191 protein-coding genes, 5 tRNA genes, 3 pseudogenes and 1 riboswitch (1 of these 200 running past the window's edge) are annotated in these 230,686 nt (G+C 70.9%); of the genes and pseudogenes, 92 read left to right on the top strand and 107 right to left on the bottom strand.

Features of this window, described 5'->3' with window-relative positions; genetic code table 11:
- Window positions 1-591 carry the 3' portion of a hypothetical protein gene (locus tag AB0912_RS01905; protein WP_366695649.1) on the top strand. It extends 381 nt beyond the left edge of the window, so the window shows 591 of its 972 coding nt (coding positions 382-972); its start codon lies beyond the left edge, outside the window; it ends in the stop codon at window positions 589-591.
- A 100-nt stretch (window positions 592-691) separates the two neighbouring features.
- On the opposite strand, the gene aspS is transcribed toward AB0912_RS01905, so the two are convergent.
- Window positions 692-2,455, bottom strand: a complete 1,764-nt coding sequence (gene aspS / locus AB0912_RS01900) for an aspartate--tRNA ligase (protein WP_366695647.1) — start codon at window positions 2,453-2,455, stop codon at window positions 692-694.
- A 297-nt stretch (window positions 2,456-2,752) separates the two neighbouring features.
- Between aspS and AB0912_RS01895 the strand changes: the two genes are divergently transcribed.
- Window positions 2,753-5,170 carry a SpoIIE family protein phosphatase gene (locus AB0912_RS01895; RefSeq protein ID WP_366695645.1) on the top strand — a complete coding sequence of 806 codons (2,418 nt, stop codon included), beginning with the start codon at window positions 2,753-2,755 and terminating at the stop codon, window positions 5,168-5,170.
- 109 nt (window positions 5,171-5,279) lie between these two features.
- On the opposite strand, the gene AB0912_RS01890 is transcribed toward AB0912_RS01895, so the two are convergent.
- The 3 genes from AB0912_RS01890 to AB0912_RS01880 all read right to left on the bottom strand — a co-directional run bounded on the left by AB0912_RS01890 (window position 5,280) and on the right by AB0912_RS01880 (window position 8,123).
- Window positions 5,280-6,362 (bottom strand): AI-2E family transporter, encoded by a 1,083-nt coding sequence (locus AB0912_RS01890; protein ID WP_366695643.1) that lies wholly within the window; start codon window positions 6,360-6,362, stop codon window positions 5,280-5,282.
- 155 nt (window positions 6,363-6,517) lie between these two features.
- On the bottom strand, window positions 6,518-7,489 hold the full coding sequence (locus tag AB0912_RS01885; RefSeq protein WP_366695641.1) for a pirin family protein: 972 nt from the start codon (window positions 7,487-7,489) through the stop codon (window positions 6,518-6,520).
- Window positions 7,490-7,631: 142 nt separating this feature from the next.
- Window positions 7,632-8,123: an SseB family protein gene (locus tag AB0912_RS01880; RefSeq protein WP_366695639.1), complete on the bottom strand. Its 492-nt coding sequence runs from the start codon at window positions 8,121-8,123 to the stop codon at window positions 7,632-7,634.
- 145 nt (window positions 8,124-8,268) lie between these two features.
- Here AB0912_RS01880 and AB0912_RS01875 point away from each other — a divergent pair, with 145 nt between their 5' ends.
- The 3 genes from AB0912_RS01875 (at window position 8,269) to AB0912_RS01865 (ending at window position 11,991) form a co-directional block, all read left to right on the top strand.
- Complete coding sequence (locus AB0912_RS01875) at window positions 8,269-10,095, top strand: acyl-CoA dehydrogenase (RefSeq protein ID WP_366695637.1); 1,827 nt, start codon at window positions 8,269-8,271, stop codon at window positions 10,093-10,095.
- 205 nt (window positions 10,096-10,300) lie between these two features.
- Complete coding sequence (locus AB0912_RS01870; RefSeq protein ID WP_366695635.1) at window positions 10,301-11,596, top strand: M18 family aminopeptidase; 1,296 nt, start codon at window positions 10,301-10,303, stop codon at window positions 11,594-11,596.
- A gap of 149 nt (window positions 11,597-11,745) precedes the next feature.
- The gene (locus tag AB0912_RS01865) at window positions 11,746-11,991 is read left to right on the top strand and encodes a DUF6458 family protein (RefSeq protein ID WP_266847692.1); all 246 of its coding nucleotides are present in this window, start codon (window positions 11,746-11,748) and stop codon (window positions 11,989-11,991) included.
- A gap of 166 nt (window positions 11,992-12,157) precedes the next feature.
- Here the strand turns inward: AB0912_RS01865 and AB0912_RS01860 are convergent, their stop codons facing one another.
- Window positions 12,158-14,023 (bottom strand): NHL domain-containing thioredoxin family protein, encoded by a 1,866-nt coding sequence (locus AB0912_RS01860; RefSeq protein ID WP_366695633.1) that lies wholly within the window; start codon window positions 14,021-14,023, stop codon window positions 12,158-12,160.
- 205 nt (window positions 14,024-14,228) lie between these two features.
- On the opposite strand from AB0912_RS01860, the gene AB0912_RS01855 reads away from it, so the two are divergent.
- Window positions 14,229-14,723: an LURP-one-related family protein gene (locus AB0912_RS01855; RefSeq protein WP_366695631.1), complete on the top strand. Its 495-nt coding sequence runs from the start codon at window positions 14,229-14,231 to the stop codon at window positions 14,721-14,723.
- A gap of 216 nt (window positions 14,724-14,939) precedes the next feature.
- Here the strand turns inward: AB0912_RS01855 and AB0912_RS01850 are convergent, their stop codons facing one another.
- Entirely contained in the window at window positions 14,940-15,755 is an 816-nt protein-coding gene (locus tag AB0912_RS01850; RefSeq protein ID WP_366695629.1) for a carbon-nitrogen family hydrolase, read from the bottom strand.
- Between the two features lie 154 nt (window positions 15,756-15,909).
- Here AB0912_RS01850 and AB0912_RS01845 point away from each other — a divergent pair, with 154 nt between their 5' ends.
- Entirely contained in the window at window positions 15,910-16,734 is an 825-nt protein-coding gene (locus AB0912_RS01845) for a maleylpyruvate isomerase family mycothiol-dependent enzyme (RefSeq protein ID WP_366695627.1), read from the top strand.
- A gap of 157 nt (window positions 16,735-16,891) precedes the next feature.
- Here AB0912_RS01845 and AB0912_RS01840 read toward each other — a convergent pair whose 3' ends face one another.
- Together AB0912_RS01840 and AB0912_RS01835 are read right to left on the bottom strand one after the other, a co-directional pair.
- A complete protein-coding gene (locus AB0912_RS01840) occupies window positions 16,892-18,190 on the bottom strand; it encodes an MFS transporter (protein ID WP_366695625.1) in 1,299 nt (432 codons plus the stop codon).
- On the bottom strand, window positions 18,187-18,861 hold the full coding sequence (locus tag AB0912_RS01835; protein WP_366695623.1) for a GntR family transcriptional regulator: 675 nt from the start codon (window positions 18,859-18,861) through the stop codon (window positions 18,187-18,189). The genes AB0912_RS01840 and AB0912_RS01835 overlap by 4 nt, the downstream gene beginning before the upstream one ends.
- A 202-nt stretch (window positions 18,862-19,063) precedes the next feature.
- Here AB0912_RS01835 and AB0912_RS01830 point away from each other — a divergent pair, with 202 nt between their 5' ends.
- Window positions 19,064-19,960, top strand: coding sequence for a D-alanyl-D-alanine carboxypeptidase (locus AB0912_RS01830; protein ID WP_366695621.1), 897 nt, complete (start codon window positions 19,064-19,066; stop codon window positions 19,958-19,960).
- Between the two features lie 146 nt (window positions 19,961-20,106).
- Here the strand turns inward: AB0912_RS01830 and AB0912_RS01825 are convergent, their stop codons facing one another.
- Genes AB0912_RS01825 through pdhA (AB0912_RS01815) form a run of 3 tightly spaced genes read right to left on the bottom strand, consistent with a single transcriptional unit; the run spans window position 20,107 to window position 23,831 of the window.
- On the bottom strand, window positions 20,107-21,588 hold the full coding sequence (locus AB0912_RS01825; protein WP_366695619.1) for a dihydrolipoamide acetyltransferase family protein: 1,482 nt from the start codon (window positions 21,586-21,588) through the stop codon (window positions 20,107-20,109).
- Window positions 21,589-21,598: 10 nt separating this feature from the next.
- Window positions 21,599-22,603: an alpha-ketoacid dehydrogenase subunit beta gene (locus AB0912_RS01820; protein WP_366695617.1), complete on the bottom strand. Its 1,005-nt coding sequence runs from the start codon at window positions 22,601-22,603 to the stop codon at window positions 21,599-21,601.
- A gap of 1 nt (window position 22,604) precedes the next feature.
- Window positions 22,605-23,831, bottom strand: a complete 1,227-nt coding sequence (gene pdhA / locus AB0912_RS01815; protein WP_366695615.1) for a pyruvate dehydrogenase (acetyl-transferring) E1 component subunit alpha — start codon at window positions 23,829-23,831, stop codon at window positions 22,605-22,607.
- A 415-nt stretch (window positions 23,832-24,246) separates the two neighbouring features.
- On the opposite strand from pdhA (AB0912_RS01815), the gene AB0912_RS01810 reads away from it, so the two are divergent.
- Both AB0912_RS01810 and AB0912_RS01805 read left to right on the top strand, forming a co-directional pair.
- On the top strand, window positions 24,247-24,912 hold the full coding sequence (locus AB0912_RS01810; protein ID WP_366695613.1) for a response regulator transcription factor: 666 nt from the start codon (window positions 24,247-24,249) through the stop codon (window positions 24,910-24,912).
- Window positions 24,913-25,049: 137 nt separating this feature from the next.
- A complete protein-coding gene (locus AB0912_RS01805; protein WP_366695611.1) occupies window positions 25,050-25,535 on the top strand; it encodes a pyridoxamine 5'-phosphate oxidase family protein in 486 nt (161 codons plus the stop codon).
- A gap of 195 nt (window positions 25,536-25,730) precedes the next feature.
- Here AB0912_RS01805 and AB0912_RS01800 read toward each other — a convergent pair whose 3' ends face one another.
- Window positions 25,731-27,311: a protein kinase gene (locus AB0912_RS01800; protein ID WP_366695609.1), complete on the bottom strand. Its 1,581-nt coding sequence runs from the start codon at window positions 27,309-27,311 to the stop codon at window positions 25,731-25,733.
- 302 nt (window positions 27,312-27,613) lie between these two features.
- Between AB0912_RS01800 and AB0912_RS01795 the strand changes: the two genes are divergently transcribed.
- Window positions 27,614-29,236 (top strand): protein kinase, encoded by a 1,623-nt coding sequence (locus AB0912_RS01795; protein ID WP_366695607.1) that lies wholly within the window; start codon window positions 27,614-27,616, stop codon window positions 29,234-29,236.
- An 89-nt stretch (window positions 29,237-29,325) separates the two neighbouring features.
- Here AB0912_RS01795 and AB0912_RS01790 read toward each other — a convergent pair whose 3' ends face one another.
- On the bottom strand, window positions 29,326-29,868 hold the full coding sequence (locus AB0912_RS01790; protein ID WP_366695605.1) for a bacterial proteasome activator family protein: 543 nt from the start codon (window positions 29,866-29,868) through the stop codon (window positions 29,326-29,328).
- A 301-nt stretch (window positions 29,869-30,169) separates the two neighbouring features.
- Between AB0912_RS01790 and AB0912_RS01785 the strand changes: the two genes are divergently transcribed.
- The gene (locus AB0912_RS01785; RefSeq protein WP_366695603.1) at window positions 30,170-30,670 is read left to right on the top strand and encodes a hypothetical protein; all 501 of its coding nucleotides are present in this window, start codon (window positions 30,170-30,172) and stop codon (window positions 30,668-30,670) included.
- Window positions 30,671-30,936: 266 nt separating this feature from the next.
- On the opposite strand, the gene AB0912_RS01780 is transcribed toward AB0912_RS01785, so the two are convergent.
- The 7 genes from AB0912_RS01780 to pdhA (AB0912_RS01750) form a co-directional block, all read right to left on the bottom strand.
- On the bottom strand, window positions 30,937-31,923 hold the full coding sequence (locus tag AB0912_RS01780) for an NAD(P)H-quinone oxidoreductase (protein ID WP_366695601.1): 987 nt from the start codon (window positions 31,921-31,923) through the stop codon (window positions 30,937-30,939).
- Between the two features lie 130 nt (window positions 31,924-32,053).
- A complete protein-coding gene (locus AB0912_RS01775; protein WP_366695599.1) occupies window positions 32,054-33,160 on the bottom strand; it encodes a potassium channel family protein in 1,107 nt (368 codons plus the stop codon).
- 109 nt (window positions 33,161-33,269) lie between these two features.
- Window positions 33,270-34,718 (bottom strand): molybdopterin-binding protein, encoded by a 1,449-nt coding sequence (locus AB0912_RS01770; protein ID WP_366695597.1) that lies wholly within the window; start codon window positions 34,716-34,718, stop codon window positions 33,270-33,272.
- Window positions 34,715-35,944: an NTP transferase domain-containing protein gene (locus tag AB0912_RS01765; protein ID WP_366695720.1), complete on the bottom strand. Its 1,230-nt coding sequence runs from the start codon at window positions 35,942-35,944 to the stop codon at window positions 34,715-34,717. The genes AB0912_RS01770 and AB0912_RS01765 overlap by 4 nt, the downstream gene beginning before the upstream one ends.
- 327 nt (window positions 35,945-36,271) lie before the next feature.
- Complete coding sequence (locus AB0912_RS01760) at window positions 36,272-38,074, bottom strand: dihydrolipoamide acetyltransferase family protein (protein WP_366695595.1); 1,803 nt, start codon at window positions 38,072-38,074, stop codon at window positions 36,272-36,274.
- Window positions 38,074-39,078, bottom strand: a complete 1,005-nt coding sequence (locus AB0912_RS01755) for an alpha-ketoacid dehydrogenase subunit beta (protein WP_366695593.1) — start codon at window positions 39,076-39,078, stop codon at window positions 38,074-38,076. Before AB0912_RS01755 ends, AB0912_RS01760 begins: the two co-directional genes overlap by 1 nt.
- Window positions 39,075-40,244 (bottom strand): pyruvate dehydrogenase (acetyl-transferring) E1 component subunit alpha, encoded by a 1,170-nt coding sequence (gene pdhA / locus AB0912_RS01750; protein WP_366695591.1) that lies wholly within the window; start codon window positions 40,242-40,244, stop codon window positions 39,075-39,077. Before pdhA (AB0912_RS01750) ends, AB0912_RS01755 begins: the two co-directional genes overlap by 4 nt.
- A gap of 174 nt (window positions 40,245-40,418) precedes the next feature.
- On the opposite strand from pdhA (AB0912_RS01750), the gene AB0912_RS01745 reads away from it, so the two are divergent.
- Window positions 40,419-40,949, top strand: a complete 531-nt coding sequence (locus AB0912_RS01745; protein WP_366695589.1) for an Lrp/AsnC family transcriptional regulator — start codon at window positions 40,419-40,421, stop codon at window positions 40,947-40,949.
- A gap of 212 nt (window positions 40,950-41,161) precedes the next feature.
- Here AB0912_RS01745 and AB0912_RS01740 read toward each other — a convergent pair whose 3' ends face one another.
- Complete coding sequence (locus tag AB0912_RS01740) at window positions 41,162-41,752, bottom strand: TetR/AcrR family transcriptional regulator (protein WP_366695587.1); 591 nt, start codon at window positions 41,750-41,752, stop codon at window positions 41,162-41,164.
- Window positions 41,749-43,263, bottom strand: coding sequence for a 3-hydroxyacyl-CoA dehydrogenase (locus tag AB0912_RS01735; RefSeq protein ID WP_366695585.1), 1,515 nt, complete (start codon window positions 43,261-43,263; stop codon window positions 41,749-41,751). The genes AB0912_RS01740 and AB0912_RS01735 overlap by 4 nt, the downstream gene beginning before the upstream one ends.
- 148 nt (window positions 43,264-43,411) lie before the next feature.
- Between AB0912_RS01735 and paaN the strand changes: the two genes are divergently transcribed.
- Entirely contained in the window at window positions 43,412-45,124 is a 1,713-nt protein-coding gene (gene paaN / locus AB0912_RS01730; protein ID WP_366695583.1) for a phenylacetic acid degradation protein PaaN, read from the top strand.
- 46 nt (window positions 45,125-45,170) lie between these two features.
- Here the strand turns inward: paaN and AB0912_RS01725 are convergent, their stop codons facing one another.
- The 3 genes from AB0912_RS01725 to AB0912_RS01715 are packed head-to-tail and all read right to left on the bottom strand — an operon-like array spanning window position 45,171 to window position 48,186.
- Complete coding sequence (locus AB0912_RS01725) at window positions 45,171-45,920, bottom strand: TrmH family RNA methyltransferase (protein WP_366695581.1); 750 nt, start codon at window positions 45,918-45,920, stop codon at window positions 45,171-45,173.
- Window positions 45,917-47,149: an HTTM domain-containing protein gene (locus tag AB0912_RS01720; protein ID WP_366695579.1), complete on the bottom strand. Its 1,233-nt coding sequence runs from the start codon at window positions 47,147-47,149 to the stop codon at window positions 45,917-45,919. The genes AB0912_RS01725 and AB0912_RS01720 overlap by 4 nt, the downstream gene beginning before the upstream one ends.
- A complete protein-coding gene (locus tag AB0912_RS01715; protein WP_366695577.1) occupies window positions 47,146-48,186 on the bottom strand; it encodes a DUF5819 family protein in 1,041 nt (346 codons plus the stop codon). Before AB0912_RS01715 ends, AB0912_RS01720 begins: the two co-directional genes overlap by 4 nt.
- Window positions 48,187-48,456: 270 nt before the next feature.
- Between AB0912_RS01715 and paaA the strand changes: the two genes are divergently transcribed.
- From paaA to AB0912_RS01685, 6 genes are all read left to right on the top strand, one after another.
- Window positions 48,457-49,509, top strand: a complete 1,053-nt coding sequence (paaA, locus tag AB0912_RS01710) for a 1,2-phenylacetyl-CoA epoxidase subunit PaaA (RefSeq protein WP_366695575.1) — start codon at window positions 48,457-48,459, stop codon at window positions 49,507-49,509.
- Window positions 49,506-49,793, top strand: coding sequence for a 1,2-phenylacetyl-CoA epoxidase subunit PaaB (paaB, locus tag AB0912_RS01705; protein WP_339130486.1), 288 nt, complete (start codon window positions 49,506-49,508; stop codon window positions 49,791-49,793). The genes paaA and paaB overlap by 4 nt, the downstream gene beginning before the upstream one ends.
- Window positions 49,790-50,509 (top strand): 1,2-phenylacetyl-CoA epoxidase subunit PaaC, encoded by a 720-nt coding sequence (gene paaC, locus AB0912_RS01700; protein ID WP_366695573.1) that lies wholly within the window; start codon window positions 49,790-49,792, stop codon window positions 50,507-50,509. The genes paaB and paaC overlap by 4 nt, the downstream gene beginning before the upstream one ends.
- A complete protein-coding gene (gene paaD / locus AB0912_RS01695) occupies window positions 50,503-51,132 on the top strand; it encodes a 1,2-phenylacetyl-CoA epoxidase subunit PaaD (RefSeq protein ID WP_366695571.1) in 630 nt (209 codons plus the stop codon). The genes paaC and paaD overlap by 7 nt, the downstream gene beginning before the upstream one ends.
- Window positions 51,132-52,196, top strand: a complete 1,065-nt coding sequence (locus AB0912_RS01690; protein WP_366695569.1) for a 2Fe-2S iron-sulfur cluster-binding protein — start codon at window positions 51,132-51,134, stop codon at window positions 52,194-52,196. Before paaD ends, AB0912_RS01690 begins: the two co-directional genes overlap by 1 nt.
- A 109-nt stretch (window positions 52,197-52,305) precedes the next feature.
- The gene (locus tag AB0912_RS01685) at window positions 52,306-53,439 is read left to right on the top strand and encodes an acyl-CoA dehydrogenase family protein (RefSeq protein WP_366695567.1); all 1,134 of its coding nucleotides are present in this window, start codon (window positions 52,306-52,308) and stop codon (window positions 53,437-53,439) included.
- A gap of 32 nt (window positions 53,440-53,471) precedes the next feature.
- Here AB0912_RS01685 and AB0912_RS01680 read toward each other — a convergent pair whose 3' ends face one another.
- The 4 genes from AB0912_RS01680 to AB0912_RS01665 all read right to left on the bottom strand — a co-directional run bounded on the left by AB0912_RS01680 (window position 53,472) and on the right by AB0912_RS01665 (window position 58,026).
- On the bottom strand, window positions 53,472-53,819 hold the full coding sequence (locus tag AB0912_RS01680; protein ID WP_366695565.1) for a rhodanese-like domain-containing protein: 348 nt from the start codon (window positions 53,817-53,819) through the stop codon (window positions 53,472-53,474).
- A gap of 242 nt (window positions 53,820-54,061) precedes the next feature.
- Entirely contained in the window at window positions 54,062-55,270 is a 1,209-nt protein-coding gene (locus AB0912_RS01675; RefSeq protein ID WP_366695563.1) for a hypothetical protein, read from the bottom strand.
- Window positions 55,271-55,605: 335 nt separating this feature from the next.
- Window positions 55,606-57,000, bottom strand: coding sequence for a DUF2252 domain-containing protein (locus AB0912_RS01670; RefSeq protein WP_366695561.1), 1,395 nt, complete (start codon window positions 56,998-57,000; stop codon window positions 55,606-55,608).
- Between the two features lie 654 nt (window positions 57,001-57,654).
- The gene (locus AB0912_RS01665; protein WP_366695559.1) at window positions 57,655-58,026 is read right to left on the bottom strand and encodes a helix-turn-helix domain-containing protein; all 372 of its coding nucleotides are present in this window, start codon (window positions 58,024-58,026) and stop codon (window positions 57,655-57,657) included.
- 311 nt (window positions 58,027-58,337) lie between these two features.
- On the opposite strand from AB0912_RS01665, the gene AB0912_RS01660 reads away from it, so the two are divergent.
- Window positions 58,338-58,991, top strand: coding sequence for an NAD(P)H-dependent oxidoreductase (locus AB0912_RS01660; RefSeq protein WP_366695557.1), 654 nt, complete (start codon window positions 58,338-58,340; stop codon window positions 58,989-58,991).
- 153 nt (window positions 58,992-59,144) lie between these two features.
- Here AB0912_RS01660 and AB0912_RS01655 read toward each other — a convergent pair whose 3' ends face one another.
- Window positions 59,145-60,107 (bottom strand): hypothetical protein, encoded by a 963-nt coding sequence (locus AB0912_RS01655; RefSeq protein ID WP_366695555.1) that lies wholly within the window; start codon window positions 60,105-60,107, stop codon window positions 59,145-59,147.
- Window positions 60,108-60,541: 434 nt separating this feature from the next.
- Window positions 60,542-60,625, bottom strand: a tRNA-Leu gene (locus AB0912_RS01650).
- A 578-nt stretch (window positions 60,626-61,203) separates the two neighbouring features.
- Between AB0912_RS01650 and AB0912_RS01645 the strand changes: the two genes are divergently transcribed.
- The 6 genes from AB0912_RS01645 to pknB all read left to right on the top strand — a co-directional run bounded on the left by AB0912_RS01645 (window position 61,204) and on the right by pknB (window position 69,374).
- Window positions 61,204-62,052: a DUF3662 and FHA domain-containing protein gene (locus tag AB0912_RS01645; protein WP_366695553.1), complete on the top strand. Its 849-nt coding sequence runs from the start codon at window positions 61,204-61,206 to the stop codon at window positions 62,050-62,052.
- Between the two features lie 10 nt (window positions 62,053-62,062).
- On the top strand, window positions 62,063-62,590 hold the full coding sequence (locus AB0912_RS01640; protein WP_366695551.1) for an FHA domain-containing protein: 528 nt from the start codon (window positions 62,063-62,065) through the stop codon (window positions 62,588-62,590).
- A 125-nt stretch (window positions 62,591-62,715) separates the two neighbouring features.
- Window positions 62,716-64,257, top strand: coding sequence for a Stp1/IreP family PP2C-type Ser/Thr phosphatase (locus AB0912_RS01635; RefSeq protein WP_366695549.1), 1,542 nt, complete (start codon window positions 62,716-62,718; stop codon window positions 64,255-64,257).
- 25 nt (window positions 64,258-64,282) lie between these two features.
- Window positions 64,283-65,731: an FtsW/RodA/SpoVE family cell cycle protein gene (locus AB0912_RS01630; RefSeq protein WP_366695547.1), complete on the top strand. Its 1,449-nt coding sequence runs from the start codon at window positions 64,283-64,285 to the stop codon at window positions 65,729-65,731.
- Window positions 65,728-67,200, top strand: coding sequence for a penicillin-binding transpeptidase domain-containing protein (locus tag AB0912_RS01625; RefSeq protein ID WP_366695545.1), 1,473 nt, complete (start codon window positions 65,728-65,730; stop codon window positions 67,198-67,200). The genes AB0912_RS01630 and AB0912_RS01625 overlap by 4 nt, the downstream gene beginning before the upstream one ends.
- Window positions 67,201-67,370: 170 nt before the next feature.
- Window positions 67,371-69,374, top strand: a complete 2,004-nt coding sequence (gene pknB, locus AB0912_RS01620) for a Stk1 family PASTA domain-containing Ser/Thr kinase (protein ID WP_366695543.1) — start codon at window positions 67,371-67,373, stop codon at window positions 69,372-69,374.
- A gap of 160 nt (window positions 69,375-69,534) precedes the next feature.
- On the opposite strand, the gene AB0912_RS01615 is transcribed toward pknB, so the two are convergent.
- The 6 genes from AB0912_RS01615 to AB0912_RS01590 all read right to left on the bottom strand — a co-directional run bounded on the left by AB0912_RS01615 (window position 69,535) and on the right by AB0912_RS01590 (window position 74,320).
- Window positions 69,535-70,200 (bottom strand): class E sortase, encoded by a 666-nt coding sequence (locus AB0912_RS01615; RefSeq protein WP_366695718.1) that lies wholly within the window; start codon window positions 70,198-70,200, stop codon window positions 69,535-69,537.
- Window positions 70,201-70,449: 249 nt separating this feature from the next.
- Window positions 70,450-71,886 carry a class E sortase gene (locus tag AB0912_RS01610; protein WP_366695541.1) on the bottom strand — a complete coding sequence of 479 codons (1,437 nt, stop codon included), beginning with the start codon at window positions 71,884-71,886 and terminating at the stop codon, window positions 70,450-70,452.
- Complete coding sequence (locus AB0912_RS01605) at window positions 71,883-72,521, bottom strand: aminodeoxychorismate/anthranilate synthase component II (RefSeq protein ID WP_366695539.1); 639 nt, start codon at window positions 72,519-72,521, stop codon at window positions 71,883-71,885. The genes AB0912_RS01610 and AB0912_RS01605 overlap by 4 nt, the downstream gene beginning before the upstream one ends.
- Complete coding sequence (locus AB0912_RS01600) at window positions 72,518-72,679, bottom strand: hypothetical protein (protein WP_366695537.1); 162 nt, start codon at window positions 72,677-72,679, stop codon at window positions 72,518-72,520. Before AB0912_RS01600 ends, AB0912_RS01605 begins: the two co-directional genes overlap by 4 nt.
- 31 nt (window positions 72,680-72,710) lie before the next feature.
- A complete protein-coding gene (locus tag AB0912_RS01595; RefSeq protein ID WP_366695535.1) occupies window positions 72,711-73,472 on the bottom strand; it encodes a class E sortase in 762 nt (253 codons plus the stop codon).
- A 68-nt stretch (window positions 73,473-73,540) separates the two neighbouring features.
- A complete protein-coding gene (locus AB0912_RS01590; RefSeq protein ID WP_366695533.1) occupies window positions 73,541-74,320 on the bottom strand; it encodes a DUF881 domain-containing protein in 780 nt (259 codons plus the stop codon).
- Between the two features lie 142 nt (window positions 74,321-74,462).
- On the opposite strand from AB0912_RS01590, the gene crgA reads away from it, so the two are divergent.
- Window positions 74,463-74,717 (top strand): cell division protein CrgA, encoded by a 255-nt coding sequence (gene crgA / locus AB0912_RS01585; protein WP_266760634.1) that lies wholly within the window; start codon window positions 74,463-74,465, stop codon window positions 74,715-74,717.
- A gap of 289 nt (window positions 74,718-75,006) precedes the next feature.
- On the opposite strand, the gene AB0912_RS01580 is transcribed toward crgA, so the two are convergent.
- Together AB0912_RS01580 and AB0912_RS01575 are read right to left on the bottom strand one after the other, a co-directional pair.
- Complete coding sequence (locus AB0912_RS01580; protein WP_366695531.1) at window positions 75,007-75,912, bottom strand: rhomboid family intramembrane serine protease; 906 nt, start codon at window positions 75,910-75,912, stop codon at window positions 75,007-75,009.
- Between the two features lie 137 nt (window positions 75,913-76,049).
- Window positions 76,050-76,583: a peptidylprolyl isomerase gene (locus AB0912_RS01575; protein WP_366695529.1), complete on the bottom strand. Its 534-nt coding sequence runs from the start codon at window positions 76,581-76,583 to the stop codon at window positions 76,050-76,052.
- Between the two features lie 389 nt (window positions 76,584-76,972).
- On the opposite strand from AB0912_RS01575, the gene AB0912_RS01570 reads away from it, so the two are divergent.
- From AB0912_RS01570 to AB0912_RS01560, 3 genes are all read left to right on the top strand, one after another.
- Window positions 76,973-77,674 carry a DUF5324 family protein gene (locus AB0912_RS01570; RefSeq protein WP_366695716.1) on the top strand — a complete coding sequence of 234 codons (702 nt, stop codon included), beginning with the start codon at window positions 76,973-76,975 and terminating at the stop codon, window positions 77,672-77,674.
- Window positions 77,675-78,093: 419 nt separating this feature from the next.
- Window positions 78,094-78,996, top strand: coding sequence for a helix-turn-helix transcriptional regulator (locus tag AB0912_RS01565; RefSeq protein ID WP_366695527.1), 903 nt, complete (start codon window positions 78,094-78,096; stop codon window positions 78,994-78,996).
- Window positions 78,993-79,832: a helix-turn-helix transcriptional regulator gene (locus AB0912_RS01560; RefSeq protein ID WP_366695525.1), complete on the top strand. Its 840-nt coding sequence runs from the start codon at window positions 78,993-78,995 to the stop codon at window positions 79,830-79,832. Before AB0912_RS01565 ends, AB0912_RS01560 begins: the two co-directional genes overlap by 4 nt.
- Before the next feature lie 36 nt (window positions 79,833-79,868).
- Here the strand turns inward: AB0912_RS01560 and AB0912_RS01555 are convergent, their stop codons facing one another.
- On the bottom strand, window positions 79,869-80,792 hold the full coding sequence (locus AB0912_RS01555; protein WP_366695523.1) for an SDR family NAD(P)-dependent oxidoreductase: 924 nt from the start codon (window positions 80,790-80,792) through the stop codon (window positions 79,869-79,871).
- A 219-nt stretch (window positions 80,793-81,011) separates the two neighbouring features.
- A tRNA-Ala gene (locus AB0912_RS01550) sits at window positions 81,012-81,084 on the bottom strand.
- A 182-nt stretch (window positions 81,085-81,266) separates the two neighbouring features.
- Here AB0912_RS01550 and AB0912_RS01545 point away from each other — a divergent pair.
- A complete protein-coding gene (locus AB0912_RS01545) occupies window positions 81,267-81,815 on the top strand; it encodes a DNA-binding protein (protein ID WP_366695521.1) in 549 nt (182 codons plus the stop codon).
- Window positions 81,816-81,944: 129 nt separating this feature from the next.
- Window positions 81,945-83,666 (top strand): protein kinase, encoded by a 1,722-nt coding sequence (locus AB0912_RS01540; RefSeq protein ID WP_366695519.1) that lies wholly within the window; start codon window positions 81,945-81,947, stop codon window positions 83,664-83,666.
- A gap of 74 nt (window positions 83,667-83,740) precedes the next feature.
- Here the strand turns inward: AB0912_RS01540 and AB0912_RS01535 are convergent, their stop codons facing one another.
- Entirely contained in the window at window positions 83,741-85,174 is a 1,434-nt protein-coding gene (locus AB0912_RS01535; RefSeq protein WP_366695517.1) for a hypothetical protein, read from the bottom strand.
- Window positions 85,175-85,477: 303 nt separating this feature from the next.
- Window positions 85,478-85,606, bottom strand: coding sequence for a DLW-39 family protein (locus AB0912_RS01530; protein WP_366695515.1), 129 nt, complete (start codon window positions 85,604-85,606; stop codon window positions 85,478-85,480).
- Window positions 85,607-85,934: 328 nt separating this feature from the next.
- Here AB0912_RS01530 and AB0912_RS01525 point away from each other — a divergent pair, with 328 nt between their 5' ends.
- Window positions 85,935-86,345 (top strand): DUF6344 domain-containing protein, encoded by a 411-nt coding sequence (locus AB0912_RS01525; protein WP_366695513.1) that lies wholly within the window; start codon window positions 85,935-85,937, stop codon window positions 86,343-86,345.
- Between the two features lie 862 nt (window positions 86,346-87,207).
- Here AB0912_RS01525 and AB0912_RS01520 read toward each other — a convergent pair.
- From AB0912_RS01520 to dnaA, 9 genes are all read right to left on the bottom strand, one after another.
- Window positions 87,208-87,281, bottom strand: a tRNA-Ile gene (locus AB0912_RS01520).
- 101 nt (window positions 87,282-87,382) lie between these two features.
- Window positions 87,383-88,102: a DUF3566 domain-containing protein gene (locus AB0912_RS01515; RefSeq protein ID WP_366695511.1), complete on the bottom strand. Its 720-nt coding sequence runs from the start codon at window positions 88,100-88,102 to the stop codon at window positions 87,383-87,385.
- 19 nt (window positions 88,103-88,121) lie between these two features.
- Window positions 88,122-90,728: a DNA gyrase subunit A gene (gene gyrA / locus AB0912_RS01510; protein WP_366695509.1), complete on the bottom strand. Its 2,607-nt coding sequence runs from the start codon at window positions 90,726-90,728 to the stop codon at window positions 88,122-88,124.
- A gap of 43 nt (window positions 90,729-90,771) precedes the next feature.
- On the bottom strand, window positions 90,772-92,835 hold the full coding sequence (gene gyrB, locus AB0912_RS01505) for a DNA topoisomerase (ATP-hydrolyzing) subunit B (protein WP_366695507.1): 2,064 nt from the start codon (window positions 92,833-92,835) through the stop codon (window positions 90,772-90,774).
- A gap of 520 nt (window positions 92,836-93,355) precedes the next feature.
- Window positions 93,356-93,931: a DciA family protein gene (locus AB0912_RS01500; RefSeq protein WP_366695505.1), complete on the bottom strand. Its 576-nt coding sequence runs from the start codon at window positions 93,929-93,931 to the stop codon at window positions 93,356-93,358.
- A complete protein-coding gene (gene recF / locus AB0912_RS01495; protein WP_366695503.1) occupies window positions 93,928-95,052 on the bottom strand; it encodes a DNA replication/repair protein RecF in 1,125 nt (374 codons plus the stop codon). The genes AB0912_RS01500 and recF overlap by 4 nt, the downstream gene beginning before the upstream one ends.
- Before the next feature lie 131 nt (window positions 95,053-95,183).
- Window positions 95,184-96,059 carry a phosphogluconate dehydrogenase (NAD(+)-dependent, decarboxylating) gene (gene gnd, locus AB0912_RS01490; protein WP_366695501.1) on the bottom strand — a complete coding sequence of 292 codons (876 nt, stop codon included), beginning with the start codon at window positions 96,057-96,059 and terminating at the stop codon, window positions 95,184-95,186.
- Between the two features lie 218 nt (window positions 96,060-96,277).
- Window positions 96,278-97,408 (bottom strand): DNA polymerase III subunit beta, encoded by a 1,131-nt coding sequence (gene dnaN / locus AB0912_RS01485; RefSeq protein ID WP_366695499.1) that lies wholly within the window; start codon window positions 97,406-97,408, stop codon window positions 96,278-96,280.
- A gap of 1,016 nt (window positions 97,409-98,424) precedes the next feature.
- The gene (gene dnaA / locus AB0912_RS01480; RefSeq protein ID WP_366695497.1) at window positions 98,425-100,512 is read right to left on the bottom strand and encodes a chromosomal replication initiator protein DnaA; all 2,088 of its coding nucleotides are present in this window, start codon (window positions 100,510-100,512) and stop codon (window positions 98,425-98,427) included.
- Between the two features lie 398 nt (window positions 100,513-100,910).
- Between dnaA and rpmH the strand changes: the two genes are divergently transcribed.
- The 9 genes from rpmH (at window position 100,911) to AB0912_RS01435 (ending at window position 108,079) form a co-directional block, all read left to right on the top strand.
- A complete protein-coding gene (gene rpmH / locus AB0912_RS01475; protein WP_006381191.1) occupies window positions 100,911-101,048 on the top strand; it encodes a 50S ribosomal protein L34 in 138 nt (45 codons plus the stop codon).
- 21 nt (window positions 101,049-101,069) lie between these two features.
- The gene (gene rnpA, locus AB0912_RS01470) at window positions 101,070-101,441 is read left to right on the top strand and encodes a ribonuclease P protein component (protein WP_366695495.1); all 372 of its coding nucleotides are present in this window, start codon (window positions 101,070-101,072) and stop codon (window positions 101,439-101,441) included.
- Entirely contained in the window at window positions 101,438-101,791 is a 354-nt protein-coding gene (gene yidD, locus AB0912_RS01465; RefSeq protein WP_366695493.1) for a membrane protein insertion efficiency factor YidD, read from the top strand. Before rnpA ends, yidD begins: the two co-directional genes overlap by 4 nt.
- Window positions 101,792-101,794: 3 nt before the next feature.
- Window positions 101,795-103,075 carry a membrane protein insertase YidC gene (yidC, locus tag AB0912_RS01460; protein ID WP_366695491.1) on the top strand — a complete coding sequence of 427 codons (1,281 nt, stop codon included), beginning with the start codon at window positions 101,795-101,797 and terminating at the stop codon, window positions 103,073-103,075.
- A 15-nt stretch (window positions 103,076-103,090) separates the two neighbouring features.
- A complete protein-coding gene (locus AB0912_RS01455; protein ID WP_366695489.1) occupies window positions 103,091-103,600 on the top strand; it encodes a R3H domain-containing nucleic acid-binding protein in 510 nt (169 codons plus the stop codon).
- Between the two features lie 205 nt (window positions 103,601-103,805).
- Complete coding sequence (gene rsmG / locus AB0912_RS01450; RefSeq protein WP_366695487.1) at window positions 103,806-104,522, top strand: 16S rRNA (guanine(527)-N(7))-methyltransferase RsmG; 717 nt, start codon at window positions 103,806-103,808, stop codon at window positions 104,520-104,522.
- Window positions 104,523-104,958: 436 nt separating this feature from the next.
- Complete coding sequence (locus AB0912_RS01445; RefSeq protein WP_366695485.1) at window positions 104,959-106,032, top strand: ParA family protein; 1,074 nt, start codon at window positions 104,959-104,961, stop codon at window positions 106,030-106,032.
- Window positions 106,029-107,132, top strand: coding sequence for a ParB/RepB/Spo0J family partition protein (locus tag AB0912_RS01440; protein WP_366695483.1), 1,104 nt, complete (start codon window positions 106,029-106,031; stop codon window positions 107,130-107,132). The genes AB0912_RS01445 and AB0912_RS01440 overlap by 4 nt, the downstream gene beginning before the upstream one ends.
- 329 nt (window positions 107,133-107,461) lie before the next feature.
- Window positions 107,462-108,079, top strand: coding sequence for a GNAT family N-acetyltransferase (locus AB0912_RS01435; RefSeq protein WP_366695481.1), 618 nt, complete (start codon window positions 107,462-107,464; stop codon window positions 108,077-108,079).
- Between the two features lie 91 nt (window positions 108,080-108,170).
- Here the strand turns inward: AB0912_RS01435 and trxA are convergent, their stop codons facing one another.
- The 7 genes from trxA to AB0912_RS01400 form a co-directional block, all read right to left on the bottom strand.
- A complete protein-coding gene (trxA, locus tag AB0912_RS01430; protein ID WP_007383275.1) occupies window positions 108,171-108,503 on the bottom strand; it encodes a thioredoxin in 333 nt (110 codons plus the stop codon).
- A 44-nt stretch (window positions 108,504-108,547) separates the two neighbouring features.
- On the bottom strand, window positions 108,548-109,513 hold the full coding sequence (gene trxB, locus AB0912_RS01425; RefSeq protein ID WP_366695479.1) for a thioredoxin-disulfide reductase: 966 nt from the start codon (window positions 109,511-109,513) through the stop codon (window positions 108,548-108,550).
- Between the two features lie 137 nt (window positions 109,514-109,650).
- Window positions 109,651-110,562, bottom strand: coding sequence for a hypothetical protein (locus AB0912_RS01420; RefSeq protein ID WP_366695477.1), 912 nt, complete (start codon window positions 110,560-110,562; stop codon window positions 109,651-109,653).
- On the bottom strand, window positions 110,559-111,290 hold the full coding sequence (sigM, locus tag AB0912_RS01415; RefSeq protein ID WP_366695475.1) for an RNA polymerase sigma factor SigM: 732 nt from the start codon (window positions 111,288-111,290) through the stop codon (window positions 110,559-110,561). Before sigM ends, AB0912_RS01420 begins: the two co-directional genes overlap by 4 nt.
- Window positions 111,291-111,318: 28 nt before the next feature.
- A complete protein-coding gene (locus tag AB0912_RS01410; protein WP_366695473.1) occupies window positions 111,319-113,034 on the bottom strand; it encodes a serine/threonine protein kinase in 1,716 nt (571 codons plus the stop codon).
- A 118-nt stretch (window positions 113,035-113,152) separates the two neighbouring features.
- Window positions 113,153-115,390, bottom strand: a complete 2,238-nt coding sequence (murJ, locus tag AB0912_RS01405; protein WP_366695471.1) for a murein biosynthesis integral membrane protein MurJ — start codon at window positions 115,388-115,390, stop codon at window positions 113,153-113,155.
- Window positions 115,391-115,436: 46 nt separating this feature from the next.
- Window positions 115,437-117,872: a DUF6049 family protein gene (locus AB0912_RS01400; RefSeq protein WP_366695469.1), complete on the bottom strand. Its 2,436-nt coding sequence runs from the start codon at window positions 117,870-117,872 to the stop codon at window positions 115,437-115,439.
- 221 nt (window positions 117,873-118,093) lie between these two features.
- On the opposite strand from AB0912_RS01400, the gene AB0912_RS01395 reads away from it, so the two are divergent.
- Complete coding sequence (locus AB0912_RS01395; RefSeq protein WP_366695467.1) at window positions 118,094-119,560, top strand: CCA tRNA nucleotidyltransferase; 1,467 nt, start codon at window positions 118,094-118,096, stop codon at window positions 119,558-119,560.
- A 114-nt stretch (window positions 119,561-119,674) separates the two neighbouring features.
- Here the strand turns inward: AB0912_RS01395 and AB0912_RS01390 are convergent, their stop codons facing one another.
- The 4 genes from AB0912_RS01390 to AB0912_RS01375 form a co-directional block, all read right to left on the bottom strand.
- Window positions 119,675-120,184: a hypothetical protein gene (locus AB0912_RS01390; RefSeq protein ID WP_366695465.1), complete on the bottom strand. Its 510-nt coding sequence runs from the start codon at window positions 120,182-120,184 to the stop codon at window positions 119,675-119,677.
- Between the two features lie 115 nt (window positions 120,185-120,299).
- Window positions 120,300-121,562: an MFS transporter gene (locus AB0912_RS01385; protein WP_366695463.1), complete on the bottom strand. Its 1,263-nt coding sequence runs from the start codon at window positions 121,560-121,562 to the stop codon at window positions 120,300-120,302.
- A gap of 82 nt (window positions 121,563-121,644) precedes the next feature.
- The gene (locus tag AB0912_RS01380; RefSeq protein WP_366695461.1) at window positions 121,645-122,727 is read right to left on the bottom strand and encodes an inositol-3-phosphate synthase; all 1,083 of its coding nucleotides are present in this window, start codon (window positions 122,725-122,727) and stop codon (window positions 121,645-121,647) included.
- A 43-nt stretch (window positions 122,728-122,770) separates the two neighbouring features.
- The gene (locus AB0912_RS01375) at window positions 122,771-123,454 is read right to left on the bottom strand and encodes a helix-turn-helix transcriptional regulator (RefSeq protein WP_366695459.1); all 684 of its coding nucleotides are present in this window, start codon (window positions 123,452-123,454) and stop codon (window positions 122,771-122,773) included.
- Window positions 123,455-123,827: 373 nt separating this feature from the next.
- Between AB0912_RS01375 and AB0912_RS01370 the strand changes: the two genes are divergently transcribed.
- Together AB0912_RS01370 and AB0912_RS01365 are read left to right on the top strand one after the other, a co-directional pair.
- Window positions 123,828-126,542, top strand: a complete 2,715-nt coding sequence (locus tag AB0912_RS01370) for a transglycosylase domain-containing protein (RefSeq protein WP_366695457.1) — start codon at window positions 123,828-123,830, stop codon at window positions 126,540-126,542.
- Window positions 126,543-126,660: 118 nt separating this feature from the next.
- The gene (locus tag AB0912_RS01365) at window positions 126,661-128,172 is read left to right on the top strand and encodes a glycosyltransferase 87 family protein (RefSeq protein WP_366695455.1); all 1,512 of its coding nucleotides are present in this window, start codon (window positions 126,661-126,663) and stop codon (window positions 128,170-128,172) included.
- A gap of 98 nt (window positions 128,173-128,270) precedes the next feature.
- Here the strand turns inward: AB0912_RS01365 and AB0912_RS01360 are convergent, their stop codons facing one another.
- From AB0912_RS01360 to AB0912_RS01350, 3 genes are all read right to left on the bottom strand, one after another.
- On the bottom strand, window positions 128,271-129,302 hold the full coding sequence (locus AB0912_RS01360) for an alanine racemase (RefSeq protein ID WP_366695453.1): 1,032 nt from the start codon (window positions 129,300-129,302) through the stop codon (window positions 128,271-128,273).
- Window positions 129,303-129,430: 128 nt separating this feature from the next.
- Window positions 129,431-130,552, bottom strand: a complete 1,122-nt coding sequence (gene femX / locus AB0912_RS01355; protein WP_366695451.1) for a peptidoglycan bridge formation glycyltransferase FemX — start codon at window positions 130,550-130,552, stop codon at window positions 129,431-129,433.
- 163 nt (window positions 130,553-130,715) lie between these two features.
- Complete coding sequence (locus AB0912_RS01350) at window positions 130,716-131,027, bottom strand: hypothetical protein (protein WP_366695449.1); 312 nt, start codon at window positions 131,025-131,027, stop codon at window positions 130,716-130,718.
- A gap of 288 nt (window positions 131,028-131,315) precedes the next feature.
- On the opposite strand from AB0912_RS01350, the gene rpsF reads away from it, so the two are divergent.
- From rpsF to rplI, 4 genes are all read left to right on the top strand, one after another.
- A complete protein-coding gene (gene rpsF / locus AB0912_RS01345) occupies window positions 131,316-131,606 on the top strand; it encodes a 30S ribosomal protein S6 (RefSeq protein WP_005482942.1) in 291 nt (96 codons plus the stop codon).
- A 77-nt stretch (window positions 131,607-131,683) separates the two neighbouring features.
- A complete protein-coding gene (locus AB0912_RS01340; RefSeq protein WP_366695447.1) occupies window positions 131,684-132,280 on the top strand; it encodes a single-stranded DNA-binding protein in 597 nt (198 codons plus the stop codon).
- A 57-nt stretch (window positions 132,281-132,337) separates the two neighbouring features.
- Window positions 132,338-132,574, top strand: coding sequence for a 30S ribosomal protein S18 (rpsR, locus tag AB0912_RS01335; protein ID WP_003949403.1), 237 nt, complete (start codon window positions 132,338-132,340; stop codon window positions 132,572-132,574).
- 18 nt (window positions 132,575-132,592) lie between these two features.
- Window positions 132,593-133,039: a 50S ribosomal protein L9 gene (rplI, locus tag AB0912_RS01330; RefSeq protein ID WP_107020428.1), complete on the top strand. Its 447-nt coding sequence runs from the start codon at window positions 132,593-132,595 to the stop codon at window positions 133,037-133,039.
- A 294-nt stretch (window positions 133,040-133,333) separates the two neighbouring features.
- Here the strand turns inward: rplI and AB0912_RS01325 are convergent, their stop codons facing one another.
- Window positions 133,334-134,671, bottom strand: a complete 1,338-nt coding sequence (locus AB0912_RS01325) for an MATE family efflux transporter (RefSeq protein WP_366695445.1) — start codon at window positions 134,669-134,671, stop codon at window positions 133,334-133,336.
- A gap of 459 nt (window positions 134,672-135,130) precedes the next feature.
- Here AB0912_RS01325 and dnaB point away from each other — a divergent pair, with 459 nt between their 5' ends.
- Both dnaB and AB0912_RS01315 read left to right on the top strand, forming a co-directional pair.
- A complete protein-coding gene (gene dnaB / locus AB0912_RS01320; protein WP_366695443.1) occupies window positions 135,131-136,603 on the top strand; it encodes a replicative DNA helicase in 1,473 nt (490 codons plus the stop codon).
- Between the two features lie 356 nt (window positions 136,604-136,959).
- Complete coding sequence (locus tag AB0912_RS01315; protein WP_366695714.1) at window positions 136,960-137,382, top strand: LysR family transcriptional regulator; 423 nt, start codon at window positions 136,960-136,962, stop codon at window positions 137,380-137,382.
- A gap of 22 nt (window positions 137,383-137,404) precedes the next feature.
- On the opposite strand, the gene AB0912_RS01310 is transcribed toward AB0912_RS01315, so the two are convergent.
- Window positions 137,405-137,881 (bottom strand): hypothetical protein, encoded by a 477-nt coding sequence (locus AB0912_RS01310; protein WP_366695441.1) that lies wholly within the window; start codon window positions 137,879-137,881, stop codon window positions 137,405-137,407.
- Window positions 137,882-138,418: 537 nt separating this feature from the next.
- Here AB0912_RS01310 and AB0912_RS01305 point away from each other — a divergent pair.
- From AB0912_RS01305 to AB0912_RS01295, 3 genes are all read left to right on the top strand, one after another.
- On the top strand, window positions 138,419-138,721 hold the full coding sequence (locus tag AB0912_RS01305; protein WP_366695712.1) for a hypothetical protein: 303 nt from the start codon (window positions 138,419-138,421) through the stop codon (window positions 138,719-138,721).
- 39 nt (window positions 138,722-138,760) lie between these two features.
- The gene (locus tag AB0912_RS01300) at window positions 138,761-139,171 is read left to right on the top strand and encodes a hypothetical protein (protein WP_167931462.1); all 411 of its coding nucleotides are present in this window, start codon (window positions 138,761-138,763) and stop codon (window positions 139,169-139,171) included.
- A gap of 376 nt (window positions 139,172-139,547) precedes the next feature.
- A complete protein-coding gene (locus tag AB0912_RS01295) occupies window positions 139,548-140,933 on the top strand; it encodes a serine hydrolase domain-containing protein (RefSeq protein ID WP_366695439.1) in 1,386 nt (461 codons plus the stop codon).
- A 117-nt stretch (window positions 140,934-141,050) separates the two neighbouring features.
- Here the strand turns inward: AB0912_RS01295 and AB0912_RS01290 are convergent, their stop codons facing one another.
- Together AB0912_RS01290 and AB0912_RS01285 are read right to left on the bottom strand one after the other, a co-directional pair.
- Window positions 141,051-141,503 carry a GNAT family N-acetyltransferase gene (locus AB0912_RS01290; RefSeq protein WP_366695437.1) on the bottom strand — a complete coding sequence of 151 codons (453 nt, stop codon included), beginning with the start codon at window positions 141,501-141,503 and terminating at the stop codon, window positions 141,051-141,053.
- Window positions 141,504-141,512: 9 nt separating this feature from the next.
- Window positions 141,513-142,001: a MarR family transcriptional regulator gene (locus AB0912_RS01285; protein ID WP_366695435.1), complete on the bottom strand. Its 489-nt coding sequence runs from the start codon at window positions 141,999-142,001 to the stop codon at window positions 141,513-141,515.
- A gap of 141 nt (window positions 142,002-142,142) precedes the next feature.
- Between AB0912_RS01285 and AB0912_RS01280 the strand changes: the two genes are divergently transcribed.
- Both AB0912_RS01280 and AB0912_RS01275 read left to right on the top strand, forming a co-directional pair.
- Window positions 142,143-143,351, top strand: a complete 1,209-nt coding sequence (locus AB0912_RS01280; protein ID WP_366695433.1) for an MFS transporter — start codon at window positions 142,143-142,145, stop codon at window positions 143,349-143,351.
- A 187-nt stretch (window positions 143,352-143,538) separates the two neighbouring features.
- Complete coding sequence (locus AB0912_RS01275; protein WP_366695431.1) at window positions 143,539-143,976, top strand: heme-binding protein; 438 nt, start codon at window positions 143,539-143,541, stop codon at window positions 143,974-143,976.
- 112 nt (window positions 143,977-144,088) lie between these two features.
- Here the strand turns inward: AB0912_RS01275 and AB0912_RS01270 are convergent, their stop codons facing one another.
- A complete protein-coding gene (locus AB0912_RS01270) occupies window positions 144,089-144,958 on the bottom strand; it encodes a GNAT family N-acetyltransferase (protein ID WP_366695429.1) in 870 nt (289 codons plus the stop codon).
- A gap of 708 nt (window positions 144,959-145,666) precedes the next feature.
- Here AB0912_RS01270 and AB0912_RS01265 point away from each other — a divergent pair.
- Complete coding sequence (locus AB0912_RS01265; RefSeq protein WP_366695427.1) at window positions 145,667-147,283, top strand: globin domain-containing protein; 1,617 nt, start codon at window positions 145,667-145,669, stop codon at window positions 147,281-147,283.
- A 106-nt stretch (window positions 147,284-147,389) separates the two neighbouring features.
- Here AB0912_RS01265 and AB0912_RS01260 read toward each other — a convergent pair whose 3' ends face one another.
- From AB0912_RS01260 to AB0912_RS01240, 5 genes are all read right to left on the bottom strand, one after another.
- Window positions 147,390-147,872: an NUDIX hydrolase gene (locus AB0912_RS01260; protein WP_366695425.1), complete on the bottom strand. Its 483-nt coding sequence runs from the start codon at window positions 147,870-147,872 to the stop codon at window positions 147,390-147,392.
- A 104-nt stretch (window positions 147,873-147,976) separates the two neighbouring features.
- Window positions 147,977-148,882, bottom strand: coding sequence for a LysR family transcriptional regulator (locus tag AB0912_RS01255; RefSeq protein ID WP_366695423.1), 906 nt, complete (start codon window positions 148,880-148,882; stop codon window positions 147,977-147,979).
- Window positions 148,883-149,098: 216 nt separating this feature from the next.
- The gene (locus AB0912_RS01250; RefSeq protein ID WP_366695421.1) at window positions 149,099-150,292 is read right to left on the bottom strand and encodes a cystathionine gamma-lyase; all 1,194 of its coding nucleotides are present in this window, start codon (window positions 150,290-150,292) and stop codon (window positions 149,099-149,101) included.
- Window positions 150,289-150,780 carry a low molecular weight protein-tyrosine-phosphatase gene (locus tag AB0912_RS01245; RefSeq protein WP_366695420.1) on the bottom strand — a complete coding sequence of 164 codons (492 nt, stop codon included), beginning with the start codon at window positions 150,778-150,780 and terminating at the stop codon, window positions 150,289-150,291. The genes AB0912_RS01250 and AB0912_RS01245 overlap by 4 nt, the downstream gene beginning before the upstream one ends.
- Before the next feature lie 14 nt (window positions 150,781-150,794).
- A complete protein-coding gene (locus AB0912_RS01240) occupies window positions 150,795-151,178 on the bottom strand; it encodes a phage holin family protein (protein WP_366695418.1) in 384 nt (127 codons plus the stop codon).
- Between the two features lie 80 nt (window positions 151,179-151,258).
- On the opposite strand from AB0912_RS01240, the gene AB0912_RS01235 reads away from it, so the two are divergent.
- The 4 genes from AB0912_RS01235 to AB0912_RS01220 all read left to right on the top strand — a co-directional run bounded on the left by AB0912_RS01235 (window position 151,259) and on the right by AB0912_RS01220 (window position 153,681).
- Entirely contained in the window at window positions 151,259-151,576 is a 318-nt protein-coding gene (locus AB0912_RS01235; protein WP_366695416.1) for a cupin domain-containing protein, read from the top strand.
- 164 nt (window positions 151,577-151,740) lie between these two features.
- Entirely contained in the window at window positions 151,741-151,953 is a 213-nt protein-coding gene (locus tag AB0912_RS01230) for a DUF5326 family protein (protein ID WP_366695415.1), read from the top strand.
- Window positions 151,954-152,406: 453 nt separating this feature from the next.
- A complete protein-coding gene (locus AB0912_RS01225) occupies window positions 152,407-153,144 on the top strand; it encodes a helix-turn-helix domain-containing protein (protein ID WP_366695710.1) in 738 nt (245 codons plus the stop codon).
- Between the two features lie 99 nt (window positions 153,145-153,243).
- Entirely contained in the window at window positions 153,244-153,681 is a 438-nt protein-coding gene (locus AB0912_RS01220; RefSeq protein WP_366695413.1) for an SsgA family sporulation/cell division regulator, read from the top strand.
- Window positions 153,682-153,846: 165 nt separating this feature from the next.
- Here the strand turns inward: AB0912_RS01220 and AB0912_RS01215 are convergent, their stop codons facing one another.
- Window positions 153,847-155,583, bottom strand: coding sequence for a YibE/F family protein (locus AB0912_RS01215; RefSeq protein ID WP_366695411.1), 1,737 nt, complete (start codon window positions 155,581-155,583; stop codon window positions 153,847-153,849).
- Window positions 155,584-155,654: 71 nt separating this feature from the next.
- Window positions 155,655-155,811: riboswitch (TPP riboswitch) on the top strand.
- Here AB0912_RS01215 and thiC point away from each other — a divergent pair.
- The 3 genes from thiC (at window position 155,804) to AB0912_RS01200 (ending at window position 159,415) form a co-directional block, all read left to right on the top strand.
- The gene (gene thiC, locus AB0912_RS01210; RefSeq protein ID WP_366695409.1) at window positions 155,804-157,624 is read left to right on the top strand and encodes a phosphomethylpyrimidine synthase ThiC; all 1,821 of its coding nucleotides are present in this window, start codon (window positions 155,804-155,806) and stop codon (window positions 157,622-157,624) included. It overlaps the preceding riboswitch by 8 nt.
- Before the next feature lie 157 nt (window positions 157,625-157,781).
- Window positions 157,782-157,937 (top strand): hypothetical protein, encoded by a 156-nt coding sequence (locus AB0912_RS01205; protein WP_366695407.1) that lies wholly within the window; start codon window positions 157,782-157,784, stop codon window positions 157,935-157,937.
- Window positions 157,934-159,415, top strand: coding sequence for a VWA domain-containing protein (locus AB0912_RS01200; RefSeq protein ID WP_366695405.1), 1,482 nt, complete (start codon window positions 157,934-157,936; stop codon window positions 159,413-159,415). Before AB0912_RS01205 ends, AB0912_RS01200 begins: the two co-directional genes overlap by 4 nt.
- Before the next feature lie 182 nt (window positions 159,416-159,597).
- Here AB0912_RS01200 and AB0912_RS01195 read toward each other — a convergent pair whose 3' ends face one another.
- From AB0912_RS01195 to AB0912_RS01185, 3 genes are all read right to left on the bottom strand, one after another.
- The gene (locus AB0912_RS01195; RefSeq protein ID WP_366695403.1) at window positions 159,598-160,464 is read right to left on the bottom strand and encodes a hypothetical protein; all 867 of its coding nucleotides are present in this window, start codon (window positions 160,462-160,464) and stop codon (window positions 159,598-159,600) included.
- 181 nt (window positions 160,465-160,645) lie between these two features.
- Complete coding sequence (locus tag AB0912_RS01190; RefSeq protein WP_366695401.1) at window positions 160,646-161,938, bottom strand: metallophosphoesterase; 1,293 nt, start codon at window positions 161,936-161,938, stop codon at window positions 160,646-160,648.
- 190 nt (window positions 161,939-162,128) lie between these two features.
- The gene (locus tag AB0912_RS01185; RefSeq protein WP_366695399.1) at window positions 162,129-163,241 is read right to left on the bottom strand and encodes a LacI family DNA-binding transcriptional regulator; all 1,113 of its coding nucleotides are present in this window, start codon (window positions 163,239-163,241) and stop codon (window positions 162,129-162,131) included.
- A 504-nt stretch (window positions 163,242-163,745) separates the two neighbouring features.
- Here AB0912_RS01185 and hisC point away from each other — a divergent pair.
- From hisC to AB0912_RS01155, 6 genes are all read left to right on the top strand, one after another.
- Window positions 163,746-164,822, top strand: a complete 1,077-nt coding sequence (gene hisC / locus AB0912_RS01180) for a histidinol-phosphate transaminase (RefSeq protein WP_366695397.1) — start codon at window positions 163,746-163,748, stop codon at window positions 164,820-164,822.
- 428 nt (window positions 164,823-165,250) lie between these two features.
- A complete protein-coding gene (locus tag AB0912_RS01175; RefSeq protein WP_366695395.1) occupies window positions 165,251-166,759 on the top strand; it encodes a cytochrome ubiquinol oxidase subunit I in 1,509 nt (502 codons plus the stop codon).
- A gap of 20 nt (window positions 166,760-166,779) precedes the next feature.
- On the top strand, window positions 166,780-167,787 hold the full coding sequence (gene cydB / locus AB0912_RS01170; RefSeq protein WP_366695393.1) for a cytochrome d ubiquinol oxidase subunit II: 1,008 nt from the start codon (window positions 166,780-166,782) through the stop codon (window positions 167,785-167,787).
- 98 nt (window positions 167,788-167,885) lie between these two features.
- The gene (gene cydD, locus AB0912_RS01165) at window positions 167,886-171,458 is read left to right on the top strand and encodes a thiol reductant ABC exporter subunit CydD (RefSeq protein WP_366695391.1); all 3,573 of its coding nucleotides are present in this window, start codon (window positions 167,886-167,888) and stop codon (window positions 171,456-171,458) included.
- A 388-nt stretch (window positions 171,459-171,846) separates the two neighbouring features.
- Window positions 171,847-173,442 (top strand): GAF domain-containing protein, encoded by a 1,596-nt coding sequence (locus AB0912_RS01160; protein ID WP_366695708.1) that lies wholly within the window; start codon window positions 171,847-171,849, stop codon window positions 173,440-173,442.
- Between the two features lie 169 nt (window positions 173,443-173,611).
- Window positions 173,612-174,655 carry a M23 family metallopeptidase gene (locus AB0912_RS01155; protein WP_366695389.1) on the top strand — a complete coding sequence of 348 codons (1,044 nt, stop codon included), beginning with the start codon at window positions 173,612-173,614 and terminating at the stop codon, window positions 174,653-174,655.
- 152 nt (window positions 174,656-174,807) lie between these two features.
- Here AB0912_RS01155 and AB0912_RS01150 read toward each other — a convergent pair whose 3' ends face one another.
- The 7 genes from AB0912_RS01150 to AB0912_RS01120 all read right to left on the bottom strand — a co-directional run bounded on the left by AB0912_RS01150 (window position 174,808) and on the right by AB0912_RS01120 (window position 182,354).
- On the bottom strand, window positions 174,808-175,695 hold the full coding sequence (locus AB0912_RS01150; protein ID WP_366695387.1) for a Cof-type HAD-IIB family hydrolase: 888 nt from the start codon (window positions 175,693-175,695) through the stop codon (window positions 174,808-174,810).
- A 237-nt stretch (window positions 175,696-175,932) separates the two neighbouring features.
- Window positions 175,933-176,835 (bottom strand): LLM class flavin-dependent oxidoreductase, encoded by a 903-nt coding sequence (locus AB0912_RS01145; RefSeq protein WP_366695385.1) that lies wholly within the window; start codon window positions 176,833-176,835, stop codon window positions 175,933-175,935.
- Between the two features lie 34 nt (window positions 176,836-176,869).
- Entirely contained in the window at window positions 176,870-177,418 is a 549-nt protein-coding gene (locus AB0912_RS01140) for an RNA 2'-phosphotransferase (RefSeq protein WP_366695383.1), read from the bottom strand.
- Between the two features lie 272 nt (window positions 177,419-177,690).
- Window positions 177,691-178,635: a MerR family transcriptional regulator gene (locus tag AB0912_RS01135; RefSeq protein ID WP_366695381.1), complete on the bottom strand. Its 945-nt coding sequence runs from the start codon at window positions 178,633-178,635 to the stop codon at window positions 177,691-177,693.
- Window positions 178,636-178,828: 193 nt separating this feature from the next.
- Entirely contained in the window at window positions 178,829-179,749 is a 921-nt protein-coding gene (locus AB0912_RS01130; RefSeq protein ID WP_366695379.1) for a metal-dependent hydrolase, read from the bottom strand.
- Window positions 179,746-181,515, bottom strand: a complete 1,770-nt coding sequence (locus AB0912_RS01125; protein WP_366695377.1) for an SDR family oxidoreductase — start codon at window positions 181,513-181,515, stop codon at window positions 179,746-179,748. The genes AB0912_RS01130 and AB0912_RS01125 overlap by 4 nt, the downstream gene beginning before the upstream one ends.
- Complete coding sequence (locus AB0912_RS01120; protein ID WP_366695375.1) at window positions 181,512-182,354, bottom strand: M24 family metallopeptidase; 843 nt, start codon at window positions 182,352-182,354, stop codon at window positions 181,512-181,514. Before AB0912_RS01120 ends, AB0912_RS01125 begins: the two co-directional genes overlap by 4 nt.
- Before the next feature lie 256 nt (window positions 182,355-182,610).
- Between AB0912_RS01120 and AB0912_RS01115 the strand changes: the two genes are divergently transcribed.
- The 6 genes from AB0912_RS01115 to AB0912_RS01090 all read left to right on the top strand — a co-directional run bounded on the left by AB0912_RS01115 (window position 182,611) and on the right by AB0912_RS01090 (window position 187,012).
- Window positions 182,611-183,627, top strand: coding sequence for an ABC transporter ATP-binding protein (locus AB0912_RS01115; RefSeq protein WP_366695706.1), 1,017 nt, complete (start codon window positions 182,611-182,613; stop codon window positions 183,625-183,627).
- Window positions 183,617-184,546 (top strand): ABC transporter permease subunit, encoded by a 930-nt coding sequence (locus tag AB0912_RS01110; protein WP_366695373.1) that lies wholly within the window; start codon window positions 183,617-183,619, stop codon window positions 184,544-184,546. Before AB0912_RS01115 ends, AB0912_RS01110 begins: the two co-directional genes overlap by 11 nt.
- The gene (locus AB0912_RS01105; RefSeq protein ID WP_366695371.1) at window positions 184,543-185,454 is read left to right on the top strand and encodes an ABC transporter ATP-binding protein; all 912 of its coding nucleotides are present in this window, start codon (window positions 184,543-184,545) and stop codon (window positions 185,452-185,454) included. Before AB0912_RS01110 ends, AB0912_RS01105 begins: the two co-directional genes overlap by 4 nt.
- 10 nt (window positions 185,455-185,464) lie before the next feature.
- Window positions 185,465-186,184 (top strand): ABC transporter permease, encoded by a 720-nt coding sequence (locus tag AB0912_RS01100; protein ID WP_366695369.1) that lies wholly within the window; start codon window positions 185,465-185,467, stop codon window positions 186,182-186,184.
- Window positions 186,185-186,289: 105 nt separating this feature from the next.
- On the top strand, window positions 186,290-186,553 hold the full coding sequence (locus AB0912_RS01095; protein ID WP_366695367.1) for a hypothetical protein: 264 nt from the start codon (window positions 186,290-186,292) through the stop codon (window positions 186,551-186,553).
- A gap of 374 nt (window positions 186,554-186,927) precedes the next feature.
- Window positions 186,928-187,012: transfer RNA gene (locus AB0912_RS01090), tRNA-Ser, on the top strand.
- A 138-nt stretch (window positions 187,013-187,150) separates the two neighbouring features.
- Here AB0912_RS01090 and AB0912_RS01085 read toward each other — a convergent pair.
- The 9 genes from AB0912_RS01085 to AB0912_RS01045 all read right to left on the bottom strand — a co-directional run bounded on the left by AB0912_RS01085 (window position 187,151) and on the right by AB0912_RS01045 (window position 198,042).
- A complete protein-coding gene (locus AB0912_RS01085; protein WP_366695365.1) occupies window positions 187,151-188,011 on the bottom strand; it encodes an HAD family hydrolase in 861 nt (286 codons plus the stop codon).
- Window positions 188,008-189,285, bottom strand: a complete 1,278-nt coding sequence (gene serS, locus AB0912_RS01080) for a serine--tRNA ligase (RefSeq protein ID WP_366695363.1) — start codon at window positions 189,283-189,285, stop codon at window positions 188,008-188,010. Before serS ends, AB0912_RS01085 begins: the two co-directional genes overlap by 4 nt.
- 718 nt (window positions 189,286-190,003) lie before the next feature.
- Window positions 190,004-190,939 carry a prephenate dehydratase gene (gene pheA / locus AB0912_RS01075; protein WP_366695361.1) on the bottom strand — a complete coding sequence of 312 codons (936 nt, stop codon included), beginning with the start codon at window positions 190,937-190,939 and terminating at the stop codon, window positions 190,004-190,006.
- Window positions 190,940-191,080: 141 nt separating this feature from the next.
- The gene (gene efeB, locus AB0912_RS01070) at window positions 191,081-192,514 is read right to left on the bottom strand and encodes an iron uptake transporter deferrochelatase/peroxidase subunit (protein ID WP_366695359.1); all 1,434 of its coding nucleotides are present in this window, start codon (window positions 192,512-192,514) and stop codon (window positions 191,081-191,083) included.
- Window positions 192,515-192,522: 8 nt separating this feature from the next.
- A complete protein-coding gene (locus tag AB0912_RS01065; RefSeq protein ID WP_366695357.1) occupies window positions 192,523-194,763 on the bottom strand; it encodes a copper resistance protein CopC in 2,241 nt (746 codons plus the stop codon).
- Between the two features lie 13 nt (window positions 194,764-194,776).
- The gene (locus AB0912_RS01060; protein ID WP_366695355.1) at window positions 194,777-195,334 is read right to left on the bottom strand and encodes a copper chaperone PCu(A)C; all 558 of its coding nucleotides are present in this window, start codon (window positions 195,332-195,334) and stop codon (window positions 194,777-194,779) included.
- A complete protein-coding gene (locus tag AB0912_RS01055) occupies window positions 195,331-195,984 on the bottom strand; it encodes an SCO family protein (RefSeq protein ID WP_366695353.1) in 654 nt (217 codons plus the stop codon). The genes AB0912_RS01060 and AB0912_RS01055 overlap by 4 nt, the downstream gene beginning before the upstream one ends.
- Before the next feature lie 232 nt (window positions 195,985-196,216).
- Window positions 196,217-196,966, bottom strand: coding sequence for a YcnI family protein (locus tag AB0912_RS01050; RefSeq protein WP_366695351.1), 750 nt, complete (start codon window positions 196,964-196,966; stop codon window positions 196,217-196,219).
- Window positions 196,967-197,199: 233 nt separating this feature from the next.
- Window positions 197,200-198,042 (bottom strand): hypothetical protein, encoded by an 843-nt coding sequence (locus tag AB0912_RS01045; protein ID WP_366695349.1) that lies wholly within the window; start codon window positions 198,040-198,042, stop codon window positions 197,200-197,202.
- 453 nt (window positions 198,043-198,495) lie between these two features.
- On the opposite strand from AB0912_RS01045, the gene AB0912_RS01040 reads away from it, so the two are divergent.
- On the top strand, window positions 198,496-198,951 hold the full coding sequence (locus tag AB0912_RS01040) for an ATP-binding protein (protein ID WP_366695704.1): 456 nt from the start codon (window positions 198,496-198,498) through the stop codon (window positions 198,949-198,951).
- Between the two features lie 195 nt (window positions 198,952-199,146).
- Here AB0912_RS01040 and AB0912_RS01035 read toward each other — a convergent pair.
- The 4 genes and pseudogenes from AB0912_RS01035 to AB0912_RS01020 all read right to left on the bottom strand — a co-directional run.
- Window positions 199,147-200,358, bottom strand: a pseudogene (locus AB0912_RS01035) (MFS transporter); the annotation flags it as partial.
- Window positions 200,359-200,653: 295 nt separating this feature from the next.
- Window positions 200,654-202,025 (bottom strand): annotated as a pseudogene (locus AB0912_RS01030) (PLP-dependent aminotransferase family protein); the annotation flags it as partial.
- A gap of 162 nt (window positions 202,026-202,187) precedes the next feature.
- On the bottom strand, window positions 202,188-203,639 hold the full coding sequence (locus AB0912_RS01025; protein WP_366695702.1) for an aminopeptidase P family protein: 1,452 nt from the start codon (window positions 203,637-203,639) through the stop codon (window positions 202,188-202,190).
- 251 nt (window positions 203,640-203,890) lie between these two features.
- Entirely contained in the window at window positions 203,891-205,402 is a 1,512-nt protein-coding gene (locus AB0912_RS01020) for a PP2C family protein-serine/threonine phosphatase (RefSeq protein WP_366695700.1), read from the bottom strand.
- 483 nt (window positions 205,403-205,885) lie between these two features.
- On the opposite strand from AB0912_RS01020, the gene AB0912_RS01015 reads away from it, so the two are divergent.
- Together AB0912_RS01015 and AB0912_RS01010 are read left to right on the top strand one after the other, a co-directional pair.
- Window positions 205,886-206,551 carry a bifunctional DNA primase/polymerase gene (locus AB0912_RS01015; RefSeq protein ID WP_366695347.1) on the top strand — a complete coding sequence of 222 codons (666 nt, stop codon included), beginning with the start codon at window positions 205,886-205,888 and terminating at the stop codon, window positions 206,549-206,551.
- A 56-nt stretch (window positions 206,552-206,607) separates the two neighbouring features.
- On the top strand, window positions 206,608-207,210 hold the full coding sequence (locus AB0912_RS01010) for a hypothetical protein (RefSeq protein ID WP_366695345.1): 603 nt from the start codon (window positions 206,608-206,610) through the stop codon (window positions 207,208-207,210).
- Between the two features lie 253 nt (window positions 207,211-207,463).
- Here AB0912_RS01010 and AB0912_RS01005 read toward each other — a convergent pair whose 3' ends face one another.
- Window positions 207,464-208,429 (bottom strand): DUF5926 family protein, encoded by a 966-nt coding sequence (locus AB0912_RS01005; RefSeq protein WP_366695343.1) that lies wholly within the window; start codon window positions 208,427-208,429, stop codon window positions 207,464-207,466.
- Between the two features lie 291 nt (window positions 208,430-208,720).
- On the bottom strand, window positions 208,721-209,263 hold the full coding sequence (locus tag AB0912_RS01000) for an ATP-binding protein (RefSeq protein ID WP_366695698.1): 543 nt from the start codon (window positions 209,261-209,263) through the stop codon (window positions 208,721-208,723).
- Between AB0912_RS01000 and AB0912_RS00995 the strand changes: the two genes are divergently transcribed.
- A complete protein-coding gene (locus tag AB0912_RS00995; RefSeq protein WP_366695724.1) occupies window positions 209,220-209,345 on the top strand; it encodes a hypothetical protein in 126 nt (41 codons plus the stop codon). The genes AB0912_RS01000 and AB0912_RS00995 overlap by 44 nt on opposite strands.
- Window positions 209,346-209,487: 142 nt before the next feature.
- Here the strand turns inward: AB0912_RS00995 and AB0912_RS00990 are convergent, their stop codons facing one another.
- Window positions 209,488-210,297 carry a glycerophosphodiester phosphodiesterase gene (locus AB0912_RS00990; protein WP_366695341.1) on the bottom strand — a complete coding sequence of 270 codons (810 nt, stop codon included), beginning with the start codon at window positions 210,295-210,297 and terminating at the stop codon, window positions 209,488-209,490.
- 257 nt (window positions 210,298-210,554) lie between these two features.
- On the opposite strand from AB0912_RS00990, the gene AB0912_RS00985 reads away from it, so the two are divergent.
- The gene (locus tag AB0912_RS00985; RefSeq protein ID WP_366695339.1) at window positions 210,555-212,114 is read left to right on the top strand and encodes a trypsin-like peptidase domain-containing protein; all 1,560 of its coding nucleotides are present in this window, start codon (window positions 210,555-210,557) and stop codon (window positions 212,112-212,114) included.
- Between the two features lie 63 nt (window positions 212,115-212,177).
- Window positions 212,178-212,264: transfer RNA gene (locus AB0912_RS00980), tRNA-Ser, on the top strand.
- A gap of 111 nt (window positions 212,265-212,375) precedes the next feature.
- On the opposite strand, the gene AB0912_RS00975 is transcribed toward AB0912_RS00980, so the two are convergent.
- Window positions 212,376-213,251, bottom strand: a complete 876-nt coding sequence (locus AB0912_RS00975) for a bifunctional DNA primase/polymerase (RefSeq protein ID WP_366695337.1) — start codon at window positions 213,249-213,251, stop codon at window positions 212,376-212,378.
- 393 nt (window positions 213,252-213,644) lie between these two features.
- Between AB0912_RS00975 and AB0912_RS00970 the strand changes: the two genes are divergently transcribed.
- The 9 genes and pseudogenes from AB0912_RS00970 to AB0912_RS00930 all read left to right on the top strand — a co-directional run bounded on the left by AB0912_RS00970 (window position 213,645) and on the right by AB0912_RS00930 (window position 223,166).
- On the top strand, window positions 213,645-213,953 hold the full coding sequence (locus tag AB0912_RS00970; RefSeq protein ID WP_366695335.1) for a hypothetical protein: 309 nt from the start codon (window positions 213,645-213,647) through the stop codon (window positions 213,951-213,953).
- Between the two features lie 220 nt (window positions 213,954-214,173).
- Window positions 214,174-214,356 carry a hypothetical protein gene (locus AB0912_RS00965; RefSeq protein WP_366695333.1) on the top strand — a complete coding sequence of 61 codons (183 nt, stop codon included), beginning with the start codon at window positions 214,174-214,176 and terminating at the stop codon, window positions 214,354-214,356.
- A gap of 48 nt (window positions 214,357-214,404) precedes the next feature.
- Window positions 214,405-215,601 (top strand): acyl-CoA dehydrogenase family protein, encoded by a 1,197-nt coding sequence (locus AB0912_RS00960; RefSeq protein WP_366695331.1) that lies wholly within the window; start codon window positions 214,405-214,407, stop codon window positions 215,599-215,601.
- Window positions 215,602-215,639: 38 nt separating this feature from the next.
- The gene (locus tag AB0912_RS00955) at window positions 215,640-216,947 is read left to right on the top strand and encodes an OB-fold domain-containing protein (RefSeq protein ID WP_366695329.1); all 1,308 of its coding nucleotides are present in this window, start codon (window positions 215,640-215,642) and stop codon (window positions 216,945-216,947) included.
- 1 nt (window position 216,948) lies between these two features.
- Complete coding sequence (locus AB0912_RS00950) at window positions 216,949-218,046, top strand: acyl-CoA dehydrogenase family protein (protein WP_366695327.1); 1,098 nt, start codon at window positions 216,949-216,951, stop codon at window positions 218,044-218,046.
- Window positions 218,047-218,435: 389 nt separating this feature from the next.
- Window positions 218,436-218,870 (top strand): annotated as a pseudogene (locus AB0912_RS00945) (MaoC family dehydratase); the annotation flags it as partial.
- 200 nt (window positions 218,871-219,070) lie between these two features.
- Window positions 219,071-220,273 carry a lipid-transfer protein gene (locus AB0912_RS00940; protein WP_366695325.1) on the top strand — a complete coding sequence of 401 codons (1,203 nt, stop codon included), beginning with the start codon at window positions 219,071-219,073 and terminating at the stop codon, window positions 220,271-220,273.
- A 221-nt stretch (window positions 220,274-220,494) separates the two neighbouring features.
- Window positions 220,495-221,049 carry a SigE family RNA polymerase sigma factor gene (locus AB0912_RS00935; RefSeq protein ID WP_366695323.1) on the top strand — a complete coding sequence of 185 codons (555 nt, stop codon included), beginning with the start codon at window positions 220,495-220,497 and terminating at the stop codon, window positions 221,047-221,049.
- Between the two features lie 437 nt (window positions 221,050-221,486).
- Window positions 221,487-223,166: a long-chain fatty acid--CoA ligase gene (locus tag AB0912_RS00930; RefSeq protein WP_366695321.1), complete on the top strand. Its 1,680-nt coding sequence runs from the start codon at window positions 221,487-221,489 to the stop codon at window positions 223,164-223,166.
- 286 nt (window positions 223,167-223,452) lie between these two features.
- Here AB0912_RS00930 and AB0912_RS00925 read toward each other — a convergent pair whose 3' ends face one another.
- From AB0912_RS00925 to AB0912_RS00915, 3 genes are all read right to left on the bottom strand, one after another.
- Complete coding sequence (locus AB0912_RS00925) at window positions 223,453-224,454, bottom strand: GNAT family N-acetyltransferase (RefSeq protein WP_366695319.1); 1,002 nt, start codon at window positions 224,452-224,454, stop codon at window positions 223,453-223,455.
- Window positions 224,455-224,644: 190 nt separating this feature from the next.
- On the bottom strand, window positions 224,645-229,411 hold the full coding sequence (locus tag AB0912_RS00920; RefSeq protein ID WP_366695317.1) for a PAS domain-containing protein: 4,767 nt from the start codon (window positions 229,409-229,411) through the stop codon (window positions 224,645-224,647).
- Between the two features lie 462 nt (window positions 229,412-229,873).
- Window positions 229,874-230,473: an SSI family serine proteinase inhibitor gene (locus tag AB0912_RS00915; RefSeq protein ID WP_366695315.1), complete on the bottom strand. Its 600-nt coding sequence runs from the start codon at window positions 230,471-230,473 to the stop codon at window positions 229,874-229,876.
- Window positions 230,474-230,686 lie beyond the last annotated feature (213 nt).

Raw genomic sequence — 230,686 nt, 5'->3', positions numbered from 1 at the left:
GTCGCGCAACGGACCTACCCATTGGTCATCGGACCCGAGAACCTCCCGGTCATCACCGATGAACGGACGGCGGCGCGAAAGCCTGCGATGGCCGCCTTCTCCGCGCTGGCTCACGCCCGAAGCGATGACATCGACGCCATACTGGAAGCGCTGGGCCGCGCCCTCCAGGGGATGGAGTGGGAGGCCTCGGACTACTTCTACGAGTTCCTGGACGTCAATCTGGGGGATACCCCCGCCGGACAGAAATGGAGGGAAATCTTGAGCTTCGTCACTTACTTCCCTGGCAGGGGAACCGTCCGTGAGACGGCCTACCTCGAAGGCAAGGCGGAGGGCAAGGCCGAGGGGAAAGCCGAGGGTAAGGCTGAAGGCAAGGCCGAGGGGGAGGCCAGGGGTGAGGCGAAGGGGGTGCTGCGCGTTCTGGAGGTACGGGGGCTGAGCATCTCCGACGACACCCGCGCACGCATCTCGACCTGCACCGACCTCGACCTCCTCAACGACTGGCTCGACCGTGCCGGAAGCGTCGAGCGCGCGGAGGATCTTTTCGACGGCGGGACCGGGGCCGTGGTGGACCCTCCCGGACAGGCTGAGTGACCGGCCGGCACGACTGTCGGCGGCCGGCGGTGCACGCGGAAGGGCCCGGAACCCTGGTGGGTTCCGGGCCCTTCCGGTGGGACCTGCGGCCCGCCGGGGCCTACTTCGGCTGGGGCTTGCGGACGGTGAGGTGGAGTTCGCGGAGGCGGGTCTCGTCCAGTTCCGTGGGGGCGCCCATCATCAGGTCCTGGGCGTTGCCGTTCAGCGGGAACGCGATCGTCTCGCGGATGTTCGGCTCGTCCGCGAGGAGCATGACGATGCGGTCCACGCCCGGGGCGATACCGCCGTGCGGCGGGGCGCCGAAGCGGAACGCGCGGAGCATGCCGGCGAACTGCTCCTCGACGGTCTCCCGGTCGTAGCCCGCGATCTCGAAGGCCTTAAGCATGATCTCGGGCTCGTGATTGCGGATCGCGCCGGAGGACAGCTCGACGCCGTTGCAGACGATGTCGTACTGCCAGCCGAGGATGTCCAGCGGGTCCTGGGTCTCCAGGGCCTCCAGACCGCCCTGCGGCATCGAGAACGGGTTGTGCGAGAAGTCGATCTTCCCGGTCTCCTCGTCCTTCTCGTACATCGGGAAGTCCACGATCCAGCAGAACCGGAAGACGTTCTCCTCGAAGTTGCCCGAGCGCTTGGCGGCCTCGACCCGCACCGCGCCCATGATCTTCGAGACCTCTTCGAACTCGCCCGCGCCGAAGAACACCGCGTGGCCCGGCGCCAGGGAGAGCCGCTTGGTCAGCTCGGCGACGTTCGCCTCCGTGAGGAACTTGGCGATCGGGCCGGTCAGCGAGCCGTCCTCGCCCACCCGCACCCAGGCCAGGCCCTTGGCGCCCTGCTCGACCGCGTAGTCACCGAGGCCGTCGAAGAACTTGCGGCTCTGGCCGGAGACGTCCGGCACCGGGAGCGCGCGCACGTGCTTGCCGGCGAAGGCCTTGAACTCGGAGCCCTCGAAGACGTCGGTGATGTCGACCAGTTCGAGCCGGGCCCGCAGGTCCGGCTTGTCGGAGCCGTACTTCAGCATCGACTCGCGGAACGGGATGCGCGGGAACGGCGAGGTGACGTGACGGCCACCGCCGAACTCCTCGAACAGCTCCGTCATGAGCTTCTCGATGGGCTGGAAGACGTCCTCCTGCTCGACGAAGGACATCTCCACGTCGAGCTGGTAGAACTCGCCCGGCGAACGGTCAGCGCGGGCGTCCTCGTCACGGAAGCAGGGCGCGATCTGGAAGTACCGGTCGAAGCCGGAGATCATCAGGAGCTGCTTGAACTGCTGCGGCGCCTGCGGAAGCGCGTAGAACTTGCCCGGGTTCAGCCGGGACGGCACCACGAAGTCGCGCGCGCCCTCGGGGGAGGTGGCGCTGAGGATCGGGGTCGCCATCTCGTTGAAGCCCAGCGCCGTCATCTTGTGACGGATCGCGGAGATCACGGCCGTACGCAGCAGGATGTTGCGGTGCATCCGCTCGCGGCGCAGGTCGAGGAAGCGGTACTCCAGGCGCCGCTCCTCGTTGACGCCGTCCTCGGCGTTGATCGTGAAGGGCAGCGGCTGGGCGGCGCCGAGCAGCTCGACCTCACCGACCTCGACCTCGATCTCGCCGGTCGGCAGCTCCGGGTTCACGTTCTCCGTGCCGCGCGAGACGACCTTGCCGTCGACGCGGACCGTCGACTCCTTGGAGACCTTGTCCAGTGCCTCGTAGGCGGGGGTGCCGGGGCGGGCGACGAGCTGCGTGATGCCGTAGTGGTCGCGCAGATCGATGAAGAGGATGCCACCCAGGTCTCGGCGATTGTGCAGCCAGCCGCTCAGCCGGACGTCGCTGCCGACGTCAGAGGCGCGGAGCTCGCCGCAGGTGTGGGACCTGTACCGATGCATCGTCGTTCATCCAGTCTTCGCGGATTGGGGGCTCGTTTCACGTGAAACACCCCCAGGGTACCGGGCAGCCCGTGATCGCCTCCCCACGGTTTGGCGCGAGACCGCGCGCGGGGTGCGCCTGGGGTGCGGGGGCAGCGGGCACGGACGGGCGGGGGCCCGCGCCGGGCACGGACGGGCGGGAGCCGCACGCGGACGGGCGGGGGCCCGCGCCGGGCACGGACGGGCGGGAGCCGCACGCGGACGGGCGGGGGCGGGCTTCGGTGGCAGGCACCGATCACCTGTTCCTACAGTGGGCCCATGCGCACTGGTGAGCCCCTGCCCGCGACGGGGGACGTCCTGGCCTCTCTGGCGACCGGCCTGTGGCGCTGGGACGAAGCCGCGGGCCTCGTCACCTTCGACGCGGAGGCGGCCCGCCTCATGGGCCTGCCCGGAGGCGCGGAACACACGACCCTCACCGCCGCGGGCGTCCGCGCCCACGTCCACCCCGTCGACTGGAACGAGATGGACGGGGTGGTCCAGCTCGCCGTCGCCGAGGGCACTCTCGCCGAGGCCCGGATGCGGATCATGGACGGGAACGGACGGGTGCTGCGTACCGTCCGCAGCCGTTCCCGGCCCGTCGTCGACCCCGAGACCGGGCACTTCGAGCTGATCGGCACCCTCCAGGAGGTCAGCGAGCAGCCGCCGGGGGCCGCCGCCCGCACCCCGGTCACCGGAGACTGGCGCCGCTCGCGCGAGGCGTTCCTGCTGGACGCGGGACGGGCGCTCGCCGAGGCCCGCTCCACGGCGGAGGTGCTGCGCGTCGCGGCGGGCCTGTCCATGCCCGGTTTCTCACCGGACGGCCTCGCCGTCTTCGGCGCGGAGGGCGACCGCCTCACGATCATCGGCCACCACGGGCAGCAGCCCGGCGACGAGGGCCCCTTCTCGCACATGTCGCTGGCCACCGACTACCCGGCCGCCGAGGTCGTCCGCACCGGCCGCGCCGTCTACCTCTCCTCCCCGGAGGCCTACAAGGAGCGCTACCCGGCCTCCTGGCCGCTCGCACAGCGCTTCGGCCGGCAGTCCTGGGCGTTCCTGCCGCTCACCGTCGCCGGCAGCACCATGGGCGCGTGGATGGCGGCCTTCACGTATCCGGTCTCCTTCACGCCCGACGAACGCTCGGTCCTCACCACCGTCGCCCGCATGCTCGCCCAGGCCCTCTCCCGCGCCGGCGCCGCCGAGACCGAACGGGAGCTGACGGACGGCCTCCAGCGCTCGATGATGCCGACGCTCGGCCCGCAGATGCCGGGCATGAGCGTCGCCGCGCGCTACGTCCCGACCGGCGGCGGCCTCCAGGTCGGCGGCGACTGGTACGACATGATCCCGCTGCCCACCGGCCGCTTCGCCCTCGTCATCGGCGACGTCCAGGGCCACGACGTGCGCGCGGCCGGCCTGATGGGCCAGCTCCGGATAGCGCTGCGCGCCTACGCCTCGGAGGGCCACCGCCCGGACGCGGTGCTCTCCCGGGCCTCCCGTTTCCTCTACGGGGTCACGGACTCGGTGACGTACGGGTCGAGCGGCGGCACCGGCGCCGGGGACGGCCCCGGCGACCCTGGCGACCTGCGCTTCGCGACCTGCCTGTACGTCGAGGTCGACCCGGCCACCGGCAGCCTCGACATCGCCCGCGCCGGGCATCCCGACCCCGCGATACGCATGGCGGACGGGACGGTGCTGACGCGGTCCACCGCGGGCGGGCTGCCGCTCGGCATCGACCCGGACGCCGACTACCCGACCACCCGGCTCGTCCTGGAACCCGGCGAGACGATGCTGGTCTGCACCGACGGGCTCATCGAGACCGGCGGCCACGACCTCGACACGGGCTGGCGCCGCATCCGCGGGACGCTCGAATCCCACCAGGGCGACATGGAGTCCCTGGCGGACGCCCTCGTGCAGGCCGTGCACGGGCCCTCCTCGCACCACACCACCGGCCCGCTGGCGGACCGCCGTGAGGACGACATCGCCGTGCTGCTGCTGTCCCGGGAGGCGGAGCGCGGCTACGGCGGCACCACCCCGACCGTGCGGCCGACGGTCCGGCGCACGATGCTGACCGTGGCGCAGGCCGAGCCCGAGCGGATCGCGAGCGCCCGCCAGCAGGTGCGCGAGCTGCTGCACGACTGGGCCTCCGCCGACCAGCTCGACTCGGCGGTCCTGCTGGTCTCCGAGATGATCACCAACGTCCTCGTGCACACGGACGCCGACGCGCTGCTCGTGGCCGAGGTGACGGGGGAGCCGGGCAAGCGGCGGATGCGGATCGAGGTCACCGACGGCAGCGACGACCTGCCGCACCGGCGCGACCCCGGGGAACTGGCGTCGTCCGGACGCGGACTGGTCCTGGTGGAACTGCTCGCGGACGCCTGGGGCGTCGACCCGCGGGGCGAAGGCAAGAGCATCTGGTTCGAGTTCTCGGAGGAGGAGGACACGGAGACCGCCGCCCCGGCCGCCGACCAGGCCGGCCAGGATGCCCCGACCGGTCAGGCCGACCAGACCGGCAGGAGGGAGGCCTCCCGGGACGCCGCGATGCTGGAGGCCCTGGAGGCGTTCGGCGACGCGGCCGACTTCGACGAGGCGACGGACGCCGGGGACGCGTCCGAGGCCGCGGACACCAGGCCCCGGGCCCCGGCGGCCCCGGGCGGCGGGGGCACCCCGGCCGGCCTCGAAAAACCCACCGGCGACGGCTGAGCGGACCCCGGTGGACCGGACGGCCCGGAAGCCGCCGGGTCCCGGCTGGGCGGACCCCGCGAAACGGCCGGCCACCGCCGAGCCGGACCTCGGTGAGGCTGGTCGTCGGCTACGGCGTCTCCGGCGGGCCCGGTACGCCGGGCGCCCCCGATGTCCCGGGGCCGTCCGGCCCGTACAGCGCCCGGAGTTCGTGTACGACCCCGAAGACCGCCGCCGTCAGCGGGACCGCGAGGAGCATGCCGAGGATGCCGGCGACCGACGCGCCCGCGGTGATCGCCAGCAGTACCACCGCCGGATGCATCTGCACGGTCCTGCTCTGGATCATCGGCTGGAGCACGTGACCCTCCAGGACCTGCACGGCGAGGACGACGCCGAGCGCCCACAGGGCGATGACGAACCCCCGGTCCGCGAGCGCGACCAGCACGGCCACCGCGCCGGAGATGAACGCCCCGAGGTAGGGCACGAACGCGCCCACGAAGACGAGCGCGCCGAGCCCCACCGCGCCCGGGACGCGCAGGATCAGCAGCCCGACGGTGATGCACAGGGCGTCGATGAGCGCGATCAGGGTGGTCCCGCGCATGAAGCCCTCGACGGCTCCGAAGGCCCGGCGGGCCATGGCCTCGACGAGGTCGGCGGTCCCCCGGGGTGCCAGCGTGCGCAGGGTGCCGGCCACCCGGTCGGAGTCCCGCAGGAAGAAGAACACCAGCAGCAGGGCGAGCACGGCCATGGCGAGGGTCTCGCCGACGACACTGACCCCGCTGATGACGTTGGCCGCGGCGGTGCCGCCGAACTTGGCCAGCAGGTCCTTGGAGTTGCCGGCGAGATCGTCCAGCGAGGTGCCCGCCGCGCCGAAGTGCTCGGCGACGGAGCGGGCGGCCTGGCGCAGCGAGGTGACGATCTGTCCGCCGGTGTGGATGAGCGCGGCGACGACGATGTAGACGGCGCCGCCGACCACGACGGCCACCGCGACGCAGGTGAGCGCGGCGGCCAGCGACTGGTTGACCCGCATCCGCAGCAGCCGCCGGTAGAGCGGCCCGAGCAGGGCGGTGCCGAGCAGGGCGAGCAGCACCGGCACCACCGCCGTACGGAACTCCCCGCACAGCAGGATGCCGACCCAGCCGACCCCGGCCGCCAGCAGGATCACGACACACCAGGCCGCCAACCGCCGGGCGCCTTCGGGGAGTAGCTGCACCCCCTCACCTGACCATGCGTCAGGCCGGGCGGCGCCCCGGGGCGGCCGAACGAGGGAGGGGCGGCCCGGACACCAGGAGGCCCCGTCCGCCGGTGCGGACGGGGCCTCCCGTGTTCAACGCCCGTGAGCGACGGCCCGGCCGGGGGGCCGTGTGCTCAGAGCCCGCCCTCCGTCATGCCGTGCACCGCCGGAACGGTGCCGAGGCGGCCCTTCTGGAAGTCCTCGAAGGCCTGCTGGAGTTCGGCGCGGGTGTTCATGACGAACGGGCCGTAGTGGGCCATCGGCTCGCGGATCGGCTGCCCGCCGAGGAGGACGACCTCCAGGTCCGGGGTGTTGGAGTCCTGCCGCTCGTCCGCGCGGACGGTCAGCGAGGAGCCGGCGCCGAAGACGGCGGTCTGCCCGGTGTGGACGGGCCGGCGGTCCGCGCCCACGCTGCCGCGTCCGGCGAGGACGTACGCGAGGCCGTTGAAGTCCTCACGCCACGGCAGGGTCAGCTCGGCGCCCGGCCGCACCGTGGCGTGGACCATGGTGATCGGCGTGTGCGTGATGCCGGGGCCCGCGTGCCCGTCCAGCTCGCCGGCGATGACCCGCAGCAGCGCGCCGCCGTCCGGGGTGCTGAGGAGCTGCACGGTGCCGCCGCGGATGTCCTGGTAGCGGGGCGCCATCATCTTGTCCTTGGCGGGGAGGTTCACCCAGAGCTGGAGCCCGTGGAAGAGGCCGCCGGACATGACGAGGGCCTCCGGCGGCGCCTCGATGTGCAGCAGACCGGAGCCCGCCGTCATCCACTGGGTGTCACCGTTGGTGATGGTGCCGCCGCCACCGTTGGAGTCCTGGTGGTCGAAGACGCCGTCGATGATGTAGGTCACGGTCTCGAAGCCGCGGTGGGGGTGCCAGGGGGTGCCCTTCGGCTCGCCCGGCGCGTACTCCACCTCGCCCATCTGGTCCATCATGATGAACGGGTCGAGGTGCTTGTAGTTGATCCCGGCGAACGCGCGGCGGACCGGGAAACCCTCGCCCTCGAAGCCACTGGGCGCGGTCGTCACGGCCAGCACGGGACGGTTCACGGCGTCGGCGGGCGCGGCCACTCGGGGCAGGGCCAGCGGGTTCTCGACGGTCACTGCAGGCATGTCGGTACCTCCTTGTGCTTCGAGTTTAGTTGAGCGTTGAACTTTCTGCCACCCGTAACGACGAACGCCCGGAGGGCATTCCCTCCGGGCGTCCGCCAGGGTGAGACACAAGGGCCGCGCGGCGCGTCAGCCGCGCATTCCGTCAGCCGTACATACGGCGCATCGCGAAGTCCACCATCTGCTCCACGGCCTTCGCGTCGAAGACCATCCGGTGCTCGCCCTCCATGTCGATCACGAAGCCGTAGCCGGTGGGGAGCAGGTCGATGACCTCGGCGCCGGTGATCACGAAGTACTTGGACTCCTTGCCGGCGTACCGGCGCAGCTCCTTGAGGGAGGTGAACATCGGGATGACGGGCTGCTGGGTGTTGTGCAGCGCGAGGAACCCGGGGGTATCGCCGCGCGGGCAGTACACCTTGGACGTCGCGAAGATCTGCTGGAAGTCCTCGGCGGCCAGGGAACCCGTGGTGAACGCGCGGACCGCGTCCGCGAGGGACGGCGGGGACGGCTCGGGGTACAGCGGCGGCTGCTGGCCGTATCCGCCGGGCATCTGCCCGCCCGGCATCTGGCCGGGCATCTGCTGCTGCGGCGGGACGTACCCCTGCTGGGTGCCCGCGTTCTGCTCGTAGCCGTACATGCGTCAAAGAGTAGTGGGCCACATATGGCCCATCCGGGGTTGCTTCTTATTACTGACGGGTAGCATCATCGTAGCTACTTGCTGGTACGTGAATCTAGGTGCGAGGAGTTCCCTTCCTCGCCGATCCCTTAACGGAGCCGTCGCCATGGGGCACTACAAGTCGAATCTCCGCGACATCGAGTTCAACCTCTTCGAGGTGCTCGGCCGCGACAAGCTGTACGGCACCGGCCCGTTCGCGGAGATGGACACGGACACCGCCAAGAGCATCCTGGAGGAGCTGACCCGCCTCTCGGAGAACGAGCTGGCCGAGTCCTTCGCGGACGCCGACCGCAACCCTCCCGTCTTCGACCCCGAGACCAACACCGCGCCCGTGCCGGCCTCCTTCAAGAAGTCGTACAAGGCGTTCATGGACTCCGAGTACTGGCGCCTCGGCCTGCCCGAGGAGATCGGCGGCTCCACCGCGCCGCGCTCCCTGATCTGGGCCTACGCGGAGCTGGTGCTCGGCGCCAACCCGGCCGTGTGGATGTACTCCTCGGGCCCGGCGTTCGCCGGCATCCTCTTCGAGGAGGGCAACGAGGTCCAGAAGCACATCGCGAAGATCGCCGTCGACAAGCAGTGGGGCTCCACCATGGTCCTCACCGAGCCCGACGCGGGCTCGGACGTCGGCGCCGGCCGCACCAAGGCGGTCCAGCAGGAGGACGGCTCCTGGCACATCGAGGGCGTGAAGCGCTTCATCACCTCGGGTGAGCACGACATGTCGGAGAACATCCTCCACTACGTCCTCGCCCGCCCCGAGGGCGCCGGCCCCGGCACCAAGGGCCTGTCCCTCTTCCTCGTCCCGAAGTACGAGTTCGACTTCGAGACCGGCGAGCTGGGCGAGCGCAACGGCGTGTACGCGACGAACGTCGAGCACAAGATGGGCCTCAAGGCCTCCAACACCTGCGAGATGACCTTCGGCGACCGCCACCCTGCCAAGGGCTGGCTGATCGGCGACAAGCACGACGGCATCCGCCAGATGTTCCGCATCATCGAGTTCGCCCGCATGATGGTCGGCACGAAGGCCATCTCGACCCTCTCGACGGGCTACCTGAACGCGCTGGAGTACGCCAAGGAGCGCGTCCAGGGCCCCGACCTGGCGAACTTCATGGACAAGACCGCGCCCAAGGTCACCATCACGCACCACCCCGACGTGCGCCGCTCGCTGATGACGCAGAAGGCCTACGCCGAGGGCATGCGCGCCCTGGTGCTGCACACCGCCGCGATCCAGGACGAGATCCAGGTCAAGGAGGCCGCCGGCGAGGACACCGCCGCCCTGGAGGCCCTCAACGACCTGCTCCTGCCGATCGTGAAGGGCTACGGCTCCGAGAAGGGCTACGAGCAGCTCGCCCAGTCGCTCCAGACCTTCGGCGGCTCCGGGTTCCTCCAGGAGTACCCGGTCGAGCAGTACATCCGCGACGCCAAGATCGACACCCTGTACGAGGGCACCACCGCGATCCAGGGCCAGGACTTCTTCTTCCGGAAGATCGTCCGCAACCAGGGCGCCGCGCTGAACTCGCTCGCCGAGGACATCAAGAAGTTTTTGGCGCTCGGCACCGGCGGCGAGGACCTCTCCGCCGCCCGGGAGCAGCTCGCCAAGGCGGCCGTCGAGCTGGAGGCCATCGTCGGCCTGATGCTGACCGACCTCGCGGCCACCGAGCAGGACGTCAAGAACATCTACAAGGTGGGCCTCAACACCACCCGCCTGCTGCTCGCCTCCGGTGACGTCGTCGTCGGCTACCTGCTGCTGCGCGGCGCCGCCGTCGCCGCCGAGAAGCTGGAGACGGCCGCCGCCAAGGACAAGGCCTTCTACACCGGCAAGATCGCGGCCGCGAAGTTCTTCGCCGCCAACGTCCTGCCGGGCGTCACCGGCGCGCGCAAGCTCGCCGAGGGAGTCGACCTGGACCTGATGGAGCTGGACGAGGCCGCCTTCTAGCCGGCCCCGGCCACCTCGGGCGCCGGGACGCCCCGCCACCTCGGGGTTCCCGGCGGCCCTGCCCCCTCGGAGGCGGGGCGGCCACCCGAGCGGAACCCGGACCTCCGGTCAGGGTGTCCCAAGGTGTCCGCCCTTCACATCCCCCTTACGAGGGCCCGCTCCCATCCCCGGGAGCGGGCCCTCGCGCGTCGTTAAGGTGAACACCATGAGTGCACCCTCCCGCTTCGACCGCGGCCACACCGACGACCTCATGTCCTTCCTCACGGCCGGCCCGACGCCGTACCACGCCGTGGCGGCCGCCGCCGAGCGGCTGGAGAAGGCCGGATTCCGTCAGGTCGCCGAGACCGACGCGTGGGACGCGAGCAGCGGCGGCAAGTACGTGCTGCGCGGCGGCGCGATCGTCGCCTGGTACGTGCCGGAGGGCGCCGAACCGCACACACCGTTCCGGATCCTGGGTGCGCACACCGACTCCCCCAACCTGCGCGTCAAGCCGCTGCCGGACACCGGCGCGCACGGCTGGCGCCAGGTCGCCGTCGAGATCTACGGCGGCCCCCTGCTCAACTCCTGGCTCGACCGCGACCTGGGCATCGCCGGACGGCTCTCGCTGCGCGACGGCTCCACCCGCCTGGTCAACGTCGACCGGCCCCTGCTGCGCGTCCCGCAGCTCGCCATCCACCTCGACCGGTCGGTGAGCACCGACGGCCTCAAGCTCGACAAGCAGCGCCACCTCCAGCCGGTGTGGGGACTCGGCGACCCCCGCGAGGGCGACCTGATCGCCTTCCTGGAGGACGAGGCGGGGCTGCCCGCCGGCGAGGTCACCGGCTGGGACCTGATGACCCACTCCGTCGAGAGACCGGCCTACCTGGGCCGTGACAAGGAGCTGGTCGCGGGCCCGCGGATGGACAACCTGCTGTCGGTGCACGCCGGCACCGCCGCCCTGGCCGCCGTCGCCACCTCCGACACCGGCCCCTCGTACATCCCCGTCCTCGCCGCCTTCGACCACGAGGAGAACGGCTCGCAGAGCGACACCGGCGCCGACGGACCGCTCCTCGGCGGTGTGCTGGAACGCTCGGTCTTCGCCCGCGGCGGCTCCTACGAGGACCGGGCCCGCGCCTTCGCCGGCACCGTCTGTCTGTCCTCCGACACCGGCCACGCCGTGCACCCCAACTACGCGGAGCGGCACGACCCGACGCACCACCCGCGCGTCAACGGCGGCCCCATCCTCAAGGTGAACGTCAACAACCGCTACGCCACCGACGGTTCGGGCCGCGCGGTGTTCGCCGCCGCCTGTGAGAAGGCCGGCGTGCCCTTCCAGTCGTTCGTCTCCAACAACTCGATGCCCTGCGGCACGACGATCGGCCCCATCACCGCCGCCCGGCACGGCATCCGGACGGTCGACATCGGTGTGGCCATCCTCTCCATGCACAGCGCCCGCGAACTGTGCGGCGCCGACGACCCGTTCCTCCTGACGAACGCGCTGGTGGCGTTCCTGGAGGGCTGAGATCCGCCCCCGGTCAGGGGCCGCCGCCCGCGCTCCGGGAGCGGCGGCGCCTGACCCGAGCGCTCGCCTCCGCATGGCTCGCGGGGACCCGGGTACCCGGAACACGCCCCGAAAGACTCCGAGTTGCTCTTCCAAGGAGGCGGACACCCATGGGCCTGGGCGGATGCATCATCCTGATCGCCGCAGGTGCGATCCTCACGTTCGCGACCGACTGGCACATGGCGGGGGTCAACCTCCACGTGGTCGGCGTGATCCTCATGATCGTCGGTCTGATCGGCGTGGCGACCTTCAGCAGCGTCGCCCGCCGGCGCCGCGTGGTCATGGAGCCGACCACCACCGTGGTGGAGGAACGTCACCACCGCGGCGACGGCTACCACGACGGCTACGGCGTCTGATCCCGGCCGGACTCCTCCGAGCCGGCCACCCCCGTCCGACGCGTCCGACCCATCCCGTTCCGGCCGGCCGACCGGCGTCACCGCGAAACGGTGGGACGGCGGGAGCGGCTGATCCGGACCGGTCCGGATCAGCCGTGGCGCAGACCGCGCGGGCCATCGGCCCGCCTCAGCCGTCCATGCCCGCGAGCACCAACGGCAGCCGGTCCGCGCCGCCTTCGGTCAGGCGCACCGGAACACCCCAGTCCTGCTGGTGGACATGGCAGGCCGGGTACTCGTTCGCCGGGTCGTCGTCGCAGGACGCGGCCATCGCCGACACGTGCAGCACGCCCTCCTCGACGGCCGGGTTCAGCTCGACGGACCGGGTGAGGTCCGTCCCCGCGCCCTCGCCCGCGAGCAGCAGCTCCGCGGGCGTCGCGGAGACGAGCAGCCGGGTGGACGGCCCGTAGCGGGTGTCCAGCTTCTGCCCGGCCGGTGCCTGGAAGATCACGTCCAGCCGGACCGTCCCCGCGGTGACCTCGGTCGCCGCGCGCCGCGTGCGGTGGGCGACCGACTCCACCCGTACCGCCTCCTCCGGGAGGCGCAGCCGGGTCAGCCGGTGCCGGGCCGACTCCACCACCACGATGTCGTCCCCGACGAGCACGGCGTCGCTCGGCTCCCGCAGATCGGTCGCCAGCGTCGTCACCTCCCCGGTCGCCGGGTCGTAGCGGCGCAGGGCGTGGTTGTACGTGTCGCTGACCGCCACCGAACCGTCCGGCAGGGCGGTCACGCCCAGCGGGTGCTGGAGCAGCGCCTGGTCCGCGGCGCCGTCGCGGTGGCCGAAGTCGAAGAGGCCCGTGCCGACGGCCGTGTGCACCGCGCCGTCCAGGTCGACCCAGCGCAGCGCCGAGGTCTCGGAGTCGGCCAGCCAGAGCCGGTCCCCGGTGGCGGCGAGCCCGGACGGCTGCGCGAACCAGGCCTCGGGGCCCGGCCCGTCCACCAGGCCCTCGTTCGTCGTGCCCGCGACGACCCCGACCGTCTCCGTCCGCGGGTCGTACGCCCACAGCTGGTGGACGCCCGCCATGGCGATCCACACCTTCCCCCCGAAGAGGGCCACGTCCCACGGCGAGGACAGGTCGACCTCGCGCGCGGGCCCTGACGTCGGTGTCCCCTGCCACCACTGGCGGCCGGTGCCCGCGAGGGTGCCGACCTCGCCGGAGGCGAGATCGACCCGGCGCAGGGCGTGGTTCACCGTGTCCGCGACGACGACCGTGTCGGCGTCGAGCAGCGCGAGCCCCTGCGGCTCGCTGAACCCCGCCGCCCCGGCCGGGCCGTCCACGAAACCCCGGACGCCGGAGCCGATCCGCCGCACGACCGTCTCGCCGTCCTCCGCCAGCTCCACGAGCTGATGCCGGGTCGTGTCGCTGACCAGCAGATTCCCGCTCGGCAGGGCCAGCGCCTTGCCGGGGAAGCGCAGCACGGTCGGCTCCGGCTCGGGCGCCACGTACGGGCCGTCGCCGCGCCGCAGGGTGCCCTTCGCCCCGTGCTCGGCCTCCAGCTCCTCGACCAGCCGCGCGATCGCGTGCGCGTGCCCTTCGCCCGCGTGCTGCGCTACGACGTACCCCTCGGGGTCGATCACCACGAGCGTCGGCCAGGCCCGCACCGCGTACTGCTTCCAGGTGGCCAGCTCCGGGTCGTCCAGCACCGGGTGCTCCACCCCGTAGCGCTCCACGGCGTCCACGACGGCCTGGTGCTCGGCCTCGTGCACGAACTTCGGCGAGTGCACACCGATGATCACCACGGTGTCCCGGTGCTTCTCCTCCAGCTCCCGCAGCTCGTCCAGGACGTGCAGGCAGTTGATGCAGCAGAAGGTCCAGAAGTCCAGTACGACGATCCGGCCGCGCAGGTCGGCGAGGGTGTACTGCTGACCGCCCGTGTTCAGCCAGCCACCCTTGCCGATCAGCTCGGGGGCACGGACACGGGCACGGCGGGCGGACGGCGCCGGAGCGGGCGCCGGGGTGGCGCCGGAAGCGGGCGCCTGGGCGGAGTCGTTCATGGATCAAGGGTGCCACCTGCCTCGGACATCCGGTCGAGCGCCTGCCTCCGGACGGACACGGCCCCGCGCTCCGGCCCGCGCACTCCGACCTGCGCGCTCCGACCTGCGCGCTCCGACCTGCGCGCGCCCCCGCGCGCACCACCCCGGTCAGCCCGTCGGCCTACCGTCGGCGTTGCGGGGCGGTCGCCGGGGAACCGGTGAGGGCATGAGATACCTCGTGCGCGACCGGCTGCTCGGTTTCGGTGACGACTACTGGATCGAGGACGACCACGGCAACAAGGTCTTCCTCGTCGACGGCAAGGCGATGCGGGTGCGGGACACCTTCGAGCTGAAGGACACCCGTGGACGCGTTCTGATCGACATCCACCAGAAGATGCTCGCCCTGCGCGATACGATGATCATCGAGCGGGACGGCGCACCGCTGGCGACCATCAAGCGCAAGCGGCTGTCCCTGCTCCGCAACCACTACCGGGTCGCCCTGGTCGACGGCACCGAACTCGACGTCAGCGGCAAGATCCTCGACCGCGAGTTCGCCATCGACTACGACAACGAACTGCTCGCCCAGATCTCCCGCCGCTGGCTGCACATCCGCGACACCTACGGCGTGGACGTCGTCCGCGAGGACGCCGACCAGGCGCTGCTGATCGCGGTGGCGGTGTGCGTGATCCACCTGGCGGAGAAGGAGCGGGGCGACGACTGAGGGCGCCGCCGCGGACCGACCCTTGCCCCGGGCGCACACGCCCCACGCCCGGCGCCCGGCGGTCGGCGGCACGGCGCGCGCCGGCGGCGAGGCGGGGCCGGAGGTGAGGCGGGGCCGGCGGTGAGGCGGGGCCGGAGGTGACGCGGGGCCGGAGGTGACGCGGGGCCGGAGGTGGGGTGGGATCAGCGGCAAGGCGCGCCTGGCGGTGAGGCGGGATCAGCGGCGCGGCGGAGCCAGGCCCAGCACGCGGTCCTTGAGGGCCGGGAACTGGTCCCGGGTCGCCGTGACCTTCCCGGGGTCGAACTCCACCCTGAGGATCTCCTCGCCGGAACCCGCCGCCTCGGCGAGGACCTCGCCCCAGGGGTCGACCACGATCGAGTGACCGGCCTGGGGAACTCCCGCGTGCGTACCGGCCGTTCCACACGCGAGGACATACGACTGGTTCTCGACGGCGCGGGCCTGGGCGAGCAGGGTCCAGTGGGCGCGCCGCCGCTCGGGCCAGCCGGCCGGAACGACGAGGGTCTGGGCCCCCGCGTCGACCAGGCCGCGGAAGAGTTCGGGGAAGCGCAGGTCGTAGCAGGTGGCCACACCGATGACGGTCTCCGGGAGCCGGACCGTCACCAGCTCGCCGCCCGCCGCCATGAGCACGGCCTCGCCCTGGTCGAAGCCGAAGCGATGGATCTTCCGGTAGGCGGCGACGCGTTCACCGGAGGGGGAGTAGACGAGGGAGGTGTTGTAGAGGGGAGCGCCGGCGGGGGAGCCGTCGGACGGGGCCCGCTCCGGGATCGAGCCCGCGTGCAGCCAGACGCCCGCGTCGCTCGCCGCCTTGGCCATCGCCTCGTGGGTCGGGCCGTCCAGCGGTTCGGCCTCGGCCGCGAACTCCTCGTAGGCGAAGGCCCCGGTGGTCCACAGCTCGGGGAGGACGACGAGATCGACTCCGGCCTGATCCCGTACCAGTTGCGCCACGCGGCTTCTCCGTGCGGCGACCGATTCGTCGTCGTTTACGTCGATCTGAAGGAGAGAGGCGCGCACAGTACCACCGTCCTGGCATTCGAGCCGTCGATACGGGCCTACGATCGTCACACGAAAGCACTGCCGGGGTGCCTCACAGCAGCGTAACTTAGCGTCCCAAGACACCCGCTGCCTGTGCACTGCCCGCGTCCAACCGCCCGAGGGGTCCCGTTCCGTGAGTCTGCATCCCAGCCTTCAGTCCTACGCCGACGCCTGGACCCACTCGATCGAAGCGATATCCGAGCTGGTGCAGCCGCTTGCGGAGGGTGAGTGGAACCGGCGGACCCCGTGCCCGGGCTGGTCGGTGCGGGACATCGTCTCGCATGTCATCGGCATGGACTGCGAGATGCTCGGCGACCCGCGGCCGATCCACACGCTGCCCCGGGACCTCTACCACGTGACGAACGAGCACCAGCGGTACATGGAGATGCAGGTCGACGTGCGCCGTCACCACACGGCGCCGGAGATGACCTCCGAGCTGGAGTACACGGTCATCCGCCGCAACCGGCAGTTGCGGAACGAGTCGCGCCAGCCCGACGCCAAGGTGCGCGGCCCGCTCGGCACCGAGATCACCCTCGAACAGGCCATGCGCAACCGCGCGTTCGACGTGTGGGTGCACGAGCAGGACCTGCGGACCGCGCTCGGCCGGCCGGGGAACCTCGACTCCCCCGGTTCGCAGATCGTGCGGGACGACCTGCTGGCCGCGCTGCCCAAGGTCGTCGCGAAGGACGCGGGCGCTCCGGCGAACTCGGCGGTCGTCTTCGACGTGCACGGTCCCGTCGAGTTCCTCCGCACGGTCCGGATCGACGCCGACGGGCGCGGTTCGATAGACGGCGCCCCCTCCCTCGGCCCCGCCGCGAGCCTCTCCCTGGACTGGGAGACCTACGTCCGGCTCGCCTGCGGCCGGGTGACCGCTGACTCCGTCGCCGACCGGGTCAAGACCGAGGGCGACCCGGAGCTGACGGCCGCGATCCTGCGCAACTTCACGGTGACGCAGTAGTCGTACCGCACCCCGCAGCCCTGCGGCACCCCGCAGGCGTACGGCACCGCGCAGTCGTGCGGCACCCCGCAGGCGTACGGCACCCCGCAGGCGTACGGCACCGCGCAGTCGTACCGGGAGGGTTTCCGCCGGGGCGGGGTCCGGTGGCGGGCGGTGGTTAGGCCGGGACGTGCACGGTCTCCACCCGGCTCGCCACCAGCCGTTCCCGTTCGCGGCGGGCCGCCTGACCGCGCAGCCGGAAGATCTGGCTGAGGCCGAGCGCCTGGAGGACGAACACCGCGGCGAAGGCGACGCGGTAGTTGTCGCCGGTGGCGTCGAGCAGCACCCCGATGGCCAGCAGGGTGGTCATCGAGGCGACGAAACCGCCCATGTTGGTGATCCCGGAGGCGGTGCCCTGACGCTCCGGCGGGTTCGCGGGGCGCGCGAAGTCGAAGCCGAGCATCGAGGCCGGTCCGCAGGCACCGAGGACGGTGCACAGCACGATCAGGGTCCACATCGGCGCGTGCTCGCCGGGATAGACCAGCACGGTCGCCCACACCACCGCCGTCGCGGCGACGGTGCCGAGGGCCAGCGGAAGCCGCGCCTGGTGGTGCCGGGCGACGATCTGCCCGTAGACCAGGCCGACGACCATGTTGGACAGGACGACCAGGGTGAGCAGTTCACCGGCGGTGGCGCGGGAGAGGCCCTGCGCCTGGACCAGGAACGGCAGCCCCCACAGCAGCAGGAACACCATCGCCGGGAACTGCGTGGTGAAGTGCACCCACAGGCCGAGCCGGGTGCCCGGTTCCCGCCAGGCCGCGGCGATCTGCCGGCGGACGTAGGCGGCGCCGTGGTGCGGGAACGGCTCCGGCTCGTGCCCCTCGGGGTGGTCCTTGAGGAAGAGCAGCAGCAGGACGAGGACGACGACACCGGCGGCGGCGCTGCCCGCGAACGCGGCGGTCCAGCCCACCCCGTGCAGCAGCCGGGCGATGACGAGCGTCGACACCAGGTTGCCGGCCATGCCGACCAGGCCCGCGAGCTGGGCGACGAGCGGTCCGCGCCGGGCGGGGAACCACCGGGTGCCGAGCCGCAGCACGCTGATGAACGTCATCGCGTCACCGCAGCCGAGCAGCGCGCGGGAGGCGAGCGCCATCCCGTAGGAGGAGGAGAACGCGAAGCCGAGCTGTCCGGCCGTGAACAGCAGGACGCCGATGGTCAGCACCTTCTTGGTGCCGAGCCGGTCGACGAGCAGCCCGACCGGTATCTGCATGCCCGCGTAGACGAGCAGTTGCAGGATCGAGAACGTGGACAGGGCGGAGGCGCCCACGTGGAAGCGGTCGGCGGCGTCGAGCCCTGCCACCCCGAGGGACGTCCGGAAGATGACCGCGACGAAGTAGACCGCGACGCCGATGCCCCAGACGGCGACGGCTCGCCGGCCGCCGGGCGGATCGCCGGGCAGCGTGGCCGGGGAACTCATCGGACCTCGCCCCGGGCCAGGTTGGAGAACCAGCTCACGTGGTCGTGGATGAGCCCGACGACCGCCTCCGCGTCTCCGGAGCGCAGCGCCTGGAGGATCTGCTCGTGCTCGGTGAGGGTCTTGGTGACGCGGTCGGGGTGGGCGTGCATGACGGCGACTCCCATCCTCAACTGGCGGTCGCGGAGCTGGTCGTAGAGCCGGGACAGGATCTCGTTCCCGCCGCTGCGGACGATCTCGGCGTGGAAGCAGCGGTCGGTGACCGCGGCGGCGGCCAGGTCCCCGGCCGCGGCCTGCTCCTGCTGCTGGGCGAGCAGTTCCTCGAGGCGGGCGATGAGCCGAGGCGACGCCGGTACGGCCTTGCGGGCGGCGTGTTCCTCGACGAGCTGGCGGGTCTCGACGACGTCCGCGATCTCCTGGGCGGAGACCGGCAGGACGAGGGCACCCTTCTTCGGGTAGAGCCTGATCAGTCCTTCGACTTCGAGCCGGAGCAGCGCCTCGCGGACCGGGGTGCGCGAGACCCCCACGGCGTCGGCGAGTTCGCCTTCGGTGAGCAGGGTCCCGCCCTCGTAACGGCGTTCCAGGACGGCCTGCTTGACGTGTGCGTAGACGCGGTCGGCGGCGGGCGGCTGCTTCACCGGCTGCCGGGCCGGAGCGGGTGGGGCTGAAGGCATGCGCACATCATAGATACAACACGTACGCATGCCCGGCGGCGTTTCAGCATGCGGACCCCGCGAGGAAGTTGGTGTAACCCAGGTCACACTACTTTCACCGTTTCGCCATACATCCCTTTGCCGTTCTGGGGAGTCGGTACACCAGACGGCATTGTCACGTGCCGTTCTCTCAGGGGCATTTCGCGCATACGGAGCGTTCAATTTGATTACCGGCATTAAGGGCACGCGTTTCCGCAGGGCCGCCGCTGTGACCGCCACGACGGCCGCCGTACTGGCCGCGGGGGCCTTCGGCGCCGCGCCCGCCGGCGCCGTCGCCACCCCCACGATCGCCGCCAAGGGCGGCTACGTGATGAACAACGGCACCGCCAAGACCCTCTACACCAAGGCCGCGGACACCCGGCGTTCCACCGGCTCCACGACCAAGATCATGACGGCCAAGGTGGTGCTGGCCCAGCCGAACCTGAACCTCGACGCCAAGGTCACCATCCAGAAGGCCTACAGCGACTACGTGGTCGCCAACAACGCCTCGCAGGCGCACCTGATCGTCGGCGACAAGGTCACCGTCCGCCAGCTCCTCTACGGGCTCATGCTGCCGTCGGGCTGCGACGCCGCCTACGCGCTGGCCGACAAGTTCGGTTCGGGTTCGACCCGGGCGGCCCGCGTGAAGTCGTTCATCGGCAAGATGAACTCCGCCGCGACGAGCCTGCACCTGACGAACACGCACTTCGATTCCTTCGACGGCATCGGCAAGGGCTCGAACTACTCGACGCCGCGCGACCTGACGAAGATCGCCAGCAGCGCGATGAAGAACTCCACCTTCAAGACGATCGTGAAGACGAAGTCGTACTCCGCGAAGACCGTCACGAAGACCGGCACCACCCGCAACATGGCCGCCTGGACCAACACCAACGGCCTGCTCAGCAGCTACAGCGGCACCATCGGCGTGAAGACCGGCTCCGGCCCCGAGGCGAAGTACTGCCTCGTCTTCGCCGCCACGCGCAACGGCAAGACCGTCATCGGCACGGTCCTCGCCTCGACGTCCATCCCGAACCGCGAGGCGGACGCGAAGAAGCTCATGACCTACGCCTTCGCCAAGTAGGCGCGCGCGCCGGGGCGATGAGCCCCGCGCACGGGAAGGGGGCCTGCCGCGCCAACGCGCGGCAGGCCCCCTTCCGTTTCCGTTCGGCCCGCCGGCCCGCAGGACTTGGCCCGGAGGACTCGGCCCGCAGGACCCGGCCCCGAGGCTTAGGCCCAGGTGATCAGCCGCTTGGGCTGCTCCAGAATCGCCGCGGTGTCGGCCAGCACCCGGGAGCCCAGCTCGCCGTCGACCAGACGGTGGTCGAAGGACAGCGCCAGCGTGGTGACCTGACGGGGCTTGACCTTGCCCTTGTGCACCCACGGCTGGAGCTTGATCGCGCCGACCGCGAGGATCGCGGACTCGCCGGGGTTCAGGATCGGCGTGCCCGTGTCGACGCCGAACACGCCGACGTTGGTGATCGTCACGGTGCCGCCCTGCATCGCGGCGGGGGACGTCTTGCCCTCGCGGGCGGTCGCCACCAGAGCGCCCAGCTCCTCGGCCAGCCGCGGCAGGGTCTTCTCGTGCGCGTCCTTGATGTTCGGCACGATCAGGCCGCGGGGCGTGGCGGCGGCGATGCCCAGGTTCACATAGTGCTTCTGGACGATCTCCTGATTCGCCTCGTCCCAGGACGCGTTGATCCCCGGGTTGCGCTTGATCGCGACCAGCAGGGCCTTGGCGATGAGCAGCAGCGGGTTCACCCGCAGCCCCTGCATCTCCTTGTCCTGCTTGAGCTCCTCGACCAGACGCATCGTGCGGGTCACGTCGACCGTCACGAACTCGGTGACATGCGGGGCGGTGAACGCCGAGCCGACCATCGCGGCGGCCGTCGCCTTGCGGACACCCTTGACCGGGACACGGGTCTCCCGCGCGCCGTCGTACGACGCGGCGGGCGCCGGCGCCTGGACGCGGGCCGGGGTCTCCCCCGGGAGCTGCGGAGCCGGCGCGGCGGTCGGCGCGGCAGCGGGGGCGGAGGCCTGCGCCGGGGCGGGCGCCTGCGCCGGGGCCACCGCCGCGTGCACGTCCTCCCGGGTGATGACGCCGTCCGGGCCCGAAGGGGTGACCGTCGCCAGGTCGACCCCGAGGTCCTTGGCCAGCTTGCGGACCGGCGGCTTGGCGAGGGGGCGCTGCGCGGGGGCGGCACCATGCCCGTTCAGCTCGGTCTGGAGCGCGGTGGCCGCGTAGAGCGTCTCGCCCTGCTGAGCCGGGACCTCCGCGCCCTTGCGGGCCCGGCGCTTGGTGGAGGACGCCGCCACCCCGTACCCGACGAGGACCGGCGTGCGCCCCTCGGGCTTGGCCTCCGCCGCTGGGGCGGTAGCGGGCTCGGCTGCGGGGGCGGCCACCGGTTCGGCGGCCGGAGTCTCGGGGGCGGCGGCCGGTGCCCCGCCGGACACGTCCACCGCGATGATCACCTGGCCGACGTCCACCGTCGTGCCCTCGGGGAAGTGCAGGGCCTGCACCACACCGTCGAACGGGATCGGCAGTTCCACCGCGGCCTTCGCGGTCTCGACCTCGCAGACGACCTGGCCGTCGGTGACGGTGTCACCGGGCTGGACGTACCACTTGAGGATCTCCGCCTCGGTGAGTCCCTCGCCCACATCGGGCATCTTGAACTCGCGGAGTCCCGACGCGTTCTCAGTCATCGTCGTCACGACCCTCTCCTCAGTACGCCAGCGAGCGGTCGACGGCGTCGAGCACCCGGTCCAGGCCCGGAAGGTACTCCTCCTCCAGGCGGGCCGGCGGGTACGGGACGTGATAGCCGCCGACCCGCAGGACCGGCGCCTCCAGGTGGTAGAAGCAGCGCTCGGTGATGCGGGCCGCGATCTCCGCGCCCGTGCCGAGGAAGACCGGGGCCTCGTGGACCACGACCAGGCGGCGGGTCTTCTCGACCGAGGCCTGCACCGAGTCGAAGTCGATGGGGGACATCGAGCGCAGGTCCAGGACCTCGATGGACTTGCCCTCCTCCTGGGCGGCCGCGGCGGCCTCCAGGCAGACCTTCACCATCGGGCCGTAGGCGACGAGGGTCAGGTCGGTGCCCTCGCGCACCACGCGTGCCTTGTGCAGCGGGCCGGGGATGATGTCGTCGGCGGTGGAGCCGCCGGTGGACCAGGTGACCTCGCCCTTGTCCCAGTAGCGCCGCTTCGGCTCGAAGAAGATCACCGGGTCGTCGCTCTGGATGGCCTGCTGCATCATCCAGAAGGCGTCCGACGCGTTCGACGGAGAGACGACCTTGAGGCCGGCCACGTGCGCGAACAGCGCCTCGGGGGACTCCGAGTGGTGCTCGACGGCGCCGATGCCGCCGCCGTAGGGGATGCGGACGACGACGGGGAGCTTGATCTTGCCCAGCGCCCGCGCGTGCATCTTCGCGAGCTGGGTGACGATCTGGTCGTAGGCCGGGAAGACGAAACCGTCGAACTGGATCTCCACCACCGGGCGGTAGCCGCGCAGGGCGAGGCCGATCGCGGTGCCGACGATGCCGGACTCGGCCAGCGGGGTGTCGATGACCCGCTCCTCGCCGAAGTCCTTCTGGAGGCCGTCGGTGACACGGAAGACGCCGCCGAGCTTGCCGACGTCCTCGCCCATGATCAGGACCTTGGGGTCGGACTCCATGGCCCTGCGCAACGACTCGTTGATCGCCTTGGCGATCGCGACCTTCTCCGCGGCCATTTCAGTTACCCCCCTCGTCCACGAACGACGCCTGGTAGGCGGCGAACTGGGCTCGCTCCTCGTCGACGAGCGCGTGCCCGTCCGCGTACGCGTTCTCGAAGATGGCCATCGTGTCCGGGTCGGGCATGGCCCGCACGACGTCGCGTACTCGTTTGCCCAACGTCTCGCTCTCGGCGTCGAGTTCCGCGAAGAATCCCTCGTCCGCGTGGTTTGCGGCCTCCAGGTACGTGCGCAGGCGCAGGATCGGGTCCTTCGCCTCCCACGCCTCGCGCTCCTCGTCGGCCCGGTACTTGGTCGGGTCGTCGGAGGTGGTGTGCGCGCCCATCCGGTAGGTGAACGCCTCGATGAGGGTGGGGCCCTCGCCCGAACGGGCCCGCTCCAGCGCCCAGCGGGTCACCGCGAGGCTGGCGAGCACGTCGTTGCCGTCCACCCGGACGCCGGGGAAGCCGAAGCCCTGCGCGCGCTGGTAGAGCGGCACGCGCATCTGGCGCTCGGTCGGCTCGGAGATCGCCCACTGGTTGTTCTGGCAGAAGAACACCACCGGGGCGTTGTAGACCGCGCCGAAGTTGAAGGCCTCCAGGACGTCGCCCTGGCTGGAGGCGCCGTCCCCGAAGTACGCGATCACGGCCGAGTCGGCGCCGTCCTTGGCGACGCCCATGGCGTAGCCGGTGGCGTGCAGCGTCTGCGAGCCGATGACGATCGTGTACAGGTGGAAGTTGTTGCCGTTCGGGTCCCAGCCGCCGTTGTTCACCCCGCGGAACATGCCGAGCAGGTTGGTGGGGTCGACCCCGCGGCACCAGGCGACGCCGTGCTCGCGGTAGGTCGGGAAGACGTAGTCGTCGTCGCGGGTGGCCCGGCCGGAACCGATCTGGGCGGCCTCCTGGCCGAGCATCGAGGCCCACAGGCCCAGCTCGCCCTGACGCTGCAGGGACGTGGCCTCGGCGTCGAAGCGGCGGCTGAGGACCATGTCCCGGTACAGGCCGCGCAGCTCCTCGGAGGTGATGTCGGCGACGTACGGGTCGTACGTGGCGTCCGGGACGCGCTCGCCCTGCGGGGTCAGGAGCTGGACGAGTTCCGGCTCGCCGCCCGTCGCCCCCGGGGACTTCTTGGCCGCCGCGCCGGCGCGCTTGCTCGCGGCGCTCTTGGTACCGGTCGTACTGGCGCTCGCGGCGCTCTTCGTACCGGCGCTGCGTCGCGGCTTGCGCGCGGCAGTGCTCTCCACGGTCACGTGTGCTCCTCCGTCGGTCCGGCCCCCGGGATTGCCGGAAGGCTGGGGTCCCCCTCGCCCGCTGTATGGGCTCGGGGGAGCGGCTCACCTGTTCCGGCACCCGTGACACGGGGTGGGTGCCACTCGGCCGGGAACAGGCGTGACAGGTGCCCCGGCGAGCGCCCTGCACAAGTCACGTTACCCAGTGCTTCACAATTCTGTGAAACCCCTCCTGACCTGCGATTTTGATTGGAAATCCAAGTACTTGGAAACGTGGATTTCCTACTAAACCGATTGGGTCGGGAACAGTCGCTGGTCACAGCACTGGTCACAGCCTTGCAGGGGGCCGGAACACCGGCACGTTATCCCGGTCACCCCGGGCACGGGAAGAGTTCACCCGAGGGCAATGGCCATGATCGTGTGTGACACTGACACCGTGCCGGAAAACGGGAAAATCAGCGTATTTCTCCTCGATGACCACGAGGTGGTCCGCCGCGGGGTCCACGAGCTGCTGGCGGTCGAGGACGACATCGAGGTGGTCGGCGAGGCCGGCACGGCGGCCGACGCACTGGTCCGTATCCCGGCGACCCGCCCGGACGTGGCCGTCCTCGACGTCCGGCTGCCCGACGGCAGCGGTGTGGAGGTGTGCCGCGAGATCCGCTCCGCGCACGAGGACATCAAGTGCCTGATGCTGACCTCGTTCTCCGACGACGAGGCCCTGTTCGACGCGATCATTGCGGGTGCGTCGGGCTATGTCCTGAAGGACATCCGCGGCACCGAGCTGCTCACCGCCGTCCGTGACGTGGCGGCCGGCAAGTCCCTGCTGGACCCGGTGGCCACGGCCCGCGTCCTGGAACGGCTGCGGGACGGAGGCACCCCCAAGGGCGACGGGAAACTCGACCGGCTCACGGACCAGGAGCGCAGGATTCTCGACCTGATCGGCGAAGGGCTCACCAATCGCGCGATCGGGGAGCGGCTGCACCTCGCCGAGAAAACGATCAAGAACTATGTGTCGAGTCTGCTGTCCAAACTCGGAATGGAACGCCGGTCGCAGGCCGCCGCCTATGTGGCGCGGATGCAGGCGGAACAGCAGCAGCGCTGAGGCGCGCGGGGCGCGACGAGTTGCCGGGGCAAGCGGCCATGAGTGACGTGGCGCGCGGGCGACACGGGACTTAAGGCCCCCCTTTTCGGGGCGGGTGCCCCTTTTTCGGCGCCCCGGCGGTCCCGGACATTGGGGGCATGCCCACCGACGAACGTCCGGTTCTCCACCGGCCCGCCGACCAGGCCCGCCAGAGGGCGGACAAGAAGGCCGACGAGAAACTCGCCGTGGAACTCATCGCCCGTACCGACTACGGCCGGGTCGCCACCACCCTGCGCGCGATGCCCTTCCTCGCGTCCGCCCGGCACATCGTGGTGGACGGCCGCGTCCTGCTGCGCATGCCCCTGAGCTGCGGCTACCACCTGGCATGCGCCGGCAGCGTCGTCGCGTACGGCACCGACAACCTGGGCCACGCGCGGCTCGGCGAGCCTCTGTGGTCGGTGCAGATCGTGGGGCCGTGCGCGACGGTCGAGCCGAGCGCCGCCGACCTGGAGCGGTTCGGCCCCGCCCCGCCGCTCGTCGACGGCGCCCCCTACGAGGCGGTCTACCTCGGCATCGAGCCCCGGTTCGCCAGCGTGAACTCGGCGGACGCCGGTCCGGAACGGCGGCTCGGGCCGCCGGTGTGACAGGACGCCGGTGTGACAGGACGCCGGTGTGACAGGCCCCCGGTGCGACGGGACGCCGCCCGCGAACAGGCACGCGCGCGTGGCGCCCTTCTCGGGCGCCACGCGCGCGTGTCCGGCCGTTCCGGGCTCCAGGCGCGCGTGTCCGGCCGTTCCGGGCTCCACGCGCGCGGGACACCGGCCGTGTCGCCGTTTCGGTCAGAGACCGGCGGCGCCGTCCGTCGTCAGTCCGGTGTCGCCGTCGTCTCCCTGGCCGTCCGTCGGCGTGGGGGTCGGGGTCGGCGTCGGCTCGGTCGACGGCTCCTCGGTCGCCGAGTGGGTCGGACGGGTCGGCTTGTCGGTGGGCTTGTCCGTCGGCTCGTCGGTCGGCTGCCCGGTCTCGGACGGCGTGTACGAGGGCGTGTACTCCGGGGTGTCGCCCGTGCCCGTCGAACCGTCGCCCGAGGTGTCGTCCGTCGACTCGTGCGTCGCGTCGTCGTCGCCGGGCGTCTCGTCCGACTCGTTCTCCTTGGTGGAGTGCGTGCTGGTCGGCTTCTGGGTCGTGCCGGCCCCGCCGCCCCCGCCGCCACCGGTGTTGTTGAGCGCCAGCGCGACACCCGCGGCGATCGCGATCACGGCGAACACCGCGAGGATCCACAGCTTGCCGCGACCGCCGCCCTTGTTGCCGTGCCCCTCGAAACCGCCGTCGTCACCGCCCCCGTAGGGCGGGATCATCGGCGCCGGGATCTGCGTCGTCCCGGAGTCCCCGGGGTGCGGCAGCGCGGCCGTGCCCGCGAACCCGGCCGCCGGGGTGTTCAGCCCGTCGTGCGCGGTGACCGGGCCGGTGTTCCAGGTGCCGGTGTGGCTGCCCTGGTCGTACAGCATCTGGAGCCCGTACTGGACGAGTCCGCGCATCTCCTCGGCGGTCTGGAACCGGTCGTCGGGGTCCTTCGCGAGGGCGCGCATCACGAGTCCGTCCAGCTCCGGCGGCGCCGCGTCCGAGACCTGCGACGGGGGCACGGGGGTGTCCTGGACGTGCTGGTAAACCACCGAGAGCGGGGTCTCACCGGTGAACGGGGGCCGCAGCGCGAGGAGTTCGTACAGCAGGCAGCCGGTCGCGTACAGGTCGGAGCGGTGGTCGACGGCCTTGCCGAGCGCCTGCTCAGGGGAGAGGTACTGGGGCGTGCCCATGACCATGCCGGTCTGGGTCATCGTCGACTGCGCGCCGTGCAGGGCGCGGGCGATGCCGAAGTCCATCACCTTGACCGCGCCGGTCTCCGTGATGATCACGTTGGCCGGCTTGATGTCGCGGTGCACGATGCCGTGCTGGTGCGAGTAGGCGAGCGCCTCCAGGACACCGGACACGATGATCAGCGCCTGCTCGGGGCCGGGGGCCTCCGCGTTGATCAGCAGGTCACGGATGGTGTGACCCTCGACGATCTCCATCACGATGTACGGGACGACGCCGTGGCCGACCACGTCCTCGCCCGAGTCGTACACCGCGACGACCGCGTGGTGGTTCAGCCCCGCGACCGACTGGGCCTCGCGCGTGAAGCGCGCCTTGGACACGGGGTCCTCGGCCAGATCGGACCGGAGCAGCTTGACCGCGACGGTCCGCCCGAGGCGCACGTCCTCCGCGGCGAACACCTCGGCCATGCCGCCCCGGCCGAGTCTGCGTGTCAGCCGGTACCGGCCGTCGCCGACCAGCCCGCCGTTACCCCACAACTCCGGCGCGTCTGACATACCGCCGCCAGTCGCCTCGGGGTCGGACGGGCCCTGAGCGCGCTGCTGCTGTGCCATCAGTCCTCGCCGTCGTTTCTGCCCGCGGTCCGCGCGGTGGTTGTTACGGTCTCCGTCGGGCCACGCTACAGGCTCCGCGCAAGGCGCCGGTCCGAGATGAAAGGGAGATGGACGGGCCATCCAACCCGCCCCAGGTCCGTGCGTGCAAATTCCGTGTACCGGCCGTACGGCACCTGTAACGCTTCCGCGACGCTTCTTTCGCAGACGGTCACGGAACGGGCACCGCGCTTGACGTGTCAGTGCCCTCGGGCAGACTTGGCCCGGAATAAGCCAATCGATCACGGCCGCGGGGGACGCAGAAGATGAGCCAGGACGGCGCACAGGGCCGGTACGCGGGGCGTGCGGTCGCCGGCGGCCGCTACCAGCTTCGCGATCTGCTCGGCGAGGGCGGCATGGCCTCGGTGCACCTCGCGTACGACTCGGTGCTCGACCGCCAGGTCGCGATCAAGACGCTGCACACCGAACTCGGCCGTGAGCAGGCCTTCCGCGAGCGGTTCCGCCGCGAGGCCCAGTCGGTGGCCAAGCTCACGCACACGAACATCGTCTCGGTCTTCGACACCGGTGAGGACGACCTCGGCGGTGTGGCGACCCCGTACATCGTCATGGAGTACATCGAGGGCAAGCCGCTCGGCTCGGTCCTCGAAGAGGACATCCGGCAGTACGGCGCGATGCCCGCCGACAAGGCCCTCAAGATCACCGCGGACGTGCTGGCGGCGCTGGAGATCAGCCACGAGATGGGCCTGGTCCACCGGGACATCAAGCCGGGCAACGTGATGATGACCAAGCGCGACGTCGTCAAGGTCATGGACTTCGGCATCGCCCGCGCCATGCAGTCCGGCGTCACCTCCATGACCCAGACCGGCATGGTCGTCGGCACCCCGCAGTACCTCTCCCCCGAGCAGGCCCTCGGCCGCGGCGTCGACGCCCGGTCCGACCTCTACTCGGTCGGCATCATGCTGTTCCAACTGGTCACCGGGCGGCTGCCGTTCGAGGCCGACTCCCCGCTGGCCATCGCCTACGCGCACGTCCAGGAGGAGCCGGTCGCGCCCTCCTCGGTGAACCGCTCGCTGCCCCCCGGGGTGGACGCGCTGGTCGCCCGCGCGCTGAAGAAGAACCCGAACGAGCGCTTCCCGAGCGCCGAGGCCATGCGGGACGAGTGCCTGCGGGTCGCACAGTCCTTCCACGCGGCCCCGCCGAGCATCGTGCCGGGCGCCCCGACGCCGAGCGGCGCGGGCGTGGCCTCCGCCGTCTTCCCGCCGGTCGAGCAGGGCACCCCGGCTCCGGGCCCCGTCCAGACCCCGTACCAGCCGGGCCCGTACGGCACGCCCGCCCCCTCCTACGGCTACCCGCAGCAGGGCGGCTACCAGTCGCCGGCGCCGACCTCCGCGTACGCCCCGCAGCACGGCCCCTCGACCCCGCCGCCCTACAACCTCACCCCGCAACACCCGGCGCCCTCCTCAGGCGGCCCCGGCGGCGGCAAGAGCAACCGGGGCGTGGTGATCGGCGCGATCGTCGTCTCGCTCGTCGCGGTCGGCGGCCTGATCGCCGCGCTCACCCTGGGCGGCGGCGGCAGCGGCGACGACACCAAGGGCGGCGACGAAACCACCAGCGCGTCGCCCTCCGTGGTCGCCGGTCACCAGGGCCCGGACACCTCTAAGACCATCGACCCCGAGAAGTGCACGGACGCGCAGGAGTCCTACAACGACCCGGACAAGATCGAGGTCCCGGACTTCCAGTTCAAGAACCTCACCTCGGTCAAGTCCTGCTTCCAGGCCGCCGGCTGGCAGATGAAGGTGACCCGCGTCGACGAGAACACGTACGGCGAGGACACGGTCATGGACCAGTTCCCCTCGGCGGGCACGGACGTCGACCCGAAGAAGATGCCGGAGATCGAGCTGAAGGTCTCCACCGGCGACCCGTCCTGAACCACCCCGCACACACGCGGACGGGACGGGCCCGGCACCGAGGTGCCGGGCCCGTCCCGTCCGTTCGCCGTGGCCGGTGATCCGCCGGCTTACAGGTACGGCCCGCCCGAGCGGCCGACCGTACGGGGGTCCTCGTCGCCCTCCACGCCGCCGACACCCGGCGGCAGAGCGCGGCGCATCTGCTCCAACTGGGCCCTGGCCGCCATCTGCTGGGCGAACAGAGTCGTCTGGATCCCGTGGAAGAGCCCTTCGAGCCAGCCCACCAACTGGGCCTGCGCGATCCGCAGTTCCGCGTCGCTGGGGGTGGCCTCGTCGGCGAAGGGCAGCGAGAGCCGCTCCAGCTCCTCGACCAGCTCGGGGGCCAGACCGTCCTCCAGCTCCTTCACGGAACTGGCGTGGATCTCCTTGAGCCGGGCCCTGCTCGCCTCGTCCAGAGGTGCCGCGCGCACTTCCTCAAGCAACTGCTTGATCATGCTGCCGATACGCATCACCTTGGCCGGCTGTTCCACCATCTCCGTGACCGGGACCTCGCGGGCGTCCTCGTCTCCGGTGCCACCGAGAGCCATACCGTCCTGGCCGACCACCAGGATCTGAGGGTTCTCCGGCGACCTGTCGTTCCTCGGCATCTCCATGCCGTCATTCTCTCGCACCCGCGCACTCCGACACGGTGGCGCCCCCCTGGCGTGGTCCGGGCGCGCCGGCGTCGCTGGTCTGGGAGCACCGGCGTCGCTGGTCCCGGAACGCCGGCGTCGCTCGTCCCGGAACGCCGGCGTCGCTCGTCCCGGAGCGCTTGCGGAGGGCCTCACCGGTTGCCCGGCGGAATGCCGCTTTCCGCCGGGGTGCCGGGATGCCGGGATCGGCGGCTCATGTGAGGCTTGTCCCGTCGATCACGGCACCCGTCTTGGCGAACCGCACCGGGAGGGGGTCACCGGCGTGACTCCATGGCTCCGCACCCTGCCCACGGTCGGGCTGCTCGCCGCCGCCCTGCTCTGCGGCACCGGCCCCACCGCGAGCGCGGCCCAGCCGCCCGCCGGGGCCCTGGCGCACGGCGGGGCCCCCGGGCGGGCGGCGCCCGCCGTCCCGGGACCCGGACGGGCCATCCCGACGCCGGACGACTCCTCGCGCGCCGGCAGCCTCGCGGGCGAGGGCCGCGCGCGGCCGGGACGCGCCGACGAGGACGACCCGGACCCCGAGGAGACGGACCCGGGCACGGACCTCGGCACCGACATCAGCGACGGACTCACCCAGGTGGGTGTGGCTCCCGAGGCGCCGCGTGAGGACACGGCTCCCGTGCAGCAGAGCGTCGTAAACCCCGGCAGCGGAACCAGCGGCACCAAGCCGGTTCTCCAGCTCCTGCCGCTGGGCGGCGGCCTGATCCTCGTCGGCCTCGGCCTGGGGCTGGCCTTCGTGGGCCTGCGCGTCCGGCGCGGCTGAGACACCGCGGACCGGGCCGGGCCGGTGCGGGGCGTGCGACCGGACCGCGCCAGGCAAGTGGGGCCGGACCGCGCCAGGCCCGTGCGGCGCGTGGGGCCGGACCCCTCCCGGCCCGTGCGGCGCGTGGGGCCGGACCGCGCCAGGCCCATGCGGCGCGTGGGGCCGGACCCCTCCCGGCCCGTGCGGCACGTGGGCCCGGATCACGCAGGCGAGACCAGGCCGCACCGGACGCCACGCCACAGCACCGCGAACCAAGCGGTCCCCGGTCAGCCCTGCGGGGCGACCAGCAGAACCTTTCCGATGTGGCTGCTCTCCTCCAGCACCCGGTGGGCCTCGCCCGCCTCGCTCATCGGCAGCTCACGGTCGACCACCGGCCGTACGTGGCCGCCGTCGATCAGCGGCCAGACGTGCTCGCGCACGGCCGCCACGATCGCCGTCTTCTCGCTGAGCGGCCGGGCCCGCAGCGAGGTCGCGCTGACGGCGGCCCGCTTGTTCAGCAGCGTGCCGATGTTCAGCTCGCCCTTGACCCCGCCCTGCATCCCGATGATGGCGAGCCGCCCGTTCACCGCGAGGGCGCGCACGTTCCGGTCGAGGTACTTGGCGCCCATGTTGTCGAGGATGACGTCGGCGCCCGCCCCGTCCGTGGCCCGCTCGATCTCCTCCACGAAGTCCTGCTCGCGGTAGTTGATCAGGATGTCCGCGCCCAGTCCGGCGCAGAAGTCCAGCTTCTCCCGCGTACCGGCCGTGACGGCGACCTTGGCGCCGATGGCCTTGGCGAGCTGGATCGCCATGGTGCCGATGCCGCTGGAACCGCCGTGGACGAGCAGCGTCTCGCCGGGGCGCAGATGGGCGACCATGAAGACGTTCGACCAGACGGTGCACGTCACCTCGGGCAGCGCCGCCGCCTGAAGGAGGTCCAGGCCCTTGGGCACGGGCAGCAGTTGCCCGGCCGGCACGGCGACCTTCTGGGCGTATCCGCCGCCGCCGAGCAGCGCGCACACCTCGTCGCCGACCGCCCAGCCCGAGACGCCGGTGCCGACCTCGACGACACGCCCCGAGCATTCGAGGCCGGGGTAGGCGGAGGCCCCGGGCGGCGGGTTGTACATGCCCTGCCGTTGCAGCAGATCGGCGCGGTTGACGGCGCTGGCCACCACCTCGACCAGCACCTCTCCGTCGCCGGGCACCGGATCGGGGACCTCGTCCCACACCAGCGCCTCGGGCCCACCAGGTTCAGGAATCGTGATCGCGTACATGAGAGCGACGCTACTCCTGCGGGGTCCCGTGATCCTGAAGGGTGCCGTCCAGTCCCGCCAGGACTGCCGGGGGCCGGTCGCCAGTCCTGGGGGCGGAGGGGGTCGCTGGTTCCGGGGGCGGAGGCGGGCGCTAGTCCTGGGGGCGGAGGCGGTCGGCCGGTTTCACCTGGGTGACCGGGGTGACCCGCGCGATCGTGATGAGCCGGTCCGTCAACTGGAGTGTGCCGACGTCCGGATCGTCGTAGCCGAGGACCCGGTGGCCGCGGATGACGCTGACCACCAGGTCGGTGGTCTCGCGGGCCCCCTTGCCCACCTCGGCCTTTATGACCGGCCGTTCGACCACGTCGAGCCCGCTGCCCTGGTGGATCAGGTCCTCCATCACCATGCCGGCAGCGGGGCTGAGGACGGAGAGCCCGAGCAGGCGGCCGGCGGCGCTGGCACTGGTGATGACCGCGTCGGCGCCGGACTGCTTGAGCAGCGGCGCGTTCTCCTCTTCGCGGACCGCGGCGACGATCTTCGCGCGCCGGTTGAGCTGCCGGGCCGTCAGGGTCACCAGCACGGCGGTGTCGTCGCGCTGGGTGGCGATGATGACCTGCCGCGCCCGGTGCAGTTCGGCGCGCATCAGCACATCGCTGCGCGTGGCGTCGCCGACGACGCCCGCGTAGCCGTCCGCAGTCGCGGCGTCGATCACCCGCGGACTCGGGTCGACGACCACGACCTGCTCTTTCCTCAGCCCGGTCGCGCAGACGGTCTCGACGGCCGAACGGCCCTTCGTCCCGAAGCCGACAACGACGGTGTGATCCCTCAAGGCCGCCCTCCAGCGGTTCAGGCGCCATTCCTCACGGGTGCGTTCCGTGAGGACCTCCAGCGTGGTGCCGACCAGGATGATCAGGAACAGCACCCGCAGCGGCGTGATGAGCAGGATGTTGATGAGCCGGGCGCCGTCACTGGTCGGGGTGATGTCGCCGTAGCCGGTGGTGGAGAGCGTCACCGTCGCGTAGTAGAAGGAGTCGAGCAGGTCGACTGCGCCGTCGGAGTTGTCGGTGTAACCGACCCGGTCGAACCAGACGATCAACGCGGTGGAGACCAGCACCAGCAAGGCCATCGCCAGCCGCTTGGCGACCTGCCGGATGGGGCGCTCCACGACCTTGCGCGGCAGTTTCACCTGGTAGGTCACGAGATGCTCGTCCGCCTGCCGGGCGATCGCGTCGTGGCCCGGAAGTTTCACGTGAAACACACCCCATTCGGATTCATTCCGATCCCGTCCCTCGGCTCCATGCCGCTCCCACCCTCGGCCTCACACGCTCCCACCACCGCCGTGACGCCGTTTCCGTCTCTGCCCCGGCTCAGACGAAACACGCGTCGATCCCCGCCGAGGCCCATGGCAGGTCGATGAGTTCCAGTTCCTGCCCGGCCCGCGCACCGTCCGGCGGTACGACGGCGAGCGCGTCGGAGGCCGCGATGCCCCGCAGCATCGCCGGGCCGCTGTAGTGCAGCGGCACGGCCCGGTCGCCGCGCAGCGAGACGGGGACCAGCCGGGTGTCGTACGGGTGTCCCTGCACGGCCTCCCGGCAGGGCACCGTGTACGGCTCCGGGGCCGCGCGTCCGGCCAGGGTGCGCAGCAGCGGCTCGGCGAGCGTCAGGAGGCCGGAGACGGCGGCGAGCGGGTTCCCGGGCAGACCCACGAGATGCCGGCCGTCCTGGAGGCGGGCCAGCACCATCGGGTGCCCCGGCCGCACCTTGACACCGTCCACCAGCAACTCGGAGCCGAGCCGGCCCAGCATGGGGTGGACGTGGTCGACCGGGCCGGACGCGGTGCCGCCGGTGGTGACGATCAGGTCGGCCCGGGAGCCGGTGAGCGCCTTGTGCAGCGCCGCCGCGTCGTCGCCGAGCCGCCGTACCGCGACGACCTCGGCGCCGAGCGCCCGCAGCCACGGCGGCAGCATCGGGCCGAGCGCGTCCCGGATGAGGCCCTCCCGGGGCAGTCCGTCCGCCAGCAACTCGTCGCCGAGGACGAGCACTTCGACGCGCGGGCGGGGGACCACGGCGAGGGTGTCGTAGCCGGCCGCGGCGGCGAGGCCCAGTACGGCCGGGGTGACAAGGGCGCCCAGCGGCAGCAGTTGGTCGCCGCTGCGGCACTCCTGCCCGCGGGGCCGGATGTCCTGACCGTGTGCCACGTCCAGGTTCCCGGCCTGCCGGGCGGAGCCGTGCCCGTGCGCGGGGCGGGCGTGCAGCCGGCCCTTGTCGTCGATGCGGCCGTGCTCGCTGCGCAGAACGGCGGTCGCGTCGCGCGGGACGCGGGCACCGGTCGCGATGTGCACGGCCTCGCCGTCGGTCAGCCGCTCGGGCGCCGCGTTCCCGGCCAGCACGCCGTCGTCCCGCACCTCCCAGGGGCCCGGGCCCGCGACGGCCCAGCCGTCCATCGCCGAGGTGTCGAAGGAGGGCAGGTCGGTGAGGGCGGTCAGCGGGGACGCGAGGACCAGGCCGAGAGCCGCGTCGAGGGGCACGGAGACGGGGTCCCTGCGGGGCACGGAACGGGCGGCCCGCTCGGCGACGACCCGGGCCTCGGGCCAGGGGGTGGCCTTGTGGTGGGCGTGCTTGTCCTTGGCGTCGTCCTGTGCGCCGGGTCCCGGAGCCGGGGTGCGGTCGCCGCCGCGCGGTCCGGCGGGAGTGCTCCCGGCCCGGGACTGCGCGGCCGACGGGTGCGGTCCGGGGTTCTTGACCAGAGCGAGCGCCTCCTCGACGTCGAACTCGTCGGCGTCCTGGCCCCCCTGGGCGGAACGGGCGGCGGTCATCCGGCGTCCGGGTCGGTGAGGGGGGCGGAGGGGGAAGCGGGGGCGGAGGGGGAAGCGGGGGCGGAGGGGGAAGCGGGGGCGGAGGGGGAAGCGGGGGTCGAGGTGGATGTGAGGCCGGAGGCCGGTGGGGTGCCCTTGTTGGCGTCCGGGGTGTTCTGACCGGCGTCCGGGGCGCCCTTCCCCGTGTTGTCCTCGTCGGCCCAGCGCAGGGCGAGCGCGGCGGCCTTCCGGGAGGCCTCGGCGACCGCTTCGGGTCCGCCGCCCGCCCGGCCGGCCGCGTATCCCACCAGGAACGTGGTCAGCGGCGCGGCCGGCCTCGCCACTCCGTGCGCGGCGTCACGGGCCAGGTCGAGCAGCACGCCGGTGTCGACGTCCAGATCGATGCCCAGCTCGTCCTTGACTGCGGAAATCCATTCATCCAGCACGTGCCCATGCTCCCTGATGCGTGCCCGAGCGGCGGCGATGTCGTCCCAGGTGTCGCAGTCGAAGGACGCGACGGGGTCTGAGATACGAAGAAGTTCGAGCCCGGCGACGAGCCGCCGCAACGGCAGCCCGCCGAGCCCGCCGTGCGCGGCACCCAGAGCGGCCAGCGCACGCCGCAGCGCGTCGGCCCGGTAGACGGCCACGAGCGGCTGGTCACGTCCGTCGGGGTCGGTCAGGACGACCCCGTCCGGGCGGCCGGTGCCGAGCGGGGCGCTCCGGGGGGTCGAGGGAGACGGGGCAGGGGTCGCGCCCAGGGACGGGGAGGGGGACGGGGAGGCGGCTGCGTGGCTCTCCGGGATGTGCCGGGGTTCCGACGGAGCGGTGGGAGTGGTCTCCGAACCTCTCCGGTACGCGCTCGGAGGGGTCGAGACGCCCGCCGAAACCCCCTGGTGTGCCCTTGGCATGGCGCCGGGCCCCTCGGAGTCGGCGGGGCCGGTCAGGGCGTCCAGCAGGCTCCGTACCGTCTTCTCGTCCAGGAACGGCAGATCCGCCGAGAGCACGATGACGTACGGCGCCGTGGTGTGCCGCAGGCCCGCGTCGAGCGCGGCGACCGGTCCGCCGCCCGGCGGTTCCTCGCGGACCCACTCCACGGGGTGTGCGGTGGCCCGGGGTTCCGCGACGACCACGGTGACGTCCGCTCCGGCGCAGGCGGCGAGCACCCGGTCCAGCAGGGGTCGGCCGCCCACCCGCACGCCGGGCTTGTCCACCCCGCCGAGCCGCCGCGCGGAGCCGCCCGCGAGCACGACGGCGTCGTACGCGACGGCCTCGTCCGCGACGGCTTCGTCCGCGACAGCTCCGTGCGTGACGGCTTCGTCCGCGACAGCTCCGTGCGTGACGGCTTCGTCCGCGACAGCTCCATGCGCGACGGCCTCGTCCGCGTCGGTGCCGTACGCGGCAGCGGGACCGGCGCCGCCGGGCCGGCCGGGGTGGCCCGGGGCGCCGGGATGGCCCGGGCGGCCGGTCGTATCCGGTGGCTCGTTCGCGGTCATCCCCCGAGTATGAGCGCCCCGCGGATCATTGCCACCCCCGGCCACCCACCACGTGAACGGGGACGGCCCGGCCCGCCGGTCCTACAGCGTGCGCAGCAGCACCGCCGGCTGTTCCACACAGTCCGCCACGTACCGCAGGAAGCCACCCGCCGTACCGCCGTCGCACACCCGGTGGTCGAAGGTGAGCGAGAGCTGCACGACCTGACGCACCGCCAACTCCCCTTGATGCACCCAGGGCTTGGGGATGATGCGGCCGACGCCGAGCATGGCCGCCTCGGGGTGGTTGATGATCGGCGTGGAGCCGTCGACACCGAACACCCCGTAGTTGTTCAGGGTGAAGGTGCCGCCGGTGAGGTCCGCCGGTGTCAGCGTCCCGGTGCGGGCGGCCTCGGTGAGCCGGGCGAACTCGGCGCCGAGACCTTCCGCGTCGCGCCCGTCCGCGTCCCGGACGACCGGGACCACGAGCCCGCGTTCGGTCTGGGCCGCGAAACCCAGGTGCACGCGGTCGAGCCGGACGATCTCGCGGGCCTCCAGGTCGACCGTCGAGTTCAGCTCGGGGAACCGGGCCAGCGCGGCGGTGCAGATCCGGGCCAGCAGGGCGAGCAGCGAGATCTTCGGGCCGCCCGCCGCGTTCATCGCCGCGCGGGCCCGCATCAGCTCCGTGGCGTCCGCGTCCACCCAGCAGGTCGCGTCGGGGATCTCCCGCCGGCTGCGCGAGAGCTTGTCGGCGACGGCCCCTCGGACACCGCGCAGGGGCACACGGACCCCGTTCGGCGTCGCTCCCCGGGAGACCGGTGCCGCTCCCGTGGAGACCGGTGCCGCTCCCCGGGAGGCGTCGGTCGCGCCGGGAACGACGGTCGTGACGTCCGCGTACGAGGACACCGCGTCCTGAGCCTGGTCGCGGGCGTCCTGGCCGGAGCCGCTGCCCGGGACACCGAGGGGCTCCGGGACGGCGGCGGGGGCCGCCCGGCCGCCCGCCGCCGCGCGCAGCGCGTACTCGACGTCGGCCCGCAGGATCAGACCGTCGGGCCCGGAACCCTCCAGCTCTCGCAGGTCCACACCGTTCTCCCGGGCGAGCCTTCGTACGAGCGGCGAGATGACCGGCACGGGCCCGTCCCCCCGCACGGTTCCGTTTCCGTCCCGCAGAACCTCCGTGTCCGCCCCCGGCACGGCCCGGCTCGCGCCGTCCTGCTCGTCCTGGCCCGGATAGGTGCCGCTGGAACCGGCCGCACCGCCCGGAGCGGCGGCGACGCCGGCCTCCGAACCCCCAGGGGAAGCCAAAGCCGAGGCCGAGGCCGAACCCGAATCCGAGCCGGCGCCGACACCCGCACCGGCACCGGCACCGGCACCCGCACCCGCACCCGCGTCCGAACCCACGGGCGTTCCCACACCAGCCACACCCGCCGGAGTTCCCACACCAGCCCGGTCCGCCGGAGCGCCGCCCGCGCCGGGACCGCCCCCCGCCGGCCCGCCCGGGGTACGCCCTCCGGCCACCGGACCCCCCGGGGGCCGCACCCTCCGGCGCCGCGCCGGAGGCGCTCCCGTGCCGTAGCCCACCAGCACGTTCCCGGAGCCCTCGTCCTGGGGGGCCTTCTGGGTGTCCTCCCGGGGGGCCGGGTCGTCCTCGCCGGAGACCGGCGCGCCCACGGCGACGGTCAGCAGCGGTGCGCCGACCGGCAGTTCGGTGCCCTCCGCGCCGTAGCGGGCGGTGACCACGCCGCCGTAGGGGCAGGGGACCTCGACCATCGCCTTGGCCGTCTCGACCTCGACGACGGGCTGGTCGACGGCGACGACGTCACCGACCTCTACCAGCCAGCGGACGATCTCCGCCTCGGTGAGCCCCTCCCCGAGGTCGGGGAGCCTGAACTCCAGCACCTGCGCCATCAGTTGCCCGCCTCCCACTGCAGACGCCCCACGGCGTCCAGGATCCGGTCGACACCGGGCAGGTGGTGCCGCTCCAGCATCGGCGGCGGATACGGGATGTCGAACCCCGCGACCCGCAGCACCGGCGCCTCCAGGTGGTGGAAGCAGCGCTCCGTGACGCGGGCCGCGATCTCCCCGCCCGGGCCGCCGAACCCGCCCGACTCGTGCACGACGACCGCGCGGCCGGTCCGCCGCACCGAGGCGGCCACCGTCTCGTCGTCGAACGGCACCAGGGAACGCAGGTCGACGACTTCGAGGTCCCAGCCCTCGGCCCGGGCCGCCTCGGCGGCCTCTAGGCAGACGGGCACGGACGGCCCGTACGTGATGAGGGTGGCGCTCCGGCCCGAGCGCCGCACCACCGCGCGGCCTGTCGGTTCAACGGCCGGCGGGTCCTCCGGGTTCCAGGAATCCTTCGACCAGTACAGCCGCTTGGGCTCCAGGAAGACGACCGGGTCGTCGGAGGCGATGGCCTCGCGGAGCATCCCGTAGGCGTCGGAGACGGTGGCCGGGGTGACGACATGGAGGCCCGGGGTCGCCATGTAGTACGCCTCGGAGGAGTCGCTGTGGTGCTCGACGCCGCCGATGCCGCCGCCGTAGGGCACCCGGATGGTGATGGGCAGCGGCATGGCGCCACGGGTGCGGTTGCGCATCTTCGCCACATGCGAGACGAGCTGCTCGAACGCCGGGTAGGCGAACGCGTCGAACTGCATCTCCACGACCGGGCGCAGGCCGTACATGGCCATGCCGACGGCCGCGCCCAGGATGCCCGCCTCGGCGAGCGGGGTGTCCGTGCAGCGGTCCTCGCCGAACTCGGCGGCGAGCCCGTCGGTGACCCGGAAGACACCGCCGAGGGTGCCGACGTCCTCGCCCATGACGTGGACCGTCGGGTCGGCGGCCATGGCGTCGCGCAGCGCGCGGCCGAGCGCCTGCGCCATGGTGGCCGGCTTGAGGGCAACCGTGGTCATCGCCCGGCTCCTTCCGGGCCGTGCGGACCCGCTCCGTGCGCGCCGTCCGCCTCGGCCTCCAGCTCCGCCCGCAACTGCGCTTCCTGCTCCAGGAGTTGCGGGGTGGGCCTGGCGTAGACGTGGGCGAAGAGGTCCATGGGGTCGAGCACCGGGTCCTGGTTCATGCGCTCGCGCAGGTCGGCGGCCATCGCCTCGGCGTCGTCGCGTACGGCCTTCAGGGCGGCCTCGTCGAGCAGGCCGCGTTCGGTCAGCTCGCGTTCGAGGAGGGTGACGGGGTCGTGCCCGCGCCAGGTCTCCACCTCGGAGTCGCCGCGATAGCGGGTGGCGTCGTCGGCGTTGGTGTGGGCGTCGATGCGGTAGGTCACGGCCTCGACGAGGGTGGGGCCGCCACCCGCGCGCGCGTGGGCGATGGCCTCGCCGAGCACCTGGTGCACGGCCGGCGCGTCATTGCCGTCGACCAGGCGGCCCGGCATCCCGTAGCCGACGGCCTTGTGGGCCAGCGAGGGGGCGGCGGTCTGCTTGGCGAGCGGCACCGAGATGGCGAAGCCGTTGTTCTGGACGAGGAAGACGACCGGGGCCCGCCAGACGGCGGCGAAGTTCAGCGCCTCGTGGAAGTCGCCCTCGCTGGTGCCGCCGTCGCCGACCAGGGCGAGCGCGACCACGTCGTCACCCTTGAGACGGGCGGCGTGCGCGAGGCCCACGGCGTGCGGGAGCTGGGTGGCGAGCGGGGTACTGAGGGGGGCGACGCGGTGCTCGCGCGGGTCGTAGCCGGTGTGCCAGTCGCCGCGCAGCAGCGTGAGCGCCTGGACGGGGTCGAGGCCGCGCGCGACGGCGGCCAGGGTGTCGCGATAGCTCGGGAAGAGCCAGTCGCGGTCCTCCAGGACGAGCCCGGCGGCGACCTCGCAGGCCTCCTGGCCGGTGCTGGAGGGGTACACGGCGAGACGGCCCTGCTTGGTCAGCGCGGTCGCCTGCGTGTTGTAGCGGCGGCCACGGACCAGCGCCTTGTGCAGCCGGCGCAGCAGCTCCGGGTCGGCCTGCGCCGCCGCCTCGGTGCCGAGGACGCGGTAGGGCGCCGCGTCGGGCAGCAGCGGCGCGGGGTCGGTGCGGGGCTGCCAGGCGGGCGGCGGCGTGGGCCGGTAGGCCCCTCGCTGCTCCAGGACCGTCATGACGGCACCTCCTCGTGGGAGCGGCTTCAGGCGCGTCACGGGTGTGATGCGCCTCACCTACCGATTGTTCGGTCGTCGGCACATTTTGGCTACAGGCGGCGCCAGGCTGTGGACAAACGGTTCTGCACAGCCTGAGATGGACGCAGTACGTCCATGGTAGGGAGGCGGGGGGACATGGCACCTGAACAAATGGCCGAGCCGCCGGAGCCCGGCCCCGCCGTCCCGTCCGGACCCGGACCCGGACCCGCCGAGCCGCCCCCCCGGCCGCTCGACGCGATCGACCGGGACATCCTCCGGATGCTCCAGGCGGACGGCCGCGCCTCGATACGGTCCGTCGCCGAGCGGGTCCACGTGTCCCGGGCCAACGCCTACGCGCGCATCAACCGGCTCATCGAGGACGGCGTGATCCGCGGCTTCGGGGCTCGCGTCGACCACGAACGCGCCGGTCAGGGCACCTCGGCGTACATCACGCTCAAGATCGTGCAGAACTCCTGGCGCACCGTGCGCGAGCAGCTGCGGGTGCTCCCCGGCGCCTCGCACATCGCCCTGGTCGGCGGGGACTTCGACGTCCTGCTCCTGGTGCACACCCCCGACAACCGGGCCCTGCGCGAGCTGGTGCTCACCCGCCTCCAGGCCATCCCGGAGGTGCTCAGCAGCAGGACGCTGCTCGTCTTCGAGGAGGAGTACTTGGAGCCGGAGAACTGACCCGGGCCGACCGGCCCTCCGAGTCACCCGGCGGCCCCGCTGCCCGGCGGCTCACGGGTCACGGGTCACGGCTCACGGCTCACGGCTCACGGCTCACGGCTCACGGAGGATCGTCCGGTCCGGCGCTCACCCGTTCGGGTCATCGCCGTCCGCCGTCGGGGCCGTCCGAGCCCCCTGCCGCCATCTCAGGGCGCTCAGCGGAGTCTCAGTTCTCAGGACTCCTTCCGGAGCCCCCCGAACACCAGGACCACCACCGCGTCGGCGACCTCGCGCGCGCCCATGCCCCGCGCGTCGGGCCGGTACCACTCCACGAGTGAGTTGATCATTCCGAAGACCAGCCGGGTCGCGAGCCGGACCTCCACGTCGGCGCGTACGTCCCCCTCGGCAGCCGCGGCCTTCAGGAGTTCGGCGACCTGGTGGTCGAACTCGCGGCGCCGCCCCAGGGCCCACCGCTCGGTGTCGGTGTTGCCGCGCACGCGCAGCAGCAGCGTCACATAGGGCAGTTCCGAGGTGAGCACCTCGACCATGCGCCGCACGACGTACTCCAGGCGCTCCACGGCACGCCCCACGCGCGCGTGCTCCTCGTCGAGGATCCCGAAGAGGCCGTCCAGCGCCCGGCTCACGGCGCGGCGCAGCAGCTCCTCCTTGCCGGCGACGTGGTGGTAGATCGAGGACTTGGAGATGCCGGCCGCCTTGGAGAGGTGCTCCATGGAGGTGCCGTCGTAGCCGCGGTCGTTGAAGACCTGGACGGCGACGGACAGAAGCGTCTCCGGGGTGTATGTGTCGCGCTTGGCGGTGGTCATGGGGTGCCCTCGCGCTTCTCGGTGGCGTACGCGTGACGGTAGAGCGCCAGGGACGGCGCGTAGCGCCCGGAGGGGTCGCGCACGTGCAGTTCGTCCAGGACGTCGTAGGACCAGTTCGTGCCGAGCCTGCGGCTCCATTCGAAGGGGCCCAGAGGGTAGTTGACGCCGAGGCGCATCGCGGTGTCGATGTCCTCCTCGGTGGCGACGCCCTTGGCGACGGCGTCGTGCGCGAGGTCGACGATCCGGGCGACCGTGCGGGCGACGATCATGCCGGGGCAGTCCCCGATGACGCTCACGTCCTTGCCGAGCGCCTGGAAGAGCCCGATGGCCTCGGACAGCGTCCGGGGAGCGGTGTCCTGGGACGCCGACAGGGCGATACGGGTCGCCTTGCGGTAGTCGAGCGCGAGGTCGAAGTAGACGACGTCGCGGAACTCCACCGAGGTCTGTCCGTCGGCCAGGACGAGCTGGCCGCCACCGGGGAGCACCAGGCGGGTGCCGTGGTCCTCCTCGTCCTCGCGGACCGGGATGCCCGCCTCGCGGATCAGGTCGAGGAGCGCGGCGGCGGGGCCCAGGTCCCCCTCGGCGACGACGTAGGCGGGCGCCTCGGCCTTCTCCGCGGTGTGCGGCTCGGCCTTCTCGGCGTCGTCCCCGTAGTCGTACCAGCCGTGGCCCGTCTTGCGGCCGAGCCGGCCCGACTCGACCAGCCTGCGCTGGGCGAGCGAGGGCGTGAACCGCACGTCCTGGAAGAAGGACTGCCACACGGAGTGGGTGACCGACTCGTTGACGTCCTGGCCGATCAGGTCGGTCAGTTCGAAGGCGCCCATCCGGAAGCCGCCCGACTCGCGCAGCACCGCGTCGATGGTGGCGGGGTCGGCGGCCTGCGCCTCGTGGACCGCGAACGCCTCGGCGTAGAAGGGCCGCGCGATGCGGTTGACGATGAAGCCGGGCGTGTCCGCGCAGGCGACGGGCGTCTTGCCCCAGGCGCGGGCCATCTCGTACGCGCGCGTGGCGGAGGTGACGTCGGTCGCGAACCCGGAGACCACCTCGACCAGCGGCAGCAGGGGCGCGGGGTTGAAGAAGTGCAGTCCGACCAGCCGGCCCGGGTTGCGCAGCGCGCCGCCGATGGCCGTGACGGACAGGGAGGAGGTGTTCGTGGCGAGCAGGCAGTCGTCCCCGACGATGTCCTCCAGGTCGCTGAACAGGCCCTGCTTGACGTCGAGTTGTTCGAGCACCGCCTCGATGACGAGCGTGCAGTCCGCGAGGTCGGCGAGAGCCGCGGCGGGCCGGAGCCGGGCCCGGGCGGCGTCCCGCTCGTCGCCGGTGAGCCGGTCCTTGGCGACGAGCCGGTCGAGCCGGGCGCCGATCGCCTCGGCCGCCGCCTCGGCCCGCCCGGGAGCCGCGTCGTAGAGCCGCACGGGGTGGCCCGCCACCAGCGCGACCTGGGCGATGCCCTGGCCCATGGTGCCGGTTCCGACGACTGCCACGGGGCTGCTGAGGTCGAGTGCTGTCATGTGCGCGATCCTCCCGCACGGGGTTTTCCACAGATGCGGCGGACCCCCTTGTCCCGACCGATCGTTCGGTTACTCTAACCCTGACTGTCCCTTCCTGCCCAGCTCGCGGACTCGACGAAGAGCCCCTGAGACGAGGAGTTGGTCCCTGATGGCCGCCGAACTCACCGCGCACCAGCTCATCGCCCAGCACCGGCCCACCCTGGACCAGGCGCTGGAAGCGATCCGCACGCGCGCGTACTGGTCCCCGCACCCCGAGCACCCCAAGGCGTACGGCGAGCACGGCAGTCTCGGCCTGGCCGAGGGCAAGGCCGCCTTCGACGCCCTGCTGGGCACCCGCCTCGACCTGGGACAGCCGGGCACGGACGACTGGGTCGGCGGCGAGATCTCGCCGTACGGCATCGAGCTGGGCGTGACGTATCCGCACGCGGACGTCGACACGCTGCTGCCCGCGATGCGCGCCGGGCAGCGCGCCTGGCGGGACGCGGGCGCGGAGATCCGTGCCGTGGTCTGTCTGGAGATCCTCAAGCGGATCAGCGACCGCACCCCCGAGTTCGCGCACGCGGTCATGCACACCAGCGGCCAGGCCTTCATGATGGCGTTCCAGGCGGGCGGACCGCACGCCCAGGACCGCGGCCTGGAGGCGGTGGCGTACGCGTACGTGGAGCAGGTCCGCACCCCCGACACCGCGGAGTGGACCAAGCCCCAGGGCAAGCGCGACCCGCTCGCGCTGACCAAGGACTTCGTGCCCGTCCCGCGCGGCATCGCGCTGATGATCGGCTGCAACACCTTCCCTACGTGGAACGGCTATCCGGGCCTGTTCGCCTCCCTGGCCACCGGTAACGCGGTGCTGGTCAAGCCCCACCCGCGCGCGGTGCTGCCGCTCGCGCTCACCGTGCGGGTGGCGCGCGAGGTGCTCGCCGAGGCGGGCTTCGACCCGAACCTGGTGGCGCTGGCCGCCGAGCGCCCCGGCGAGGGCATCGCGAAGACGCTGGCCACCCGCCCCGAGATCCGGATCATCGACTACACCGGTTCCACCGAGTTCGGCGACTGGCTGGAGGCCAACGCCCGCCAGGCGCAGGTCTACACGGAGAAGGCCGGCGTCAACACGGTGGTCGTGGAGTCGACCGCCGACTACCAGGGGATGCTGTCCAACCTGGCGTTCTCCCTGTCGCTCTACAGCGGCCAGATGTGCACCACCCCGCAGAACCTGCTGATCCCCCGCGCCGGCATCCGCACGGACGAGGGCCCCAAGTCGTACGACGAGGTGGTCACCGACCTCGCGAAGGCGGTCGGCGGCCTGCTCGGCGACGACGCGCGGGCGAACGCGCTGCTGGGCGCCATCGTGAACCCGGACGTGAAGGCCCGCCTGGAGGCCGCCGCCGGACTGGGCGAAGTCGCCCTGCCGTCACGGGAGATCGATAACCCCGAGTTCCCGGACGCCGTCGTGCGCACCCCGGTGATCGTGAAGCTCGACGGCGCGCGCAAGTACTGGGACGGCGCCGAGGGCGCCGACGAGGCCGCCTTCATGAGCGAGTGCTTCGGCCCGGTCTCCTTCGCCGTCGCGGTCGACTCGGCGGCGGACGCCGTGGAGCTGCTGCGGCGCACGATCAGGGACAAGGGCGCGATGACCGTCGGCGCGTACACCACCGACGAGGAGGTCGAGCGCGAGGTGCGCGAGGCCTGCCTGGAGGAGTGCGCGCAGCTTTCCCTGAACCTGACGGGCGGGGTCTACGTCAACCAGACGGCCGCGTTCTCGGACTTCCACGGTTCGGGTGGGAACGGCGCGGCGAACGCGGCCCTGTGCGACGGCGCGTTCGTCGCGAACCGCTTCCGGGTGGTCGAGGTGCGCCGGGAGGCGTGAGCCCCGGGGGCGCCGCCGAACAGGCGCTCCCCGGGCTCCAGAGCGCCTAGGCGGGGGCGCCCCCGGTCGTGCTCCAGTGGAACAGCGTCATGGCCACACTGGTCGCGAGGTTGTAGCTGGAGACCTGGGGGCGCATCGGCAGGGCCACCAGATGGTCGGCCCGCTCGCGCAGCGCGGCGGACAGCCCGCTGCGCTCCGAGCCGAACGCGAGCACCGCGTCGTCGGGGATCTTCGCGCCGCGGATGTCCTCGCCCTCCGGGTCGAGCGCGAAAACCGGGCCGGGCGGCAGTTCGTCCACCGTCACGCGTTCCACGGCGGTCGCGAAGTGCAGACCGGCACCGCCGCGGACCACCGTGGGGTGCCAGGGGTCGAGGGTTCCCGTGGTGACCACGCCGGTCGCGCCGAAGCCCGCGGCCAGCCGGATCACCGCTCCGGCGTTGCCGAGGTTGCGCGGATCGTCGAGCACGACGACGGGCGCGGTCCGGGGTGTGCGGGTCAGCCTCTCCAGGTTGGCGGCCCGGGAGGGGCGTACGGCGAGAGCGGCCACCGAGGTGGGGTGCGGGCGGGTCAGCAGGCCGGCGAACGTGGCCTCCGGGACCTCGGCCAGCAGGCTGTCGAGGCCCGCGCGGACGTCGGGCGCGAGGTTCGCCGCCAGCTCCAGCGCGGCCCGCCGGTCCGTGGTGACCGCGACCGGGATGTCGGTCCCGAAGCGCAGCGCGTGCTTGAGGGCGTGGAAGCCGTCGAGCAGGACGGAATCGTCGGCGAGCCGGCGCCAGACACGTACGGGGTCGTTCATGCCGTGAAGCCTACGTGCGTCTGCGCGGCCCCCTCCGGCACGCCCGCCTCGGGCTCCCTGGGCCCCGGCACCGCGGGGCCGCCCCGGGAAAACAGGCGTCCACGCGCGCGTGCCGTCCAGCCGCCGAGGCGGCGCAGGAAGGCCGTCGGCAGGAACACCGCGTCGGCGGCGATCATCGCGAGCGAGAAGAACGGCAGCCCGAGGACGACGGCGATCACCGCGTGCTCGGTCATCATGGCCACCAGCAGGACGTTCTTGACCCGCCGGTTGAACAGGGTGAAGGGGAACGCGACCTGCATGATCACCGTGCCGTAGGTGGCCAGCATGACGAGCGTTCCGTGCGCGGACAGCAGGTCGGACAGGGCCCCCCAGGGCGAGAAGTAGTCGAGGTGCAGCGGGTAGTAGACGGCGGTGCCGTCCTGCCAGCGCGAACCCTGGACCTTGTACCAGCCGGCGGTCGCGTAGATCAGGCACGCCTCGGCCATGACGATCAACAGGGCCGCGTTGTGCACGAGGTTGGCGACAACGTCCAGCAGTACGCGAGGCTCGCTGGTCCGCCCGGAACGGCAGACCGCCCACCACACGCCCTGGACGGCCCACAGCCCCCAGAAGACCGTGAACCAGCCGCCGAGCCGGCCCCCTTCGATCCGCCCGGCGGCCGTCGCCGCCACCAGCAGGACCCCGAGCACCCCCCACAGCGCGGGCCCGGCCCGGTCCGGGCCCGCCCAGGCGCCACGCGCGCGTGCCCCGTGCGCGCGGCGCTCCCGGCGCGCGTCCAGGGACCACACCCGGCCGCAGCGGATGAACACCAGGTAGATCGACATCAGATGAAGGACGTTGTCCCCGCCGTCCCCCATGAAGACACTGCGGTTCTGCAGGGACAGCACGCCGATCATGAAGAGGACGGACATCGTCCGTGTCCGCCACCCCACGAGGAGCAGGACGCTGGAGAGGACGGCGAGCCCGTAGACGGTCTCGAACCAGACCCGGCCGTCGGACCACAGCAGGACGGTGAAGGCGTGGTTGCTCGCGACGAGCCGCTGCGCGAGATCCCAGCTCCAGGGCCCGTCGGGTCCGTACAGCTCCTGCCTGTGGGGGTACTCGCGCAGCAGGAACAGCAGCCAGGTGGCGGCGAAGCCGATGCGGATCACGGCGCTCTGGTAGGGGCCGAGCGCCGACTCCGTGACCCGGGCGATGCCGCGCGAGACGGCCGGGGCGATGCGGTTCACCGGGCGCTCGCCTCCGCCGGACGGCCCGCGCGATCGGCCGCCGGAACCTGCCACCAGGGCAGCTCCCGGACCACCGGCTTGCCGGACGCCTTCTCGTCGCTCCACCGGGGAGGCGGCACATTGGTCGTACGGGAGCGGAACTGGACGCTTTGGACGGCGGCACCCGGGCCGCCCGCGTGCTCGCGGCCGAGGCGCAGCACGGCGATACGGCGCAGATAGCGCTCGGAGAGGTCGCCGCGCAGGCCGACGGGGCGGTTCTGGGCGTCGTGCGTGCCGACGTAGAAGTCCCACGCGCGGCGCAGTTCGTTCTGCTCGGTGTGGCTCGGCAGCGGGTTCCCGTCGATGGCCCGGCCGTCGAGCGCCGACAGGTCGTACCAGCCGGTCTCGCGGCTGGTGCCGTCGGCGGCCCGGACCAGGGCGCGGACCTGGACGGCGATGTTCTGCTGGAGCGGGTTGGGCGCGAAGAGCTTCCAGTTCTGCTCGAACTCCGGGTAGATCCAGTCGTCGATCACCCGGCCGTGCTGTTTCGACACCGTGTTCGAGGGCGCCACGTGCAGGAACACCATCCCGAGGTGCACACCGGTGACGACGGCGACCAGGGCGAGCGCGAGGGCGGCGGCGACCTGGTAGCGCGGCGAGAGGGCGGCGAGGCCCGCGGGCACCGGCGGCTCCGGCCCGTCGCCGGCGTCCGGCGGCGCGCTGTGCGAGGTGGGAGGGGCCTGGCGGGCGCGCCCGGCGGGCCCCGCGGTCTGGGTCACCGGCACATCGGAAGCCTCGGCCTGGGCCGCCGACACATCGGGCGCCGCGGCCTGGGTCACCGACACATCGGGAAAGGGCTTCTTCTCGGCGGCCCGCCCGAGCCGGCCCTGCTGGGGCACGGCCCCGCGCCCCACGCTCTGTCCGGCCCCGGCCCCGGCCCCGGCCCCGGGCCCGTCGGCCGGACCGGTGTCCGACGAGGGGCGACGCGCGAGGCGACGCGCGCCGTCGGGCACGTCCGGGCCGGACCCGGTCGTGGAGTCCTCGTCGTTCGCGTCCATTCCGCCCCGATCAACGATCCCGAAATCCGGCCGCCGGCTGTCGGTTGCCTGACCGCGGGCACCGTACCGCCCCGTCGCACCTCACCACGGCGTTTCGCGGCCGAACGTACTCGGCCCCGGCCGCCGGGCCCAGCCCCACGCGGCACCCCGGCCACGCGGACGCCCACGAGGTTATCCACAGCGGTTGACACCTTACGGCGCGCGACCGACCATTGTTGCGAGCGGACCGAACGATCGGTCGGTCGGGAGTGAGAGGTCGAGGGGGACCGCATGGCGACAGCAGCAGCGCACCACACGGCCCGCGCACAGGCGGGCGAAACCGCCGGGGAAGCGGCCGGGGAAGCCGCCCGCACAGCGGCGTACGAGGCGGTCTTCGACGCGGCGGTGGCGGCGGACGAGCGGATCGAGCCCCGCGACTGGATGCCCGACGCCTACCGGTCCACCCTGGTCCGGCAGATCGCGCAGCACGCCCACTCCGAGATCATCGGCATGCAGCCGGAGGCCAACTGGATCACCCGCGCGCCGTCCCTGCGCCGCAAGGCGATCCTGATGGCCAAGGTCCAGGACGAGGCCGGCCACGGCCTGTATCTGTACAGCGCGGCGGAGACGCTCGGCACGAGCCGCGACGAGCTGCTGGACAAGCTCCACTCCGGCCGCCAGAAGTACTCGTCGATCTTCAACTACCCGACGCTGACCTGGGCCGACGTCGGCGCCATCGGCTGGCTCGTGGACGGCGCCGCGATCACCAACCAGGTCCCCCTGTGCCGCTGCTCCTACGGCCCCTACGCGCGCGCCATGGTCCGCGTGTGCAAGGAGGAGTCCTTCCACCAGCGCCAGGGGTACGAGCTGCTGCTGGCCCTGAGCCGGGGCACCGCCGAGCAGCACGCGATGGCGCAGGACGCGGTGGACCGCTGGTGGTGGCCCTCCCTGATGATGTTCGGCCCGCCCGACGACGAGTCCGCGCACTCCGCGCAGTCGATGGCCTGGAAGATCAAGCGCCATTCGAACGACGAACTGCGCCAGCGCTTCGTGGACATCTGCGTCCCGCAGGCCGAGTCCCTCGGCCTGACCCTGCCCGACCCGGACCTCGTGTGGAACGAGGAGCGGGGGCATCACGACTTCGGCGCCATCGACTGGGCGGAGTTCCGCGAGGTCCTCAAGGGCAACGGCCCGTGCAACGAACAGCGGATCACCCAGCGCCGGACCGCCCACGAGGAGGGCGCCTGGGTCCGGGAGGCGGCCGCGGCCTACGCCCGGAAGCATGCGAACGCGACCGGCGGCGCCGCGAGGACGCCCGGTGAGACAGGAGCGACCCGAGCATGACGAACACCGAGTGGCCTCTGTGGGAGGTCTTCGTGCGCTCGCGCCGCGGGCTCTCGCACACCCACGCCGGCAGCCTGCACGCCCCCGACGCCGAGCTGGCGCTGCGCAACGCGCGCGACCTCTACACGCGCCGCGGCGAGGGCGTATCGATCTGGGTCGTCCCGTCCGCCGCCGTCACGGCCTCCTCGCCCGACGAGAAGGACCCCTTCTTCGAGCCCTCCGCCGACAAGCCCTACCGCCACCCGACGTTCTACGAGATCCCGGAAGGGGTGAAGCACCTGTGACGACCACCGTGAACACCACCGCCGCGCTGGCCCTCGGCGACGACGCCCTGGTGCTCTCGCACCGCCTGGGGGAGTGGGCGGGCCACGCACCCGTCCTCGAAGAGGAAGTCGCCCTGGCCAACATCGCGCTGGACCTGCTCGGCCAGGCCCGGCTGCTGCTGTCCCTGGCCGGCGACGAGGACGAGCTGGCGTATCTGCGCGAGGAGCGCTCCTTCCGCAACCTCCAGCTCGTCGAGCAGCCGAACGGCGACTTCGCCCACACCATCGCGCGCCAGCTCTACTTCTCCACCTACCAGCGGCTCCTGTACGCCGAGCTGGCCTCCGGGAACGGCGAGTTCGCCCCGCTGGCCGCGAAGGCCGTCAAGGAGGTCGCCTACCACCAGGACCACGCCGAGCAGTGGACGCTGCGCCTCGGCGACGGCACGGATGTCAGCCACGAGCGCATGGACCAGGCCTGCCGGGCGCTGTGGCGCTTCACCGGCGAGATGTTCCAGCCCGTCGAAGGCCTCGACGCCGACTGGGACGGTATGCGCGGCACCTGGCTGGAGTCCGTGACGGACGTCCTGCGCCGGGCCACCCTCTCCGTTCCCGACGGACCGCAGGCCGGCGCCTGGACGGCGGGGGCCGGACGGCAGGGGGTCCACACCGAGTCCTTCGGGCGGATGCTCGCCGAGATGCAGCACCTGCACCGCAGTCACCCGGGGGCGTCATGGTGACGGCCACCGCCCTGGAGGAGGAGCTGCGCCGGCTGGCCGGCTCGGTGCCCGACCCCGAGCTGCCCGTCCTCACCCTGGACGAGCTGGGCGTGGTCCGCGCGGTGCACCTGCACGGCACGGACGCGGTCGAGGTGGAGCTGACCCCGACGTACACGGGCTGCCCGGCCATCGAGGCCATGTCCACGGACATCGAGCGGGTGCTGCACGAGCACGGGATACGGGACGTGTCCGTACGCACCGTGCTCAGCCCCGCCTGGTCCACCGACGACATCTCCGACGAAGGCCGCCGCAAACTGCGGGAGTTCGGCATCGCACCGCCGCGCGGCGGCCGGCCCACGGGACCGGTGACGCTGTCCCTGGGCGCCACCCGCACGGCCACCGGCACCGGCACTGGACCCGCACCCGCACCCGCACCCGGCACGGCACCCGAAGCCGGGCTCGCGGCGGGGCCCGGCGCCGGACCCGGTGCGGAAGCCACCGCCCCCGGCCTGGAGCCCGTCCGCTGCCCCCTGTGCGGATCGGCCGACACCGAACTGCTCAGCCGTTTCTCGTCCACCGCGTGCAAGGCGCTGCGCCGCTGTCTGTCGTGCCGCGAACCGTTCGACCACTTCAAGGAGTTGTGATGGCCCGCTTCCACCCGCTCCCGGTGGCCGCGGTCGACCGGATCACCGACGATTCCGTGGCCCTGACCTTCGCGGTGCCCGCCGAACTGCGCGAGGACTTCCGGCACACGGCCGGCCAGCACCTCACCTTGCGCCGCACCATTGACGGGGCGGACATGCGGCGCACCTACTCGATCTGCTCACCGGCACCCGGCCCAGGCGGCGAGGCCCCCCGCACCCTGCGGGTCGGCGTGCGCCTGGTCGACGGAGGCGTGTTCTCGACCCACGCCCTGAAGGAACTCGCCGTCGGGGACGAGGTGGAGGTGATGACTCCGGCGGGACGTTTCACGCTGGAGCCCTCACCCGGTCTCTACGCGGCGGTGGTGGGCGGCAGCGGGATCACCCCGGTGCTGTCGATCGCCGCGACGCTCCTCGCCCACCGCCCTGACGCCAGGTTCTGCCTGATCCGCAGCGACCGCACCTCGGCGTCGACGATGTTCCTGGAGGAGGTCGCGGACCTCAAGGACCGCTATCCGCAGCGGTTCCAGCTCGTGACGGTCCTCTCCCGGGAGGAACAGCAGGCAGGACTCCCGTCCGGCCGGCTCGACCGGGAGCGGCTGACCCGCCTGCTCCCCGCGATGCTCCCCGTCGACCAGGTGGCCGGCTGGTTCCTGTGCGGGCCGATGGGCCTCGTGGAGGGCGCCGAGCGGGCGCTGCGCGGCCTCGGGGTGTCCCGGGCGCTGATCCACCAGGAGATCTTCCATGTGGACGCGGGCACACCGACCGTCTCGGTCATACCGGCGCCCGCCCACAGCACGGTGACCGCACGGCTCGACGGGCGCGGCGGCACCTGGCCCGTCCAGGACGGCGAGTCCCTGCTGGACACCGTGCTGCGCAACCGCCCGGACGCCCCCTACGCCTGCAAGGGCGGGGTGTGCGGGACCTGCCGCGCCTTCCTGGTCTCGGGGGAGGTGCGGATGGACCGCAACTTCGCCCTGGAACCGGAGGAGACGGAAGCGGGCTATGTCCTGGCCTGCCAGTCCCACCCGTCCACGGAACAGGTCGAGTTGGACTTCGACCGCTGAGGCGGGCATCACTCCCTTCTCATCTCATAGAACCTGTTCTATCTTGACGCTCCGTCAGATCAGGCTTCCTGTCTGGTCGGTGGTCCGGTGCGTGCGGGAGGACGGGATCGTGGACTTCACCTTCACCGAGGAGCAGCAGGCGGCGGTCGAGGCGGCGAAGGCGGTGTTCGCCGGGGTCGCCCCGGACAGCGTCCCGAGTCCCGCGCTCACCGAGGGTGCCGTCGCCGAGGACTTCGACCGGCCCCTGTGGGCGAAGCTCGCCGACGCGGATCTGCTGAGCCTGCTGCTCGACGAGGAGTACGGCGGGGCGGGCCTCGACGCGATCGCCCTGTGCCTGGTGCTGCGGGAGTCGGCGAAGGTGCTGGCACGGGTGCCGCTGCTGGAGAGCGGCGCGGCGGCGCTGGCCGTACAGCGGTACGGCGGACCGGAGTTGAAGGCCGAGCTGCTCGCGCGGGCGGGCCGGGGCGATCTCGTGCTGACCGTCGCCGCGAGCGGCCGGACCGGCCATGAACCGGCCGAGCGTGCCGTGACCGCGCGGCGGGGCGGCGACGGGTGGGTGCTGGACGGCGTGCAGACGGCGGTTCCCTGGGCCTATGGAGCGGACATCGTCGTCGTTCCCGCGCACACCGAGACCGGCCGGACCGTCCTCGCCCTGGTCCCCCGGGACACCGAAGGGGCCGCGCTCGCCGAGCAGATCTCCACGACCGGCGAGCGGCTCGGCCAACTGCGGCTGGAATCCGCCCGGATCGCCTCCGGGGACGTCATCGAGGCGGAGGGCGCCTGGGAGTGGCTGCGGGAGCTACTGGCCACCGGCGTCTGCGCGCAGGCGCTGGGCCTCGGCGAGGCGGTCCTGCGGATGACGAGTGAATACACGGGCAAGCGGGAGCAGTTCGGGTTCCCGGTCGCGACGTTCCAGGCGGTCGCCGTGCAGGCCGCCGACCGCTACATCGACCTGCGGGCGATGGAGGCGACGCTCTGGCAGGCTGCCTGGCGGATCAGCGCGGAGGCCGGCGGCGCGCTCCCGGCCTCCGCGGACGTGGCCGTCGCCAAGATCTGGGCGTCGGAGGGGGTCCGCCGGGTCGTGCAGACCGCCCAGCACCTGCACGGCGGGTTCGGCGCCGACACCGACTACCCCTTGCACCGCTACCACGCCTGGGCCAAGCACCTCGAGCTGTCCCTGGGCCCGGCGGCCGCCCACGAGGAAGCCCTCGGCGACCTGCTGGCGGCGCATCCCCTGAGCTGACTGCGGCCACGGCACGAAGCCCGGTTCGCCGGCTACAGCACGAAGCCGGGCTCGCCCTTGTCGTTCACGACCGGGCGGCCCGCGGCCTCCCAGGTGTGCATGCCGCCGTCGACGTTCACCGCGTCGATGCCCTGCTGGACCAGGTACTGCGTGACCTGGGCCGAGCGGCCACCGGAACGGCAGATCACGTTGACCCGGCCGTCCTGCGGGGCCGCCTCGGTCAACTCGCCGTACCGGGCGACGAATTCGCTCATGGGGATGTGCAGCGCCCCCTCGGCATGACCTGCCTCCCACTCGTCGTTCTCCCGGACGTCCAGCAGGAAGTCGTCGACGGTGAGATTGTCGACCCCGACGGTGGGCACACCAGCTCCGAAACTCATGCCTCCGACGCTACCCGACCGAGCCAGGGCACGGCTCAGGAGTCTCGCCGGCGAAGCCTCGGAGGTCCCGGGTCCGGAGGAGCAGAGGTATCCAGCTCGAAGCCTCAGAGGCCCCGGCCCGGAGTCCCAAGAGTGACCAGCCCGGAGGAGGATCAGGGGCCCGGCTCGGAAGCTCAGGGAGTCCGGGATCGGAGGCTCAGGGAGTCCGGGATCGGAGGCTCAGGGAACTTGGGCTCTCTGGCTCAGGGAGCCTGGGCGATCAGTGCCGCCAGCTCGGCCTCGCGCTCGCCGACCTGCGTCAGGAGCTGCTCGGCGATCTCCTCCAGCAGCCGGTCCGGGTCCTCCGGGGCCAGTTTGAGCATGGCTCCGATGGCGCTCTCCTCCAGTTCGCGGGCGACGAAGGTGAGCATCTCCTTGCGCTGGGCGAGCCATTCGAGCCGGGCGTAAAGCTCCTCGCTGCGGCTCGGCTTCCACTCCTCGGGCGCGGGCCCTGCGGCCCACTCGGCGGCCAGTTCGCTCAGCAGCGCCTCGTCGCCCCGGGCGTACGCGGTGTTCACGCGGGAGATGAACTCGTCCCTGCGCTTGCGCTCGCCCTCGTCCTGCGCGAGGTCGGGGTGGGCTTTGCGGACCAGTTCACGGAAGAGCTTGCGGGCCTCCTCGCTCGGGCGCACCCGCTGCGGGGGCCGCACGGGCTGCTCGGTGAGCATCGCCACGGCCTCGGGGAACAGGCCCTCCGAGTCCATCCAGCCGTGCAGCAGCTCCTCGACGCCGGGCATGGGCATGACTCGCGCCCGCGCCTCCTCGGCCTTGCGCCGGTCCTCGGCGTCATCGGTGCGGGCCGCACGGGCCTCGGCGATGTCGGCGTCCAGTTCGTCGAGCCGGGAGTACATCGGGCCGAGCTTCTGGTGGTGCAGACGGGAGAAATTGTCGACCTCGACGCGGAAGGTCTCCACGGCGATCTCGAACTCGATCAACGCCTGCTCGGCGGCCCGCACGGCCCGTTCGAGCCGAGCCTCGGGCCGGTCGTCCCCGCTCGGGCCCGCCCCCGAGGCGGCACCCTGGTCCCCGGCCCCACCGTCGGCCGCGCCCGCACCCGCACCTGAGCCGCCGACACCGGAGTCACCGGCACCCGGATCGCCCGCACCGGACGAAGCGTCGGCACCGGAGTCACCCGCGCCCGCGCCGCCCGCACCGGCAGAACCGCCGGCACCGGCATGGGCACCGCTCGCACCGGCAGAACCGCCGGCACCGGCATGGGCACCGCTCGCACCGGCAGAACCGTCCGTGACCTCGCCGTCCGAGAGGCCGCCACCCTCGCCAGGAGAGGCCTGGGAGGTCCGGGAGGCCTGGGGCGTCTCGCCCGCCGGAACGCCGCCCGGAGCACCGGACTGTTCCGGGCCCCCCTCGAAGGTGGGCTCGGACTGGCTCTGATCGGCTTCCGGGGTCGTCACCCGACCAGCGTAGGCCACGCTCCCCCACGGCTCACGGTCTTCCCCATCTCTCCGCCCGCCTCGCCGGCCACCTGACCGGCCACAATGCCCCCAAAGACCCCAACCGCCCCGGCAGTCGCAACCACCGCAACCACCGAGCCGACCCCGACGACCCGACGACCGCAACCACCGAGCCGACCCCGACGACCGCGACGACCCCAGTCATCCCGACCGCCCTGACCATGCCGACCGTCCCGGTCGCCACGCCGGTGTCACCGCCGGGTACCGGCACCGGCACCCGGCGCCAGCCGGGACCACGCGCCCATCGCGTCTCGCTCGGACACCCGTCCCGTCGTTCACACACCCGGCTCGGAGGCGATCCGGCCGGCTCTGATGGCCTCGACCAGAGCCGCGTGGTCGGCCTCCGTGCGGTCCGCGTAGGCGACGGCGAAGGAGGCGATGGCCTCGTCCAGCTCCTCCTTCTTTCCGCAGTAACCGGAGATGAGCCGCGGATCGACGCTGTGACTGTGGGCGCGGGCCAGCAGGGCACCGGTCATCCGGCCGTAGTCGTCTATCTGGTCCGCGGCCAGTGCCGCGGGGTCGACGCTGCCCTTGCGGTTGCGGAACTGGCGCACCTGGAAAGGCAGACCGTCGACCGAGGTCCAGCCGAGCAGGATGTCGCTCACGACCTGCATCCGCTTCTGGCCGAGGACGACCCGGCGGCCCTCGTGCGTCACCTCGGGAGTCCGGTGCCCGGCCGTCGCCAGGTGGGGCAGCAGCGCCGAGGGGCGGGCCTCCTTCACCTGGAGGACGAGCGGTTCGCCGCGGTGGTCGAGCAGCAGCACGACGTAGGAGCGGGTGCCGACGCTGCCCGTGCCGACGACACGGAAGGCGACGTCGTGCACGGCGTGGCGGGCGAGCAGCGGGAGACGGTCCTCGGGCAGGGTCGTCAGATAGTGCTCCAGCGAGGCGGCGACCGCCGCCGCCTCCGCGTCGGGCACCCGGCGCAGCACGGGCGGCGCGTCCACGAACCGGCGCCCGCCGCCCTCCACGGCCTCCGTCGACCGGGCCGCGAACCGCCCGCTGGTGTTGGCCCGCGCCTTCTCCGACACCCGCTCCAGGGTGCCGAGCAGATCGTGGGCGTCGGCGTGGGAGACCAACTTCTCGTCGGCGATGGCGTTCCAGGCGTCCAGCACCGGCAGCTTGGCCAGCAGGCGCATGGTGCGGCGGTAGGCGCCCACGGTGTCGTAGGCGGCGGCACGGCAGGTGTCCTCGTCCGCGCCGGCCTCCCTTCCGGCCAGCACGAGGGAGGTGGCGAGCCGCTTGAGATCCCACTCCCAGGGGCCGTACACCGTCTCGTCGAAGTCGTTCAGGTCGATGACCAGGCCGCCGCGCGCGTCGCCGTACAGGCCGAAGTTCGCCGCGTGCGCGTCACCGCAGATCTGCGCGCTGACGCCGGTCATGGGGGTGCGGGCGAGGTCGTACGCGATGAGGCCGGCCGAGCCGCGCAGGAAGGCGAAGGGGGTGGCGGCCATTCTGCCGACCCGGATCGGGGTGAGCGCGGGGATCCGGCCGTGGTTGGACTCCTCGACCGCGGACACGGCGTCGGGCCGGCCGGCGTCCGTCGTCAGCTCGGCGTGCGCCGCGCGCGGCACGCGCACCCGCAGGGCCTTCCCCTCCGACTTGGGCGACCCCTGCACCGGCCAGGCCGCGAATCCCGGGATGTCGAATCCCCGGCTCGTGGCGCTCACGGCGCCCGGGCGCCGCTCGGACAAGGACACCACCGAGGGCAGCGACGCCCTCCCCGCCGAGCGCACCTTCTCCGCCTGCCCGGCCGAAGGCACCCCGTCCGCCCGCCCAGCCGAAAGCACCCCGTCCGTCCACCCGGCCGAAGGCACCTCCGCCCGCCCTCCGCCGTCCTCCCGTACACCCTCCGCGGAGACACCAGAGACGCCCTCCGCGGAGACACCCCCCACGGAAACGCCCGCTACGGATACGCCCCCTGCGGATCGGCCCGCTTCCGGCGCCCCCTCCGGCACGGCCTCGACCGCCCGGTCCGCCTGCCGCTCCGCCCCCGCTGTACCGACCTCGGCCATCACGACCGCCTCCCCCGCGCACGAACATCAGTCATCGATCCGTGCTGACCGTACAACCGGTCGCGAAAACGCGTCAGACCCTGTGGAAAACTCCGCCGCGGCCACACCGCGGACCCGCCACCGCCCGCTCGAACCAGCGGATCTCCCGCCCCCGACCAGCGGATGCCAGGCCCAGAACCGGCGGTTACCAGGCCCCGAACCAGCAGCTGTCCCGCCCGGACCCAACGCAGGACCGCCCGGAACACAACCAACGAGCACCCGCCCGGAACACCCCGAACACCCCGCCCGACGCCCGCTTCCGCAGCTCCCCTACTTCCGCAGCTCCCCCGGACACTGCCCGCCCCCGGGCAGATGCGTCTCCGCCCAGGAGCCCAGTTCCTTGAGCGCGGGCTCCAGGGCCGCTCCCGCCTCCGTCAGCCGGTAGGCGACCCGCAGCGGCGGCCCCTCGCTGACCTCGCGCACGACCAGGCCGGCCACGGCCAGTTCGGTGAGCCGGTCGGAGAGCATCCGCTCGCTGATGCCGGGGATCGCTCTGCGCAACTCGGCGAAGTGGACCGGATGTTGCATGAGAACGGCCACGACCAGGCCAGTCCAGCGCTTGCCGAGCAGCGCGAAGACACGGGTCATGCCGTCGTCGACCTTCTGGCACGGTCCCGCGTCGTGGCTTCCCGGTTCTGCCATGCCTCCAGGGTACTGCGCCCACACAATGGGATGAAAAAAAGTAAGTAGCTGTGTTATCTCTAGTTAGGTACGAATGAGAAGCCCTCCAGGCATCGCGGCGCCGCACGTGCTCCGCCCTGCCCTGGATCCGTTTCCACAGCCCCGCCCGGGCCCGTCCGCACCGAACGGACCGGGCTCGGCACCAGGAGCCCGGACCGAACGGACCGGGCTCTGCACCAGGAGCCCGCAGGGGCTCCGCCCCAACGGCCCTCCCCGGGCTCGCGGGCTCCACCGGTCCACCGGTCCACCCCACACTCTCCTTGGAGATCCCCATGGCCACCCTCCTCCACATCGACTCGTCCGTTCTCCCGGGCAGCGCCTCCGCCTCCCGTGTCGTCACGGACGCCTTCCGCGCCGCCTGGCTGGAGCAGCACCCCGCCGGCACCGTCGTCTACCGCGACCTCGCCGCCGAGCCGGTGCCGCACATCACCGCCGAGGCCCACACCGCCGGATTCGCCGCCCCGGACACCCACAGCCCGGAGCAGGCCGAGGCCTTCGCCGCGCGCGTGAAGCTCATCGAGGAGGTGGAGAACGCGGACGCGATCCTCATCGGCGCCCCGATGTACAACTTCTCCATCCCCTCGACCCTCAAGGCATGGCTGGACAACGTGGTGCTGGTCGGCCGCACGGCCATGGCCGAGGACTCGAAACTGAAGGGCACGCCGGTGACCGTCGTCGCCAGCCGTGGCGGCTCCTACGCGCCGGGCACCCCGCGCGAGGGCTACGAGTACGTGCAGAACTACCTGGAGGCCGTGCTCGGCGACATGCTCGGCCTGGAGGTCGACTTCATCGTCCCGGAGCTGACCATGGCCCCGCACAACCCGGGGATGACCGAGCTGGTCCCCCTCTTCGAGGCCTCCCGCGACAAGGCCCTCCAGGACGCGGCCACCAAGGCGAAGGACATCGCCCAGCGCATCGCCGCGTAACCACGCTCACCACACGAGAGCCCGCAGGGCTGCGCCCGGACCCTGCGGGCTCTATGTGTGTGATCGACCACGAAGTCGTCGCGCTTCACCCCCACGGGGCTCCTCACGCCTCACCCCCACGGGGCCCCTCACGCTTCACCCCCACGGGGCTCCTCAGGGACGGACACCGGTCGCCGACAGGGGTTGCGGGGCATAGCAATCGCACGCCAGGACGGTGGCCGGTGCGCCCTTCCGGGCCGGCACCTCGATCAGCGCCGTCATGCTGCCGACTTCCCGCACACTCCGCCATTCCCGGCCGCCCCCGCCGAGCAGCACGTCGGTGTCCGAGCCCTTGTCGAAGCGGACCGTGCCGCCTGCGCCCGCACCCGAGACACGGTGTTCGCGGACGTATGTGCAGGCGACGAGGGAGCTTTTGGTGGACAGGCGGAACACGGGAAGATCCGCGCCGGTCGTCGTGTAGTTCATGGTGCGTTCAAGGGCCCGGTTCGCCCAGCCGTTGAAGTACCGGACGAGCCCGCTGGTGAAGCCGCCCTCGGTGAAGCGGTCGTCGGCGGGCCGCCCGTGCGGGGGTGCGAAGCTGAGGTAGTCGGCGAAGCTGTGGCACACGGCTCGGTCGGCCGCCGCCGTGGCCGACAACCGTGCCGTCCCGGAGGGACCTTCACTCACCTCGGGAAGTCGCTTCGGCTGGACGTTTATGGAGGTGCCGTCCTTGGTGGGAGAGGGAGTCGGCGTCGCCGCCGAGGGCGAGGGTGATGCGACAGGGTCCGTCACCGCCCAGGTGGCCGCGGTGGCCTTCCAAGGCCCCTTCGCCTGCGTCTGCGTGAAGTAGAAGAGCGACGAGGAACGGTCGTCCTCGTCTCCCTTCCTCTTGCTCAGGACCGCGAAGTAGCGCGGGTAGGGGTGGGAGGCGTCCGCGGCCGGGATCAGGAACCGGGGCCGGGTCAGGCGGGAAACCTGGTCCTTGGTCTTCGCCCTGCGGTGGATGTCGTAGGCGGCGAGCGACTCCTTCAGCAGGACTCCGGTCTGCACCTCACGGATCGCCGAGCTGTCGAGGCCGGCGTCGGCGGCCGCGTTCGTACGGTCGTACCGTCCGAAGACCCGCCCGGCCTCCGCCACGCTGATGACGGGTGCGGATGGGTGGGGAGAGGAAGCCGCACCCGCCCCGCGCGCGGACCCCTCCCCCGAGGAGCAGCCCGCCGTCACCCCCGCAAGGACCACCAGCCCCACGGCCACGACCGGCCGAGCACCCCCGCGTCTCACAGCGCGCCGCCTCCCCCTGTGTGTCCAAGTCCCCAGGAAGCGTACGCGAGTTGATCTCGACGGCGGTCGTCTTGTGTGAACGTCGGACAAGGCGAGACCGCCCGGATCCCCACAGGCCACCTCGGCTCCCGGTGAGAGAGACCTCACACCGACAGGAAAATCACACCGTCGGCACTGACCACAGTGACACCGGGGCGAGAACAGGACGACAAAAGAAGCGGTCCTCATCGTGATCACGATGAGGACCGCTTCGTCACTGCTCCGCAGCACCTGACCTCGGTGCCGCGCTGTGCGCGAGGGGGGAGTTGAACCCCCACGCCCTTTCGGGCACTGGAACCTGAATCCAGCGCGTCTGCCTATTCCGCCACCCGCGCATTGGGTGTGTCGTCCGTCTCTCACCGAGTGGTGCGAGCGCCTGCCGACATCCAGAAGATTAGCACGCTGTCCGGGGTGGAATCACATCCCTTTCCCCCGCCCCCGGCACCCGCCCTCCACCGCCCCGGCGTGCGGCGTCCGCGGGCGCGGTGCCCGTGCGGCGCCCGGCCCGTGCCCCGCGTCACCGCCTCCCCGGAGGGCGCCGGCGCGGTCACCGGGACAGCGGTCCGCCTCACACGTCTCAGACAGAAGCGGTTCACGTATCAACCTCGTACCGGTCCTGCGCATCTCCCCAGAAGCCGGACGGGCCGCACAGTCAGGTGCGGGACACTGGTCGCGGGGCGCCTCTACGATCCATGGCACGAGTAGTGCCGGGAAGAGTTCGAAGAGGGGCCTCTCAGGGAACGTGCGGAGGGGACTTCCGAAGGCGTCGACAACCTGTCGACCGGGCCGACAGGGGGAACCAGCCGATTTCCCGACGCGTGGATACGATCAGTAAGCAGTACCAGCAAGGCCAGCAGGATCAGGCAGACGACAGCAAGCTGTACCAGGACGGCTACGCAGGAGGAGGTGCCCCATGGGAGTCCTGAAGAAGTTCGAGCAGCGTCTCGAAGGTCTGGTCAACGGCACCTTCGCCAAGGTGTTCAAGTCCGAGGTCCAGCCCGTGGAGATCGCCGGAGCGCTGCAGCGTGAGTGCGACAACAACGCCACGATCTGGAACCGCGACCGGACCGTCGTCCCCAACGACTTCATCGTCGAGCTGAGCACGCCGGACTTCGAGCGCCTCAGCCCGTACTCCGGACAGCTGGGCGACGAGCTGGCCGGCATGGTCCGCGACTACGCCAAGCAGCAGCGCTACACCTTCATGGGCCCCATCAAGGTCCACCTGGAGAAGGCGGACGACCTCGACACCGGTCTCTACCGGGTGCGCAGCCGTACGCTCGCCTCCTCCGCCAACCAGCAGTCCCCGGAGCGGGCCCCCGCGGGTCCGGCACCGGCCCCGGCGGCACCCCGCGGCGCCCAGGGTGGCTACGGCTACCCGCCCGCGGCGGCTCCCCCCATGCCGTCCGCGCCGCCGCCCGGCGGCCGTCCGGGCGCGGCACCCATGGGTGCCCGGCCCCCGGCCGCTCCGGCGGCCGGTGCCCGTACGCGGCACTGGGTGGAGATCAACGGCGCCCGCCATCAGATCTCCCGCTCGACGCTCGTGCTGGGCCGCAGCACCGAAGCCGACGTGCGGATCGACGACCCCGGCGTATCCCGCCGGCACTGTGAGATCCGGACCGGAACGCCCTCGACGATCCAGGATCTCGGGTCCACCAACGGCATCGTGGTGGACGGGCAGCACACCACCCGCGCTACGCTCCGCGACGGCTCGCGGATCGTCGTGGGCAGCACCACCATCATTTACCGGCAAGCCGAAGGGTGAAGCGGGGGCAATGTCAGAGCTGACCCTCACGGTCATGCGGCTGGGTTTCCTGGCCGTACTGTGGCTGTTCGTGATCGTGGCCGTGCAGGTCATCCGCAGCGACCTGTTCGGAACGCGCGTCACACAGCGCGGCTCGCGCCGGGAGGCCGCCGGACGGCCTCAGCAGGCCGCGCGGCAGGCCGCGCCTCCGCAGCAGCGCCAGCAGCAGCCGCCACCGAGCGGCGGCGGCCGGCAGCGCCGGGGCGCCCCGACCAAGCTGGTCGTCTCGGAGGGCACCCTCACGGGCACGACCGTCGCCCTCCAGGGGCAGACCATCACGCTGGGCCGGGCCCACGACAGCACCATCGTGCTGGACGACGACTACGCGTCGAGCCGGCATGCCAGGATCTACCCGGACCGGGACGGCCAGTGGATCGTCGAGGACCTCGGCTCCACCAACGGCACGTATCTCGACCGGAACCGGCTGACGACTCCCACGCCCGTTCCGCTGGGCGCGCCGATCCGCATCGGCAAGACAGTCATCGAGCTGCGGAAGTAGTGCCACGTCATGAATGAGCGCGAGCGGAGCGAGCACGCGGCGGTCCACGTGGTGGACGCCGGCGCGCTCCCGACCGGAGGGTGGGCACCGTGCGGATGTACCCGGAGCCGACGGGCGAGGTGCGCATGAGTCTGTCACTGCGCTTCGCCGCCGGATCGCACAAAGGCATGATCCGCGAGGGCAACGAGGACTCGGGCTACGCCGGTCCCCGGCTGCTCGCGATCGCCGACGGGATGGGCGGCCAGGCCGCCGGTGAGGTCGCCAGCTCCGAGGTGATCTCCACCATCGTGGCCCTCGACGACGACGTGCCCGGCTCCGACATCCTCACCTCGCTCGGCACCGCCGTGCAGCGCGCCAACGACCAGCTCCGGCTGATGGTCGAGGAGGACCCGCAGCTGGAGGGCATGGGCACCACGCTCACCGCCCTGCTGTGGACGGGCCAGCGCCTCGGCCTGGTCCACGTCGGCGACTCCCGCGCCTATCTGCTGCGCGACGGCGTGCTCACGCAGATCACCCAGGACCACACCTGGGTGCAGCGCCTCGTCGACGAGGGACGCATCACCGAGGAAGAGGCCACCACCCACCCGCAGCGCTCCCTGCTGATGCGCGCGCTGGGCAGCGGCGACCACGTCGAGCCGGACCTGTCCATCCGCGAAGTCCGCGCCGGCGACCGCTACTTGATCTGCTCCGACGGCCTCAGCGGCGTCGTCTCCCACCAGACGATGGAAGAGACCCTGGCGAGCTACCAGGGCCCGCAGGAGACCGTCCAGGACCTCATCCAGCTCGCGCTGCGCGGCGGCGGCCCGGACAACATCACCGTCATCGTGGCCGACGTCCTCGACATCGACTCCGGCGACACCCTCGCCGCCCAGCTCTCGGACACGCCGGTCGTGGTCGGCGCCGTCGCCGAGAACCAGCACCAGTTGCACGACAACGGCGCGATGCAGACCCCCGCCGGCCGCGCCTCCAGCCTCGGCCGCCCGGTCCCCGGGCAGGGCGGTGGCGGCGAGTTCGGCCCGCCCGGCAGCGGCGACACCACCGGCTACGTCTCCACGGGCGGCTTCGGCGACTACTCGGACGAGGACTTCGTCAAGCCGCGCAAGGGCCGCCGGTGGCTGAAGAGATCCTTCTACGGCGTCCTGGCACTCGCCGTCATCGGCGGTGGCCTGTACGGCGGTTACCGCTGGACGCAGACGCAGTACTACGTCGGCACCAAGGGCGAGCACGTGGCCCTGTACCGCGGCATCAGCCAGGACCTCGCCTGGGTGTCGCTCTCGAAGGTGGAGAAGGACCACCCCGAGATCGAACTCAAGTACCTGCCGCCGTACCAGCAGAAGCAGGTCAAGGAGACCATCGCCGAGGGCGGCCTCGACGACGCCCGGACGAAGATCGACGAGCTGTCCGTGCAGGCCTCCGCGTGCAAGAAGGACGCGCAGCGCCGCGCGGCCGAGAGCGACAACAACGCGAAGTCCGGTGCGGGCGAGGCCGGCGGGACCACGGGAACCACGAAGACCTCCCTGACGTCCAAGGCCACGTCCGCCCCGAGCCCGACCGCGTCGAGCCCGGCACCTTCGTCCTCCCAGTCCACGACCGCACCCACTCCCACACCCGGCCCCAGCCTCTCCGACGAGGAGCAGAAGCTGGTCTCGCTGTGCGGTAAGCAGTAAGAGCCGTGAGGGGCCCTGTCACACGATGAGCAGCAGTACGAACACGTCGACGCACCACACGTCCACGATCGGATCGATCGGCGCACCGAGCCGGCGCAACACCGAACTGGCCTTGCTGGTGTTCGCCGTCGTCATCCCGGTGTTCGCCTACGCCAACGTGGGCCTCGCCATCGACGACCAGGTGCCCGCCGGGCTGCTGGGCTACGGCCTGGGCCTCGGCCTGCTGGCCGGCGTCGCCCATCTCGTCGTACGGAAGTTCGCCCCGTACGCGGACCCGCTGCTGCTGCCGCTGGCCACGCTGCTGAACGGGCTCGGGCTGGTCGTCATCTGGCGACTCGACCAGTCCAAGCTGCTCCAGTCGGTCGGCCAGGCCGGGCACGCGGCGCCCCGCCAGCTCCTGTACACCGCGCTGGCCATCGCCCTGTTCGTCGTCGTGCTGATCTTCCTCAAGGACCACCGCGTCCTACAGCGCTACACCTACATCTCCATGGTCGGCGCGCTGGTCCTGCTGCTGCTGCCGCTGGTCCCCGGCCTCGGCGCCAACATCACCTACGGCGCCAAGATCTGGATCTCCGTCGCCGGGTTCTCCATCCAGCCCGGTGAGTTCGCGAAGATCGTGCTGGCCGTCTTCTTCGCCGGCTACCTGATGGTCAAGCGGGACGCGCTGGCCCTCGCCAGCCGCCGCTTCATGGGCCTCTACCTGCCGCGCGGCCGCGACCTCGGCCCGATCCTGGTCGTCTGGTTCATCTCGATCCTCATCCTGGTGTTCGAGACCGACCTCGGTACGTCGCTGCTGTTCTTCGGAATGTTCGTCATCATGCTGTACGTCGCCACCGAGCGGACCAGCTGGATCGTCTTCGGTCTGCTGATGTCCGCGGCCGGCGCGGTGGGCGTGGCGAGCTTCGAACCGCACGTCCAGACCCGTGTGCAGGCCTGGCTCGACCCGATGCACGAGTACATGCTCAGCCAGTCCGGCGTCCGGGACGGTGTCGTCCACTCCGAGCAGGCCATGCAGGCGCTGTGGGCGTTCGGCTCCGGCGGGACCCTCGGCACCGGTCTCGGCCAGGGCCACTCCGAGCTGATCAAGTTCGCCGCCAACTCCGACTTCATCCTCGCCACGTTCGGCGAGGAGCTGGGCCTGGCCGGCATCATGGCGATCCTGCTGATCTACGGCCTGGTCGTGGAACGCGGCATCCGTACCGCCCTCGCCGCGCGCGACCCGTTCGGCAAGCTCCTCGCCGTCGGTCTGTCCGGCGCCTTCGGACTCCAGGTCTTCGTGGTCGCCGGCGGCGTCATGGGCCTGATCCCGCTGACCGGTATGACCATGCCGTTCCTCGCCTCCGGCGGTTCCTCGGTCATCGCCAACTGGGCTCTGATCGCCATCCTGATCCGCATCAGCGACACCGCCCGCCGGCCGGCCCCCGCCCCCGCCCCCAGCCCCGACGCCGAGATGACCCAGGTGGTCCGACCGTGAACAAGCCCCTGCGCCGGATCGCGCTCTTCTGCGGACTGCTCGTGCTCGCCCTGCTCATCCGCGACAACTGGCTCCAGTACGTCAAGGCGGACGAGCTGCGGACCGACCCGAAGAACCGCCGGGTCACCATCGAGCGCTACGCCACGCCGCGGGGCGACATCATCGTGGACGGCAACCCGATCACCGGGTCCACGAAATCCGCCAGCAGCGACTTCGCGTACAAGCGGAGCTACAAGAACGGCCCCATGTGGGCTCCCGTCACGGGCTACGTCTCCCAGGCCTTCGGCGCCAGCCAGTTGGAGAACCTCAACGACGGCATCCTCACCGGCAACGACGACCGGCTCTTCTTCCGGAACACGCTCGACATGATCACGGGCAAGAAGAAGCAGGGCGGCAACGTCGTCACCACCCTGAACGGCGCCGCGCAGAAGGCCGCCTTCGAGGGCCTCGGCGACAAGAAGGGCGCCGTCGCCGCGATCGACCCGAAGACGGGCGCGATCCTGGCGCTGGCCTCGACACCCTCGTACGACCCGTCGTCGTTCGCCGGCAACACCAACGCGGACGCGAAGGCCTGGAACAGCCTCCAGAAGAAGAACGACCCCGACGACCCGATGCTCAACCGGGCGCTGCGCGAGACCTACCCGCCCGGCTCCACCTTCAAGGTCGTCACCGCCGCCGCCGCGCTGGAGAACGGGCTCGTCCCGGACGCCGACACCAACACCGACTCCCCGGACCCGTGGACCATGCCGGGCACCACGACCAAGCTGCCCAACGAGGGCAACCTGCCCTGCAAGAACGCCAACCTGCGCGTCGCGCTCAAGGTGTCCTGCAACACCGTCTTCGGCAAGATCGGCTCGGACCTCGGCAACGACAAGATGCTGGAGGAGGCCAAGAAGTTCGGCTTCGGCTCCGAGCAGTTCACTCCGGTCCGCTCCAGCGCCTCGGTCTTCTCCGACGGCATGAACAAGTCGCAGACCGCGCTGTCCTCGATCGGCCAGTACAACACCGCCGCCACCCCGCTCCAGATGGCGATGGTGGCCTCCGCGGTCGCCAACGACGGCACCCTGATGAAGCCGTACATGGTCAGCGAGCTGAGCACCCACAACCTCGACGTCATCGAGCACACGGACCCCGAGAAGCTGAGCCGGCCGCTCAGCGAGAAGAACGCCCAGGTCCTCCAGTCGATGATGGAGACGGTGATCAAGCCGGGCGGTACCGGCACCAGGGCCGCGATCCCGGGCTACACGGTCGGCGGCAAGACGGGTACCGCGCAGCACGGCATCGACAACAGCGAGAAGCCGTACGCCTGGTTCATCTCGTACGTGAAGCTCCCGGACGGCAGCTCGCCGGTCGCGGTGGCCGTGGTCGTCGAGGACGGCAGCGCCAACCGTGACGACATCTCCGGTGGCGGCCTCGCCGCCCCCATCGCGAGGGACGTGATGAAGGCAGTCATCGACAGCAAGAAGTGACCCCGATCACGTCCCCTTCACATCGGTGCACGTTGCGATACCGGTCCTGTCACGGGTGACGGTCTTGGCCAGGTCACAGAAGGCGATCCGGGTACGGTATGCCCGGACGGCACACCGCCGGACCACACAAAGGTGCGGTCGGGACCGACGGAGAGGGCTGGTAGGTAGCTATGGAAGAGCCGCGTCGCCTCGGCGGCCGGTACGAACTGAGCCACGTGCTCGGCCGCGGTGGCATGGCGGAGGTCTACCTCGCGCATGACACCCGGCTCGGGCGCACGGTGGCGGTGAAGACGCTGCGAGCCGACCTCGCGCGTGACCCGTCGTTCCAGGCTCGGTTCCGCCGGGAGGCCCAGTCGGCCGCCTCGCTCAACCATCCCGCGATCGTCGCCGTGTACGACACGGGTGAGGACTACATCGACAACACCTCCATCCCGTACATCGTGATGGAGTACGTCGACGGGTCCACGCTGCGCGAGCTGCTGCACTCCGGCCGCAGGCTGCTGCCCGAGCGGTCGATGGAGATGACCATCGGCATCCTCCAGGCCCTGGAGTACTCGCACCGCGCGGGCATCGTGCACCGTGACATCAAGCCGGCCAACGTCATGCTGACGCGCAACGGCCAGGTCAAGGTCATGGACTTCGGCATCGCCCGCGCCATGGGCGACTCCGGTATGACGATGACGCAGACCGCCGCGGTGATCGGCACCGCCCAGTACCTCTCCCCGGAGCAGGCGAAGGGCGAGCAGGTCGACGCCCGCTCCGACCTGTACTCCACCGGCTGCCTGCTGTACGAGCTGCTGACCGTGCGTCCGCCCTTCGTGGGCGACTCCCCGGTGGCCGTCGCCTACCAGCACGTCCGCGAGGAGCCGCAGCCCCCGTCCGCCTTCGACCCCGAGATCACGCCCGAGATGGACGCGATCGTGCTGAAGGCCCTGGTCAAGGACCCGGACTACCGCTACCAGTCCGCCGACGAGATGCGCGCCGACATCGAGGCCTGCCTCGACGGCCAGCCCGTCGCGGCCTCCGCCGCCATGGGCTCGGTGGGCTACGGCGGTTACGGCGACGACCAGGCGACCACGGCTCTGCGCTCCGCGGACGCGCAGCCCACGTCGATGCTCCCGCCGATGAACCCGGACGACGGCGGCTACGGCTACGACGACCGCCCGGACCGGCGTCGGCAGAAGAGCGGCAAGAACAACACCTCGACGATTCTGCTGGTCGTCGCGGGTGTCCTGGTGCTGATCGGCGCGATCCTGATCGGCAAGTACCTCGTCGGGGGCAACGGCGGGGGCGACGACTCCTTCGAGGTGCCCAATTTCGTCAGCCAGAAGTTCGAGGACGCCCAGAAGATGGCGGACAACCGCGATCTGAAGCTCTCTCCCACACGCAAGCCGTGCGAGAAGGAGCCGAAGGGCAACGTCTGTTCCCAGGACCCGGAGCTGGGCTCGACGGTGAAGAAGGGCGACACGATCAGTGTGGTCGTGTCGACGGGCGCTCCCAAGGTCGCGGTACCGAGCGTCAAGGGCGAGCCGCTGGAGAAGGCGAAGAAACTCCTCGAGGGCGACAAGTACGAGTTCAACGTCGAGACGAAGTCCGAGGAGTCCACGGAGAAGCCGGGTACCGTCCTGGACCAGGACCCGGAACTCGGCGAAGAGGTGGAGAAGGGCTCGACGATCACCCTGACCGTCGCCCGGGAGAAGAAGCAGTCCACCGTCCCGGACGTCTCCGGCAAGAACTGCGACCAGGCCAAGGCACAGATGACGGCCGGCAACCTCGTGGGCGAGTGCACCGAGGTCGAGACCGACGACCAGAACCTGGTCGGCAAGGTCGTCGCCACCACGCCCGGAGCCGGCGACAAGGTGGACCCCGGGTCCAAGGTGACCATCCAGATCGGCAAGGCCAAGCAGCAGCAACAGGCCGCCGTGCCGAGCGTCGTCGGCAAGAAGGTCGGCGAGGCGAAGCAGATCCTCCAGCAGGCGGGCTTCAACAACATCCAGTTCGCCCCGGGCAGCGACGGAGGCGACGGCGCCACGGTGATCCGTCAGGACCCGAACGGCAACAGCCAGGTCGACAGCCCGGACAACACGACGGTCACACTCACGACCGTCAACGTCGGAGGCGACAACGGCGGCGGCGACAACGGCGGGTTCCTCGGCGGGAACTTCGGCGGATAGCGGTTTCGGCCGGCGGACGGCGGTATACGGGAAGGGCCCCGGCACTCGACAGTGCCGGGGCCCTTCCTCTGTGCCGCTCCGGGCGCGCCTGTGCCGGTGTGCATGGGCCGGTGCCGGCGTACGGGAGGTCTGGTGCTGGTGGTACGAGGTGGGCGCCGGGTCAGCGCAGTTCCTTCGGCGGCGTCCGGTCGCTGTCGACCTCGTCCACGCGCTCCAGTTCGCCCCAGACCACGTAGCGGTACCGGGAGGTGTACACCGGCGTGCAGGTGGTCAGCGTGATGTAGTGGCCCGGCTTCGTCTTCCCGGACTGCTTGGGGACCGTCTGGAGGACCTCGACGTTGTACTTCGAGGTCTCCGGGAGGATGCCGAAGACCTTGTAGACGTACCACTTGTCCTTGGTCTCGAAGACGATCGCGTCGCCCTTCGCGACCTTGTCGATGTTGTGGAACTTGGCGCCGTGGCCGTCCCGGTGCGCGGCGAGCGTGAAGTTGCCGTTCTTGCCGGTCATCGGGAGGGACGACTTGACGGGGTCCGTGTAGTAGCCGGCCACGCCGTCGTTGAGGACGTCCGTCGAGGTGCCCTTCTCGACGAGCACCTCTCCGTTGTGCATCGACGGGACGTGCAGGAAGCCGATGCCGGCCTTGGTGTCCAGGGCGCCCGGGCCGCCGGGGCCCCTGCCCTGCGCCCAGTTGTCCCGGACCTTGTCGCCCTGCTGGTGCGCGGCCCGGTCGGCGACGACGTTGGTCCACCAGAGCGAGTAGACGACGAAGAGGCCGAGCACGAGGCCCGTGGTGATGAGGAGTTCACCGAAGACGCTGACCGTCATCGCGAACCAGCCGACGCGCCGGCGGCCCGCGGGCGCGTCACCGGCGGACGCGGAGCCGGCCCGGGTTCCGGCTCCGCGTCCGGCGTCCGATGCGGCGCGCTCGTCGTGGTCGGTGCTCGCTGCCACTGTTCATCCGCCCCGTCTGGTTCTGTCCCGCTGGTGTCCTGCGTGCTGCCGGCCGCGTGCCTCACGTGCTGCCGGGCCTGTGGTCCCGCGTGCGGTCCCGCCTGCGGCGGGCCGGCCGAGCCGTCAGCCGACCAGTGCGTCCGGTTTGCCCTTGTCGCGTGGCCGGTCCTCGACCATCTTGCCCCAGACGATCATCCGGTACTTGCTGGTGAACTCGGGGGTGCAGGTGGTCAGTGTGATGTAGCGGCCCGGCGCCGTGAAACCGGACCCCTTGGGGACCGGGTCGAGCACGCTGGTGTTGCTCGGGCTCGTGACCGGAAGGATCGACGTCATCTTGTAGACGTAGTAGTCGTCCTGCGTCTCGACCACGATCTCGTCACCGGGCTGGAGCCGGTTGATGTAGCGGAACGGCTCCCCGTGGGTGTTGCGGTGTCCGGCGAGCGCGAAGTTGCCCGTCTTGGCGTCCGGCATCGCCGTCTTGAGGTCTCCCTCGCCGTAGTGGCCGACCATGCCGCGGTCGAGCACCTTCGTCTTGCTGATGCCCTCGGCGATCGGCGCGACGACGTCCAGCTTCGGGATGTGCAGGATGGCGAAGCCCTGACCGGGCGAGAACGTCCCCGGGCTGCGCTTGCCGTCCGCCCAGTCCTGCTGGAGGTGGTGGGCGGCGCTGCCCGCCTGCTGGTGGGCGCGCACGTTCGACCACCAGAGCTGGTAGGTCACGAACAGCAGCATGACGACGCCGGTGGTGATGAAGACCTCGCCGATCAGCCGGCTCGCCAGGACGCCCGCGCTGGGCTTGCGCGCCCGCGCCGCCCGCCGGGCCTCCAGCCGGCTCAGGGGGGCCTCAGCGGCCCCCTGGACGGACTCCTGGGGCTCGTGGGGCTCCTGGGCTCCCCCGTGCCGTCCACGGCGCCTGGCCGCCTTGCGGCGGGCCGCACGGCCCCCGGTCGCGGACGCCCCAGCGCCCCCGGCCGCGGACCCGGTTGCCGCCCCCCTCCCGGCTCCGGCCCCGGAGGGCTCCGCGGAGCCTCCCGCACCGGTCCGCGGCAGATCGGCCAGCCGCAGCGCGACCGTCTCGTCGTCCCGCGGCAGCGCGGCGACCGCGTCCTCGTGGGACGCCTGGTCCGGGTCGGACGCCTGGCCTGCGTAGGACGCCTGAGCGGGTGGTGACTGGCGCGGGGCGGCGGACCACTCGGGCGGGAAGCCGCCACCCTGCTCGTAGACCTGGCCGGGCCCCTGGCCCTGACCGTCGGCCCGGGACTGGCCCGGCAGGGGGGCGGTGAGGCCCCGCGACTGCCCCGGCAAGGGGTCCGTCAGGGGACCAGTCAGCGGGTCCGTCAGGGGACCAGTCAGCGGGTCCGTCAGGGGACCAGTCAGCGGGTCCGTCAGGGGACCAGTCAGCGGGTCCGTCAGGGGATCGGTGAGGCCGCCGACCGCCGACTCGTAGGCGCCCGGGCCGCCGAAGACCTGGGTGCCCGCGCCCTCGAACGCGTCGGCGCCCCCGTACGCGGCCTCGCCGCCGTAGGGGGAGCTGTCGCGCTCGGGGCGCAGCGCGGTCACGCCGTGGCCCTGCCCACCACCGGGGCGAGCCCCGCCGACCTCGCCACGGCGACCCGGTCACCGCATTCGTGCAACCAGTTGGCGAGCATCCGGTGGCCGTGCTCGGTGAGCACCGACTCGGGATGGAACTGCACTCCCTCCACGGCAAGTTCGCGGTGTCTGAGCCCCATGACGATGCCGTCGTGGGTGCGGGCCGTGACCTCCAGCTCGGCCGGTACGGTGTCCGGCTCGGCGGCCAGGGAGTGGTAGCGGGTCGCGGTGAACGGCGAGGGCAGGCCGGCGAAGACGCCCTTGCCCTGGTGCTCCACGAGCGAGGTCTTGCCGTGCAGCAGCTCGGGGGCCCGGCCGACCACTCCGCCGTACGCCACCTGCATCGACTGCATGCCGAGGCAGACGCCGAAGACGGGGACGCCGGTGGCGGCACAGTGCCGAACCATGTCGACACAGACGCCGGCCTGCTCGGGGGCGCCGGGGCCGGGGGACAGGAGGACGCCGTCGAAGCCGTCCTGGGCGTGCGCGGTCGACACCTCGTCGTTGCGCAGCACCTCGCACTCGGCGCCCAACTGGTAGAGGTACTGGACCAGGTTGAAGACGAAGCTGTCGTAGTTGTCCACGACGAGGATGCGCGTGCTCACTGGTTGTCCACCGTCACATCATTGAAGGGCAGCAGCGGTTCGGCCCACGGAAAGACGTACTGGAAGAGGACGTAGACCACTGCCAGAACGAGCACGAGGGCGACCAGGGCCTTCACCCAGACGCTCCCCGGCAGATGCCGCCAGATCCAGCCGTACATGCCGTCCCTTCCGTCGCCGTACGCCAACAGACTAACGGCGCAGAGCCGCCGGTTTCCCTGCCTCCACAGGCTGTGTGGAGTCGAGGTGGGCCCAGACGATCAGGCGGTGGCTGTGCCCCCACTCCGGATCGCACGTGGTCAGCGTGAGATAGCGCCCCGGCCGCGTGTACCCGGACTTACGTGGCACAGCGTCGATCACCTCAATGTCCGACGGCACGGTTTTGTAGGGCCCTTTGTCGATCCGATACGTGAACCAGGTCGTCCCGTCGGTCAGCACCACCGCGTCCCCGCGCCGCAGCCGCGGAAAGTCCTTGAAGGGGTCGCCGTACGTGCGCCGGTGGCCGGCGACGGAGAAGTTGCCCTCCTGGCCGAGCTGGGCGGTGCCCCGGTAGTGGCCGAGCCCCTTCTTCAGGACGTCCGTGGCGGTGCCTTCGAGCACGGGCTTGTTCCACGTGAAACCAAGCCGCGGGATGTACATCACCGCGAAGGGACCGCCGTAGGCGTACGGGCCCGGCGCCTCCGGGGTCGCGGAGGCCGCGGCGCCCGGGCCGGCCGGGGCGCCCGCCGAACCGGAGGGGGCCGGGGAGGCCGAGGGATCCCCCGGGTCCGCGGGGGTGGCCGGTGTCCGGGTGACCGCGCCCCTGGACCACTGTTTCTGTAGGACGTCGATCTGGTGGTCCATCGCGCTGTCGGCCCTCACGCCTGTCCAGAACAGCACGTAGACCACGAAGAGCACGATCAGGGTGCCCACCGTGACGCACAGTTCACTGACCGTCCTGACGACCACTCGCACCGACACAAGGTCCCCCCGGCGGCAGCTCGCTCAACAGGCCTCGCCCACCGCTCCGCGACGGGGGGCGGTTACTCCACGGGCTTCGCGTAGTGGAGATCCACTGTGCCCGAGTAGCCGGGAAGAGTCACCGTCCCGTCCTCCTCGACTTTCCAGCCGAGCCTGTAGACGTTGACGTAGACCATGTAGTTCTGGATCGCCGGGGAGGCGGCGAGCGCGTCCTTGAGCTTCTCCGGGTCACCGATCGCGGTGATCTTGTACGGGGGCGAGTAGACGCGGCCCTGGAGGATCAGGGTGTTGCCGACGCAGCGCACGGCGCTCGTGGAGATCAGCCGCTGGTCCATGACCTTGATGCCCTGGGCGCCGCCCTGCCAGAGGGCGTTCACCACCGCCTGGAGGTCCTGCTGGTGGATGACGAGGTAGTCGGGCTGCGGCTCGGGGTAGCCCGGCAGCTTGGCCGTGGCGTTCGGCGGGGCGTCGTTGAGCGTGACGGTGACGGCCTTGCCCTTGAGCTTCTGGGTGCCCGCGTGCTTCTCCAGGGCGGCGAGCTTGGCGTCCTCGGCCTCGCTGCTGCCGTTCTCCCGTCCGGCGAGGGAGTCCACGTCGTCGCGCAGGGCGCCGTTGGACTCGTCCAGCGTCGCGTTCTTGTGGCTGCGCTCCTGGATCAGGTCGGAGAGTTTCAGCAGGGACGTGTCCGTGCGGATGTTCGTGCCCTTGGCCGTGTCGAAGCTGGTGAAGAAGATGAGCCCGGCCAGGGCGAAGACGCCCGCCGTGAGGACACGTACGGGCCGGAAACGGCGCTTACCCGGAGGAGTGGTACCCGTCCCGGGGGAGTCGGCGGAATTGCTCAACGTACCCTTATCTCCTTAGGCGCCGCGGAAGCACTACGCTAACGGACGCCCGGGGGAGCACTCAGTGTCCCCTTGTACGCTGCCCCGGAGCCCGCCCCAGTTCCCTGCGCGGCCACGCAGCGCATCGACAGGAGAGACCCTCGTGCCGAAGTCACGTATCCGCAAGAAGGCCGACTACACGCCGCCCCCGGCGAAGCAGGCGTCCAACATCAAGCTGACCAGCAACACCTGGGTCGCCCCGGTCATGCTGGCCATGTTCCTCATCGGCCTCGCCTGGATCGTCGTCTTCTACGTGACGGACGGCTCCCTGCCGATCGACGCCCTCGACAACTGGAACATCGTGGTCGGCTTCGGCTTCATCGCGGCCGGATTCGGTGTCTCCACGCAGTGGAAGTGACCGCTTCCACGCACAGGTGAGCAGTCGGCCGACAGCTCTGCCCACGGCTATCCACTGAGTTATCCACAGCAGTTGTCCACAGGTGGAAAAGAAAGACGATCTGTGGATAACTCATCAGCGGTTGACGCCGGTGTGACTGACCTACCGCGATCCGGAAACCTGTTCGCCCCCTGTCCGACCTGCGAAAACACGGGTCAGCGACAGGGGGCACAGTTGTTCCCGCACAGTCTGCACAAGATCCGCCACAGTCTGTGGACAACGTCACGACCCACCTGAGCCGAAGCCGTCCTCAGGTGAGCTGCGCGGTCCTGAGCAGCGCCGTCCCGACGATGACGACCAGGAAGAGCGCGCACACTCCGTACTGGACGAGGTTCCTCCGCTCGCGGGGCGCGTGCACCATCGCGTAGCCGACCACCACACCGGCGACGAGCCCACCGACGTGCGCCTGCCAGGCGATGCCGCTCCAGCCGAACGTGAAGATCAGATTGATCACCAGCAGGGCGATGATCGGACGCATGTCGTAGTTGAGCCGGCGCATCAGCACCGCCGTGGCCCCGAACAGGCCGAAGATCGCGCCGGAGGCACCGAGCGAGGGCTGGTTGGGCGCGGCGAGCAGATAAGAGAGAGCGCTGCCCGCGAGGCCCGAGACGAAGTAGAGGGCGAGATAGCGGGCACGGCCGAGGGCCGCCTCCAGCGGACCGCCGAGCCACCACAGGCTGAGCATGTTGAAGATGATGTGGACCGGGCTGCCGTGCAGGAACATCGAGGTCAGCATCCGGTACCACTGGCCCTCGGCCACGCCCTGGATCTCACCGGCGAGGAACGCCCGGCCGAAGAGCGTGAAGCGGTCGGTGAAGGCGTCTCCTGCCACCTGCTGGACCACGAAGAAGGCCACGTTCAGGCCGATCAGCACCTTGGTCACCAGCCGCGGGTCGCCGGCCAGCGTGCCGCCCGCGATGGTGCGGGGCTGGGTGGCCGCCGGGGCGTGACCGGTGCCGGAGCCGCCGCGGATGCAGTCGGGGCACTGGAAGCCGACGGAGGCGCTGACCATGCAGTCGGGGCAGATCGGCCGCTCGCAGCGGGTGCAGCGGACGCCGGTCTCGCGCTCCGGGTGCCGATAGCAGGTGGGCAGCGCGTGCGCGCCCTGCGATCCCTGGTCCCGCGGCCCCTGCGGGCTGCCGGGCGGCTGGTCCATGGGGTCCCCTCAATCTCCGTACGGCGGCTCGCACCTGCTCACACCGGGTCCGTGCACACAGCGCACCGCCCCGCCCATCCTTACGGATGAACGGGGCGTTTGGTTCCCCGGGGTCGGAGCGGGCGCGCCGGGCGGGCTCAGCCCTCGCGGGTCTCCACGACGACCGACTCGATGACGACGTCGTTGACCGGCCGGTCGGTGCGCGGGTTGGTCTGCGTGGCGGCGATGGCGTCCACGACCTTCTGGCTGGCCGCGTCCGTGATCTCGCCGAAGATGGTGTGCTTGCGGGTCAGCCACGCCGTCGGGGAGACGGTGATGAAGAACTGCGAGCCGTTGGTGCCCGGGCCGGCGTTGGCCATGGCGAGCAGGTAGGGCTTGTTGAAGGACAGGTCGGGGTGGAACTCGTCCTCGAACTGGTAGCCGGGGCCGCCGGTGCCGTTGCCGAGGGGGTCGCCGCCCTGGATCATGAAGCCGCTGATCACCCGGTGGAAGACCGTGCCGTCGTACAGCCTGTCGCTGGACTTCGCACCCGTCTCCGGGTTGACCCACTCACGCTCACCCCTGGCGAGCTCGACGAAGTTCCGGACCGTCTTGGGCGCGTGGTTCGGCAGGAGCCGGATCTCGATGTCGCCTTGGTTGGTCTTCAGGGTGGCGTAAAGCTGCTCGGCCACGATCTGCCTTCCGTTGCCTTCTCTTGACGGACCGATCCTCGCACGGCGGGGGTCCCCGGACCGTCGTCCGCCACCTCCGGGCGAACATCCGGGCATCGGCTTGCGAAAATCCGGCCGAGTACCTCCGGGACGGGGGCGGGGCACGACGATCCGTGGCATTGTCGACGACAAGCTCCCGTTGCCCGTATTTTTCCGCTATCTCATGTGATCGACACCTGACCGGCTGAGGCGGTCCCGTCGTCCGGATTTCCCACCCGTGACCCGGATGCCCGTCCTCACATGCCCCGGCCCTGCCGGGCGGGCATGATCCCCCTAGGGGTGGAAAGGTGAACTGTGTGTCTTTGGGGGTACCCGAACCCCCGACGTACGCCACCGAGGAGGAGGAACCCGTGACCCGCATCGACAGCGTGCGCGCCGCGACCGGCTCGGCGAAGGACAGCGTGCTGCACGCCGCGGAAGTGGTGGCGCCCTACGCCGACACCGCCAAGGACAGGGCCGCGTACTACGCGACCGAGGCTCGCGTTCGGCTCGCGCCGAAGGTGACCCAGGCCGCCGAGCAGGCCCGTGTGCAGTACGACGCCCATCTCGCGCCGCGCCTTGAGCAAGCCCGCACGCACGTTCCGCCGAAGGTCGACCAGGCCGCGCAGGAGGCCGCTTTCCGCACCCGGAAGGCGGCTCGCCAGGCGGCCATCTATTCCAGGCCGAAGATCGAGCAGGCGGTCGCGGCCGCCCAGCCCGTCGGCGAGGAAGCCGCGTCCCGTGGCGCGGCGGCCATCGCCGCACTGCGCGGTCAGGTCTCGCAGAAGGAGATCCAGAAGCTGGTCCGCAAGCACGAGCGGCGGGCGAAGGCCGGCCGCGCCGTGAAGGGGCTGGCGATTCTGGGGCTGCTCGCGGGTGGTGCTTTCGCCGCCTGGAAGTGGTGGGACAAGCAGGCCAACCCGGACTGGCTGGTCGAACCGCCGGCCGCCACCGAGGTGCCCGAGACCGGGCGTCTGACCTCGGTCGACGGCAGCGGCCAGGCCGACCTGGACCCCGAGGTCCAGGTCAAGGAAGCCCAGGAAGAGGCGGCCGAGCGCGACGACCTGCGCTGATCCCGGCCGGCTCACAACATCGCGGCGGGGCAGGAGACTTGAACGTCTCCTGCCCCGCCGCGATGTTTCACGTGGAACATCGAAGCCCGCCCGGCCCGCCCCCTTCACCCATCCTGATGCCGATGACGTTTGCAACGCCCTTGGTGTGCAGCCTCCGTGGAGATCCTGTCAACGGACCACGCCCGGCGGGCGCTGCCGACCGCCGCCCACCACTTCAGGCCACTCGGCCTGCCGCCCACCACCTCACAGGCGTCGATGTCCGGCCACTTCACGGGGCATCGGCGTCCGGCCGGCTCGGCAAGCCGGGCCACTGATCCCCGGTCGGCGGCTCCGGACACTTTGCTCGCAGCCAGGGTTTGCAGAAACAAATGAAACGCCGTCCCGGCGGGCCGGCCCGCCGGGACGGCTACCGTGGACGAGTGGTGTCGTCCCCCGGTCCCCTCGGTGAGTTCCTGCGTGCGCGTCGGGCCCTCGTCCGGCCCGAGGACGTGGGTCTCGTCGCCTCGTCGCGCCGCCGGCTGCCGGGGCTGCGCCGGGAGGAGATCGCCACGCTCGCCGGGATCTCCGCGGCCTACTACCTGCGCCTCGAACGCGGGCAGGACCGGCGCCCCTCGCCCCAGGTGACCGACGCCCTCGCCGGGGTCCTGCGGCTGGACGCGGACGCCCGCGCCCATCTGCACGCCCTGGCCCTCGGCCGACACCCCGCCCGCCCGTCGTCGCCGTACGCGCCGGAGACCGTCCCCGAGCCCGTACGGCAGCTCGTGCTCGGCCGCACCGACACCCCCGCCTTCATCCAGGGCCGCTACCAGGATGTCCTGGTCGCCAATCCGCTGGCCACCGCGCTCTCGCCCAGCTATCGCACCGGCGTCAACCTGCTGCGCGCCGCCTTCCTCGGCCACCAGGTCCGTGAACTCCACGACGACTGGGACGCCGTCAGCGCCTCCGTCGTCGCCTCGCTGCGCGCCCGGTCGGGGCCCGTGCCCACCGATCTGCGGTTCGCCGGGCTCGTCGCCGAACTGCGCGCGGGAAGCCCGGAGTTCAGACGTCTGTGGGACCGGCACGACGTGCGCCCGCGCACCACGGGCGGCACCCGCCTGTTCCACCCCACGCTCGGCGTCCTCGACCTGCGTTACGAGAAGCTGACCGTCCTGCCCGACGAGGGACAGGTCCTCGTCGTCTACCACGCTCCGCCCGGCAGCCGGGAAGCGTCGCTCCTCGCCTCGCTCACCGCCTCCGCGAACGGCACCTCGCACGTCACCTCGAACGCGGCCCCGCACGACGCCCCAAATGCCGCCTCGCACGCCGAGGGGCCTTCCGAATGAACGCCCCTTCGCCCGCCCTCGGCGCCTTCCTGCGGGCCCGCCGCGACGCGCTCACCCCCGACCGCGCCGGAGTGCCGGCCGGGACCGGCCGACGTGGCGTGCCGGGTCTGCGCCGCGAGGAACTGGCCGCCCTCGCCGGCATCAGCCCCGACTACTACACCCGCCTCGAACAGGGCCGGGACCGCAACCCCTCGCCCGAGATCCTCGACGCGCTCGCCCGCGCGCTGCGACTCGATCCGGTGGCCACCCGCCACCTGCACCGCCTGGCCGGACGCCTGGCCCCGGACGGCCCGAACGGGCCCGTCGACGCGGCGGGCCGACTGCCCGCGGGACTGCGCCAGTTGCTCACCGTCTGGAACGACGTCCCGGCCGTCGTGCAGAACGCCTACCTGGACGTACTGGTCGCCACCCCGCCGGCCACCGCCCTCGCCCCCTTCTACCGCCCCGGCGTCAACCTGCTGCGGGCCGCGTTCCTCGGCGACAGCGTCCGCCGCCGCTACCGCAACGCCCCCGAACTCCTCGCCCGCGCCGTCGCCTCGCTGCGGGCCTTCGCCGACCAGGCTCCCGGCGACCCCCGCCTCAGGGCCCTGCGCGACGAACTGGCGTCCGCCTCACCGCAGTTCCGTGCGCTCTGGGAGCGGTACGAGGTGAGCCCGCCGCCCGGCGGCACCGTGGAGATCGACCACCCGGCCGTGGGTCCGCTGAGCCTGGAGTACCAGCGCTTCGCGGTCCCGGGCCTGCCCGGCACCCTCCTCGTGGTGCACACCGCCGCCCCGGGCACCCCCTCCGAGGCGGCGCTGCGACGGCTCGTACGCGAGGCGACCCCGGACCCCTGAGCGACCCGGCTCCAACCACGCGAGCGCCCCCCGGACTCATACGCCGATCAGCTCCTCTCCCGTACGCCACAGCCGCGCCGCGTTCTTCAGGTCGAGGGCGTAGGGGGCGACGCCACTCACCCCGAGGGCCTGGGGGCGTTCGAGGAGCACCGGGGACTGCGCGCAGTCCTCGAAGTACCGGCCGCCGATGCCCTCCAGCAGGGGCGAGGCGGCCAGCAGAACAGTGGTCGCGGCCCCCTGGGGAACGGTCTTGCGCAGGTGGTCGGGGGTGCGCAGACCACCGGTGTGCCGCTGAAGATTGGTGGCGATGGCACCGGGGTTCAGGGCGTTGGCGCGGATTCCCTCACCGGACCAGCGCCGGTCCGCCTCGACGGCGAGCAGGATGTCCGCGGTCTTCGACTGCCCGTACGCCGACCAGGGGTCGTACGGCCGGAAGCGGTAGTCGAGGTCGTCGAAGATCACCGGTGACATGAGGTGCCCGCTGGAGCTGACCGAGACGATCCGCGCACCCCCGGCGGCGGCGAGCGCCGGGTGGAGTCCCAGGGTGAGCGCGAAGTGCCCCAGGTAGTTCGTGCCGAACTGCAGCTCGCGGCCCTCCGGGGTGCGGTCCGGCTCGGGGAGCGCCATGATCGCCGCGTTGTTGACGAGCATGTGCAGCGGGCCCGTCCAGGCGTCGGTGAAGGCGCGCACGGAGCGCAGGTCGGCGAGGTCGAGCGCACGTGCGCTGACCATCGGGTTTCCCGTGGTGCGGGTGATCTCGGCGGCCGTCTCACCGGCGGCTTCGGGCCGACGGGCGGCGAGGACGACCTCGGCGCCCGCGGAGGCGAGCGCCCGGGCGGTCTCCGTGCCGAGACCGGAGGTGGCCCCCGTGACGACAGCCCGCTTGCCGGCCAGCGAGACGCCTTTGAGGACGTCGTCGGTGGTGGACTCGCGGTCGAAGGGCGTGGTGAGCAGAGCCATGGAACATTTCCTCAGGTAGGGACGGTGAACGCGCTCCTCCACCATCGATCCGCCTCCCGGCCCGGGCCAGTGCTCTGCCAAGGGGGAGAGGGCCAGTGCCACCCCGGGAATAAGCCCGGCGCAGGGTGACCTCAGGGTCCGGCCCCTCGCACCGGCCGACGGTCACGAAAAATGCCCTTCCGACCCACGTTTCCGCAGGTCGGAAGGGCATTCCTTCCGTGGAGCCTAGGGGAGTCGAACCCCTGACATCTGCCATGCAAAGACAGCGCTCTACCAACTGAGCTAAGGCCCCGAAAGAGAAGCGTCCGGCCACAGGAACCACCTGTCGACGGGCGCCGCAGACCAGAGTACCGGGTCACCCCCGGGATCCGGCAAAAGATTGGGGGTCCCCGTGGGCGACCACTCTCCGTAAGATGCTCGACGTGGTTCGCGACAGCGAACCGCGGTACTTGGGGAAGCGATGGGGAGACGCAAATGGACGCCGCACAGCAGGAAGCAACCGCGAGAGCCCGGGAGCTGCAGCGGAACTGGTACGGGGAGCCGCTGGGGGCGCTCTTCCGTAGGCTCATAGAAGACCTGGGCCTCAATCAGGCCCGTCTTGCCGGGGTGCTGGGGCTGTCCGCTCCCATGCTGTCGCAGTTGATGAGCGGTCAGCGGGCCAAGATCGGCAATCCCGCGGTGGTCCAGCGCGTCCAGCTCCTCCAGGATCTGGCCGCACAGGTCGCGGACGGCAGCGTCAGCGCCGCCGAGGCGACCGAGCGGATGGACGAGATCAAGAAGTCCCAGGGGGGATCGGTGCTCAGCAACACCACGCAGTCCACGACCAGTTCGGGTGCCCCGACGGTCAAGCGCGTGGTCCGGGAGATCCAGTCGCTGCTGCGGTCGGTCGCCGCCGCCGGAGACATCATCGACGCGGCGGACACCCTCTCCCCGACCCACCCGGAACTGGCCGAGTTCCTCCGGGTCTACGGCGCCGGCCGCACCTCGGACGCGGTCGCGCACTACCAGTCCCACCAGAGCTGAGCAGCCGCCCGGCCGCCCAACACCCGGCCGCTCAAGGCCCGTAGGACCTTCAAGCCGCCGCACGTCAGGCAGCCGGGCACCTCGGAAGAGGTCTCCGGAGCGACCGCCGAAGGGGAGCGACGCACGACCATGGGTGAGGTCTTCGCAGGCCGGTACGAACTGGTCGACCCGATCGGGCGCGGGGGAGTCGGCGCCGTCTGGCGCGCCTGGGACCACCGGCGACGCCGCTATGTCGCCGCCAAGGTGCTTCAACAGAGCGACGCACACGCCTTGTTGCGCTTCGTCCGCGAGCAGGCGCTACGCATCGATCATCCGCATGTGCTGGCTCCGGCGAGCTGGGCCGCCGACGACGAGAAGGTCCTGTTCACCATGGACCTGGTCGCCGGGGGCTCCCTGGTGCACTTGGTCAACGACTACGGTCCACTGCCTCCCCTCTTCGTCCGCACACTGATCGACCAGCTCCTCGCGGGCCTCGCCTCCGTGCACGCGGAAGGCGTCGTACACCGCGACATCAAGCCCGCCAACGTGCTCCTCGAAGCCACCGGGACGGGCCGGCCGCGGCTGCGGCTGTCCGACTTCGGCATCGCGATGCGGCTCGGCGAGCCCCGGCTCACCGAGACCAACTACGTGGTGGGAACGCCCGGTTACTTCGCTCCCGAGCAGATCCTGGGCTCCGAGCCCGACTTCCCCGCTGATCTGTTCGCCGTGGGTCTGGTCGCCCTCTACCTCCTGGAAGGCGCCCGGCCGGATGCCAAGGCGCTGATCGAGTACTTCGCCGAGCACGGCACACCGCCCGCTCCCCGGGGCATACCCGAGCCCCTGTGGCAGGTGGTGGCGACGCTTCTCCAGCCCGATCCCGACGCGCGATTCCGTACCGCCACCGGTGCACGCAAGGCGCTGGCCGCTGCCGCCGAACTACTCCCCGAGCCCGGCCCCGACGACGAGCTGATCGAGGTGTTCGACCAACTCGGGCCGCTGCCCGAGGGGTTCGGACCGGAGGGGCCCCTCGGAAAGGGGTCGCCCTCGGAGACTCAGGGAGCCCATCCGGCGGCTCTGTTCTCCCCGGGGCATCCGGACAGCACGGCAGCGCATCTCGGTCCTGACCCCGGTCCCGTCTTCCCTCCCGCATCCGCCCCGGGCTCGGCCCTCGCGCCCGTCCCCTCGCCATCCCCAGCGCCAGCACCATCCCCAGCGCCAGAGCCAGAGCCAGAGGCGAAGCCGGTCCCCCAAGCCGGAGTCTCGCCTGCCGGGGTCGCCTCTCTCGGTGTCACCCCCGCCGAAGCCACCCCGGTCGAAGCCACCCCGGTCGGAGCCACCTCGGCCGGAGCCATCCCGGCCGAGGTCGGCACAGACAGCTCTCCCCGCGATGCCGCGGGCCATGAAGCCGGGGTCACTCCAAGCGCCACCCCCGGCGTGGCTCCAAGCACCGACCCCAGAGTCACTCCGAGCACCGAGACCGGCGCTGCCTCGAACCTCCACATGCCTCTCTCCCCTCCCTCTCCTCACCCCTCGATGTCCGACACCGGCAGCTTTCACCTGCCACCGCCGACGCCGCCGCCGACGCCCCCGTCGACACCGGTGTCGATCCCCGTGTCGATGCCGGTGCCGGCTCCGCTCGCTCCCCCGCCCGCCGGGATGCCCCAGCACGCGTACGCCCCTACTGCTTCATACACCGCTCGGTCCGCGCAGGTTCCACCTCCGCAGGGTCCACTTCCAACGGCGCCGGTTCCAGGGCACAGGAGAAGGCGCGCACGGCCCCGTCCAGGGCCGCCGGCGAAGATCGCCGTTCCGATGCTGTTGCTGGCGCTGGCCTGTTTCGCGGTGGGGTGCTGGGCACTGACCCAGATCTGAGCGCGCTGACCCGACTCGGGAACTGGCCGGACCGACCCGAGACCTGGCCAGATCACGAACCAGGAGTCCAGGAATCAGGGACCCGGAGCCGTGTCCGCGTCCTCTGGCACGGGCCACGGCGCATGGATGGCCCGCCGACGCGCACTCACGGTCCACGCGCCGAGGGTGAGCAGCAGAAGACTCCCCGTGCCGAGGCCGGCCACGGCGAGCAGTTTCATGGTGGTACTCCGGCGGTCACCGCCCCCGAGGCCGGTCGAACCCCCTGCTGCGCCGCTGTCACCCGCCGCGACGTCGAACACGCCTCGCGGCTCGGCCCGCCCCGCATAGGCGGGCCCCGGCCGCCCCGCCCCGGTCACCCGAACCCGCAGGGTCAGCCCGAACGGACCCTCGCCGAAGCGGTCGGCGACCTGCGCGGCGAGATGGACCACGAGGTAATAGGAGCCCGCGAACCGCATCCCGCTCACGCGGTCTCTGAAGGCGTAACGGTTCTCGTAGGCGACGGGCGGAAGCGGGGGGAGTCCCGCGGAGCGCTGCCCTCCGTCGTACCCGGAGCCGACATCGTCCACGAAGCCGCGCACGGGGTTGTAGAGGGAAACGGCGAGCGCGGTGCCCACATAGCCGTCTCCGCTGCTGGAACTGCCCAGCTCAGCGGCGGCGTAGAACTGCTGTCCCCAGTCGACGGGGACCTTGTAGAAGCGGGTCTGTCCCGGCCTGACGCGGTCCTGCCACACGCCCTGGCCGAGCGGGGCAGCCGCGCTGAATCCGGCGCCGCCGGCGCGCTGCCTCGGGGTTCCCGTCAGGGCCTCGGGGGAGGCGGAGTTCCAGACTTCGGGGCCGCTGGTCGAGCCCGGCGCCTTCTTCAGGCCGGGTTCGGAGGCGTAGCCGAGTTCCAGGTCCCAGGGCCGCGACGCCGAGGCGGCCGTCGGACCGGCCGAACCATCCGACGTAGCTCCAGGAGAGGCTGTGGAAGCACCCGCTCCACTGCGCTCGACGACCACGTAGTACGTGCCCGCCGTCTGACACGCGTACCGCGTGCCGCCTGTCTCCCGGGCGGCCCAGGCGGCGATGGGGTGGGGGCTCTGGGTGGCGCCGAAGTGGGCGCTGCCGGAGGAGGAGCAGTTACGGCCGTTGCCGTCCTGGAGGGAGACCTTGAGCCCGTCCGAGTAGGAGACGGTCGCTCCTGGCCGGGGAACGGCGGTGGCGGAGACGTACGCCGTGGAGGTGGCGTCGAGTTCGAGCCGGTAGTAGAGCCTGCCGCCCCTCCCGGAGGGGGCTATGGAGCTTCTGTAGGTGTGGCCCGCCTCAAGTCGTACGGCGCCGGTGGTGTTTTCGGCGCCCTGGACGGTGGTGGCGTCCGGGGCGAAGGAGTACGGACTCGGCGTACCGTCCGCTGCCCAGGCGGCGGGCGTGAGCGCCCCGCACAGCGCGAGCGCGCCCGTGACGGCAGCGGCAGCCTTGGTGACGCCGACGGCGGCCTTGGTGACGGTGAACACCGTGGCAGTGGGCACTGCGGATGTGGCCACCGTGGCGGCGAACGGCCTGCCTCGCCACGCTCTCGCACGCCGGTTCCCCGTGCGCACCCCCATCACGCGCCGCCCCTCGTCGTAGCCCCCTGGCGTGGCCCATCCTGCCTGCTCGGCGGGCAGCGCACCCGGGCTATCCGGGGAGCGGCCGAAAGGAACCGGCCGTAGGGTGGCTGGCCCGCGCCAGGGCGGCTCTCGCCCCCGGCAGCCGGGAACCCTCGATCCCCGGGAAACACAAGACCCCGGCCGCTGGGCGGCCGGGGTCTGCTCTGAGACTGGTTTCGGTACTCACGAACCCGTGGGCACGGAGTCAGTCGCCTCCGTCCACAGATCCTGCTCGGCGCGATCCGCCTGGATCTGGCGGTACACGAGGAGCCCGCCGATGGTGGCCAGGGCGACCAGGAGAAGCTTCTTCACCGCGCGACCTCGTCCTTCGTTGACGTAGGGGACTTCTGGCGCCCGACTATACACACCGGCCGATATCGATCGGTGACCTGGATCGGCCCTCAACTCCGGCTCCCGGAACAGCAGTAGGACCGGGCCCCACCAGCCCGATCTGAGGGTGATCACATGTCACAGAAAGTGACTTTCAAGGGCATTCGAGGACTTTCCCGGTCTCTTGCGGCCATCCGGGTGGTGTTCATCTGAACATCGACGCGCCACGGGCGTCGGTCCACCACTTCGCGGTCGGCATACACATCATGAGGAAAGTACGCAAATCGCCTGACCCGAAAGTGAGGAAGCCATGACCCAGAACAAGGTCATGAAGCTGTGGACCGCGATCGTCACCGCGTTCCTGGCTCTGTGCACGACGCTCGGACTCATCACCACCACCGCGGCCGCCGCCGTACCGCAGGCCGTCGCGACCCGCAACACCGAGGTTGCCGAGACCACCCCGGCGGTCTCCCCCTGGGCCCTCTCCTTCAGCCGGGCACTGCCCCCGACGATGAAGCAACGGATCCGCGCCGAGGCCCATGGTTCCTCGCCGAGCTGCCGCCACCGCGCGCCGGCCGAGGAGGACGCGACGAACGCCGCCGCCCTGACCGAAACAGAGGGCTTGGCCGACCCCGCGGCCTGCTCCGAGCCCGCCGCCCTCTCGGCCCCCGATGCGGCCCCGGAGACGTCCCTCACGGCCTCGGTACCGCTCCAGCGCTGAGCGGCACGGGAACGAGTTCACACCGGAGAACCCTGTCGGGACGAGATCCGGGCCGCCGGGAGAAACCCGTACGGAGCACGACACCGTACGAGAGCCGACCCGAGAACCAAACGCGGGCCCCAAGGCCACGGCCAAGCACGGCTCCAAGGACACAGCCCAGCACAGGCTCCAAAGACACGAGCAAGTGCGGGCCCCCAAGAACAATCCGAGTAGGCCACAAAGGACAGAACCGGGTATGGACCCCGTCCCTGCCTGAGCTTCATCCTGGCCCGCACCGAAGCTCCCCCGACCCGGCACCCCATGCTCCCCGCGCGGCACGTACTCCTCTTCAGCAGCACCTTTATCAGCACCCCCAGCCCCCACCTCCTCCGACGTCTCTTGCAGAGACCTCATCGCACAGCCCCGCAGACTCCCTGACGTAGCGGCGAACTTGCGTACAAAGCACCCAGGGCAAAAGTCCCCCAACCGTGACCGGTTGGGGGACCGCGGTCGTTGCCTGCCGATCCATCGCGGTACTCGATCGACCGTCCGCCGGGGTTCGATGCCGGCCGCCCGCGTCCGCCCTTGCTGGTGTCAGGTGTTGGCGTCAGCGGCCGAGTGTGACCTTGACGAGATGCTGGCGAAGTCCATCAGTCCGTGACCCCGCACTGAACGGCCTGTTGCTGCTCACCCTCAGACGGTGATCACTGGCACCACACCCAGCCGCCGTGGACAGAAGAGATATCGGGTTCCACAGGGTTCGGGTTCGCCAAAAGATCAGGAACTGGCGACCTGCCTGCGTCGTTGCAGGATCCACCGGTGTACGAGGCCCCCGTAGACAGCGAAGGCCCCCGGACCACTGGTCCGGGGGCCTTCGACACTGTGGGGCTAACAGGATTTGAACCTGTGGCCTCATCCTTATCAGGGATGCGCTCTAACCAACTGAGCTATAGCCCCGCCGCGCTCTGCGGTGTGTGTCCCGCGCGCTGACCTCTGAAGATTAGCGCACGACGCGGCCAGTCCCAAAATCGATAGTCAGAGGGCGTTTGAAGGGGCCCTCACTCGTCCTCGGCGAGGGTCAGCTCGACGCCTCCGACGAAGCCCGCGGAGAGGTTGTAGATGAACGCGCCGAGGGTCGCCAGGGCCGTCGCGAGGACGACGTCGATGACCGCGATGACCGACGTGAACATCAGGACGTGCGGGAGTGAGAGGAACGACTGGAGGTCGAAGCCGTTCGACTCGTTCGAGCCCGTCGCCTCGGAGATCGTGCCGCCGACGGTCGAGAAGACGCCCATGGCGTCCATGACCATCCACAGCACGGCCGCCGCCACGATCGTGCAGATGCCGAGCGCGATGGAGAGCAGGAAGCTCACCTTCATCACCGACCACGGGTCGGCCTTGGCCACCCGCAGCCGCGCCTTGCGCGTACGCGGCGTGGTGCGCGCGCCGGTACGCGGCCAGCGGACCGCCCCCGCGGGCGCCTGCGCCGGGTACGCCTGCGGCGGGTGATACGGCTGGGCGGGCTGCTGCCCGTTCCGCTCGCCCGGCAGCGGTGAGCCCGGCGCCGCCGGTCCCGCCGACGGCCCGTTGGGCGCCGAGGGCGTCCCGACCGGGGCCGCCTGCCCGCCCGCGTACTGCTGAGTCTGCCGGCCTCGGGTGTCCGTCACAGTTCCCCCCTGGGATCCATGAGAGTCATGGGAGTCGTCCGCATCCATGGCGGGGCCACGGCCGCCGTCCGTTTCCGTACCGGTCGATCCGGCGCCCGTGGCTCCGCTCACGATGAACTCACTCCTCGCGCTACTCGGCCGAGGACGGATCGCCCTCTTCCGTGCCGACGGCCTCGACGCCCTCGGCGACGTCGTCGACAGCGTCTGCGCCGTCGACCTCCTCCGCCTCACGACCGGCCTCGGCGTTACGAGCGATACCGACGACGGCATCGCGCTTGCCCAGGTTGATCAGTTGGACGCCCATGGTGTCACGGCCCGTCTCCCTGACCTCGTTGACTCGCGTACGAATCACACCGCCGGAGAGCGTGATGGCGAGGATCTCGTCGGTCTCCTCGACCACCAGCGCACCGACGAGCGAACCGCGGTCCTCGACGATCTTGGCGGCCTTGATACCCAGGCCACCGCGACCCTGGACGCGGTACTCGTCGACGTTGGTCCGCTTCGCGTACCCACCGTCTGTGGCAGTGAACACGAACGTACCGGGTCGAACAACATTCATCGAGAGAAGCTCGTCGCTCTCGCGGAAACTCATTCCCTTGACGCCCGAGGTCGCACGGCCCATCGGGCGCAGCGCGTCGTCCGTTGCGGTGAACCTGATCGACTGGGCCTTCTTGCTGATCAGCAGCAGATCGTCCTCGGCCGAGACCAGCTCGGCTCCGATCAGTTCGTCGTCGGAACCGTCCTGTGTCTCGCGGAGATTGATCGCGATGACGCCGCCGGAACGGGGCGAATCGTAATCCTTGAGAGGCGTCTTCTTGACCAGTCCGCCCTTGGTGGCGAGCACCAGGTAGGGCGCAGCCTCGTAGTCGCGGATCGCGAGGATCTCGGCGATCGCCTCGTCCGGCTGGAAGGCCAGCAGGTTGGCGACGTGCTGCCCGCGCGCGTCCCGGCCGGCGTCCGGCAGTTCGTAGGCCTTGGCGCGGTAGACGCGGCCCTTGTTGGTGAAGAAGAGCAGCCAGTGGTGCGTGGTCGACACGAAGAAGTGGTCGACGATGTCGTCCTGCTTCAGCTTGGTGCCGCGCACGCCCTTGCCGCCGCGCTTCTGCGAGCGGTAGTCCTCGGTCTTGGTCCGCTTGATGTAGCCGCCGCGCGTGATGGTGACGACGATGTCCTCTTCGGCGATCAGGTCCTCGATGGACATGTCACCGTCGAACGGCACCAGCTTGGAGCGGCGGTCGTCGCCGAACTTCTCGACGATCGCGGCCAGCTCCTCGCTGATGATGCCGCGCTGGCGCACCGGCGACGCCAGGATCTCGTTGTACTCGCGGATCTTGGCCTGGAGTTCGTCGTGCTCCGAGATGATCTTCTGGCGCTCCAGGGCGGCCAGCCGACGGAGCTGCATCTCCAGGATCGCGTTCGCCTGGATCTCGTCGATCTCCAGGAGGCCCATCAGGCCCTCTCGCGCGATCTCCACGGTGTCACTGCGCCGGATGAGGGCGATGACCTCGTCGATGGCGTCCAGGGCCTTCAGGAGGCCGCGCAGGATGTGCGCGCGCTCCTCGGCCTTGCGCAGCCGGAACCGCGTACGCCGGACGATGACCTCGATCTGGTGCGTCACCCAGTGGCGGATGAACGCGTCCAGCGAGAGGGTGCGCGGCACGCCGTCGACCAGCGCCAGCATGTTGGCGCCGAAGTTCGTCTGGAGGTCGGTGTGCTTGTACAGGTTGTTCAGAACGACCTTGGCGACCGCGTCCCGCTTGAGCACGATCACCAGGCGCTGGCCGGTACGGGAACTGGTCTCGTCCCGGACGTCCGCGATGCCGCCGATCTTGCCGTCCTTGACGAGGTCGGCGATCTTCTGGGCGAGGTTGTCGGGGTTGACCTGGTAGGGCAGCTCGGTGACCACCAGGCACTGGCGGTTCTGGATCTCCTCGACCTCGACCACCGCGCGCATCGTGATGGAGCCGCGGCCCGTGCGGTACGCCTCCTCGATGCCCTTGCGGCCCACGACGAGGGCGCCGCTCGGGAAGTCGGGACCCTTGATGCGCTCGATCAGCGCGTCCAGCAGCTCCTCGTGGGAGGCCTCGGGGTTCTCCAGGTACCACTGGGCGCCGGCGGCGACCTCGCGCAGGTTGTGCGGCGGGATGTTGGTCGCCATGCCGACCGCGATACCGGCGGAGCCGTTGATCAGCAGGTTCGGGAAGCGGGCCGGCAGGACGGTCGGCTCCTGGGAGCGGCCGTCGTAGTTGTCCGTGAAGTCGACGGTCTCCTCGTCGATGTCACGGACCATCTCCATGGACAGCGGCATCAGCTTGCACTCGGTGTACCGCATGGCGGCGGCCGGGTCGTTGCCCGGGGAACCGAAGTTGCCGTTGGAGTCCACGAGCGGCATCCGCATCGACCACGGCTGCGCCAGGCGGACCAGCGCGTCGTAGATCGAGGAGTCACCGTGCGGGTGGTAGTTGCCCATGACGTCGCCGACGACGCGGGCGCACTTGTAGAAGCCCTTCTCGGGCCGGTAGCCGCCGTCGTACATGGCGTACAGGACGCGGCGGTGGACCGGCTTGAGGCCGTCCCGCACGTCGGGCAGCGCACGCGACACGATGACGGACATCGCGTAGTCGAGGTACGAGCGCTGCATCTCGGTCTCGAGCCCGACGGGCTCGACGCGCAGCGCGATCTCGCCCTCTTCGGGAATGCTCGGATCGGGAATGCTCGGAGTGTTCTCGTCGGCCATTGCTGGTGAAGATCCTTTCTGACGCGGTCAGGCTGAGACCGACTCAGATGTCGAGGAAGCGGACGTCCTTGGCGTTGCGCTGGATGAACGCGCGGCGGGCCTCGACGTCCTCGCCCATGAGGACGGAGAAGAGGTCGTCCGCCTGGGCGGCGTCGTCGAGGGTGACCTGGCCGAGGACGCGGTGCTCCTGGTCCATGGTCGTGATGCGCAGCTCCTCGGCGTTCATCTCACCGAGACCCTTGAAGCGCTGGATCGAGTCCTCGCGCACGCGCTTGCCCGCCTGGCGGCCCAGCTCGATCAGCGCGTCGCGCTCGCGGTCCGAGTACGCGTACTCGAAGTCGTCCCGGCCCCACTTGAGCTTGTAGAGCGGCGGGCGGGACAGGAACACGTGTCCGGCCTCGACCAGCGGCCGCATGAAGCGGAACAGGAAGGTCAGCAGCAGGGTGTTGATGTGCTGGCCGTCGACGTCGGCGTCCGCCATCAGGATGATCTTGTGATAGCGGAGCTTCTCGATGTCGAAGTCCTCGTGGACTCCGGTGCCGAAGGCGGAGATCAGTGCCTGGATCTCCTGGTTCTGCAGGATCTTGTCGATCCGGGCCTTCTCGACGTTGAGGATCTTTCCGCGGATCGGGAGGATCGCCTGGTACTGCGGGTTGCGGCCGGACTTGGCCGAACCGCCGGCGGAGTCACCCTCGACGATGAAGATCTCGCACTTGGTGGGGTCGTTCGACTGGCAGTCGGACAGCTTGCCCGGCAGGGACGCCGACTCCAGCAGGCCCTTGCGACGGGTGAGGTCGCGCGCCTTGCGGGCCGCCACGCGCGCGGTGGCCGCCTGGATCGACTTGCGGATGATGTCCGCGGCCTCGTTCGGGTTGCGGTCCAGCCAGTCGTTGAGGTGCTCGTAGACCGCCTTCTGGACGAAGGTCTTGGCCTCCGTGTTGCCCAGCTTGGTCTTGGTCTGGCCCTCGAACTGCGGCTCGCTCAGCTTGACCGAGATGATCGCGGTCAGACCCTCGCGGATGTCGTCACCCGTGAGGTTGTCGTCCTTCTCGCGGAGCAGCTTCTTGTCGCGCGCGTACTTGTTGATGAGCGAGGTCAGCGCCGCACGGAAGCCCTCCTCGTGCGTACCGCCCTCGTGGGTGTGGATGATGTTGGCGAAGGAGTAGACGCCCTCGCTGTAGCCGCTGTTCCACTGCATCGCGACTTCGAGGGACAGGCTCTTGTCCTTGTCCTCCGCCTCGAGGTCGATGACGGTGGGGTGCACCACGTCTCCCTTGCGGGAGTTGAGGTACTTCACGAAGTCGACGATGCCGCCTTCGTAGTGGTACGTGACGGACTTGACCTCGTCCTTCTCGTCCGCGCCGGCCTCGTCCGCGCCCGCGGTGGCCTTCGCCGAGTCGCGCTCGTCGGTGAGCCTGATCGTCAGGCCCTTGTTGAGGAACGCCATCTCCTGGAAGCGCCGCGAGAGCGTCTCGAAGGAGTACTCCGTGGTCTCGAAGATGTCCGGGTCGGCCCAGAAGGTGACCGACGTGCCCGTCTCGTCCGTGGCCTCGTGCTGGACCAGGGGGGCGGTCGGAACGCCCATCTTGTAGTCCTGCGTGTGGCGGTGGCCGTCTGTCTTGACCTCGACGGAGACCTTGCTCGACAGGGCGTTCACGACGGAGACGCCGACGCCGTGCAGACCGCCGGAGACCGCGTAGCCGCCGCCGCCGAACTTGCCGCCCGCGTGCAGGACGGTCAGCACGACCTCCAGGGCGGGCTTGCCCTCGGAGGCGACGATGCCCACCGGGATACCCCGGCCGTTGTCGACGACGCGGACACCGCCGTCCGGGAGGATCGTGACGTCGATCGTGTCGGCGTGGCCGGCCAGCGCCTCGTCGACCGAGTTGTCCACGACCTCGTACACGAGGTGGTGGAGTCCACGCTCACCGGTCGAGCCGATGTACATGCCGGGTCGCTTGCGGACCGCGTCCAGACCCTCGAGGACGGTGATGGCGCTGGCGTCGTACGAGGCGGTGACCTCGCCGTTGGCGCCGGCGTCGGTGGACGGGATGTTCTCGTTGGGGTTGCCGGAATCGGCCACGAAGCGCCCTTTCTGGCACAGCACAAGCCGAACTCCCGGCGGGTGGCCGGAGCGGCTGCGGCGTGTTGCGTTGGTAAGCCTTAGTCAGCGTTGCTCGGTGCGTCCCACAAGTGGGGGCGGGATTAGCTTCCAGTCTACCGGTAGCGCCGACAGTGATGGGGGTTTGCCGGTACCTGAGTCCGCATGTGCCGCCCTGAACCGGTCTCGGCCGACTCCCCATATACGGCCCCGGGCCCAAAGAGGCTCACAGCGGCACTCAGCGCTTCCAGGTGTCAACCCTTGGCTACTGGGAAGTCAGGTCGGTCTTCGCACCCGCATCCGGTTGCGCTCGCCGGCCGCGCGGTGCGCCCCGGGCTCGGCCGTACGGGGTGCCGCGAACGGTCGCGGAAACGGTTCGCTTACGCCTGTGACCAGGAAGAACAGGCACGCCAGTGGCGCATGAGACGGGAGGTGAACCGGGAGCGGGCCCGAGGGGCGCGCGGGTGATCTTCCCCGGAACGGCTGGGTCGCGGGTCCGCGGGGCCGGCCGGTCGCGGCACGGCCGTCACCCGTAGGTGTCGCCGGGCCCCTTGCTGCCGGGGGCGCGCAGTGGCCCGTACCGGCGCTCGGGGCCGCCGGGGCCCAGAACCTTGATCAGACGTACGGCGCCGTGGCCGAGGTCCTGGTTGAGCCGCGCGACGAGCTGCGGGGCCAGCAGGCGGAGCTGGGTGGCCCAGGCGGTCGAGTCGCACTGCACGGTCAGGACCCGCTCGGCCGGGTCCTCGTCGTAGCGCAGCGGAACGCAGTGCTTGGCCAGGTCCTCGCCGACGATCTGCGGCCAGCGCCCCATCACGCCGCCCACCGCGGCCGGGGTCTCCCAGCCGCGTTCGGTGAGCAGCCGGTTGATGGCCGCGCCGAGCGCCATGGGGTCGCGCCCGTCGGCGCGCGCGCCGGAGCGCAGGCCGCCGCCGCGGCGGGCCTGCTTCTTCTGCTGGGCCGCGTCCCCCCGCGCGCGTGCCTGTTCCTTGGCGGCGCGCAGCGCCACGCGCGCGAGGTCGACGCCAGAGGGTTCGGGGGTCTTCTTGCGGTCGCCGTCCCCGGACGCGCCCTCGGCACCGGCTCCCGATGTGTTCTCCGTCATACGCGCTCCACCGTGCCGTCGGACACGGCGTACCGCGTCCCCGTCAGGACCCCCGGCACGTCGTCGTCCACGGCGGCCGTCACCAGCACCTGCTCGCCCGGGGCCACGAGTTCCGCGAGCCGCTCGCGCCGGCGGCTGTCGAGTTCGGCGAACACGTCGTCGAGGACCAGCACCGGTTCATTGCCCTCCGCGCGGAGCAGGTCGTACGAGGCCAGCCGCAGGGCGAGCGCGTAGGACCAGGACTCGCCGTGCGAGGCGTACCCCTTGGCGGGGAGCTGGCCGAGCTTGAGCACCAGGTCGTCGCGGTGGGGCCCCACTAGGGTGACGCCGCGCTCGATCTCGGACTTGCGGGACTCCTTCAAGGCGGCGATGAGCTGGGCGTACAGCTCCTCGCGCGCGGGGCCCGCGATGCCGGGCGAGGAGGGCTTGTACTCAAGGGCGACGGGCCCGCCGCCGGGCGCGAGCTGCTCGTACGCCTTGTCGGCCAGCGGCTGGATCGCGGCGACCAGGTCGAGACGCTGGGCGAGCAGTTCGGCGCCCACGCGCGCGAGGTGCTGGTCCCACACGTCGAGGGTGGACAGGTCCATGGTGCGGCCGCCGTGCCGGCGGGCCAGCGCGGCCGACTTCAGGAGGGTGTTGCGCTGCTTGAGGACACGGTCGTAGTCGGAGCGGACGCCCGCCATGCGCGGGGAGCGGGCGGTGATCAGCTCGTCGAGGAAGCGGCGCCGCTCGCCGGGGTCGCCCTTGACCAGGGCGAGGTCCTCGGGCGCGAACAGCACGGTCCGTACGATGCCGAGCACGTCTCGGGGCCTGACCTGGGAGGACCTGTTGATGCGGGCGCGGTTGGCCTTGCCCGGGTTCAGCTCCAGCTCGATGAGCTGCTGGCGTTCCCCCTGGCGGACGTTGGCCCGCACGATGGCCCGTTCGGCGCCCATACGGACCAGAGGCGCGTCGGAGGAGACCCGGTGGCTGCCGAGGGTGGCGAGGTAGCCGACGGCCTCGACCAGGTTCGTCTTGCCCTGTCCGTTGGGCCCGACGAACGCGGTGACGCCCGGGTCGAGCGGAACCTCGACCCGGGCGTACGAGCGGAAGTCGGCCAGCGACAGATGCGTGACGTGCATGGTCGTTCGCCGACCTCCCCCAGCGTGGTGTTTCGGGTTCTCCCTGGGGTCCGGGCCGCCCCGGTCCCCAGGTTCTTTCCCCGGTTGTGGACAACCGGGTCACCCCGGGTGTGGACGACCCGGGGTGTCGATCAGGCCTTCTCGACGGCGTGGCCGCCGAACTGGTTGCGCAGCGCCGCGATCATCTTCATCTGCGGCGAGTCGTCCTGCCGCGAGGCGAAGCGGGCGAACAGCGACGCGGTGATCGCGGGCAGCGGCACCGCGTTGTCGATGGCGGCCTCGACCGTCCACCGGCCCTCGCCGGAGTCCTGGGCGAAGCCCTTGAGCTTGTCGAGGTGCTCGTCCTCGTCCAGCGCGTTGACCGCGAGGTCGAGCAGCCAGGAGCGGATGACGGTGCCCTCCTGCCAGGAGCGGAAGACCTCGCGCACGTCGGTGACGGAGTCGACCTTCTCCAGCAGCTCCCAGCCCTCGGCGTAGGCCTGCATCATGGCGTACTCGATGCCGTTGTGGACCATCTTCGCGAAGTGGCCCGCGCCGACCTTGCCGGCGTGCACCGAGCCGAAGTCGCCCTCGGGCTTGAGCGCGTCGAAGACCGGCTGGACCTTCTCGACGTTCTCGGGGGTTCCGCCGTACATCAGCGCGTAGCCGTTCTCCAGGCCCCAGACGCCGCCGGAGACACCGCAGTCGACGAAGCCGATGCCCTTGATGCCCAGCTCGACGGCGTGCTTCTCGTCGTCCGTCCAGCGGGAGTTGCCGCCGTCCACCACGACGTCGCCCGGCTCCAGCAGGGAGGCCAGCTCGTCGATGGTGGCCTGGGTCGCGGCACCGGCCGGGACCATCACCCACACCACGCGGGGGCCCTTGAGCCTGCCCACGAGTTCTTCCAGGCTGTGGACATCGGCGAGGTCCGGGTTGCGGTCGTATCCGATGACGGTGTGGCCTGCGCGGCGGATCCGCTCGCGCATGTTGCCGCCCATCTTGCCGAGGCCGACGAGACCGAGCTCCATCAGTTGTTCCTTAGGGTTGCGACGTGGCGTGAGGGCACTCTCGTACCTGGGTCCGAGCCTAGACCGGGGGGTACCACCCACGCCTTTCGGGCACCGGGGGAACACCTGCGCATCTGGGGGCACAGCCGCTCAGACGTGTACACCGTCCTGTCCCGTCCGCGAGACGGTCGGCCGGACCCGCCAGCCCGCCGACCCTCGGGACCGGCGGGCTCCAGGGGTCAGCCCGAGAGGCGGACCGGCATGATCAGGTACTTGTAGGCGTCGTCCGCCTCGGCGTCCAGCGCGGGCCTGCCGCTCAGCAGCGCCGGTTTGGTGGACGTCGTGAAGGAGAGCTGCGCGACCGGCGAGTCGATGGCGCTCAGCCCGTCGAGCAGGAAGGTCGGGTTGAAGGCGATCGACACGTCGTCGCCCTCCAACTGGGCGTCGACTCTTTCCACAGCCTGTGCGTCGTCGCTGGAACCGGCCTCCAGGATGAGCACGCCCTGCTCGAAGCTCAGCCGCACCGGGGTGTTCCGCTCGGCGACCAGGGCCACACGCTTGACGGCCTCCACGAAGGGGGCGGTCTCGATCACCGCGATCGAGTTGAACTCGGTCGGGAACAGCGAGCGGTACTTCGGCAGGTCGCCTTCGAGCAGCCGGGTCGTCGTACGCCGCCCGGCGCCCTCGAAGCCGATGAGGCCCTCGCCGGCACCGGAGCCGGAGAGCGCCAGGATGACGTTGTCGCCGCTCGTGAGCGCCTTGGCGGTGTCCAGGAGGGTCTTGGCGGGCACCAGGGCCACGGCGGACGCCTCGGGGTTCTCCGGCTTCCACAGGAACTCGCGGACCGCGAAGCGGTAGCGGTCGGTGGACGCCAGGGTGACCGTGTCGCCCTCGATCTCGATGCGCACACCGGTGAGCACCGGAAGCGTGTCGTCACGCCCGGCGGCGATGGCCACCTGGGCGGCGGCGGAGGCGAAGACCTCGCCGGGAACGGTGCCCGTCGCCGACGGCATCTGCGGCAGCGCCGGGTACTCCTCCACAGGCAGTGTGTGCAGCGTGAAGCGCGAGGAGCCGCAGACCACGGTCGCCCGTACACCGTCTGTGGAAATCTCCACCGGCCGGTTGGGGAGCGCGCGGCAGATGTCGGCGAGGAGCCGGCCGGACACGAGGACCGTGCCCTCCTCGTCGATCTCCGCGTCCACCGAGACGCGCGCCGAGACCTCGTAGTCGAAGCTGGAGAGGCTCAGGGCGCCCTCCTCGGCCTTCAGAAGGAGGCCGGCGAGCACAGGCGCCGGCGGACGGGCCGGGAGGCTGCGTGCCGCCCAGGCCACTGCCTCCGCGAGTACGTCGCGTTCCACCCGGATCTTCACCGTTGCCGCCTCCGTCTGTTGCCGGCGCTCTCGCCCTGCTGGCCTTCGTCGTCTGGGTCGGTGTCGTTCGGTCCTGTGAGGGGAAGGACACCGGGGACCAGTCTGACGCACAGCGCTGACAGTCGTTGCCCCTCGGGGTCAAGTCGTACCGAGCGGCAGTCGAGGCGCCGGGAGCGAGTTGTGCACAGCCCCGTCTTCGAAACGTTTCCCAGGCTCTCTCTAGTTGGTCTTAGTAGTAGGCCCTGTGGAAACCGTGGATAACCCCGTCTTCGCAGCTCAGAGGCGGTTTTTTGTCCACTGACCCTGTGGGCGGAGGCGGTGGACAACCCGGCGTCTCTGTGGACGGCGAAAAGTTCTGCACACTCGATGCACAGGCCGGGGCGACTTCTCCCCAGCGCCGTCCCCAGCTTTACCCCCGTTCCCCACAGCCCAATCCGGCACCTTGGTGTGACGCCTTTCACTCGACCCGGTGAGATGACGCGTCGCGTTGCCGAACAGTGGACAGAGGTGTGGAGAAGCTGGGGATCACTGGGGACAACGGGCCGCTTCCTGTGGGCCGCCGGTGGACAACCCGGTGCACAGCCTGTGGATCTTTTCTTCGTCCACAGTCTGTGGAGAATCTTCGTCCACGAATCCACAGGCGGTTGACCTGGTCTGATGGTCTTTCAACAGGCTCCCCTGTGGACACGATCTGGACAACTTCCCGGTCCCCAGGATGTGGACGCGAGAAAGTCACCGAATCTGTGGAGGGCGGCCGTAACCCGGCGCCGAATCGAACAGCAGGTGTCGGTCGGGTAGCGGCGACGGCGGGCTCCGAAGCCTCGAATCGGCTCTGGAAGCCGTCCCGAGAGGCCGGAGGAGGTCCCGGAAGCGGCCTCCTGGCAGCCGCCGGAGTTTCCTGGGGACAGCGAAGGGCGCCCCGGGACGGTGTCCCGGGGCGCCCTCGGCAGACTCTTCGGCAGGTTCTTCGTCCGGCTCTTCGTCCGGCTCTTCGGCGGGCTCTTTGGCCGGCCGCGTCAGCCGTTCTTGATGCGGTTCGTCAGCTCGGTGACCTGGTTGTAGATGGAGCGGCGCTCGGCCATCAGCGCGCGGATCTTGCGGTCGGCGTGCATCACGGTCGTATGGTCACGGCCGCCGAACTGCGCACCGATCTTCGGCAGCGACAGATCGGTCAGCTCACGGCACAGGTACATCGCGATCTGCCGCGCCGTCACCAGGACCCGGCTCCGCGAGGAGCCGCACAGGTCGTCGACGGTGAGCCCGAAGTAGTCGGCCGTCGCCGCCATGATCGCGGTCGCCGTGATCTCCGGGGCCGAGTCCTCGCCGCCGGGGATCAGGTCCTTGAGGACGATCTCCGTCAGACCGAGGTCCACGGGCTGCCGGTTGAGTGACGCGAACGCCGTCACCCGGATCAGCGCGCCCTCCAGCTCGCGGATGTTGCGCGAGATGCGGGACGCGATGAACTCCAGTACCTCCGGCGGGGCGTTGAGCTGCTCCTGCACCGCCTTCTTGCGGAGGATGGCGATCCGGGTCTCCAGCTCCGGCGGCTGGACGTCGGTGATCAGACCCCACTCGAAGCGGTTGCGCAGCCGGTCCTCCAGCGTCACCAACTGCTTGGGCGGCCGGTCGCTGGACAGCACGATCTGCTTGTTCGCGTTGTGCAGCGTGTTGAAGGTGTGGAAGAACTCCTCCTGCGTCGACTCCTTGTCCGCGAGGAACTGGATGTCGTCGACGAGCAGGATGTCCATCTCCCGGTACCGCTTGCGGAAGCTGTCGCCCTTGCCGTCGCGGATCGAGTTGATGAACTCGTTGGTGAACTCCTCCGAGCTGACGTACCGCACCCGCGTGCCCGGGTAGAGGCTGCGCGCGTAGTGGCCGATCGCGTGCAGCAGGTGCGTCTTGCCGAGCCCCGACTCCCCATAGATGAACAGGGGGTTGTACGCCTTGGCCGGCGCCTCGGCGACGGCGACCGCGGCGGCGTGCGCGAAGCGGTTCGAGGCGCCGATGACGAACGTGTCGAAGAGGTACTTCGGGTTCAGCCGCGCGGTGGGCTCGCCCGGACCCGGTGCCGGCGCGGGCTGCGCCGCCTTCGGTCCGGGGGCACCGCTCGACGACGGCAGCGAGGGACCGCCCCTGCGCACCTGGCCGTTTCCGGACGGGTCCTGGAGGTCGCGGCGGTCGGGCCGCTGGTCGTAGTCCGGGCGCGGCTGGTCGTAGTCCTGGCGCTGCTGCTCGTAGGGCGAGCGGTCCAGCGACTGCGGCCGGTAGTCCTGCTGCGGCGATCCGTAGGGGTCGCGGTCGGGGAAACCGAGGCGCTGCTGCTGCCAGCCGTAGTCGTCCTGGGAGTGCCGCGGCCAGGCGCCCGGCTCGGGGCGCTGGTAGTCGGGGTAGGCGGGGCGCGCGCTGGGAAGCTGGTCGCCGGGCGCGCCGGGCAGTTGTTCGGGCCGTCCGCCCCGGTGGTCGTCGGCGCGGTGTCGCCCGTACCCCTCGTATCCGTCGCGGCGCGGGGACTCGTAGGGGTTGCGCTCCTCGCGGCCCTGCACCTCGTAGGGGTTGCGGTCCTCGCGCCCCTGGCCGCCGTCGTAGCCGCCCCGGTCGTCACGGTTCTGGCCGTCGTAGGCACCGCGGTCGTCCCGCTGGCCTTCGTAGCCGCCCCGGTCCTCGCGGCCCTGGCCGCTGTCGTACGAGCCCCGGTCATCCCGGCCCTGACCGCCGTCGTACGGGCCGCGCTCGTCGCGTCCCTGGCCCTCGTAGGCGTCGCGGCCCGGTCCGGCGGAGGGTTCCGACTCCTCGTAGCGGGGGGCCGGGGGCGTGGGAGACGGTTCGCCGGCGGAGTCGTCGACGGTGATGGCGATACGGATCGGGCGGCCGCACTCGCGGCTCAGCGTCTCGCTGACGATCGGCGCGAGACGGCCTTCCAGGACGCCCTTCGCGAACTCGTTCGGGACGGCGAGCAGGGCGGTGTCCGCGACCAGCGCCAGGGGCTGGCAGCGCTTGATCCAGTGTTCGTCCTTGACCTCGACGCCCTGCCCACGGCCCTCACCGAGGAGTTGTTCCAGTACTCGTGGCCACACTGCGGCAAGATCGGCAGGTACGTCAGCCACAGGGCACGCTCTCTCACGGGTCCCACGAACGTGTGGTTCTGGGAACGGGTCGGTAAATCAGTCGGGGTGGGGCGGAGGAACAAAACCGCTGGGGCGGTGAGAACGGAACGAATCGGAGTTCGGCCACGGTAGTCAGGGCGACGGGTGCGGTTCAAGTTGTTGTCCCCAGCCTGTGGACAGTGTCCCCCGCCAGGGACTGGTTTGACCGGATGGCGTAGCCGCGCGTACCGTAACCAGGTCGAGTTGTCGATGGCTGCTGCCGCCTGCCTCCGATGGGCACAGATCGCGAAGCGTGATCGGGAAGCGGTGCACTCGGGCGTAATGCGAGTTTCCTCGTGGGCGCACGGTGACAGCCAGGACGGCACCCCGCCACCACCGATTCTTTCTGGAGCCCCCGAGTGAGCAAGCGCACCTTCCAGCCGAACAACCGTCGTCGCGCCAAGACCCACGGCTTCCGCCTGCGGATGCGCACCCGTGCCGGCCGCGCGATTCTCGCGAACCGCCGTGGCAAGGGTCGCGCCAGCCTGTCCGCCTGATTACTCACAGGTCATGATCTCGTGCTGCCTACCGAGCATCGGCTGAGGCGGCGCGAGGACTTCGCGACCGCGGTACGCCGAGGACGCCGGGCCGGACGCCCGCTTCTCGTCGTCCACCTTCGTAGCGGTGCACCGGACCCGCACGCGCCTGGGGAGAGCGCTTCCCAGCCGCGTGCGGGTTTCGTCGTGAGCAAAGCCGTGGGCGGAGCGGTCGTACGCAACAAGGTGAAGCGCAGGCTTCGCCATCTGATGCGTGACCGAGTCACTCTGCTGTCCCCCGGTAGCCTGGTAGTCGTACGAGCGCTGCCCGGTGCGGGTGACGCCGACCATGAAGAGCTGGCCCGAGACCTGGACGCCGCCTTGCGGCGGCTGCTGGGAGGGGGCGCGCGATGAAGTACCCACTGCTTGCTCTGATCAAGATCTATCAGTGGACGATCAGCCCGTTGCTCGGGCCGGTCTGCAAGTACTACCCGTCGTGCTCCCACTACGGCTACACAGCCATCGACCGGCACGGTGCGATCAAGGGAACGGCACTTACCGCCTGGCGCATCCTCCGGTGCAATCCGTGGTCGCTGGGCGGTGTGGACCATGTTCCGCAGCGCAAGCGTCCGCGGTGGCACGAATCGCTGCGTAACGCCTGGCGTGCACGCAAGGGCGGGACCTCCGCCGCCGAACCGGCCACCGGGGAGACCACTGCCCCGAGCCCGGCCGCCGAGACCCCGTCCCATGCTCAAGGAGCCTGATTAGTGGACACGATTGCCAGTCTTTTCAGCTTCATCACGACACCCGTTTCGTGGGTCATCGTCCAGTTCCACTCCGTGTACGGGCACATCTTCGGCCCCGACACGGGCTGGGCCTGGGGCTTGTCCATCGTGTCCCTGGTGATTTTGATCCGGATCTGCCTGATCCCGCTCTTCGTGAAGCAGATCAAGGCCACTCGGGCCATGCAGACACTGCAGCCCGAGATGAAGAAGATCCAGGAGCGCTACAAGAACGACAAGCAGCGCCAGTCCGAAGAGATGATGAAGCTGTACAAGGAGTCGGGTACCAACCCGCTCTCCTCGTGCCTTCCCATCCTGGCCCAGTCGCCGTTCTTCTTCGCCCTGTACCACGTGCTCAACGGCATCGCGACGGGCTCGACGATCGGTGTCATCAACGACTCGTTGCTGGCCAGCGCCCGTAAGGCGCACATCTTCGGTGCCCCCCTCGCCGCGAAGTTCACGGACGGCCAGAGCAAGGTCGAGGCGCTCGGCGCTTCGCTGACCGACGTCCGGGTCGTCACCGCGATCATGATCGTGATGATGTCGGCGTCGCAGTTCTACACGCAGCGCCAGCTCATGACGAAGAACGTCGACACCACGGTGAAGACGCCGTTCATGCAGCAGCAGAAGATGCTGATGTACGTCTTCCCGGTCATGTTCGCCGTCTTCGGCATCAACTTCCCGGTCGGTGTCCTCGTCTACTGGCTGACCACCAACGTGTGGACCATGGGCCAGCAGATGTACGTCATCCGGAACAACCCGACCCCTGGCTCGAAGGCTCAGGCCGCCTACCTGGAGCGTCTGCACAAGCACGTGACGCACCACGGCAAGACCCGCAGCCGCCGCGAGAAGGGCATCGTCAAGGCCATCGTCGCCAAGGGCCGCGACCGCAACGAGTTCGAGCGCAAGTTCATCAACGGCCTCACCAAGGCCGGCCTCGTGGCCCAGGCCGACGGGTCCGTGGTGAAGAGCGACAGCGCGGTAGTCGTCGAGACCGAGGACGGCACCACGACGACGGCTCCGGCCGCCCCCAAGCGCCAGCAGCCCAAGCGCCAGTCCAAGTCGCAGCGCCAGTCGGCCGTGACCGCCGGCGGAGCCGAGCCGAAGACGTCACTGACCAAGGCCGGAGACCCGGAGGACGCCAAGCCCTCCGGCGCGAAGCCCGCCACCGCCGGTGGCGGCAAGCCCGGCGCCGGTACCCGCAGCAAGGCCCAGTCCGGACAGCGCAAGGGCCCGCAGCGGCCCAAGTCCCCGTCCAAGAAGTAAGAAGGAGTCCATCCCGTGACGGAAGGCACCACCTCCGCCGCCGCCGAGGGCGACACCCTGTCCCGCCTGGAGCAGGAAGGCGAGATCGCGGCGGACTACCTCGAAGGTCTGCTCGACATCGCCGATCTCGACGGCGACATCGACATGGACGTCGAGGCCGACCGCGCCGCTGTCTCGATCATCAGCGACTCCGGCGGCCGTGACCTGCAGAAGCTGGTCGGCCGGGACGGCGAGGTGCTGGAGGCGCTCCAGGAGCTCACGCGCCTGGCCGTGCACCGTGAGACCGGGGACCGCAGCCGGCTGATGCTGGACATCGCAGGTTTCCGCGCCAAGCGGCGCGAGGAGTTGTCGGAGCTGGGTGCCAAGGCCGCCGCCGAGGTGAAGAGCTCCGGCGAGCCGGTGAAGATGGACCCGATGACGCCCTTCGAGCGCAAGGTGGTGCACGACGCGGTCAAGGCCGCGGGCCTGCGCAGCGAGTCCGAGGGCGAGGAGCCGCAGCGCTTCGTCGTCGTGCTCCCCGCCTGATCGGTACGTACGCTCCCTCGGCCCCGTCTGTTGCGCAGACGGGGCCGAACTTTGTCAGCCTGGTAGTCCCCCGCAAGGCTGTGGTCCCCCGACCTGGAACGCCGGCCGCGATCCCCGGGCCTGCGGTCCTCCACGGTTGTTAGTCCCTGGTAGTCCTGGTGAACAGCGCTCAGAGCGCTCAAGCGGTACGGAAGGACGGTCCCCCGTGACGGAGGCAGCGGAGCTTCCCCCCGCGCCCGAGCAGGCGCGCGAGGTATTCGGCGATCGCTTCGCGGACGCGGTCCGATACGCGGAACTGCTGGCCGAGGCGGGAGTGCAGCGCGGGCTGATCGGCCCTCGCGAGGTGCCCCGGCTGTGGGAGCGGCACCTGCTGAACTGCGCGGTCCTCTCCGAGGTCGTGCCCGAGGGCGTGACCGTGTGCGACGTCGGCTCCGGCGCCGGACTTCCCGGCATCCCGCTGGCCCTCGTCCGGGAGGACCTCAAGATCACGCTCCTGGAGCCGCTGCTGCGCCGGACCACCTTTCTCACCGAGGTCGTGGAGATGCTCGGCCTCGATCACGTGACCGTGGTGCGCGGCCGTGCCGAGGAGGTCATGGGCAAGCTCCAGCCGGTGCACGTGGTGACGGCACGGGCGGTCGCCCCGCTCGACCGGCTCGCCGCCTGGGGCATTCCGCTGCTGCGTCCGTACGGCGAGATGCTCGCCCTCAAGGGCGACACCGCCGAGGAGGAGCTGAAGGCCGCGTCCACCGCCCTGAGCAAGCTCGGCGCCGTCGAGACCTCCGTGCTGCATGTCGGTGAGGGCGTGGTGGACCCGCTGTCCACGGTGGTGCGCGTCGAGGTGGGCGAGAGCCCCGGCGGTGTCCGCTTCGCGGCCAAGCGCGCCAAGGCGGCCCGGACGGGTCGAACGCGCCGCCGCCGCTGACGTTCGCGAGCTGAGCGTCGCCGCCACTGACGTGCGAGAGCTGGGTGCCGCCGCCCTCGCCGCTCTCCGGTGGAGGCCGTGGCGGGTCGGTGGGGTGTCAATGCTCCCGGTCCTCTGAGTAGGGGCCGGGAGTTTTGCTGTGTCGGGGCGGGAGTTCTTTTCACGTGCGCAGCCGGTCCGCGTGACGAGCCCTACTCCACACAAGCAGCCAACCCGCGCATCTCGGAGTGTCGCGCCGTGATGACCCAGACGGCTAGGCATCGTGTTTCACGTGAAACGTCGCTCACTGTTGCACGGCATCATCAGTCGTGGCCGCGCCGCGGCCGAACCTCGCGACCGAAAGCCTCTCGGTTCACTCGGAGAGGGTGCGGAGTTGTCCACAGAGGTGGATTTCTCCACAGAACCACGGGCCTCGCTGGTTCACGACCCCGATCGCATGGGAGGCTCTGTTCATTGCGAGCCTGAAGTCGAGGAGAGTGAATCCTTGCGGTCCGACGCCAACATCGCGGGACCGATGACCGATCCGGTCCCCGGTCCCCGTACCGAGTCGATGGGGGAGGATGTTTCACGTGAAACACCGCCCCCTATGGACGACACTCCCATCGGTCGTGCTGCCCAACTGGCTGTGGAGGCGCTAGGCCGCGCCGGCGAGGGTCTTCCACGGCCCGAGCAGACCCGAGTCATCGTGGTCGCCAACCAGAAGGGCGGGGTCGGCAAGACCACGACCACGGTCAACCTTGCCGCCTCGCTGGCCCTGCACGGTGGCCGGGTCCTGGTGATCGACCTCGACCCTCAGGGCAACGCCTCCACCGCGCTGGGCATCGACCACCACGCCGAGGTCCCGTCGATCTACGACGTGCTGATCGACAGCAGGCCGCTCTCCGAAGTCGTCCAGGCGGTCCCCGACGTCGAGGGGCTCTTCTGCGCTCCCGCGACGATCGACCTCGCCGGCGCGGAGATCGAGCTGGTGTCGCTGGTGGCCCGCGAGAGCCGGCTGGAGCGCGCGATCCAGGCGTACGAGCAGCCGCTGGACTACATCCTCATCGACTGCCCGCCGTCGCTCGGTCTGCTGACCGTCAACGCCCTCGTCGCCGGCGCGGAGGTCCTCATCCCCATCCAGTGCGAGTACTACGCGCTGGAAGGTCTGGGGCAGCTCCTGCGCAACGTCGACCTGGTGCGTGGGCACCTCAACCCGAACCTCCACGTCTCGACGATCCTGCTCACCATGTACGACGGCCGGACGCGTCTCGCGTCACAGGTCGCGGACGAGGTACGCAGCCACTTCGGCAAGGAGGTGCTGCGGACGAGCATTCCTCGCTCGGTCCGCATCTCCGAGGCCCCGAGCTACGGGCAGACGGTCCTGACCTACGATCCGGGTTCGAGTGGTGCTCTCTCGTATCTGGAGGCCGCACGAGAGATCGCCCTCCGCGGAGTCGGAGTGTCGTACGACGCACAACATGCCCACACGGGCGCACAGAACGAACGGAACATGGTGGAGGGGATCCAGTGAGCGAGCGACGAAGGGGGCTGGGCCGGGGGCTTGGCGCACTGATCCCGGCGGCTCCCACAGGTGAGCGTGCGGGCGGTCCGGCGAGTGGGGCATCCACCTCGCCGGGTTCCGCCCCGGTCCTCACGGCGGAGCGCGGGGTCGCGGCGGCCAAGGTGACCACGCTGCCGCCTGTTTCACATGAAACCGAGGAGCCGGCACCGTCGGCTCCGAGCGCGGCCGGGGAGGGGCTCCAGGCGCCGGTCGGCGCCCACTTCGCCGAGCTGCCGCTCGACTTCATCACCCCGAACCCCCGGCAGCCGCGCGAGGTCTTCGACGAGGACGCTCTGGCCGAACTCGTCACCTCCATCAAGGAAGTCGGGCTCCTCCAGCCGGTCGTCGTGCGGCAGGTCGGCCCCTCGCGCTTCGAGCTGATCATGGGCGAGCGGCGTTTCCGGGCCTGCCGTGAGGCGGGACTCGAGGCCATCCCCGCGATCGTCCGGGCCACGGACGACGAGAAGCTCCTCCTGGACGCGCTGCTGGAGAACCTGCACCGGGCCCAGCTCAACCCGCTGGAAGAGGCCGCCGCCTACGACCAGTTGCTCAAGGACTTCAACTGCACCCACGACCAGTTGGCCGACCGGATCGGACGCTCCCGCCCGCAGGTCTCCAACACGCTGCGTCTGCTGAAGCTCTCGCCGTCCGTTCAGCGCCGGGTGGCCGCCGGGGTCCTCTCCGCCGGACACGCGCGTGCTCTCCTCTCCGTCGACGACTCGGAGGAGCAGGACCGCCTGGCCCACCGCATCGTGGCCGAGGGCCTGTCGGTGCGGGCCGTCGAGGAGATCGTCACCCTCATGGGGTCGCGTCCGCAGACGGCGCAGCGGGCCAAGGGGCCGCGCGCCGGCGGCCGGGTCTCCCCGGCGCTGAGCGAGCTGGCGACGCGGCTGTCGGACCGCTTCGAGACCCGGGTGAAGGTCGACCTGGGGCAGAAGAAGGGCAAGATCACTGTCGAGTTCGCTTCGATGGAAGACCTTGAGCGCATTCTCGGTTCCCTCGCTCCGGGCGAGGGACCGGTCCTGCAGAAGAGTCTCGGCGACGACGACTCCGACGACGCGGAGGCCTGAGCCGGCTCCCGGTGGACCGGTCGGCGACCGGTCCACCGGCGAGGAGCGGGCCGTGTCCGGTGTGTACCGGAACACGGCCCGCTCTTTGCTTTCTGTCGGTATCGATGGAATCGCATCGTGGATACCATGCGATGGGGTATGGCGCGTTCACCGGGCAGCACCTTCATCGGGGAGGCGGGGGCCATGCACACCGTGAGCCGTACCGGACTGGTCACCGCGGGTCTGGGCCTGGGGGCCGTCGGAGGGTTCGTCGGCAGCCTGCTCAGAGAGCGGAGCCATCTCACATCCGCCCGTGACGCCGCGGGGGAAGGAAGCGAGGAACATCCTTCATGGGGCGTCGGCTCGTACCGCTCACGCTGGACAACCTTCCGGACCTTCCCCAGCGCTGTCGGTCATGTGTCTTCTGGGAACTGGATCCCGTCAGCGGTGAGGCCGCGGTAAAGGCGGGCACGGCCGCGTCGGAGAAGGAGGCCTGGATCTCCGCGGTCCTGCTGGACTGGGGCTCCTGCGGCCGGGTGGTCTACGTGGACGACGTGCCGGTGGGCTTCGTGCTCTACGCGCCGCCGGCCTATGTGCCCCGGTCCACGGCCTTCTCCACGAGCCCCGTCTCGCCGGACGCGGTGCAGCTCATCACCTCGTTCATCATGCCGGGGTACCAGGGGCAGGGGCTCGGCAGAGTGATGGTGCAGACGGTCGCGAAGGACCTGCTCCAGCGAGGCTTCAAGGCCATCGAGGCGTTCGGCGACGCCCGGTGGAAGGAGCCCGCCTGCGTGCTCCCGGCCGACCACCTGTTGGCGGTGGGCTTCAAGACCGTGCGGCCTCATCCCACGTACCCGCGTCTGCGGCTGGAACTGCGGACGACGCTCTCCTGGAAGGAAGACGTGGAGTTGGCGCTGGACCGTCTCCTCGGGGCGGTACAGAAGGAGCCGGCCCTCCGCCCGCTCTGAGATCCGATGGCAAGCGAAATGGGCCGGCCCTTTCGGGCCGGCCCATTCGTGTTTCACGTGAAACATGCGCCGCGTGTGCGGCCGTCCTCGACTACTCGGCGATGAAGTCCTCGAGGTCACGCACGATCGCGGCCTTCGGCTTCGCGCCGACGATGGTCTTGGCGACCTCGCCACCCTGGTAGACGTTCAGGGTTGGGATCGACATGACGCCGTACTTGGCGGCCGTGCCCGGGTTCTCGTCGATGTTGAGCTTGACGATCTCGATCTTGTCGCCGTACTCGGCGGCGATCGCCTCGAGCGACGGCGCGATCTGGCGGCAGGGACCGCACCAGGCGGCCCAGAAGTCCACCAGCACGGGCTTGTCGCTCTTGAGGACGTCCTGCTCGAAGGAGTCGTCGGTCACGTTCTTCAGGGTGCCGGCCACGGCGGGCTCCTTAATTCGTTGTTGCGGTGGGGCGGACGGGGTGATCAGACGGTGGCAGCCGTGGTGGCCGCCTCGCTGTCCGCGAGGGCAGCGAGGTAGCGCTCGGCGTCGAGGGCGGCGGAGCAGCCGGTACCGGCCGCGGTGATCGCCTGGCGGTACGTGTGGTCGACGACGTCACCGGCGCCGAAGACACCGGTCAGGTTCGTCCGGGTCGACGGGGCGGCGACCTTCAGGTAGCCCTCTGCGTCGAGGTCGAGCTGACCCTTGAATAGTTCGGTACGCGGGTCGTGGCCGATCGCGATGAACAGACCGGTCACCGGAAGCTCCGAGGTCTCGCCGGTCTTCAGGTTCCGCAGCGTCAGACCGGCGAGCTTCGGGTCGCCCTTGATCTCGGCGACCTCGCTGTCCCACACGAACTTGATCTTCGGGTCGGCGAAGGCGCGCTCCTGCATCGCCTTGGAGGCGCGCAGGCTGTCCCGGCGGTGCACGATGGTCACGGACTTGGCGAAGCGCGAGAGGAAGGTGGCCTCCTCCATCGCGGTGTCGCCACCACCGATCACGGCGATGTCCTGGTCCTTGAAGAAGAAGCCGTCACAGGTCGCACACCAGGAGACGCCGCGTCCGGAGAGCGCGTCCTCGTTGGGAAGCCCGAGCTTGCGGTGCTGCGAGCCCGTCGTGACGATGACGGCCTTGGCGCGGTGCACCGTACCGGCGGTGTCGGTGACGGTCTTGATGTCGCCCGTCAGATCGACGGCGACGACGTCGTCCGGGACCAGCTCGGCGCCGAAGCGCTCGGCCTGGGCGCGCATGTTGTCCATCAGCTCCGGACCCATGACGCCGTCCTGGAAGCCCGGGAAGTTCTCCACCTCGGTGGTGTTCATGAGCGCACCGCCCGCGGTGACGGCGCCCTCGAAGACCAGCGGCTTCAGCGACGCGCGCGCGGTGTAGAGCGCCGCCGTGTAGCCGGCGGGCCCGGACCCGATGATGATCACGTTACGGACGTCGCTCACGGCTTCATTCCTCGTCTCTGGAGACTGCTGGTACCGGTGGGAGCCTGTCTCAGTACTCTCACCCCACCCAACGGATCCTAAGGGGCTTCAATTCCCGCTGTGTCCGGGCACACGGGGACGGGTTCCCGTACGAGAGTTCAGGACCGGGTGTAGGAGCGTGTCAGCAGCAGCTTGCCGGGCTTCGGGGAGGCCTGCTTCGCACAGGTGGCGTCGACGATGTGAGCCGTCACCTTCGTGCTGTCGGCGGGGTCGGCGACCACGAGGAGGAAGGCGTCCTTCCCCTGATACGTGCCGGCTTTGGCGCCGAGGAGCGGGCCGGTCTCCCCGGCCCCCTGCTCGACGCAGTCCGGAACGGGAGGCGTGGGTGTCATGAAGGTGCCGACGCCGCCGGAGTCGGTCTCGGTGTCCTGCGACTGCGCGCCCCAGGGCTTCTCACCGCTGGAGGGAGTCGCCGCCTTCTTGTTCTTGGCGAGGAGGTCCGACACCTCGGTCCGCAGCGTCGGCTCGGCGAAGGTGTCCTGCGCGCTGGACGCCGGCCGGTGGGCGTTCGGAGGGTTCTTGTCGGAGCCGTCGTCGCCCAGCGTCTGCACGAGGATGACACTCACTCCCAGCGCGGCGGCCGCGAAGGCGGTGCCGAGGAGCGCGACCGTACCGCGCCGCCCGCGCTTGGCCCGACGAGGGCGGCCTGGTCCGGTCGCGGCGCGCGGGCGCCCCGAGGGCCGGTCGGCCGTCGATGTTTCACGTGAAACATGGGGCTGGGGAGCGGCGGTGCCGGCGTCCTCGTCGGGCGCGGTGGCGCTCAGCAGAGCTTCCGCCGCCAGGGCCGCGTCGATCCTGCCGGCCACATCGTCCGGCATGCGGGGAGGGCCGGGCAGGGTGCCGAGCAGTCCGCGGATCTCCTCCAGGGAGTCGTACACGTCGGCGCAGAGCGCACAGTCGTCCAGGTGCCGCCGTACGTCCTCGGAGCGGGACGGCGGGAGCAGACCCTCGGTGAGGTCGGAGATCTCCGCGACGTCCGGGTGCCCGGCCTTGTCCGTCGTGGATGTCACGCTCGCCCACCTCCGCCCTTCACAGCAGTCGAATCGCTCGGTCCCCCGTCACGGGGTCCCGTCCCGTGCGGTCCCGCTGCCGGTGGGACGGATGTCCCCGGCGACCGGTTCCTTCCCCCGCCCGACTTCCTGGCCCCCTCGTCACCGCCGCTCTCCGCGCGGAGATGCGTGAGGAGGGGGAGGAGTCTGGCTCTGCCGCGGGCGCAGCGGCTTTTTACCGTGCCGGTCGGCACATCGAGCACCCGGGCCGCCTCCGCCACGGGGTAGCCCTGCATGTCCACCAGTACGAGGGCGGCACGCTGGTCGGCCGGGAGCGTGCTCAGCGCGGCTATGAGTTCACGGTGGAGGTCGTTGCGCTCGGCCGGGGCGGAGGCCGACTCGTGCGGTTCGAGGAGCTGCTCCAGGCGCTGGGTGTCGTCGACGGGGGAGGTCCGCCTCGACGCGGCTTTGCGCGCCCGGTCCAGACAGGCGTTCACCGTGATGCGGTGCAGCCAGGTCGTGACGGCCGACTGCCCGCGGAAGGTGTGGGCGGCCCGGTAGGCGGAGACGAGGGCGTCCTGGACGGCGTCAGCGGCCTCCTCGCGGTCTCCGAGCGTCCGCAGGGCCACGGCCCAGAGGCGGTCGCGGTGACGCCGCACCAGCTCGCCGAAGGCCTCGGGGTCGCCGTCCACATGACGGGCCAGGAGGTCCTGATCACTTACGCCACCGAACACGGCTTCGTCGGCCATCGGACCCCCTCCCCCTCGTCGCCGGCCGTCAGCCGGTGAACTTCACGTCCGTGATGGCCTGCTTGTATCCGGCGCCGCTGTACTGGTCCTTGCCCGAATAGGGGGCCGCCGTGATCCACACCAGGACGTATCGCGCGTCGACGGCCTTGTCCGTGGCGATCTTCAGCTGCCGGCCGGAGGTGGTGCCGGTGGCGATCTTCCTCATGGAGTCGACGGGAGCGGAGGACGACATGGAACCGGCGGCGTACAGCGACACCGTCGTGTGGTCGCCGCCGTAGTTCAGAGCTATCGACGCGGCCGAGACGCTCTGCGTGGAACCGAGGTCGTAGACGATGCCCACACCCTGCTTGTAGGGCGCCAGTGTGGGTCCGCCGGTGTACGAATACGTCCGCCAGTACGTCGTGCTGTCGCCGTCGTAGGTGAGCCGTACGTCGGCCGGATGCTGCGGCTTCCCGTCCGGGTAGTACTCCTGCGCGTCCTTGATCGCGATCGGCCTGACCGGCTTCGTCTTGTCGCCGTTCTTGTCGTTGCCGTCGGTCGTGTGTGTCTGCTTGGTGTCGTCGGACTTGTTGCCCCGGTCCATGAGCGCGTCGGCCAGCTGCCAACTGCCCAGTCCCAGCGCGGCGATGAGGAGCGCGGACACGGCCCACTTGAGGGCCTTGCCGGTGCGGCTCTGCAACGGAGGCGGCGGGGCCGTCACGGGCTGGCCAGCGCCGGGAGGGGACGGGCGGCCGTAGGTGCCCTGCTGGTACGAGGTGCGCTGGTACTCGGGCGGGGCGGTGAACGCGGGCTCCGGCGGGCGGATGCGGGGCATCTCGCCGATCGCCTTCACCAGCTCCTCGGGCGTGGTGCACGGCGACTCGTGACGTGAGGCGGTCGCGCCGTCGTTGGCGAGCGCGCGCATGGCCAGCTCCGACAGCCCGCGGTGCACTCCGGCACGCACCTGGTCGGGGGCGATCAGGCCGACGTCCTTGGGCAGGCCCGAGAGACCGTAGGCGTCGCTCTCGTACGGCCAGCGCTGAGTGAGCGAGGCGTACAGCAGCGCGCCGATCGCCTCGGTGTCGGTGCGCTGCGGGGTATCCGAACTGATCCCGCGCAGTGCGGCGTTCACGGCGAGCCCGCGGATGCGCCACTGTCCGGACGACGTGCGCAGCACGGCCCCCGGCGTGAGACGCAGATGCGCGAGGCCCTCGCGGTGCGCGGCCGCCATGGCCTGGGAGACCTGACTGACCATCTGGTAGGCCTCGTGCACCTCAAGGGGGCCCGAGGCGAGGAGCGCGGTCAGCTCCGTGGCGTCCGGCAGCCACTCGTGGACCACGTAGACGAGGTCGTTCTCCTCGACGGCGTCCAGGACCTGGACGAAGCGGGGGTCGCCCAGCAGGGCGGAGGAACGGGCCGCCGCGAGCACCGAGCGGGCGCGCGGATGGTCGGCCGGCAGGAGGTGGACACCGACGGCACGGCGGAGCTTCTCGTCCACCGCGCGCCAACTGCTGAAACCGTCCAGACGGGTGACGCACTCCTCCAGGCGGTAGCGCCTGGCGAGTTTGTGACCACTGTGCAGTTCGGGCGGTGAGGCCTTTCCGGGACTCTCGGTCCCGCCGCTCCCCTGTGCCTCTTCGCTGTCCGTTTCCCGCTCCCGGTCCTGGGCCACCCCGTCGGACGTGGACTGGTCCGCCTTCGCGGTCAGCGGCTCGTCGCCGCTGTTGTCTGCCACGTCGACGGCAGACGTGCTCCGTTCCGCCACCGTCGTCCCTGCCTCCCCATCCGTTGCGCACTGTCCGACGCAGAAACCAATTGTGCCCACAGTCCGGCGCTATGCACGACACGCGGCGGCGGACGATGGTTGTGCGCGTACCCCCGCCTCAGCGCCCCAGGCGCCCGCGGACCATTCCGACCAGTGAATTGAGCTCTTCGATACGCATCTTGCGTGCCGCGACGTAGAAGACGCCCAGCAGCGCGATCGATCCGGCGACGAGTGCCGCGATCGAGCCGAACACTCCGTGGCCGAGAACCCGGGTGATCGCGAAGCCGACGGCCCCGCCCACGACGGCGCCCGGGACGGAGGCGAGGCACAGACGCGCGTACGTCCGCAGCACGCGGGCGCCGTCCAGGTCGCCGTCCAGCCGCCTGCGCAGGCGCTGCCAGGCCACTCCGACGCCCACGGCGTAGGCCAGACCGTACGCGCCGGCCATGCCGACGACCGCCCACTGGGCGGGCAGCACCACGTAACAGACGGCGGACGCGGCGGCGTTGACGCCGGCCACGATGACTGTGTTGTAGAAGGGCGTGCGGGTGTCCTCGTAGGCGTAGAAGCCGCGCAGGACCACGTACTGCACCGAGAACGGGATGAGGCCGAGCGCGAAGGCCATGAGCACGTAGCCCTGGGACACGGCGGCGTGGGGCCCGCTGGACCCGAACAGCAGGGTGCACATGGGGATGCCGAGCGCGAGGAACATGAACGACACCGGGACGATGGCCACCGCCGAAGTCCGCAGTCCCTGCGAGATGTCGTCGCGGACGGCGCCCGGGTCACCGTCGTGGGCCGCGCGCGAGATCCGCGGAAGCATCGCCGCCATGACCGACACCGTGATGATCGCCTGCGGCATGCCCCAGATGAGCTGGGCGTTGGAGTAGGCCAGGATGCCTGTTCCGCCCTTGCCCGAGGCCTTCTGCGCGGCGGTCGCGAGCTGGGTGACGACAAGGACGCCCGCCTGGTTGGCGAGGACGAAGAGCACGGTCCATTTGGCGAGGTGGACGGCCTTTCCGAGACCGTGCCCGCGCCAGTCGAAGCGCGGCCGGAACCGGAAGCCGGCCTCCCGCAGGTAGGGAACCATCGCACCGGCCTGCACGACCAGACCGAGCAGGGTGCCGATGCCCAGGAGGCGGACACCGTCCGGCGGAATGTTGGTGACTTCCATGCCGGAGTGCCGCGCGGTGCCGTAGACCCAGAGGAACGTCCCGAAGGTGAAGATCATCACGATGTTGTTCAGGACCGGGGTCCACATCATCGCGCCGAACTTCCCGCGGGCGTTGAGGATCTGGCCCATGACCACGTGGACGCCCATGAAGAAGATCGTGGGCAGGCAGTACCGGGTGAAGGTGACCGCCACGTTGTTGGCCGCCGGGTTGCTCGCGATGGAGTCCGACATCAACTGGATCAGCAGCGGCGCGATGAAGACGGCGACGGTGACGATCACACCGAGCGCGACCATGACGAGCGTCAGCAGGCGGTTGGCGTACGCCTCGCCGCCGTCGTCGTCCTCCTTCATGGACCGCACGAGCTGCGGCACGAAGACGGAGTTGAGTCCGCCGCCGACCGTCAGGATGTAGATCATCGTCGGCAGCGTGTACGCCACGGTCCAGGCGTCACCGAGCGTCGCGGCGCCGAGGGCGGCCGTGATGATCATGGTGCGCACGAAGCCGGTGAGACGGGACACCAGCGTGCCCGCCGCCATCACCGCACTGGACTTCAGCAGGTTGGAGGCCCGGCCGCCCGACTTCGCCGGAGCTACCACCGGGGGCTCGGCGACCGGCGGAACCGGCGCGGGCGCCGGAGCGGGGACAGCGGCCGGGGCGTAGGAGTTGCGGGCGCCGCCCTGCTGCTGGTCGCGGAAGAGATGCGCGAAGGCGTCGGGCTCGTGCCCGTCCGCGCCGGCCTGGGTCACCAGATCGTCCACCCCCACGTACTGCGTGGTCCGGGCGTCGTCGCCGTACGGCAGGTGCCGCGTCGGTCCGGCCGGCTCTGGCGGGGGCGTCTGGGCCCACACCCGCGGGTCGGGTGCGTACTGCGGCGTGGGCGGCTGGGCGTAGAGCGGCTGCTGATGCTGGTAATAGGGGCCGGGCGGCGGCGGAGGGTGCGCGGCACGGTCGTAGAGCGCCTCCGTCACCGGGTCCTGAGCCGAGAGGTCCTGTCCCCGGTAGGGATCCTGGTCGTAGGCGTCCTGGAGGTACATGTCCGCGGGATGCCCCGGCTGCGTCTGGCCCGCCTCCGGCGTGCCTTCGGGGTAGCCGGAGCGGCCCGCGTCCTGGTACGGGTACTCCTCGGGATAACCCGAGGGCCCCGCGCCCTCGCCGCGGTCACCGTCGTACGGCGCGTTCATGGTTACCCCACCTCATCGTCCCCGGGCCCACCGGCCACGACATCGCTCAACGGTCCACTCTCTCACCCGTGCCGGACGGGTCGGTGCTTTCCGGAGCGGTGTCCGGCGTCGGGTCACTCGGGTGCCCCGGGTCGTCCGCCCCCGGTTCCGGGCCGGACGTGCTCTCAGGAACGGCCCCGGAGCCCTCGGCGTCCTCAGTCTCCACGGTGCCGTCCGTGTCCTTGTTCACGCCCTCCGCGTCGGGACCGTCCTCCGGTCCCTGCTCCGATCCCCCCTCTGCCTGCTCGGCGGCGGCCCGCTTGCGCTGCGTGTACATCCGGAAGCCGGCGAGCACGAGGAGCAGCACACCGCCGCCGATGACGAGCATGACCGTGGAGGTGATCTCGGTGACCTTGACCTCGAAGGGCACCGGGGAGCCGTAGGGCTGCCCGTCCTCCGTGTAGAGCTGGGCGACGACCTGTACCGGGCCGTTGGCCTTGGTGGAGGTGGTGAACTTCACCGACTGACTGTGCTCACCCGCGACCCTGATCGGCTGCTCGCTGTACGGGCCGTTGCCGATCTTGAGGCGGGTCGGCTGCTGCGAGGTGAGACGCAGCACGAGGTGGCCGACACCCTGGACCAGGTTGTTCTGGACGGTCACGGGGATGGTGGCGCTGCGGCCGGAGAGCTTCGCGTCGGACTTCTGGATGAGGCGCACCAGCCCGGTGAGCCCGTCCAGGTACGACTCCACACCGTCGCGGAAGGTCGCCGCCTCGGCGGGGCGACCGCGCCAGGACGTCGACATCCCCCGGTCGATGGCCAGGCCGAACGGAGTGACCACACGTGATTTGTCGGTGAGGATCACCTGGAACTTGTCGAGCTTGCCCTGCGTGCCCTGCATCCAGTCGAACGCGGAGACGGGCAACTGCTGCCTCTTCAGCGACCGCGGGTACTGGGAGGCGGAAGGGACCCTCGTGGTGGCGCCCGGGTCCGGCTTGGCCTTGGCGGCGGCGGCCAGTCCCTGGGACTCCGACCAGTTCCCCTGCTGGAGCGCCTTCAGCGCCTCGGCCATGGTCTGTGCCTGGCCGGCCGTGGGCATGCGCTGCGGTGCGACGACGATGCTGCGCTGGTCCGCGTCCTGGAGATTGATCATCAGGCTCTGGGCGAGGAACTTCTGCACGGCGAGGGTGGAGTTCTCGGCCTTGATCATGTCGCCCTGGAACGCGGTCGACAGCCGCTCGTCCGCGACCACCGCGGTCGTGCCGCCGCCGATGGGTCGGGCCGCGCTCGGCGTGTAGGTCAGGCCGCCCGTCTCGCTCAGGCTGTCGCTGCGGGCGATCACCTTGTCCGCGCCCGCCGACGTCGCCACGTCCACGATCGACGGGTCGATCGCGCCGTCCACCGGCCAGGCGAAGTCCGTGCTGGGCTTCACGTGGACGATCGATTCCACCGTGTCGGCCGCCACGGCGGTGGCGTTCTTGAGGTGGCTCAGGGAGCCGGTGGTCTTCCTGCCGTTATGGGCGAGGGAGGCGATGTCGGGGTCGGCGAAGGGGAGCGCGACGATCTTCTGGCCCTGGACCGTCTTCTCCAGCTTGTCGAGCCAGTCCTTGGCCAGGGCACGGTTGCGGTCGCTGCCGGCGACGGTCGTGCCGTCGGCCTGCTGGATGCGGTAGCCGCCTCTCATGGCGTCGACCGAGGCCAGTACATCCGGGTCCAGCACCCAGGTCACGTCGAGTCCGCTGCCCAGGGACAGGAGCTGGTCCAGCCGGCCGCCCGGGGCGATCTCCTTGGCCAGGTCGTCGTTCTTGAAGACGCGTGTCTGCTGTTCGTCCGAGCCGGTCTCGGCGGTGAGGTGGACCGGGGAGATCAGCGGCCAGAGGAACGTCGTCTTCGTCTTCGTGTCCGCCGACTCCGGCTGCCACGGGAGGAACGTCCGCTTGATGCCGAGCACCTGGTCCCACGGCTGGGTGGTGGTCCGGCCCGTGAGCGAGACACCGAGCTGGTAGACCCCGTCGTCGCCGAGGTCGAGGTCCTTGACGGGTACCGAGATGCTGAAGTTCTCGGAGTTGCCGGCGCCGAGCCGGTCGACCTTCTGGACGTACTTGCCGCCGACCTCCATCGCGTCCAGGCCCGGCTGGAAGCTGGTGAGCTTCGCCGCGGTGTCGATGGCGGAGCGCGTGGTCAGGGGGGAGGAGCCCACGCGGATCCCCACGTGGGCATCCGTGACCGTCTGCTTGCTTCTGTTGGTGACCGAACCCGAGACCGTGACCGTGTCGCCGTCGGTGGGGACGCTGGGGGTCAGCGAGGCGATGCTGATGTCCACCCCGCCCGACCCTGCCGCGGTGGCCGCGGAGGCCTTCTCGACGGCCTGTGCGGGCGTGCCGAGGGGGAGCTGGAGCAGCCCGGCCAGCAGCGGCGCCCCGGCCAGCAGCGCACCGCCGCGCCGGAGCCACCGACGGGCAGGAGAGGGACTCGTCCCCTGGAAGTCTGCCGCCTCGGCCACGCGCTCGCCCGTCCCTCGTCGTCGTCAGTGGTCGTCGGAATGTGCGTCCACGCATGGTAACGATGCGCGCTGAGGGTAAGTGCCGCGGAGTGGTCCACAAGATCGCCACAGGGCGCCGACTGTCCTGTATGTGGGCCTATCGATGCCCGGAAAACAGGGGACGCCGGTACAAGTTTTATCGAGGCGCTTCCCGGCGTCCGGGCCACGTACCCTTTTCTGTTGTGCCGAACGCCAATGAAGACAATCCCAGTGCCCTGAGTCAGGTGCAGCTCCGCGCGGTGAGTGAACTGCTGCGGGTGTCCCCTGTCGCCGACGAACTCGCCCGCCGTTTCCAGCAGGCCGGGTTCTCGCTCGCCCTGGTCGGCGGCTCGGTCCGGGACGCGCTCCTCGGCCGGCTCGGCAATGACCTGGACTTCACGACGGACGCCCGGCCCGAGGACGTACTGAAGATCGTCCGGCCCTGGGCCGACGCCGTCTGGGAGGTCGGGATCGCCTTCGGCACCGTGGGAGTGCAGAAGGGCGCCCGGGTGGGCGACACGGAGCAGACGTTCGAGATCGAGATCACGACCTACCGCTCCGAGGCGTACGACCGGACCTCGCGCAAGCCCGAGGTGTCCTACGGCGACTCCATCGAGGAGGACCTCGTCCGTCGGGACTTCACGGTGAACGCGATGGCCGTCGCGCTGCCGGAGAAGGAGTTCATCGACCCGCACGGCGGCCTGGAGGACCTGGCCGCCCGGGTCCTGCGCACCCCCGGCACCCCGGAGGCATCCTTCTCCGACGACCCCCTGCGCATGATGCGGGCCGCACGGTTCGCCGCACAGCTCGATTTCGAGGTCGCGCCCGAGATCATCGCGGCCATGACGGACATGGCCGGACGTATCGAGATCGTCTCGGCGGAGCGCGTACGGGACGAGCTGAACAAGCTCATCCTCTCCGCCCACCCCCGCAAGGGCCTCACGCTGCTCGTGGACACCGGCCTCGCCGAGCACGTGCTGCCCGAGCTTCCCGCGCTGCGGCTGGAGAGGGACGAGCACCACCGGCACAAGGACGTGTACGAGCACACGCTGATCGTCTTGGAGCAGGCGATGGCGCTGGAGGAGGACGGACCCGACCTGGTGCTCCGGCTCGCCGCGCTGCTGCACGACATCGGCAAGCCGCGGACCCGTCGCTTCGAGAGCGACGGCCGGGTCTCGTTCCACCACCACGAGGTCGTCGGCGCCAAGATGACCAAGAAGCGGATGACGGCCCTCAAGTACTCGAACGACCTCGTGAAGGACGTCTCCCGTCTGGTCGAACTGCACTTGCGCTTCCACGGCTACGGCACCGGCGAGTGGACCGACTCGGCCGTGCGGCGCTACGTCCGGGACGCGGGACCGCTCCTCACCCGCCTTCACAAGCTGACTCGCTCCGACTGCACCACGCGGAACAAGCGCCGCGCCGCCGCGCTCTCCCGTGCCTACGACGGGCTGGAGGACCGCATCGCCCAGCTCCAGGAGCAGGAGGAGCTCGACGCGATCCGGCCCGACCTCGACGGCAACCAGATCATGGAGATCCTGGGCATCGGCCCCGGCCCCGCGATCGGCCAGGCGTACAAGTTCCTGCTGGAGCTGCGCCTGGAGAACGGCCCGATGGACCACGACGCCGCGACATCCGCGCTCAAGGAGTGGTGGGCCGAGCAGGGCTGAGCTGAGGGGTGCTGTCAGGCGTCGATGTTTCACGTGAAACATCGACGCCGGGACAACGCGGAGGGGCGGTGTTTCACGTGAAACACCGCCCCTCCGCGCATCCGGCTCCGCGGGTTACTTGTTGTCCCCCAGGCAGAGCGTGAAGGAATCGCCCGTCTCCTTCCACGTCAGCGTCGCCGTCGTGCCCTTGACGCTCTGGCACGTGAGCTGCGGGATCGAAGCGCCGTCCGCCTTCTTGAGCACCTTGTGGGTGGCCTTGGAGTCCGTGCAGTCGACCTGCACCACGTCCGGGTCACTGCCGGTGCCCTTGTTGTAGAGGCAGTCGCCGACGGCGAGCTTCTTGGCGTCCTCGCTGTCCTTGCTGAGCAGGTAGCCGCCGAGGACGAGGACGGCGACCACGACGCCCACGATGAGGCGCAGGTAAGGCTTGATGCCGCGCTTCTGCTGCTGCGGGAGCGGGGCGAAGCCGGCCGTCTGCTGCTGGGGGAAGCCCGGCTGGCCCGGCTGCTGCGGGTAGCCCTGCGGCGGCTGCTGGGGGTAGGGGGCCTGGCCCTGGGGCGGAGGACCGTAAGGCTGCTGGTCCTGAGCGAACGGGTTCTGGCCCGGAGGCGGCGGTGTGGTCACTGGGAAATCCCCCCATTGGAACGCTGGCGCGTGGCGCGTATAAGACCCACGTAAGTTATCCGGCCCCAGTGACAACGCGGCAGTCAGGACCGGCTCTGTGGCACTGATGTGACAGTTACCGGAGTTCAAAGCGGGCCATAGCCGCCGCAATGGACGCGTAGATCACGGCGACCGTCGCGACGAGCGTCGTCGAGCGGCCGTCGTGCGGCAGCATCAGGGCGGCGACCCCGGCCGCCGCGACGAACGCCACGTTGAACAGGACGTCGTAGACGGAGAAGATCCGGCCGCGGAAGCCGTCGTCGACCGAGGACTGCACGATCGTGTCCGTCGCGATCTTCGCGCCCTGTGTGGTCACTCCCAGCACGAACGCGGCGACCAGCATCGGGGTAGGCGCGAATGGGAGACAGAGCGCGGGTTCCAGGACCGCGGCGGCGCCGGCGCAGACCGCGATCCAGCGGCCGGGACCCAGCCGCCCGGCCGCCCAAGGCGTCACCACGGCGGCGACGAAGAAGCCCGCCCCCGACACGCCCACGGCGACCCCCAGGAGAGCGAGCCCGTCGTCCGAACCCGACGCCCACGCGTAGCGGCAGAGCATCAGCAGCATGACGGTCAGGGCGCCGTAGCAGAAGCGCATCAGCGTCATGGCCAGCAGCGCCCAGGCGGCCTCCCGTCGCCGGGGCCGCGCGAGGTGACGTACGCCGGCCGCGAGGCCACGTGCCGTACTGGTCAGGGCCTTGGCCAGACGCGGATGGACCGACTCGCGATCGGGCCCGAGGAGTTCCGCGGCGATGCGCGCGGCGGCGAGGGCGGCGCAGAGGTACAGGGCCGCTCCGACGAGGACCACCACCGCGTCGGAGTCCGCGACGAGGAGCCGTACGCCGAACGCGAGGCCACCGCCCATGGTCGCGGCCAGCGTTCCCGCCGTAGGCGAAAGGGAGTTGGCCAGCACGAGGCGATCCGCGTCGACGACCCGGGGCAGAGCTGCGGAGAGCCCGGCCAGGACGAAGCGGTTGACCGCGGTGACGCAGAGCGCCGCGACGTAGAAGAGCCAGTCGGGGACGTGGCTCAGCATCAGGGCGGCGGTCGCGCAGGCGAGAGCGGCGCGCAGGAGATTGCCGTACAGAAAAACCTGCCGGCGCCGCCAGCGGTCCAGCAGGACCCCGGCGAAGGGGCCGATGAGGGAGTACGGGAGCAACAGGACGGCCATCGCGGAGGCGATGGAGGCCGCCGAGGTCTGGTTCTCCGGGGAGAAGACGACGTAGGTGGCGAGCGCGACCTGGAAGACACCGTCCGCGCCCTGCGACAACAGCCGTACGCCGAGCAGGCGTCTGAATCCCCGCAGGCGCAGGAGCACGCGCAGGTCACGCACGACAGCCATGGGGCACAGCCTCACATACGGGGAAGGTCCCCGGGCACAGTGCCCGGGGACCTCCGACAGCAAGCACGGAAAGTGCCGTGCTTTAGCGCTCGACCTCGCCCTTGATGAACTTCTCGACGTTCGCGTAGGCCTCGTCGTCGAAGTACTGGACCGGCGGGGACTTCATGAAGTAGCTCGACGCGGAGAGGATCGGGCCGCCGATGCCGCGGTCCTTGGCGATCTTCGCGGCGCGCAGGGCGTCGATGATGACACCGGCCGAGTTCGGGGAGTCCCAGACCTCGAGCTTGTACTCGAGGTTCAGCGGGACGTCACCGAAGGCGCGGCCCTCGAGGCGGACGTACGCCCACTTGCGGTCGTCGAGCCAGGCCACGTAGTCCGAGGGACCGATGTGGACGTTCTTCTCGCCCAGGTCGCGGTCGGGGATCTGCGAGGTGACGGCCTGCGTCTTGGAGATCTTCTTCGACTCGAGGCGGTCGCGCTCCAGCATGTTCTTGAAGTCCATGTTGCCGCCGACGTTGAGCTGCATGGTGCGCTCAAGACGGACACCGCGGTCCTCGAACAGCTTCGCCATCACACGGTGCGTGATGGTCGCGCCGACCTGCGACTTGATGTCGTCGCCGACGATCGGGACACCGGCCTCGGTGAACTTGTCGGCCCACTCCTTGGTGCCGGCGATGAAGACCGGGAGGGCGTTGACGAAGGCGACCTTGGCGTCGATGGCGCACTGGGCGTAGAACTTCGCCGCGTCCTCGGAACCGACGGGCAGGTAGCAGACGAGGACGTCGACCTGCTTGTCCTTGAGGATCTGGACGATGTCGACCGGCTCCTCGGCGGACTCCTCGATGGTCATGCGGTAGTACTTACCGAGACCGTCCAGGGTGTGACCGCGCTGGACCGTGACGCCCTTGTTCGGGACGTCGCAGATCTTGATGGTGTTGTTCTCGCTGGCACCGATGGCGTCCGAGAGGTCGAGGCCGACCTTCTTCGCGTCGACGTCGAAGGCGGCGACGAACTCGACGTCACCGACGTGGTAGTCGCCGAACTGGACATGCATCAGGCCGGGGACCTTGGTCGCCGGGTCGGCGTCCTTGTAGTACTCGACGCCCTGAACCAGCGAGGCGGCGCAGTTGCCCACGCCGACGATGGCTACGCGAACCGAACCCATTCCGGTTGCTCCCTGTGTGTATCGGTGAAACCCCGAACGGGCCTCACGTGGTGGTGTCGTCGGACGGATCCGGCCGGGTGCTGTCCCGGTGCCGGGGCAGGCCGCCCGTCTCTCCAGATGTGTTGTCCTGCTGAGCGGAGCCTTCGGAGGCGGAAGACTTGATGTCCCGTCCGGCTCGCTCGCTCTCGATGAGCTCGTTCAGCCAGCGCACTTCGCGCTCCACGGACTCCATTCCGTGGCGCTGGAGCTCAAGCGTGTAGTCGTCGAGGCGCTCCCGGGTGCGCGCCAGTGAGGCGCGCATCTTCTCCAGGCGCTCCTCCAGACGGCTGCGTCGACCCTCCAGTACGCGCATGCGTACGTCGCGTGACGTCTGCCCGAAGAAGGCGAAGCGAGCCGCGAAGGTCTCGTCCTCGTAGGCGTCGGGGCCTGTCTGCGCGAGAAGTTCCTCGAAGTGATCCTTACCTTCTGCCGTCAACCGGTAGACGATCTTGGCGCGACGTCCCGCGAGCGTGGCCGTGAGGGCGTCTTCGGGTGTGGATCCTGATTCCTCGATCAACCAGCCGTTGGCGACCAGCGTCTTGAGGCAGGGGTAGAGCGTGCCGTAACTGAAGGCGCGGAAGACGCCCAGTGACGTGTTGAGTCGTTTACGCAGCTCATAGCCGTGCATCGGGGACTCGCGGAGCAGGCCGAGTACGGCGAACTCGAGGATCCCGGCACGTCGGCTCATCGTCGCCTCCTCCCTGTCGCTGCCTCGTCGACACGTCTTTATGCCGTGCTGATGTATCGACTCGATACATCAGCACGATAGAACGCCTCTGCGGTCGCGACAAGAGGGGCCATGGTGAACGGCGTCACATCACCGATTCATACGAAGCAAGTTGCCTGATTTGGGGTGAACTTCGGCGCTAGGCGGGTTTTGACGGTGCGTAGTCTGTGCGGCATGCACACCACCGGGAACCGAGTGACGACTGAGGACGTCATCGTCTTCGGTGTAGTACGGGTGAATGCGCGATCGGCCGCATCCGTACTTCGGGGGGACCGGAAACCAGCCGCCGTTTCCAGGCGCGCAAAGGTGCGCCTGCCCGAGGAGTAATCGTTCGATGAGCGAGCACCGTCGCAAACCGCCGCAGCCGCAGGGCGGCGGACGTGCCGCGGCCCGACGCGGTCAGCCCGACCCGTCCGCAGGCCGCCGCGCGGCACCGCGAGGCGCCACCGGGTCTCCTTCCGATTCCTACGGCCCGGGGGGTGAAGAGCGCCCGTACGGCAGCCGTGCCGAAGCACGCCGAGCCGCGCAGAGAGGCGGCGGCAGGCGTCGTGCCGCCGATGGCGCCGGACGTGGCGGCCCCGGAGGCGGGGGCGGCCGGCGTGGCGGACCTCCGGGCCCCAGCGGTCCCGGACGAGGACGTGGCCGCACGCCCGAGCCTTCCGGGAGGCGCATCATCGACTACCCGCGCGCCGGCAAGTACGGCGCGGCGCGCTGGGTGCCGTCGTGGAAGCTCGTGACGGGTCTCTTCGTCGGGTTCTGCGGCAGCCTCATCGCCGTGGCCGGCGTGGCGTACGCCCTGGTCGGCATCCCGGACGTGGCCAAGACGGCGAAGGCCCAGAACAACGTCTACTACTGGGCGAACGGCGATCAGATGGTCGCCACGGGTGGCGAGACCAACCGCCAGATCATCAGTTATGCGCAGATCCCCAAGGAGATGCGCTTCGCGGTGATGTCGGCGGAGAACAAGACGTTCGAGTCGGACAGCGGCGTCGACCCGATGGGTATCGCCCGCGCCTTCGTGAACATGGCCAAGGGCGGTCAGACGCAGGGTGGCTCGACCATCACCCAGCAGTACGTGAAGAACGCGATGCTGGACGATCAGTCCCAGACGGTCTCCCGCAAGTTCAAGGAGCTGTTCGTCTCCATCAAGGTCGGCGCCTCGATGCCGAAGGACGACATCATGGCCGGCTACCTGAACTCGGCCTACTACGGGCGCAACGCCTATGGCATCCAGGCCGCGGCACGGGCCTACTTCGACAAGGACGCCACAGAGCTGAACGCGAGCCAGTGCGCGTTCCTGGCGGCCGTGCTGAAGGGCGCCACGTACTACGACCCCGCCGGTGCACCGTCGATCGACCCGACCGCCACGGCGCAGGCCAACAGCAAGCGTGCCGAGGCCCGCTGGAAGTGGATTCTCGACGAAGAGGTCAAGGACGGCCGCCTGAGCCAGGCGGAGCGGAGCAAGTACACCAAGTTCCCGAAAGTCCGGAGCCCGCGGTCCAACGCCGCACTGGGCGGACAGATCGGCTACCTGGTCGACCTGGCCAACTCGTACATCGTCAACAACAGCGACAAGACCGGCATCACCCAGACCAAGCTGAGGCAGGGCGGCTACGAGATCCACACGACCTTCGACAAGAGGAAGGTCGACGCCCTTGAGGCCGCGGTGAAGAAGGTTCAGAAGGCCAACATCAAGCCTGACCTGCGCCCCAAGACGGACAAGTACGTCCAGTTCGGCGGAGCGTCCGTCAATCCGGCGAGCGGTGCGATCGAGGCCATCTACGGTGGTGCCGACGCGACGAAGCACTTCACCAACAACGCCGACCAGACCGGTGCCCAGGTCGGGTCCACGTTCAAGCCGTTCGTCCTGGCCGCGGCCATGACGTGGGGGGTCAAGGACCCCGACGGTCCCCAGGAGCAGCCGCAGGACGAACGCACCATCGTCTCTCCGAAGAGCCTGTACAGCGGCAAGAACAAGCTGAAGATCAAGGACTACAACGGGACGGACTGGCAGGACGACAAGGGCAGGGAGTGGCTGCAGCAGAACGACGGGCAGCAGTCCTACAACCCGCCCAGCTACCAGATCGACCTGCGTGAGGCGATGCGCGAGTCCGTCAACTCCGCCTATGTCCAACTGGGCATGGATGTCGGCCTGAACAAGGTCAAGGAAGCCGTCCTGGCCGCCGGAATCAAGGAGTCCAGCCTCGCCAGCTCCCGGTTCCCGTCGTTCTCCCTCGGTACCTCGTCCCCGAGCGCGATCCGCATGGCCGGCGCCTACGCCACCTTCGCCGCCAGCGGCAAGCAGCGGGACCCGTACTCGGTCGAGAAGATCACGAGCAAGGACGGCAACGTCTTCCAGCACGAGGACGTCGAGAAGACCGTGGACGCCTTCACCTCGAAGGTCGCCGACAACGTCACCGACGTGCTGAAGACCGTGGTCGAGAAGGGCACCGGCACCAACGCCCGGCTCACGGGCCGTGAGGTGGCGGGCAAGACCGGTACGACGGACGGCAACAAGTCCGCCTGGTTCGTCGGATACACCCCGCAGTTGTCCACGGCGATCGGCATGTACCGCCTGGACGACGACGAGAACAAGAAGAACCGCAAGTTCCTGCAGATGTACGGAACGGGTGGCGAGAAGACCATCCACGGTGCCTCGTTCCCCTCGCAGATCTGGCGGGACTACATGGAGGTCGCGCTCAAGAACCAGAAGGCGGAGCCTTTCCCGAAGCCCGAGGAGATCGGCGAAGTGCTCAACGACACGCCGAGCCCGACGCCGACCCCGACGGTCACGGAGAGCGAGTCCCCGAGCCCGACGCCCACACCGACGCCGAGCGAGACCGAGACGTCACCCTCGCCCACGCCGAGTGAGACCTGCGGCAGGTTCGACTGGAACTGCAACCACGATGGCGGAACGGAGAACGGCGGCACCGACGACGGCGGCACCGACGGAGGCGTGACCTCGACGCCGACGGAGTCCGCGACCGAGGGCGCCAACAGAGGCAACAGCAACGGCAACAACGGCGGTCTCTTCGGAGGAAACGGGTAGCCGTCACCGTGTGTGTTTCACGTGAAACACACCGTTTCACGTGAAACAGGGGCCGCCGCACCGATCAGGTGCGGCGGCCCTCAGCACATTCTTGGGGACGTACGGCAGGATGTGCGCCATGCCCAGTGCAGAGACGACGCGCGTGAGCGCGCACGAGCCGGAGCTGGTGCGGCCGACCAAGGACGACGAGGTCGCCGCCCGCGGCAGCGAGCTGATCGGCGGCCCCATCGGGCGCCGCGCCCTGCTCGGGACGACCTGGTGGACGCCCGTGCGGGTCGTCGCCCTGATCGCGGTCGGCATGTTCGCCCTCGGCATGGTCCAGAAGCTGCCCTGCTACGACGGGGGCTGGTTCTTCGGTGCCAGTTCGCAGTACACGCACGCGTGCTACTCGGACATCCCTCACCTCTACCAGGGCCGTGGATTCGCCGACGGGCTCGTGCCGTACTTCGACAAGCTCCCCGGCGACATGGACTACCTCGAATACCCGGTGCTGACCGGGGTGTTCATGGAGGTAGCGGCCTGGCTCACGCCGGGCGGCGGGAGCATCCAGCACCAGGAGCAGATCTACTGGATGGTCAACGCGGGGATGCTGATGGTGTGCGCGGCGGTCATCGCCGTGTGCGCCGCCCGCACGCACCGCCGGCGCCCCTGGGACGGCCTCCTGGTGGCCCTGGCGCCCGCTTTCGCGCTCACGGCCACCATCAACTGGGATCTGCTCGCCGTGGCCCTCCTGGCGGCTGCCATGCTGATGTGGTCCCGGGGACGCGTTCTGGCCTTCGGTATCCTGGTCGGGCTCGCCACGGCCGCCAAGTTCTATCCGTTCCTGGTGCTCGGGCCGCTCTTCCTGCTGTGCTGGCGGGCCGGCAAGTGGCGTGAGTTCGCGACGGCGCTCCTCGGGGCCGTCGGCGCCTGGCTGGTGGTGAACCTTCCGGTCATGTACTTCGCGCCCGAAGGGTGGTCGAAGTTCTACAGCTTCAGCCGCGAGCGCGGGGTCGACTTCGGTTCGGTCTTCCTGTTCATCTCGCAGTGGCTGAAGATCACGATCACCCCCGAAACCGCCAACACGTGGGCACTGTGCATGATGCTGCTGCTGTGCGCGGGGCTGGCCGCCGTCACGCTCATCGCCCCGCGCCGGCCACGCTTCGCCCAGCTCGCCTTCCTGATCGTCGCGGCCTTCATCCTGACGAACAAGGTCTACTCGCCTCAGTACGTGCTCTGGCTCGTCCCGCTCGCCGCGCTGGCCCGGCCGCGCTGGCGGGACTTCCTGATCTGGCAGGCCTGCGAGGTCGGGTACTTCCTCGGGATCTGGATGTACCTCGCGTACACGACCAGCGGGGACGCCCACAAGGGACTGCCGACCGACGGATACCAAGTCGCGATCGCCGTCCACCTGTTGGGGACGCTCTACCTGTGCGCGGTGGTCCTCCGGGACATCTTCATGCCCGAACGGGACGTGGTGCGGCGCGCCGGTGACGACGATCCATCCGGCGGCGTCCTGGACGGCGCGGAGGACGTTTTCGTCTTGGGCGCAGCGGCCCATCCGCCACGGCACGCGGCGCACTTCGAGGGTCAGCCGCCGGTCGTCGAGTGGGGCGGCCGGAGCGAGCCGCCCGAAGACCGTTCACTCTGAGCGAACATGCCGGGAAGAGGCCAAGGGAAAGGCCGTACACGGGCTCCGTGTACGGCCTTTCCCATGCGCTGGAGCGGTCCGGAGAGCCGGCCGGGACCTCAGCGCTCGACGACGCGGTCGAACTGGGTGGTGGTGTGCCGCAGGTGCGCCACCAGCTCGTCGCCCACCTTCGGCTCGGAGGCGTCGGCGGGCACGAAGAGGATCGACACCTGCATGTGCGGGGGCTCGGCGAACCAGCGCTGCTTGCCCGCCCAGACGAACGGCGACAGGTTCCGGTTCACGGTGGCGAGGCCGGCGCGCGCGACGCCCTTGGCGCGCGGCATGACGCCGTGCAGCGCCTTGGGGGCCTCCAGACCAACCCCGTGCGACGTGCCACCGGCCACGACCACGAGCCAGCCGTCCGAAGCCGCCTTCTGCTGCCGGTAGCCGAAGCGGTCGCCCTTGGCGACGCGCGTGACGTCCAGGACGGCTCCCCGGTACTCGGTGGCCTCGTGGTCCCCCAGCCAGAGCCGGGTACCGATGCGGGCGCGGAAGCGGGTCTGCGGGAACTGCTGCTGGAGCCGGGCGAGTTCGTCGGCCTTGAGGTGGCTGACGAACATCGTGTGCAGCGGCAGGCGGGCCGCACGCAGGCGGTCCATCCAGCCGATGACCTCCTCTACGGCGTCCGAGCCGTCGGTGCGGTCCAGCGGCAGGTGGATCGCGAAACCCTCCAGCCGTACGTTCTCGATGGCGGCGTGCAGATGCGGCAGGTCCTGCTCGCTCACACCATGCCGCTTCATCGAGGACATCACCTCGATGACGACACGGGCGCCCACGAGGCCGTACACGCCGTCGATGGACGACACCGAGCGGATGACACGGTCGGGCAGCGGCACGGGCTCCTCGCCCCGCCGGAACGGCGTGAGGACCAGCAGATCGCCGCCGAACCAGTCCTTGATCCGGGCGGCCTCGTACGTGGTGCCCACGGCGAGGATGTCCGAGCCCATGCGGGTGGCCTCGTCCGCGAGCCGTTCGTGGCCGAAGCCGTAGCCATTGCCCTTGCAGACGGGGACCAGCCCCGGAAACTGCTCGGACACCTGCTTGTGGTGTGCCCGCCAGCGCGCGGTGTCGACGTAGAGCGTGAGCGCCATGGCCGGTCCCGGAACCTTTCTCGTGGCTGCCGTGTATCAGAGGTACGAAAGGGAATTGTCGCGGATTCGCCGGACCGATGGCGAGGTGCCGGGCCGCAGCAGACGCCGGACCCGCGCTCCGGGCCGGCTCAGCGGCGCGACATGTAGATGTCGAGCGCCTTGTGGAGCAGCTTGTTGAGCGGGAAGTCCCACTCGCCGAGGTACTCGGCGGCCTCGCCGCCGGTGCCCACCTTGAACTGGATGAGGCCGAAGAGGTGGTCGGTCTCGTCGAGCGAGTCGGAGATGCCGCGCAGGTCGTAGACCGTGGCGCCGAGCGCATACGAGTCGCGCAGCATGCGCCACTGCATCGCGTTGGAGGGCCGGACCTCGCGGCCGATGTTGTCCGAGGCGCCGTAGGAGTACCAGACGTGGCCGCCCACGACGAGCATCGTCGCCGCGGACAGGTTCACGCCGTTGTGCCGGGCGAAGTACAGCCGCATGCGGTTCGGGTCCTCGGTGTTGAGGGCCGTCCACATGCGCTGGAAGTACGAGAGCGGGCGCGGCCGGAAGTGGTCGCGGATCGCGGTGATCTCGTAGAGCCGCTGCCACTCCTCCAGGTCGTGGTAGCCGCCCTGGACGACCTCGACGCCGGCCTTCTCGGCCTTCTTGATGTTGCGGCGCCAGAGCTGGTTGAAGTTCTTGTGGACCTCTTCCAGCGACCGGTTGGCCAGCGGCACCTGGAAGACGTAGCGGGGCTGGACGTCACCGAAGCCGGCGCCGCCGTCCTCGCCCTGCTGCCAGCCCATACGGCGTAGCTTGTCGGCCACCTCGAAGGCGCGCGGCTCGATGAAGTCGGCCTCGATGTCGCGCAGGCGCTTCACGTCCGGGTTCTGGATGCCGCCCTTGATGGACGCGGCCTCCCAGCGCCGGATGATCACCGGCGGGCCCATCTTCACGGAGAAGGCGCCCTGGTGCTTGAGGTGCGCGAGCATCGGCTGAAGCCAGTCGTCCAGGTTCGGCGCGAACCAGTTGATGACCGGGCCCTCGGGCAGGTAGGCCAGATAGCGCTTGATCTTGGGGAGCTGGCGGTAGAGCACCAGGCCGGCGCCGACCATCTCGCCGGTCCTGTCGTCGAACCACCCGAGGTTCTCGGAGCGCCATTCGGCCTTCACGTCTGCCCATGCGGGGACCTGCATGTGACTGGCCGCGGGCAGGCTCTGGATGTACGCCAGATGCTGCTCTCGGCTGATGGTCCTCAGGGTCAGGCTCATTAGGGGCGCTCCTCGGGCTGGTGTGTCCCCATGGGTACAAGGGCTCCGGCTCTCGCGCCGAAGCCTACTGCGCCCTGCGAGCGCCCTGTCTGGCCGTATGGAACCTGGGCCCCGGGAAGCGGGCGTGAAGCGTCCCGGGGTCAGGGGAAAACGGACGTTCGACTCAGAACACCCCGCCGAACAGGCCGCCGTGGGCCAGACCGAGGTAGAAGCCGACTCCCGCGAGGCCGAGTCCGAGGATCAGTCCGAAGCGCTCCCGGGTCGTCACGGAGATGAACTGCCCGTAGGCGCCGGTGAGGATTCCGACGAGGCCGGCCCAGGAACTGACCAGATGCAGGCTGTGGAACATCGACGTCACGAAGGCCAGTACCCCGAGGACCAGGGTCACCGCGAGCAAGGTGTCCTGGAGGGGGTGAGGCTTGCCGTCCGTGGCGAAGAGTGAGCCGGTGGTGGTGGGTCGCCATGCCTGTGCCATGAGGCACCTCCTGCGGAAGGCGGCGCATGGTAGCGCCGTACACACCCGATGTGTACAGACTGGGGGGCAACCCGGTCGGATTTCAACCGGAAGGCAGGGTGCAGGTAGTGTGTACCGTCTGCACCGGTGTCTGCCCAGGCTCATGGCCAGGTCACGACAGGGTTCGCCGCTCGGTTTCGCCGATCGTCGGCCCGATTGTCAGTGGCGGCCGATACCGTTGCGTACGCATCACAACCCTCCTGCCACGGAACGACCGTGGCCGCTGAGTCCAAAGGAGGTGGGTTCCACATGCGTCACTACGAAGTGATGGTCATCCTCGACCCCGATCTGGAGGAGCGCGCTGTCGCCCCCCTGATCGAGAACTTCCTCTCCGTCGTCCGTGAGGGCAACGGAAAGGTCGAAAAGGTCGACACCTGGGGCCGTCGTCGTCTCTCGTACGAGATCAAGAAGAAGCCCGAGGGCATCTACTCGGTCATCGACCTGCAGGCCGAGCCTGCGGTCGTCAAGGAGCTCGACCGCCAGATGAACCTGAACGAGTCGGTCCTCCGGACCAAGGTCCTCCGTCCCGAGACCCACTGAGCTTCCCAGCTCAGTTGATCTCGGGCATCGAGTAGCAGTACCAGCAGCCAGCAGCAAACCCGCCGAGAGGTTCCCCCATGGCAGGCGAGACCGTCATCACGGTCGTCGGCAATCTTGTCGACGACCCCGAGCTGCGCTTCACCCCTTCCGGTGCGGCGGTCGCGAAGTTCCGTGTCGCGTCCACCCCCCGCACCTTCGACCGTCAGACCAACGAGTGGAAGGACGGCGAGAGCCTGTTCCTGACCTGCTCGGTCTGGCGTCAGGCGGCGGAGAACGTCGCCGAGTCGCTCCAGCGAGGCATGCGCGTCATCGTGCAGGGCCGGCTGAAGCAGCGGTCCTACGAGGACCGTGAGGGCGTCAAGCGCACGGTCTACGAGCTGGACGTCGAGGAAGTCGGCGCCAGCCTGAAGAACGCCACGGCCAAGGTCACCAAGACCACGGGTCGAGGTGGCCAGGGTGGTTACGGCGGCGGCGGTGGCGGCGGCCAGCAGGGCGGCGGCTGGGGCGGTGGCTCCGGCGGCGCTCCGCAAGGCGGCGGCGCTCCTGCCGACGACCCCTGGGCGACCGGCGCTCCCGCCGGTGGCAACCAGGGCGGCGGCGGTGGCGGCTGGGGCGGAAACTCCGGCGGTGCCGGCGGTTCCGGCGGCGGCTACTCGGACGAGCCCCCCTTCTAGGCCCTCGGGCCAAGGGTGGGCCGTACCCCCACTTCTTGATCACACAGGAGATACACCATGGCGAAGCCGCCTGTGCGCAAGCCGAAGAAGAAGGTCTGCGCTTTCTGCAAGGACAAGGTCACGTACGTGGACTACAAGGACACGAACATGCTGCGGAAGTTCATTTCCGACCGCGGCAAGATCCGTGCCCGCCGCGTGACCGGCAACTGCACGCAGCACCAGCGTGACGTCGCCACGGCTGTGAAGAACAGCCGTGAGATGGCGCTGCTGCCCTACACGTCCACCGCGCGATAAGGGAAGGGTGACCGACAAATGAAGATCATCCTCACCCACGAGGTCTCCGGCCTCGGTGCCGCGGGCGACGTCGTCGACGTCAAGGACGGTTACGCTCGCAACTACCTGATCCCGCGGAGCTTTGCGATCCGCTGGACCAAGGGCGGCGAGAAGGACGTCGAGCAGATTCGTCGTGCTCGCAAGATCCACGAGATCGCGACCATCGAGCAGGCCAACGAGATCAAGGCCCGCCTCGAAGGCGTCAAGGTCCGTCTGGCCGTTCGCTCCGGCGACGCCGGTCGTCTCTTCGGTTCCGTCACCCCGGCCGACGTCGCTTCGGCGATCAAGGCTTCCGGTGGCCCCGAGGTCGACAAGCGCCGCATCGAGCTGGGCTCGCCCATCAAGACCCTGGGCGCCCACGAGACGTCCGTGCGTCTGCACCCCGAGGTTGCCGCCAAGGTCAACATCGAGGTTGTCGCTGCCTGAACGCAGCGCTCGGCATAGCTGAGAGAGGGCCGCACCCTGCGGGGTGCGGCCCTTCTGCGTGTTACGGGTCGTGTGTGCCGCAGGGCGTCTGCGTGCCGTGAGTCGTCCACGTCCCGCGAGTCGTCCCCGTATTGCGAGCGGGTCCGGAGATGAGCCGCCGCCCTCGGTGCGGGGCGCCGTTTCACGTGAAACGGTGCGGTCCTTCTCCGCCCTCCTTGGCCCTGCTGTCGGCGTTTCACGTGAAACGCCGACAGCAGGGCCAAGAAGTCGGTGTTCTGTCAGATCGTGGTTCCGTCAGCGCGTCGCGCCCGTGACGATCCAGCGCCCCGAGCGGGAGCGCAGCCACAGCGTCAGCATGCGCACCGCCATCATGAGGGCCATCGCCCCCCAGAGCGCCGTCAGCCCGCCTCCGACTGTCGGAACGAGCAGGGCTACGGGGGCGAAGACCGCCAGCGTCAGCAGCATCGCGCGGGCCAGATAGGGGCCGTCCCCCGCACCCATCAAGACTCCGTCGAGCACATAGGCGATACCGCAGACCGGCTGCACGAGGGCCACGACGACCAGGGCCGGCAGTGCCGCGTCCCGCACTCCGGCGTCGCCGCTGAACAGGGGAAGGAACAGGAAGCGGGTCGCGATGACCAGCAGCCCTAGGACGACTCCGGTGGCGACGCCCCACTGGATCATGCGCCGGCAGGTCTCACGGGCGCCGTGAGCGTCGCCCGCGCCGAGGTAGCGGCCGATGATGGCCTGACCCGCGATGGCGATGGCATCGAGGGCGAAGGCGAGCAGGCTCCACAGGGACAGGATGATCTGGTGCGCGGCCATGTCGGCGTCGCCCAGTCGGGCGGCGACGGCCGTGGCGATCAGCAGGATCGCCCTGAGCGACAGCGTCCGGACGAGCAGGGGTGCACCCGCTTGGGCGCAGGCCCGTATTCCGGCGAGATCGGGGCGCAGGGACGCGCCGTGTTTCCGGGCTCCTCGGACGACGACGAAGAGGTAGGCGGCGGCCATGGCCCACTGCGCGACGACGGTGCCCCAGGCGGAGCCGGCGATACCGAGCCCGGCCCCGTAGACGAGCAGTCCGTTGAGGGCCGCGTTGGCGATGAAGCCGGCGACGGCCACGTACAGCGGGGTTCTGGTGTCCTGGAGCCCGCGCAGTACTCCGGTGGCGGCGAGTACGACGAGCATGGCGGGAATGCCGAAGGCGGAGATCCGCAGATAGGTCGTCGCGTAGGGGGCCGCGGTGTCGGAGGCGCCGAACAGGGTCATCAGGGACGGTGCCGTGGGGAGGGTGACGGCGATGACGACCACGCCGATGAGCAGGGCGAGCCAGATGCCGTCCATGCCCTGGCGGATCGCGGCCCGGAGATCACCGGCGCCGACCCGTCGGGCGACAGCGGCGGTGGTGGCGTAGGCGAGGAAGACGAAGACTCCGACGGCGGTCATGAGGAGGGCGGAGGCGACACCGAGGCCCGCCAGTTGGGCGGTGCCCAGATGGCCGACGATGGCACTGTCGGCCATGACGAAGAGAGGCTCGGCGACGAGCGCGCCGAAGGCCGGAACGGCCAGCGCGACGATCTCTCGGTCGTGCCGGCGCCGGGTGGCCCTGGGGGCTGCGGGAGCCTGTGTCATGAGCACCAATCTAATCTTCCACAGGTAAGAGATGCAATATGCAAAGGACCCTTACTGGAATCCTGGCTCGGCGTGTCGTGCGGCCCCGTTTCACCGGATCTTGATCCGAGGAGAAAAGTTTTTCTTCTGCACAGCCGGTGGACGGGAAATCGGCAGGTCAGAGCGGGTTCCGTAGAAGTGGTGAGGGCTTGTTCACAGGGCTGTCCACCGAGTCGTGCACAGGTTTTGCGGGGTTCTCCACAGCATCGGGGCCGTCGTCCACATGGCCTGTGGATAACCAGATTGGCTGACGGTGCCCACAGGCCTAACGTGGTGCGGCGCCCGTTCTCTCCTCCGTCCTCGGAATCCACGCAAAACCGACGCGGGTGAACCGGAGTTGGGCAGCTCAGATGTCAGTGCCGTGCCGTAGAAATAAGAGGCACGGCTAGGTCCGCTCCGCGGACGGGAGGAGGTGGCTCGGTGAGTATTTCCGAGCCCTTGGACGACCCCTGGGCGGACAGTGGTCCCAGTGATCGTCTGCCCTCGTCCCGCCGGCGTGGCAGCGGCGGCGGTCGCGACGAGCAGCACGACCGGGACCGGGACAACGGGCCGTGGGAGAGCGGCGGTTCGTCGTTCGAGCGAGTGCCCCCGCAGGACCTCGACGCCGAGCAGTCCGTCCTGGGCGGCATGCTCCTGTCGAAGGACGCCATCGCCGATGTCGTCGAGGTCCTCAAGGGCCATGACTTCTACCGGCCGGCCCACGAGACGATCTACGGGGCGATCCTCGATCTGTACGCCAAGGGCGAGCCGGCCGACCCCATCACGGTCGCGGCCGAACTCACCAAGCGTGGCGAGATCACCAAGGTCGGTGGCGCCCCGTATCTGCACACGCTGGTGCAGACGGTCCCGACCGCGGCGAACGCCGAGTACTACGCGGAGATCGTGCACGAGCGCGCGGTCCTGCGCCGCCTGGTCGAGGCGGGCACCCGCATCACCCAGATGGGATACGCGGCCGACGGCGACGTGGACGAGATCGTCAACAGCGCTCAGGCCGAGATCTACGCCGTCACCGAGCAGCGCACCACCGAGGACTACCTCCCGCTCGGCGACATCATGGAGGGCGCGCTCGACGAGATCGAGGCGATCGGATCGCGCTCGGGGGAGATGACCGGTGTGCCGACCGGCTTCACCGACCTCGACTCCCTCACCAACGGTCTCCACCCGGGCCAGATGATCATCATCGCGGCCCGTCCCGCCATGGGTAAGTCGACGTTGGCACTGGACTTCGCCCGGGCCTGTTCCATCAAGCACAACATGCCGAGCGTGATCTTCTCGCTCGAAATGGGCCGCAACGAGATCGCGATGCGCCTGCTCTCCGCCGAGGCGCGCGTGGCCCTGCACCACATGCGGTCCGGCACGATGACCGACGAGGACTGGACCCGGCTCGCCCGCCGTATGCCGGACGTCTCGGCCGCGCCGCTCTACATCGACGACTCGCCGAACCTGTCGATGATGGAGATCCGGGCCAAGTGCCGCCGTCTCAAGCAGCGCAGCGACCTGAAGCTCGTCGTCATCGACTACCTCCAGCTCATGCAGTCGGGCGGCAAGCGCTCCGAGAGCCGCCAGCAGGAGGTCTCCGACATGTCGCGAAACCTGAAGCTCCTCGCCAAGGAGCTGGAGCTGCCGGTGATCGCGCTGTCGCAGCTCAACCGTGGTCCCGAGCAGCGCACCGACAAGAAGCCCATGGTGTCCGACCTGCGTGAATCCGGCTCCATCGAGCAGGACGCGGACATGGTCATCCTGCTCCACCGCGAGGACGCCTACGAGAAGGAGTCCCCCCGAGCGGGCGAGGCGGACATCATCGTCGGCAAGCACCGTAACGGCCCCACCGCCACGATCACGGTGGCCTTCCAGGGCCACTACTCCCGGTTCGTGGACATGGCACAGACCTGAGCGAGGCTTGTGTAGGGCCTCATTTCCCGTGTCGGCATCTCACGATCGATGTCGGATACGACATTGCCGTGAGATTGGCCAGGCTCTTGAGGTTGAATTCGCTCAAACGTGTGGACGTTCCAAGCTCTCTTGGTGCATGTACTGCCGTACGGCCCAGGCTGTCACCGACTGCTTGATCGCGTCGAACCTGATGCTGCGGGAGTGGGGGTGCTCGTGCCAGTTGAGTCGGCAGTGGTGTGTTTCCGTACATCGGGCCGAGGGAGCCATCGAGGAAGCCGATCGGCGATGAGCAGTGGATCCGAGAGCAGTACATCCGGCAGGCCCGGACCCTGGCCAGCATCGCCACCGGGCTGGACATGAGCCCAACGACCCTGACACGCCGCCTCCGGGCCATGGGCATCGCACTCCGTCCACGCGGCGGACGCCGGGCCGTGAGTCAATCGGAACTCGACTCAGTACCGCCGCCAATCAGGCCGGCCCTCACAGATCGGCGCTGTTGGGGCCGCCTTCAGCGGTTTCGAGAAGCCATGAAGCATCGCACCCTCGCCGAGGCATCACGCCAGCTCGGCACCACTCGCTCGATCCTTTACACCCAGTTTGCTGCCCTGGAAGGTGATTTGGGCGTCCAGCTCTACATCCGCCCCCGCCGGGGCGAATCACTCCGGCCCACCAAGGCCGGACAAGCCGTGATGGACGCGCTGACCGACAGCGAAGGCGTCCGACCAGGCGGCAACACCATTGAGAACGGCATTCCTCCCGCCTCCAGGCAGAACCCATGACCAGCCGATCGTCGGCTGTCGGCTATCGAACAGGGCCGCACTCATTGACCAGAATGGTCGGCTCCGACAGGAAGACGTTCGGGTCGACGGGCCCATAGGCAACGTTGAACGTGTCGAGCCAGTACGACCAGTCCCGTATTCCGGCGGCGCTACTGAACCGATAGTTCAACTGCCAACGGACCCACTGCCCCGGGACCAGACGCACCGCCGGCGGCCGCCGCGGGCGCGGCGGCAATCCGAACAACGGCTCCACACGCGCCAGCACGCGGAGCCGATCGCCCTCGTCCCGCAAACTGAGTCCAACCTGGCGCAAGTCCCTCTCGCTCTCGTGCGGCTCGAAACCGTCACGCTCGGACATCTGGATAACCTGGGCGAAGGAAGACGACACCGGTGACACCAAGAACCCCGTCGGCGCCGAATTCCTGCGGGCAGCAGCCTCACCGCCCCTGGAGTGCTTCGTCCAAGACGTCCTGATCCACTGCACCGTGATCTCCTCCACTGCAACCGCCTCTCGCCCGGGACACTACGGCGACCACAGCCTGAACGGCACCACGGTTTCGGCGTACTGCCCGGCAGCTCGGAAGATTCCGGCTGAGACGGACCTATGGCACGGCGCTAGAGTCCGATAGCGGAGGAGGCGAAGATGGCGCTGAACAAGAAGGGTTGTCGGCGCATAACCGTTGACGGGATCGAGGACCGCTGGCGGATCCGCAGGAAGCCCTCCTGCATGCAGGGACTCTGCTGGACACCGATGACCTACGCGATCGAGGCGGCCAGCCGCAGCCAGCCAGGTGCGGCCTTGATCGTCACCAGTGGCCAGGCCCATCCCAGTAACTGGGTGGGCGTCGAGTCGGATCCCTTCGTCCAGCTCACGTTGCCGACAGCATTCGAGCAGCACGGGATCAGGGCTGGGATCCCACCCGGGTCGGTTCTCCCTTCCAGCTCGATCGATCCGCAGGATTCATCGCTCAACCATGAGACAGAGCGGGGTAGCGCGACGCATCTGGCCCGGCATCATGGCCTGGTGACCACATGGATGCGCTGCTACTGGGACGAGGAAGACACCTGGTTCTACTTCGAGGTCGACGCCGAAGACTGGGTGATCCGGCAGGTCGAACTCGAAGGGCCTGAGCTGATCCCGATCGCAGCTGCTTCCCTCGCCGAGTGGCAGCGGGCCCGCGACGCAGGCCGCCTCGGTGATTACGACAGCAGATTCGGGATCACCGCCGAGCTGCCCGTCTCGGAATGGGAAGGCCACGACCCCGAACAACTCACCTCCGAGGAGTTCGAGGAAGTCTGGGGCCCTGCCCGTCGGCAGATCGCATCCCAGCCCAGCTGACCTCTCGGCCCCGCAGTGACTTCTTGGCATCATCGCGACATGACTCCGAGCCTTCCTCGCACTGTCCGAGCCGTCGACACCGCTCAGCTCTTGGACCTGGCCCAGGAGGCCGCCATGCACAGCTTCAGCCAGCGGCTCCCGGTCGACTGGCTCCGGGAGCACCTCGCCGCGGAGGCGACGCACTACCTGTTCCCGACGCTCGTGCAGCGGCTCACGCACCGTCCCGAGATGCCGCTGCAGTGGAGGTGCCAGCAACTGCTGACCGTCAACACCGGCGAAGAGATCTGGGGTTTGCTCGACGTCCTTCCCGACACCTTCGACAAGATCCCGGAGACTCTGGACACGGCGTCCAAGAAGGAGATCGTCAACCGCATCGAGCACGCGGTGACCGTGCGCGAGTGGATGGAACGGATGACTGACGGACAGTCTGAGGAAACGACATCGCCCTGAGACAGCAGCTGGCCGACACGTCGTGAGACTGGAGGGGAACGTCCTGGTCACAGCGGCGGCGCTTGGCACCGAAAGTGAGAACCTACAGCTTGTTGGAGTGGCCCCGGCCAGTTCCGTGACCTTTACGAAGGGGCTCGTCTCGCGGATCTCTTCGAGCTTCAGGCCGTTCCGCCATGTGTCCAGGGCCCGTGGCATCTCGCTCAAGTCCGAGGCCGACTGCACCACCTTGGACCGCCCGTTGAAGATGAAGCGCCGGTCCACGGGGCCCAGGCTGAACCAGCAGGGAAGCTTGCAGGTTGGTGAGACCTATAGCTTCGCCGGCCCGCCATGGGTGAATTCGGTCGACGTGGGGTGGTGGAGCGGGTGGACTGGGGGCATGACGACATCTCAGGACGATCTGCTTCCCGGCACGCGCCGAGCCCTTCTGCATCGCATCGCCGTCGCGCAGAGCGAGGGACGGGCCCCTTCGCTCGTCGCTGCCGTGGCGCGCGGCGGGAAGGCGGTGTGGCACGGGGCGCGGACCTCGGTGGACGGTCATGGGCCGGACGAGAACGTGCAGTACCGCATCGGCTCCATCACCAAGACGTTCACCGCAGTCCTCGTGCTGCGGCTGCGGGACGAGGGTCTCCTGGATCTCGGTGACCCCCTGGAGAAGCATCTGCCGGGCACCGGGGCGGGGGAGATCACCATCGCCCAACTTCTCGCGCACACCGGCGGGTTGGCGGCCGAGTCGCCCGCACCCTGGTGGGAACGCACACCCGGCTCGCTCCGGCCCGACCTGGTCGACGTGCTGGGTGAGCAGCCCTTCCGGCATCCGGTCGGACGACGCCACCACTACTCGAACCCCGGCTACACGTTGCTCGGCGCGCTTGTCGAGGAGGTACGAGGAGCTGCCTGGGAGGACGTGCTGCGCCGCGAGGTGCTCGAACCGCTCGGCCTGCACCGTACGAGCGGAAGCCCGCAGGCCCCGCACGCGGGAGGCTGGGCGGTCCACCCGTGGGCCGACGTGATGATGCCCGAGCCTTCTGAGGACCTCGGCCGGATGGCTCCTGCCGGGCAACTGTGGTCCACCACCGCGGACTTGGCCCGCTTCGCAGGCTTCCTGCTCCTGGGCGACGACCGAGTGCTGAGCGCGGCATCGGTCCAGGAGATGCGGACGCCCGCCGCGCCGGCCGAGACGGCGGACCTGGCCGCAGGGACTTCCTACGGCCTGGGGATGCAGATCGTGAACCGCGCCGGGCGGACCCTCGTCGGGCATTCCGGATCCCTGCCGGGCTTCCTCGCCGGGCTGGTGATCAGCGTGGACGACGACGTGGCGGCCGTGGTGCTGGCCAACTGCACGTCGGGCCCGCCGACGTTCACCGTCGCGGCCGACCTGGTGCGCATCGTGGCCGAGGCCGAGCCGAGGGTCCCCGAGCCCTGGCGGCCGATGGCCGAGGTCGACCACGCTGTTCTGGAACTCGCCGGGCAGTGGTACTGGGGAACCCAGCCCTTCGGACTGCGCCTGTCGGCGGCCGGCGGGCTTGCGCTGGAGCCACTGTCGAGCGTCGGCCGCGGCGCCCGCTTCAGGGCGAACGGGGACGGGACGTGGACCGGGCTCGACGGCTACTACGCGGGGGAGCTGCTGCGGCCCGTCCGGCGGACGGACGGCTCGGTCCGCCACCTGGACCTCGGGTCGTTCGTGTTCACCCGTCAGCCGTACGAGGAGGGGGCTTCGGTGCCGGGCGGAGTGGACCCGGAGGGGTGGCGGGGGCTCCCGTAGACGGGGACGTTCCCGGGGGCTGTTTCACGTGAAACAGCCCCCTTTTTTTCTGCGCGAATCCGTCTGCGCGAATCCGTCTGCGCCACACAGCCTGCGTGAAACAGCCCTCTTCGCAGCTCAGAGCGCGAGCTTGAAGCCGACGTGGGAGGCCTCGAAGCCGAGCCGCTTGTAGAAGCGGTGGGCATCGGTGCGGGAGGCGTCGGAAGTGAGCTGGACCAACTGGCAGCCCTGGCGACGGGATTCCTCGATCGCCCACTCGATGAGCTGCGTACCGAGACCATTGCCGCGTTCCGCGGCGTGGATCCGGACCGCTTCGATGATGGAGCGCGTCGCTCCCTTCCGGGACAGTCCGGGAATCAGCGTGAGCTGGAGCGTGCCGATGACACGGCCCTCCCGGACCGCGACGACGTGGTGTTGGTTCGGGTCGGCACGCAGACGTTCCAGGGCGTCCAGGTACGGAGTCAGGTCGTCCGGTGATTCCCGCTGGGCGCCCAGTGGATCGTCGACCAGCATCGCGACGATGGCGGGCACGTCCGCGGCGACAGTTGCGCGTATTTCAAGATCTGCCATGAGCGCACCCTACGAGGCCGCGCCCACCGAGGACATCGGCTTCACGGGTGCGCCGGCCGACTCCACGACGCGGACGAGCGGTGCCAGTTCCGGGTTCTCGGCGGCGGCGTCGAGCGCCTCGCGCAGGGCGGCGTCGTTGGTGGGCCGTGCCTGGGCCAGCAGCTTCAGGCCCGCCTCGCTGACGTTCGTGTAAATGCCACGGCGGTCGGTCGGGCAGAGGTAGCGGGCGAGCAGCCCTCGGTCCTCGAGCCGGGTGACCAGCCGCGTGGTGGCGCTCTGGCTCAGCACGACCGCGTCCGCCACCTGCTTCATCTGCAGATGACCGCCTTCACCGTCGTGCTGCCGGCTGAGCACGTCGAGCAGGGAGTACTCGCGCACGCTGAGCCCATGGCGGGCCTGTAGGGCCCGCTCGATGTGCGCCTCGATCCTCCCGTGCAACAGGGAGAGGGCGCACCACCCCTGAGCGAGCGCGGTGAGCGCGGGGTCCGTGGCTGTCATGGCGTTTCCTCCGTCCCGGAGCGGCTGACACCAGGGTAGAGCACGAGCGCAATAGACCGCTGTTGCGCATAGCCAGCGTCTGCAACTATTGTGAACGCACGCAAAGCGCTCCTGCAATCTTCTGGAAGGTGCAACCCCACCATGCCTCTCGCGCTTCTGGCCCTCGCGATCGGGGCCTTCGGAATCGGGACGACCGAGTTCGTCATCATGGGCGTCCTGCCCGAGGTCGCCGGAGACTTCGGCGTGTCCATTCCCACCGCCGGACTACTGGTCACCGGCTACGCGCTCGGCGTGGTGATCGGAGCGCCGATCATGACCGCGCTGGGCACGAAGGTGTCCCGCAAGCGGATGCTGATGGCCCTGATGGGGCTCTTCGTCCTCGGGAACCTGCTCTCCGCCGTGGCTCCGGTCTTCGGGCTGATGCTCGTCGGCCGGGTGGTCGCCTCGCTGGCCCACGGTGCCTTCTTCGGCATCGGGTCGGTGGTCGCCGCCGAACTCGTCGCGCCCGAGAAGAAGGCCGGCGCGATCGCGATGATGTTCAGCGGGCTCACGATCGCCAACGTCGTCGGCGTTCCGCTGGGCACGCTGATCGGGCAGTCCGCCGGCTGGCGGGTCACGTTCGCGGGCGTCGCCGTGCTCGGACTGGTCGGGCTGCTGGGTATCGCCAAGCTGGTTCCCGAGATGCCGAAGCCCGAGGGCGTACACCTGCGCCATGAACTGGCCGCCTTCAAGAACGTGCAGGTACTGCTCGCCATGGCGATGACCGTGCTCGGCTTCGGCGGCGTCTTCGCCGCGATCACCTACATCGCGCCGATGATGACGAACGTGGCGGGCTTCGCCGACGGTTCCGTCACCTGGCTGCTGGTCCTCTTCGGCCTCGGCATGGTCGGCGGCAACCTCGTCGGCGGCAGGTTCGCCGACCGTGCGCTGATGCCGATGCTGTACGTGTCCCTGGGCGGTCTCGCCGTTGTGCTCGCCCTGTTCACCGTCACCGCGCACAACAAGGTCCTCGCGGCCGTCACGATCGCTCTCATCGGCGCTCTCGGCTTCGCGACCGTGCCGCCCCTCCAGAAGCGCGTCCTCGACCAGGCGCACGGCGCCCCGACCCTGGCTTCGGCGGTGAACATCGGCGCCTTCAACCTCGGCAACGCCCTGTCCGCCTGGCTCGGCGGCATGGTGATCGCGGCCGGCCTCGGCTACACCGCGCCCAACTGGGTCGGTGCGGGGCTCGCCGCCGGCGCACTCGTCCTGGCCGTCCTTTCGGCGGCTCTGGAGCGCCGCGCCGTCGTCGCAGGCACGGTCATCGCCGAGGGGACCCCGGCGGACCAGCGGACCGTCGTCCACTCCTGACGGTCGCCGGGCAGGCCTGGGACCAGGGCCTCCCCAGGCCCGGGCCGTCCTTGGGCCAGGGCCGGCCACGGTCAGGTTCGTCCCCGGGCCGTCGCGAACCCGTACTTCTCAGCGCCCCAACGCCTCCGCAAGGCCCCGAGCACCCCACAAGACCCTGAAGAGAACACCCGCACAAGGAGAGACCCCCATGAGCACCGCCAGCACCACCACCCGCGCCGCTGTCGCCCCCCTGACCATCGAGGACGCGGAGAACCTCGTCACCGCGGCCCTGCGTGCCGCCGAGGCCGCCGGGGTGCGGGTCAGCGTCACCGTCCTCGACGCCGGTGGGCACCTGCTCGCCTTCCGACGCGACGACCAGGCTGTGCTGATCTCGGGCGAGACCAGCACCCGCAAGGCCTACACGGCCCTTCAGCTGGACTCGGCCACGGCCGACCTGGTCGACGCCGTGCAGCCGGGCGGCCTCTTCCACACGCTGCCGACCGCGCTCGACCGCCCCCTGCTGTTCATCGCGGGCGGTGTGCCCGTCCACCGTGACGGCCGCCTGATCGGCGCGATCGGCGTCGGCGGGGGCATGCCCGAGCAGGACCACGGCTTCGCCGTCACCGCGGTCGAGTCCCTCGTCTGACCCCAGGCCGCCGCTGCGGCCGCAGGACCCACAACAGACCAGAAGTGCCGGTCCCCCGCCCATGCTCCGGGGGCCCGGCACTTCTGTAGTGACGTCCGGGACGGGGAGAGATCTAGCCGGCGGCCACCGTGAGGGGTGCGAACCGGCGCTTCCAGTCGCCCGGCAGCTCGGGGATCCCGTACGTCATCACCGAGTTGAACGACAGGGAGGCGAGTCCGCGCTCCTTCAGCCAGGCCAGCAGTTCCTCGTGCCGCACGTCGACGTCCGTGCGCAGCGGACCGGCGACGTGCGCGGCGAGGGAGGCGACGAGGGCCTTCGCCGTCTCGGTGTCCCTGGCGATCAGCGGTCCGACGACATGGTTGTCGATGTTGGGCCATGCGGACGCGTACCCGATGATCCGGCCGCTCTCCTCGGCCACGCGCAACTGGTCGGCGAATGCCGGCAGTCGGGTGATCATGTGCGTCCGGTCGGCCCCGAAGACCTCGTCGTCCAGCCGGAGGATCGCGGGCAGGTCCTCCGCCGTCGCCGGGCGCGTGAAAACCTCGGCCTCGGGGTCGTCGCCGGGACGAAACACCCCGCGGACCATCTCCGCCCGGCCGGTGACCTTGAAGCCCAGCTCCTCGTAGAGCGGACGTCCGTGCGCCGTGGCGTGCAGGGTCAGCGGCGTGGGGCCCATCTCCGCGATGGCGTGCCGCATCAGTCGGCGGCCCACGCCTTGGCGGGAGTGCCGCTCGGCGACCAGGACCATGCCGACAGCACCCAGTTCGGGTCGCTGTGCCGGGCCATAGGTGGTCACCACGCACGCGGCGACGAGGCCCCCGGCGGGGTCGTCGATCCCGAACCCCGTGCCGGCCGCGAGCAGCAGGCCCCACTTGTGCTCCTCGGGGGGCCAGCCGCGGTCCTCGGACAGGCCGACGCAGGCGGAGAGATCGCGAAGCGTCAGACGGCGAACGGGCAGAGCGGAGAGCGGTGAGGTCGACACACGGGTCACGCTGCCCGACACGGCCCCTCGTCGTCCACCGCTTTCCCGGCGGCCCCGCCGCATTCCGCCATGCCGTGGACGCCCGCACGCCGATGGACGTTTCACGTGAAACCTCGCCGTAAGCCGTAAGGGGAGCGCGCTCGGCTCGATGGCGGGGATGGAGATCGCGAACCGTCTCTGTGAAGACTTCGAGGCGAATGCGGAGGGGCGTCCGGGCGGTCCGGCAACTCGCTCCGGGGCGGAGCGGAATCTGTGTCGGTCACCTGCCAATTGGCCCATCGTGCACCGCAATTGAGGCAATTGGTGGGACGGGTCCCCTTCATTCGCGGAGAGCGAAGAGAGGACTTGTGTCGGGGGCTACTGCCGGTATGGTCGACTCCGGTTCGCGTCCCCGGGATGTGTACGCCTCACGGTGGAACGAACGCAGGCCAAAGCAGCGTAACGGGATGGAGAGATCGAAGACCCCTATTTTCCGTTATGCGGTCGGGCATCGACCGGGAGTGGGATGCTGCGGTGAGAGCGCTGCGGCCAATGTCACATTCTCGCCTTACTTGTCCGTGCGGAGCGGGGATGCGGGTTCAATCTGGCCGCATTGGGTCAACAGGACTGAACCGGCACAGAGAACAAGCCGTCTGCGGGGGAAAGCAGGCATCTTCCGATCGTGAGGATGCGCAGACCGACCGAAAGATGTTCGAGGCGAGGCAGAACATGGACGCTCCGACCACCACGTCGGCCGACAACGGCACTTCAGGCGGCAACGGCGGGGGCGGCTGGTTCACACCACGCAAGGAGCCCGAGGCTCCCAGCGGGGACCAGGCGCCGTCGGACGGTCGCCGACTCGCCGCGATGCGGCCGATGGGCCGCTCCACCGCTGGGCCCGTGCCCGAGGACCAGAAACAGCCCGCCGGCGCCGAGCCCACACCCCCCGGGCGGCACGATCCGACGCACACACTCCCCGAGCAGACCACCCCCGCGCAGGCGGCCCCTGACCAGGAAACCTCCGAGCAGGAACGAATATCCACAGGCGAATCGGCCGCTCGGAACGGCGCGACTCCGGCATTCCGCGAGGCGGCCTCCGCGGCCACCGGGCTCAACGGGACACCGCGCCGCACACTCGGCCCGCACGAGTCGGCGCTGTCCGGGATGCGTCCTGCCCCGTCCGCACAGCCGAAAGCGGCGGCCTCGCAGCCCGCTGCCGCCCGCCGGCCGTCCGCCGACGCCGTACTGATCCGCCGGACCATGGCGGAAGTCGGCCCGGTCGCCGACAAGGTCACCTCCTACTTCTACGCGCTGCTCTTCGTGCGTCACCCGGAACTGCGCCCGCTCTTCCCCGCCGCGATGGACACCCAGCGGGACCGCCTGCTCAAGGCGCTGCTGACCGCGGCCGAGCACATCGACAACACCGAGGTCCTCGTCGCCTACCTCCAGAACCTCGGTCGCGGGCACCGCAAGTACGGAACCAGGCCCGAGCACTACCCGGCGGTCGGCGAGTGCCTCATCGGTTCCCTTAGCCACTACGCCTCGGCGGTGTGGGACCCGGAGACGGAGGCGGCCTGGGTGCGCGCCTACACGACGATCTCCCAGGTCATGATCGACGCGGCGGCCACCGACGAGTTGCGGGCCCCTGCCTGGTGGTTCGCCGAGGTGGTGTCCCACGACCTGAGGACGCCGGACGTGGCCGTCATCACCGTGCGGCCCGACCAGCCGTACCCGTTCCTCGCCGGCCAGTACACGAGCGTGGAGACCCCCTGGTGGCCGCGGGTCTGGCGGCACTACTCCTTCGCGTCGGCACCCCGCTCCGACGGGCTGCTGACGTTCCACGTGAAGGCCGTTCCGGCGGGCTGGGTCTCGAACGCCCTCGTGCACCGTGCCCGGCCCGGCGATGTCATCAGGCTCGGCCCTCCGTCCGGCTCGATGACCGTCGACCACACCACCGACAGCGGCCTGCTGTGCCTCGGCGGCGGCACCGGCATCGCCCCCATCAAGGCCCTGGTCGAGGATGTCGCCGAACACGGACACCGCCGCCCGGTCGAGGTCTTCTACGGGGCACGCACCGACCACGACCTGTACGACATCGACACCATGCTGCGGTTGCAGCAGAGCCACCCCTGGCTCGCGGTACGCCCGGTCATCGACCGGCAGGCGCACCTCCAGCTTCCGGACGTGGTCCGCGAATACGGGCCGTGGAACGAGTACGACGCCTATGTGTCGGGGCCGCCCGGCATGATCCGCAGCGGGGTCGACGCGCTCAGGGACATCGGCATCCCGTCCGACCGGATTCGCCACGACTCGGTGGAGGAACTCGTCGCGGCGGTGGGCGACTGACCGCGGGCGCCCAGCGGCGCGCCCGGAACGGACGCGGCCACGCCGGTCACCCGGCCACGCCGGTCATCCGGCCACGCCGGTCACCCGGCGACGCCGGTGTCGTCGGTCAGCCCAGGTCGGGGGCGTGCAGGGCGAGAACGCCCTCGATGTTCCCGTCGAGGTAGTGCCGCAGTGACAGCGGCACGAGGTGGACCGAGGCGATGCCGACGCGGGTGAACGGGACCCTGACGATCTCGTACTCGCCGCACGGCTCGTCCACTTCCGGCCCGTGCCGCAGGGACGGGTCCATGGACTCCAGGCGGCAGACGAAGAAGTGCTGGACCTTCACGCCGGTCGCGCCGCCGTCGTCGCCGATGTGCTCGACGGTGTCCACGAAGCAGGGGACCACGTCGACGACCTTGGCGCCGAGTTCCTCGTGCACCTCGCGGTGGAGCGCTTCCACGACCGTCGTGTCCTCCGGTTCGACCCCGCCGCCCGGAGTGAGCCAGTAGGGATCGACGCCGGGCTTGGTGCGCTTGATCAAGATCAGGTCGTCACCATCGAGCAGGACGGCACGGGCGGTGCGCTTGACCACGGGTCGGACGGTCATGGGAGGAATGTGGCCCGGCTGGTTCCACGTGAAACATCACGACGGCGCCATTTCCCGCGAAACCTCCGGAAGCCCTGGCAGCGGCCCTGCGCGGGGCCGGACCGTCAGGCCCAGTCGGCGGCGGCCCGCAGCAGCCACTCGTGCGCCCGGGCGATGTGGGGCATCGCCAGCGTTCCCGTCCGGACGACGAGGAAGTACGTCCGCAGCGGCGGCACCGCCGGATCGAGAAGCGCCACGACGTCGCCGCGCGCGATCGCCGCGGAGCAGAGGTACCTGGGCAGGACGGCGAGGCCGGCACCCGCGGCGGCGCAGGCGAGGACGGCCCGTAGATCGGGCACGACGACCGTGCCGGAGGAGGCCGGACGGCAGTCGAAGACCGAGGCCCAGTAGCGGGCGACGAGCGGCAGCGACTCGTGGACCTCCACGACCGGCAGGCCCTCCAGCGCGTGCGCGCCCTTGCGGCGGAGCTTGCCGGGCCCGATCTGGGCGGCCCAGCGCGGGGCGGCGACCAGCACATGCTCTTCGTCGCAGAGCGCAGTCGCGGTGAGGAGCGCGCCGCGCGGACGGGCCGTCGTGATGGCCAGATCATGATGTCCGGCGCCGAGGCCTTCCAGCGTCTCCTCGGCGGTGCCGAAGGAGGCGCGCAGCGCGAAGCCCTGACCGTCCTCCCCGGTCAGCTCCGTGAGGGCGGGCAGGGCGCGCTCGGCGGTGAACTCCGGGGGCCCGGCGAGATGCAGGGTGCGGACATGGGAGTCCTCGTCCAGGCCGGTCTCGGTGATCTCCACGAGCGCGTCGAGATGCGGGGCCGCCTTGTGGGCCAGTTCGTCGCCGATGGTCGTGGGCGTCACCCCGCGGGCCTGGCGCAGGAACAGCGGGCGTCCCAGCTGCCGCTCCAGCGTGCGGATCTGCGAGGTCACGGCGGGCTGGGAGAGACCGAGCAGCGCGGCGGCACGAGTGAAGGAACCGGCCCGGTGCACCGTCACGAACGTGCGCAGCAAGGCCAAGTCCATCGGGCCCCTCCCCTCCCAGCACCCCCGCGCGAGCCCCAACTATAAATAAGTCGATAGGTCTCTGTCGCTACGGTGATTGGACACTGACACAGAGTCAACTAGCCTTGTTCGCGCGGTTCTTCGCGCGCGGAACCGGGACGGTCCGAGCCACGAGGGGGGAGGCTCGGACCGTCCGTTGTACGTAGCGGGCGTACTGATCCCGCCGTCATGCTCCCCTTACCGCGCGGCCGCGTCCAGCGCCCGCAGCACATCCGCCACCAGGTCCTCGGGGTCCTCCGCGCCCGCCGAGAAACGGATGAACCCTTCCGGGACGGCGTCCCCGCCCCAGCGTCCGCGCCGCTCGGCCGTGGACCGCACCCCGCCGAAGCTGGTGGCGTCGTCCACCAGGGTCAGGGCGTCGAGGAAACGGTCGGCGTGCTCGCGCGTGGGCAGCGTGAACGAGACCACGCAGCCGAACCGGCGCATCTGCTGCGAAGCGATCTTGTACGAGGGGTCGTCGGGCAGGCCCGGGTAGCGCAGCCCGGTCACCTCCGGCCGCTCCAGCAGCGCCTCGGCGAGCACGCGGGCGTTGGCGGTCTGCCGGTCGGCGCGCAGTTGCAGCGTGGCGAGCGAACGGTGGGCCAGCCAGGCCTCCATCGGGCCGGGAATGGCGCCGACCACCTTGCGCCAGCGTCGGACGGGAGCCATCAGAGCGGCGTCGCGGCCGGTGACGTAGCCGAGCAGGATGTCGCCGTGGCCGGTGAGCATCTTGGTGCCGCTGGCCACGGAGAAGTCGGCGCCCAGCTCCAGCGGGCGCTGCCCGAGCGGGGTGGCCAGCGTGTTGTCGACCGCCACCAAAGTGCCCTGCGCGTGGGCCGCCTCGACGAGGCGCCGCAGGTCGCACACGTCGAGCCCGGGGTTCGAGGGCGTCTCGATCCACAGCAGCTTCGCACCCTCGAGCACATCGAGCTGGGCGTCGCCGGCGGTGGGGGCGGTGCGCACCTCGACGCCGAACGCGGTGAGCTGCTCGCGCACCAGGGGCAGCACCTGATAGCCGTCGTCGGGCAGCACGACGACGTCGCCGGCCCGGACGTGGGAGAACAGGACGGCGGAGATGGCGGCCATGCCGGACGGGAAGGCGAGCGTCTCGACACCGTCCTGTCCCGGTGCCTCCAGCTCGCCGATGGCGCGCTCCAGGAGTGTCCACGTCGGGTTCTCGTCCCGGCCGTAGGTGTACGGGCCGGTCGGCTCACCGGCGAGATGGAAGTGGGCGGCGAAGACCGGGCCGGGCAGCGTGGGCTCGTACTTCACGGGCTCGGGCAGCCCCGCACGCACCGCGCGGGTGCCGTCACCGCGCTGCGCCGTGCCCTCGCTCCGCCCCGCCGGGCCCGCGTCCGCACCGGTTCCCGTGACGAAATCCCCAGACGTCATGCCGCTCGTCCCTCCACTTGCTCTCGTACAGCGGCGAGCAGTCCTGGGCTCGCCGCCTCCACCATCTCAAGACACGCGTCGAAGCCGTCCATATGTCCGTAGTACGGATCGGGGACGTCCAGGTCGTCGCCCGCCGCGGGGTCGTAGGACCGCAGCAGCCGGACCTTCTCCGCGTCCCGCGCGGTGAGTGCCAGCCGGCGCAGGGTCCTGAAATGGCCGGCGTCGAGCGCGATGACGAGGTCGAGGCGGGAGAACCACGAGGCCTGGAACTTCCGGGCCTCGTGGCCGCTTTCGTAGCCGTTGGCCTCCAGCACGGCCACGGTGCGCTCGTCGGCGCCGTCCCCCTCGTGCCAGCCGTCCGTGCCCGCGCTGTCGACCTCGACCAGTCCGCCGAGCCCGGCGTCCGCGACGTGGGCGCGGAAGACGGACTCGGCCATCGGGGACCGGCAGATGTTGCCGGTGCAGACGAAACAGACGCGATAGGACATGGGCGGGCTCTCTTTCAGTCGTCGTCGCCGTCGGGCAGGACGACGTTCAGCGCCCAGGACACGATGGAGATGATCAGACCGCCCAGAACGGCGGTCCAGAAGCCCTCCACGTGGAAGCTCAGGTCGAGCTTGTCGGCGAGCCACGAGGTGAGCAGCAGCATCAGCGCGTTCACCACCAGGGTGATCAGGCCCAGCGTGAGGATGAACAGCGGGAAGGTCAGGACCTTCACCACCGGCTTGACCAGGAAGTTCACCAGGCCGAAGACCAGCGCCACGAGCAGCAGTGTGCCGATCTTCTTGCCCGTGCTGTCGCCCGTGAGAGTGATCTTGTCGAGCAGCCACACGGCGACGGCCAGGGCTCCCGCGTTGGCGATCGTCTTGACTACGAAATTCTTCATGTGTCTGATCGTGGCAGACGAGATCGACAAGCACCCAGCGGCTGTGGACAACCCCGGGCGCGCGAGAGCGGACGAGGACGATGAAGGCATTCCGGCTGGACGAACTGGAGGCGGAACGCGCCGCCAACGACGGGGCCTACCTGCAGTTCCTGCGCGAGCGGAACATGTCGGTCGGCCTGTACGCCCTCGACGCCGGAGAGCACGACCCCCAGAACCCGCACGGCCAGGACGAGGTCTACTTCGTGGTGAGCGGTCGCGCGTCGATCACGGTGGGCCTGGAGACCACCCAGGTGGCGCGCGGCAGTGTCGTCTACGTGCCCGCCGGTGTGGCCCACAAGTTCCACCACATCACCGAGGATCTCCGGGTCCTGGTGGTGTTCTCTCCCCCCGAGAGCTGACCTCGCGTCTCAGGGTTCCCTAGGGGGACGGTCAGGGGAGGACAAGGGGTGCGAGAGCCCCGTGCGGCCCCTTGGCGACCTAGCATCGAACGCAGGACATCAGAGAACCCGGAATCGGCATCCCGGTGTCGGGGCCACGGGCGAGAAGAGGTAAGGAAAAGGCGATGCGAGAGATCTTCGACGGTATGCCGTGGTGGGTGAAGTGGATCGCGGTGCCGGTCATCGCCCTGGTGGTGTTCGGGGGCCTGATAGCGAGCGTCGTCGGCTTCGTCATCGGCCTGCTCTTCAAGCTGCTCGTCTTCGTCGCGCTGGTCGGTGGTCTGATCTACATCGTGCGGAAGTTCACGTCGAGTTCCTCCTCGCGCAGCGACTGGTGAGGCCCGAGAGGGTGAGCGATCGGTAACGGGGCGGAGGGAAAGGGAACCCAAGGTTCCCTCGGGCGGGGGAAGTTTCCGGCGAGGACGGCTGTGAGCGGCGGCCGACGGTTAAAGTCCGGAATTCGACGCGGGGGTCGATCCCCGCGGGCAGCGCACAGCCCCCTCCCGTGTTCCCCCGCACGGGCGGTCCTCCTCGCGCTTCGGGAGTGCCTCTTGGCCACGGTTGACACCGCACCCGCCCCATCCGTCGCTCCACCCTTCCAGCGATCGCGCGAATCCGCGGTGGCCCGGCTCCCTCCGGTACAGCCGCGCACGTCTCCCGGGGACACGCCCCCGCCTTCCCCGGCGCCGAACCCGCCGAGCGGGGCGGGCCCGTCGAACGCGCCGGGCGCCCCGGCCTCGTCGGTCTCCTCGGTCCCGCCGGGAGAGCAGGCGCCCCCGCACCCCACCACGCTGATCGGCTCGGTGCAGCGGGCCATGCGGCTGCTGGAGGCCGTCGCCTCACGCGACCAGGGCGCGCCCGCCAAACAGCTCGCCCGGGAGGCCGGACTGGCGCTGCCGACCGCGTACCACCTGCTGCGCACCCTCGTCCACGAGGGCTATCTGCGCCGCGACAAGGGGCTCTTCTTCCTGGGGGACGCCGCCGAACGCCTGAGCAGCAGCGCCGCCCAGCAGAAACGTCGCAGCACGGTGAGCGAGATGCTTGGGCGGTGGTGCGAGGCGATCGGCGCGCCCGTCTACTACGCGATCTACCGCGAGGGTGAGATCGAGGTCGTGTGCGTCGCCGACACCCCCGTGACCCCCGCGGTCGAGGAGTGGGCCGACTTCCGGGAGACCGGCCACGCGCACGCGATCGGGCAGTGCCTGCTGTCCCAGCTCGACGAGAAGTCCCGGCGCGACCACCTCGCCCGCTACCCCGTGCGCTCCCTCACGCCGTACACGGTGCGTGACGACGGCCGGCTGCTGCGGCGGCTGGAAAGGACCGCCCGCATGGAACCGGTGATCGAGCGGCAGGAGTACGCGCTCGGTGCCGTCTGTGCCGCGATCCCCATCACGGTGGGCAGTACTGCCGGGTCGATCGGCCTGTCCCTGCCGGCCCATCAGGCCGAGCGGCTGCTCCCCGCGACACGGAAGTTGCAGAGTGAAATCGGCCTGGCCCTGGGGTCACTCGGCATCTCTATCAGTATCTGAAAACTCACTCCTTGTGATCTGTCGTGCACGTTGAGCAAGATTTCAGCTATGGCCGGGGGATGATTCCTGGCCAGGTGACGGCAAACGACGGGGTAGGCGATGCGCGAGTCGGTGCAGGCAGAGGTCATGATGAGTTTCCTCGTGTCCGAGGAGCTCTCTTTCCGCATTCCGGTGGAACTGCGCTACGAGACCTGCGATCCGTACGCCGTGCGGCTGACCTTCCATCTGCCCGGCGATGCGCCGGTGACCTGGGCGTTCGGGCGGGAGCTGCTGATCGACGGAGTGGGCAGGCCGTGCGGTGACGGTGACGTGCACATCGCGCCGGCCGACCCGGAGGCGTTCGGTGACGTGCTGATCCGGCTTCAGGTCGGCTCCGACCACGCCCTGTTCCGGTCGGGAGCCGCACCGCTCGTCGCGTTCCTCGACCGTACGGACAAGCTGGTGCCGCTCGGCCAGGAGCGGTCGCTCGACGGATTCGACACCTACCTGGACGACGCGCTCGACCGGATCCTCGCCGAGGAGCAGAGCGCGGGCTGAAGCCTCGTCACTCCCTGGGCGGTGTAACGCTTCCTCGGCAGGTGCGCCCCGCCGCGCATGGCTGCGGGCGCGCCCGCTGCGGGACCCGGCCCTCGCGCCCGTCGGACGGCTCAGCGCATACGGCACCGGCCCGTCGGAGGGCCCGGTGACGACCGCGCCGGCGGCTCAGTGCTTACGGCGTCGGCCCTTCCCGGTTCTGGAGGGCACCCGGGCTCCCGCGGGCTCCAGCGGGGCGGCCGGGGTTCCCGCACGGTCCGCCGCGACCACCAGAGCCGCCAGCGCGGTCGTCACCGGCACGGCGGCGACCAGGCCGATCGATCCGACCAGGGTGCGCACGATCTCCTCGGCGACCAACTCGCTGTTGGCGACCGTGCCCACGCTGCTCTGCGCGATCGAGAAGAGCAGCAGCAGCGGCAGCGCGGCGCCCGCGTAGGCCAGGACGAGCGTGTTGACCACGGACGCGATGTGGTCGCGGCCGATCCGGATGCCCGCGCGGTACAGGCCCCGCCAGCCCATCGACGGGTTGGCCTCGTGCAGTTCCCAGACCGCGGACGTCTGCGTCACCGTCACGTCGTCGAGGACGCCGAGCGAGCCGATGATGACTCCGGCCAGCAGCAGGCCGCTCATGTCGATGGACGGGTACAAGCCGTGGATCAGGCCGGTGTTGTCGTCCGTGTTGCCGGTCAGCACGGCCCAGTCGATGAAGACCGAGCCCAGGATGCCGATCAGCAGCAGGGAGAGCAGGGTGCCGACCACGGCCACGGATGTCCGGGCCGACAGGCCATGGCACATGTAGAGCGCGATCAGCATGATCGCGCTGGACCCCACGACCGCCACGATCAAGGGGTTCGACCCTTGCAGGATCGCGGGCAGGATGAAGAAGTTCAGGATCATGAAGCTGATGGCCAGGGCGATCAGCGCCATCACACCGCGCATCCGGCCCACCACCACGACGACCAGGGCGAACAGGGCCGCGAGAAGCGTCAGCGGCAGCCTGCGGTTCGCGTCCGCCACGGAGTACTGGAGTTCCCTGGGCGCGGAGGGCTCGTACGCGACGATGACCTTCTCGCCCTGGTGCAACTGCCGTGACTGGTCCGGCTGGACGATCTCCGTGAACGTACGGCCCTTGTCCTTGCCGGTGTCGATCCGGATGGTGGCGCGCTTGCACTCCCCGGTCGCCTGTTGCTGGGCGGAGGAGCCCTCGGCTGTGGAGGTGTCGCCCGTCGGCGTCTCCCCCGAGGCGTTGACGGACTTGCAGTCCACCTCGACGATCTTGGTGACCGTCGCGTTCTGCGTCTGCCGGTCGAAGCCGACACCGGTGCGCTCGTGAGCCGGAGCGCCACCGGGCCACAGCACGACGAGTCCCACGGCGACCGCGGCGGCGAAGGGGATCAGTACGGCGGCGATGACCTTGCGCAGATGCTTCGAGACGGGCGCCACCGGGCCGTGGCTGTGACTGTGCGAGTGCCCGTGCCCACCGCCGGGTCCCTGCCCGTGCCCGTCGCCTCCGCCCGGACCCTGCCCGTGCCCGTGTCCTCCGCCCGGTCCGTGTCCCTGTCCTTCGTCCGGACTGTGTCCGCCGCCCTGCCCGTGACCGCCAACCTGCCCGTGACCGTCGCCCGGACCGTGCCCGTGCCCACCGCGGTAGCCCGGCCCGTGTCCCGCGCCCGGCTCCTGACCGCGGCTCCTGCCCGGATCGTCTCCGGGGCTTGCACCTGAGCCGTGCTCGTGACCGGCGCCTGATCCCGGTCCATCGTCCCAAGCTTGGCCGTAGCCCTCACCGGAGCCGTAGCCGGCGCCGGGCCCGGGTCCGTTGCCGGGCCCCCGTCCGCGGCCGTCGTCGAAGCCCGGGCGGCGCGGTGGCTCGGACGGGGGGAACGAGGGCTGCCGGTTCGTCGTCACCGACCGATCATCGCAAGAACGGCAAGGGCCCCCTGTTCACCGCGCCAGATATGACGCTAGCGTGGAGTCACCTTTGCACACGCGGGAGCTCGGAGCACCGGGCTGAGAGGGCGCTGACCTCCGTCTTCGCGATGTTTCACATGAAACATCGGTGAACGGAAGCCGCTGCGTCGACCGCCGAACCTGTTACCGGGTAATGCCGGCGTAGGGAGTAGGTCTCATGACCAACAAGGACGTACGCACGCCTGCCTCCAGCCAGACGGGCGGCGCTTCTTCGCCGTCCCCGGACGATGAGGCCGGGAAGTCCATCGGCTGGCACAAGGCGTACGTCGGGGGGACGCGTCCCGATCTGCGCGTGCCGGTCCGTCAGGTGCACCTGACCAACGGGCAGTCCGTGACGCTGTACGACACCTCCGGCCCGTACACCGATCCGAGTGTCGACACCGATGTACGCAGGGGCCTGGCGCCGCTGCGCGAGAACTGGATCATCGCTCGCGGCGACACCGAGGAGTACGCGGGCCGGCCCGTGCGCCCCGAGGACGACGGGATCAAGCACACCTCTCCGCGCGGCGGACTGCGCAATCTCGACGCGGTCTTCCCCGGCCGGCCGCGCCAGCCGCGCCGGGGACGTTCGGGGCAGGCGGTCACCCAGCTCGCCTACGCGCGCCGTGGCGAGATCACCCCCGAGATGGAGTTCGTCGCCGTCCGCGAGAACGTCGAACCCGAGGTCGTACGCGAGGAGATCGCCGCCGGCCGGGCGGTGCTGCCGGCGAACGTCAACCACCCCGAGATCGAGCCGATGATCATCGGCAAGCGGTTCCTGGTGAAGGTGAACGCCAACATCGGTAATTCCGCCGTCACTTCCTCCATCGAGGAAGAGGTCGAGAAGATGACCTGGGCGACCCGCTGGGGCGCCGACACTGTCATGGACCTGTCTACGGGACGGAACATCCACACCACCCGCGAGTGGGTGCTGCGCAACTCCCCCGTCCCCATCGGAACCGTGCCGCTCTACCAGGCGTTGGAGAAGGTCGACGGCCGTGCCGAGGAACTCACCTGGGAGATCTACAAGGACACGGTCATCGAGCAGGCCGAACAGGGCGTGGACTACATGACGGTCCACGCGGGCGTCCGCCTCGCCTATGTGCCGCTCACCGCGAACCGCAAGACGGGCATCGTCTCGCGCGGCGGCTCGATCATGGCGGCCTGGTGCCTCGCCCACCACAAGGAGTCGTTCCTCTACGAGAACTTCGAGGAACTCTGCGAGATCCTCGCCGCGTACGACGTCACGTACTCGCTCGGCGACGGTCTGCGGCCCGGCTCCATCGCGGACGCCAACGACGCGGCACAGTTCGCGGAGTTGAGGACGCTCGGGGAACTCAACACGATCGCGAAGCGTTTCCATGTACAGACGATGATCGAAGGCCCGGGACATGTCCCGATGCACAAGATCAAGGAGAACATCGACCTTCAGCAGGAGATCTGTGATGAAGCTCCGTTCTATACGCTCGGCCCGCTGACCACCGACGTCGCGCCCGCGTACGACCACATCACCTCGGGTATCGGCGCAGCCATGATCGCCTGGTGGGGCACCGCGATGCTCTGCTACGTGACACCCAAGGAGCACCTGGGTCTCCCTAACCGTGACGACGTCAAGACCGGCGTCATCACCTACAAGATCGCAGCCCACGCGGCCGATCTCGCCAAGGGGCACCCCGGTGCGCAGGACTGGGACGACGCGCTGTCCGACGCCCGCTTCGAGTTCCGGTGGGAGGACCAGTTCAACCTGGCTCTCGACCCGGACACGGCGCGGGAGTTCCACGACGAGACGCTGCCGGCCGAGCCGGCCAAGACGGCCCACTTCTGCTCCATGTGCGGACCGAAGTTCTGCTCGATGAAGATCAGCCAGAGCATCAACGAACGGTTCGGCGGGGACACGGCGGAAGGCGCTTCGGCGGCGGAGATCTCCGAAGGGATGCTCCAGAAGTCCCGGGAGTTCGCGGAGGCGGGCAACCGCGTCTATCTGCCGCTGGCGGACTGACCTGCTTCAGGAGGGCGCTCTCCGGGACGCCGTGCCCGGAGAGCGAGGCCTTCCTGACGCCGGCCGAGGAGTGGTACTTCGCCCGCACCGCCGAGAGGACGGGCCGGGGCGTCCTGCCGGTCGGCGGGCACTCCCGGCGGCGCTGACCCCCGGCCCGATGTCGCCACCCCCCCTGCACGACGACGCGGCCCCGATCAAAAGGGGACTGATCTGGAAGGAGAGCAACAGCACCGAGCGAGTGCGCGAGTTCGTCCAAGTGGCCGTGGACGCGACCGGGCGCCGGGAGACCGAAGGGAGCAGACTGGGCGCATGACAGCGACGTCGATGAGCAAGGGCGGCAACCTTCCCGTCGCCGTCGGGGCGGTGCGGGTCGAACTCGGCTGGTCCGGTGGCCCCGGCGCGCCCGACGCCGACGCGTCGGCGCTGCTGCTCCGGGCCGACGGGCGGGTACGGGACGACGGCGACTTCGTCTTCTACAACCAGCCCCAGCACGCCTCGGGCGCCGTCCGGCATCTGGGGAAGCGCCAGGACAGTGGTCGTACGACCGACACCGTGGGCGTGGACCTGGGGGCCCTGGAGCCGGAGATCGAGCGGGTCGTCCTCGGCGCCTCGGCAGACGGGGGCACCTTCGGCCAGTTGGCCGGTCTGCGGCTGCGGCTGCTCGACGCCGGGACGGGCGGGGAGCTGGCGCTGTTCGAGATGGAGGCCACGACGGAGACGGCGTTCATCGGGGGTGAGCTGTACCGGCGGGCCGGTCAGTGGAAGTTCCGGGCGGTGGGACAGGGGTACGCGTCCGGACTCGCGGGCCTGGCCACCGACTTCGGGATCAGCGTGGACGAGGAACCCGACGCCACCGGGTCGTCGACGCCCGCTCCGTACGCAGCCACCTCGGCGCCGACCCCTTCGCAGCCAACCTCCACCTTCCCGCCCCCGCCAACCTTCACCTCCCCGCCCCCGCCGGTCCCCGCCTTCCCGCCTCCGCCCGCCCCCGCCGCGCCGCCCGCTCCCGCCGCCGGTTCCGCCCCGCGTCTGGTCAAGGGGGAGGAGCAGTTGCCGGTGGACATGCGCAAGCGGCTGTCCCTGCGCAAGGAGCAGGTGGCGGTCAGTCTGCGCAAGCACGGGGCGGAGGGGGTGACGGCGCGCGTGATCCTGGTGCTGGACGCCTCCGGGTCGATGTCGTTCCTCTACTCGAAGGGTGTCGTGGCCGATGTCGTCGAGCGGATGGCGGCGGTGGCCGCGCAGCTCGACGACGACGGCGAGATGCAGGCGTGGACGTTCGCGTCGAACCCGGCCCGGCTGCCGGACCTGGCTCTCGGGGAGCTGCCGGAGTGGCTGCGGAGTCATGTGCGGGTCGGTGAACTGACCTTGTTCCGGCGCAAGAAGCCGCGCAAGGGTCTGCTGCCCGGTCAGGTGGACATGCGCGCGGTCGGGATCCAGAACGAGGAACAGAAGGTGATCGCGGAGGTCCGGAGGTATGTCCGGGAGCACCCGGCCGCCGCGCCCACGCTGGTGCTCTTCTTCTCCGACGGCGGTGTCTACCGCAACAAGGAGATCGAGACCGAGCTGCGGGAGGCGGTGGACGAGCCGGTCTTCTGGCAGTTCGTGGGGCTGGGGCGCTCCAACTACGGCGTGCTGGAGCGGTTCGACACCCTGCCGGGCCGGCGCGTGGACAACGTCGGCTTCTTCGCCGTCGACGACATCAGCGACGTACCGGACGGGGAGCTTTACGACCGGCTGCTGTCCGAGTTCCCGTCGTGGATGAGGGAGGCGCGGCGGCTGGGCATCATCTGAGCCGGCGGCAGGCCGGACGGCCCGTCCGGCAAGGTGCGCGCCCGTCGCCCCGCCGAGGCAGCCCTGCGGGCCCGCGCGCTCACGCGGGCCCCTTCATCTCCTGGTCCCCGGCCGTCGGCCGACCGAGGTCACCTGGGCTGCCGGTGTCGCCCGGCCGACCGGTGTCACTCGGTCGGCCGGGGTCACTCGGGCTGGTGTTCCGGGCCGCCGAAGTCGGGACTGCTGAAGTCCGGGCTGGAGAAGCTCGGGCGCGGTCCCGCCGCGGGTCCGCCGTCGGGGCTGCTGAACCCCGGCCGGTCGTAGCCCAGGTGCGGGATGCGGCTGGGCGCCGCCGGTGTGGGCCGGTCCAGGTCGGCCGCGCCCGGGTCCGTGAGGGCCTCCCGGAGGAACGGCAGGATGCCGCGCTCCAGCAGGGCTTCGTGCCAGGCCTCCCGGGCCCGGGCGACCTGTTCGCTCGACTCGCCGCCCGCTCCCGCGAGGAGCGAGGACGAGCTGTTGCGCAGGGCCGTCAGCAGCAGTCCGGCCGCGGCGACGAGGATCGCCGCCGCGGTGATCGCGCCGAAGACCCAGCCGGTGGTCAGAAGGGTCTGGGCGATGGCCGGCTCGGGGCTGAGCATCTTGAGGATGTACCCCACGAGCAGGAATATCGCGGCGGCGGTCCCCGCGAGGACGGGAGCGAGCACGGCGACGACGGCGACGGCGCCGGCCCCGGCGGTCTCGGTGACCTCGCCCACCGTGGCGGCGAGCCCCATCGCGCCCGCGCCCGGCTCCGGGGAGCCGGTCTCCTCGCTCACGAGGGGGGTGGGCCGCGCCGGGCGGCGCAGTTCCTCACGGGCCTTCACGTAGTGCGCGTACTCGTCCGCCGCGGCCGTCGTGATGAGGGCGGTGGCGCTGAGCGCCATGGTGCGCAGTTGTTCGAGGTTGAGCCGCCGGCCGACAGCGGCGAGTTCCGGGCGGTGTGGTGCGGAGCGCAGCGCCTCATCGAGGATCCGCTCGTAGTCCTGGCGGTCCTCGCTCAGCAGGTGCTGCGGAACGCTGTTCATCTGCATCCCCCGATGCTCCGTAGGGCTGATGGCTCGCACGCTGACGAGCCGTTGGGCAGAAACGGAGGGGAGCCTGCTACGGATAAGCCGATGGTAGAGGGGGGACGGCACGCATCGACAGGGGGTTTCCGGAAATTGGCCCCTGGCCGGAGTGCTCCGCCCGGAGTGACGCCTGCCCGCTGAACGGTCAGATATCCAAGGGAAGTTGCCGGACCAGCAGCTTTCCGGCCATGGTCACGCCGCCGTCCATGGCGATGGCGAGTCCGTCGGCGTAGAGGTGCGGTCCTTCCACCACGGGGCCCGCGCGGTCCTCGCCCTCCTCCGGGCCGACCTCGCCGAGCAGGTACGGGATGGGGCTGTGACCGTGGACGATGCGGGCGCCGCCGTAGGTGCCGAGCAGGTCGCGGACCGCTTCCGCGCCGCCGTCATCACGGAAGGCGAAGCGCTTGGTGAACTTGCGGAACAGGTCCCAGCATTCGTCGGCGTCGTTGCGGGTGAGGGTTTCGCGGACGGTGTCGTTGACCGCTTCGATGGAGTCGCCGTAGTCGAGGTAGGCGGTCGTGTCGGAGTGCACCAGCAGGTGTCCGTCGACCAGTTCCATGGCGTCGAGGCGGGCCATCCACTGGAGGTGGTGGTCCTGGAGGCGGTCCATGTCGGTCTTCTGGCCGCCGTTGAGCAGCCAGGCGGCCTGGAAGGTGGCGGTGCCGGCACCGGAGTTGACGGGGGTGTCGGCGAACCGCTTGGCGCCGAGCAGCAGCAGCTCGTGGTTGCCCATGAGCGCCTTGCAGTAGCCGCCGGCAGCCGCGGCTTCGGCGGACAGCCGCATGACGAGGTCGATGACGCCGATGCCGTCCGGGCCGCGGTCGGTGAAGTCGCCGAGGAACCACAGGCGGGCGGTTCCCGCGGACCAGTTGCCGGCGGCGTCGAGGAGGCCCTGCTCCTGGAGCGCCGCGATGAGCTGGTCGAGGTAGCCGTGCACGTCGCCGACGACGTACAGCGGTCCGGGGCCTTCGCCGGGCGCGGGAGCGGAGGCGGCGGCGGGGTCGACGGGGACCTGAAGCGTGTCACCGCGGTTGATGACCGGCAGATCGCGCTCTGTGGGCGTGTATCCCTCGGGGAAGTCCCCCGGGAACTCGCCCGGGAACTCGCCCGGGAAGTCCTCGGCGGAATCCCTGACCCCGTACGGCGCGGCCTCGCCAGCGTAGGGCGCCGCCTCGCCCGCCGGGTAGGGCGCCACCTCACCGGCCGGGTACGCCCCGGGTTCCCCCGACGCGTACGGCGCGGACTCTCCCGACGCGTATGGCGCCGCCGCCGGCTCCGATGACGCGTACGGCTCGGACTGCCCGACGGGCCCCGCGCCCTCGCCCTGGGGCGTGTTCGGCGCGTACGGACCGGTCTCGTGGACGTAAGCGGGCACCCGGAAGTCGCGCAACGTCGCCGTCCGCGTCACCTCGGGTCCCTGACCGGCCCCCTGAGTCATCGACCCCTCCACCACCATCGCGCCGCATCTGCACCTGTTCGGACTGCCTGGTCGCAGCGGCCCGCGGTGTCGTCCGCCCATCATAGGAATGCGGATCGCGCCATGTGATGACCCAGGGGTGGTGAATCGGAACAGGAGGCCGGTCCACCATGGTTTTCGCCCGAATTGGGCGGGGCTCCGCCGTCGGGCGTCAGTCCTTCTCGGGTGATCGGGGCGGACTGACGGTCGTCCGGGGCGGCCTGCGCTGCGAGGAGGTCCGCACGATCAGCTCTGTCGGTATCACCTGCTCGACCGGTTGGTCCGATTCGACCCCCTCGATGGCGTCGATCAGGAGCTGGACGACCGCCGTGCCGATTCTGCGCGGTTTGAGGGAGAGCGTCGTGATGGGCGGTTCGGTGCTGGCATAGCCCATGGACTCGCTGCAGCACACCAGGAGCAGGTCGTCGGGCACGCGCAGACCGTAGCGGCGGGCGGCGGCCAGCAGGTCGGTGCCGTTCGGGTCGAAGAGCCCGTAGACGGCGTCGGGGCGGTCGGGCCGGGCGAGCAGCCGGTCGGCGGCGACGGCTCCGGCGCACGGATCGTGCGCGGGGTAGGCCTCGTAGACCGGGTCCTGGCCCACGCGCTCGCACCAGCGCAGATAGGCGGTGGTCGAGAGGTGGGTGTACGTGTCCGTGGTGGTGCCGGTGAGGAGGCCGATGCGGCGCGCGCCGGCGGCGGCCAGGTGGTCGAGGATGCCGAGGACGGCGGCCTCGTGGTCGTTGTCCACCCAGGCGGTGACCGGGAGCGCTCCCGCCGGACGGCCGTCGGAGACGACGGGTAAGCCCTGGCGTACCAGCTCGCTGACGACGGGGTCCTGGTCGGACGGGTCGATGACCACGGTCCCGTCCAGGGCGACGTTCGACCACACGTCGTGACGGGAGGTCGCGGGCAGGATGACCAGCGCATATCCCCGGGCGAGCGCGGCCGAGGTGGCGGCTCTGGCCATCTCGGCGAAGTACGCGAACTCGGTGAAGGTGAAAGGTTCATCCCCGTACGTGGTCACGGTCAGGCCGATCAGGCCCGACTTGCCGGTACGGAGGGTTCGGGCCGCGGCCGACGGGCGATAACCCAGTCGGTCGGCGACTTCGCGGACATGGCGTCGGGTGGCGTCCGGGAGCCGGCCCTTGCCGTTGAGGGCATCGGACACGGTCGTGATGGAGACCCCCGCGGCCGCGGCCACGTCTCTGATACCCGCCCGGCCCGGTCGACCGCCTCGGCGGGTGGTCTCCGCCCGGCTCACCTGGTGCTTCCCTGCTGCTGTCATGGCGAGCCGATAGTAGGGCTCATGCGGTGGGGTAGTGCGGACGCATATGCACGCGTTGACAGGCACGTTTCTGCATGGTCGTAAAGGCTGAAATGCCTTGGAAACAGAGGCAGTTGAACGATCCAATGGCAGTACGTGACTTGTCGACGCGTGTGGGCCTGCCAAGTGGCCCATGTTTCGAAGAGGTCTCAACTCACCTGTACGAGGGATGCGCGCTACGGCGTGGGCCACCGGCGCATGTGATGAACGCCGACGCGCCCCCCGATTCGTACACCTTCGTACAAGGATGCCCGCCGGGTCCGCGCGGAAGGAACCCGGCTCTCCTTCCGCGTCCTGATCGCGGCGGGAGCGGGAGGACCGCGTCGCGGCGGGAGTGGGCGGACGGCGTGCCGGTCGCGTGCGGTTGTCCACAGGCCATTCGCAGTGGAGCCGAATCCTCATAAGGTGAGAAGCATTGGTAGCCGGCGGCGGTCTGAGCCGCCGGTGGTCGCGAGGAGGACTGCGGTGAGCGAGACGAGCCCCAAGCTGCGTGCCGAGCTGGCGGGGGTCCCCGCCTACAAGCCCGGCAAGCCCGCCGCGGCCGGAGCCGTGGCGTACAAGCTGTCTTCCAACGAGAACCCGTATCCGCCGCTGCCCGGTGTCATCGAGAGCGTCACCGCGGCGGTCGACTCCTTCAACCGCTACCCGGACATGGCGTGCACGGGGCTGATGAACGAGCTGGCGGACCGTTTCGCCGTCCCCGTGTCCCATCTGGCGACCGGCACCGGCTCGGTCGGCGTCGCGCAGCAGTTGCTGCAGGCCACCAGCGGTCCCGGCGACGAGGTCATCTACGCCTGGCGCTCCTTCGAGGCGTACCCGATCATCACGCAGATCAGTGGCGCGACCTCGGTGCAGGTGCCGCTGACGCCGGACGAGGTGCACGACCTGGACGCGATGGCGGGCGCGGTCACGGACCGGACGCGGCTGATCTTCCTCTGCAACCCGAACAACCCGACGGGCACCGTGGTGCGCCGGGCCGAGCTGGAGCGTTTCCTCGACCGGGTGCCGAGCGACGTGCTGGTCGTGCTGGACGAGGCGTACCGCGAGTTCATCCGGGACGTCGAGGTGCCGGACGGGGTGGCGATCTACCGGGACCGGCCCAACGTCTGTGTGCTGCGCACCTTCTCCAAGGCGTACGGCCTCGCCGGTCTGCGGGTCGGTTTCGCGATCGCCCACGAGCCGGTGGCGGCGGCGCTGCGCAAGACGGCGGTGCCGTTCGGTGTGAGCCAGCTCGCCCAGGACGCCGCCGTGGCGAGCCTGCGGGCCGAGGACGAGCTGCTGGGCCGGGTCGGCTCGCTGGTCGCCGAGCGCACCCGGGTGGTCGACACGCTGCGCGGTCAGGGCTGGACGGTTCCCGAGACGCACGCCAACTTCGTGTGGCTGCGGCTGGGGGAGCGGACGGTCGACTTCGCGGCCCACTGCGAGCAGGCCGGTGTCGTGGTGCGCCCGTTCGCCGGCGAGGGCGTGCGGGTGACCGTCGGTGAGACCGAGGCGAACGACATCTTCCTCAAGGCGTCCGAGGCGTTCCGCCAGGAGCTGTAGCCATCACCCAGGGCAATAGCCGTAGCCCCATGAGGTGTAGCCATAACCCAGGGCTGTAGCCGTAGCCCCAGGAGCTATGGCCGCTGCCCAGGAGCTGTAGGCCTCACGGCGGGGACCGGTACCGGCAGGGTCGGGTACCGGTCCCCGCCCGTTTTCCCTGTCCAGGTCCCCGCCCGCAGCCCTCCGCTTCCGGCCCTCTCCGATACCAGTGATCTTGGCTCTCGCGCCAGAGGTCCACCGGTTCCCTCCCGCCGGGCCGCCCGGGTCGCGGTTAGGGACCCCCCACCCCTCCTGTCTCGAACGGGCATGCGTCATAATTGCTTGTGAATGTGAACGCGTTCACAAACGTGTCCTGGTTGCTCCCGTGATGTCTGGAACAAAGCGGGCGAACTGCCGCTGTGACCACGGCGACGTAAGGAGACTGCGACGTGGAATTGGCTTTGGCGCCGGAGACTTTGGCGCGATGGCAGTTCGGCATCACCACCGTCTACCACTTCCTCTTCGTCCCCCTGACCATCTCGCTCGCCGCGCTCACCGCCGGCCTGCAGACAGCCTGGGTGCGGACGGAGAACGAGAAGTACCTCAGGGCGACCAAGTTCTGGGGCAAGCTCTTCCTGATCAACATCGCCATGGGCGTCGTCACCGGCATCGTGCAGGAGTTCCAGTTCGGCATGAACTGGTCCGACTACTCACGCTTCGTGGGCGACATCTTCGGTGCCCCGCTCGCCTTCGAGGCGCTGATCGCCTTCTTCTTCGAGTCCACCTTCATCGGGCTGTGGATCTTCGGCTGGGACAAGCTCCCGAAGAAGATCCACCTGGCCTGCATCTGGATGGTCGCGGTCGGCACGATCCTGTCGGCGTACTTCATCCTCGCGGCCAACTCGTGGATGCAGCACCCCGTCGGCTACCGGATCAACAACGGGAAGGGGCGAGCGGAACTCACCGACTTCTGGCAGGTGCTGACCCAGAACACGGCGCTCACCCAGGCCTTCCACACCCTCACGGCGTCGTTCCTGACCGGTGGCGCCTTCATGGTGGGCATCGCCGCCTTCCACCTGGCCCGCAAGAAGCACGTCCCCGTCATGAAGACGTCGCTGCGGCTCGGCCTCGTCACGGTCGTCATCGCCGGTCTGCTCACGGCGGTCAGCGGCGACCTGCTCGGCAAGGTCATGTTCAAGCAGCAGCCGATGAAGATGGCCGCCGCCGAGGCGCTGTGGGACGGTCAGAACTCGGCGCCCTTCTCGATCTTCGCGTACGGAGACGTGAGCAAGGGCCACAACTCCGTCGAGCTGTCCATCCCGGGGATACTGTCGTTCCTCGCCGACGACGACTTCAACTCGTACGTCCCGGGCATCAACGACACCAACAAGGCCGAGCAGCAGAAGTTCGGGCCCGGCGACTACCGGCCCATCATCCCGGTCACCTTCTGGGCGTTCCGCTGGATGATCGGCTTCGGCATGGCGTCCTTCGTGATCGGGCTGTTCGGACTCTGGGTGACCCGCAAGAAGTTCATGCTGCCTCAGCATCTGCGGGTCGGTGACGACGAGGTGCCCCATCTCGTCCTCTTCAAGAACAAGGCACTGGGCCCGAAGCTGAGCACCTGGGCCTGGCGCATCGCCATCTGGACGCTGGGCTTCCCGCTGATCGCCAACTCCTGGGGCTGGATCTTCACGGAGATGGGCCGTCAGCCCTGGGTGGTCTACGGCGTGCTGCAGACCCGGAACGCGGTCTCCCCCAGCGTCTCGCAGGGCGAGGTCCTCACGTCGATGATCGTCTTCACGGCGCTCTACGCGATCCTCGCCGTGATCGAGGTCAAGCTGCTCGTGAAGTACGTCAAGGCGGGACCGCCCGAACTCACGGACGCCGACCTCAACCCGCCCACCAAGATCGGCGGCGACTCCCATGACGCCGACAAGCCGATGGCCTTCTCCTACTAGGCCCAGGGAGCCGCTGAGTCATGGAACTTCACGACGTCTGGTTCGTCCTCATCGCGGTCCTGTGGACCGGCTACTTCTTCCTGGAGGGCTTCGACTTCGGAGTCGGCATCCTCACGAAGCTGCTGGCCCGGGACCGCACGGAGAAGCGGGTGCTGATCAACACGATCGGTCCCGTGTGGGACGGCAACGAGGTGTGGCTGCTCACGGCGGGCGGCGCGACCTTCGCCGCCTTCCCGGAGTGGTACGCCACCCTCTTCTCCGGCTTCTACCTGCCGCTGCTGATCATCCTGGTCTGCCTGATCGTCCGGGGTGTCGCCTTCGAGTACCGGGCGAAGCGGCCCGAGGAGCACTGGCAGCGCAACTGGGAGACGGCGATCTTCTGGACCTCGCTCATCCCGGCGATCCTGTGGGGTGTGGCCTTCGGCAACATCGTGCGCGGGGTCAAGATCGACCGGAACTTCGAGTACGTGGGCAACTTCTGGGACCTGCTCAACCCGTACGCGATCCTCGGCGGCCTGGTCACGCTGACCCTGTTCACCTTCCATGGGACGGTGTTCGTCGGGCTCAAGACGGTCGGCGACATCCGGGAGCGGGCCCGCAAGCTCGCTCTGCGACTCGGCATGGTGACGGCGCTGTTGGCGCTCGCCTTCCTGCTCTGGACCCAGGTCGACAACGGTGACGGCGGATCGCTGGCCGCCCTGATCGTGGCCGTGGTCGCGCTCGTCGCGGCGCTGGTGGCGGTCAACGCCGGGCGCGAGGGCTGGGCGTTCACGCTCTCGGGGATCACCATCGTGGCGGCGGTCGCGATGCTGTTCCTGACGCTCTTCCCGAACGTCATGCCGTCCTCGCTCAATGACGACTGGAGCCTCACGGTCACCAACGCGTCGTCGAGCCCGTACACCCTGAAGATCATGACCTGGTGTGCCGCCATCGCCACACCGATCGTCCTGCTCTACCAGAGCTGGACCTACTGGGTGTTCCGCAAGCGCATCGGTACGCAGCACATCGCCGCGGACGCGTCGCACTGAGGCAGTCGGACGTGTCCCGCCGAGGCGGTGGGACGTGTCCCACTGAGTCCGACATCGGGGGCATGTTTCACGTGAAACATGCCTGATGAGCCAAGGGTGTGTTTCACGTGAAACCAATTGATCCGCGTCTGCTCCGGTACGCCCGGGCCACCCGCCTCTTCCTGCTGGCGGTCGTGGGGCTGGGTGTCGTCGGAGCGGCGCTGGTCATCGCCCAGGCGATGCTCATCGCCGAGGTGGTGGTGGGCGCCTTCCAGCACGGCTTCTCCGCCGCCGAACTGCGGACTCCTCTGGTGCTGTTGGTGGCGGTCGCGATCGGACGGGCCGTGGTGGCCTGGCTCACCGAACTGGCCGCCCACCGGGCGAGTGCGGCGGTCAAGTCCGAGCTGAGGGGGCGACTGCTGGAGAGGGCCGCGCTCCTCGGCCCCGGCTGGCTCGGCGGCCAGCGGACCGGCTCGCTGGTCGCCCTCGCGACGCGGGGCGTCGATGCCCTGGACGACTACTTCTCGCGTTATCTGCCGCAGCTCGGACTCGCGGTGGTCGTCCCGGTGGCGGTGCTGGCTCGGATCGTCACCGAGGACTGGGTGTCGGCGGCGATCATCGTCGCCACCCTCCCCCTGATCCCCCTCTTCATGATCCTGATCGGCTGGGCCACCCGAACCCAGATGGACCGCCAGTGGCGCATGCTCTCGCGCCTCTCCGGACACTTCCTGGACGTCGTCGCGGGGCTGCCCACGCTGAAGGTGTTCGGCCGGGCCAAGGCGCAGGCCGAGTCGATCCGGAAGATCACCGGCGAGTACCGCCAGGCGACCATGCGGACGCTGCGGATCGCCTTCCTGTCCTCCTTCGCCCTGGAACTGCTCGCCACCATCTCCGTCGCCCTGGTCGCCGTGACCATCGGCATGCGGCTCGTCCACGGCGAGATGGACCTGTACGTGGGGCTCGTCATCCTGGTGCTGGCGCCGGAGGCGTATCTGCCGCTGCGCCAGGTGGGGGCCCAATACCACGCCGCCGCCGAGGGCCTCGCCGCCGCAAAGGAGATCTTCGCGGTACTGGAGACGCCCGTGCCGGCCGCCGGATCGCTCCAGGTGCCGGCGGGGGAGATCGCCTTCGAGAGCGTGAGCGTGCGCTATCCGGGACGCTTGGCGGACGCCGTCTCGGACGCCTCCTTCACCGTCGCCCCCGGTGAGACGGTCGCCCTCGTCGGACCCAGCGGCGTGGGCAAGTCGACGCTGCTGAACGTCCTGCTCGGATTCGTCCGGCCCACCGGAGGCCGGGTGCGCGCCGGGGGAGTCGATCTCGCCGAGGCCGACCTCACGGCGTGGCGCTCCCGGATCGCCTGGGTACCGCAACGGTCCCATCTGTACGCCGGGTCCATCGCCGAGAACGTCCGCCTGGCCCGCCCCGAGGCGGACGACGCGGCGGTGCGCGCGGCCCTCGGCGACGCGGGTGCCGCCGGATTCGTCGACGCGCTGCCCGACGGGATGGACACCCTCCTCGGCGAGGACGGTGCCGGTCTGTCGGCCGGACAGCGTCAGCGACTCGCGCTGGCCCGGGCGTTCCTCGCGGACCGGCCCCTGCTGCTGCTGGACGAGCCGACCGCCTCGCTCGACGGGGCGACGGAGGCGGAGGTCGTCCAGGCCGTCCGGCGGCTCGCCGTCGGCCGGACCGTACTCCTGGTGGTGCACCGGCCCGCCCTGCTGGAGGTGGCGGACCGGGTGGTACGCCTGGAGGCCGCCTCGCCCGCCGACACCCCGCTCGCGGAGCCCGCTTCCGCTTCGCTCACGGTGCCCGCCTCCGCCCCGCCCGCGGAATCCGCGCTCACCGGACCCGGTGACGCCCGGCAGGACCGGGGCGTCGAGCCGAACGGCGCGGCGCCGCTGGACGGTGAGGTCTCCGCACCGGTGCCGGGTGCCCGCGATGGCGTGCTCGCCCGGGTCCGGGCCATGGCCGCGCCCCGACGCGGACCCCTCGTCCTCGCCCTGCTCCTGGGCAGCCTCGCCCTCGGAAGCGCCGTCGGCCTGATGGCCACCTCCGGATGGCTCATCTCGCGGGCCTCCCAGCAGCCCCCGGTGCTCTATCTGATGGTCGCCGTCACGGCCACCCGGACGTTCGGCATCGGACGGGCGGTGTTCCGGTACGCGGAGCGGCTCGTGTCGCACGACGCGGTGCTGCGGATGCTGGCCGACACCCGGGTCGCCGTCTACCGGCGCCTGGAACGCCTCGCACCCGCCGGGCTGCGCTCCACCCGCCGCGGTGACCTGCTGTCCCGGCTGGTCGCCGACGTGGACGCGCTCCAGGACTACTGGCTGCGCTGGCTGCTCCCGGCCGGAGCGGCGGTCGTGGTCTCCGCCGCCTCCGTCGGCTTCACCGCCTGGCTGCTGCCCGAGGCCGGCGCCGCTCTGGCCGTCGGTCTGCTGGCGGCCGGAGCCGGCGTGCCGCTCGTGACCGGCGCCGTCGCGCGCCGCGCCGAACGCCGGCTGGCCCCCGCACGCGGGGCGCTGGCCACCCAGGTGGCCGACCTGCTCACCGGCACCGCCGAGCTGACCGTCGCCGGCGCCCTGCCCGCCCGTGCCGCCGAGACCCGGCGCGCCGACACCGTCCTCACCCGGATCGCCTCACGGGGCGCCACCGCGACCGCCCTCGGCGACGGACTCACCGCGCTGGTCTGCGGGCTGACCGTCGCGGCCACCGCTCTCGTCGGCGCCCAGGCGGTCGCCGCCGGACGGCTGGACGGCGTCCTGATGGCCGTCGTCGTCCTCACCCCGCTCGCCGCCTTCGAGGCCGTCATGGGGCTGCCGCTGGCGGTGCAGTACCGGCAGCGGGTCCACAAGAGCGCGGAGCGCGTGTACGAGGTGCTGGACTCCCCCGACCCCGTACGGGAGCCGGAACGGCCCCGGCAGGCGCCCGCCTCGCCGTTCCCGCTGCGGCTGGACGGCGTCCGGGCCCGGTATGCCGGACAGGACCGGGACGCGCTCGCCGGTCTCGACCTGACGCTCGCCGAGGGCCGCAGGATCGCCGTGGTCGGAGCCTCCGGGGCGGGCAAGACGACGCTCGCCCAGGTGCTGCTGCGGTTCCTGGACACCGAGGCGGGGACGTACACGCTGGGCGGTGTGGACGCGTACGGGATGGACGGGGACGACGTACGACGGCTCGTCGGGCTCTGCGCGCAGGACGCGCACCTCTTCGACAGCACCGTGCGCGAGAACCTGCTCCTCGCGCGCAGGGACGCGACCGAGGCCGGGCTGCGGGACGCGCTCCGCAGGGCCCGGCTCCTCGACTGGGCCGACGGGCTGCCCGACGGGCTCGACACCCTGATCGGCGAGCACGGGGCACGGCTGTCCGGCGGCCAGCGCCAGCGGCTCGCCCTCGCCCGCGCGCTCCTCGCCGACTTCCCGGTGCTCGTCCTCGACGAGCCGGCCGAACACCTCGACCTCCCGACGGCCGACGCCCTCACCGCCGATCTGCTCGCCGCGACCGAGGGCCGTACGACGCTGCTGATCACGCACCGGCTCGCCGGGCTCGACGCGGTGGACGAGGTGCTCGTCCTCGCGGACGGCCAGGTGGTCCAGCGCGGAACCTTCGCCGAGCTGTCGGCGGTCGAGGGGGCGCTGCGGGACATGGTGGAACGGGAGACCGCGGGGGATCTGCTGGTGGGGGCGGTGGCGGGGTAGCCGGGGACGGCGGGTTGCCGGGAGGCCGGGAGGCTGGGAGGCCGGGACGCCGAGATGCCGAGATGCTGGACGTGGGGATGCCGGGGCGAGGCGTCGTCGGGAGGCAGGGTGGCCGGGGCGCGCGGGGCGGGGATGCCGGGGGGAGGTCCCTTTGTGGCGCCGGGGCGGTCGGGGCAGCTTCCGTCGGGGCAGCCTCCGCTGTGGCCGACTTTCCCTCTCAAATGGGACTAACTAGGCTCAGGGCATGTCAGCAGCCTCCGCAGCCTCCGCAGCCTCCGCCTCCTCCGGCCCGGACGATGGCGCCGGTGTGCCCGCCCGGGCGGACGGCTCCGGTATCGGAGGCCTGGAAGCCGAACTGGCCGCACGCGTACCGCGGTTGCTGGAGGCGATGCGGTCGGTCGGCTCCGGCTTGGAGCTGCACTCCACGCTGGACCGGATCTGCGAGACCGCCGCCGACCTCACGGACGCCCGCTACGCGGCCATCGGCGTCGTGCCGGAGAGCGGGAGTGGACTCGCCGACTTCGTCTTCCACGGCGCGGACCAGGGGACCGCGGAGCGCATCGGACGACTTCCCGACGGCCACAAGGGGCTGCTCGGCGCGCTCGTCCGCCACCCCGAGCCGGTCCGGCTCACCGACCTGTCCGACGACCCGCGCTCCTGCGGGTTCCCGGCCGGCCATCCCCCGATGCGCAGCTTCCTGGGAGTGCCGATCACCGTGCAGGGAGAGATCTTCGGCAACCTGTATCTGGCCGAGAAACGCGGCGGCGGTGCCTTCGGGGACGACGATCTCAACATGGTCCGGGTGCTGGCCACGGAGGCGGGCATCGCCATCGGCAACGCCCGGCTCTACGAGGCCGCCAAGCAGCGCGAGCGCTGGATCGACGGCTCGGTGGCCGTCACCACCGCGCTCCTGGCCGGCGGCGACGCCGAGGACGCCTTGCAGGTCGTCGCGGAACAGGCCCGCCGGCTCTCCGGATCGGCGGCCGGGATCGTGCTGCTGCCCGCCGAGGACGGCGGCCTGGAGATCGTCGCGGTCGCCTCGGACCACCCCTCCAAGGCACTCGGCGTGGTCGTCCCGCCGGAGAGCCAGGTGGTCGCGGAACTCCGCGAGGGCGAGCCGGTGTTCGTCGAGGACGCGGCCACCGACCCGCGCATGCTGACCGATCTCGCCGCCGCCTACGGGCCGGTCATGCTGCTTCCCCTGCAGAGCGACGGCCGGGTCGTCGGCGCGCTCGTGACCCCGAGGCACCGCGGAGAACGGCCGTTCTCCGCGTCCGAGCGGACGCTCGCGGCGCAGTTCGCCTCGCAGGCCGCGCTCGCCCTGATGATGGCCGAGGCGCAGCGCGACCGCGAGCGCCTCGCGGTCTACGAGGACCGCGACCGGATCGCCCGGGACCTGCACGACCTCGTCATCCAGCGGCTGTTCGCCACCGGGATGATGCTGGAGAGCGCGCAGCGCCGTTCGAAGGTGCCCGAGGTGCGGCGGGGCGTGGGCAAGGCGGTCGACGAACTCGACGTCACCATCCAGGAGATCCGCACCGCCATCTTCGCCCTCCAGCAGGGCCCCGCCGAGGTGCCGTCGGGGCTGCGCACCCGTGTGCTGCGCGAGATCAACATGGCCGCCGTGCCGCTGGGCTTCAAGCCGGGCCACCGTTTCGCCGGTCCCGTGGACACGGTGGTCGGGGAACTCACCGGGAAGAATCTCATCGCCGCGCTGCGCGAAGCGCTGTCCAACGCCTTCCGGCATGCCGGGGCCTCCCGCATCGAGGTCTCCGTCGACGCGGACGCGGTGCTGCCGGACGGACGGCCGGCGGTACGGCTCTCGGTCGCGGACGACGGCGTCGGCATCCCCGAGGGCGGCCGGCGCAGCGGTCTGCGGAACCTCAAGCGCCGTGCCGAGTCGCTGGGCGGCGCCAGTTGGTACGGGCCCGGGCTCGGCGAGGACGGGGGCGGTACGACGGTGGTGTGGCAGGTGCCGCACTGAATCCCCCTGCGGGCGGCGGCCGTTACGGCGGAGCCCGTGGCGCCTCTCCCTCGAACGGTCGACGCACGAGCCCGGTGCCGCCCCGTTGCTGAGCCATTCGTGACGGCCCGTCCCCCGGGTGCACCCCTTGAACAGGCCGGGTCCCGCGAGGCGGGTCACGATCGCTTGCATGCGCTCCTCTCGTCGCCATCCCCTTTTCGTACCGGCGCTGTTGTGCGCGGTCGCGGTGCTCGCCGCCCGTCCGGCGTCGGCCGAGGGCGAGGGGGCGGAACCCGGTGTCAGCGCCCAGGTGGCGCGACTGTACGAGGACGCCGCCGTGGCGACGCGGCAGTACGAGGCGGGCCGGCGGGACGCGGAGGCACAGCGCGGCCGGGCGCGGCGGGCCGAGCAGCTTCTCGCGCGGGAGCGGCAGGAGATCGCGGTGCTGCACGAGGACCTGGGCCGGATCGCCCGCGCCCAGTACCGGCAGGGCGGCGACCTGCCGTACAGCGCGCAGATCCTGCTCGCGAAGGACCCCGACGACCTGATGCGCGGTCAGCGTGCTGTCTGGCGCGCCGATCTCGCCGTCGGCAACTCCGTGGCGAAGAGCAGACGGGCCGAGGAACGGCTCGCGGCCGACGAGGGGAAGGCGCGGGCCGCGTGGCAGGCGCTGGAGAAGCGGACCGGTGAACTGGCCGAGATGAAGCGGACCATCCAGGCCAAGCTGGAAGAGGCGCGGACGACGCTGGAGAGCCAGGCGGACGCCTCCGTTGCGGCGGGCGCCTGCCGGGGCGCGGTCCGGCTCGACCAGCCGCCGGCCGACACCACGCGGGCCTGGGTCACCCCGGTGGAGGCGTACGAGCTGTCCGCGGGCTTCGGCAGCGGGGGCGACCGCTGGGCGAACCGGCACACGGGACAGGACTTCGCCGTACCCATCGGCACGCCGGTGCGCGCGGCCGGGGCGGGCCGGGTGGTGAGGGTGTCCTGCGGTGGCGCCTTCGGCATCGAGATCGTGATCGAGCACCCGGGCGGCTACTACACGCAGTACGCGCACCTAGCGGCGGTGACCGTCGACCAGGGGCAGCGGGTGGCGGCCGGGGAGTGGATCGCCCAGACCGGCACGACCGGCAACTCGACCGGCCCGCATCTGCACTTCGAGGTGCGGGTGACCCCGGAGACGGGGTCGGCGGTGGACCCGGTTCCATGGCTGGCCGAGCATGGGGTGGTGGTGTAGGTACACCGGGGGCCGCGCCGGCGGGGATCGGCCGGCACGAGGGCCGCCGGCCCGACCCCGGGAGGGCGCTACCGCCGTTCTGCCGGGAGCCGAGCCCCTGAAAGGGGCGCTACCGCCGTCCTGCCGGGAGCCGAGCCCCTGCTAGGGGGGTGCTACCGCCGTTCCGCCAGGATTCGTTCGATCATTACGGCCACCCCGTCCTCGTTGTTCGCGGCCGTACGTCCGGAGGCGGCGGCGATGACGGCGGGGTGGGCGTTGCCCATCGCGAACGAGCGGCCGGCCCAGGTGAGCATCTCGACGTCGTTCGGCATGTCACCGAAGGCGGCGACCTCCTCGGGCGCGATCCCCCGCTCGGCGCAGCACAGTTCGAGGGTGCTGGCCTTGGAGACGCCGGGCCCGCTGATCTCCAGCAGCGCGCTGGGGCTCGACCGGGTCACGTTGGCCTGGTCCCCGATGACCGCGCGGGCGACGGTGAGGAACTCGTCGGGGTCCATCTCCGGGTGGAACGCGAGCACCTTCAGTACGGGCTGGTCGGCGTCCAGCGCGTCCTTCGCGAGGAGCTTCTCGGCGGGCACGATGATCTCCGGGGGCTCCATGTGCATCATGGGATAGCCCGGTTCGAGATGGAGACCGAACGTCCTCTCGACGGCGCACACCGTGCCGGGCGCGGCGGAGCGCAGCAGCAGGATGACGTCGAGGGCGACGTCCGGGACCAGTTCGCGGATCTTCACGAAGCGGTGGGCGCCGGGGCCGCCGTGCAGGTCGACGACGGCGGCGCCGTTGCCGCAGATCGCCAGGCCGTGCCCGTGGACGTGGTCGCTGACGACGTCCATCCAGCGGGCCGGGCGGCCGGTGACGAAGAAGACCTCGATGCCGGCCCGCTCGGCGGCGCTGAGGGCGGCGATCGTGCGGTCCGACACCGTCTTGTCGTCGCGCAACAAGGTGCCGTCGAGGTCCGTGGCGATCAGCCGGGTCGGGACGGTGGAGGCCGGAGTCTCGGGCCGGCGAGTCGCTGAGGTCACGGGGTCATTCTCGCGCATATGCGTGCACGGCCGTGCGACAGTCCGCACACTTGAGTGGTTACCGCCCTCGTCGACTCGGGCGCCCCTCGTCGGCTCGGGCGCCCCTCGTCGGGGACGGGGGTCGGAGCACCTTTGGGCGAGGTCCCGCCCCGGTTTGCGCGAGGCCCCGCCCCCGGTTGTACGAGCCCCCGCCCCGGTTGCGCGAGACGCCGCCCCCAGTGAGCGAGGCTGCCCCCACCGCATGCCCGGGAGACCTCAGGCCAGCTGCGCGACCGCCTCCATGGCGATCCGCTCGAAGATCTTCTGGTCCGCGGCGAAGTCGGAGTCGGGGATCGGCCAGTGGACCACGAGGTCGGTGAAGCCCAGTTCGGCGTGCCGGCCCGCGAAGTCGACGAAGGCGTCGACGGACTCCAGCGGGCGGTTCCGGTCCGGGGTGAAGCCGGTCAGCAGGATCTTGTCCAGTCCGGCCACGTCCCGGCCGATCCCGGCGCACGCGTCGGCCAGCTTCTCGACCTGTCCGCGAATGGCCTGAACCGACTGTTCGGGGGTGCCCGTCTCGTACAGCTTGGGGTCGCCCGTGGTCACCCACGCCTGTCCGTACCGGGCGGCGAGCCTCAGCCCGCGCGGGCCGGTGGCGGCTACCGCGAAGGGGAGCCGGGGGCGCTGGACGCAGCCGGGGATGTTGTACGCCTCGTGCGCCGAGTAGAAGTTGCCGCCGTAGGAGACGGAGTCCTCGGTGAGGAGGCGGTCGAGGAGCGGAACGAACTCGCCGAAGCGGTCGGCGCGCTCCCGCGGGGTCCAGGGGTCCTGGCCGAGCGCGGTGGCGTCGAAGCCGGTGCCGCCCGCGCCGATGCCGAGGGTGATCCGGCCGTTCGAGATGTCGTCGAGGGAGATCAGTTCCTTGGCCAGGGGGACCGGGTGCCGGAAGTTCGGCGAGGTGACGAGGGTGCCCAGGCGCAGCCGCTCGGTGACGGCCGCCGCCGCGGTCAGGGTGGGCACGGCCCCGAACCACGGGCCCTCACGGAAGGTGCGCCAGGAGAGGTGGTCGTACGTGAACGCGGTGTGGAAGCCGAGCTGCTCTGCGCGCTGCCAGGTGGCACGGCCGCCTTCGTGCCAGCGGACGTGGGGCAGGATCACGGTGCTCAGACGCAGACTCATACGCCGAGCCTAAGCGGAACCGGGGCGGCCCGTCTCAGCGCGCTCCGGGAAACCGCAGGTAGGCCGGGGGTACCGCCTCGGTCAGCCAGACACCGTTGGCGCTGACGCGGAAGACGTGGCCGTCGCGGTGCATGGCGGCGGCGTCCACGGAGAGGACGACGGGCCGGCCGCGGCGGGCGCCGACGCGGGTGGCGGTCTCCCGGTCGGGGGAGAGGTGCACGGCGTGCCGGCTCATGGGCTTCAGGCCCTCCGCGCGGATCGCGTCCAGGCTGCGGGCGACGGTGCCGTGGTAGAGGTACGCGGGCGGAGCCGCCTCGGGCAGGCCGAGGTCGACCTCGACGGAGTGGCCCTGGCTGGCCCTGATCCGCGTCCCCTCGACGGCGAAGCGGCGTTTGTCGTTGTGCGCCACCACGTGGTCGAGTTCGGCGCGGGTGAACCCGAAGCCGTGCGCGGCGGCGGCGCTGATCAGGGTGTCGATCTCGACCCAGCCGCCCGCGCCGAGGGTGAGGCCGATCCGCTCCGGCTGGTGCCGCAGGTGCTTCGACAGGTACTTGGACACCTTCACGGTGCGTCTGTCGTCCATCGGATCATCCACTCGTCCGACGGGCCGATCATCCGCCTGCTCCTCGTTCTGAGCCGCCTGAGCCGCCTGAGCCGCCTGAGCCGCCTGAGCCGCCTGAGCCGGCTGAGCCGTCTGCTTCGCCCGCCCCGCTTGTCCGCTCTGTTCCGTCATCCCTCCAGCGTGCCGTGCGCGAGACGAATCACGCATTTGATTTTGGCCCGGAGGTTTGATCCACAACCAAGTGCGGTTATCCACAGGGGAATTGACGGTCCTGTGGACAACACCCATGCTTTTTATGGCGTTTCGTCAACTTCACGGGACTTCCTGTGATTTGAGGCAAGCCGGTCCAACGTACGTGCCCGCAGCTCCCGTTCGACGGCCGCCGTCACGAACTCGGACGCGTGCGAACCGCCAACCAGGCCGTCCACGGCCCGCATTGTCTCGGCCAGCACCTCCACCGTGCGTACCTCTTCCCGCTCCCCCGACGTCTCCTCTCGCGCCAGGTGCCGGCGCAGATGGCGGACGGCGAACGTCCGCATGGCCCGGGCCAGTTCGGCGTCCACCGTCTGCTGGGCCAGCGGCCGCAGCCGTCGTACGAGCGACGCTGCCTCGGCCGCTTCCGCGTCGGTCGGCGGGTGCTCCCCCAGATACCGGGCGAAGACGTGCTCGGTGGTGAACTCCAGGAATCGGGTGGCGATGTGCTCGACCTGGCCCCTCAACTCCCTTAGGTGCGCTGCGATCGCGGACAGCGGAACCCCGGCCTTGTGCAACTCGGCCGCGACGGACAGTTCTTGGGGGCTCGGGACGAGGAAGACGTCCTCGTCCCCCGGCACACGCTCCAGTACGCCGAGCGCCACCGCGTCCGCCACCGCCGCGTCGTCGTGCCGGCCGCCGAACCGCTCGTCCAGCTCGGCCCGGGAGATCCGCGCGGCCTCCTCGTCGGTCCACGGTCCGTCGACCTCCGCGACCAGGCCGAGGACCCCGCCGAGACCGCGCCCCGCGTCCCACGCCTCCAGGAGTTCCTTGATCGAGGCCAGTGTGTAACCGCGGTCGAGGAGGTCGGCTATCTGCCGCAGCCGGGCGAGATGGGTCTGCGCGTAGACGTTGGCACGGCCGCGCCGCTCGGGGCGGGGGAGCAGCCCGCGGTCCTGGTAGGCGCGGATCGTGCGGACCGTGGCACCGCTGCGATGCGCCAGGTCCTCTATGCGGTACGCGGCACCGCCCGGTTCCTCGGTCATCTCTCCCGCCCTTCTCCCGCCCCGCCCCGCGCCTCAAGCCCCCCGCGCTCGCGTCCCGGGCCAAGCCCCTTGAAGCCCCCCGCGCCCGCGCCTCGCGTCCCGTCTGCTGCCCCGCGCCTCGCTTCCCGCGCCAAGCCACTCGAAGCCCCCGGCCCCGGCCCCCGGCCTGCCCCCGTCCGCCCCGCACCTCCCCCTACGCCGTCGCCGCCCGCGCGACCGCGCCCAGCGCGGACCGTGCCGCCGGAGACTGCGCGAGATACTCCACCGCTCTGCGCAGCGACCCCTCCCGCGACGGATGGTAGGACCGCCGCAGATAACGCGGCACGGCCGCGCCCAGCTCTCTCCACGTCGGCAACAACCCTTTGCGCACCGCCCTGTTGTGCTCGGTGAGCGAGTAACGCAGCCGGCCCGCCAACCGCGGGTCCCGGCGCATCAGATACGCGGCGCCCCAGCCCCACAGGTACAGCAGCGTCGGCGCGGTCACGGCCATGCCCGCGATCCGGCGGGCGTACCGGGCGGCGCCCTCGCCCCCGCAGTGCTGGTACATGTCGAAGGCGACCGCGCGGTGCTCGACCTCCTCCGCGCCGTGCCAGCGCAGCAGATCCAGCATGACCTCGTCGGCGTCGGCGAGGTCGAGCCCCTCCGCCGCCAGCACCCAGTCGCCGAGCACCGCCGTGAACTGCTCGATCGCGGCGATCACCGACAGCCGGAAGCGCAGCCACTCCGCAGCCGGGACCGGAATCCCGAGCGGGGGTTCCTCGCCGAGCAGCTTCTCGAAGAGGAAGTCGACGTACCGGGTGAAGTCGGCGGTGTCGAGCCGCTGGGCGGCGAGGTGGTCGAGGACGTGGGAGTGCTGCACGCTGTGCGTGGCCTCCTGGCCCATGAACCCCTTGACGTCCGCGAGGAGTTGGTGGTCGCGGACCAGCGGCAGGGCCTCCTTGAACACCTTGACGAACCACCGCTCCCCCGCCGGAAGCAGCAGGTGCAACACGTTGATGACATGGGTCGCGGTGGGCTCGTCGGGGATCCAGTGCAGCGGGGTGTCCGCCCAGTCGAAGGACACCCGCCGCGGGGTGATCGCGTGCGGCCCCTCGTCCCCGGGGGCGCCGGTCACAGCGGTGGCTCCAGCCGGGCGATCGCGCGCAGGGCCCGGGGCGCGAAGCGGTGCAGCAGATGGGCACCGCGCGCCTCCGGGGTGACCGGCACCACCGCCTCGTCGCGCACCACCGCCCGCAGGATCGCGTCGGCGACCTTCTCCGGCGGGTAGTTGCGCAGCCCGTACAGCCGCGTCGAGCGCTTCTGGCGCCGCTTCTCCTCGGCCGCGTCGACCCCGGCGAAGCGGGCGGTCGCCGTGATGTTGGTGTTGACCAGGCCGGGGCAGATCGCCGAGACGCCGATGCCCTGACCGGCCAGCTCGGCGCGCAGGCACTCGCTGAGCATCAGGACGGCCGCCTTGGAGGTGCTGTACGCGGGAAGCGTCTTCGAGGGCTGGAACGCGGCGGCCGAGGCGGTGTTGACGATGTGGCCGCCCTGGCCGCGGTCGGCCATCTGCTTCCCGAAGAGCCGGCAGCCGTGGATCACCCCCCACAGGTTGACGTCCAGGACCTTCTTCCAGTCCTCCGGGGTGGTGTCGAAGAAGGAACCGGAGAGTCCGATACCGGCGTTGTTCACCAGCACGTCCAGCACGCCGTACTCGGTGGCGACCTTCTCGGCGAGCTTCTCCATGGCCTGCTCGTCGGAGACGTCGACGGTCTCGGCCCAGGCGGCGGGGGAGCCGATCAGCCGGGACATCTCCGCCGTGCGGGCCGCGCTCTCCGCGTCCCGGTCGACGGCCACGATCCGCGCGCCGGCCTCGGCGAACGCGAACGCCGTGGCCCGGCCGATCCCGCTGCCCGCGCCGGTGACCAGCACCAACTGCCCGCCGAACCGCTCGGCGTTCCGGCCGGTGGCTGTCGTCGAGGGCGCGGGTATCCCCGTCTCACGGCCCTCGTTGGCGGTGACGAACTCGGTGATCCAGGCGGCCAGTTGGTCGGGACGGGTGCGCGGGACCCAGTGCTTGGCCGGGAGCGTGCGGCGCACGAGCCGGGGCGCCCACTCCTCCAGGCCGTCGTAGAGACGCTCCGAGAGGAAGGCGTCCCCGAGCGGCGTGATGAGCTGCACGGGCGCGTGCGCGTACGCGTCGTCGCGGGGCCGGCTCAGCCTCGGCCGTACGTTGTCGCGGTACAGCCAGGCGCCGCGCGCCGCGTCGGTGGGCAGCGACGCCGTCGGATAGTCGCCCGCCGGCACCTTCTCGACGCGCTCCAGGATTTTCGGCCAGCGCTTGCCCAGCGGACCGCGCCAGGCCAGCTCCGGCAGCACCGGGGTGTGCAGCATGTACACGTACCAGGACTTGGCGCCCTGGCCGATGAGCTGGGCGGCCCTGCGGGGCGTGGGCCGCTTCATCCGCTGCTTGATCCAGTGGCCGAAGTGGTCGAGGGAGGGCCCGGACATCGAGGTGAAGGACGCGATCCGGCCCTGGGTGCGCGCGACGGTGACGAACTCCCAGGACTGCACCGAACCCCAGTCGTGCCCCACCAGGTGCACCGGCTCGTCGGGGCTGACCGCGTCGAGGACCGCCAGGAAGTCGTCCGTCAGCTTCTCCAGCGTGAACCCGCCCCGCAGCGGCTGCGGGGCCGTCGAACGGCCGTGCCCCCGCACGTCGTACAGCACGACGTGGAAGCGGTCGGCGAGCCGCGCGGCGACCTCGGACCACACCTCTTTGGAGTCCGGGTAGCCGTGCACGAGCACGACCGTCGGCTGCCGGTCGTCGCCCAGCTCGGCGACGCACAGCTCGATCCCGCCCGTCCGCACCCAGCGCTCACGCGCGCCCACGAGACTCACTTGTCCTCCGCCCAGCGCCGCACATGCGGCAGATCGTCGTCGAGCCAGAACGCGCTCTGATCGGGGTCCCGGGAGTCGGTGACGACCAGGATCTCCTCGAACTTCGCGCCCGTACCCCGGAATCCGAGGTGCGGTTCGACCGCCCACAGCCCCGGGTGGGGCGGGTGGTCGGAGAAGGTGTAAGGCGACCACAGGGGTGACCAGCCGTCCCGGTGACCGTGCAGCGCGTCGCTCGCCAGCCCCTTCAGGGACTGCGTGCCGAACCCGAACAGCCGCGGCGACCAGGGGCGCTCGCGCACCCGGTCCACCTTGTGCGCGATCACGCCGAACGGATACGCGCGGTGCCGGTTCGCGTACCCCTGGCGGACCATGAGGCGCTCCACGTCCTCGTAGATCTCGCGCAGCGACCGGCGCTCGCGCACCTCGCGCAGGATCAGCTCCCGGTGCGCCTCCAGATCGGCGAGCAGTCTGTCCTGCACGGGGTTCAGACCGAGGGAGCCCGAGTAGCCGATGTCCGCCGTGAACCCCTTGAACACCGGGGCCATGTCGAGGATGAACGGCATCCCCGGCTCCAGCCGGCGGTTGGTGGGGAAGAACTGGAGCGGGATCCGGAAACCGGTGAACGCCGTGCGGTCGCCGAACCAGGCGAAGGGCAGATGGAACCAGTCCCGCACCCCGCGCTCGCGCAGCCACTCCCGCTGCATGCGCGCCGCCTCACGCTCGGTGACGCCGGGCTTCAACTGCGCCGCGACCGCCTCCGCACACGCGTACGCGAGACGCTGCACCTCCCTGAACCCCCGCAGGTCCGCGGAGAGTTCGCCTGCCACTGCCGTCGTCATGCCACCGCCCCACCCTGTCCACACCGACTGCGGTACGTGCCCGTAACTTGACACTGGTGAATGTGACAGTTGTTAGAGGCCGCGTCAATAGACCGGTGCCGGCCTGTGGACAACCGGGCGGATGTGGACAACCGGTTCGCGGCGCCCCGTACCTCAGGGGGACCCCTAAGGTCCCGTACGCCTGGAGGCTGACACGGATCCACCTCCACGGGCTGACGCCCTCTGTGGTCTGCGCCACTAACGTCGAACCGTGACTGTGATCGCGACCGAAAGCCTGAGCAAGCGGTTCCCCCGGGTGACCGCGCTTGACCGGCTCTCCGTGGACGTCGGGCCCGGTGTGACCGGACTCGTCGGAGCCAACGGAGCCGGCAAGTCCACACTGATCAAGATCCTGCTGGGTCTGTCCCCCGCCACCGAGGGCCACGCGCGCGTGCTCGGCCTCGACGTCGCCACCGAGGGCGCCGCCATCCGTGAGCGGGTCGGGTACATGCCCGAGCACGACTGCCTGCCGCCCGACGTCTCCGCCACCGAGTTCGTCGTCCACATGGCGCGCATGTCCGGGCTCCCGCCTGCCGCGGCCCGCGAGCGCACCGCGGACACACTGCGCCACGTCGGCCTCTACGAGGAGCGGTACCGCCCCATCGGCGGCTACTCGACCGGAATGAAGCAGCGGGTGAAACTCGCGCAGGCCCTCGTCCACGACCCCCAACTGGTCTTCCTGGACGAGCCGACCAACGGACTGGACCCGGTCGGCCGCGACGACATGCTCGGGCTGATCCGCCGTATCCACACGGACTTCGGCATCTCCGTCCTGGTCACCTCGCACCTGCTGGGCGAACTGGAGCGCACCTGCGACCACGTCGTGGTCGTCGACGGCGGCAAGCTGCTGCGCTCCAGCTCCACCACGGACTTCACCCAGACCACCACGACCCTCGCCATCGAGGTCACCGACACCGACGAGCACCCGGACGGCACCCGCGCGGTCCGCGAGGCGCTCCACGCGCGCGGGATCGAGACACACGACGGCAGCGGCCTGCCGGGCGCCGGACACATCCTGCTGCTGACCACCGAGAGCGAGGACACCTACGACCTCGTCCGCGACCTGGTCGCCGACCTCGGACTCGGCCTGGTCCGGATGGAACAGCGCAGGCACCACATCGCCGAGGTCTTCCACGACAGCGACGCCCAGCGCACCCAGGACGAACGCGCGGCGAGCACCGCCCCGCACACCGGCGACGACCAGCGGAAGGAGGCGGTCGGCCATGGCGGTTGAGCAGCCCCTCACCCAGCCCGGCGGACATTCCCTCACCCCACCGGGTGAGCAGTCCCGCATCCACAACATCGGCTACCGCGCCTACGACGGCCCGCGCCTCGGCCGCGCCTACGCCCGCCGCTCCCTGTACTCGCAGTCCCTGCGCGGCGCCTACGGACTGGGCCGCTCGGTCAAGTCCAAGGTGCTGCCGATGCTGCTCTTCGTGGTCATGTGCGTTCCCGCGCTGATCATGGTCGCCGTCGCGGTCGCCACCAAGGCGAAGGACCTCCCCGTCGACTACACGCGCTACGCGGTGATCATGCAGGCGGTGATCGGCCTGTACGTCGCCTCGCAGGGCCCCCAGGCCGTCTCCCGCGACCTGCGCTTCAAGACCGTCCCGCTGTACTTCTCGCGCCCCATCGAGACCTCCGACTACGTCCGCGCGAAGTACGCGGCGCTCGCCTCGGCGCTGTTCATCCTCACCGCCGCCCCGCTGATCGTGCTCTACGTGGGCGCGCTGCTCGCCAAGCTCGACTTCGCCGACCAGACGGCTGGTTTCGGTCAGGGGCTGGTCTCCGTGGCACTGCTCTCGCTGCTCTTCGCCGGCATCGGCCTGGTCATCTCGGCCGTCACCCCGCGCCGCGGGTTCGGCATCGCGGCCGTCATCGCCGCCCTGACCATCTCCTACGGAGCGGTCTCCACCGTCCAGGCCATCGCCTTCGAGCAGTCCAGCGGCGGGGCCGTCCCGTGGCTCGGACTCTTCTCGCCCATCACGCTCATCGACGGCCTCCAGACGGCCTTCCTGGGCGCCTCCTCGGCCTTCCCCGGCGAGTTGGGCCCCTCGACCGGCCAGGGCGTCGTCTACCTCGTCGTCGTCCTGGGTCTCATCGCCGGCTGCTACGGCCTCCTGATGCGCCGCTACCGAAAGGTCGGGCTGTGACCACGCTCAACATCGACCACGTCTCCCGCTGGTTCGGCAACGTGGTGGCGGTCAACGACATCACGATGACGATCGGCCCCGGTGTCACCGGCCTGCTCGGCCCGAACGGCGCCGGCAAGTCCACCCTGATCAACATGATGGGCGGCTTCCTCGCCCCCTCCACCGGCACCGTCACCCTCGACGGCCGGCCGACCTGGCGCAACGAGGACATCTACCGGCACATCGGCATCGTCCCCGAACGCGAGGCGATGTACGACTTCCTCACCGGCCGCGAATTCGTCGTCGCCAACGCCGAGTTGCACGGCCTCGGCGCCAAGTCGGCCCAGCGGGCGCTGGCCACCGTCGAGATGGAGTACGCGCAGGACCGCAAGATCTCCACGTACTCCAAGGGCATGCGCCAGCGCGTGAAAATGGCGTCCGCGCTGGTCCACGACCCGTCCCTGCTGCTGCTCGACGAGCCGTTCAACGGCATGGACCCACGGCAGCGCATGCAGCTCATGGACCTGCTGCGGCGCATGGGCGACGAGGGCCGCACGGTGCTCTTCTCGTCCCACATCCTCGAAGAGGTCGAGCAACTCGCCTCCCACATCGAGGTGATCGTCGCCGGACGGCACGCGGCGAGCGGCGACTTCCGGCGCATCCGCCGTCTGATGACCGACCGCCCGCACCGCTATCTGATCCGCTCCAGCGACGACCGGGCGCTGGCCGCCGCGCTGATCGCCGACCCGTCGACATCCGGCATCGAGGTCGACCTCGCCGAGGGCGCGCTGCGCATCCAGGCCGTCGACTTCGGCCGCTTCACCGCCCTGCTGCCGAGGGTCGCGCGCGAGCACGGCATCCGGCTGCTCACGGTGTCGCCGTCCGACGAGTCCCTGGAATCCGTCTTCTCGTATCTCGTCGCGGCGTAGGAGGCCGAAGATGTACGACCCCACAGTCGCCCGACTCACCTACCGGGGCCTGCTCGGCCGCCGCCGGGCCCTCATCCTCGGTGTCCTGCCCGTCCTGCTCATCGTCATCTCGGTGGCCGTCCGCGGCTTCTCCGGGGCCGACGACCAGGTGGCCTCGGACCTGCTCGGCGGGTTCGCGCTCGCCACCATGGTGCCGATCATCGGTGTCATCGCCGGGACGGGCGCCATCGGCCCCGAGATCGACGACGGCTCGGTGGTGTACCTGCTCGCCAAGCCCCTGAAACGGCCCACGATCATCTTCACCAAGCTGATCGTCGCCATCGCCGTCACCATGGCGTTCTCGGCGGTGCCGACCTTCATCGCGGGCATGATCCTCAACGGCAACGGCCAGCAGATCGCCGTCGCCTACACGGTCGCCGCGCTGGTCGCCTCCATCGCCTACGCCGCGATGTTCCTGCTCCTCGGGACCGTGACCCGGCACGCCGTGGTCTTCGGACTCGTCTACGCGCTGGTCTGGGAGGCGCTGTTCGGCTCCCTGGTGTCCGGAGCGCGCACCCTCAGCGTCCAGCAATGGGCGCTCGCCGTGGGCCACAAGGTGACCGGCGGCGACCTCGTCACCTCGGACGTCGGCCTGCCGACCGCGACGGTCCTGCTCGTCGTGGTCACCGTCGCCGCCACCTGGTACGCGGGGCAGCGGCTGCGGTCGCTGACGCTGGCCGGCGAGGAGTGAGAACCACGGTGTGAGCCCCCGTCCTCGGGACGTTTTTCTTGACGGGGGCTTCACCTCGGTCCGGGCAGACTGGACGAACGGGGACGCACGGCCAGGAGGACGGGGATGGCGGCAGAGGAACGATGGGGTGACGACCGCGAGCGGACCGGGGACGGCTCCGGGGGCGCGGCCGACGGGCCCTGGGACGAGCTGGTGCTGGACGAGGACTTCGTGCGGGCCGCCGAGACGAGAGAGCCGTCGGCCCGCGCCCGTATGCTCGCCGCCCGCTGGCGCGAGGAGGGTCCCGAACCGGAGCCGTGGCGCTCGGACGAACCGCCCGCCGGATGGTTCTTCAGCAAGGGGCGGAGACGCAGATGGCGCCGCCGGTGAGCGGTCCGTGGCCGGCCTCGGCTCTCCGCCGGCGGGGTTTGTGGCGGCCTCCGGCTCTCCGCCGGTGAGGCCCGTGGCGGGCGCCGGCTCACGGCCGGTGAGGTGCCTGGCCGGTCCCGGGGGCTGCGGCCTTTAATCGGTGGCACCCAAGTCGGCGGACGGGCACAGTGGTTGTGTCCACGCCGCCGGTTCGAACCGGCGCCACACTCTGGGAGAGGAGCGCGACCGATGTTCATCAGGAGCAGTACGTCGAGCTCCCGACAGGGCAGCCCGCGGCGGGTTCCGGAGTAGCCACCCTCCGTCGAACCCGTTCCGCACGGGGGGCTGCCCGGGGCGGCCGCTTCGAGCGCGCGTGTCGCGCGGGCCGCCCACCCGGAGGATTGGCCGAGTGGGAAGGCACCGGCTTGCTAAGCCGTGGTCGGGGGCGACCCCGCGCGCGTTCGATCCGCGCATCCTCCGCAGTACGCGCGCCGGCACGGCCGGTGCGATCGCCGACGCGGCCGGTGTGATCTCCGGCGCGGCGGGTGCGATCCCCGGCATGGCCGGGGTAGTCGCGGGCGCGGCACGGCCTCTGAGGTCAGAACCGTGCCGGGGCCGCTACCGCTGCGCCAGCAGCCGTTCCAGGACGACCGCGATGCCGTCCTCCTCGTTCGTGGACGTCACCTCGTCCGCGACCGCCTTGAGGTCGGTGTGGGCGTTGGCCATGGCGACGCTGTGCGCCGCCCATGCGAACATCGGGATGTCGTTCGGCATGTCGCCGAAGGCGATGGTGTCCACGGCCTTCACGCCGAGCCGCCGGGCCGCCAGCGACAGTCCCGTCGCCTTGGAGAGACCGAGGGGGAGGAGTTCCACTATCCCCGCGCCCGCCATCGTGACGCCGACCAGGCCGCCCGCGACTTGGGTGGCCACGGCCGCCAGCTCGTCGTCCGAGAGGGTCGGGTGCTGGACGTACACCTTGTTGAGCGGCGCCGACCAGAGGTCCGCCGCCTCCCTGATGGGCACGACCGGCAGCGGGCCGTCCTGTACGCGGTAGCCGGGGCCGACCAGTACCTCGCCGTCGAGTCCGTCGCGGCTCGCCGCGAGCAGCAGCGGGCCCACCTCGGCCTCGATCTTGGCGAGCGCGAGCCCGGCGAGCTGGCGGTCCAGCGTCACCGAGGTGAGCAGCCGGTGCTCCCCCGCGTCGTACACCTGGGCGCCCTGGCCGCAGACCGCGAGACCGTAGTAGCCGAGGTCGTCGAGGATGTGCCGGGTCCAGGGCACGGCGCGCCCGGTGACGATGATGTGCGCCGCGCCCGCCGCGGTGACCGCGGCGAGCGCCTCACGCGTACGCGCCGAGACCGTGTGGTCGTCACGCAGCAGCGTCCCGTCGAGGTCGGTCGCGACGAGCTTGTACGGGAACGCCGCCGCGTCCGCGGTGCCGGCCTCGGTCGGTCCCGTCGGCCCAGTGGTACCGGTCACTTGGAGATCGGCTCCAGAAGCTCACGGCCGCCCAGGTAGGGGCGCAGCACCTCGGGGACGCGCACCGAACCGTCGGCGAGCTGGTGGTTCTCCAGGATCGCCACGATGGTGCGCGGCACGGCGCACAGCGTGCCGTTCAGCGTCGCCAGCGGCTGGACCTTCTTGCCGTCCCGCATCCGGACGGACAGGCGCCGGGCCTGGAAGCCGTCGCAGTTGGAGGCCGAGGTCAGCTCGCGGTACTTGCCCTGGGTCGGGATCCACGCCTCGCAGTCGAACTTGCGGGAGGCCGAGGCCCCCAGGTCGCCGCTCGCCACGTCGATCACCTGGAAGGGCAGTTCGAGGCCGGTGAGCCACTGCTTCTCCCAGTCGAGGAGCCGGCGGTGCTCGTTCTCCGCGTCCTCGGGGTCGACGTACGAGAACATCTCGACCTTGTCGAACTGGTGGACGCGGAAGATGCCGCGGGTGTCCTTGCCGTAGGTGCCGGCCTCGCGGCGGAAGCACGGCGAGAAGCCGGCGTAGCGCATCGGCAGCTTGTCGGCGTCGAGAATCTCGTCCATGTGGTACGCCGCGAGGGGGACCTCGGAGGTGCCGACCAGGTAGTAGTCGTCCTTCTCCAGGTGGTACACGTTCTCGGCGGCCTGGCCGAGGAAGCCGGTGCCCTCCATGGCGCGCGGGCGGACCAGCGCGGGGGTCAGCATCGGCGTGAAGCCGGCCTCGGTGGCCTGCGCGATCGCGGCGTTGACGAGGGCCAGCTCCAGGAGCGCGCCGACACCCGTCAGGTAGTAGAAGCGCGAGCCGGACACCTTGGCGCCGCGCTCGACGTCGATGGCGCCCAGCGCCTCGCCCAGCTCCAGGTGATCCTTGGGCTCGAAGCCCTCGGCGGCGAAGTCGCGGATGACGCCGTGCGTCTCCAGGACGACGAAGTCCTCCTCGCCGCCCACCGGGACGTCGGGGTGCACCACGTTGCCGAGCTGGAGGAGGAGGCGCTTGGCCTCCTCGTCGGCCTCGTGCTGCTCGACGTCGGCCGCCTTGACGTCGGCCTTGAGCTGCTCGGCCTTTTTGAGCAGCTCGGTGCGCTCCTCGGGGGAGGCCTTGGGGATCAGCTTGCCGAGCGACTTCTGCTCGGAACGCAGCTCGTCGAAGCGGACGCCGGACGACCTGCGCCGCTCGTCGGCGGAGAGGAGGGAGTCGACGAGCGCGACGTCCTCTCCACGGGCGCGCTGGGAGGCGCGAACACGGTCGGGGTCCTCACGGAGCAGGCGAAGGTCAATCACCCCTCAAGGCTACCGGTGCGTGCTTCCGGCGAACGACCCGATATTCCGGGGCGTGAGGTCTGTCACGTTATGAGTGAAATGCCCGGGCCGAATCTCTTGATCGACGATCACCGTCGATCGGCGGTCGATCAGCGTCAATAAATGGGACCCTGCTCCCTGGAACGGGGCAAGGCTCCGGCTGCCGGTTGACCGGATTCCCGTGCGGGAGGCGGGACTTGAGGCCGGGTTGTCCACAGGATTCCTCACCTCGGAATAGTTATCCACAGGCTGTGTGGAAGATCTGTGGATGTCGGAATTGATCATTCCGACGGCACTTCCGCCGATGAGGAATTCCCGGTTCAAACCCTTCGTACGCTCACTTTCGGGTGTAAATGATTCGCTCCATAGAGTTGATCAATGGAAAAGAGTGGACGAAGGGTGACGTGCGGTCCTGTGGAGGAACTTGGGCCCTGTAGGCCGATTTGTCGATGATGCAGCGTTTCGTTGTCGACTTGTCCCCAGGTCGAGAAGCGCGCCTGTGGATAACTTCTGTGGATGGCGAAAATCGGCAGGTAGGACCGCCGGAAAACCCCGGATGGGTGTGGATTTCCCGGATTCCCTGGTCAGGACCCGGCAGTGTGCGGGCGGCACGCACCCGCGCGCACCGCGCGCCCGGCATGACGAGGCTCCGGTCGGGCCGGTGTGCAAGGCGTATCGATCCGGTGACCGGACCGGTCGGTCAGGAGCGGCCGTCCTGGCAGCGGGCCAGCCAGTCCGAGGCGGCGGAGAAGTCGCCGTCCGAGGTCCCGGGCCGCAGCGGCCGGACGTCCTTCAGCGCGACACCGGCACGCGGGTACGAGCCGAGGAAACGCACCTGGGGGCAGATCCGCTTGAGGCCCATCAGCGCCTCGCCGACCCGGCGATCGGTGATGTGGCCCTCGGCGTCCACCGAGAAGCAGTAGTTGCCGATGCCCCGGCCGGTCGGGCGGGACTCGATCCGCATCAGGTTGACCCCGCGTACGGCGAACTCCTGGAGCAGTTCGAGCAGGGCGCCCGGGTGGTCGTCGCCCAGCCAGATGACCACGGACGTCTTGTCGGCGCCGGTCGGCGCGGCGGGCCTCGCGGCACGGCCGACCAGCACGAAACGGGTCTCGGCGTTGGCCGCGTCGTGGATCTCGGTCACCAGCGGTTCGAGCCCGTAGGTGGCCGCCGCGAACTCACCCGCGAACGCCGCGTCGTACCGGCCCTCCTGGACGAGGCGGGCGCCGTCCGCGTTCGAAGCCGCCGACTCCCAGAGGGCGTCCGGCAGGTGCGCCGCCAGCCAGTTGCGCACCTGGGGCTGGGCGACCGGGTGGCCGGTGACCGTCTTGACGTCCTTCAGGGTGGTGCCCGGCCGAACCAGCAGGGCGAAGGCGATCGGCAGCACGACCTCGCGGTAGATCATCAGCGGGTCGCCCTTGGCCAGCTCGTCGAGCGTGGCGGTGACACCGCCCTCCACCGAGTTCTCGATCGGGACCAGCGCGCCGGCAGCCTGGCCGCCCCGCACCGCGTCGAGCGCCGCCGGCACGGACACCATGGGCACCAGCTCCCGCGTCGCGGCCTCGGGAAGCGTGCGGAGGGCGGCCTCGGTGAACGTTCCCTCGGGGCCGAGATAGGTGTAGCGCGTCGCCGACATACCGTCACCCTAATGGGCCCCGCTCCGGGAGGCTCACGCCTGTGGAAACAGCGCCCCCCCCAGGGGTGGAATCCGCCGGACCGCACGATGCCGGCCCCCGACTGCGTGTACCGGGGCGGGTCGAGGGGCAGAGGGGGCCGCTCAGCCCTCCAGCAGCCGCTGCCCCACGTACTCCCCCCGCGCGGCGCCGCCCGGCACCGCGAACAGGCCGCTCGACTCGTGACGGATGAAGTCGGAGAGGGCGTCGCCGCGGTCGAGCTTGCGCTGGACCGGGACGAAGCCGCGCAGCGGATCGGCCTGCCAGCAGATGAAGAGCAGGCCCGCGTCGGGCACGCCGTCGGCGTCGATGCCGTCGTGGAAGGAGAACGGGCGGCGCAGCATCGCGGCACCGCCGTTCTGGTCGGGCCGGGTGATCCGGGCGTGCGCGTTGATCGGCACGACCAGGTCGCCGTCGGCGTCGGTCTTGTCGAGGTCCATCGCGGTCTTCTCGGTACCGCCGCTGAGCGGTGCGCCGGTGGACTTCTTCCGGCCGATGACGTTCTCCTGGGCGCTGGTCGACAGCTTCTCCCAGTCGTCGAGCAGCATGCGGATACGGCGGACGACCGCGTACGAGCCGTTCGCCATCCAGGCCGGGTCGCCGGAGGCCGGCACGAAGATCCGCCGGTCGAAGTCGGGCTCGGACGGCTTCGGATTGCGGGTGCCGTCGATCTGGCCCATCAGGTTGCGGGCGGTCATGGGGGAGGCGGTGGCGCCGGGCGAGCGGTTGAAGCCGTTCATCTGCCAGCGCACCCGTGCCGCGCCGCCCGCGTCCTTCTGGAGCGCGCGCAGGGCGTGGAAGGCCACCAGGGCGTCGTTCGCCCCGATCTGCACCCACAGGTCGCCGTCGCTGCGCCCCTTGTCGAGATGGTCGGAGGAGAAGGCGGGCAACGGGTCCAGCGCGGCCGGGCGCTGCTTCTCCAGTCCCGTACGGGCGAAGAAGCTGTGGCCGAAGCCGAAGGTGACGGTCAGGGACGAGGGGCCGGCGTCGAGCGCGACGTCGGTGTCGTCGTGGGCCGCGGCCTCGCCCGCCATCAGCCGCTCGGCCGTCGCCGACCAGCGGCGGAGCAGGGCGGCGGCCTCCCGGCGGCCCGCCCCCGCCGTCAGGTCGAAGGCGACGAGGTGACCGCGTGCCTGGAGCCCGGTGGTGATGCCGGGCTGATGTTTCCCGTGAAACATCACCGTGTCCATGCCGACCGAGGCCAGCGGGACGGCCTTGTCGGCGGACGGCGCCGCCGCGTAGCCCACGGCTGCCCCGGCGGCGCCGAGGACGAGCCCCGTGGCACCGGCCGTGCCGAGCAGCCGGCGCCGTGACAGGACGCCCTTGGGGGTGTCCTCCGAGGGGGCGCCCTGCGCGGACGGGCCGGCGGAGGACGTTCCAGGGGCGGACGCGCCGGCGCCGGATGTACCGGAAGTGGACGTTCCAGGGGCGGACGCGCCGGCCCCGGACGTACCAGAGGTGGACACTCGGGGGTTCGACGTCCCGGAGGTCGTCGACGTCCCGGGGTTCGACGTCCCCGTGTTGGAGTGGTCAGCCATGGTCAGGTTCAGCCGATCTGCGCGTTCTTGTTCACGGTGACCTGGTCGATGTCCGAGGTGCGCACGGTCACCGCGATCTTCCAGTCACCCGCCATGGGGATCTGCACATCGCTCGCCGACCAGTGTCCCGTGGCGATGCGGTCGGGCGTCACGGGCAGCGGGCCGACGTCCTTCGCCTTGAGGGTGAGGGCGAGCTTCACCTCGGGCACGTCGAAGGCCTTGCCGTTCGGTCGGACCACGAAGACGTGCATCTCGTTGCCGCCGACCCGGGCCGGGTCGAAGGTGACCTCCGCCGTCCCCTTGCCGTCCTCGCCGCCGGTGTCGAAGGGGATCTTCAGGGACAGGGGGCCGGACCGCTGCGCGGACGCGGACCTGGCCTGCTGGACCGCCTCCTCCGTCCGTCCCGGCTCGGTGGTCGTCAGCGCGGTGGTGACCGCCAGCAGCACGACGGCGACCCCCGCTTCGGCCAGCACCGAGCGGCGCAGGGCCGTGCGGTTCGGGTCGGCGTCCCGCACCCGCTGGGCGCGCGCGGTGTCCACGGCGGCCTGCTGCCGGGCCAGTTGGGCGGCCCGCCGGGAGTCGGCGGGGACGGTGGCGGGCGTCCGGCGCGCCGACCGCTGCTCGACCAGCGCGGCCTTGGTCGCCTTGGCGGTCTTCGGGACCTCGTCCGCGATGCGGCCCGTCCAGCGGCGGGAGACCGAGGCGACGCCCACGAGCACGGCCACCAGCCCGATCTTGACGAGCAGCAGCCGCCCGTACGTCGTGTCGGTGAGCGCCGACCAGGAGCCGAGCTGCCGCCACGACTGGTAGACCCCGGTCGCGACCAGGACGAGGACGCTCGCGAACGCGAGGCGGGAGAACCGGCGTACGCCGGCCGCGTCGATCTGCGCCTCCGCGGGCGCCCGGAACAGGGACACCAGCAGGGCCGTCAGACCGCCGAGCCAGCCGGCGACGGCCAGCAGGTGCAGCACGTCGATGGGCATGGCGATGCCCGCCTGGACGCCGGTGGAGGCGTGCTCGGCCATGGCCCAGCTCGCGGCGAGGCCCGCCGCGACGACCACGCCGCCGATGGCGAGACCGAAGGTGAGGTCTTTCTTCTCGGTGGCCAGATCGGCCGCCTGCGTGGCGAGATCGGGAGCGTCGTCCGTCCCGTCGGCTTCGACGGTTGCGGAGGCGTCGGGGTTCTCGGGCACGTCGGGGGCGGTCGCCCTGGAGGCCGACTTCCCGGCGCCGGCCTTGGCGGGGTCCGGCTGCCCGCCGTCCGCCCGCGCGGTGACCGCCTTCGTTCCACCATCCGCCTGGGCGCTGACCGCCTTCGCTCCGCCCGCCTTGGCGGCGACGGTCTTCGTCCCGCCCGCGTTGCCCGCGGCGCCCTTGGCGCGTCCGCCCTTGGTCCCCTTGGCCTTCTTGTTCGCGTTCCTGGTGGCGACGGCCAGCGCCTCGGCGGCGGCGCGCGCGTCCTCGTCCCGCTTGGCGTACGCGCCGAACAGGACCGCGATGAACAGCGCCGCCGCGGCGAGCAGCAGCAGCCGTGACACGAGCGCCGCGCCCGACTTGGTCTGGAGCACCTGCCCGAGAAGGCCCAGGTCGAAGATGTCGCCGACCTTGCCGGATCCGACGTAGGAACCGCGCAGGAGCAGCAGCGCGAGCGTGGAGACGGTCAGCGTGAGCCAGCCTGCGACCACGAGCCGCTGGACCGGCCGGACCCCGGATCCGCGCTGCCAGCAGCCCAGGACGAACGCGGCGCCGCCGACGAGCAGGATGAACCCGGCGTACGAGAAGTAGCGGCCGGCTCCGTAGAGGAAGCCCACCGCGCCGCCGCCGACCTCCTGGCCCGAGGCGACGACGGAGGTCTGCGAGGGCGCGCCGATGGAGAAGGTGAAGGCACCCGAGACGGGATGGCTGTCCGCCGACACCACCTGGTAGGTCACGGTGAAGGTGCCGTCGGGCAGCCCCGCGTGCAGGTTCACGGCGTACGTGCTGCCGCCCAGGTCGGTCGGGGCGCCGGTGTCGACGCGCTTGCCCTGGGGGTCGAGGACCCGCAGCGAGCTGCCGTTCATCGAGACCTGCTCGGAGAACGTGAGCGAGATCCGCGCGGGAGCCTGGGCGACCACCGACCCCTGCTTCGGGTCGCTCCCGGTCAGCGCGGCGTGCGCGGAGGCGGGCGCGGCGCCGGCCAGCAGCGTGCCGGCGATGGCGAGGAACAGCAGCAGGAGGGTCCTGAAGCGGGGGGCGATGGTCGGTGTCACGGTGGTGCCTCCCTCAGTGCCCGGAGTCGGGGTTGTAGGTCGCGGACTTCACCGGCATGGAGACCTTCACCGTGCCGGACTTGGCGAAGTGCAGTTCCAGGGCCACCTTCTCGCCCTGCCGGGGCTTGTGGGTGAGCTTTTCGAACATGAGGTGGTTGCCGCCGCTCGCGAAGTCGAGGGTGCCGTGGGCGGGCACGGTGAAGGACTTCTCCTCCCGCATCGCGCCGTCCTTGGTGGAGTGGAGCGTCACGTCGTCGGAGAGGTCGCTGGTGACGGAGGTCAGCTTGTCGGCGCCACCGGAGTTGGTGACGGTGAAGAACCCGGCCGCCATGTCGGCCATGCTCGGAGCGGGCATGTAGGCGCCGGTGATCTTGAGGTCGGGGCGGGCCGGGGACGACTGCGATCCCGCGGAGTCTCCGGAGCCGGAGCCGGAGCCGGAGCCGGGGCCGGAACCAGAACCGGAGTCCGAGCCGCAGCCCGCGAGCGTCAGCGTGGCGGCCAGGACCAGGGAGCCGAGGGCGAGGGGGCCGAGGGCGAGGGGGCGTGCCGTGCGGCCGGGGCGGCGGCTCACGGGTTCTTCCCCTCGACGATCTTAGGCAGGTCCTTGGTGTAGTCGTCGACGGTGGCGTTCTCGCCGTAGAGCACATAGCCGGCGTCGGTCTTCGGCGAGAACGCGATGACCTGGGTGCCGTGCACGGAGACGAGCTTGCCGTTCTTGTCCTTCGAGGTCGGCTCGATGGAGATGCCCAGGGTGCGGGCGCCGGCCTGGATGGTGGAGAAGTCGCCGGTCAGACCGATGAAGTCGGAGTCGATGCCCTTGAGCCAGGTGCCGAGCGCGGCGGGGGTGTCACGGCCCGGGTCGGTGGTGACGAACACGACGCGCAGCTTGTCCTGCTCGGTCTTCGGGAGCTGCTTCTTCGCGACGGCCAGGTTGTTCATCGTCAGCGGGCAGACGTCGGGGCAGTGCGTGTAGCCGAAGTAGACCAGCGTGGGCCGGCCCTTGGTCTGCGCGCGCAGGTCGAACTTCTTGCCGCTGGTGTCGGTGAGCACGAGGTCCGGCTTCTCGAACGGCTTGTCGAGAACCGTCGCGGGCTTGTTGGCGCCGGCGTCGACGGACACGTCGGCGACGGGCCTGCCGCTGTCGTCGCCGCTGCCGCAGGCGGAGAGGGTCAGAGCGGCGGCGGCGAACAGGGCGGCCACCGCGTAGGTCTTCTTGCGCATAGAAAAATGTCCCAGATGTGAGTGCCCGGGTGCGCACCGGGGGTCATCCGCGGCCGGGGGCCGGGGGCCGGGGGCCGGGTCCGGCGTGGCGGCGGGGCCCCACCGGATCCGGCCGGAAGCCGGTCCGGGCTAGACCGGTCCGGTCCGGTCCGGTCCGGAGAGCCGCGTTCCCGCGGCCCTCCGGTGCGCACCGAGGCGGATGTGTCTACGTGCCTCAGATGCCGTACGGCACTCAGGCGTTCGTACGCCTACGGCCGGCGAACACGGCGTACGCCACGCCCAGCGCGCCGACGACGATGCCCACGATGCCCAGCACCCGCGCGGTCGTGTCGCTGCCGTCCGCGGAGGTGGAGGCGGCGGTCTGCTCGGAGTGCTTGGCGCCGTCCTCGGACTTCTCGGTGTCGGAGGCGTCCTCGGCGCCGCCCGAGCCGTGGTGATCGCCGGTCGCGGCCGACAGGGCGAGCACCGGGGCGGGGTTCTCGGGCTCCTCGGCGCCCTCCTTCTGCGGCTCGATCCAGCGCACGACCTCCCTGTTGGAGTACGTCTGGATCGCCTTGAAGACGAGCTGGTCGGTGTCCTCGGGCAGGGCCCCGACGGAGAGCGGGAACTTCTGGAAGAAGCCGGGCTCGATTCCCTTGCCGTCGGCGGTCCAGGTGACCTTGGTGACGGCCTCGTCGATCTTCTGGCCGTGGGAGGTGATCGGCTTGTCCAGCTTGGACTTGGTGACCTTGACGGTCCAGCCCTGCACCGGCTGCGGCATGACCGAGGCGAGCGGGTGGTCGGCCGGGAGGTTCACCTCGAGCTTGGTGGTCGAGGCGTCGTCGCGCTCGTTCGGCACCTTGAAGTTCACGACGGCGTAACCGCCCTTGGCCGCGGCCCCGTCGGGCGAGACGCTGACGTGCGCGAACGCGGGCGCTGCGGACAGGACCAGCACAGCCGAGGCGGCGACGGTGCCGACGGCGGCGATACGAGAAGCCTTCATGGAAGGGAACACTCCACTCTCAGTTCGATGAAGCTCGATGACGAAGCTCGATGAAGAGGACGCGCGGGTGCCTCGGTGTTCCGGAGCGGGACGGGCCCGTGCCGGGGGACACCTGGCGGGTGCGCGCGTGCGGCACGACCGCGTCCCCTTCGGGAGAGCCCGGAAGGCCCGTCATGTCCCCGAGGTGCGGGGACTTCGGGGGCGGTTCCGGTTCCGTGAGGCGGCGCGTCGTGTCAGGCGGCGAGGAGGAGAGTGGAGACGGGCGGCCCGCGGCGGACCACCGTGTGCTGGAGCGCCGTGGTCCGCGGGGCACGGAGCGTACGGGGCGCGGTCCGGCGCGGGAACGCGATCTCGGGCGCCCCCTGAAGTCCCGTACGCAGGGCGCGGACCAGAGTCAGCGCGGCGCGCAGGGCCCGCATGAGCGCGCCCTCGGCGACACCCTGTGCCGACAGCCGTATGAGGCGCATCAGCGCCAGATCGCCCCGGCGCAGCACCCACCCGGCGGCGACGGCCGCGAGAACGTGCCCGAGCAGCATCGGCAGCGAGGGCAGCAGCGGCATCGCCGCGCCCCCGGCGGCCGGCACCGCGTCAGTGGCGTGCCGCATGGCCGAGGCCGTGCCGCCCGTGCCCGTGTCGAGCCCCGCGTCGGCGAGGATCTTCTGGGCGTGCGCCGGGCTGATCGCCGCCGCGGTCGTACCGCACACCAGCCGGGCCGCCCGCGCCACGAGTGTCGCGTCGGACATCGGCATACCCGAGGCCATGGAGCCCATCGACCCCATCGACTGGCCGGACGCCGAACCGGTCTGGCCGAGCCCGAAGAGCGTGTGCAACGCGGTCTGGCCGACCGCGAGGACCGCCACGATGCCCGGCAGCGTCCGCTCCCGGCCCGCCAGCGCGGCGGCCAGGGTGAAGACGGCGAGGAAGCCCACGCCCAGCGTCCACAGGGGGACCACGGCACAGGACGCGAGACCATGACCGGCCGCGGCCAGCGCGACACAGACCGCGGCGAACACCGCGGCCCTGAGTATCCGGAGGTCGGCTCCGGAGGGCGCCGAACGCTGGTGGGGGGCAGTCATGGCGGGCTCATCATCGCACTGGGCCCATCCGTCACCCACGGCAGGTCCACAAGATGAGGTACGACCGCTCTGTCCGCAACACGGCCTACGACCGGAACGTCGCCCCCCGAGCAGCATCCCGCCCTCCCCCTTCCGGACATCCCCCCGGACATCACTCCGTCGGCTTCACCCCCGCCCCGTCGGCTTCACTCCCGCCCTGTCGGCTTCACTCCCGCCCCGCAGGCTTCACTCCCACCCCGCCGAGCAGCACCCGGCCCTCTCCACCCCCGCCGTCCGGGCACCACCCCGCCCTCCCCAACACCGAGCGTCAGACGTCGCGTCGCCACCGCATACACCGGCATCCGGTGGCCGCGCATCCGCCGTATGGGCGGCATCCTCGGGCGTATGCGATTGCGCACGGGTGCTCGCGGCAATACGTATCGGTATGTCGAGCCGCGGCCGGGAGGCTGGAGCATGAGCATCTGGTGGTCACTCCATCTGCGGCGCGAGGCTGCCAGCGTCCCGCTCGCCAGACGCCTGCTGCTCGGCACGATGGAGAGCGCCGGGGTCGACCCCGACATCTCCTACGACCTCTCCATCGCCCTCACCGAGGCCTGCGCCAACGCCGTCGAGCACGGTGGGGACACCACGCGGGGCGACGCCGGCGAGGCCTACCGCGTGACGGCCTACCTCGACGGCGACCAGTGCCGCATCGAAGTCGCCGACTCCGGCCCCGGCTTCCCCGCCGGAAACGCCCACCCCGCCCTCCGCCCGGCCGACCAGGACGCGGAACACGGCCGGGGTCTGTGTCTGATCCAGCAACTGGCCGACCATGTCCACATCGACAACAAGCCGGGCCCGGGCGGCGCGGTGGTCAGCTTCGACAAGATCCTCAAGTGGAAGAAGTCCCCCGCCCTGCTGCCCGCCTAGGTCCGCCGCTTTCGCTTGTCCCCTGCTTCTCCTGATTCGCCTGCCTCCCCTGTCTCTCCTGCTTCCCGGGTTCGCCTGCTTCCCCTCGTTCGGCTGGTTCGCCTGCTTCCGCCGGTGTCGCCAGTTCCACGCCGCGAGGTCACGTCCCGCCGGTTCCACGGCCCGGCTGTGGACCGGGGACCGCTCCGGGCTGCGTGAGGCCGCCCACCGTGTCGCCGGGCCCATCGCGTACGCGGCGCCGAGTATCAGGCCTCCGAGGAGCAGCCAGCCCGGCGTTCCCCACCCGACCAGCAGCGCCGTGAGGACGAGCGGGCCCATGGTCCGAGCCACGGTGACCCCGGTGCCGAAGAAGCCCTGGTACTCGCCCATCCGGTCGGCCGGAGCGAGATCGAACGCGACCTGCCAGGAACCGGCCGAGTGCTGCATCTCGGCGACGACCTGGAGCACCGCACCCGCCACGAGGACGCCGGCCGCGATCCAGGTGGAGACGCCGGACGACAGCGCGAACACCACACAGGACGCCAGCATCACGAGCCCGGAGCGGCGTATCGAGCGCGTCGCCGTCCCGAGACCCGTGACCCCGCGTGCCATCCGCACCTGGAACGCCATCACGGCGACGGTGTTGAGCACGAACAGCGCGGAGACCAGCCAGGCGGGCGCCTCGGTGCGCTCGGTGATCCACAGCGGCAGACCGAGGCTGAGAAGCGGCATCCGCAGCAACAGCACGGTGTTCAGGAACGTGACCAGTACGTACGGACGGTCGTGCAGCACCCCGGAAGCCGGTCCCCGCTCATTCCCCTGACCGATCCCCTCCTCTTGACGGCCCGCGCCCACTCGCGCAGGTGCGACCGAAGGCAGCCGCCACAGCAGCCCCGCGCACACCACGAAGCTCACCGCGTCCAGCGCGAAGACCCCGAGGTACGCGGACCGCGTCCCGCTGTGCAGGGCGAGACCGCCGAGCCCCGCGCCCACCGCCAGGCCGGCGTTGAGCGTCGACTGGAGGTGCGCGAGAAGTCCGGTGCGCGCCCCGGCCGGTATCAGGAAGGCGAGCAGGGCCTGCCGCGCCGCTCCGAGCCCCGACTGCGCGGAGGCGTAGGCGCAGGCCGCGATGACGAAGGGCAGGAACCCGCGGACGACGAGGAAGGAGGCGACCGCCGTCGCGGTGGCCAGCGCCAGCAGCACCGCGGTGCCGCGCGGCCCGCGCCGGTCGGCGAGCCGTCCCAGCGGCACACCCACCAGCGAGCCGATCGCCCACGCCACGGTCAGCCCGAGCCCCACCCGCTCGGCGGACAGTCCGACGACGCGCGTGAAGTACAGCGCGGACGTCACGTAATAGGCGCCGTCGCCCACGGAGTTGGCGAGCTGCGCGAGGGCGAGCACCCGCTGCGGCCCGGCGGGCGGTATCAGCCGGCCCGTCCCGTTCCCCTTCGCGGTCGAACGCACGGGCGGGCGCTCTGCGGATCGTGCGTCGCGAGTCGTCATGTCTTCGACGCTACGGGCCGGCTGGACCGCTCGGCAGGCCCATTTCTCACACGTTTTCATGACCCAATTCATGGGTCATCCATGACATTTGTCAGTTCGCCGACGGGCCGGCGTGAGCCCCGTTCCTCGGAGGATCGGCGAGAGGGCCGTTCCCCGCAGGCTCGGCGTAAGCCCCGTTCCCCGCAGGCTCGGCGAGAGGGCCGCCGGAACGCCCCGGCCCCGCCCCCCTCAGCACCCGCCCCAGCGCCTCCAGCGCCTCGGGATAGGCACGCTCCCGCGGCGTCCCGTACCCCACGACCAACCCCTGCGGGTGCTCGCCCGGCAGGTGCCAGTGGTCTCGGAGCCGCCCGACCGCGAGCCCCTCCCCCTCCGCCCGGGCCAGCGCCTCCGCCTCGTCGGTCACCTCGACCAACGCGTGCAGCCCCGCGGCGATCCCCCGTACGCTCCCGCGCGCCCCCAGCCGGTCGAGAAGCTGGTCACGGCGGCGCCGGTAGCGCAGCCGGCACGCGCGCAACATGACGGTCGTACGCGTGGCTCACGATCATCTCGGCGAGCGCCAACTGTCCGATGGTTTCCGTGTGGTGGTCGCTGTGCAGCTTGATGTCGGCCACCGGGTCGACCAGTTGGGGCGGCAGCACCATCCAGCCGAGGCGCAGTGCGGGGCCGAGGGTCTTGGAGGCGGTCCCGATGTAGACGGTGTGGCCCGCCGCCATGCCCTGGAGGGCGCCGACCGGTTGGCGGTCGTAGCGGAACTCCCCGTCGTAGTCGTCCTCGATGATGAGCGTGTCCCGCGCGCGGGCCCAGTCGGTGAGGGCCCGCCGCCGTTCCGGGTGGAGGGTGACGCCGGTCGGGTACTGGTGGGCGGGCGTGACGACGGCCGCGTCCGCGTCGAGGGTGTCCAACAGGTCGGCGCGGGCGCCGTGTTCGTCGACGGGCAGCGGCACCACGACGCCGCCGGCCGTGCGCACCACGTCCCGGTGGAAGGGAAGACCCGGGTCCTCCATGGCCACCGTTCCACCGTCCAGCACACGCGTGAGGAGAGCGAGCCCCTGGACGTAACCGGAGGTGATGACGATCCGTTCGGGCGGCGCGATCACCCCGCGGGCCCGCCCCAGGTAGCCCGACAGGGCCGTCCGCAGTTCGACGCGGCCACGCGGGTCCCCGTAGTCGTACGCCATGGAGGGCGCCGTCGCGATCGCGCGGCGCAGCGCCCGCAGCCAGGCCGCCGCCGGGAACGTGCCGACGTCCGGACTGCCGGGGCGCAGGTCGAAACGTGGCGCACGCGCGCGTGGCGCCCGTACGTCCGCCGGGGCGCTGTCGGCCGGCAGGGACGCCACCTCGGTGCCCGACCCCTGCCGGGCCGTCAGATAGCCCTCGGCGACGAGCTGGTCGTAGGCCGCCTTCGCGGTCCCCCGGGAGACGCCGAGTTCGGTGGCGAGCCGGCGGGTCGCGGGCAGCCGGGTGCCCGGGGCGAGCCGTCCGGCGCGTACGGCGTCGCGCAGGGCCCGTTCCAGCCCGGTTCTCCGCCCCGCCCCCGCGTCCGGCTCCAGATGCAGGTCCACCCCGACGCCGGACCAGAAGTCGTCGTCCATGAAAAGCCGCCCCCCTAGGCACCCCGAAAAGCCGCCGGGCGCACCGGTCCGCCCGCGGGCCCACCGCGATCCGGAGGCTCCCGTCCCCCGGACACACCACCGGCCGGGCACCCTGAGGGCGCCCGGCCGGCAGTCTCGTATCAGCCCTCGTGGGGCACTATGTCAGCCCTTGAGGGACGCCATCCAGGCCTCGACCTCGTCCGAGCGGCGCGGCAGGCCGGCCGACAGGTTCCGGTTGCCGTCCTCGGTGACGAGGATGTCGTCCTCGATGCGGACGCCGATGCCGCGGTACTCCTCGGGCACGGTCAGGTCGTCCGCCTGGAAGTACAGGCCCGGCTCGACGGTCAGGCACATGCCCGGCTCCAGGGTGCCCTCGACGTAGGTCTCGGTGCGGGCGGCGGCGCAGTCGTGGACGTCCATGCCCAGCATGTGGCCGGTGCCGTGCAGGGTCCAGCGGCGCTGCAGCCCCAGCTCCAGGACGCGCTCGACCGGGCCCTCGACCAGGCCCCACTCGACGAGCTTCTCGGTCAGCACGCGCTGCGCGGCGTCGTGGAAGTCGCGGTACTTGGCGCCCGGCTGGACGGCCGCGATACCGGCCTCCTGGGCCTCGTACACGGCGTCGTAGATCTTCTTCTGGATCTCGGTGTACGTGCCGTTGATCGGCAGTGTGCGCGTGACGTCGGCGGTGTAGAGCGTGTGGGTCTCCACGCCGGCGTCGAGCAGCAGCAGGTCGCCGGAGCGGACCGGGCCGTCGTTGCGCACCCAGTGCAGCGTGCAGGCGTGCGGTCCGGCGGCGCAGATCGAGCCGTAGCCGATGTCGTTGCCCTCGACCCGCGCGCGCAGGAAGAAGGTGCCCTCGATGTAGCGCTCGCTCGTCGCCTCGGCCTTGTCGAGGACCTTCACGACGTCCTCGAAGCCGCGGACGGTGGAGTCGACGGCCTTCTGCAGCTCGGCGGCCTCGAACGCGTCCTTCACGAGGCGGGCCTCGGAGAGGTAAACGCGCAGCTCGGCGTCGCGCTCGGCGGTGACCTTGTCGGTCAGGGCGGCCTCGATGGCGGCGTCGTAGCCGCGCACGACGCGGACCGGACCGGTGGCCTCGCGCAGCGCTGCGGGCAGTTCGCGGACGTCCGAGGCGGGGATGCCGTAGAGCTGTTCGGCCTCGGCGAGGGAGTGGCGGCGGCCGACCCACAGCTCGCCCTGGCCGGAGAGCCAGAACTCGCCGTTCTCCCGGTCGGAGCGCGGCAGCAGGTAGATCGTCGCCTTGTGGCCCTCGGCGGCCGGTTCCAGCACGAGGACGCCGTCCTCGGTGAGGTTGCCGGTGAGGTACGCGTACTCGACGGAGGCACGGAAGGGGTACTCCGTGTCGTTCGAGCGGGTCTTCAGGTTGCCGGCCGGGATCACCAGGCGCTCGCCCGGGAACCGCGCGGAGAGCGCGGCGCGGCGGGCGGCGGTGTGCTCGGCCTGCGGGATGGGCGTGAGGCCGCGCAGTTCGGTGTCGGCCCAGCCGGACTTCATGCTGTCGGCCAGCTCGTCGGACACGCCCGGGTACAGGCCGTTCTTGCGCTGCTTGATGGGCTCTTCCTCGCCCGCTTGGTCAGCGGCTTCGTCAAGCACGGCTTCCGGGGTCTCCGGTGTGAGCGCCTCCGACACGGTCTGCCTCCTCGATACGACTCTGGACCTCCTCCATCGTACGGTCGTGCTGAAGGGGGCCCAGGGCCGGAAGGCCTGTTACACGAGGTACCCGCGCGGTCACGCGGAACGGGCGGGCGCGGGCACGTGAAACGTGCATGCGCGCTCACGCGAATTCGGGCGCGCGCTCACGCGGAACAGGCACGCGCGGTCACGCGCGACGGGGCCGCGCGCGCTCACTCGAAACGGGCCGCCAGGAGGACGACGTCCTCGTCGCTGTCCGCCGCGTCGAGACCGTCCGGCAGCACCGTGCGCAGCACGTGGTCGGCGATCGCGCCCGGGTCGTCGCGCACGGCCCTCGGGACGCCGGCCGCCGCCGAGTGTAGCCGGGCGAAGGCCCGGTCCATGGCGTCGCCGGTGCGGTGCAGCAGCCCGTCGGTGTAGATGAGCACGGTCTCGCCGCGTTCGGCGGTCACCTCGACGCTCGGGGCCTCCCAGCAGGCGAGCATCCCGAGGGGCGCCGACAGGGACGTCTCGACGAACTCGGTGCGGCGCGGGCCGATCACCAGGGGCGGGCTGTGGCCGGCCCCGGCGAGTGTGAGCTTGCGCAGGGCGGGCTCGCAGTAGGCGAACAGGGCGGTCGCCGAGCGGGCCGGTTCGGTGAGCCGCAGCAGCAGTTCCAGGTCGGAGAGCACCGCGACCGGGTCCTCGCCCTCCATGACCGCGTACGCCCGCAGGGAGGCCCGCAGCCGGCCCATGGCGGCCACCGCGCTGGGCCCCGAGCCGGTGACGGAGCCGACGGCGAGACCGAGCGCGGCGTCGGGCAGCGGCAGCGCGTCGTACCAGTCGCCGCCGCCGCGCGGTCCCGTGCGGTGCCGGGCGGCGAGCTGGACGCCGGAGACCCGCGGCAGCCGCGCGGGAAGCAGCTCCTCGGAGATCGTCGTCATGCACGCGCGCGTGCGCTCCAGTTCCACCAGCCGTGCCAGGTGCTCGGTGGCGTGGCGGGTGTACAGGCCGACGAGGTGGCGCCGTCGCTCGACCGGCTCGGCGGGCTCGTCGTAGAGCCAGACGGCGGCGCCCAGGCGGCCCGCGGCGTCGGTGGACAGCGGCAGGGCGTAGCTCGCGGCGTAGCCGAGGCGGGCGGCCACCTCGCGGTGGCGGGGGTCGAGCCCGTCCTCGGAGAGGAGGTCGGGCTGCGCGATCTCGCCCTCGCCGCCCGGCAGGCCGTCCAGGATCCTCCCGTACGACATGGCGCTGCGCGGGACCGTCTCGATGTGGCCGAGGTCCGCGCGGGCGAGGCCGAGGCCGATGGTGGTGTCGGGGCCGAGCCCGTCGCCCGGTTCCAGGACGACGAGACCGCGCCGGGCACCCACGAGGGCGGCTCCGGCGCGCAGCAGCTCCTGGAGCGCGTCGTCCAGGGACGACGTGCGCGCCAGACGCTCGGTGAGTTCGTGGAGGGTGGTGAGATCCGAGACCCAGCCCGCGAGACGATCTTGGAGAACGGCTCCGGGGCCGGTGGGCGGCGCGGCCGAGGCGGCACCCGGGGGCGCAGGCGCGGGCGCGGCAGTGTGTGCGGGCGAGGGAACCGCTGAATCGATTCCGGCCACTTTCGGAAGGTGAGGGGCGTTCATGACGACCGGCTTTCCGACCGGCGCGTATTGCTCGATAGCATCGCAAACCCCCATGTAGTTCTGCGCCGCTAGCAGTGTCTCCACATGTACACGCACTCGTGAGGGGATGTCCAGCATTGTCCTGCTGGGATTCCTGGTGTCCATGAGACCGTCGGTAACCCTTGCGGGAAAACAAAGTTGGCCTAAAACTGACTCGGGTAACGGCTTATTGAGGTCGACTGGCCTCGTTCGACGGAGCGTCACAGCGGTCGTGATGGGTACGTACTCGGTGAAGGCCAGGGGCGGTTGAGATCCGCCCGGAACCTGGCGACGGACCCGGGCGTCTTAACCACTGACGACCGTGCCCCATCCTCCCGTGGCGGAGGCGGCAAGCAGTACTGCGAGACGCAAAACGCCAGGCGCCGCCACCCCACGCCATGCTCATGCTGTCGATGTACGCGGTATGGGCGCGGACGCAGCCACATGCTCGGCCCAGCGGGGTTCCCCTTGTCTCCAGCAGGGGTGTGATGCGCCAGCAGGTACGCACAGTGAAGAGATCGACACATGGTGTGATGTGATCCTCGGTGTTGCCAGGCGTGCAACGGAAAGGAACGAGCGCTCATGCGCGAGATCCTCGGAAGGCGACGCAGGCTCCTGTCCAGGCGAAACAACGGGAGGCCTGAGATCCTCAGCGCGGCCCTGACCTTCGCGACCGCATGGCAGTGGCCCGTCCTCCCGGGTGTGGCGGCCGACCCGCAGGGGCGTGCCCGCTGCGGATGCCCCGACCCTGAGTGCACGGTGCCCGGTGCCCATCCCTTCGACCCAGGCCTCCTGGCGGCCACCACGGACGAGCGCATGGTGCGCTGGTGGTGGACCAACCGGCCCTCCGCCCCCATCGTGCTGGCCACCGGCGGCGGCGCACCGTGCGCCGTGAGCCTGCCGGCCCTCGCGGCGGCCCGCGCCCTCGACGCGCTCGACCGCACGGGCATGCGCCTCGGCCCGGTCGTCGCCTCTCCCACCCGCTGGGCGATCCTCGTCGCCCCGTACTCCATGGAGCAGCTCGGCGAGCTGCTCTACGCCAAGGACTTCGTCCCCGGCTCCCTGCGCTTCCACGGCGACGGCGGATACATCGCGCTGCCGCCCTCCGAGACGGGGCAGGGCCAGATCCGCTGGGAGCGCGCCCCGCTGCCCGGCTCGGCCGCCCCCTGGGTACCCGATGTGGAGGCCGTGGTGGACGCCGTCGTCGAAGCACTCACTCGTACGGGTGTGAGCGCGCCCGAGTTGTAGGGGCATCCGGCGCGCGGTGGGCCGCGCGCCCGCCCGGGCTCGTTATCGTCCGCCCTATGCAGCGCGATTCCGGGGAGCACGGAGCCGCGACGCCGCCGCGCGGCGGGACCGACCCCCGACGGGTCCGTCTCATGGCGCTGGTGGCCGTCGTGGCGTTCGTCCTCGCCCTTCCGCTGGCCGTGGCGTCCGCCGGCCCGGTCGGCTCCGCCGATTCCCTCGATTCCCTCGGCGACGGCGGCACGGCGAGCGCGCGCGAGGCGGCTCGCACCGACGACCGCCCGCGCCCGGCCGAACCCTCCCGGTCCCCCCTGCTGCTCGGCCTCGGCCTGGCCACCGCCGCCCGCTGCGGTCCCGAACTCTCCTCGCCCGACGGCGTCGAGGCGCAGACCTGTGTCCTGACGCAGGGCGAGGAGACCTGGGCCCGCACCTACTACCGCAACGCGACCGGCGCGGAGCTGAGTTCCCTGCTGAGCCTGATGGGCCCCGGAGACCGCACGGTGCAGATGAACTGCGCGGTCGAGGCAGACGACGATCCGGGGGCGTGCGAGACGCCCAGGGAGCGCACGGCGGGGCCCGCGGAGGCGTACACGGCGATCGCGGAGTTCGCGAAGGGAACCGGGGCGGACGGACCGCTGTTGCTGCGCTCGGGGAGCAACTGAGCGCCGTAGCAAGGCTGTTGACTGTGTGTCTGACAGCGTGTCCGGCAGCGGACATGAAAAGACCCGGTTGCTGGCGACGGGGGATGCACCAGCAACCGGGCTACTCGAACGGTAACAAGAGATCGGCGGTTAGCAAATTCGATCTCGGCTATTCGGACACGGATTTACCTGTCAGTACGGGGAGTTGTGACAGGAGTCACCCGTTTCCGAGACGGTGACGAGCTGACCGGTCGGTCAGTTCCGCGTCTGTGGGCTAGCTGAGCGTCACCTGTCGGTTGGTGAGGCCGCCGCGCGCGCGGCGCTCGTCCGCCGTGAGCGGCTCGTCCGTGGCCAGCGCTGCGGCGAGACGCTCGGCGAACTCCGCCGCCGGCTTCTCGACATCGTCCGCCGTGACCCCCGTCGGGAGGTCCCAGACCGGCACGGTCAGCCCGTGCGCGCGGAAGGAACCGACCAGCCGGGTGCCCTCGCCGAGGCCCGAACGGCCCGCCGCGTGCAGCCGCGCGAGGGCGTCCAGAAGCTGCTCCTCCTCGTGCGGCATGACCCAGCGCAGGTGGTTCTTGTCGGGCGTCTCGCACCAGTAGGCGGCGTCGACCCCGGAGAGCTTCACGGTCGGGATGGCCGCGGCGTTGGCCCGCTCCAGGGAGGCGGTCACCTCTGCCGTCGCGTTCTCCGCGTCCGGGACCCAGAACTCGAAGCCGCTGTGCACAACTGGCTCGAACGCGCCTTCCGGGTCGAGCAGGTCCTGGAGGCGCGGGCCGTCGGCCGGCGCGCGGCGGCCCTCCACCGGCGTGCCCGGCCGCGCGGTGAGCGCGCGCTGGAGCGTGTCGGCCAGGTCGCGGCTGATGTCGCCGGAGGCCGTGTCGTTCTGCAGGCCGAGGAGCACCGAGCCGTCGTCGCGGCGCAGCGCGGGCCAGGCCATCGGCAGGACGGTGGCGAGGGTGACCGAGGGGACTCCCTCGGGCAGGCTCTCCCTGAGCTTCAGCTCGACCGTCGCGGCGGGCACCAGCTCGCGCAGCGCGACCCAGTCCCCCTCGCCCGCCAGGCCCTCGAACGGGCGGTGCACCAGCTCGGTCACGGCGTGCGCGGCGGCCCGGCCGTGGCAGGCCTTGTAGCGGCGGCCGCTGCCGCAGGGGCAGGGCTCGCGAGCGCCGACAACCGGGATCTCTCCGTCCTTGAGCTGCGGCTGCTTGGCCCTCGTCTGGGGTCGCTTCTTGGCCATCGTGGGTGTCTCCCGATCACGGCTCGTCTGGTACGGGCGCGAGCCTAGCCGTTCGCACCGAGGCCGACGGGACCCTGTGGACAACGCACCGCGTGGCACAGCGCATCGCCTGACCGCCTATCGCCCGACCGCGCATCGCCTGACACGGCGCCCGCGTGAGACAGAGCGCCGCGCGGCACGACGCACCGCGTGACACGGCACGCCGCATGGCACAGGGCGCTGCATGGCACATCGCGACGCGTGGCGCAGCGCACCGCGCGGCACCGGAACCGGCGGTCCGTGCCCGCCGGATCAGTCCAGGTCGTCGAAGGCGTCGGCGAAGTCCAGGCCGGATATCCCGGACACGGTCGGTGACGCGACGCGCGTAGCGAAATCGTCGCGTCTGCGGGCCGTTTCCACGTCGTCCTGGATGACCACCCACACCGTGACCTCGCCGCGGATATCGTCCCGGACACCCCAGTCCTTGGCCAGCGCCGTGATGATGTTCAGCCCGCGGCCGCCACGAGCGGTGACCGAGGGCGTCGACGGAACAGGGCGGGTCGGACCACCGCCGTCCGTCACCTCGACCGTCAGCCGGCCCACCGGATCGACCCGCCAGGCCGCCCGCACGTCTCCGTCGCCGGAGAGCGCGTCCCCCAGGGGCCTGCCATGCCGGCAGGCGTTGCTGAGCAGTTCGGAAAGGACCAGTACGGCGTCGTCGATGACCGCTTCCGCCACGCCGCCGGACCGCAGGTGATCCCGCATCCGGTGCCTTGCTTCCCCCACGCCCGCAGGGCCATGGGGAACGGCCATGCTCGACGACGTGGGCACCTCCTGTGCCACCACCAACGCCACCCCCGAGACCTCCTTTGCCCCACGCCACGGTGTGGATGCCCTTTTGGACTGGACCGGAAACCGGCCGATCGACGTCTGCTGACGCACTCGTAACGATCGAACACGCAGCGAACGTGCCGGTGCACTCCCTGTGATGAGCGTCCGGTTTTTGGTGGTTTTTGAGGGGCGAACGTGGTGCTTTACGTGGGGTGTCCCGAGCGCGGCGGGGCCTGGGCCGCCGTGGTTCAGCGGCCCAGTTGACGCAGTACCGCGCGCGGGCGGTTGGTGATGATGGCGTCGATGCCCAGCTCGACGCAGAGGTCGACGTCCTCGGGCTCGTTCACGGTCCAGACGTGCACCTGGTGGCCGGCCCGCTTCAGGCGCTCGATGTACCCGGGGTGGCTGCGTACGATCCGCATCGAGGGGCCCGCGATCCGGACACCCGCGGGCAGCCGTCCGTCCCGCAGCCGGGGTGAGACGAACTGCAGCAGATAGACCGTGGGCAGGGTCGGGGACGCCGCCCGGACGCGGTGCAGGGAGCGCGCCGAGAAACTCATCACACGTACCGGGGAGTCGGCGGCCGACTCCGGGGCGTCCAGGCCGAAGCGCTTCAGCAGGACCAGCAGCCGTTCCTCGACCTGGCCCGCCCAGCGGGTCGGGTGCTTCGTCTCGATGGCCAGCTCGACGCGGCGGCCGGCGTCGGCGACGAGTTCGAGCAGCCGCTCCAGGGTGAGCACCGAGGTGTCCTCGGGGCCGCCGGGGTCCTGCTCCCAGTCGGGGGACTCCTCGCGGTTCTTCCAGGAACCGAAGTCCAGGGCGGCGAGTTCGGCCAGCTCCAGGGCGGAGACGGCACCGCGGCCGTTGGACGTACGGTTGACACGGCGGTCGTGCACACAGACGAGGTGGCCGTCGGCGGTCAGGCGCACATCGCACTCAAGGGCGTCCGCACCGTCCTCGATCGCCTTCTTGTACGCGGCCAGTGTGTGCTCCGGCGCCTCTTCGGAGGCTCCGCGGTGGGCGACCACCTGGATCGGGTGCTGTCGTGCGAGGGTCACCGCGTCATGGTGCCACCGTCCCGGGGTAGGCGTGCGATGGGAGGTGTCACCCTTCCGCCTTTTTAGTGCTAAACGTCCGTTATAAAGAGTCGCCTTGGATGCACAGCCACCGCTTATGGTGCTCTGACGCCCAGTGGGAAAAGCTGACGGCGTACAAAAACACATGCACTGCTGAATCGCGCCGGACCGTCGACACGCGTGCGTGAAGGTGACCGAGTGCGACCGAGAACAACAGCCGTGGATCGAGGAGAAGAGCTGTGAGCACCGAGAACGAGGGCACCGCGGTACCCCCGGCCCCGTCCGCACCTCCTGTGCCGGTGGACACTCCCGCTGCTTCCGCGCAGGCCGCGCATGACGGGAGCGCGCCGACCGCTTCGATTCCCCCCGTACCGCCGGGCACCCCCGGCGCACCGGAGCACGCGCCGGCGCCCGCGAGCGCACCGGCGTACGCCTCGGCCGGCGCCGGACACGGAGCCGACTCCCAGGGCCAGGGGAACGGGCCCTACGGCCACGGGGCCGGTCCTTACGGTGAGGGGAACGGGCCTTACGGCCAGAGCGGTGGAGCCCAGGGCTCCGCCCCCGAGGCCGGCTGGCCGCCCCCGCCCCCCGCCACCCCGTCGTACGCCGACGGCGGCGGCTCGGGAAGCGGCGGCTGGGGTTCCTCGTACCAGCAGCCCGCGGCGAAGCCGAGGAACGGGCGTGGCGGCCTGGTCGCCGCGATCCTGGTGGCCGCGCTGGTCGCCGGCGGCGTCGGCGGCGGCATCGGCTACGGCCTGGCCAAGAACAACGACGACTCCACCGACTCGACGACGATCTCCGCGCCGAGCAGCAGCGGCGAGGTGAAGCGCGCCTCGGGCACCGTCGCGAACGTGGCCGCCAACGCGCTGCCGAGCACCGTCACCATCGAGGCGCAGAGCACCAGCGGCGAGGGCGGCACCGGCACGGGCTTCGTCTTCGACAAGCAGGGCCACATCCTCACCAACAACCACGTGGTGGCGGAGGCCGTCGACGGCGGCAAGCTCACCGCGACCTTCCCGAACGGCAAGAAGTACAACGCCGAGGTGGTCGGACACGCCCAGGGCTACGACGTCGCGGTCATCAAGCTGAAGAACGCGCCCTCGGGCGCGCTGGCACCCCTGCGGCTCGGCAATTCCGACCAGGTGGCCGTCGGCGACTCCACCATCGCGATCGGCGCGCCCTTCGGCCTGTCGAACACGGTGACCACCGGCATCATCAGCGCGAAGAACCGTCCCGTCGCCTCCAGTGACGGCAGCGCCAGCAGCAAGGCCTCGTACATGAGCGCCCTGCAGACCGACGCCTCGATCAACCCGGGCAACTCCGGCGGTCCGCTGCTCGACGCCTCGGGCGCGGTCATCGGCATCAACTCGGCGATCCAGTCGTCGAGCAGCGGCGGCCTCGGCGGCTCCGGCCAGTCCGGTTCCATCGGCCTGGGCTTCGCGATCCCGATCAACCAGGCGAAGTACGTCGCCCAGCAGCTGATCAAGACCGGCAAGCCGGTGTACGCGAAGATCGGCGCCTCGGTCTCCCTGGAGGAGGGCACGAGCGGCGCGAAGATCACCGAGCAGGGCGCGAGCGGCGCGGCGGCGGTCGAGTCCGGCGGACCCGCGGCCAAGGCGGGCCTCAAGCCCGGCGACGTCATCACCAAGCTGGACGACATGGTGATCGACAGCGGCCCGACCCTCATCGGCGAGATCTGGACGCACAAGCCGGGCGACACGGTGAAGCTCACCTACACGCGCGACGGCAAGACCCACACCACGGACGTCACGCTCGCCTCCCGAGAGGGCGACAGCTGACCCACGGACCGCCCCCGGAACCCGTTACTCTTGTCCCCGCGCCGCCGATCACCGTCAGCGCGGGGTGGGTTGCCCGAGCGGCCTAAGGGAACGGTCTTGAAAACCGTCGTGGCAGCGATGTCACCGTGGGTTCAAATCCCACACCCACCGCAGGTGAACGGCCCCTGACCGGGATTTCGGTCAGGGGCCGTTCGCGTGCTCCCGGGTTCCGGCGCCGCCGGGTGCGTGCCGTCACGCGTGGCCCCCGGCGATGGCGCGCCCTCAGCGCTGCCGGGGGGCGGGAGCCGTCATACGGGCCGCGGAGGCGATCGTCGAACGGGCCTCACGTTCGGTGAGGCCGGTGCGGACGGCGGCCCGGACGAGCGGGGTGACGAGCTGCGGGCCGATGCCGTTCTCGTAGGCGCGGCAGGCGGCCCAGAAGAGGCGTGTGTTGCGCTGGCCCTCGTGGGCGGCCAGGACGAACTGGACGAGCACCTGGCCTTGTTGGCCGGTGGAGGTGGGGGTGGTGTGCTGCCGGCGCGGCGGCGGCAGCAGCAGGTCGAGGAGTTCGCGCGGACAGGGCGCGGGGGCGAGCCGGGCGGTGCCGGGGGCCGTGCCGTACACGCCGTGTTCGGTGCGTGAGCCGGGGCCGACGAGGTAGCCGCCGGCACCGCGGATGTCGATACCGGGGGCCAGCCGGCTCGCGGAGTTGGGGACGACCACGTCCGGGGGGCCGCTGAGCCACAGGTGCCGGCCGCCGCTCGGGGTCACGACGACGACCGTCTCCGGGATCGTGAACAGATGGCGCAGGGCCAGTTCGCGCAGGGCGGTGGAGGAGTCCGTACCGCATTTGGTGTCGAGGTCGATGCCGATGAGGTGGTGCGGGTCGAGGCCGCAGGCGATGCCGTAGCCGGTGGCCCAGGGGGCGGCGGCGAAGAGTTCGCGGATGCGCCGGGGATCGGTCGAGGCGTCGTACACGCCGTGCCCGAAGCGGCCGCACTCGCCGTGGCAGGGGGTGGGTTCGGGGTCGTCGCGGTGGGGGGAACGCAGGGCCGGGAGCTTCGTTCGGGACAGCGGGATCACCGCCAGCCCGCGCTCGGCGGCGGACAGGGCGTGGGCCAGGGCCAGGGTGGTGGCCTGCCGGTCGGTGGTGGCCATGCCTCTATGTTCGTACGAGTGTTCGAAAAAGGGAAGGGTCCGCCGGGTAGGCGAGTGCCCGAAGCCGGTGATGGGTGAGATTGGCCGAAAATGTGCCGTAACGTTCCAGCTCTTGTGGTGCCCGGGGAGGGGTGCGGTTTCGGGGGTACGCGTGGCGCGGAATGGCTCTGAACAGGGGCTTTGTCTGCTGGAAGCAGGTTTATCGACTTGTCCTCACGCTTGAGGGGGAATCATTGCCTCCGGGGTGGTTCGCCCGAGTCCCGTGGGCAACTCTGGAATCGCGACGTCGTACACAGCACCGAGGCGGTCGGCCAACTGCCCGGTGACAAGCCGTACTTCCCGTACAGCCCGGTTCATCGCCGGTGCGTACACCCCGGTTCTGGAGGAATTCACATGGCAGGCATCCGTACCGCTCGCGTCCTCGCCGCCGTCGCGGCCCTTCCGTTGGCCGCCGCTCTCTGCACGGGCGTCGCGTCGGCGGACAACGGCGGCTTCGCGAGCAACGGATCGAACGCGGGAGCGGCGACCGCCAGCGGCGGCGTCGGACACAACAACAGCGGCAACTCGTCCACCACCCAACAGCAGGCGGTGGGGACGGGCGCTTCGAACCAGAACAACACCGCCCAGGTGAACGGCTCGGCCTTCACGGCCATCAATCAGGGCAACTGGAACGTCCTGGTGAACTTCACCAAGCTCTGGTGAGCCGAGGGTCGATGCCCGCGCATCGGCCCTGGGGCGTCCGCGTGGGGTAGTGCTCTGGGGGGCTTCACCGCGGCTGCGCGACGGTGCTTCGGCGCCGGCGCGCAGCCGCGCGGTCGTGTTTCCACGCGGTCGTGTTTCCACGCGGTCGTGTTTCCGCGCGGTCCTTCCGGGTGCCGGGCACTCCACTCCTTGCGCGCCGCGCCGCGCCGGGTAGTGGGTCATGTCGGGGCTCGTGACCTCGCGCCTGCCCGTCGCGGTGCTCGTGACCTCGCGCCTGCCCGTCGCGGTGCTCGTGACCTCGCGCCTGCCCGTCGCGGTGCTCGTGACCTCGCGCCTGCCCGCCCCGGTGTTCGCGATCCGGCGCGGGACCGCGACGGTGACCTTGACAGTGCACGGCATCTGACGGACAGTCAGAAACCGTTGCCCGTACGAGGTCCGGGAGGCCGTCGCCGTGCACCTCGCCCCCACCGAACGCCAGCAGCGGCTGCGTGCCGAACTCCGCGCGTACTTCAGGGACCTGATGCCGGACGGACCGCCGCCCGCCGACGATCCCGTACGGCAGCGGGCGCTGCTCCGCCGCATCGGCGCCGACGGACTGCTCGGCCTCGGCTGGCCGGTCGCCTACGGAGGACAGGGGCGCGGCGCGGACGAACAGTTCGTCTTCTTCGACGAGGCCTACCGGGCTGGGGCGCCCGTCTCGATGGTCACGCTGAACACCGTCGGCCCGACCCTCATGAAGTACGGCAGCGAGGCGCAGAAGGAGACCTTCCTGCCCCGCATCCTGAGCGGCGACCTCGTCTTCGCCATCGGCTACTCGGAGCCCTCGGCCGGCACCGACCTCGCCGCCCTGCGGACCCGCGCCGTACGGGTACCGGCTTCGCCCCTGGACCCGGCGGGGGGCAGTGACGGATGCTGGCGGATCGACGGGCAGAAGATCTTCACCTCCAATGCCCAGAACGCCGACTGGATCTGGCTCGCCTGCCGGACCGACCCGGAGGCGCCCAAGCATCAGGGCATCTCGATCCTCCTCGTCCCCACGGACGCCCCGGGCTTCTCGTGGACGCCGATCGAGACGGTCGGCGGTCAGACGACCACGGCGACCTATTACGACGCCGTCCGCGTCCCCGCCATGAACCTGGTCGGCGAGGAGAACGGCGGCTGGGGACTCATCACCAACCAGCTCAACCACGAGCGGGTCGCCCTCGCCGCGATCGGCATGCAGGCCGAGGACTTCCTCGCGGCGGCGCTGGATTCGGCGCGTACACCCGATCCGGTGACCGGGCGGCGCCGGGTTGACGAGCCGTGGGTCCGTTCTCAGCTCGCCGAAGCACATGCCCGGCTGGCGGCATCACGCCTGCTCAACTGGCGTTTGGTGGCGGATGTGGGGACGGGCCGACTGGCGCCCGGAGACGCGAGCGGCGTGAAAGTCGTGGGAACCGAATCCGCGGTCGCGGTGTACCGAATGTGTCAGCACATTGTGGGAGCGGAAGCACTGGTCCGCTCCGGTTCACCGGGGGCGTTCGGGTCCGGCGAGCTGGAGCGGATGAACAGGGCGGCACAGATCAACACGTTCGGGGGCGGGGTGAGCGAGGTGCAGCGGGAGATCGTCGCGACGATGCGGCTCGGGATGAAGAGGGGCCGGCGGTGAGCGGGCGCGGGACGGGGAGCGGTGTGGGGAGTGGAGCGATGGCGGCGGGCGTCCGGGACAGCGGTCCAACCAGCGGTGCCGACGACGAACTGCTGTTGAAGTTACGGGAGTTCGAGGGGCGGGCGGCCACCGTCGGAGGTGTCGGCAGGGACCCCGTCAACGCGCCGATGATCCGGCACTGGTGCGAGGCGATGGGGGACACCAATCCGGCGTACCAAGGGCCGGACGCGGTGGCTCCGCCCACCATGCTCCAGGCATGGACGATGGGCGGTCTCGCGGGTCACAGCGACCGGCCCGGCCACACCAGCACGAACGACGAACTGTTCGCGCTGCTCGACGGGGCGGGATACACCTCGGTGGTCGCCACCGACTGCGAGCAGGAGTATCTGCGCCCCCTGCGTCCCGGGGACGAGATCACCTTCGACTCGATGATCGAGTCCGTCTCCGAGCGGAAGACGACGAAGCTGGGCACGGGGTACTTCATCACGACGCGCATGGACGTCCGCGCGGCGGGAGAACTCGCCGGGACCCACCGGTTCCGGATCCTCAAGTACGCGCCTGCGCGGCGGAACGCGAAACGGGCGGAGCATTCGGCAGGAGCGGCAGGAGCGGCAGGAGCGGCAGGAGCGGCAGGAGCGGCACGAGCCATGGGAGCGGTGGGGGAGGTTGGGCCCGGGGGGGCCGTGGAGGCGGTGGCGCCGGCGAAGTCCGGTCGTGGTCGTCCGTATCCGGTGATCAACCGGGACAACGCCGGTTTCTGGGAGGGCGTCGGTCGGCGCCGACTGCTGATCCAGCGCTGCACGGCGTGCGGGACGCCGAGGTTCCCCTGGTTGCCCGGGTGCAACGGGTGCGGCGGCCTGGAGTGGGACACCGTCGAGGCGAGCGGCGAGGGGACGATCTACTCGTACGTCGTCATGCACCACCCGCCCTTCCCGGCCTTCGACCCGCCCTACGCGGTCGGCCTGATCGAACTCGCCGAGGGCGTGCGGATGGTGAGCAACGTGGTGGGCGTGCCGCACGACAAGGTGCGGGTCGGGATGCCGGTGCGGCTCGAATTCCGCCAGTACGAGGAGGGGTTGCTGCTGCCGGTGTTCCGGGCCGGAGCGGGGCATGACGGGGACGGTGGCTCCCAGGAGAGGAACGGTAGCTCCTATGAAGGGGACGGTAGGTCCGCCGAACCCTCGGCTCGGTCCGCCCCGCTTGATCAGAGCGCCCCGCCCGCTTCGCGTCTCCAGCCCACCCCGCCTGCTCCGCCCGCGTCGCGTGTTCAGACCACTCCGCCTGCTTTGCCCTCCCCATCCATGGCGTCCGGTGCCGGCGGCATTGCCTCGGGCGAGGTGAGCTGACATGGACTTCACGCCCACGGAGGAACAGGCGGCCGCCCGGGATCTGGCCGCACGGATCTTCGGCGACCTCTCCACCCCCGAGCGGCTCACCGCGGCCGGGACGGAGAGCGATGCGGGACTGTGGAAGGAGTTGTGCGCAGCCGGCCTCGTGGCGGCCGTCGATGACATCGGCCTCCTCGGTCTGGTGCTGCTGCTGGAGGAGCAGGGCCGTACCACGGCGCAGGTCCCGTTCGCGGCCAGTTGTGTGTACGGGATGTTCGCGGTGGCGGCGCACGGTTCGCCCGAGCAGCGTGAGCGGCTGCTGCCGGGGATCGCGGACGGGACGGTGGTGGTGACCGGAGCGCTGCACGGCTCGGCGCCGGTCTCCAGTACCGGGCCGGACCAGTCGGCGGGTTCGCCGGCCCGGTCGCCGCTGACCGGAGTCGCCCCGGCGGTGCCCTGGCTGCGGGATGCCACGCATGTCCTCGTCGCCGACGAGCGGCACCGGCTCTGGCTGGTGCGTACGTCGGATGCGGCGAGGAGTGAACCCGTCGAACTGACGGCGCCCTGGTCGGCGGGGCGCCTGACCCTCCGGGAAACGCCGGGCGAGCCGATCGGCGCGGAGGATGCCTACGCGGATGTGCTGGCCACGGCGCGTACCGCCTTCGCCGGACTCCAGGCAGGCGTGTGCGCGGGGTCTCTGGCACGGGCCGTCGAGCACACGAACGTGCGGGAGCAGTTCGGGCGCCCGCTCGCCGCCAAACAGGGCGTCCAACTCCGCGCCGCCGACGCGTACATGGACACGGAGGCGATACGGGTCACGGCCTACGAGGCGGCCTGGCGCCGGGACGAGGGGCTGCCGTACGCGACGCACGCCCTGACCGCCGCCTGGTGGGCGTCCGAGGCGGGCCGGCGCGTCGTCCACGCGGGCCAGCATCTGCACGGTGGAGCGGGAGCAGACCTCGACCACCCGGTCCACCGGCATTTCTTGTGGGGGCGGCAACTGGACGCGTACCTCGGATGCGGGGGCGAAGTGTTGCAGGAGCTGGGCGAGTTGATCGCGAGCGGTGAGCCGACGGTGGAGGGGGAGCCCAAGGTGCAGGGGGAGGTGGAGACGTGAGGGAGGAGCGGGATGTGACGGGGGTGCAGTCTGGGGCCGGCAGCGGGGTCGCCGGGGTGGCGCTCGGGGGCGGCGCGTCCAGGTCGGTTGGCGGGGCAGGGGCCGGGGCCATTGAAGCCGTGCCCCAGGGCGGCAGGCCCGGAGCGGTGACCGGTGCGGGCGAGGGCAGTTCGACTTCCGGTGCCGGTGAGGGCAGTGCGGCACCCGGCGCTGGTGATGCCGGTTCGGCACCCGGCGCTGGTGATGCCGGTTCGGTGCACGGCATCGGCGAGGCCGGCTCGGCACGCGGCGTCGGCGAGGGCAGCTCGACTCCCGGCATCGGGGAGGGTGGATCGACTCTCGACGCCGACGAGGCCAGGGCGATGACCAGGGACGATCGGGCCGGGGAGATGCCGGGGTCCGGAGATCCCGGACCAGAGCCCTCCTCCGGCGACAGCGCCTCCGCGTACCAGGCCGGAGACGTGCTGCCGCCGTTGGAGATCGAGATCACGCGTACGTTGATCGTGGCCGGGGCGATCGCGTCGCGGGACTACCAGGATGTGCACCACGACGCGGAGTTGGCCCGGGCGAAGGGCTCGCCGGACATCTTCATGAACATCCTGACGACCAACGGTCTGGTCGGACGGTACGTGACCGATCACTTCGGCCCGACGGCCGTGCTCCGCGCGGTCTCCATTCGGCTCGGGGCTCCCAACCACCCTGGCGACACCATGGTGTTGACGGGCTCGGTCGAGAAGGTCGACGGCGAGACGGTCACGGTACGCGTCCTGGGCACCAACAGGATCGGCCGGCACGTGATGGGCACGGTGACGGTGACCGTTCCAGGCCCGAGGCGTCCGGCCCCGCCCTCCGCCGGCGGAGCCTCCGCATCCTCCGCGTCCGCACCCTCCACGTCCGCAGCATCCGCATCCGCTGCATCCCACTCCGCTTCGAAAGCACCACCCTCCGCCGCCTCCCCGACGCCCCCATCCCCACCTTCGACCCCTCCCCCTCCCGGCAACGCGCCCACCGAGGGAGGTGCCTCGTGAGCGTTCGGAGGAGGGACGAACTCGGGGGGCGGGCGGCGATCGTCGGGATCGGGGCTACCGAGTTCTCGAAGGACTCGGGGCGCAGTGAACTGCGGCTGGCGGTGGAGGCGGTGCGGGCCGCGCTGGACGACGCGGGGCTGACACCGGGGGACGTGGACGGGATGGTGACGTTCACGATGGACACCAGCCCGGAGATCACCGTCGCGCAGGCGGCCGGGATCGGGGAGCTGTCCTTCTTCTCCCGTGTCCACTACGGAGGCGGCGCGGCCTGCGCGACCGTCCAGCAGGCGGCGCTCGCGGTGGCGACCGGGGTGGCCGAGGTCGTCGTCTGCTACCGGGCGTTCAACGAGCGGTCGGGGCGGAGATTCGGTTCGGGTGTGCAGCGGCGGGAGCCCTCGGCGGAGGGCGCGGCGCTGGGCTGGGCGCTGCCGTTCGGACTGCTCACCCCGGCGTCGTGGGTGGCGATGGCGGCCCGGCGGTATCTGCACACCTACGGCCTGACCCCTGAGGCGTTCGGCCATGTCGCGGTGACGGACCGGAAGTACGCGGCGACGAACCCGGCGGCGTACTTCCACGGCAGACCGATCACGCTCGCCGAGCACGCGGCGTCGCGGTGGATCGTGGAGCCGTTGCGGCTGCTGGACTGCTGTCAGGAGACCGACGGCGGTCAGGCTCTGGTCGTCACGTCCGTAGAGCGGGCCCGGGATCTGCCCAGGCCGCCGGCGGTCGTCTTGGCGGCGGCTCAGGGCGCGGGCCGGGCGCAGGAGCAGATGACCAGTTTCTACCGGGACGATCTGACCGGGCTTCCGGAGATGGGCGTGGTGGCCCGGCAGTTGTGGCGGACGGCGGGGCTGGGGCCGGGGGAGATCGACGTGGGGATTCTGTACGACCATTTCACACCGTTCGTGCTGACGCAGTTGGAGGAGTTCGGGTTCTGCAAGCCGGGGGAGGCCGCCGACTTCGTGGCGGAGGAGAGGTTGCCGTTGAACACGCATGGGGGGCAGCTCGGGGAGGCGTATCTGCACGGGATGAACGGCATAGCGGAGGGCGTGCGCCAGCTCAGGGGTACGTCCGTGAACCAGATAGCCGGCGCCGAGCGCGTCCTGGTCACGGCGGGAACCGGCGTCCCCACATCAGGGCTGATCCTCGGCTCCGAGGGCTCCGACGGCTCCGAAGGCTCCGAGGGTTCGGGTGGCTGAGCGCGTCGTCCGTGCCCCGAGCCGGGTCGTCATCGGCCTCCCTCTCAGGAGTGAACCTCTCTGGGGGATGAGACTTCCCCGGGGTGAACCCCCAGGGGAGTGGTAACCGCTTGTCCACCTTCAGGAGGTGGGGTCACCCCCCTTCCTACAACCTGAGGCGGACATGGCTTCGGGACCTGCGGCCGATCCGCGGAAGGAGGGAGCGAACCTAGCGTGGAGCCATGACCACACTCGTCTGCACCAGCGCCTCGGACGCCGCCACTCCGGCGACGCAGACCCGTTCGTACCCGTCGTTCGCCTCCTACATGAGGGCACGCCAACCGGTGCTGCTGCGGACCGCCCGGTCGCTCACCGCGAATCCGAGCGACGCGGAGGACCTGTTGCAGACGGCGCTGACGAAGACGTACGTCGCCTGGGACCGGATCGAGGACCATCGGGCGCTGGACGGATATGTGCGGCGGGCGTTGCTGAACACGCGGACGTCGCAGTGGCGCAAGCGCAAGGTGGACGAGTTCGCGTGCGACGAGCTGCCGGAGTCGGAGGGGCTGCCCGCGGCGGACCCGGCCGAGCAGCAGGCGCTCCGTGACGCGATGTGGCGGGCGGTCATGAAGCTGCCGGCGCGGCAGCGGGCGATGGTGGTGCTCCGCTACTACGAGGACCTGAGCGAGGTGCAGACGGCGGAGGTGCTCGGGGTCTCCGTCGGCACGGTCAAGTCGGCGGTGTCGCGTGCGCTGGGCAAGCTGCGGGAGGACCCGGAGCTGACCCCGGCCGCGTAGCCGCCGGCCGTCTAGCCCCGGATGCCTAGACCCCGGCTGCCGGGACCAGGACCGTCTACACCCCGGCCGCCGGGACCAGGACCGTCTACACCCCGGCCGCCGGGACCAGGACCGTCTACACCCCGGCTGCCGGGACCCGGACCGCCTAGACCAGGACCGTCTAGACCTCGGCTGCCGGGACCCTGACCCGCTAAGCCCGGCTGCCGGCACCCGGACCGATGGGATGGGCGGAGTGGGTGGCGACCCCGTGGACTTGCCGTGGCGGGTGTGGCGGGTGTGGCGGGTGTGGCCGGTGTGCCGTGGGCCGGGTGTTCGTTGGAGCGCCTGTCGCGGTACGCCCGAGCAGGGGCGGAGCTGATCGATCATTCCTGCGCCTAGTGACATACCACTCGGTATGTGAGCAGAATCAGCGGAACCCACTTACTACCGCGTAGGCAATGTCGCCGCCCCGGGAGGACGCCGTGCTGAGCACGATGCAGGACGTACCGCTGACTGTGACCCGCATTCTCGTGCACGGGGCGCTGGTCCACGGAGACTCGCAGATCACGACCTGGACGGGAGAGGGCGAGCCGCACCGGCGCAGCTTCCGCGAGGCCGGCGCGCGGGCGAACCAGCTCGCGTACGCGCTGCGCGACGACCTCGGGGTGACGGGCGACGAGCGGGTCGCGACGCTGATGTGGAACAACGCGGAGCACGTCGAGGCGTACTACGCGATTCCCTCCATGGGCGCCGTGCTGCACACGCTGAACCTGCGCCTGCCGGCCGAGCAGCTCGTTTTCATCGTGAAGCACGCGGCCGACCGTGTGATCATCGCCAACGGTTCGCTGCTCCCGCTGCTCGCGCCGCTCCTCCCCCATCTGCCGACGGTGGAGCACGTGGTGGTCTCGGGCGCCGGTGACCGTTCGCTGCTCGACGGGGCGAGCGTGCGGGTGCACGAGTACGAGGAGCTGCTCGCCGGGAAGCCGACGGCGTACGACTGGCCGGAGCTGGACGAGCGGCAGGCCGCGGCCATGTGTTACACCTCCGGCACCACCGGGGACCCCAAGGGCGTCGTGTACTCGCACCGTTCGATCTACCTGCACTCCATGCAGGTCAACATGGCGGAGTCGATGGGTCTGACGGACCGGGACACCACCCTCGTGGTGGTGCCGCAGTTCCACGTCAACGCCTGGGGTCTGCCGCACGCGACCTTCATGGCGGGCATCAACATGCTGATGCCGGACCGTTTTCTCCAGCCCGCGCCGCTCGCCGAGATGATCGAGAGCGAGCGGCCGACGCACGCCGCGGCCGTCCCGACCATCTGGCAGGGCCTGCTCGCCGAGCTGTCGGCCAAGCCCCGGGACGTCTCCTCCCTCACCCAGGTGACGATCGGCGGCTCCGCCTGCCCGCCCTCGCTGATGGCCGCGTTCGACGAGCTGGGCATGCGCGTCTGCCACGCCTGGGGCATGACCGAGACCTCCCCGCTCGGCACCGTCGCCCGCCCGCCGGCCCACGCCATCGGCACGGACGAGGAGTTCGCGTACCGCCTCACCCAGGGCCGTTTCGCGGCCGGTGTCGAGGCCCGTCTCACCGGCCCCGGCGGCGAGCGCCTGCCCTGGGACGGCGAGTCGGCCGGCGAGCTGGAGGTCAGGGGCCCCTGGATCGCGGGCGCCTACTACGGCGGCGACGGCGAGGAACCGCTGCGCCCCGTCGACAAGTTCAGCGAGGACGGCTGGCTCAAGACCGGTGACGTCGGCACGATCAGCCCCGACGGCTTCCTGACCCTCACCGACCGCGCCAAGGACGTCATCAAGTCGGGCGGCGAGTGGATCTCCTCGGTCGACCTGGAGAACGCCCTCATGTCCCACCCGGACGTGGCCGAGGCCGCGGTCGTCGCCGTCCCCGACGAGAAGTGGGGCGAGCGCCCGCTGGCCACGGTCGTCCTCAGAGAGGGTGCCACCGCCGACTTCGCCTCCCTGCGCGCCTTCCTCGCCGAGGAGGGCAAGATCGCCAAGTGGCAGCTCCCGGAGCGCTGGACGATCATCGAGGCGGTACCGAAGACGAGCGTGGGCAAGTTCGACAAGAAGGTGCTCCGCAGGCAGTACGCCGAGGGCGGCCTGGACATCACCCAGCTCTGACCGATGGCCGGGACGGCGACCCGGACGGCGACCGGTGCGGTGACCGGCACGGCGGTCAGCACGACGGCCCGGCACAATCGCCCGGCACGATGGCCGGCTCCGACCAATCGCCTCGCCCTTGCCCTCGCACTCGCCCCGGACGCATCGCGTGCCCCTGCGCCGGGCGGGCGCTCCACGACCCCGCCCGGCGCCATGCTGTTCCACCCGCCGCTATCGCTATAAGGGAGGCTTCCTCGCCTCAGAGGTCGCCTCAGAGGTCGCCTCAGAGGTCGCCCCAGAGGTCGCCTCAGAAGTCGATCGGCTTGCGGTAGCGGACGTATTCGTTGCGGCGCCGGAATCCCACGCTCTCGTAGAGGTCGTAGGAGCGGTGCGGATTGGCGGTGCCGGTGTACAGGCGGGCGGTCCGCGCGCCGTGTTCGCGGAGGGAGCGCAATCCGTCCAGCAGCAGGGCGCGCCCCAGTCCCAGACGCCTCGACTCGGCCCGGACGCTCAGTTCCCCGACCTCGCCCAGGCTGCGGTCATGCCGGCGGATGGAGCACAGGGCGACGCCGGCCATCCGGTCGTCGTGCCAGGCGGCTCGCCAGCAGGCCGTGTCGGCCGTGGCGAGGAAGCGTTCGAAGGTCCACGTCTCGGTGTAGGCGGCCTGCGCGTAGGAGTCGACGACCGTCTTCCAGGCCGAGCGGTAGTCGGCCGGCTCAACGGCACCCACGGTGACCCCGGCCGGCAGGCGACCGGCGGGCTCGGGCAGTTCTCGTAGATCGGGCAGTTCCAGTTCCACCAGGCTGAAGACCCGCCGGTATCCGGTGTCGAGCAGGAGCCGCGTCGCATCCTTTTCGGAGGCCGTCGCGTTCGCGCCGAAGATGGCCGGCCGCGCGGTCCCGTGCTGCCGTACGAGCCGGCGGACACGCTTCTCCGCCCAGTCGAGCATGGCCGAGCCGATGCCCGCGCCGCGGTGGTCGGGCAGCAGGTGGCCACGGTGCAGGTACAGCCATGTGCCGTCCCGTTCCCGCCACCACCGGACCGTCACGTAGCCGACGACGTCACCGTGGCGCTCCACCAGGAGTTGGTTCTCGGACGGGTCGTCCAGCTCGGCGGAGGCTTCGGCGATCTCGGCCGCCGTCGGGACTCCCTCCACGACCGAGCGGGCGTCGGTCCCGTCCCGCCCCGCGCAGCCCCGCCGCACGGCGGCCATCGCGTCGTGGTCCTCGTCGCCGTGGTACGGCCGGAAGAGACAGTGGCCCGGCCCTCGTCCCGGCGTCCCCGGTCCGCCGCCCCCGTTCACGCTCACCCGGGCCTCCCGCCGTGTCGGACATGAGGTCAGCGAGCGTAGGCCGTGCCGACCGGGCGACGGAACCCGTTTTCGAACCCCCTGGCCATTACGGATACGGGTCCAGCCGGTACGGATACGGGTCCAGCCGGTACGGATACGAGTCCTGGCCGGTACGGACACGTGTCCCGGCCGGTACGGACACGGGGTCCTAGTTGGTGCCGATGCGGGCCAGCAGGTCGACGATCCGGTCCTGGACCTCTTCGCTCGTGGAGCGTTCGGCGAGGAAGAGCACGGACTCCCCCGCGGCCAGCCGCGGCAGTTCGGCGGGATCGACGGCGGCCGTGTAGACGACCAGCGGGGTGCGGTTCAACTGCCCGTTCGCCCGCAGCCAGTCCACGATTCCGGCGCGCCGGCGGCGTACCTGCATCAGGTCCATCACCACGAGGTTCGGCCGCATCTGCGCGGCCAGCGTGACGGCGTCCTCGTCCGTCGACGCCCGCGCCACCTGCATCCCGCGCCGCTCCAGCGTCGCGGTGAGGGCGAGCGCGATCTCCGCGTGCTCCTCGATGAGCAGGACACGCGGCGGGTGCTGCTCGGAGTCGCGCGGCGCGAGGGCCTTCAGGAGTACGGCGGGGTCGGCGCCGTACGCCGCCTCGCGCGTCGCCTGTCCGAGTCCCGCCGTCACCAGGACGGGCACCTCGGCGGCGACGGCGGCCTGGCGCAACGACTGGAGGGCCGTGCGCGTGATCGGCCCGGTCAGCGGGTCGACGAACAGCGCGGCGGGGAACGCGGCGATCTGCGCGTCGACCTCCTCGCGCGAGTGCACGATGACGGGACGGTAGCCGCGGTCGCTCAGCGCCTGCTGGGTGGTGACGTCCGGCGCCGGCCACACGAGCAGCCGCCGCGGGTTGTCCAGCGGCTCCGGGGGCAACTCGGCGTCCACCGGCCGGGGCTGCGGCTGGTCGGCGACCTCGACGGCACCGCCGGGTCCGTCGAGCGGCTCGGGGCCCTCGGCGGCGTTCTCGTCCGGTGCTCCTATGGCGTACGACCGGCCGACGCCCTCGGTGGAACCGGGCCGGCGGGGTCCGGTCCCCGGCTGGCCGCCTTGCGGGTGCGCCCGGCCGGCGTTCTCCGGGCGCTCCACGACCGGCTCGGGCGGGGTGCCGAGCTTGCGGCGGCGGCCCGAACCGTTCGTCTGGTGCGGGGGAGGCGTCGGCGCCTGGACCCCGCCGCCCGGCTGGATCACGCTGCCTGGCTGAACCCCGCTGCCCGGCTGGGCAGCGGCGACCTGGCGGGCGAACGGGACACCCTGGCCGAGCGTGCGCACGCTTATGGCACGGCCCTGCGTCGAGTTGGGGTCGGCCGGCGCGGACGCCGCCGACGCCTCGGCGGGCAGCGGCTGAGCGACCCGCGCGGCGGGCCGCTCAGGGGGGAGCGGGGCGGTGGCCGGCTGGGCCGCGCGCGCGGCGGCGGGCGCGTCACCGGGAACACCGGGCTGTACGGGGTGACCGGCGCCGGTCGCCGGGGTGTTCGCACCCGACGTGTCATCGGCGCTGGGGGTACCGGCGGTACCGGCGGTAGTGGGGGTACTGGTGGTGCCGGGCGTACCGGAGGCGGCGTTCGCGTCGGGCCACGGCTGCGGGTGGACCGCCGGGGCGGGGGCGCCCGGCAGCGGGGCGGGACCCGTGACACCGGCGGGGCGGCCTGCCTGCGTACCGGCGGCGGCACCCGGGACTCCCTGGGCGGGCACTCCCTGTGCGGGTCCGCCCTGAGCCGGGACCCCTTGAACGGGGAGACCCTGAGCGGGAACCCCGTGAGCGGGGACACCCTGTGCCGGACCGGCCTGTCCGGGAACACCTTGCCCGGGAACGGCCTGTCCGGGGACCGGCTGTCCCAGCACCTGCTGTCCTGGCACGCCCTGCGCGGGAACCCCCTGTCCGGGAACCCCCTGTCCGGGAACCCCCTGTCCAGGCACAGGCACGCCAGGAACCCCGGCCCCCGGGACCCCGGGAACGCCAGTCGCGCCGGGCACCCCCGGAACCCCAGGGTTGCCCGGAACCCCGCCCGTCAAGGCTGTCCCGGTCGTCATCCCCGTAGGAGCGACCGGCTGACCCGGTTGACCCGGCTGGCCGGCCTGACCGGGCTGAACCGATTGGCCAGGAGGAACCGGCTGACCCGGCTGGACCGGCGTCGCGGCCTGGCGGGCGCGGCGGCGGCCCGGGCCGGAGACGGGGTGCGGCTGCGGCGGGGTGTGGTCGGCGTCGGTGGCGAGCGGCGTCGCGTCGTGGCGGCTCTCGTCGGCCCGCCCGTGACCGGCGGCGTCCCCGGCGGCGGTCTGCTGGGCCAGCGCGACCTGGGCCTGCGCCTGCTGGGCGGCCTGCGCCTGGAGGGCCTGAGCCTGCGCGGCCTGTTCCTGAGCCGCCTGGGCCTGGGCGGCCTGCACCTGCGCCTCGGCCTGGACGTACTCCGGCGAACGGTCCGCCTCGGCGGGCGGCAGCGCGAACACCGTACGGGCGCCCGTCTCCTGCGCCGCGGCACGTTCCGCGGCGGCGGCCAGCGCACGGCGGCGCCGTCCGGTCGGCTGCCCGGCGTCGGAGGCGTCCTCGCCAGGCCCGGCCGGAACCACGCCCGCGGCCTGCGCCTCCGCCGGCGTTGCCGCCGCTGTTGCCGCCGCTGTCGCCGTCGCCGGCAACGCGGCGGCGGGCAGTGCCTGCTGCTCACCGTCACGGCGGGCGCGTCGCCCGGAGGGCACCGGCACCCCCTGCGGGGGCACCGTCCCGCCGAGTCCCGTCCCGATGGCGGCCGTTCCGGCGCCGTGCTCGCCCGCCATGACGACCGCGCCCTCGGAAACCCCGTCACCCACACCGGGCAACGCCATATCGCCTACGCCTGCACCTACGCCCGTACCCGTGCCCTCGCCGGTACCTGTACCCGTACCCGTGCCCTCGGCGGGACTCGGCCGGCCGCGCCTGCGTCCGGTGCCGCCGGAGCCCTCACCGGCGGGCTCGGCCGCGGTCCCCTGCGCGGGAACCGGCACCTCGCCGACCACGGGCTCCCCGGCCGCACGCCGCCGGCGCCGGCCGGTCGGAACCGCCCCGCCCGCGCCGCCCGCGCCGGTGCTGTCGCCGGACGGCGTCTCGGACTCGGCCCCGGCGTCACCGTCCAGGAAGGCGTCCACGGACGACCGCCGGGCGCGCCGCCGGCCACCGCTCTGGCCACCGCCCTGCTGCCCGGGCTGTGCTGCCTGCGCGTCCTGCCCGGCGAGGGCGACCTCGGTGGAGACCGGCGGTCCCACCACGGGCGCGACCGCCCCGGCCCCGCCGCCGATCGGCACTTCGAGGACGAACGCGCTGCCGCTCATCCCCGGCACCTCGTGCGTCTGGAGCACACCGCCGTGGGCGCGCACGATCCCGCGCACGATCGGTTCGTGCACCGGGTCGCCCCCCGCGTACGGCCCGCGCACCTCGATACGCACGACCTCGCCGCGCTGCGCCGCCGCCACGACGACGGTGTTGTCCATGTAACCGCCCGCCGAGACGGGCGCGTTGCCGGTGGCGTCGACGCCGGCGACGTCCGCGATGAGGTGGGCGAGGGCGCGCGCGAGCCGCTGCGGGTCGACCTCGGCCTCGATGGGCGGCGCGTGCACGGCGAACTGGACCCGCCCGGGCCCGATCAGGTCCACGGCCCCGTCGACACCGGCCGCGACGACGGCGTCGAGCATGACGTTCGTACGGGTGATGGTCTCGGTGCCGGCGTCGAGGCGCTGGTAGCCGAGCACGTTGTCGACGAGCGTGGTGATCCGGGAGTAGCCGGCGGCGAGGTGGTGGAGGACCTGGTTGGCCTCCGGCCAGAGCTGCCCCGCGTCGTCGGCGGCGAGCTTGGAGAGTTCGCCGCGCAGTTGGTCGAGCGGCCCGCGCAGCGACTGGTCGAGGACGGCGAGGAGCTGTTCGTGCCGGGCGGTCAGGGCCTCGTAACGGTCCTTCTCGCGCTCGCCGAGGGAGGCGTACCGCTCGTCGCCCGCGGCGAGTTCCTCCTCGTGCCGCTCGGTCAGCTCGGCGATCTCGGCGGTGTGCCGCTCGCGCAGGGCCGTCAGCTCGGCGGCGTGCTCCTCGCCGATCCGCTCCAGTTCCTCGGTATGCCGGGTGGCCGCGGCTTCCTTCTCTTGGACGAGGGTGTCGTACGGACGCCGGTCGGTGAAGGTCATGACGGCGCCGACGAGCTGGTCGCCGTCGCGCACCGGAGAGGTCGTCAGGTCGACCGGCACCTGGTCGCCGGACTTCGACCACAGCACCTGCCCGCGCACCCGGTGCTTGCGCCCGGAGCGGAGGGTGTCGGCGAGCGGCGACTCGGCGTAGGGGAAGGGCTCGCCGTCGGCCCGCGAGTGCAGGATCAGGGCGTGCAGGTCCTTGCCGCCGAGGTCGCTGGCGCGGTAGCCGAGGATCTGGGCGGCGGCCGGGTTGACGAGGACGACCCGCCCCTCGGTGTCGGTACCGACGACACCCTCGGCCGCGGCGCGCAGGATCATCTCGGTCTGGCGCTGCGAACGGGCGAGTTCGGCCTCGGTGTCGACGGTGCCCGAAAGGTCCCGTACGACGAGCATGAGCAGTTCGTCGGGGGTGGGCCCGTAACTGTCGTAGGCCTGCTGGCCGTCCTCCAGGTTCGCGCTGGTGACCTCGACCGGGAACTCCGAGCCGTCGGTGCGCCGCGCGGTCATCCGGGTCGGCTTGGTCCGTCCGCGCTGGTCGATGGTGTCGGGCCTGCGCATGGAACCGGGGATCAGCCGGGAGTCGAACTCGGGCAGCAGATCGAGCAGTCCGCGGCCCACCAGCGCGGTGCCCGGGGTCTCGAAGGCCTCCAGGGCGATGGTGTTGGCGTTGACGACGGTCCCGTTGGCGTTGACCAGCAGCAACGCGTCGGGAAGGGCATCCAGTATGGCTGCGAGGCGAGCAGCGCCTCGGGATGGCCTGCTGCTCACGAGACGCTTCCTCCCTGTTACCGCACCTTGCCGACCGCGGATGCCATCTTGCCAACCGGTCCGCGGCGTGTCACGCGAGGGAGTCTACGGGCAGAGGTCCCGCGGACGGTGCCGGATGAGAGGGAGGTCGCACGCGGAAGAGGCGCGGGAGGGAAGTGGAAGAGGGGGAGAAGCTGTGACCACGCGTTTTCCCGACGGCCCGCCTGCCCGGCGATCCGGCGCCCTGCCACCCGGCGGCCCCACTACCGGTGTCCGGGCGCCCGCCTGTTCGACGGCCCGGCTGGCCGGCGACTCTGCTCCCGGGCGGCCCGGCTGCTCGGCGACACTGCTCGCAGGCGGCCCGGCTGCTCGGCGGCCGGTTGCCCTCCGTCCCGCCGGTCCGGCTGCCCGCTGCCTCGGTTGCCCTCGCGCACGACGCCCACCCTCCCCTGCCCTCCCCTCCCTCCCCCCTCTTCTATGGGCCTACTCGGACCTCGCGTCCGGCAGGACGGGGACCATGGCGTTCCAGCGGGAGATCTCGCACCCGTTCGTACGGTCGTAGCGGGCGTCGACGGGCCGCCCCGCCCAGGTGCCGGTGACGTGCGCGGTGGCGGGACCGCCGTACTGCATCGTGCAGAGGGCGTCCGGCGACACGGGGGCGAAGGGGTCCTTGCCCCAGGTGGTGTTCGCGTCGAGCCGGTCGCAGGCCTGGGCGGCGCGGGGGTGGCTGCCACCCGCCGGATGACAGTCCAGCTCGTACGTGCCGTCCACACCGGCCCCCGCGTCGTGGACCGTCACCGTCAGCCGGTCCTCGGAGTCCTCGGGGCGGGCCGGCGGGGGCATGGCGCCGGGCAGCGCCACACCGCGCGCGGCGGCGTAGAGAGGGGACAGCCCGGCGAAGGCGGCCAGCGGCGCGCGGGACGCGACGGGGAGGAGGGACACGGCCGGCGGGGTGGGCGCGGCCACCTGGGTACCGGCCGGCACGGCCGGCAGGACGGCGGGGGTCCCGGCCGAGGCGCTCGGAACGGCTGAGAGCGCGGCGGTGGCGGACGCGGCGGCGGTGAGGAGCAGTCGGCGCAACATGGACTGACTAACGCGGGGCGTCCTGACTGGTTGCGCCCGGTCACGCGGCTGCCGGGGGCCGGTTAAGGGCGGGAAGCGGCCCGGTCGCGTGCCCGCGCGGATGCCGGGTGGCGGTGACGGTCGCGTGCCCGCGCGGATGCCGGGTGGCGGTGACGGTCGCGTGCCCGCGCGGATGCCGGGTGGCGGTGACGGTCGCGTGCCCGCGCGGATGCC

This window comes from Streptomyces sp. NPDC007084 (genome assembly GCF_040703595.1).
Lineage (GTDB): Bacteria > Actinomycetota > Actinomycetes > Streptomycetales > Streptomycetaceae > Streptomyces.
The sequence above is the reverse complement of the archived record's forward strand: the minus strand, read 5'-3'. Positions and strand labels throughout refer to the sequence as shown.

Excerpts from the sequence above, each read along its gene's own strand:
- aspS (WP_366695647.1), bottom strand. The coding sequence starts at position 2,455 with ATGCATCGGTACAGGTCCCACACCTGCGGCGAGCTCCGCGCCTCTGAC.
- AB0912_RS01895 (WP_366695645.1), top strand. The coding sequence starts at position 2,753 with ATGCGCACTGGTGAGCCCCTGCCCGCGACGGGGGACGTCCTGGCCTCT.
- AB0912_RS01885 (WP_366695641.1), bottom strand. The coding sequence starts at position 7,489 with ATGCCTGCAGTGACCGTCGAGAACCCGCTGGCCCTGCCCCGAGTGGCC.
- AB0912_RS01880 (WP_366695639.1), bottom strand. The coding sequence starts at position 8,123 with ATGTACGGCTACGAGCAGAACGCGGGCACCCAGCAGGGGTACGTCCCG.
- AB0912_RS01875 (WP_366695637.1), top strand. The coding sequence starts at position 8,269 with ATGGGGCACTACAAGTCGAATCTCCGCGACATCGAGTTCAACCTCTTC.
- AB0912_RS01870 (WP_366695635.1), top strand. The coding sequence starts at position 10,301 with ATGAGTGCACCCTCCCGCTTCGACCGCGGCCACACCGACGACCTCATG.
- AB0912_RS01865 (WP_266847692.1), top strand. The coding sequence starts at position 11,746 with ATGGGCCTGGGCGGATGCATCATCCTGATCGCCGCAGGTGCGATCCTC.
- AB0912_RS01860 (WP_366695633.1), bottom strand. The coding sequence starts at position 14,023 with ATGAACGACTCCGCCCAGGCGCCCGCTTCCGGCGCCACCCCGGCGCCC.
- AB0912_RS01855 (WP_366695631.1), top strand. The coding sequence starts at position 14,229 with ATGAGATACCTCGTGCGCGACCGGCTGCTCGGTTTCGGTGACGACTAC.
- AB0912_RS01840 (WP_366695625.1), bottom strand. The coding sequence starts at position 18,190 with ATGAGTTCCCCGGCCACGCTGCCCGGCGATCCGCCCGGCGGCCGGCGA.
- AB0912_RS01835 (WP_366695623.1), bottom strand. The coding sequence starts at position 18,861 with ATGCCTTCAGCCCCACCCGCTCCGGCCCGGCAGCCGGTGAAGCAGCCG.
- AB0912_RS01820 (WP_366695617.1), bottom strand. The coding sequence starts at position 22,603 with ATGGCCGCGGAGAAGGTCGCGATCGCCAAGGCGATCAACGAGTCGTTG.
- AB0912_RS01805 (WP_366695611.1), top strand. The coding sequence starts at position 25,050 with ATGCCCACCGACGAACGTCCGGTTCTCCACCGGCCCGCCGACCAGGCC.
- AB0912_RS01800 (WP_366695609.1), bottom strand. The coding sequence starts at position 27,311 with ATGGCACAGCAGCAGCGCGCTCAGGGCCCGTCCGACCCCGAGGCGACT.
- AB0912_RS01795 (WP_366695607.1), top strand. The coding sequence starts at position 27,614 with ATGAGCCAGGACGGCGCACAGGGCCGGTACGCGGGGCGTGCGGTCGCC.
- AB0912_RS01790 (WP_366695605.1), bottom strand. The coding sequence starts at position 29,868 with ATGGAGATGCCGAGGAACGACAGGTCGCCGGAGAACCCTCAGATCCTG.
- AB0912_RS01780 (WP_366695601.1), bottom strand. The coding sequence starts at position 31,923 with ATGTACGCGATCACGATTCCTGAACCTGGTGGGCCCGAGGCGCTGGTG.
- AB0912_RS01770 (WP_366695597.1), bottom strand. The coding sequence starts at position 34,718 with ATGACCGCCGCCCGTTCCGCCCAGGGGGGCCAGGACGCCGACGAGTTC.
- AB0912_RS01760 (WP_366695595.1), bottom strand. The coding sequence starts at position 38,074 with ATGGCGCAGGTGCTGGAGTTCAGGCTCCCCGACCTCGGGGAGGGGCTC.
- AB0912_RS01755 (WP_366695593.1), bottom strand. The coding sequence starts at position 39,078 with ATGACCACGGTTGCCCTCAAGCCGGCCACCATGGCGCAGGCGCTCGGC.
- pdhA (WP_366695591.1), bottom strand. The coding sequence starts at position 40,244 with ATGACGGTCCTGGAGCAGCGAGGGGCCTACCGGCCCACGCCGCCGCCC.
- AB0912_RS01745 (WP_366695589.1), top strand. The coding sequence starts at position 40,419 with ATGGCACCTGAACAAATGGCCGAGCCGCCGGAGCCCGGCCCCGCCGTC.
- AB0912_RS01740 (WP_366695587.1), bottom strand. The coding sequence starts at position 41,752 with ATGACCACCGCCAAGCGCGACACATACACCCCGGAGACGCTTCTGTCC.
- AB0912_RS01735 (WP_366695585.1), bottom strand. The coding sequence starts at position 43,263 with ATGACAGCACTCGACCTCAGCAGCCCCGTGGCAGTCGTCGGAACCGGC.
- paaN (WP_366695583.1), top strand. The coding sequence starts at position 43,412 with ATGGCCGCCGAACTCACCGCGCACCAGCTCATCGCCCAGCACCGGCCC.
- AB0912_RS01725 (WP_366695581.1), bottom strand. The coding sequence starts at position 45,920 with ATGAACGACCCCGTACGTGTCTGGCGCCGGCTCGCCGACGATTCCGTC.
- AB0912_RS01715 (WP_366695577.1), bottom strand. The coding sequence starts at position 48,186 with ATGGACGCGAACGACGAGGACTCCACGACCGGGTCCGGCCCGGACGTG.
- paaA (WP_366695575.1), top strand. The coding sequence starts at position 48,457 with ATGGCGACAGCAGCAGCGCACCACACGGCCCGCGCACAGGCGGGCGAA.
- paaB (WP_339130486.1), top strand. The coding sequence starts at position 49,506 with ATGACGAACACCGAGTGGCCTCTGTGGGAGGTCTTCGTGCGCTCGCGC.
- paaD (WP_366695571.1), top strand. The coding sequence starts at position 50,503 with ATGGTGACGGCCACCGCCCTGGAGGAGGAGCTGCGCCGGCTGGCCGGC.
- AB0912_RS01690 (WP_366695569.1), top strand. The coding sequence starts at position 51,132 with ATGGCCCGCTTCCACCCGCTCCCGGTGGCCGCGGTCGACCGGATCACC.
- AB0912_RS01680 (WP_366695565.1), bottom strand. The coding sequence starts at position 53,819 with ATGAGTTTCGGAGCTGGTGTGCCCACCGTCGGGGTCGACAATCTCACC.
- AB0912_RS01665 (WP_366695559.1), bottom strand. The coding sequence starts at position 58,026 with ATGGCAGAACCGGGAAGCCACGACGCGGGACCGTGCCAGAAGGTCGAC.
- AB0912_RS01660 (WP_366695557.1), top strand. The coding sequence starts at position 58,338 with ATGGCCACCCTCCTCCACATCGACTCGTCCGTTCTCCCGGGCAGCGCC.
- AB0912_RS01645 (WP_366695553.1), top strand. The coding sequence starts at position 61,204 with ATGGGAGTCCTGAAGAAGTTCGAGCAGCGTCTCGAAGGTCTGGTCAAC.
- AB0912_RS01640 (WP_366695551.1), top strand. The coding sequence starts at position 62,063 with ATGTCAGAGCTGACCCTCACGGTCATGCGGCTGGGTTTCCTGGCCGTA.
- AB0912_RS01635 (WP_366695549.1), top strand. The coding sequence starts at position 62,716 with ATGAGTCTGTCACTGCGCTTCGCCGCCGGATCGCACAAAGGCATGATC.
- AB0912_RS01630 (WP_366695547.1), top strand. The coding sequence starts at position 64,283 with ATGAGCAGCAGTACGAACACGTCGACGCACCACACGTCCACGATCGGA.
- pknB (WP_366695543.1), top strand. The coding sequence starts at position 67,371 with ATGGAAGAGCCGCGTCGCCTCGGCGGCCGGTACGAACTGAGCCACGTG.
- AB0912_RS01615 (WP_366695718.1), bottom strand. The coding sequence starts at position 70,200 with ATGACGGTCAGCGTCTTCGGTGAACTCCTCATCACCACGGGCCTCGTG.
- AB0912_RS01600 (WP_366695537.1), bottom strand. The coding sequence starts at position 72,679 with ATGTACGGCTGGATCTGGCGGCATCTGCCGGGGAGCGTCTGGGTGAAG.
- AB0912_RS01580 (WP_366695531.1), bottom strand. The coding sequence starts at position 75,912 with ATGGACCAGCCGCCCGGCAGCCCGCAGGGGCCGCGGGACCAGGGATCG.
- AB0912_RS01560 (WP_366695525.1), top strand. The coding sequence starts at position 78,993 with ATGAACGCCCCTTCGCCCGCCCTCGGCGCCTTCCTGCGGGCCCGCCGC.
- AB0912_RS01555 (WP_366695523.1), bottom strand. The coding sequence starts at position 80,792 with ATGGCTCTGCTCACCACGCCCTTCGACCGCGAGTCCACCACCGACGAC.
- AB0912_RS01545 (WP_366695521.1), top strand. The coding sequence starts at position 81,267 with ATGGACGCCGCACAGCAGGAAGCAACCGCGAGAGCCCGGGAGCTGCAG.
- AB0912_RS01540 (WP_366695519.1), top strand. The coding sequence starts at position 81,945 with ATGGGTGAGGTCTTCGCAGGCCGGTACGAACTGGTCGACCCGATCGGG.
- AB0912_RS01525 (WP_366695513.1), top strand. The coding sequence starts at position 85,935 with ATGACCCAGAACAAGGTCATGAAGCTGTGGACCGCGATCGTCACCGCG.
- gyrA (WP_366695509.1), bottom strand. The coding sequence starts at position 90,728 with ATGGCCGACGAGAACACTCCGAGCATTCCCGATCCGAGCATTCCCGAA.
- AB0912_RS01500 (WP_366695505.1), bottom strand. The coding sequence starts at position 93,931 with ATGACGGAGAACACATCGGGAGCCGGTGCCGAGGGCGCGTCCGGGGAC.
- recF (WP_366695503.1), bottom strand. The coding sequence starts at position 95,052 with ATGCACGTCACGCATCTGTCGCTGGCCGACTTCCGCTCGTACGCCCGG.
- gnd (WP_366695501.1), bottom strand. The coding sequence starts at position 96,059 with ATGGAGCTCGGTCTCGTCGGCCTCGGCAAGATGGGCGGCAACATGCGC.
- yidD (WP_366695493.1), top strand. The coding sequence starts at position 101,438 with ATGAAGTACCCACTGCTTGCTCTGATCAAGATCTATCAGTGGACGATC.
- AB0912_RS01445 (WP_366695485.1), top strand. The coding sequence starts at position 104,959 with ATGGGAGGCTCTGTTCATTGCGAGCCTGAAGTCGAGGAGAGTGAATCC.
- AB0912_RS01435 (WP_366695481.1), top strand. The coding sequence starts at position 107,462 with ATGGGGCGTCGGCTCGTACCGCTCACGCTGGACAACCTTCCGGACCTT.
- sigM (WP_366695475.1), bottom strand. The coding sequence starts at position 111,290 with ATGGCCGACGAAGCCGTGTTCGGTGGCGTAAGTGATCAGGACCTCCTG.
- murJ (WP_366695471.1), bottom strand. The coding sequence starts at position 115,390 with ATGAACGCGCCGTACGACGGTGACCGCGGCGAGGGCGCGGGGCCCTCG.
- AB0912_RS01385 (WP_366695463.1), bottom strand. The coding sequence starts at position 121,562 with ATGGCTGTCGTGCGTGACCTGCGCGTGCTCCTGCGCCTGCGGGGATTC.
- AB0912_RS01380 (WP_366695461.1), bottom strand. The coding sequence starts at position 122,727 with ATGGGTTCGGTTCGCGTAGCCATCGTCGGCGTGGGCAACTGCGCCGCC.
- AB0912_RS01375 (WP_366695459.1), bottom strand. The coding sequence starts at position 123,454 with ATGAGCCGACGTGCCGGGATCCTCGAGTTCGCCGTACTCGGCCTGCTC.
- AB0912_RS01370 (WP_366695457.1), top strand. The coding sequence starts at position 123,828 with ATGAGCGAGCACCGTCGCAAACCGCCGCAGCCGCAGGGCGGCGGACGT.
- AB0912_RS01365 (WP_366695455.1), top strand. The coding sequence starts at position 126,661 with ATGCCCAGTGCAGAGACGACGCGCGTGAGCGCGCACGAGCCGGAGCTG.
- AB0912_RS01360 (WP_366695453.1), bottom strand. The coding sequence starts at position 129,302 with ATGGCGCTCACGCTCTACGTCGACACCGCGCGCTGGCGGGCACACCAC.
- femX (WP_366695451.1), bottom strand. The coding sequence starts at position 130,552 with ATGAGCCTGACCCTGAGGACCATCAGCCGAGAGCAGCATCTGGCGTAC.
- AB0912_RS01350 (WP_366695449.1), bottom strand. The coding sequence starts at position 131,027 with ATGGCACAGGCATGGCGACCCACCACCACCGGCTCACTCTTCGCCACG.
- rpsF (WP_005482942.1), top strand. The coding sequence starts at position 131,316 with ATGCGTCACTACGAAGTGATGGTCATCCTCGACCCCGATCTGGAGGAG.
- AB0912_RS01340 (WP_366695447.1), top strand. The coding sequence starts at position 131,684 with ATGGCAGGCGAGACCGTCATCACGGTCGTCGGCAATCTTGTCGACGAC.
- rpsR (WP_003949403.1), top strand. The coding sequence starts at position 132,338 with ATGGCGAAGCCGCCTGTGCGCAAGCCGAAGAAGAAGGTCTGCGCTTTC.
- rplI (WP_107020428.1), top strand. The coding sequence starts at position 132,593 with ATGAAGATCATCCTCACCCACGAGGTCTCCGGCCTCGGTGCCGCGGGC.
- AB0912_RS01325 (WP_366695445.1), bottom strand. The coding sequence starts at position 134,671 with ATGACACAGGCTCCCGCAGCCCCCAGGGCCACCCGGCGCCGGCACGAC.
- AB0912_RS01315 (WP_366695714.1), top strand. The coding sequence starts at position 136,960 with ATGAGCCCAACGACCCTGACACGCCGCCTCCGGGCCATGGGCATCGCA.
- AB0912_RS01305 (WP_366695712.1), top strand. The coding sequence starts at position 138,419 with ATGCGCTGCTACTGGGACGAGGAAGACACCTGGTTCTACTTCGAGGTC.
- AB0912_RS01300 (WP_167931462.1), top strand. The coding sequence starts at position 138,761 with ATGACTCCGAGCCTTCCTCGCACTGTCCGAGCCGTCGACACCGCTCAG.
- AB0912_RS01295 (WP_366695439.1), top strand. The coding sequence starts at position 139,548 with ATGACGACATCTCAGGACGATCTGCTTCCCGGCACGCGCCGAGCCCTT.
- AB0912_RS01290 (WP_366695437.1), bottom strand. The coding sequence starts at position 141,503 with ATGGCAGATCTTGAAATACGCGCAACTGTCGCCGCGGACGTGCCCGCC.
- AB0912_RS01285 (WP_366695435.1), bottom strand. The coding sequence starts at position 142,001 with ATGACAGCCACGGACCCCGCGCTCACCGCGCTCGCTCAGGGGTGGTGC.
- AB0912_RS01280 (WP_366695433.1), top strand. The coding sequence starts at position 142,143 with ATGCCTCTCGCGCTTCTGGCCCTCGCGATCGGGGCCTTCGGAATCGGG.
- AB0912_RS01275 (WP_366695431.1), top strand. The coding sequence starts at position 143,539 with ATGAGCACCGCCAGCACCACCACCCGCGCCGCTGTCGCCCCCCTGACC.
- AB0912_RS01265 (WP_366695427.1), top strand. The coding sequence starts at position 145,667 with ATGGACGCTCCGACCACCACGTCGGCCGACAACGGCACTTCAGGCGGC.
- AB0912_RS01260 (WP_366695425.1), bottom strand. The coding sequence starts at position 147,872 with ATGACCGTCCGACCCGTGGTCAAGCGCACCGCCCGTGCCGTCCTGCTC.
- AB0912_RS01255 (WP_366695423.1), bottom strand. The coding sequence starts at position 148,882 with ATGGACTTGGCCTTGCTGCGCACGTTCGTGACGGTGCACCGGGCCGGT.
- AB0912_RS01250 (WP_366695421.1), bottom strand. The coding sequence starts at position 150,292 with ATGACGTCTGGGGATTTCGTCACGGGAACCGGTGCGGACGCGGGCCCG.
- AB0912_RS01245 (WP_366695420.1), bottom strand. The coding sequence starts at position 150,780 with ATGTCCTATCGCGTCTGTTTCGTCTGCACCGGCAACATCTGCCGGTCC.
- AB0912_RS01240 (WP_366695418.1), bottom strand. The coding sequence starts at position 151,178 with ATGAAGAATTTCGTAGTCAAGACGATCGCCAACGCGGGAGCCCTGGCC.
- AB0912_RS01235 (WP_366695416.1), top strand. The coding sequence starts at position 151,259 with ATGAAGGCATTCCGGCTGGACGAACTGGAGGCGGAACGCGCCGCCAAC.
- AB0912_RS01230 (WP_366695415.1), top strand. The coding sequence starts at position 151,741 with ATGCGAGAGATCTTCGACGGTATGCCGTGGTGGGTGAAGTGGATCGCG.
- AB0912_RS01220 (WP_366695413.1), top strand. The coding sequence starts at position 153,244 with ATGCGCGAGTCGGTGCAGGCAGAGGTCATGATGAGTTTCCTCGTGTCC.
- thiC (WP_366695409.1), top strand. The coding sequence starts at position 155,804 with ATGACCAACAAGGACGTACGCACGCCTGCCTCCAGCCAGACGGGCGGC.
- AB0912_RS01205 (WP_366695407.1), top strand. The coding sequence starts at position 157,782 with ATGTCGCCACCCCCCCTGCACGACGACGCGGCCCCGATCAAAAGGGGA.
- AB0912_RS01200 (WP_366695405.1), top strand. The coding sequence starts at position 157,934 with ATGACAGCGACGTCGATGAGCAAGGGCGGCAACCTTCCCGTCGCCGTC.
- AB0912_RS01195 (WP_366695403.1), bottom strand. The coding sequence starts at position 160,464 with ATGCAGATGAACAGCGTTCCGCAGCACCTGCTGAGCGAGGACCGCCAG.
- AB0912_RS01190 (WP_366695401.1), bottom strand. The coding sequence starts at position 161,938 with ATGACTCAGGGGGCCGGTCAGGGACCCGAGGTGACGCGGACGGCGACG.
- AB0912_RS01185 (WP_366695399.1), bottom strand. The coding sequence starts at position 163,241 with ATGACAGCAGCAGGGAAGCACCAGGTGAGCCGGGCGGAGACCACCCGC.
- cydB (WP_366695393.1), top strand. The coding sequence starts at position 166,780 with ATGGAACTTCACGACGTCTGGTTCGTCCTCATCGCGGTCCTGTGGACC.
- AB0912_RS01160 (WP_366695708.1), top strand. The coding sequence starts at position 171,847 with ATGCGGTCGGTCGGCTCCGGCTTGGAGCTGCACTCCACGCTGGACCGG.
- AB0912_RS01155 (WP_366695389.1), top strand. The coding sequence starts at position 173,612 with ATGCGCTCCTCTCGTCGCCATCCCCTTTTCGTACCGGCGCTGTTGTGC.
- AB0912_RS01150 (WP_366695387.1), bottom strand. The coding sequence starts at position 175,695 with ATGCGCGAGAATGACCCCGTGACCTCAGCGACTCGCCGGCCCGAGACT.
- AB0912_RS01145 (WP_366695385.1), bottom strand. The coding sequence starts at position 176,835 with ATGAGTCTGCGTCTGAGCACCGTGATCCTGCCCCACGTCCGCTGGCAC.
- AB0912_RS01140 (WP_366695383.1), bottom strand. The coding sequence starts at position 177,418 with ATGGACGACAGACGCACCGTGAAGGTGTCCAAGTACCTGTCGAAGCAC.
- AB0912_RS01135 (WP_366695381.1), bottom strand. The coding sequence starts at position 178,635 with ATGACCGAGGAACCGGGCGGTGCCGCGTACCGCATAGAGGACCTGGCG.
- AB0912_RS01120 (WP_366695375.1), bottom strand. The coding sequence starts at position 182,354 with ATGACGACGGCAGTGGCAGGCGAACTCTCCGCGGACCTGCGGGGGTTC.
- AB0912_RS01110 (WP_366695373.1), top strand. The coding sequence starts at position 183,617 with ATGGCGGTTGAGCAGCCCCTCACCCAGCCCGGCGGACATTCCCTCACC.
- AB0912_RS01100 (WP_366695369.1), top strand. The coding sequence starts at position 185,465 with ATGTACGACCCCACAGTCGCCCGACTCACCTACCGGGGCCTGCTCGGC.
- AB0912_RS01095 (WP_366695367.1), top strand. The coding sequence starts at position 186,290 with ATGGCGGCAGAGGAACGATGGGGTGACGACCGCGAGCGGACCGGGGAC.
- pheA (WP_366695361.1), bottom strand. The coding sequence starts at position 190,939 with ATGTCGGCGACGCGCTACACCTATCTCGGCCCCGAGGGAACGTTCACC.
- efeB (WP_366695359.1), bottom strand. The coding sequence starts at position 192,514 with ATGGCTGACCACTCCAACACGGGGACGTCGAACCCCGGGACGTCGACG.
- AB0912_RS01055 (WP_366695353.1), bottom strand. The coding sequence starts at position 195,984 with ATGCGCAAGAAGACCTACGCGGTGGCCGCCCTGTTCGCCGCCGCCGCT.
- AB0912_RS01050 (WP_366695351.1), bottom strand. The coding sequence starts at position 196,966 with ATGAAGGCTTCTCGTATCGCCGCCGTCGGCACCGTCGCCGCCTCGGCT.
- AB0912_RS01045 (WP_366695349.1), bottom strand. The coding sequence starts at position 198,042 with ATGACTGCCCCCCACCAGCGTTCGGCGCCCTCCGGAGCCGACCTCCGG.
- AB0912_RS01040 (WP_366695704.1), top strand. The coding sequence starts at position 198,496 with ATGAGCATCTGGTGGTCACTCCATCTGCGGCGCGAGGCTGCCAGCGTC.
- AB0912_RS01020 (WP_366695700.1), bottom strand. The coding sequence starts at position 205,402 with ATGCTGGACATCCCCTCACGAGTGCGTGTACATGTGGAGACACTGCTA.
- AB0912_RS01015 (WP_366695347.1), top strand. The coding sequence starts at position 205,886 with ATGCGCGAGATCCTCGGAAGGCGACGCAGGCTCCTGTCCAGGCGAAAC.
- AB0912_RS01010 (WP_366695345.1), top strand. The coding sequence starts at position 206,608 with ATGCAGCGCGATTCCGGGGAGCACGGAGCCGCGACGCCGCCGCGCGGC.
- AB0912_RS01005 (WP_366695343.1), bottom strand. The coding sequence starts at position 208,429 with ATGGCCAAGAAGCGACCCCAGACGAGGGCCAAGCAGCCGCAGCTCAAG.
- AB0912_RS00995 (WP_366695724.1), top strand. The coding sequence starts at position 209,220 with ATGCTCGACGACGTGGGCACCTCCTGTGCCACCACCAACGCCACCCCC.
- AB0912_RS00975 (WP_366695337.1), bottom strand. The coding sequence starts at position 213,251 with ATGGCCACCACCGACCGGCAGGCCACCACCCTGGCCCTGGCCCACGCC.
- AB0912_RS00970 (WP_366695335.1), top strand. The coding sequence starts at position 213,645 with ATGGCAGGCATCCGTACCGCTCGCGTCCTCGCCGCCGTCGCGGCCCTT.
- AB0912_RS00965 (WP_366695333.1), top strand. The coding sequence starts at position 214,174 with ATGTCGGGGCTCGTGACCTCGCGCCTGCCCGTCGCGGTGCTCGTGACC.
- AB0912_RS00955 (WP_366695329.1), top strand. The coding sequence starts at position 215,640 with ATGGCGGCGGGCGTCCGGGACAGCGGTCCAACCAGCGGTGCCGACGAC.
- AB0912_RS00950 (WP_366695327.1), top strand. The coding sequence starts at position 216,949 with ATGGACTTCACGCCCACGGAGGAACAGGCGGCCGCCCGGGATCTGGCC.
- AB0912_RS00935 (WP_366695323.1), top strand. The coding sequence starts at position 220,495 with ATGACCACACTCGTCTGCACCAGCGCCTCGGACGCCGCCACTCCGGCG.
- AB0912_RS00930 (WP_366695321.1), top strand. The coding sequence starts at position 221,487 with ATGTCGCCGCCCCGGGAGGACGCCGTGCTGAGCACGATGCAGGACGTA.
- AB0912_RS00915 (WP_366695315.1), bottom strand. The coding sequence starts at position 230,473 with ATGTTGCGCCGACTGCTCCTCACCGCCGCCGCGTCCGCCACCGCCGCG.